General features: G+C 47.4%; 203 protein-coding genes, 2 tRNA genes, 1 pseudogene and 1 other annotated feature (1 of these 207 cut by a window edge). Of the genes and pseudogenes, 158 read left to right on the forward strand and 48 right to left on the reverse strand.

Annotation, left to right across the window (positions count from 1 at the left end; all coding sequences use genetic code 11):
* Positions 1-110: 110 nt before the first annotated feature.
* The gene (locus SB752_RS05755; RefSeq protein ID WP_410714742.1) at positions 111-1,376 is read right to left on the reverse strand and encodes a dicarboxylate/amino acid:cation symporter; all 1,266 of its coding nucleotides are present in this window, start codon (positions 1,374-1,376) and stop codon (positions 111-113) included.
* 290 nt (positions 1,377-1,666) lie between these two features.
* Positions 1,667-2,716 (reverse strand): DctP family TRAP transporter solute-binding subunit, encoded by a 1,050-nt coding sequence (locus tag SB752_RS05760; RefSeq protein WP_410714743.1) that lies wholly within the window; start codon positions 2,714-2,716, stop codon positions 1,667-1,669.
* An 89-nt stretch (positions 2,717-2,805) separates the two neighbouring features.
* Here SB752_RS05760 and SB752_RS05765 point away from each other — a divergent pair, with 89 nt between their 5' ends.
* The 4 genes from SB752_RS05765 (at position 2,806) to SB752_RS05780 (ending at position 7,048) form a co-directional block, all read left to right on the forward strand.
* Entirely contained in the window at positions 2,806-4,398 is a 1,593-nt protein-coding gene (locus tag SB752_RS05765) for an ATP-binding protein (protein WP_486304115.1), read from the forward strand.
* A complete protein-coding gene (locus SB752_RS05770; RefSeq protein WP_410714744.1) occupies positions 4,398-5,117 on the forward strand; it encodes a response regulator in 720 nt (239 codons plus the stop codon). The genes SB752_RS05765 and SB752_RS05770 overlap by 1 nt, the downstream gene beginning before the upstream one ends.
* A gap of 676 nt (positions 5,118-5,793) precedes the next feature.
* Entirely contained in the window at positions 5,794-6,489 is a 696-nt protein-coding gene (locus SB752_RS05775) for a prolipoprotein diacylglyceryl transferase (RefSeq protein ID WP_410714745.1), read from the forward strand.
* Positions 6,479-7,048: a peroxiredoxin family protein gene (locus tag SB752_RS05780; protein WP_410714746.1), complete on the forward strand. Its 570-nt coding sequence runs from the start codon at positions 6,479-6,481 to the stop codon at positions 7,046-7,048. Before SB752_RS05775 ends, SB752_RS05780 begins: the two co-directional genes overlap by 11 nt.
* A gap of 183 nt (positions 7,049-7,231) precedes the next feature.
* Here the strand turns inward: SB752_RS05780 and SB752_RS05785 are convergent, their stop codons facing one another.
* Positions 7,232-7,729 carry a cation:proton antiporter regulatory subunit gene (locus SB752_RS05785; protein ID WP_289137603.1) on the reverse strand — a complete coding sequence of 166 codons (498 nt, stop codon included), beginning with the start codon at positions 7,727-7,729 and terminating at the stop codon, positions 7,232-7,234.
* A gap of 162 nt (positions 7,730-7,891) precedes the next feature.
* On the opposite strand from SB752_RS05785, the gene SB752_RS05790 reads away from it, so the two are divergent.
* From SB752_RS05790 to SB752_RS05850, 13 genes are all read left to right on the forward strand, one after another.
* The gene (locus tag SB752_RS05790) at positions 7,892-8,146 is read left to right on the forward strand and encodes a hypothetical protein (protein ID WP_103106891.1); all 255 of its coding nucleotides are present in this window, start codon (positions 7,892-7,894) and stop codon (positions 8,144-8,146) included.
* Positions 8,147-8,320: 174 nt separating this feature from the next.
* A complete protein-coding gene (locus tag SB752_RS05795; RefSeq protein WP_410714747.1) occupies positions 8,321-9,067 on the forward strand; it encodes a stalk domain-containing protein in 747 nt (248 codons plus the stop codon).
* Between the two features lie 208 nt (positions 9,068-9,275).
* Positions 9,276-9,962: a response regulator transcription factor gene (locus SB752_RS05800; RefSeq protein WP_410714748.1), complete on the forward strand. Its 687-nt coding sequence runs from the start codon at positions 9,276-9,278 to the stop codon at positions 9,960-9,962.
* Complete coding sequence (locus tag SB752_RS05805) at positions 9,946-11,361, forward strand: HAMP domain-containing sensor histidine kinase (RefSeq protein WP_410714749.1); 1,416 nt, start codon at positions 9,946-9,948, stop codon at positions 11,359-11,361. Before SB752_RS05800 ends, SB752_RS05805 begins: the two co-directional genes overlap by 17 nt.
* 458 nt (positions 11,362-11,819) lie before the next feature.
* Complete coding sequence (locus SB752_RS05810) at positions 11,820-13,190, forward strand: sigma-54 interaction domain-containing protein (RefSeq protein ID WP_410714750.1); 1,371 nt, start codon at positions 11,820-11,822, stop codon at positions 13,188-13,190.
* 156 nt (positions 13,191-13,346) lie between these two features.
* Positions 13,347-14,996 (forward strand): peptide ABC transporter substrate-binding protein, encoded by a 1,650-nt coding sequence (locus SB752_RS05815; protein ID WP_410714751.1) that lies wholly within the window; start codon positions 13,347-13,349, stop codon positions 14,994-14,996.
* 16 nt (positions 14,997-15,012) lie between these two features.
* Entirely contained in the window at positions 15,013-15,942 is a 930-nt protein-coding gene (locus SB752_RS05820; protein WP_410714752.1) for a S66 peptidase family protein, read from the forward strand.
* Positions 15,939-17,150 carry a M20 metallopeptidase family protein gene (locus SB752_RS05825; protein ID WP_410714753.1) on the forward strand — a complete coding sequence of 404 codons (1,212 nt, stop codon included), beginning with the start codon at positions 15,939-15,941 and terminating at the stop codon, positions 17,148-17,150. Before SB752_RS05820 ends, SB752_RS05825 begins: the two co-directional genes overlap by 4 nt.
* Before the next feature lie 114 nt (positions 17,151-17,264).
* A complete protein-coding gene (locus SB752_RS05830) occupies positions 17,265-17,717 on the forward strand; it encodes a Dps family protein (RefSeq protein ID WP_410714754.1) in 453 nt (150 codons plus the stop codon).
* A 118-nt stretch (positions 17,718-17,835) separates the two neighbouring features.
* Positions 17,836-18,408: a sigma-70 family RNA polymerase sigma factor gene (locus SB752_RS05835; RefSeq protein ID WP_410714755.1), complete on the forward strand. Its 573-nt coding sequence runs from the start codon at positions 17,836-17,838 to the stop codon at positions 18,406-18,408.
* Positions 18,399-19,376, forward strand: a complete 978-nt coding sequence (locus SB752_RS05840) for a hypothetical protein (protein ID WP_410714756.1) — start codon at positions 18,399-18,401, stop codon at positions 19,374-19,376. Before SB752_RS05835 ends, SB752_RS05840 begins: the two co-directional genes overlap by 10 nt.
* 126 nt (positions 19,377-19,502) lie before the next feature.
* Complete coding sequence (coaA, locus tag SB752_RS05845) at positions 19,503-20,441, forward strand: type I pantothenate kinase (protein WP_410714757.1); 939 nt, start codon at positions 19,503-19,505, stop codon at positions 20,439-20,441.
* A gap of 29 nt (positions 20,442-20,470) precedes the next feature.
* Positions 20,471-20,911, forward strand: coding sequence for a 2-thiouracil desulfurase family protein (locus SB752_RS05850; RefSeq protein WP_410714758.1), 441 nt, complete (start codon positions 20,471-20,473; stop codon positions 20,909-20,911).
* Between the two features lie 53 nt (positions 20,912-20,964).
* Here SB752_RS05850 and SB752_RS05855 read toward each other — a convergent pair whose 3' ends face one another.
* The 3 genes from SB752_RS05855 to SB752_RS05865 all read right to left on the reverse strand — a co-directional run bounded on the left by SB752_RS05855 (position 20,965) and on the right by SB752_RS05865 (position 24,155).
* Positions 20,965-21,489, reverse strand: a complete 525-nt coding sequence (locus SB752_RS05855; RefSeq protein WP_410714759.1) for a hypothetical protein — start codon at positions 21,487-21,489, stop codon at positions 20,965-20,967.
* A gap of 105 nt (positions 21,490-21,594) precedes the next feature.
* Positions 21,595-23,118 carry a glycine betaine uptake BCCT transporter gene (locus tag SB752_RS05860; protein ID WP_410714760.1) on the reverse strand — a complete coding sequence of 508 codons (1,524 nt, stop codon included), beginning with the start codon at positions 23,116-23,118 and terminating at the stop codon, positions 21,595-21,597.
* Between the two features lie 167 nt (positions 23,119-23,285).
* The gene (locus SB752_RS05865; protein WP_410714761.1) at positions 23,286-24,155 is read right to left on the reverse strand and encodes a LysR family transcriptional regulator; all 870 of its coding nucleotides are present in this window, start codon (positions 24,153-24,155) and stop codon (positions 23,286-23,288) included.
* A gap of 149 nt (positions 24,156-24,304) precedes the next feature.
* Here SB752_RS05865 and SB752_RS05870 point away from each other — a divergent pair, with 149 nt between their 5' ends.
* Both SB752_RS05870 and SB752_RS05875 read left to right on the forward strand, forming a co-directional pair.
* The gene (locus SB752_RS05870) at positions 24,305-25,597 is read left to right on the forward strand and encodes an NCS2 family permease (RefSeq protein WP_410714762.1); all 1,293 of its coding nucleotides are present in this window, start codon (positions 24,305-24,307) and stop codon (positions 25,595-25,597) included.
* Positions 25,598-25,709: 112 nt separating this feature from the next.
* On the forward strand, positions 25,710-27,101 hold the full coding sequence (locus SB752_RS05875) for a competence protein CoiA (protein WP_410714763.1): 1,392 nt from the start codon (positions 25,710-25,712) through the stop codon (positions 27,099-27,101).
* Positions 27,102-27,212: 111 nt separating this feature from the next.
* Here SB752_RS05875 and SB752_RS05880 read toward each other — a convergent pair whose 3' ends face one another.
* The 3 genes from SB752_RS05880 to SB752_RS05890 all read right to left on the reverse strand — a co-directional run bounded on the left by SB752_RS05880 (position 27,213) and on the right by SB752_RS05890 (position 30,412).
* Positions 27,213-28,160 (reverse strand): ABC transporter substrate-binding protein, encoded by a 948-nt coding sequence (locus SB752_RS05880; protein WP_410714764.1) that lies wholly within the window; start codon positions 28,158-28,160, stop codon positions 27,213-27,215.
* Positions 28,161-28,310: 150 nt separating this feature from the next.
* Positions 28,311-29,879 carry a DUF4179 domain-containing protein gene (locus tag SB752_RS05885; RefSeq protein ID WP_410714765.1) on the reverse strand — a complete coding sequence of 523 codons (1,569 nt, stop codon included), beginning with the start codon at positions 29,877-29,879 and terminating at the stop codon, positions 28,311-28,313.
* Positions 29,876-30,412, reverse strand: a complete 537-nt coding sequence (locus tag SB752_RS05890; protein ID WP_410714766.1) for a sigma-70 family RNA polymerase sigma factor — start codon at positions 30,410-30,412, stop codon at positions 29,876-29,878. The genes SB752_RS05885 and SB752_RS05890 overlap by 4 nt, the downstream gene beginning before the upstream one ends.
* Before the next feature lie 548 nt (positions 30,413-30,960).
* Here SB752_RS05890 and SB752_RS05895 point away from each other — a divergent pair.
* The 11 genes from SB752_RS05895 (at position 30,961) to SB752_RS05945 (ending at position 43,696) form a co-directional block, all read left to right on the forward strand.
* Entirely contained in the window at positions 30,961-32,355 is a 1,395-nt protein-coding gene (locus SB752_RS05895; protein WP_410714767.1) for a sigma-54 interaction domain-containing protein, read from the forward strand.
* A 236-nt stretch (positions 32,356-32,591) separates the two neighbouring features.
* Positions 32,592-33,701 (forward strand): alanine dehydrogenase, encoded by a 1,110-nt coding sequence (locus tag SB752_RS05900; protein ID WP_410714768.1) that lies wholly within the window; start codon positions 32,592-32,594, stop codon positions 33,699-33,701.
* A 39-nt stretch (positions 33,702-33,740) separates the two neighbouring features.
* Positions 33,741-35,150, forward strand: coding sequence for a Na+/H+ antiporter NhaC family protein (locus tag SB752_RS05905; RefSeq protein ID WP_410714769.1), 1,410 nt, complete (start codon positions 33,741-33,743; stop codon positions 35,148-35,150).
* Between the two features lie 126 nt (positions 35,151-35,276).
* Positions 35,277-35,765 (forward strand): ferritin-like domain-containing protein, encoded by a 489-nt coding sequence (locus SB752_RS05910; protein ID WP_410714770.1) that lies wholly within the window; start codon positions 35,277-35,279, stop codon positions 35,763-35,765.
* A gap of 245 nt (positions 35,766-36,010) precedes the next feature.
* Positions 36,011-36,691: a queuosine precursor transporter gene (locus tag SB752_RS05915; RefSeq protein ID WP_410714771.1), complete on the forward strand. Its 681-nt coding sequence runs from the start codon at positions 36,011-36,013 to the stop codon at positions 36,689-36,691.
* 487 nt (positions 36,692-37,178) lie between these two features.
* Entirely contained in the window at positions 37,179-37,910 is a 732-nt protein-coding gene (locus tag SB752_RS05920) for an IclR family transcriptional regulator (protein ID WP_410714772.1), read from the forward strand.
* 19 nt (positions 37,911-37,929) lie between these two features.
* Positions 37,930-39,318, forward strand: a complete 1,389-nt coding sequence (locus tag SB752_RS05925; RefSeq protein ID WP_410714773.1) for a hydantoin-5-propionate amidohydrolase — start codon at positions 37,930-37,932, stop codon at positions 39,316-39,318.
* Positions 39,315-40,676, forward strand: a complete 1,362-nt coding sequence (locus SB752_RS05930) for an MmgE/PrpD family protein (protein ID WP_410714774.1) — start codon at positions 39,315-39,317, stop codon at positions 40,674-40,676. Before SB752_RS05925 ends, SB752_RS05930 begins: the two co-directional genes overlap by 4 nt.
* Positions 40,677-40,682: 6 nt before the next feature.
* Positions 40,683-41,885 (forward strand): Zn-dependent hydrolase, encoded by a 1,203-nt coding sequence (locus tag SB752_RS05935; protein WP_410714775.1) that lies wholly within the window; start codon positions 40,683-40,685, stop codon positions 41,883-41,885.
* Between the two features lie 126 nt (positions 41,886-42,011).
* Entirely contained in the window at positions 42,012-42,215 is a 204-nt protein-coding gene (locus SB752_RS05940; RefSeq protein WP_212964221.1) for a DUF3311 domain-containing protein, read from the forward strand.
* The gene (locus tag SB752_RS05945; protein ID WP_410714776.1) at positions 42,212-43,696 is read left to right on the forward strand and encodes a sodium:solute symporter family protein; all 1,485 of its coding nucleotides are present in this window, start codon (positions 42,212-42,214) and stop codon (positions 43,694-43,696) included. The genes SB752_RS05940 and SB752_RS05945 overlap by 4 nt, the downstream gene beginning before the upstream one ends.
* 67 nt (positions 43,697-43,763) lie before the next feature.
* Here SB752_RS05945 and trpS read toward each other — a convergent pair whose 3' ends face one another.
* From trpS to SB752_RS05960, 3 genes are all read right to left on the reverse strand, one after another.
* Entirely contained in the window at positions 43,764-44,750 is a 987-nt protein-coding gene (trpS, locus tag SB752_RS05950; protein WP_410714777.1) for a tryptophan--tRNA ligase, read from the reverse strand.
* Positions 44,751-44,818: 68 nt separating this feature from the next.
* Positions 44,819-45,083, reverse strand: a binding site (T-box leader).
* Positions 45,084-45,154: 71 nt separating this feature from the next.
* Positions 45,155-45,946, reverse strand: coding sequence for an SDR family NAD(P)-dependent oxidoreductase (locus SB752_RS05955; protein ID WP_410714778.1), 792 nt, complete (start codon positions 45,944-45,946; stop codon positions 45,155-45,157).
* 187 nt (positions 45,947-46,133) lie between these two features.
* Positions 46,134-47,144, reverse strand: coding sequence for an AraC family transcriptional regulator (locus tag SB752_RS05960; protein ID WP_410714779.1), 1,011 nt, complete (start codon positions 47,142-47,144; stop codon positions 46,134-46,136).
* 164 nt (positions 47,145-47,308) lie between these two features.
* Between SB752_RS05960 and SB752_RS05965 the strand changes: the two genes are divergently transcribed.
* The 8 genes from SB752_RS05965 (at position 47,309) to SB752_RS06000 (ending at position 58,156) form a co-directional block, all read left to right on the forward strand.
* Positions 47,309-48,607, forward strand: coding sequence for a helix-turn-helix domain-containing protein (locus SB752_RS05965; RefSeq protein WP_410714780.1), 1,299 nt, complete (start codon positions 47,309-47,311; stop codon positions 48,605-48,607).
* A gap of 64 nt (positions 48,608-48,671) precedes the next feature.
* Positions 48,672-49,472, forward strand: coding sequence for an extracellular solute-binding protein (locus SB752_RS05970; protein ID WP_410714781.1), 801 nt, complete (start codon positions 48,672-48,674; stop codon positions 49,470-49,472).
* Between the two features lie 427 nt (positions 49,473-49,899).
* The gene (locus SB752_RS05975) at positions 49,900-51,129 is read left to right on the forward strand and encodes a Zn-dependent hydrolase (RefSeq protein WP_410714782.1); all 1,230 of its coding nucleotides are present in this window, start codon (positions 49,900-49,902) and stop codon (positions 51,127-51,129) included.
* Positions 51,130-51,191: 62 nt separating this feature from the next.
* Positions 51,192-52,376 (forward strand): M20 family metallopeptidase, encoded by a 1,185-nt coding sequence (locus SB752_RS05980; RefSeq protein ID WP_410714783.1) that lies wholly within the window; start codon positions 51,192-51,194, stop codon positions 52,374-52,376.
* Between the two features lie 172 nt (positions 52,377-52,548).
* Entirely contained in the window at positions 52,549-53,241 is a 693-nt protein-coding gene (locus tag SB752_RS05985) for an ABC transporter ATP-binding protein (RefSeq protein WP_410714784.1), read from the forward strand.
* A complete protein-coding gene (locus SB752_RS05990; RefSeq protein WP_410714785.1) occupies positions 53,183-54,382 on the forward strand; it encodes an efflux RND transporter periplasmic adaptor subunit in 1,200 nt (399 codons plus the stop codon). The genes SB752_RS05985 and SB752_RS05990 overlap by 59 nt, the downstream gene beginning before the upstream one ends.
* Before the next feature lie 17 nt (positions 54,383-54,399).
* Positions 54,400-57,279 carry an ABC transporter permease gene (locus tag SB752_RS05995; protein ID WP_410715129.1) on the forward strand — a complete coding sequence of 960 codons (2,880 nt, stop codon included), beginning with the start codon at positions 54,400-54,402 and terminating at the stop codon, positions 57,277-57,279.
* 4 nt (positions 57,280-57,283) lie between these two features.
* Entirely contained in the window at positions 57,284-58,156 is an 873-nt protein-coding gene (locus SB752_RS06000; RefSeq protein ID WP_410714786.1) for an ABC transporter ATP-binding protein, read from the forward strand.
* A gap of 48 nt (positions 58,157-58,204) precedes the next feature.
* Here SB752_RS06000 and SB752_RS06005 read toward each other — a convergent pair whose 3' ends face one another.
* A complete protein-coding gene (locus SB752_RS06005) occupies positions 58,205-58,795 on the reverse strand; it encodes a MerR family transcriptional regulator (RefSeq protein WP_103106963.1) in 591 nt (196 codons plus the stop codon).
* A 358-nt stretch (positions 58,796-59,153) separates the two neighbouring features.
* On the opposite strand from SB752_RS06005, the gene SB752_RS06010 reads away from it, so the two are divergent.
* The 4 genes from SB752_RS06010 (at position 59,154) to SB752_RS06025 (ending at position 61,611) form a co-directional block, all read left to right on the forward strand.
* The gene (locus tag SB752_RS06010) at positions 59,154-59,345 is read left to right on the forward strand and encodes a hypothetical protein (protein ID WP_410714787.1); all 192 of its coding nucleotides are present in this window, start codon (positions 59,154-59,156) and stop codon (positions 59,343-59,345) included.
* Positions 59,346-59,500: 155 nt separating this feature from the next.
* Positions 59,501-60,196 (forward strand): metal-dependent hydrolase, encoded by a 696-nt coding sequence (locus SB752_RS06015; RefSeq protein ID WP_410714788.1) that lies wholly within the window; start codon positions 59,501-59,503, stop codon positions 60,194-60,196.
* Between the two features lie 81 nt (positions 60,197-60,277).
* Positions 60,278-61,060, forward strand: coding sequence for an arylamine N-acetyltransferase family protein (locus tag SB752_RS06020; RefSeq protein ID WP_410714789.1), 783 nt, complete (start codon positions 60,278-60,280; stop codon positions 61,058-61,060).
* An 89-nt stretch (positions 61,061-61,149) separates the two neighbouring features.
* Positions 61,150-61,611 carry a TspO/MBR family protein gene (locus tag SB752_RS06025; RefSeq protein ID WP_410714790.1) on the forward strand — a complete coding sequence of 154 codons (462 nt, stop codon included), beginning with the start codon at positions 61,150-61,152 and terminating at the stop codon, positions 61,609-61,611.
* 20 nt (positions 61,612-61,631) lie between these two features.
* Here SB752_RS06025 and SB752_RS06030 read toward each other — a convergent pair whose 3' ends face one another.
* The gene (locus SB752_RS06030) at positions 61,632-62,891 is read right to left on the reverse strand and encodes an MFS transporter (RefSeq protein ID WP_410714791.1); all 1,260 of its coding nucleotides are present in this window, start codon (positions 62,889-62,891) and stop codon (positions 61,632-61,634) included.
* A 137-nt stretch (positions 62,892-63,028) separates the two neighbouring features.
* Between SB752_RS06030 and SB752_RS06035 the strand changes: the two genes are divergently transcribed.
* Complete coding sequence (locus tag SB752_RS06035) at positions 63,029-63,865, forward strand: AraC family transcriptional regulator (RefSeq protein ID WP_410714792.1); 837 nt, start codon at positions 63,029-63,031, stop codon at positions 63,863-63,865.
* Between the two features lie 3 nt (positions 63,866-63,868).
* Here SB752_RS06035 and SB752_RS06040 read toward each other — a convergent pair whose 3' ends face one another.
* Entirely contained in the window at positions 63,869-65,161 is a 1,293-nt protein-coding gene (locus tag SB752_RS06040; RefSeq protein WP_410714793.1) for an amidohydrolase, read from the reverse strand.
* 216 nt (positions 65,162-65,377) lie between these two features.
* On the opposite strand from SB752_RS06040, the gene SB752_RS06045 reads away from it, so the two are divergent.
* The 7 genes from SB752_RS06045 (at position 65,378) to murQ (ending at position 72,419) form a co-directional block, all read left to right on the forward strand.
* The gene (locus tag SB752_RS06045; RefSeq protein WP_410715130.1) at positions 65,378-66,238 is read left to right on the forward strand and encodes a MurR/RpiR family transcriptional regulator; all 861 of its coding nucleotides are present in this window, start codon (positions 65,378-65,380) and stop codon (positions 66,236-66,238) included.
* Between the two features lie 17 nt (positions 66,239-66,255).
* A complete protein-coding gene (locus tag SB752_RS06050; RefSeq protein ID WP_410714794.1) occupies positions 66,256-67,302 on the forward strand; it encodes a serine hydrolase domain-containing protein in 1,047 nt (348 codons plus the stop codon).
* A gap of 34 nt (positions 67,303-67,336) precedes the next feature.
* Positions 67,337-68,647, forward strand: a complete 1,311-nt coding sequence (locus SB752_RS06055; RefSeq protein ID WP_410714795.1) for an ABC transporter substrate-binding protein — start codon at positions 67,337-67,339, stop codon at positions 68,645-68,647.
* A 79-nt stretch (positions 68,648-68,726) separates the two neighbouring features.
* Positions 68,727-69,677: a carbohydrate ABC transporter permease gene (locus SB752_RS06060; RefSeq protein WP_410714796.1), complete on the forward strand. Its 951-nt coding sequence runs from the start codon at positions 68,727-68,729 to the stop codon at positions 69,675-69,677.
* Between the two features lie 40 nt (positions 69,678-69,717).
* Positions 69,718-70,545: a carbohydrate ABC transporter permease gene (locus SB752_RS06065; protein WP_410714797.1), complete on the forward strand. Its 828-nt coding sequence runs from the start codon at positions 69,718-69,720 to the stop codon at positions 70,543-70,545.
* Positions 70,532-71,506: an N-acetylglucosamine kinase gene (locus tag SB752_RS06070; RefSeq protein ID WP_410714798.1), complete on the forward strand. Its 975-nt coding sequence runs from the start codon at positions 70,532-70,534 to the stop codon at positions 71,504-71,506. The genes SB752_RS06065 and SB752_RS06070 overlap by 14 nt, the downstream gene beginning before the upstream one ends.
* Positions 71,507-71,510: 4 nt before the next feature.
* Positions 71,511-72,419, forward strand: coding sequence for an N-acetylmuramic acid 6-phosphate etherase (murQ, locus tag SB752_RS06075; RefSeq protein WP_410714799.1), 909 nt, complete (start codon positions 71,511-71,513; stop codon positions 72,417-72,419).
* Positions 72,420-72,422: 3 nt separating this feature from the next.
* Here murQ and SB752_RS06080 read toward each other — a convergent pair whose 3' ends face one another.
* The gene (locus tag SB752_RS06080) at positions 72,423-72,914 is read right to left on the reverse strand and encodes a hypothetical protein (RefSeq protein ID WP_410714800.1); all 492 of its coding nucleotides are present in this window, start codon (positions 72,912-72,914) and stop codon (positions 72,423-72,425) included.
* A 221-nt stretch (positions 72,915-73,135) separates the two neighbouring features.
* Between SB752_RS06080 and SB752_RS06085 the strand changes: the two genes are divergently transcribed.
* From SB752_RS06085 to SB752_RS06095, 3 genes are all read left to right on the forward strand, one after another.
* Positions 73,136-74,527, forward strand: coding sequence for an MATE family efflux transporter (locus SB752_RS06085; RefSeq protein ID WP_410714801.1), 1,392 nt, complete (start codon positions 73,136-73,138; stop codon positions 74,525-74,527).
* 135 nt (positions 74,528-74,662) lie between these two features.
* Positions 74,663-74,989, forward strand: coding sequence for a DUF3870 domain-containing protein (locus SB752_RS06090; protein WP_289137515.1), 327 nt, complete (start codon positions 74,663-74,665; stop codon positions 74,987-74,989).
* A gap of 27 nt (positions 74,990-75,016) precedes the next feature.
* Positions 75,017-76,231, forward strand: a complete 1,215-nt coding sequence (locus SB752_RS06095; RefSeq protein WP_410714802.1) for a sensor domain-containing diguanylate cyclase — start codon at positions 75,017-75,019, stop codon at positions 76,229-76,231.
* On the opposite strand, the gene nhaC is transcribed toward SB752_RS06095, so the two are convergent.
* Both nhaC and SB752_RS06105 read right to left on the reverse strand, forming a co-directional pair.
* Positions 76,209-77,579, reverse strand: a complete 1,371-nt coding sequence (nhaC, locus tag SB752_RS06100) for a Na+/H+ antiporter NhaC (protein ID WP_410714803.1) — start codon at positions 77,577-77,579, stop codon at positions 76,209-76,211. The two genes, SB752_RS06095 and nhaC, sit on opposite strands and share 23 nt — an antisense overlap.
* Before the next feature lie 257 nt (positions 77,580-77,836).
* Positions 77,837-78,880 carry a phosphotransferase gene (locus tag SB752_RS06105; RefSeq protein ID WP_410714804.1) on the reverse strand — a complete coding sequence of 348 codons (1,044 nt, stop codon included), beginning with the start codon at positions 78,878-78,880 and terminating at the stop codon, positions 77,837-77,839.
* 555 nt (positions 78,881-79,435) lie between these two features.
* Between SB752_RS06105 and SB752_RS06110 the strand changes: the two genes are divergently transcribed.
* The 5 genes from SB752_RS06110 to SB752_RS06130 are packed head-to-tail and all read left to right on the forward strand — an operon-like array spanning position 79,436 to position 84,090.
* Positions 79,436-80,092 (forward strand): PIG-L deacetylase family protein, encoded by a 657-nt coding sequence (locus tag SB752_RS06110; RefSeq protein WP_410714805.1) that lies wholly within the window; start codon positions 79,436-79,438, stop codon positions 80,090-80,092.
* 25 nt (positions 80,093-80,117) lie between these two features.
* On the forward strand, positions 80,118-81,032 hold the full coding sequence (locus tag SB752_RS06115; protein ID WP_410714806.1) for an NAD-dependent epimerase/dehydratase family protein: 915 nt from the start codon (positions 80,118-80,120) through the stop codon (positions 81,030-81,032).
* Between the two features lie 18 nt (positions 81,033-81,050).
* Positions 81,051-81,887, forward strand: coding sequence for a beta-keto acid cleavage family enzyme (locus SB752_RS06120; RefSeq protein ID WP_410714807.1), 837 nt, complete (start codon positions 81,051-81,053; stop codon positions 81,885-81,887).
* 33 nt (positions 81,888-81,920) lie between these two features.
* Positions 81,921-82,871 (forward strand): DapH/DapD/GlmU-related protein, encoded by a 951-nt coding sequence (locus SB752_RS06125; RefSeq protein WP_410714808.1) that lies wholly within the window; start codon positions 81,921-81,923, stop codon positions 82,869-82,871.
* A 1-nt stretch (position 82,872) separates the two neighbouring features.
* Complete coding sequence (locus SB752_RS06130) at positions 82,873-84,090, forward strand: glycosyltransferase family 2 protein (protein ID WP_410714809.1); 1,218 nt, start codon at positions 82,873-82,875, stop codon at positions 84,088-84,090.
* A gap of 79 nt (positions 84,091-84,169) precedes the next feature.
* Here SB752_RS06130 and SB752_RS06135 read toward each other — a convergent pair whose 3' ends face one another.
* Positions 84,170-85,399 (reverse strand): glycosyltransferase family 4 protein, encoded by a 1,230-nt coding sequence (locus SB752_RS06135; RefSeq protein ID WP_410714810.1) that lies wholly within the window; start codon positions 85,397-85,399, stop codon positions 84,170-84,172.
* A 186-nt stretch (positions 85,400-85,585) separates the two neighbouring features.
* Between SB752_RS06135 and SB752_RS06140 the strand changes: the two genes are divergently transcribed.
* A complete protein-coding gene (locus SB752_RS06140) occupies positions 85,586-86,800 on the forward strand; it encodes a glycosyltransferase family 2 protein (protein WP_410714811.1) in 1,215 nt (404 codons plus the stop codon).
* Between the two features lie 50 nt (positions 86,801-86,850).
* Complete coding sequence (locus SB752_RS06145) at positions 86,851-88,077, forward strand: glycosyltransferase family 2 protein (RefSeq protein ID WP_410714812.1); 1,227 nt, start codon at positions 86,851-86,853, stop codon at positions 88,075-88,077.
* Positions 88,078-88,149: 72 nt separating this feature from the next.
* Here the strand turns inward: SB752_RS06145 and SB752_RS06150 are convergent, their stop codons facing one another.
* Both SB752_RS06150 and SB752_RS06155 read right to left on the reverse strand, forming a co-directional pair.
* On the reverse strand, positions 88,150-88,545 hold the full coding sequence (locus tag SB752_RS06150) for a hypothetical protein (RefSeq protein ID WP_410714813.1): 396 nt from the start codon (positions 88,543-88,545) through the stop codon (positions 88,150-88,152).
* Positions 88,546-88,746, reverse strand: coding sequence for a helix-turn-helix transcriptional regulator (locus SB752_RS06155; protein WP_410714814.1), 201 nt, complete (start codon positions 88,744-88,746; stop codon positions 88,546-88,548).
* A 200-nt stretch (positions 88,747-88,946) separates the two neighbouring features.
* Between SB752_RS06155 and SB752_RS06160 the strand changes: the two genes are divergently transcribed.
* Genes SB752_RS06160 through SB752_RS06170 form a run of 3 tightly spaced genes read left to right on the forward strand, consistent with a single transcriptional unit; the run spans position 88,947 to position 90,734 of the window.
* On the forward strand, positions 88,947-89,870 hold the full coding sequence (locus tag SB752_RS06160; RefSeq protein WP_410714815.1) for an NAD(P)/FAD-dependent oxidoreductase: 924 nt from the start codon (positions 88,947-88,949) through the stop codon (positions 89,868-89,870).
* A 28-nt stretch (positions 89,871-89,898) separates the two neighbouring features.
* Positions 89,899-90,150, forward strand: a complete 252-nt coding sequence (locus SB752_RS06165) for a glutaredoxin family protein (RefSeq protein WP_103107013.1) — start codon at positions 89,899-89,901, stop codon at positions 90,148-90,150.
* 29 nt (positions 90,151-90,179) lie between these two features.
* Positions 90,180-90,734 (forward strand): peroxiredoxin, encoded by a 555-nt coding sequence (locus SB752_RS06170; RefSeq protein ID WP_410714816.1) that lies wholly within the window; start codon positions 90,180-90,182, stop codon positions 90,732-90,734.
* Between the two features lie 82 nt (positions 90,735-90,816).
* Here SB752_RS06170 and SB752_RS06175 read toward each other — a convergent pair whose 3' ends face one another.
* The gene (locus SB752_RS06175; RefSeq protein ID WP_410714817.1) at positions 90,817-91,395 is read right to left on the reverse strand and encodes a TMEM175 family protein; all 579 of its coding nucleotides are present in this window, start codon (positions 91,393-91,395) and stop codon (positions 90,817-90,819) included.
* Positions 91,396-91,558: 163 nt separating this feature from the next.
* Here SB752_RS06175 and SB752_RS06180 point away from each other — a divergent pair.
* The 12 genes and pseudogenes from SB752_RS06180 to SB752_RS06235 form a co-directional block, all read left to right on the forward strand.
* Positions 91,559-91,753, forward strand: a pseudogene (locus SB752_RS06180) (Rid family hydrolase); the annotation flags it as partial.
* Between the two features lie 634 nt (positions 91,754-92,387).
* Entirely contained in the window at positions 92,388-94,565 is a 2,178-nt protein-coding gene (locus SB752_RS06185) for a hypothetical protein (RefSeq protein ID WP_410715131.1), read from the forward strand.
* 12 nt (positions 94,566-94,577) lie between these two features.
* Positions 94,578-95,777, forward strand: coding sequence for a HEAT repeat domain-containing protein (locus SB752_RS06190; RefSeq protein ID WP_410714818.1), 1,200 nt, complete (start codon positions 94,578-94,580; stop codon positions 95,775-95,777).
* Between the two features lie 17 nt (positions 95,778-95,794).
* Positions 95,795-97,234 (forward strand): glycosyltransferase, encoded by a 1,440-nt coding sequence (locus SB752_RS06195; protein ID WP_410714819.1) that lies wholly within the window; start codon positions 95,795-95,797, stop codon positions 97,232-97,234.
* A complete protein-coding gene (locus SB752_RS06200; RefSeq protein WP_410714820.1) occupies positions 97,231-98,022 on the forward strand; it encodes a response regulator transcription factor in 792 nt (263 codons plus the stop codon). The genes SB752_RS06195 and SB752_RS06200 overlap by 4 nt, the downstream gene beginning before the upstream one ends.
* 22 nt (positions 98,023-98,044) lie before the next feature.
* Positions 98,045-99,406, forward strand: coding sequence for a nucleotide sugar dehydrogenase (locus SB752_RS06205; protein WP_410714821.1), 1,362 nt, complete (start codon positions 98,045-98,047; stop codon positions 99,404-99,406).
* A gap of 49 nt (positions 99,407-99,455) precedes the next feature.
* Positions 99,456-101,288, forward strand: a complete 1,833-nt coding sequence (gene glmS / locus SB752_RS06210) for a glutamine--fructose-6-phosphate transaminase (isomerizing) (protein WP_410714822.1) — start codon at positions 99,456-99,458, stop codon at positions 101,286-101,288.
* 50 nt (positions 101,289-101,338) lie between these two features.
* Entirely contained in the window at positions 101,339-101,521 is a 183-nt protein-coding gene (locus SB752_RS06215; protein ID WP_410714823.1) for a YwzD family small protein, read from the forward strand.
* Positions 101,518-102,552, forward strand: coding sequence for a bifunctional UDP-N-acetylglucosamine diphosphorylase/glucosamine-1-phosphate N-acetyltransferase GlmU (glmU, locus tag SB752_RS06220; RefSeq protein WP_410714824.1), 1,035 nt, complete (start codon positions 101,518-101,520; stop codon positions 102,550-102,552). Before SB752_RS06215 ends, glmU begins: the two co-directional genes overlap by 4 nt.
* A complete protein-coding gene (locus SB752_RS06225) occupies positions 102,539-103,456 on the forward strand; it encodes a hypothetical protein (RefSeq protein ID WP_410714825.1) in 918 nt (305 codons plus the stop codon). The genes glmU and SB752_RS06225 overlap by 14 nt, the downstream gene beginning before the upstream one ends.
* Before the next feature lie 3 nt (positions 103,457-103,459).
* Positions 103,460-105,142 carry a hypothetical protein gene (locus tag SB752_RS06230; RefSeq protein ID WP_410714826.1) on the forward strand — a complete coding sequence of 561 codons (1,683 nt, stop codon included), beginning with the start codon at positions 103,460-103,462 and terminating at the stop codon, positions 105,140-105,142.
* 77 nt (positions 105,143-105,219) lie between these two features.
* Complete coding sequence (locus tag SB752_RS06235) at positions 105,220-105,747, forward strand: hypothetical protein (RefSeq protein WP_410714827.1); 528 nt, start codon at positions 105,220-105,222, stop codon at positions 105,745-105,747.
* Between the two features lie 46 nt (positions 105,748-105,793).
* On the opposite strand, the gene SB752_RS06240 is transcribed toward SB752_RS06235, so the two are convergent.
* The 6 genes from SB752_RS06240 to SB752_RS06265 all read right to left on the reverse strand — a co-directional run bounded on the left by SB752_RS06240 (position 105,794) and on the right by SB752_RS06265 (position 112,473).
* The gene (locus SB752_RS06240; RefSeq protein ID WP_410714828.1) at positions 105,794-106,609 is read right to left on the reverse strand and encodes a hypothetical protein; all 816 of its coding nucleotides are present in this window, start codon (positions 106,607-106,609) and stop codon (positions 105,794-105,796) included.
* A 112-nt stretch (positions 106,610-106,721) separates the two neighbouring features.
* Positions 106,722-107,198 (reverse strand): GNAT family N-acetyltransferase, encoded by a 477-nt coding sequence (locus SB752_RS06245; RefSeq protein WP_410714829.1) that lies wholly within the window; start codon positions 107,196-107,198, stop codon positions 106,722-106,724.
* 6 nt (positions 107,199-107,204) lie between these two features.
* Complete coding sequence (locus SB752_RS06250) at positions 107,205-108,515, reverse strand: YheC/YheD family endospore coat-associated protein (RefSeq protein ID WP_410714830.1); 1,311 nt, start codon at positions 108,513-108,515, stop codon at positions 107,205-107,207.
* Between the two features lie 51 nt (positions 108,516-108,566).
* Complete coding sequence (locus tag SB752_RS06255; RefSeq protein ID WP_410714831.1) at positions 108,567-109,943, reverse strand: YheC/YheD family endospore coat-associated protein; 1,377 nt, start codon at positions 109,941-109,943, stop codon at positions 108,567-108,569.
* A gap of 2 nt (positions 109,944-109,945) precedes the next feature.
* Complete coding sequence (locus tag SB752_RS06260; RefSeq protein WP_410714832.1) at positions 109,946-111,037, reverse strand: YheC/YheD family endospore coat-associated protein; 1,092 nt, start codon at positions 111,035-111,037, stop codon at positions 109,946-109,948.
* Positions 111,038-111,042: 5 nt separating this feature from the next.
* The gene (locus SB752_RS06265; protein WP_410714833.1) at positions 111,043-112,473 is read right to left on the reverse strand and encodes a YheC/YheD family endospore coat-associated protein; all 1,431 of its coding nucleotides are present in this window, start codon (positions 112,471-112,473) and stop codon (positions 111,043-111,045) included.
* 93 nt (positions 112,474-112,566) lie between these two features.
* Here SB752_RS06265 and SB752_RS06270 point away from each other — a divergent pair, with 93 nt between their 5' ends.
* From SB752_RS06270 to SB752_RS06290, 5 genes are all read left to right on the forward strand, one after another.
* Complete coding sequence (locus SB752_RS06270) at positions 112,567-113,724, forward strand: DUF445 domain-containing protein (RefSeq protein ID WP_410714834.1); 1,158 nt, start codon at positions 112,567-112,569, stop codon at positions 113,722-113,724.
* Between the two features lie 212 nt (positions 113,725-113,936).
* The gene (locus SB752_RS06275) at positions 113,937-115,247 is read left to right on the forward strand and encodes a DRTGG domain-containing protein (RefSeq protein ID WP_103107049.1); all 1,311 of its coding nucleotides are present in this window, start codon (positions 113,937-113,939) and stop codon (positions 115,245-115,247) included.
* Positions 115,248-115,514: 267 nt separating this feature from the next.
* A complete protein-coding gene (locus SB752_RS06280) occupies positions 115,515-116,129 on the forward strand; it encodes a DUF2087 domain-containing protein (RefSeq protein WP_410714835.1) in 615 nt (204 codons plus the stop codon).
* Between the two features lie 447 nt (positions 116,130-116,576).
* Positions 116,577-117,809 (forward strand): diaminopropionate ammonia-lyase, encoded by a 1,233-nt coding sequence (dpaL, locus tag SB752_RS06285; protein ID WP_410714836.1) that lies wholly within the window; start codon positions 116,577-116,579, stop codon positions 117,807-117,809.
* Between the two features lie 18 nt (positions 117,810-117,827).
* Entirely contained in the window at positions 117,828-119,009 is a 1,182-nt protein-coding gene (locus SB752_RS06290) for a YgeY family selenium metabolism-linked hydrolase (protein WP_410714837.1), read from the forward strand.
* A 66-nt stretch (positions 119,010-119,075) separates the two neighbouring features.
* On the opposite strand, the gene SB752_RS06295 is transcribed toward SB752_RS06290, so the two are convergent.
* The 3 genes from SB752_RS06295 to SB752_RS06305 all read right to left on the reverse strand — a co-directional run bounded on the left by SB752_RS06295 (position 119,076) and on the right by SB752_RS06305 (position 121,119).
* Complete coding sequence (locus tag SB752_RS06295) at positions 119,076-119,720, reverse strand: FusB/FusC family EF-G-binding protein (protein WP_410714838.1); 645 nt, start codon at positions 119,718-119,720, stop codon at positions 119,076-119,078.
* Positions 119,721-120,195: 475 nt separating this feature from the next.
* Positions 120,196-120,459 carry a CD3324 family protein gene (locus SB752_RS06300; protein ID WP_410714839.1) on the reverse strand — a complete coding sequence of 88 codons (264 nt, stop codon included), beginning with the start codon at positions 120,457-120,459 and terminating at the stop codon, positions 120,196-120,198.
* A 342-nt stretch (positions 120,460-120,801) separates the two neighbouring features.
* Complete coding sequence (locus tag SB752_RS06305; protein ID WP_410714840.1) at positions 120,802-121,119, reverse strand: YtpI family protein; 318 nt, start codon at positions 121,117-121,119, stop codon at positions 120,802-120,804.
* Positions 121,120-121,296: 177 nt separating this feature from the next.
* On the opposite strand from SB752_RS06305, the gene SB752_RS06310 reads away from it, so the two are divergent.
* The 11 genes from SB752_RS06310 (at position 121,297) to SB752_RS06360 (ending at position 135,813) form a co-directional block, all read left to right on the forward strand.
* On the forward strand, positions 121,297-124,725 hold the full coding sequence (locus tag SB752_RS06310; RefSeq protein WP_410715132.1) for a DNA polymerase III subunit alpha: 3,429 nt from the start codon (positions 121,297-121,299) through the stop codon (positions 124,723-124,725).
* Positions 124,726-124,905: 180 nt separating this feature from the next.
* On the forward strand, positions 124,906-126,150 hold the full coding sequence (gene ystJ, locus SB752_RS06315; protein ID WP_410714841.1) for an NADP-dependent malic enzyme: 1,245 nt from the start codon (positions 124,906-124,908) through the stop codon (positions 126,148-126,150).
* Positions 126,151-126,247: 97 nt separating this feature from the next.
* A complete protein-coding gene (locus SB752_RS06320) occupies positions 126,248-126,919 on the forward strand; it encodes a FadR/GntR family transcriptional regulator (protein ID WP_410714842.1) in 672 nt (223 codons plus the stop codon).
* An 81-nt stretch (positions 126,920-127,000) separates the two neighbouring features.
* Positions 127,001-127,183 carry a hypothetical protein gene (locus tag SB752_RS06325; protein WP_049737348.1) on the forward strand — a complete coding sequence of 61 codons (183 nt, stop codon included), beginning with the start codon at positions 127,001-127,003 and terminating at the stop codon, positions 127,181-127,183.
* A gap of 20 nt (positions 127,184-127,203) precedes the next feature.
* A complete protein-coding gene (accD, locus tag SB752_RS06330; RefSeq protein WP_410714843.1) occupies positions 127,204-128,148 on the forward strand; it encodes an acetyl-CoA carboxylase, carboxyltransferase subunit beta in 945 nt (314 codons plus the stop codon).
* Positions 128,115-129,071 carry an acetyl-CoA carboxylase carboxyltransferase subunit alpha gene (locus SB752_RS06335; RefSeq protein WP_410714844.1) on the forward strand — a complete coding sequence of 319 codons (957 nt, stop codon included), beginning with the start codon at positions 128,115-128,117 and terminating at the stop codon, positions 129,069-129,071. The genes accD and SB752_RS06335 overlap by 34 nt, the downstream gene beginning before the upstream one ends.
* 221 nt (positions 129,072-129,292) lie before the next feature.
* Entirely contained in the window at positions 129,293-130,252 is a 960-nt protein-coding gene (gene pfkA, locus SB752_RS06340; protein WP_410714845.1) for a 6-phosphofructokinase, read from the forward strand.
* 73 nt (positions 130,253-130,325) lie between these two features.
* Positions 130,326-132,080, forward strand: coding sequence for a pyruvate kinase (pyk, locus tag SB752_RS06345; RefSeq protein ID WP_410714846.1), 1,755 nt, complete (start codon positions 130,326-130,328; stop codon positions 132,078-132,080).
* A 511-nt stretch (positions 132,081-132,591) separates the two neighbouring features.
* Entirely contained in the window at positions 132,592-134,853 is a 2,262-nt protein-coding gene (gene nrdJ, locus SB752_RS06350) for a ribonucleoside-triphosphate reductase, adenosylcobalamin-dependent (protein WP_410714847.1), read from the forward strand.
* A 131-nt stretch (positions 134,854-134,984) separates the two neighbouring features.
* Complete coding sequence (locus tag SB752_RS06355; RefSeq protein WP_410714848.1) at positions 134,985-135,416, forward strand: acyl-CoA thioesterase; 432 nt, start codon at positions 134,985-134,987, stop codon at positions 135,414-135,416.
* Position 135,417: 1 nt separating this feature from the next.
* Positions 135,418-135,813 (forward strand): FxsA family protein, encoded by a 396-nt coding sequence (locus SB752_RS06360; RefSeq protein WP_410714849.1) that lies wholly within the window; start codon positions 135,418-135,420, stop codon positions 135,811-135,813.
* A 60-nt stretch (positions 135,814-135,873) separates the two neighbouring features.
* On the opposite strand, the gene ytvI is transcribed toward SB752_RS06360, so the two are convergent.
* Positions 135,874-137,007: a sporulation integral membrane protein YtvI gene (gene ytvI / locus SB752_RS06365; protein ID WP_410714850.1), complete on the reverse strand. Its 1,134-nt coding sequence runs from the start codon at positions 137,005-137,007 to the stop codon at positions 135,874-135,876.
* 391 nt (positions 137,008-137,398) lie between these two features.
* On the opposite strand from ytvI, the gene citZ reads away from it, so the two are divergent.
* The 12 genes from citZ (at position 137,399) to SB752_RS06425 (ending at position 151,370) form a co-directional block, all read left to right on the forward strand.
* Positions 137,399-138,511 (forward strand): citrate synthase, encoded by a 1,113-nt coding sequence (citZ, locus tag SB752_RS06370; protein ID WP_410714851.1) that lies wholly within the window; start codon positions 137,399-137,401, stop codon positions 138,509-138,511.
* Between the two features lie 151 nt (positions 138,512-138,662).
* Positions 138,663-139,946 (forward strand): NADP-dependent isocitrate dehydrogenase, encoded by a 1,284-nt coding sequence (gene icd, locus SB752_RS06375; RefSeq protein WP_410714852.1) that lies wholly within the window; start codon positions 138,663-138,665, stop codon positions 139,944-139,946.
* Between the two features lie 51 nt (positions 139,947-139,997).
* Entirely contained in the window at positions 139,998-140,936 is a 939-nt protein-coding gene (gene mdh, locus SB752_RS06380; RefSeq protein WP_410714853.1) for a malate dehydrogenase, read from the forward strand.
* 882 nt (positions 140,937-141,818) lie between these two features.
* Positions 141,819-142,514: a response regulator transcription factor gene (locus tag SB752_RS06385; RefSeq protein ID WP_289137428.1), complete on the forward strand. Its 696-nt coding sequence runs from the start codon at positions 141,819-141,821 to the stop codon at positions 142,512-142,514.
* Between the two features lie 14 nt (positions 142,515-142,528).
* On the forward strand, positions 142,529-144,292 hold the full coding sequence (gene pnpS, locus SB752_RS06390) for a two-component system histidine kinase PnpS (RefSeq protein ID WP_410714854.1): 1,764 nt from the start codon (positions 142,529-142,531) through the stop codon (positions 144,290-144,292).
* Positions 144,293-144,385: 93 nt separating this feature from the next.
* Complete coding sequence (gene phoU, locus SB752_RS06395; protein WP_410714855.1) at positions 144,386-145,042, forward strand: phosphate signaling complex protein PhoU; 657 nt, start codon at positions 144,386-144,388, stop codon at positions 145,040-145,042.
* A gap of 165 nt (positions 145,043-145,207) precedes the next feature.
* Entirely contained in the window at positions 145,208-146,296 is a 1,089-nt protein-coding gene (locus tag SB752_RS06400) for a hypothetical protein (RefSeq protein WP_410714856.1), read from the forward strand.
* Between the two features lie 64 nt (positions 146,297-146,360).
* Entirely contained in the window at positions 146,361-147,299 is a 939-nt protein-coding gene (locus SB752_RS06405; protein WP_410714857.1) for a VanW family protein, read from the forward strand.
* Between the two features lie 152 nt (positions 147,300-147,451).
* Positions 147,452-147,880, forward strand: coding sequence for a MarR family winged helix-turn-helix transcriptional regulator (locus SB752_RS06410; RefSeq protein WP_103107102.1), 429 nt, complete (start codon positions 147,452-147,454; stop codon positions 147,878-147,880).
* A gap of 9 nt (positions 147,881-147,889) precedes the next feature.
* Positions 147,890-148,549, forward strand: a complete 660-nt coding sequence (locus SB752_RS06415) for an efflux RND transporter periplasmic adaptor subunit (protein ID WP_410714858.1) — start codon at positions 147,890-147,892, stop codon at positions 148,547-148,549.
* Between the two features lie 6 nt (positions 148,550-148,555).
* Positions 148,556-149,785 carry an efflux RND transporter periplasmic adaptor subunit gene (locus tag SB752_RS06420; RefSeq protein WP_410714859.1) on the forward strand — a complete coding sequence of 410 codons (1,230 nt, stop codon included), beginning with the start codon at positions 148,556-148,558 and terminating at the stop codon, positions 149,783-149,785.
* Positions 149,786-149,798: 13 nt separating this feature from the next.
* Positions 149,799-151,370: a DHA2 family efflux MFS transporter permease subunit gene (locus SB752_RS06425; protein WP_410714860.1), complete on the forward strand. Its 1,572-nt coding sequence runs from the start codon at positions 149,799-149,801 to the stop codon at positions 151,368-151,370.
* Between the two features lie 46 nt (positions 151,371-151,416).
* On the opposite strand, the gene SB752_RS06430 is transcribed toward SB752_RS06425, so the two are convergent.
* Positions 151,417-151,566, reverse strand: a complete 150-nt coding sequence (locus SB752_RS06430) for a hypothetical protein (protein WP_410714861.1) — start codon at positions 151,564-151,566, stop codon at positions 151,417-151,419.
* Entirely contained in the window at positions 151,523-152,473 is a 951-nt protein-coding gene (locus SB752_RS06435) for a DMT family transporter (protein WP_410714862.1), read from the reverse strand. The genes SB752_RS06430 and SB752_RS06435 overlap by 44 nt, the downstream gene beginning before the upstream one ends.
* Positions 152,474-152,598: 125 nt before the next feature.
* Here SB752_RS06435 and SB752_RS06440 point away from each other — a divergent pair, with 125 nt between their 5' ends.
* Complete coding sequence (locus tag SB752_RS06440; RefSeq protein WP_410714863.1) at positions 152,599-153,336, forward strand: N-acetylmuramoyl-L-alanine amidase family protein; 738 nt, start codon at positions 152,599-152,601, stop codon at positions 153,334-153,336.
* On the opposite strand, the gene SB752_RS06445 is transcribed toward SB752_RS06440, so the two are convergent.
* A complete protein-coding gene (locus tag SB752_RS06445; RefSeq protein WP_410714864.1) occupies positions 153,313-154,098 on the reverse strand; it encodes a divergent polysaccharide deacetylase family protein in 786 nt (261 codons plus the stop codon). The genes SB752_RS06440 and SB752_RS06445 overlap by 24 nt on opposite strands.
* A 141-nt stretch (positions 154,099-154,239) precedes the next feature.
* Between SB752_RS06445 and polA the strand changes: the two genes are divergently transcribed.
* From polA to SB752_RS06470, 5 genes are all read left to right on the forward strand, one after another.
* A complete protein-coding gene (polA, locus tag SB752_RS06450; RefSeq protein WP_410714865.1) occupies positions 154,240-156,894 on the forward strand; it encodes a DNA polymerase I in 2,655 nt (884 codons plus the stop codon).
* A gap of 48 nt (positions 156,895-156,942) precedes the next feature.
* Entirely contained in the window at positions 156,943-157,770 is an 828-nt protein-coding gene (gene mutM / locus SB752_RS06455) for a DNA-formamidopyrimidine glycosylase (RefSeq protein ID WP_410714866.1), read from the forward strand.
* Positions 157,771-157,793: 23 nt separating this feature from the next.
* Positions 157,794-158,402 (forward strand): dephospho-CoA kinase, encoded by a 609-nt coding sequence (gene coaE, locus SB752_RS06460; RefSeq protein ID WP_410714867.1) that lies wholly within the window; start codon positions 157,794-157,796, stop codon positions 158,400-158,402.
* Positions 158,399-158,962: a lytic transglycosylase domain-containing protein gene (locus tag SB752_RS06465; RefSeq protein ID WP_410714868.1), complete on the forward strand. Its 564-nt coding sequence runs from the start codon at positions 158,399-158,401 to the stop codon at positions 158,960-158,962. Before coaE ends, SB752_RS06465 begins: the two co-directional genes overlap by 4 nt.
* Before the next feature lie 194 nt (positions 158,963-159,156).
* Positions 159,157-160,203, forward strand: coding sequence for a glyceraldehyde-3-phosphate dehydrogenase (locus tag SB752_RS06470; protein WP_410714869.1), 1,047 nt, complete (start codon positions 159,157-159,159; stop codon positions 160,201-160,203).
* Between the two features lie 62 nt (positions 160,204-160,265).
* Here the strand turns inward: SB752_RS06470 and SB752_RS06475 are convergent, their stop codons facing one another.
* The gene (locus tag SB752_RS06475) at positions 160,266-161,396 is read right to left on the reverse strand and encodes an HD-GYP domain-containing protein (RefSeq protein ID WP_410714870.1); all 1,131 of its coding nucleotides are present in this window, start codon (positions 161,394-161,396) and stop codon (positions 160,266-160,268) included.
* A gap of 137 nt (positions 161,397-161,533) precedes the next feature.
* Between SB752_RS06475 and nrdR the strand changes: the two genes are divergently transcribed.
* The 3 genes from nrdR to dnaI all read left to right on the forward strand — a co-directional run bounded on the left by nrdR (position 161,534) and on the right by dnaI (position 164,582).
* On the forward strand, positions 161,534-162,022 hold the full coding sequence (gene nrdR / locus SB752_RS06480) for a transcriptional regulator NrdR (protein WP_410714871.1): 489 nt from the start codon (positions 161,534-161,536) through the stop codon (positions 162,020-162,022).
* Positions 162,023-162,181: 159 nt separating this feature from the next.
* The gene (locus SB752_RS06485; protein WP_410714872.1) at positions 162,182-163,633 is read left to right on the forward strand and encodes a replication initiation and membrane attachment family protein; all 1,452 of its coding nucleotides are present in this window, start codon (positions 162,182-162,184) and stop codon (positions 163,631-163,633) included.
* 7 nt (positions 163,634-163,640) lie between these two features.
* Positions 163,641-164,582 carry a primosomal protein DnaI gene (gene dnaI, locus SB752_RS06490; protein ID WP_410714873.1) on the forward strand — a complete coding sequence of 314 codons (942 nt, stop codon included), beginning with the start codon at positions 163,641-163,643 and terminating at the stop codon, positions 164,580-164,582.
* On the opposite strand, the gene SB752_RS06495 is transcribed toward dnaI, so the two are convergent.
* On the reverse strand, positions 164,550-165,191 hold the full coding sequence (locus tag SB752_RS06495) for a YdcF family protein (RefSeq protein WP_410714874.1): 642 nt from the start codon (positions 165,189-165,191) through the stop codon (positions 164,550-164,552). The genes dnaI and SB752_RS06495 overlap by 33 nt on opposite strands.
* A 207-nt stretch (positions 165,192-165,398) precedes the next feature.
* On the opposite strand from SB752_RS06495, the gene SB752_RS06500 reads away from it, so the two are divergent.
* The 5 genes from SB752_RS06500 (at position 165,399) to SB752_RS06520 (ending at position 172,488) form a co-directional block, all read left to right on the forward strand.
* Entirely contained in the window at positions 165,399-168,023 is a 2,625-nt protein-coding gene (locus SB752_RS06500; protein ID WP_410714875.1) for an Ig-like domain-containing protein, read from the forward strand.
* A gap of 243 nt (positions 168,024-168,266) precedes the next feature.
* Positions 168,267-168,342, forward strand: a tRNA-Ala gene (locus tag SB752_RS06505).
* A 1,478-nt stretch (positions 168,343-169,820) separates the two neighbouring features.
* Complete coding sequence (locus SB752_RS06510; protein ID WP_410714876.1) at positions 169,821-171,596, forward strand: hypothetical protein; 1,776 nt, start codon at positions 169,821-169,823, stop codon at positions 171,594-171,596.
* 17 nt (positions 171,597-171,613) lie between these two features.
* Positions 171,614-171,711, forward strand: a tRNA-Ala gene (locus tag SB752_RS06515).
* A gap of 219 nt (positions 171,712-171,930) precedes the next feature.
* Positions 171,931-172,488: a DUF1697 domain-containing protein gene (locus SB752_RS06520; protein WP_410714877.1), complete on the forward strand. Its 558-nt coding sequence runs from the start codon at positions 171,931-171,933 to the stop codon at positions 172,486-172,488.
* A gap of 1,696 nt (positions 172,489-174,184) precedes the next feature.
* Here SB752_RS06520 and SB752_RS06525 read toward each other — a convergent pair.
* Positions 174,185-174,454: a hypothetical protein gene (locus SB752_RS06525; protein WP_410714878.1), complete on the reverse strand. Its 270-nt coding sequence runs from the start codon at positions 174,452-174,454 to the stop codon at positions 174,185-174,187.
* A gap of 337 nt (positions 174,455-174,791) precedes the next feature.
* Positions 174,792-174,974, reverse strand: a complete 183-nt coding sequence (locus tag SB752_RS06530; RefSeq protein ID WP_410714879.1) for a hypothetical protein — start codon at positions 174,972-174,974, stop codon at positions 174,792-174,794.
* A 683-nt stretch (positions 174,975-175,657) separates the two neighbouring features.
* Here SB752_RS06530 and SB752_RS06535 point away from each other — a divergent pair.
* From SB752_RS06535 to SB752_RS06580, 10 genes are all read left to right on the forward strand, one after another.
* Positions 175,658-175,984 (forward strand): hypothetical protein, encoded by a 327-nt coding sequence (locus SB752_RS06535; protein WP_410714880.1) that lies wholly within the window; start codon positions 175,658-175,660, stop codon positions 175,982-175,984.
* Between the two features lie 232 nt (positions 175,985-176,216).
* Positions 176,217-176,579 (forward strand): pentapeptide repeat-containing protein, encoded by a 363-nt coding sequence (locus SB752_RS06540; RefSeq protein WP_410714881.1) that lies wholly within the window; start codon positions 176,217-176,219, stop codon positions 176,577-176,579.
* 15 nt (positions 176,580-176,594) lie between these two features.
* Complete coding sequence (locus SB752_RS06545; protein WP_410714882.1) at positions 176,595-176,924, forward strand: hypothetical protein; 330 nt, start codon at positions 176,595-176,597, stop codon at positions 176,922-176,924.
* Between the two features lie 193 nt (positions 176,925-177,117).
* A complete protein-coding gene (locus SB752_RS06550) occupies positions 177,118-177,672 on the forward strand; it encodes a hypothetical protein (protein WP_410714883.1) in 555 nt (184 codons plus the stop codon).
* Between the two features lie 348 nt (positions 177,673-178,020).
* Positions 178,021-179,031 (forward strand): ATP-binding cassette domain-containing protein, encoded by a 1,011-nt coding sequence (locus SB752_RS06555; RefSeq protein WP_410714884.1) that lies wholly within the window; start codon positions 178,021-178,023, stop codon positions 179,029-179,031.
* The gene (locus tag SB752_RS06560; RefSeq protein ID WP_410714885.1) at positions 179,028-179,843 is read left to right on the forward strand and encodes an ABC transporter permease; all 816 of its coding nucleotides are present in this window, start codon (positions 179,028-179,030) and stop codon (positions 179,841-179,843) included. Before SB752_RS06555 ends, SB752_RS06560 begins: the two co-directional genes overlap by 4 nt.
* 387 nt (positions 179,844-180,230) lie before the next feature.
* Positions 180,231-180,479, forward strand: a complete 249-nt coding sequence (locus SB752_RS06565) for a hypothetical protein (RefSeq protein WP_410714886.1) — start codon at positions 180,231-180,233, stop codon at positions 180,477-180,479.
* 257 nt (positions 180,480-180,736) lie between these two features.
* Entirely contained in the window at positions 180,737-181,300 is a 564-nt protein-coding gene (locus SB752_RS06570) for a class I SAM-dependent methyltransferase (RefSeq protein WP_410714887.1), read from the forward strand.
* 135 nt (positions 181,301-181,435) lie between these two features.
* Positions 181,436-182,134 carry a response regulator gene (locus tag SB752_RS06575; protein ID WP_410714888.1) on the forward strand — a complete coding sequence of 233 codons (699 nt, stop codon included), beginning with the start codon at positions 181,436-181,438 and terminating at the stop codon, positions 182,132-182,134.
* A gap of 169 nt (positions 182,135-182,303) precedes the next feature.
* Positions 182,304-183,203, forward strand: coding sequence for a sensor histidine kinase (locus SB752_RS06580; RefSeq protein ID WP_410714889.1), 900 nt, complete (start codon positions 182,304-182,306; stop codon positions 183,201-183,203).
* A gap of 72 nt (positions 183,204-183,275) precedes the next feature.
* On the opposite strand, the gene SB752_RS06585 is transcribed toward SB752_RS06580, so the two are convergent.
* Positions 183,276-184,250 (reverse strand): proline dehydrogenase family protein, encoded by a 975-nt coding sequence (locus SB752_RS06585; protein WP_410714890.1) that lies wholly within the window; start codon positions 184,248-184,250, stop codon positions 183,276-183,278.
* 77 nt (positions 184,251-184,327) lie between these two features.
* Entirely contained in the window at positions 184,328-185,140 is an 813-nt protein-coding gene (locus SB752_RS06590; protein ID WP_410714891.1) for a helix-turn-helix domain-containing protein, read from the reverse strand.
* A 247-nt stretch (positions 185,141-185,387) separates the two neighbouring features.
* Here SB752_RS06590 and SB752_RS06595 point away from each other — a divergent pair, with 247 nt between their 5' ends.
* From SB752_RS06595 to SB752_RS06625, 7 genes are all read left to right on the forward strand, one after another.
* The gene (locus SB752_RS06595) at positions 185,388-187,187 is read left to right on the forward strand and encodes a sigma-54-dependent Fis family transcriptional regulator (protein WP_410714892.1); all 1,800 of its coding nucleotides are present in this window, start codon (positions 185,388-185,390) and stop codon (positions 187,185-187,187) included.
* Between the two features lie 199 nt (positions 187,188-187,386).
* Positions 187,387-188,565 carry a YgeY family selenium metabolism-linked hydrolase gene (locus tag SB752_RS06600; RefSeq protein ID WP_410714893.1) on the forward strand — a complete coding sequence of 393 codons (1,179 nt, stop codon included), beginning with the start codon at positions 187,387-187,389 and terminating at the stop codon, positions 188,563-188,565.
* Positions 188,566-188,588: 23 nt separating this feature from the next.
* A complete protein-coding gene (locus SB752_RS06605) occupies positions 188,589-190,205 on the forward strand; it encodes an N-acyl-D-amino-acid deacylase family protein (protein WP_410714894.1) in 1,617 nt (538 codons plus the stop codon).
* Positions 190,206-190,243: 38 nt separating this feature from the next.
* Positions 190,244-191,641, forward strand: a complete 1,398-nt coding sequence (locus SB752_RS06610) for a sodium:solute symporter family protein (RefSeq protein ID WP_410714895.1) — start codon at positions 190,244-190,246, stop codon at positions 191,639-191,641.
* A gap of 86 nt (positions 191,642-191,727) precedes the next feature.
* Positions 191,728-192,966 carry a diaminopropionate ammonia-lyase gene (gene dpaL, locus SB752_RS06615; RefSeq protein ID WP_410714896.1) on the forward strand — a complete coding sequence of 413 codons (1,239 nt, stop codon included), beginning with the start codon at positions 191,728-191,730 and terminating at the stop codon, positions 192,964-192,966.
* Positions 192,967-193,199: 233 nt separating this feature from the next.
* On the forward strand, positions 193,200-193,463 hold the full coding sequence (locus SB752_RS06620) for a type II toxin-antitoxin system Phd/YefM family antitoxin (RefSeq protein ID WP_410714897.1): 264 nt from the start codon (positions 193,200-193,202) through the stop codon (positions 193,461-193,463).
* The gene (locus tag SB752_RS06625; RefSeq protein WP_410714898.1) at positions 193,460-193,774 is read left to right on the forward strand and encodes a type II toxin-antitoxin system RelE/ParE family toxin; all 315 of its coding nucleotides are present in this window, start codon (positions 193,460-193,462) and stop codon (positions 193,772-193,774) included. The genes SB752_RS06620 and SB752_RS06625 overlap by 4 nt, the downstream gene beginning before the upstream one ends.
* Before the next feature lie 121 nt (positions 193,775-193,895).
* On the opposite strand, the gene SB752_RS06630 is transcribed toward SB752_RS06625, so the two are convergent.
* Positions 193,896-194,426 carry an ECF transporter S component gene (locus SB752_RS06630; protein ID WP_103107181.1) on the reverse strand — a complete coding sequence of 177 codons (531 nt, stop codon included), beginning with the start codon at positions 194,424-194,426 and terminating at the stop codon, positions 193,896-193,898.
* A 222-nt stretch (positions 194,427-194,648) separates the two neighbouring features.
* Between SB752_RS06630 and SB752_RS06635 the strand changes: the two genes are divergently transcribed.
* From SB752_RS06635 to SB752_RS06715, 17 genes are all read left to right on the forward strand, one after another.
* A complete protein-coding gene (locus SB752_RS06635) occupies positions 194,649-195,371 on the forward strand; it encodes a DUF7832 domain-containing protein (protein ID WP_410714899.1) in 723 nt (240 codons plus the stop codon).
* Between the two features lie 226 nt (positions 195,372-195,597).
* On the forward strand, positions 195,598-196,425 hold the full coding sequence (locus SB752_RS06640; RefSeq protein ID WP_410714900.1) for an AraC family transcriptional regulator: 828 nt from the start codon (positions 195,598-195,600) through the stop codon (positions 196,423-196,425).
* 194 nt (positions 196,426-196,619) lie between these two features.
* On the forward strand, positions 196,620-197,927 hold the full coding sequence (locus tag SB752_RS06645; RefSeq protein ID WP_410714901.1) for an NtaA/DmoA family FMN-dependent monooxygenase: 1,308 nt from the start codon (positions 196,620-196,622) through the stop codon (positions 197,925-197,927).
* An 88-nt stretch (positions 197,928-198,015) separates the two neighbouring features.
* Complete coding sequence (locus SB752_RS06650; protein WP_410714902.1) at positions 198,016-199,011, forward strand: ABC transporter substrate-binding protein; 996 nt, start codon at positions 198,016-198,018, stop codon at positions 199,009-199,011.
* A gap of 45 nt (positions 199,012-199,056) precedes the next feature.
* The gene (locus tag SB752_RS06655) at positions 199,057-200,109 is read left to right on the forward strand and encodes an NAD(P)/FAD-dependent oxidoreductase (RefSeq protein ID WP_410714903.1); all 1,053 of its coding nucleotides are present in this window, start codon (positions 199,057-199,059) and stop codon (positions 200,107-200,109) included.
* Positions 200,110-200,249: 140 nt separating this feature from the next.
* Complete coding sequence (locus SB752_RS06660) at positions 200,250-200,903, forward strand: TetR/AcrR family transcriptional regulator (RefSeq protein WP_410714904.1); 654 nt, start codon at positions 200,250-200,252, stop codon at positions 200,901-200,903.
* Positions 200,904-200,931: 28 nt separating this feature from the next.
* The gene (locus SB752_RS06665) at positions 200,932-201,297 is read left to right on the forward strand and encodes a DUF4180 domain-containing protein (RefSeq protein ID WP_410714905.1); all 366 of its coding nucleotides are present in this window, start codon (positions 200,932-200,934) and stop codon (positions 201,295-201,297) included.
* A 24-nt stretch (positions 201,298-201,321) separates the two neighbouring features.
* Positions 201,322-202,002, forward strand: coding sequence for a formylglycine-generating enzyme family protein (locus tag SB752_RS06670; protein ID WP_410714906.1), 681 nt, complete (start codon positions 201,322-201,324; stop codon positions 202,000-202,002).
* A gap of 619 nt (positions 202,003-202,621) precedes the next feature.
* On the forward strand, positions 202,622-203,410 hold the full coding sequence (locus SB752_RS06675) for a hypothetical protein (RefSeq protein ID WP_410714907.1): 789 nt from the start codon (positions 202,622-202,624) through the stop codon (positions 203,408-203,410).
* A gap of 173 nt (positions 203,411-203,583) precedes the next feature.
* Entirely contained in the window at positions 203,584-204,384 is an 801-nt protein-coding gene (locus tag SB752_RS06680; RefSeq protein ID WP_410714908.1) for a DUF6602 domain-containing protein, read from the forward strand.
* 239 nt (positions 204,385-204,623) lie between these two features.
* Entirely contained in the window at positions 204,624-205,145 is a 522-nt protein-coding gene (locus tag SB752_RS06685) for a TetR/AcrR family transcriptional regulator (protein ID WP_410714909.1), read from the forward strand.
* Between the two features lie 140 nt (positions 205,146-205,285).
* Positions 205,286-206,251, forward strand: a complete 966-nt coding sequence (locus tag SB752_RS06690) for an SDR family NAD(P)-dependent oxidoreductase (protein ID WP_410714910.1) — start codon at positions 205,286-205,288, stop codon at positions 206,249-206,251.
* 221 nt (positions 206,252-206,472) lie between these two features.
* The gene (locus SB752_RS06695; protein WP_410714911.1) at positions 206,473-207,003 is read left to right on the forward strand and encodes an RNA polymerase sigma factor; all 531 of its coding nucleotides are present in this window, start codon (positions 206,473-206,475) and stop codon (positions 207,001-207,003) included.
* Positions 206,987-208,312, forward strand: a complete 1,326-nt coding sequence (locus SB752_RS06700; protein ID WP_410714912.1) for a peptidoglycan D,D-transpeptidase FtsI family protein — start codon at positions 206,987-206,989, stop codon at positions 208,310-208,312. Before SB752_RS06695 ends, SB752_RS06700 begins: the two co-directional genes overlap by 17 nt.
* Positions 208,313-208,740: 428 nt before the next feature.
* Positions 208,741-210,000 carry a tyrosine--tRNA ligase gene (gene tyrS / locus SB752_RS06705; RefSeq protein WP_410714913.1) on the forward strand — a complete coding sequence of 420 codons (1,260 nt, stop codon included), beginning with the start codon at positions 208,741-208,743 and terminating at the stop codon, positions 209,998-210,000.
* A 378-nt stretch (positions 210,001-210,378) separates the two neighbouring features.
* On the forward strand, positions 210,379-211,224 hold the full coding sequence (locus tag SB752_RS06710) for an SDR family NAD(P)-dependent oxidoreductase (protein WP_410714914.1): 846 nt from the start codon (positions 210,379-210,381) through the stop codon (positions 211,222-211,224).
* A gap of 4 nt (positions 211,225-211,228) precedes the next feature.
* Positions 211,229-212,773 (forward strand): AMP-binding protein, encoded by a 1,545-nt coding sequence (locus SB752_RS06715; protein ID WP_410714915.1) that lies wholly within the window; start codon positions 211,229-211,231, stop codon positions 212,771-212,773.
* 66 nt (positions 212,774-212,839) lie between these two features.
* Here the strand turns inward: SB752_RS06715 and SB752_RS06720 are convergent, their stop codons facing one another.
* On the reverse strand, positions 212,840-213,697 hold the full coding sequence (locus tag SB752_RS06720) for an amidohydrolase family protein (protein ID WP_410714916.1): 858 nt from the start codon (positions 213,695-213,697) through the stop codon (positions 212,840-212,842).
* Between the two features lies 1 nt (position 213,698).
* Complete coding sequence (locus tag SB752_RS06725; RefSeq protein WP_410714917.1) at positions 213,699-216,803, reverse strand: GNAT family N-acetyltransferase; 3,105 nt, start codon at positions 216,801-216,803, stop codon at positions 213,699-213,701.
* Positions 216,804-217,097: 294 nt separating this feature from the next.
* Here SB752_RS06725 and SB752_RS06730 point away from each other — a divergent pair, with 294 nt between their 5' ends.
* The 4 genes from SB752_RS06730 (at position 217,098) to SB752_RS06745 (ending at position 222,691) form a co-directional block, all read left to right on the forward strand.
* Positions 217,098-219,491 (forward strand): penicillin acylase family protein, encoded by a 2,394-nt coding sequence (locus SB752_RS06730; protein ID WP_410714918.1) that lies wholly within the window; start codon positions 217,098-217,100, stop codon positions 219,489-219,491.
* Positions 219,492-219,660: 169 nt separating this feature from the next.
* Entirely contained in the window at positions 219,661-220,107 is a 447-nt protein-coding gene (locus tag SB752_RS06735; protein WP_410714919.1) for an SRPBCC family protein, read from the forward strand.
* Positions 220,108-220,476: 369 nt separating this feature from the next.
* Positions 220,477-220,557 carry a hypothetical protein gene (locus SB752_RS06740; protein ID WP_410715133.1) on the forward strand — a complete coding sequence of 27 codons (81 nt, stop codon included), beginning with the start codon at positions 220,477-220,479 and terminating at the stop codon, positions 220,555-220,557.
* A 133-nt stretch (positions 220,558-220,690) separates the two neighbouring features.
* A complete protein-coding gene (locus SB752_RS06745; protein WP_410714920.1) occupies positions 220,691-222,691 on the forward strand; it encodes a sigma-70 family RNA polymerase sigma factor in 2,001 nt (666 codons plus the stop codon).
* A 193-nt stretch (positions 222,692-222,884) separates the two neighbouring features.
* Here SB752_RS06745 and SB752_RS06750 read toward each other — a convergent pair whose 3' ends face one another.
* Entirely contained in the window at positions 222,885-224,633 is a 1,749-nt protein-coding gene (locus SB752_RS06750) for a sensor histidine kinase (RefSeq protein WP_410714921.1), read from the reverse strand.
* Positions 224,630-225,343: a response regulator transcription factor gene (locus SB752_RS06755; protein WP_410714922.1), complete on the reverse strand. Its 714-nt coding sequence runs from the start codon at positions 225,341-225,343 to the stop codon at positions 224,630-224,632. Before SB752_RS06755 ends, SB752_RS06750 begins: the two co-directional genes overlap by 4 nt.
* 157 nt (positions 225,344-225,500) lie before the next feature.
* Between SB752_RS06755 and SB752_RS06760 the strand changes: the two genes are divergently transcribed.
* A complete protein-coding gene (locus SB752_RS06760) occupies positions 225,501-226,703 on the forward strand; it encodes a DUF418 domain-containing protein (RefSeq protein ID WP_410715134.1) in 1,203 nt (400 codons plus the stop codon).
* Positions 226,704-226,774: 71 nt separating this feature from the next.
* Here the strand turns inward: SB752_RS06760 and SB752_RS06765 are convergent, their stop codons facing one another.
* Positions 226,775-227,830 carry a serine hydrolase domain-containing protein gene (locus tag SB752_RS06765; protein WP_410714923.1) on the reverse strand — a complete coding sequence of 352 codons (1,056 nt, stop codon included), beginning with the start codon at positions 227,828-227,830 and terminating at the stop codon, positions 226,775-226,777.
* A 304-nt stretch (positions 227,831-228,134) separates the two neighbouring features.
* Here SB752_RS06765 and SB752_RS06770 point away from each other — a divergent pair, with 304 nt between their 5' ends.
* Positions 228,135-229,037, forward strand: a complete 903-nt coding sequence (locus SB752_RS06770; RefSeq protein WP_410714924.1) for a LysR substrate-binding domain-containing protein — start codon at positions 228,135-228,137, stop codon at positions 229,035-229,037.
* 9 nt (positions 229,038-229,046) lie between these two features.
* On the opposite strand, the gene SB752_RS06775 is transcribed toward SB752_RS06770, so the two are convergent.
* Positions 229,047-230,036, reverse strand: a complete 990-nt coding sequence (locus SB752_RS06775; RefSeq protein WP_410714925.1) for an aldo/keto reductase family protein — start codon at positions 230,034-230,036, stop codon at positions 229,047-229,049.
* A 334-nt stretch (positions 230,037-230,370) separates the two neighbouring features.
* Here SB752_RS06775 and SB752_RS06780 point away from each other — a divergent pair, with 334 nt between their 5' ends.
* Positions 230,371-230,686: the 5' portion of a GNAT family N-acetyltransferase gene (locus SB752_RS06780; protein WP_410714926.1), read on the forward strand. It continues 161 nt past the right edge of the window; only the first 316 of its 477 coding nucleotides appear in the window; its start codon is at positions 230,371-230,373; its stop codon lies beyond the right edge, outside the window.

Raw genomic sequence — 230,686 nt, forward strand, 5'->3', positions numbered from 1 at the left:
CCCTGTTCAATACAGAGATCATCTTCTTGGAGCTGCCTAGACTTTTTAAAAGTGTCCTTTACAAAGGGTACATTTTAATAAGCAGGAGGCCTCTTGCTCTTCTATTCCAATCATGCCGTAGCGGACTTCATGTCATTATCATCTTCCTGCTGGTCGCGCCATGGATGAAACTCATTCTCCTGTTTGGCAATGACTACTGCAGCAACTCCATTACCGATCAGGTTCGTAATTGCACGTGCCTCAGACATAAAACGATCTACACCCAGAAGAAGTGCGATTCCCTCTACTGGAATCATTGGGAATGCAGCAAGAGTAGCTGCTAGCGTAATGAATCCGGAGCCTGTCACACCTGCTGCTCCCTTGGAAGTGATCATCAAGATTCCCAGTAAGGTCAGCTGTTGCCAGATACTTAAATCCACTCCATATGCCTGGGCAATAAACAAGGCCGCCATGGAAAGATAGATGGAGGTACCGTCCAGATTAAACGAATAGCCTGTCGGTACAACCAATCCGACAACCGATTTGGAGCAGCCGTACTTTTGCAGTCGATCCATCATACGCGGAAGGGCTGACTCGGAAGAAGAGGTACCAAGAACCAGAAGGATTTCTTCGCGAATGTATTTGATAAATGAAAAGATGTTGAACTTGTAGTAGCGGGCGATCCCGCCAAGAACAAATACGATGAACAGGAACATTGTGATGTACACGGCAGACATCAACAAACCGAGTTTGGTAAGTGAGCCGATACCAAATTTCCCAATCGTATACGACATCGCTCCGAATGCGGCGATCGGGGATACTTTCATGATCATGTTGACTACACCGAAGAATCCGTGTGTCAGCTTATCAAACAGTTTAATGACTGGCTGGGAAGCTTGGCCCATTGCTGCGAGTGAGAGCCCAAAAAGAACCGCGAAAAACAGAATTGGCAGCAGCTCGCCTTTAGCCATCGCGCCTACTACATTGTCAGGGATGATTCCTATGAAGAAGTCAATGAAGCCATTACTTTCCGCAGCAGCCTCTGTGTACTTGGAGACATCTCCGCTAGTCAGGCCTGTTTTGTCAAAACCATGACCTGGCTTAATCAGATTGACCACCAATAAACCGATTGCCAACGCGATCGTGGTAACGATTTCAAAATATAGAAGTGCCTTGCCGCCAATCTTTCCTACCTTTTTCATATCGCCCATGCTGGCAATTCCGTTTACTACCGTGAAGAAAACAATGGGTGGAATCACCATTTTAATCAGTTTGATAAATACGTCTGCCAACACTTTCAGCTCTGCGCCAAACTTGGGGGCAAAATGACCAACGATGATACCCAGGATAATGGCAATGACCACTTGTACGGTCAGGTTTTTAAAATTAATACGCATGTGCTAACCCCGTCCTCTCTCTTTTTTTGTAAGCGCTTCATTCCTCTATTTCGCATTTTATAGAATGAACAAAAAATTGAAAACGATACGGTCATATTGGTTGTTTTGGTCTTTATGGTCACGGAACTGTCCTGAAAAAAGTCGAATGTTGACATACGTTCGACAGGTTCGGTAGGTAAAGTAGGATATGTACATAGCGACACGTATCGAAATAAACAACGGGGAGAATGGACTTTATTTGAGCGATTCTTTCGAGGGAGCAACAGAGCGGCATAGAAGTACAAAGAGCTTCACCGCTGATGGTGAAGCTCTTTGACACTATCCATTAGGGATTTACCGATTTTAGGTGCGAATTGATCGTACACAGGCTGTAGCGCCGAAATCCAGGCAGCCCGTTCCTCCTCAGTCTGTTCATGAATCTGCATGAGGTTTTGCTCTTTTAAGAGCTTTAGCTGGCTGGCGTTCATGGAGACAGCCAACTGGTTGTTGTAATCAGTTGCTTCCTGCAGCGCTTCCTGAATACACTGCTGTACATCGGGTGGGAGATTGTTCCAAAATGTTTTGTTTATCACGACAGCATATCCCAGATAGCTGTGGTTACTAATTGTCATGTGCTTTTGTACCGTATAGAGGCGTTTTGTATATACATTGGAGATCGTATTCTCCTCGCCGTCTACTTTTCCGGTAGCGAGCATGCTGAAAAGATCGTTAAATGCCGAACCGACTGGAACCGCTTTCATTGTCCGGAACTGAGTTTCCAGCACTTTGCTGGGAATGATGCGGAAACGCTGCCCGGCGAAATCAGCAGGCAAGATGAGTGGGCGATTGGCTGTCACCTGTTTAAACCCGCTTGACCAGAAAGCCATTCCTTTCATATCTGACTGATCCAGTGTATCAAACAGCATTTGGCCGATCTTTCCATGAAAAATTCTGTCCACGTCCTGTTGATCACGAAACAGGTAGGGCAGCTCCAGAACAGCCCACTGGGGAATCGAGCCCGACAGATGTGAAAAGGCTGGTGCGATCATCTGGATTTCGCCATTTCGCAGGGCAGACAATTCCGTACTTTCAGAATGCAGGACGCTGTTGGGAAAGACCTGGACTTCCACTCGGCCATTCGTCTTGTCCTTCACCAACTGGGAAAACCGTTCGACAGTCAAACCCTTTGGTGTGTTTTCTGCGACCACGTGGCTAAACTTGATTATGATTCGTTCTGAGAGTCCCTCCTGTTCCTCGTCATATCCCCACTTTGCCTGCGAGAGATCAGGCCCAAAGCCTATCGCTACGGCGCTTGCGAGACCGAGCAGGACGATCAAGGCAATGCTTGTAAAAGATTTCATGAATTCACCTGCTTCTATCTGTTGATATGCTGGGAGTACTGTATCAAAATATATGGTAGCAAGCAAACATAAGAGAGAGGAAGAGCTTCTTGTTCAATCGTTTAAAAATTAAATGGAAGATCCTGCTGCTTTCCATAGGTATCGTATTGTTCTCTCTCTTGATTGGCGGTCTGATTATCGTGGGTGGGATTATTCGGATGACAGAGACGCAGCTGGGACAAAGACTTATGACCACTGCCCGTACCATTGCAGAGATTCCTTTGATCCAATCGAGTATACAAGAGCCTGATGGCTGGAAAATAATCAGTCCTACAACACGCAAGCTGCGAATTGTCAATGATGTGACCTATATCGTCGTGTTAAACAAAGAGCGTGTCCGATATTCAGATCCACTCGATAAACGGATCGGCACCTTTTTTCGGGACGATGGGGTTGAGGCGGCATTCGCAGAGCACTCTTATCTGAAAAAGGTAAAAGGGGAGATGGGAACTGCGTTGCGTGCCTACGTGCCAATCATGAACGAGCAGCATCAGCAGGTAGGCGTAGTCGTGGTTGGTCGGGTGATGCCAAATATTTGGGAGATCATGCAGGGAGAGCGTAGGAATATTGCCATTACCTTTTTCCTTTCCTTGTTGTTTGGTGTCTGGGGCTCGTACCTGCTTGCCCGCCATATGAAAAAGCAAATGCTTGATCTGGAACCCGAAGAGATTGCACGGATTTTGGTTGAGCGAACAGCGACCTTTCATGCCATGCACGAAGGAGTCATTGCTATCGACAACCGGGAGCGGATCACGATCTTTAATGATCGGGCTAAACAGATTTTTGGAATTGAGGGGGAAGTGTTGGGCAAGCCGATTCGGTCTGTGCTGCATGACACCCGGTTGCCGGAGGTGTTAGAATTAGGTAAAAATATTACCAATACAGAGTTGCACGTCGGCAATGCCCTGCTCTGGTCCAATCGTTTTCTGATCAAGGTTGAGGACAGAGTCGTAGGTGCGCTGGCCATTTTCCAGGATCGGACCGAGGTAGCGAGGATGGCAGAAGAACTAACAGGGGTCAAAGAGTTCGTAGGGGCTTTGCGGGTGCAGAACCATGAGCATATGAACAAGCTGCACACGATTGCTGGGCTGCTTCAGCTCAATCAGAATGAAAAGGCGCTTGCTTATCTGTTCGAAGTGAATGAGCAACAGGAGGAGCTGACATCCTTTTTGTCCACGCAGATCATGGATGAAAATCTGTCTGGTCTTTTAATGGGAAAGGTAAGTCGAGGCAGAGAGTTGGGTATTCAGGTAATCATAGACCGGATGAGTCATCTGGAACAGTTTCCGTCATATATGGACCACCACAATTTTGTGCTCATTCTCGGTAACTTGATTGAAAATGCATTTGATTCGCTTGAGAAATGCGAAAGACCGGACAAGGAAATCACAATTAGCATTGAGCAGAACGCCGAAATATGTTCCCTGCTGGTAGAGGATAACGGGATCGGCATGGACGAAGAGACACGTAAACAGATGCTGGAACGCGGTTTTTCCACCAAGGAGAGGGAGCATCGTGGCTTGGGACTGCATTTGGTACACCAATTAGTGAAAAAGGGAAGAGGAGAATTCGTTTGCCATTCTCAGCTTGGCGAAGGAGCGAGCTTTCTGATTACCTTCCCGATGAAGGCGGTGGACGAATAATGGAGCAGGATAACATTCAGGTTGTAGTGATAGACGATGATCCGATGGTACAGGAAATCAACAGACAGTTTATCGAGCGGGTGCCCGGTTTTTTGGTTGTTGGCGTAGCGGCCAATGGGGTAGAGGGCATAAAGCTGGTGGATGAGCTGGCGCCCGATCTGGTGGTTATAGATGTGTTCATGCCCGTTTTTGACGGCATAAAGACGCTGATGCAGCTGCGCGCCACGGATCGGGCCGTCGATGTGATCGTGATTACGGCAGCCAAGGACACGGCCACGATTCAGACGATGTTGAGAAACGGTGCCAAGGACTATATTATCAAGCCTTTCCAGTTTAATCGGATCAAGCAGGCACTGGAAAACTATCGGGAGTTTCGCCAGCAGATCAGGCGGGATGGAATGGCGTCTCAGGATGAGGTGGACATGCTGTTGTTCGGCAAAATATCCGACCCGGCGAAGGACACAACAGAACCGGTGCGGGACATGGCGGTATTACCAAAGGGGCTTCACGCGGTGACATTGGAACAAATCGTCGGCCATCTGGCAAAAGAAAGTCACTCCCTTTCTGCAGAAGATGTGGCGGAACGTGTCGGGATCGCCCGAGTAACGGCAAGACGCTATCTGGATTATCTGGAAAAGGGGGGAAGGGTCAGGCTTGATGTTGTTTATGGCGGAATAGGCAGGCCAACGAATCGCTATTTACTCGTATCCCAACAATAAAATAGCAGGCAGGAGTGGGCAGGATCAGCTCCAGCAAGATTTAATGAAGTGAAATACATCGGAACGTTCTATCAAAGCGAATTCACCAAGGCAAAAAGGGGGTAATTGCCGTCATGAAAAAATGATTACCACATTAATCATCTGAATCCGTGACCGTACCTACTCCCTGATTCCTATTTTGGGGTTTTATGGTGAATTTTAAGAGAAAGCAGTATGTTTAGAACTTCAAATTAGGTTGCGAGACATTAATCTACTACGTGTACACTTTTTTACCGACACCAAACCTCCGAAAACCCAAGTTATTGATACATCTCCTATGCCGATTCATCTCCGTATCGAATCCTTTTCGTCGTGAATCATCCAAAATAAAAAATACCTCTCTCCTCACTATTTCTCTAGGCAGTTTTCACTTGCAGACACCGTCAGGCGCTTCACTGACTTAACAGACCTTTCATAGCCAAGCCACGGTTCGATAAATGCTTGAATCCACTCCTGATCCGGCGCTGAATAGAATTGCGTGAAATGAGTCGAACCCCTATCTGGAATAGTGGTCCTGCTAAAAATATGAACATGAGACGGCTCGGTTGAGCATTCCTTTATCTCGTGTTTCCTGATATGGTGATAGGATACATACGTCTAAACGAGTATCAGTATGCAGACAGGGAGGAAACCACAATTGTCTGACGCTTTTCAGCTGGGTCCATTTATATTGAAAATGAGTATGCTGGCAGCAGTCGTTTCACTGGCTTGCGGTTTTTTTGCAATTACACTGCGACTGAAAAAAGAGAAGGTAGAGCGAACGCCAATCATTGAGATGCTGAGTAATTCTGTCTTCCTGGCGTTTTTGGTCTGGAAGCTCAGCTACGTTCTCTTTCACTTTTCCAAAGCAATCGAAAACCCATCGTCGATCCTGTATTTCTCAGGGGGGGGAAGCGGTGTTTGGCTGGCCGCTGTGGCAGTGGGGATTTATCTTGTGCGCAGTATACGAAAAAAAGCGATCCCGGTTCATCTGGTCGTTCTTGCCAGTGCAGCAGGTTTTTTGGCTGCAAGCGGCGTATACCATTTGCTTACCGTAATCCTGGAAAATAGTGATAGGTGGTATCATGCTCAGCAGGTCGTCATTAGTGCGGTATTTCTCTGGTGGCTGTTTACCAGCAAGCAGGATCAAAAAACAATGACTTTCTGGTTGGCTCTTCTACTCTGGTTTGGAATCAGCCAAGTCTATGTTCGATTGTTTATAGATACAAGAAACGCTTTGGTTCTTGGGCTTTCGAAGGAGCAAGTTGCGTTCTATTTGCTATCGCTTCTCTCTTTATTTTTATCTACACGGCTCCAGACTCCCGTTACCGGAGGACCATCTGATGAAACATAAAAATGCACTTGCGGCTATTGTGTTGTTAGGGTTACTCGCTTGGGGAATAGTGGATACTGGGAAAACACCTACAGCGCCATCCCTACCAGGTGATGCCGAGCAGGCAGCTGGACAGGGGAACAAAACAATTGGAATCGAAAAAGGAAATCTGGCCCCTGATTTTGAATTACAGGCGCTACATGGAGGGAAGATGAAGCTCTCCGAATTACGTGGAAAAAAGGTGATTGTAAACCTGTGCGCAACCTGGTGTCCTCCGTGCCGGGCGGAGATGCCGGACATGCAGAGCTTTTATGAGGAAAATAAAGAAAAAGGGGTCGTTATTCTTGGCGTCAATCTGACCCAGACGGAAACGAATCCGGAGGCGGTCTCTACCTTCGTAGAGGCTTATGGCATTACGTTTCCGATTCTGCTGGATGTCGATAAGCAGGTATCGAATGTGTACAGGGCGATTTCGATACCTACGAGCTTCATCATCGATTCTAACGGCGTGATTCAAAATAAATTTATAGGACCGATGAATCAGGAAATGATGGAGAATATGCTGTCTGCGATTGAATGAACAAGCTGACAGCCTGTTTGTGGGCTGTCAGCTTGTTACCGTAACGTATAGGAACTTATAAGCGTGTGACACTTATGAATTCCGGAGCGCATGGAAACTTTCCACCGAAACGCGGTCGCTCCTCCTTGAGGAGGCTTCGATAGGGGTTTGCTTATGCAAAATCACTTGGATGAGATGCTGTTGTTATTTACCCTCAGTGCAGAGAATTGCTTTTAGCGCCTGAACTTGCTTGCGCTCACCTGCAACGACCAGGGTAGCTCCTGTACAGAGGACGTACTCAGGACCGGGGTTAATCGTTTGCCGATGGTCTTTTTCAATAACGGCAATAATCGTTGCTCCCGTTTCTTGACGGACATCGAGCTCGCCAATCGTTTTGCCGATTGAAGCAGAGCCATTCTGGATTTTGTACCATTCGATAATAAGCTTGTCCAATGCGACCTCAACCGTTTCCAATGCCGTTGGCTGATAGGTCAATCCGCCGACGATCGCAGCGATTTTTCTCGCTTCGTCATCATCGAGGGTAATCATGGAAATGGTTTCGTCTGCATCGTCATTGTCAAAATGGTACATTTCTCTGCGTCCATCATCGTGAATAACAACGACCAGTTTATCCCCGCTTTTTGCTTCAACTTGGTACTTCCTTCCGATTCCTGGCAAATCGGATTCTCTAATCGAGAACATACAGCAGTCTCCTTTACTAACTTCTGGTTGTTCAGCTGAAATAACCGATACCTTATTTATTATACATGAAGTGGCATCACGATACATGCATATGAAAACAAACGCACGAAAATTGAATTTTGCTCCTTGTGAGCAATGAAGATGGAGTAAGGGTGATGAACAATGGCAAACAAGCAGTATCGCTTAACAGAAGCTGAGTGGCATTTTATATCGGAAATGCGTGAAATTGATATGGATGGATTACTAGACATCGTGATTGCCTTGCGGAGTGAAGTGAGGGAGCTGGAGAAAAAAGCTGAGCTGATCCGTGACCGTGAAAGCGAAAGCTGGCAGGCAGATTATCAAAAGACCCAGAAACGGATCAATCATTTGCGGCAGTTTGAACACGATATTCGAAAAACCTGGCCAATTGAGTAAGCCTCGGAAAATTACTTCCCAGGCTTCTCCATCGGTGCGTTCAAAGTTCTCCCCAAAAAGTGGTAAGGAAAATTTCGAAGGTTGACATACGTTCGACACGTTCAATAGGTAAAGTAGGATATGTACATAGCGACACGTATAGAAATACACAACCGGAAGAATGGAGGACTTTCCATGTTTAAAAAACAGTACCTGGCGATTGCATCTGCGTTGGTTCTTACCGTAGGATTATTTCCGACAAGCTCTTCTGCATCTGTTGCGACGAAGAATTTGCAAGCAAAGTACAACAATATCAAAGTGCTGTATAACGGTGCTTCCGTTCCGACAACAGTCGAGCCTTTCATTGTAAATGGTACTACCTACATTCCGCTTCGCATGATGGCAGGCGTGTTCAACAAAGACATCACGTGGGATGGAACTACCTATACCATTAACGTAAAGGATCAGGCAGATTCCCAGCACGCAGCTGAACTCGCAGCACGTGATGCGCAAATCAGAACCTTGCAATCCAAAATCGACAGCTTGAACAAAGAGATTACTGATTTGGAAGACGATCTCGACAAAAAGAAAAATAATGACGATGACGATTTCGATGATCGTTTGAGTGATTTGGAAAAGCAATTGAATAAAGAGTATGGCGACTTCCAAGACCTCGAGTGGGATATCACGCTCGATGGAGATGAAGACGAGATTGAAGTCGAAATCGAGATTGACCTCGATGAATATCAGGACGATTTCGATGATCTGGATGATTCCGATTTCGAAAACCTGGTAGAAGATATCGTGAATGACATCTGGGATGAATTCGATGACGCAGATGTAACTGGTAAAATCATCGATAGCGACACTGGCAAGAAAAAATACAGCTTCGAAGGCGATGTTGACGATGAGGACATCTACTTCGATGGCAGCTTGATCTAATAAGGTTCTCCAAAGCCTTGCATCCTTTTCTTAAAAGGGAATGCAAGGCTTTTTTCCTATTTTCCAAAATCAGCAAATCTTTTTCCAAAGAGAAAGAGGTAAACTGGTAGTATAGAAGGATAGTAGAAAATGAAGTAGAATAGGTGTCCATGCAAGGGAAAGAGCGAATGGAGAATGATGATATGCCTCTCAATTTGGAAGGTATTCGATGAAAAGTATTTTGTTAGTAGAAGACGAGCTGGTTATTTCACGTGTGTTAAAAGCGTACCTGCAAAAAGCAGATTATCAGGTGTGGCAGGCAGAGGATGGAGACGAGGCGACACAGCTCTTTGATGAGCGAAAGCCTGACCTGGTCCTTTTGGATGTCATGCTTCCGGAGCGAAGCGGCTGGGAGGTTTTGCAGTACATTCGGGAAAAAAGTGCCTGTCCGGTCATCATGATAACGGCGTTGGGGCAGACCGATCAAAAGCTGAAAGGGCTGAACCAGGGGGCAGACGACTACATAACGAAGCCGTTTGAAGCGGAGGAAGTAGTTGCTCGGGTGAATGCCGTTTTGCGGCGCTCGACTATATTAATCAAGGACCAGGAAACGAGATTTTTTGGTAGTCTGAAAATAAACTTCCAGTCTCACAATGTGACGCTACATGGTTTGGAGCTGCTGTTTCATCCACGTGATTTGTCTCTATTGCTGTTTCTGGCACAAAATCCGAATCAGACCTTTACCCGCGAGCAGTTAATTGAGCAGGTATGGGGGATGGACTACGGCGGAAGCGATCGCGCTGTAGATTTGGCGATCAAGCGAATCCGAAAGACGCTGGAAAATTGGCCTGCCACCGAAGGCGAGATCAAGACGCTAAGAGGGGTGGGGTACCAATTCTGTGTTTATCAAAAATAATGAGCCCGTGTCACTCCTTCGGTATTGGACGACACGCTACCTGCTTACGCTTTGTGTCGGTCTCATCCTAATCGGGGGTATATCCGCTTACTGGATCAAATATGCGGCGACCGAGAAGCAATTGGAAGTGACGAGACTGTTTGCAGAAGAAGTAGCTGATCGTGTAGTCGATGATGACGGGAATGTACTGGTAGGAGACAAGCTCCATCAGGTGCTGGATAATCGGCGTAAGTTTATGGGCGTCGATCGCAATCTCCTTCTTTTCGTTCAAAATAAAAAAGGAGAAATCATCTACAATCGCATGGGGATGGTGAATCCAGCCTTGAAGCAGGCTCTTCCACGTATGCTGGAGCAAGCCAATACTGCGGACAAGGTGAAGCAGCCGAATGGTGATACGCTATACGTCATCAGAAAGGATTTGGATTATAACGACGTCCCAGTAGGTAAAGTCATCCTGCTGTTTCCAGACACGGATATCAAGGTAGGCAGGGAGCAGGTTCAATACTTGGTCATTATGCTGGGCAGTCTGGGGCTGCTCGGATGGGCGGTTATTTACTTTCACGCCCGCAAGCTGTCTGATCCGATTCAGGATGTTGTCCTGTCTGCTAGACGGATCGTAGAAGGAAATTACGATGTCTCGATTAATAAAACGATCAAGGAACGTGAAATACACGAGTTGGTCTATACCTTCAAGGAGATGGCAGACCGACTCAGGCAGCTGGAGAGCATCCGCACCGAGCTTTTAGCAGGTGTTACTCACGAGCTCAAGACACCTGTGACTGCCATTAGTGGGCTGGTGCAGGCGATCAATGACGAAGTGGTTGCTGGTGATGAGCAAAAAGAGTTTTTACAGATTTGCTTGAAGGAAACCAAGCGACTGCAAAAAATGGTAGAAGATTTGCTCGATTTCAATTCATTTGCCGTCGGTGCTATTGCTGTGCAGCAAGAGGAGCAAAATCTAAGCAAGCTCGTCCGGGAGATTGCCTCGCAATGGAGGATTACGCAGGATTTAGACACCGTGACGCTAATCACGCAGCTACCCGAGAAAGAAACGATCATCAACGTCGATCCGGGCCGTGTACAGCAGGTGCTGATCAATCTGTTGAATAACGCCAAGCAGGCCGTCGGGAAAAAGGGAACGATTAAACTGGTGCTATACGAAACCGACTCGGATATGCGGGTCGATGTAAAAGACGACGGTCAAGGTATCCCGCTGGCCGAGCAATCACTCGTGTTTGAGAGGTTCTTTCGTGGCAGCAACAAAAAGGACAAGGTGAGGGGCCTCGGACTAGGCTTGTCCTTTTCCAGAATGATCGCCAAGGCACTTGGTGGCGATCTGATTCTAGGAGAAAGCTCGCCACAAGGCTCTACGTTCACGCTCATCCTCCCGAAAAAATAATGCTTGTATGCTTAAGGCTTCACCACATGATGGGGTGGCCTTTTTGTCATGTATTCTTTACATTCCTCGAAGCTATTCCCACAAACCCGCCAATAACAAAGGACTACAGCTGGCGAGAGGAAACAGGAGAAAATGCGAGGGTCTTTGGAACAGCAGCCGAGGCGCAATGGATAAAGCGAAACACGCTGTTAAGCGTCCACCTTGAAATAACCTCTTCGAAATCGCTGCTTTGGACGCGGTTTCGCTTTAGGAATGGAGCCGGACAGTCAATCCCCCAGCAGCTGTTCCAAGAACCCGGAGCCTTTTCTCCTGTTTCCTCCCCTCCACCCAAAGTCCGCCCCCACCCTGATCTTTCAGAATTTTGAAGGAAGGCAGTCAACAGATGGAGAAGGAGTATACAAGAAAGCCTGAGTATACGCCCAGCTTTCACACTATTACAGCAGGCGGGAGTGGGCTCTATGATCGACTTTGAAGCGTTATTAGGCTCCATCTATGATATTGTTCACGTTACGGACGCTGAAGGCAGGACACTTTATTGCTCCGAAAGATACAGTGAGTTTTTTGGCATTGATCCAGAGGAGATGATAGGCAAGCCTGTCGAGGAGTTTTACCGTCTGGGATATTTTGCGCCAACCATTACGATGCGCGTGATTCGCGACAAGAAAAAAGTGCAGACGATCCAGACCACGCTGCAGAATCGCAGATTGTACGTAGAAGGGACGCCCATTTGGGACAAGGATGGCAACTTCAGCGGTGTCGTCAATACCTCGATTGACATTACAGACCAGAAACAATTACAGCAGGAGCTAAATGAAGTGAAGTACGTGGGAACCCTTTTTCAAAGCGAAATGACGAAAGAAAGAAGCAGACAAAAAGGGAATACCTGTCTCATCTATCGCAGTCAGTCCATGCAACAGGTGGCGGCGATGGCTGAGAAGCTGGCGCAAGTCGATTCATCGATGATTTTGCTCGGAGAGTCGGGAGTTGGAAAAGGTGTGCTCGCCAAGTACATCCATGAATGCAGCCCACGAGAGGACAAGCCGTTTGTGCACATCAACTGTGGCGCAATTCCTGAGACGCTGCTGGAGTCTGAGCTGTTCGGATATGAAAAAGGCGCCTTCACTGGAGCCGATAAGGATGGAAAAGCTGGATTAATTGAAAAGGCAAACAGGGGAACACTTTTTTTAGACGAGATCGGAGAAATGCCGCTTGCTTTGCAGGTGAAGCTCTTGACCGTCCTCCAGGAAAAAACGATTACACCAGTAGGCAGCTCGGTCTCCCGCAAGGTCGATGTGAAGCTGATTACCGCTACGAACAAAAATCTGCGCAAAATGGTGAAGGAAGGCAGATTCCGTGAAGACTTGTACTACCGAATTCATGTCGTGCCTCTGGAAATACCGCCGCTGCGGGAGAGAAGAGAAGAAATTCCCGTTTTGATCCATTACTTTCTCAATGTATTTTCGCAGAAATACTGCCTCGAACGCCAGTTGAGTGACGTATGCTACCGGATTCTTGAGGATTACGATTGGCCAGGAAATGTGCGAGAGCTGGAGAACGTGGTTGAGAGGCTGGTCGTTACGTCGCATGATGTTTTCATTACACCGGCGCAAATACCGCGTTATATCCACAACCAGCAGAGCAGCGCCCACAATGGCATAAATGTAGATCGTTTGATGCATATGCAGGATGCTATGGATGAGGTTGAGCGCCAGCTGGTACAGCGTGCTTTTGACCAGCATAAAACGACGACGAGGATCGCAGAGGCATTAGGGATTAGTCAGCCTTCTGCTAGCCGCAAAGTGAGAAAATGGGTATTCACTGGTGAATGATTCCTATTCGCTGGTGAATAGTGAGAAAGAGTAAGAAATTTCAATATTATTTGTTTTTGTATGCATGGTTGAATAGTTCCGGGGCAAGCCATGCGTTTTATCGTGTGGCACCAATTTTGCAGTAAGAGATGCACAGGAATAAGGGGGCTTTCGATCATGAAAAAAACGATCACCATGCTAGTCAGTTCCTTGCTCGTAGCTGGAAGCTTGGTCTCTGCCTGTAGCAGCACGAGTACTTCTTCACCAGCCAATTCCTCCACACCTGCTACACATCCAACAGACACAGGACCAGCGGCAAAGCCAGTGAAAACAGAAGCACAAACATTGCGTCTCAATACGGAAGAGCCGGCTACTCTTGATCCGACGTTTGCTGAAGATGCAACCTCGGGAGCGGTGATTCGTGCGCTTTACGACGGATTGACGCGTTTGGATGAAAAGGGCGAAGCGATCAACTCTCTCGCACAGGACATGAAGCTGTCGGATGACAAACTAACCTACACCTTTACGCTGCGTGATGCCAAATGGACCAACGGTGACCCTGTGACAGCGCATGACTTTGAGTTTGCATGGAAATACGCGCTCGACCCAAAGACAGGCTCTCCCGCGTCATACAATTATTATAGTATCAAGAATGCACAGGCATTCACCTCCGGCAAAGCGAAGGCAGAGGATGTTGGCGTAAAAGCAATCGACGACAAGACACTGCAAGTGAAGATGGAGCATCCGACCCCGTTTTTCCCGACCTTGGTATCGTTTCTCCCTCCGGTAAACAAAAATGTGGTCCTGTCCAATCCAAAATGGGCGAACGATCCGAAAACATTGGTTAGTAACGGACCGTTCAAGCTAGATAAGTGGGAGCATAAAAATAAGCTGATCCTCGTAAAAAACGATACCTACTGGGAAAAAGATGTGGTAAAACTTTCACGTATCGAATTTTCCATGATTTCTGATACCAATACCGAGCTGTCCATGTTCCAAAATGGAGATCTCGATTGGGCGGGTGGTCCGATAAGCGGACTGCCGGTAGATGCCGTCGTGCCATTGAAGCAGGAAGGCAAGCTGATGACCAAGCCCAAAGCCACCTCCTATTATATTCGCTTTAACGCAGAGCGCCCGCCATTTACAAACGTAAAGATACGCAAGGCCTTTGCTTACGCGATCAATCGTCAGGAGATTGCTGATAATATCGGCCAGGCTGGTCAGACGCCATTGATGGGGATTACACCGATCACCGCGAGCCTCAAGCCCGAAGGCTTTTTTGCTGATAACCAGCAGGTAGAAGCAAAAAAGCTGCTCGCAGAAGGCATGGCAGAGCTGGGAATAACCAAGCTCCCTACGATCACGTACCTGTACAACACCTCGGATCGCAACAAGGCAATCGCAGAAACACTCCAAGCAGCCTGGAAAAATGTATTGGGTGTAGACGTAAAGCTGCTTAACAAGGAAACAAAGGTGTATTTGGACGATCAGGAGCAGGGTAAGTTTGAAATTACACGTTCAAGCTGGACGGCTGATTACAACGATTCGATCAACTTTTTGCAGAAATTTATTGAAAAGTACAGCTCCTCCAATATTACCCGCTGGCATAGCCCGAAATATACAGAGCTGATCAATCAGTCTTATAAAGAGGCGGATCCAGCAAAGCGCAATGATATTTTACTGATGGCAGAGACGCTCTTGATGGAGGAAATGCCGCTCACAGGCATCTTCAGTGATGTAAACGCCTGGGTACAAAGCGATAAGGTAAAAGGCGTCCGCATTGATCCGCTCAGCAAGATCGATTTCAAATGGGCCTACAAAGAATAAGGGAGAGATTGTAGCGATGAATAAAGGAAGAGCATTGCGTGCAGGAGATACCATCGGGGTGGTTGCCACCTCGAGTCCTGCAACAGAGGAAGTATTGAACAAAGCGATTGCGTCAATGGAAGCTTTCGGATTTAAGGTAAAGGTAGGCGCAGCGTGCAGGGAAACCTACGGGGGATATTTAGCAGGCTCTCCCCAGCAGAGGGCAATGGAATTGAACGCGATGTTTGCTGACGATGAAGTAGATGGCATCATGAGTATGCGCGGAGGATATGGAGCCCCGCAAATTCTCAGCCTGCTCGATTATGATTGCATTGAGCAAAATCCGAAGCTGTTTGTCGGCTACAGTGATATTACCGCCCTACATACCGCATTTGGTCAGGTAGCCAATTTGGCGACACTTCACGGCCCGATGGCTACGTCAGACATTGCACACAATTTGGATGATTGGTCCAAGCAATACTTGCTGCGAGCGATGACACGACCTGAGCCTTTGGGGGCAATCGTAAACCCGCCGGGAGAAGAAATGATTTGTCTCGTAGAGGGTCAGGCGCAAGGTCCGGTTGTCGGAGGCAATTTGGCTCTCATCGCAGCTTTGATGGGGACGCCATTTCAATTGGATACGCGAGGCAAGCTGCTGTTTCTGGAGGACATCGATGAGGAGCCGTACAGAATTGACCGCATGCTGACACAATTGGCACTGGGTGGGCTGTTTGATGATTGCGCTGGAGTCGTGATTGGCACCTGGACGGACTGCGAATCGAAAAAACGCGAAGGCTTCTCTGTGTGGGATGTGTTTCAAAACATTGTCGTTCCGTATCAAAAGCCAACCATCTGGAATGTGCAAATCGGACATGGAGCGTATAACATGGCATTGCCACTCGGTGTGGAAGCGAGTCTGGATGCTACGAGCTGCCAGTTGACAATAGAGGAGAGTGTAACGGTATGAACGTCGAGCAAAAAGAACAAGTAAAGCGCAGGGCCGAAGAAATTTTGCCATGGCTCTCGGAGGTTCGCAGAGACTTTCATCAAAATCCGGAGATCGGTTTAGAGGAGTTTCGTACACAAGAGCAAATTATTCGGTACCTCGACCAGATGGGGATTCCTTATACGAAATCAGCAGGAACAGGAGTTGTAGGACTCATACAAGGCGCAAATCCAGGGGCAACCGTCGCCTTGCGCGGAGACATGGATGCACTTCCTATTCTTGAGCAAAACGACACCAGCTACCGCTCCAAGGTAAAAGGAAAAATGCATGCATGCGGACATGATGCGCACATGACCTGCTTGTTAGGAGCAGCTCGTATTTTGAACGATTACAAGCAGGAGCTGGCAGGCACTGTGAAGCTGTTTTTCCAGCCGGCAGAAGAGACTGTAGGTGGCGCACTGCCGATGATTCAGGAAGGCGTGCTGGAAAACCCGCGCGTAGAAGCCGTATTCGGTCTTCATGTCTCGCCTGAGCTTGAGGTAGGTCGGATTGGGGTAAAATACGGGCAGATGAATGCGGCGTCAGATGACGTACATATCACTGTATACGGCGAAAACGGACATGGCGCGTATCCACACAACGGAAAAGATGCGATCGTCATCGCTGCCCATGTCATTACTGCGTTGCAGACCATTGTCAGCCGCAATGTAGACCCTCGTCAGTCCGCTGTATTATCACTGGGAATCATTTCGGGTGGAACCGCAACGAATATTATTGCCCAGGAAGTAAAGCTCTCTGGTACGATTCGCACGCTGACAAAAGAAGTGCGTGCGCTGGTCAAAGAGCGTGTACGTGAGGTTGCCGACCTGACAGCCCGAAGCTTGGGTGGCAGGGCAGAGGTTAGCTTTGAAGAAGGCTACACCTCTCTGATCAACGACAATGCTATGGTCGATCTGGTAAAAGCCACCGGAGAAGAGCTACTCGGTGCAGAGAATGTCAAAGTAAATGAGCTGCCGAGTCTCGGGGTTGAAGATTTCGCCTTCTTTGCCGAGCATGTGCCTGGTGCCTTCTACCATTTAGGTGTACGAAATGAGGAGTTGGGCTGCACGTTCCCTGTCCACCATCCGCGCTTTGATCTGGATGAGCGGAGCTTGGCAGTTGGAGCAGCTATGCAGGCGTGCAATGCGATGGTCTTTTTGCAGGAGCGTGCCCGCAGCTTGCAGCCTTAACGAATAAAACATCCGCTTTGTTGTTAATCTGTACGGCTCCCGAATAGCTTGTGGCTCGTGGCGGCACACTACAGACGCAATCTCTATTTCCATGAAAGGAAGGAGCGTCGAATAATGAGTATTACGATAAGCCGTCCCGTAACCGAGGTGCTGAACAAGCAGGTTGCAAGCTGGTCTGTCCTGTATATAAAGCTGCACCACTTTCACTGGTACGTGAGTGGTCCCAACTTTTTTACGTTGCACGCCAAGTTCGAGGAGCTGTACAACGAGGCTGCGAAGTATGTAGATGAGCTGGCGGAGCGCCTGCTTGCTGTCGGAGGCAAGCCGGTTTCCACAATGAAAGCCTGTATAGAGAAGTCCTCGATTCAGGAAGCGACAGGTGGCGAATCTGCGGAGCAAATGGTGCAGGCCGTTGTGAGCGATTTTACCAAGCTGATCGCTGAGCTGAAGGAAGGAATCGTGGCAGCAGAAGCGGCAGACGATGATGCCACAGGTGACATGTTTGTGGAGATGAGTGAAAGCCTGCAAAAGCATGTATGGATGCTGCAAGCTTTTTTGGGAAAATGATTGAAAAGAGTAAGCCAGCGAGCTGATGCCTGAGAGGGTGTCAGCTCGTTTTTTCTGTGCCTGATTGGAATTCGTTTTGAAATATTTGTAAGAAAAAATGAAGTGATGTATCTAATCAATGAGAAGGGAGGAGAAAAAGCTGGAAGAAAAAGAATTGCTGCCGTCATTATCAATCCTGCATTCGACTGTGGACGCCTCATTTGAAGTCATCATGGAAAAACATTTGTATGAAGTATACCGCCTCTGCTGTTGGTTTATTCAAGACAAGATTGCTGCAGAGGATGTAACTCAGGAGGTTTTTCTGCGTGCGTACAAAAGCTTGCCCGGCTTTCGGGGAGAGAGCAAAATCGAGACCTGGCTTTATCGCATTGCGATCAACGAATCCAAGCGTTATCTGCGATCCTGGTCCATTCGCCATATTTTTTATCAGGCTGAGCCAGGTGTCCACGAATTTATCGAGATTGAAGAAGGTGTCGTAAGAAAAGAAGAGTGGAGGCTTCTGGCAACAGTCATTGCCAAGCTACCGTTTCGTCACCGACAGATCATAATTCTTCATTATTACGAGGAGCTGACGATTGAAGAGATTGCAGAGATTTTGGAGATTTCATCAGGAGCTGTGTATACACGCCTGCATCGTGCTCGTGAAAAGCTGAAAGCATTGCTGAATAAGGGGGGAGAAAAATGGACCTAGAGCAAAAATTGCGCCAGTTGGCCAAACACGAACAGTACGCAGTCCCGCACGACACAGCGCAGATGAGTCGGATGAGGCTAATGATTCATAAGCGGTTACAAAGCAATCGGAAGCCATTCCCTTTTGTAGTAGCGCCAATAATTGTAGTGTTGTTGTTAGTTGTCTTTTTGAGCGGGAGTCTGGAACATTTTCGAGCAGGCGTAGGCACGGGTAAAAATATCGAGGGAGAGAATAATCGGGCCATCGAGTATACACCAGCTCCAGTCATTAGTGACCGTTTAGCCAAAATTATAAGTGTGATGACTTCATATGATGACATTGAGATCAAGAAGACAGGGCCCTCTCAACTGGCAGATGTGTTTTTGCGTGCAGTTGAAGCGCATGAAGTGGGGACGAATAAAGGAAAGCTGCAAGTAGTCATTTTTCCCGAGAATTTTGACGCGGAACAAATCGAGCTAGATGAAGATCTCACGAAATCGGGAAATATTACATACACCTTCACAGGAACGGATCTAAAGGAAGAGCTGCTGCCACTTCGAGCAAAAGGACCGACCTATGTGTACACGAAAAGCAACCTGCTATTTGCTACGAATAACATTTCTTTGGTTGGAAGCATTCGTTACATATTTGACCTCCGTGAGGTTCATTCAGACATACTGACTAGCTTCGGATTAAATTGGGATGAGTACGACATTTATCGGGGAATAGGGAAAAGGGGCAAGGACGGATGGAGTGAGAAGCAGTTGAAAGATATTGCAATCATAGCTTTAAGACCACCTGATGAACTAGAAAAAGGCGACCTGATGCCTGCTATCTTTTTAAAAAAAGGAGAGCCGATTGCAAACATTATTTATAAAAAGGCAAATGGGGTAAATAAGCTCAGACAATACCGCTGGGATCAAGCTACAGAGGCGTGGATACTGGAACAAAAGAAGAGTATTCAAGGTAAGAAGCGAAAGCGCGAATGAGGACGAAAGTGCCGTTCTAACTGCTATGGGATAAGCCTCTTGTTCCCAAGAAAGGTCTGCTGGTGTAAACTAACTTTGTGATGATAGTAAGAAAGCACTTTCATGATGGAAAGGATGTACGTTCCCATGGCATCACCTTACGTGACGTTCAATCGCGAGCAGTGGAGAGCACTGCGGGCTTCCACGCCGTTGACCATATCGGATGAAGAGCTTGCTTGTTTACAAGGGTTGAATGAAAATGTTTCGATGACTGAAGTGGCGGAGATTTACCTTCCTTTGTCGCGTTTGCTCAATCTGTATGTGGGTGGTACGCAGGAGCTGTATCAGGCTACACATACGTTTCTCGGCAATCAGGATGGCAAGGTGCCGTTTATTATCGGGATTGCAGGGAGTGTGGCAGTAGGGAAAAGCACGACAGCCCGGATTTTGCAGATGCTGCTTTCTCGTTGGCCGAATCATCCAAAGGTGGATTTGGTCACAACTGACGGATTCCTCTATCCGAACCGTGTATTGGAGGAGCGGGGAATCATGAAGCGAAAAGGCTTCCCCGAGAGCTATGATTTACGCAGATTCATCACCTTTTTAGCAGATGTAAAATCAGGTCTGCCAGAAGTATCTGCACCCGTCTACTCCCATCTGGTTTATGACATTGTGCCAGACGAATGGCAAACAGTGCGACAGCCTGATATTTTGATTGTTGAGGGCTTAAACGTTCTTCAGCCGCCACGTGGTGATGATAACGAACCGCGCATTTCCGAAGTTATCGTATCGGATTTCTTTGATTTTACGATCTATGTCCACGCGGATGAAACAGATATTTTGCAATGGTATGTAGAACGCTTCAAGCTGCTGAGACAGACCGCGTTCTCCAATCCCTCTTCTTATTTCCGCCGATATGCCAGCTTGTCTGACGAAGAAGCGACAGAGGTTGCGACTGGCATCTGGAATGAGATCAATGGAGCGAATTTGCGCAGCAACATTTTGCCGACAAGAGTTCGCGCCCAGCTGATTTTGGATAAGGGTCAGGATCATATGGTTCAGAGCGTGAAGCTGCGTAAGCTGTAGATACCGGAAACAGAAGTGGAGGATTTTCCATGAAGATGATCAGTGCCTGTTTGATCGGTTGTGAGTGTCGTTATGATCAAAAATCATGTCTGAATGAAGACCTGGAACAGCTCTTGCGAGAGGGAAAGGTGATTCCGGTATGCCCAGAGCAGCTCGGAGGATTGCCAACTCCGCGACCACCTGCTGAAATTATTGGAGGCGATGGCTGTGATGTTCTGGATGGGCGTGCACGCATTGTTGATCAAACAGGTAATGATGTGACGGATGAGTTCCTTGCTGGGGCACAGCAGGCGTTGAAGCTGGCAAAAACAGTCGGAGCAACCACTGCGATCCTGAAGGAAAATAGCCCGTCCTGTGGCAGCTCATTTGTGTACGATGGCAGCTTTTCCGGGAAAAAGGTGTCTGGGGTTGGCTTGACAGCAGCTTTGTTCAAGCGAAACGGGATTGAGGTTCGTTCCGAGGTTAAATAGTCTGGAAAAAAAGGGAAGAGGGCGTAGTGAACCGCATAGGCTCATACGTCCTCTTACAGTTTTGCTATGTAATAGGTGACGGCTTCTGTTGATTGTCTAATTTCCAGCCATGTCTGCCAAATAGATAAGAGATAGTAGCTACATGCGACAAATGCGAGCGCGTGAAGAGCGTTTTCTAGTGAGTGTTTGCGTAAAATCAACCAGCATAACATGATATAGACCAGGATGATAAACGAAAAGACTAGCCTGCTTTCTCTTCCTGCGAGTGAGTGGATTTCCTGCTTCAATCGAGTAAGGGTAATCTGGTTTTCTTCGTCCATTTGTACACGATCAAGCTTTTTTTCTGTAGTAACAAAGCTGTAATACTCCTCTTCGCTTCCAGTGGCCTTCGTTTCTTCTTCCACTTTGTACATAACACCAGATAACATCGCTTTTTCCGAATAGTGATCATCTGTAAAAATGCGATTTTGATTTTCAACGGTTATCCAGATAAAAAAAGAGGTAACAAAAAGGAACACGACTACAGCCAGCTGACTATATATTTTTGGTTCTACCTCCACATAGATAAGACGTTGCATACTACCAAGTCCTTTTTTTTTACATATAATACCATATAAAAAGACCTTGGATGAAGCTGAATTCACTTCGCCCAAGGTCTTTTCATTTTGCTCTAAGGATTGCGCTTATAACTCTTTTAGCAGCCGCTCCAGCTTTCTTTGCTGGTCCTTGCGCTTCTTTTTAGCTAACCGATCTTCTTCACTCAGCGCACGTAAAAGTGAGTAGCACATCAATACCATAATGACGGCAAAGGGGAGCGCGGCAACGATTGAGGCCGTTTGCAAGCCTTCTAATCCACCACTTAAGAGCAGGACAACGGCGATGGTTGACTGGAGGATGCCCCACGTTATTTTCACACGATTGGACGGGTCCAAATTTCCATCGGATGAGAGCATGCCGAGCACAAAAATGGCTGAGTCTGCTGAAGTGATAAAGAACGTGATAATCAACAGGGTAGCCACGACAGCGAGGATGAACCCCATTGGCAATTGTTCAAGCGCGAGAAATAAAGCAGTTGAAATATCACTTTGGACAGCCTTTCCGATGGGAGCCTGATCAAAAATCTCCAGATGAAGAGCTGTCCCGCCAAAGACGGAGAACCAGATGAAGCTGAGTAGACTGGGGACGAGCATCACACAAATGACGAATTCCTTGATGGTTCGACCTTTGGAGACACGCGCGATGAACATGCCGACAAATGGGGCCCAAGCAATCCACCAAGACCAGTAGAACAACGTCCAGTTGGCTACCCAATTGCCTTGTGTAAAAGGAGTAAGCCGCAAGCTCATCGAGATGAGATTGTTCAAATAGCTACCCAGTGTGCTAGTGAATGTGTCAAATAAAAACGAGGTAGGGCCCAAGACTAGGGTAAGGAATAACAGGCCCATCGCAAGAACAAGATTCGTATTGCTGAGAAACTTGATCCCCTTATCAAGCCCAGTCGTCGCAGATATAAGGAAAAGCACAGTGATAATCGCAATAATTACGATTTGCACGAAGGCATTGGAGGGCAGTCCAAACAGATGGGACAAGCCTCCGTTAATCTGAAGTGTTCCTAGACCTAGAGAGGTGGCTACGCCAAAAGCAGTGGCGATGACCGCTAGAATATCGATAGCTTTGCCAATAGGTCCATTCGTTCGCTCTCCCAACAAGGGAGCAAAAGTAGAGGAAATCAAGCCTTTTGCTCCCTTGCGAAATTGAAAGTAAGCAAGGGATAGTGCGATGACTGCATAAATGCCCCAGGGATGGAGACCCCAATGAAAAAAAGCGTAGCGCAGGGCGGTTTGGGCGGCTTCTGTCGTTTGCCCGGTTACTCCTGCCGGTGGAGAGAAGTAGTGGGAGACAGGCTCTGCTACACCCCAAAAGACAAGACCAATCCCCATGCCAGCACTAAACAGCATCGCAAACCAGGTAGGAAGGGAATATTCTGGCTCATCATCGTCCTCCCCTAAAGGGATCTGACCGTATTTGCTAAACGCTAGGAAAATGCAGAAGAGCAAAAAGCCAAAAGTAACGATCAAGTAGAACCAGCCAAAATTTGTCGTAGTCATGTGCAGCACTTGGTTTGCTGCTTTTGCGAAAAGGTCAGGAGAAAAAACGCCAAACAATACAATAATAAGTACAATAACTAATGAAATAAGAAACGTCATTTCATTCCTCCAAGATTTTAGGACGTTCAACGATGATAATAGTTTATAATCCCGCGTGATTTCCAAAATTATTCCATGTGGAGGGCATGAATAATTGAGCTTCTGGCAAGAACGTGCGGCAGCCAAGCAGATACGTGCGATACGAGGAGCCAAGACCAACCGCCTGTTTACGAAAATGTCTCAATAAAGCGTTTGGCCGCTTTGGAGAGATGACGCCCGGATTGCCAGACGACAGCTGCAGAGGAGTAGATCGAGGTTCCTTCCAGCGCGATCCCGCGAATTTGTTCACTTTTGTGTCTTTCCCAGGCGGAGCGCGGAACGATCGAGGAGCCGACGGAGGCTGCTACCATGCTGACAATCAGCGAAATATCGGGACATTCACAAATGACATGCGGCGGTGCACCAAGTCGCGAGAATTCTTTGACGATCAGATCATAAATACCAAGGCCAGGAATACTTGGCATGATGAGGGGAAGCTGGGCGATTTCGCTCATGTGGATACGCTCGTGGGAAGCATAGGGCGAGCTGGCGGGCACAATCAGGACGAACGGCTCCTCCTCCAGCGGAATCATCGTGCAGTTATTCAGCGAGTGGGGCAGTCGGACGATTGCAACCTCGATGGTTCGTCGCTCAAGCCACTGGTTCAGCAGCTGGGTGTCACCTTTCCATACTTTGTACGTAATCAATGGGTATTTTTGTTGAAACAGGCGAATCTGTTCGGGGAGTCGGTAGGCGGACAAAGCACTTACGCCGATGGACAAGGTCCCGCGAATTCCTTCGCCGGTTTCTTTTACTTCTGAGAGAGCTTCCTCCATCTGATGAACGATATTCAGTGCTTGGCGGTACAGGGTATGTCCTGCCTCAGTCAGCTCCATGCGTTTTCCAGAGCGCTCCATGAGAATGACGCCCAATTCGTCCTCCATCTGCTTGAGCTGCTGGCTCAATGGGGGCTGGGCGATGTTCAGGCGTTTGGCGGCACTTGTAATTTGGCCTTCCTCAGCGATTGCAATGAAGTACCGCAGCTGGCGAATATCCACGTAGGCTTCCTTCCTTCCTTCCTTTTACAATCCATATGAAAAACATATGAAAGACAGATTAACTGGATATTTTTCATATCGATGTGGCTATGATAGCATAATTTTCACAGGAATTCATGAACCAAGCATAAGGAAAGAAGGGAATATACGTGCGTACGTGGCTGGATAAGATATTTCACCTGCGCGCTTGCGACACGACGTTTCAACGGGAAATCATTGCTGGCTTTATCGGCTTTGTCACCATTGTCTACATTGTTGCCGTAAACGCTTCGATTTTACAGGATGCCGGTATTCCGATGGAAGCAGGCATTCTTGCTACTGTTTTGACCGCATTCATCGGCTCACTTCTCATGGCCTTTTGGGCGAATGCTCCCATTATTTTAGTCCCCGGTATGGGAATCAATGCGTTGTTTACTTACACGCTATGCCACTCGATGGGCCTGAGCTGGCAAGAGGCCTTGGCTGCTGTTTTTGTTTCAGGTCTGATTTTTACGGTCATCGCCTTTACCCGGGCGGCGACGGTTTTGTCCAATGCGATTCCTTCCTCGCTGAAAGAAGCAATTACTGTGGGGATTGGGTTGTTTTTGACGTTTATCGGCTTGCAAAAGGGTGGTCTGATCGTAACGAATCCTTCGACCATTGTGGCCTTGGGGGATTTATCTAGCCCGCATGTCATCGTGACGCTGGTAACGCTTATTTTGACGCTGATCTTGTTTGTTCGAGGTGTGCCAGGCAACTTTTTGATCGGGATTGCAGCAGGAACCGGGCTTGGGCTTCTGCTAGGGATTGTTGAGCCGGGAGCTGGCAGCTCGTTTTCTTTTGCGGAATACAGTCATGTATTTGCCGGGATGTCTTTTTCCGGGATTTGGACAATGCCGTTTTGGATCGCCACTTTTTCACTTGCCATGGTGATCGTGTTTGAAAACATCGGGTTGATTCATGGGCATACTGCCATGTTTGGTCAGCCGCAAAAGTTTCGTCGCTCCTTGCAAGCAAATGCCCTGTCAGCTGCTATCTCGGGAATTATGGGCACAAGTCCAACCGTTTCCACAGTAGAAACCGCAGCGGGTATTACCGCAGGAGGTCGTACGGGACTGACGACACTTGTAACGGGAACACTGCTTCTCTTATCCCTTGGCCTCATCCCGGTTGTCAAAATGATTCCGGACGGAGCGGTGGCGCCTGTACTGATCATCATCGGAGCTCTCATGCTGCAAAACGTGCAAAACATCAATCTGAAGGACTTCTCGGAAGGGTTCCCAGCCTTTTTGATCATCGCGATCATTCCGTTGTCGTACAGTATCGTGGATGGAATTGCCTTTGGTTTCGTGGCGTATCCGCTGCTGAAGCTGGCGCTCGGAAAAAGACGGGAAGTGCCGGCACTGCTGTATGTGATAGCAGGACTATTTTTACTTAACCTGATGCTGCCAGTCTTAACGTAATTAATTTAACCCAGACCGTATGAGTGGGAGCTTCATGCGGTTCGGGGTATTTTTTTGTCTTAATCTAGGACTCTAGAATGAAGGAATAGGAGGTGAAATGGTGGATAAATGTATGCATGTAGATGGTTTCATAGTTGAACCTGAAAAGTACTCTGATGATTTTCTACGTTTGTGGTCGAGAAAACAGTTGCGGTGTCAGCAATGTGAAGGAGCTGTTTATTATCGTCATGGCTCACGGGTAAAGCCACATTTTGCTCACGTAGCCAAAACTCAATGTGATTATACGGAGCCCGAGACATTAGAGCACATTATGGGGAAAAAGCTGTTAAAAACGTGGATTGAAATGATTTATCCTTCGAATGTGACTAGACAAGAATATTATTTGGAAGAGATTGGGCAACGAGCGGATATTATTACTATTTTTCCGGATGGACATCGACTTTGTATTGAATTTCAATGCTCACCTATATCTGAAAGGATTTTAAGAAAAAGGATAGATGGGTATGAAAGTATAAACGTATCCCAAGTGTGGATTTTGGGATATAGCCTCTTTACAGAAAGAGCTTTGCATCGCTTTAGATTGCTTGCATGGCAAGATATGATTCAACAACGGCAGAATAAGATGCTGTATTTACTTGATTCCTTAGAAAGCGAGTGTATGTTTACACTTACTAGAGTAACAGCTCAAAGGGATAGAAAAACCATATTTACTTGTGAAAAGATAACTCGTCGGGCACTGAAGGAACACAGTATGTCTGATAAGGGAAGCATAACTTTAGTAAATACGTCTTGCACATGCAAGGGGAAGCCGACAAGAAGAGGCTTCGCTTCGCGTGAAATAAAGCGTCCGAAGCAAATAGGAAAATCCCATTACTTACAACAACTCATTTATCGTCGAGGTGAAGAATTTCTTTCTAGTCCGTTAAGACAATTTGCTATTTCAAGGATTGGTGATTATTTATCCCATCCAGTGATGAATCAAAAAATTGAGGGTGATTATCTGTTTGATATTGATCACCGTTTGTGGCAAAGCTTTTTATTTTTAACAGAAATACATAAAGTTTACCAGAGACGGTCTGGTTACGGAACGCATAAGCAGATTCCCAAGCTGATTATTAAGCACATCCTGGAAAATGATGTGCGCTTTCCAGAAAGACCATTCCGGATTGTGTTGAAAAAGTATGTGAAGCATGAATTAGCTCATTATTTGCGTGATAATAGAATGGAATTCCCACAGGTTAAAACGATTCATGAGGTAATATATGAATATTTTTGCAGACTCGAATATCTTGGGTTTCTCAGAAATATCACACCAAAACATGAGTATATTACACCTGAAGGAAAGTATTTTGGTAGATTTGAAGTCCGATTTGATCGATTTTGTCCTGAGCTATTTGGAAAAACGGAGTCCGAGATTAAAGAATTTTTTCGTATTCATCGCCTTTGTTATATAAGGAATAGGTGGTTTGATTGTAAAACGAGCCGAAAGATTCCATTGCTATAGGTAGTTGATAGTAAAGGGAGCAAGGATGGTAGTATACAAGAGGTTTGATTTTATAGGAAAAACGAAACGAGCCAAAGAAGTCACTCTTCAGGCTCGTTTTTTCGCAAAGGTTTATTGTACCTGGGTCATCAGCTGGACAGCTTCCTGCAATTGCTTCTCGATGTCATGTGGCGTATAGCCAAGCCATGTATCCATGTTGATCTCGTAGACATGGTTGTTTTTGACGGCGGTGAGGTTCTTCCAGATGGCACTGGATTTGATCTCGTTGTAACGTCCCGTTGCCTCCTCACCTGGCAAAAGGCTCACGAATACATAGTCTGCTGTGTAATCAGGCAGCACTTCCATCGAAATCGGGGCCGCCCAGAAGTTCGGATCTTTATCGAGTTCTTTTTGGATTGCAGGGGGTGGAGTAAGCCCAAGCGCTTTATAAAAAGTAAAGCCCATGTTTCGTGCACCGTATACGTAAAACTGCTTCGGATCGATACGGTAGATGGCAACTGTTTTGCCCTCGCCAATTTTACCGAGGATCTGTTCTTTGGCAGCTTTTAGTTTGGAATCAAACGCAGTCTGCCAAGCAGCGGCTTCCTGTTGGCGGTTCAAAATTTCGCCCATCACTTTCACGTGACCAAACATATCGTAGTCCATCCACGGGACAGTTACAGTAGGAGCGATTTTGCTCAGTTTATCGTAAATGTCCTGATCAATATCGTCCGCGATGATCAAGTCTGGCTGTAGGGATATTATTTTTTCGTAATTGATGGCATCAGGAGCCCCAACGTCTTCGATACCTTGAAAATCAGGTCCAGCATTTTCAAGCAAGTGACTTGCTGCACCGATTGGCTTCAGACCAACCATCAGCATTTGACTGGCGTATTGCAGAGTCACAACTTTTTCTGGCTTGACAGGAATTTCAGTTTCTCCCAAGGCATGCTTGTATGTATGAGTAGCTACGGTGTTGCCAGTTGGGGTCGATCCCGATGGTGACCCAGAGGCTCCACATGCGGCAAGCGAGAACGAAAAGAGCAATATGCTAAAAAAAACTAGCAAAGAATGTCTCAAGATGATTCCTCCAGTATGTAAATAAGATAGCTTAATATAATGATAAAGATTATCATTTTCACTCAAACTCGTCAACGCTTTTTGGCGTCATAGAGAAAAGGCCATCTCTTGATACGAGAGATGACCTAAATAGTGGGTATGGTTTTCTTTTTAAGGTTTAATAGGGAGGGGGACTTGCCAGTTTACATTCGGATCAAACGTCACGATGCTCGTAAATCTCAACGTAATGGAATTCATCTCTTTTGTTAGTCCTTGTACAGGAATTTTCAGCTTCAGTCGCCGTTTTCTCGTCTCAGGATCAATCTCATCCCATTCGCCTCGTAAGTCCTCGTTCGGGGTAGATAAGATACGTCCGGACTCGTCGAGAATATCAAAATTTGCTCCTATAAGTGTGGTCTCTTCTTCTAGCTCTAGGATGCTGCTGTTTTCACCGTAGTGGATACCTGTAATCGTTGCACGAAAGCCCTTGTATGTAAATGTCTCATGCTCTTTTTCCAGGTCCTTCAGGTTTATTTTCCAATCCAGGTTCGTGCTTTCATACTGGGCGATTCCTTTCAACACAAAGGTTAGCTTCTTCTTGCTGTTTATGGGGGGATAGGACTGTGAAACAATCGACAAGCTTCCTCTGGACGACTGACTAAGTCCCGGATCATCATGGTCTTCGATCAATATCCCATTTCCCTTTTCTTTAGGGGGGAGAGTAGTGCTCAAAACCACTTTTCCTGACTCATCCACCACATCGTAATGCAACCAGCGTTGGTTAAACCATTTTTTGGCATAGTCATGAAAAAATTCAGGATGATTCGCTTCCAGCTCTCGCCTTTTTTCGGCTGTCCACACTGATTGAAGCGCGAGCGTAGTTACCGTCGGCGAAAAGGTAATGTCATTCAATTGAATAGTTAACCCGGACGGCGTTGTATATGCTGCGTCGATGGGCAAACGTTTGGTAGTAGCCATGCTTTTTTCGAGATTGACTGGTACTTTCAGCGACCAGGTGCCCTCAACCCCATTTACTTTTTTCACCGTAATGTTGACGAAAAGCTGCTTGGCAGACGCATGATCTTTTAGATCAAATACAATATCCGCCAAATCGTCGTGTGTCAGCACCCTACGAATGCTCTGTTTTGCAATTCTTCCAGAGGGTAGCTTGAATGCCATTGTTTGTGAAATGATTTTCCCGTCGTCTGTGGTTATATAGAAGTTGTTTCCGTCCTTCGTGTAATAAAATGGTTCCAGAAGTGGCTCCAAATAGACCCGTTCAAAGATCGTACCAGGGTCCAGCGCTGTTCCATCTTCTGCTTCCAGGCTGTAGGTTAAAATCAAGCGCTTGGAATCAGCCATCACTTCCTTGACTGTAAACGTGATCCCCTGTTCGGTTACGGATGCATGCTGAAGCTGGGAAAAGCCTTGTTGAGCGGCTGTCTGCAAGCCTTTGTCCAGCTCTGGGCGGGTGAAGAACGACTTGACCCAATCGGCAAACGCAGGCGAGACGGTAGTTCCCGTGATAAAGCCGATGATGAGTATGGCGGCAGTGGCATATACCAGCACTTTTTTACTGATGGTTGCTCGCTTTTGGAAAGTAGGCGTTTCGCTTCGGTCAGGTAGGCTGTCGAGCATTTGGAGGAATCCTGCATGGAACCCCTCTGGTATACTCTCGTTTCTGTTTGCGGCTTCTTCCTTCAGCCATTGATCCATTTTTTGATCTACACGATCCTTCATCGTTGATGCAGCCCCCTTTGCTCATCCGCCGGCGCGTACCATTTTGCAAGCAACGCTCTTGCTTTTACCAGTCGAGATTTGAGTGTTCCTTCGGCTGTTTGCAAAATCTCAGCCATCTCTTTGACTGTGAAGCCTTCGAAATAGTGGAGGTGAATGAGCATACGCAGCTCTTCGTCCAACGACTTCAATGCTTGCTGCAATTCCACATGGGCTTCAAACTGATTCGTCGTTTCGGCAGTCTCCGGTAACGAAAGCAGAACAACCTTGTTTTTCTCGCGAGCCATACGGTAGCAGGCATTCATCAAAATCCGAATAAGCCAGGTTTTGAAAAAGCGAGGCTCACGCAGCGTGTGGATGGAATGAAAGGCATTCATGACAGCTTCCTGTACGGCATCGAGACACTCATTGTCTGTTTTTAAAATGGAGCGTGATACTCTGTATAGTGGCTGTTCCATGCTCTTGATCAGACGCACAAACGCCTCTTTTTCTCCTGCGATGGCACGCTCGATATCTTGCGCGAAATTTGCTTCCACCTTTCATGACCACCTTTTTTGCTTTCTATATCATTAGAGTAGGATAAATGAGATTTGGTTGAAGGAAGTCTGAAGATGTTTTACAAATTTTTCTATAACTATCAATTATGCTACAGTGGAAAGAGGAAAACGGATAGGGGAAGAGGGAGTATATGATTCACGAGATGACGATTCAAGTACGCGTTGCGGATTTTACAAAAAGAAAACAAACGAACACCCCTCGCGCTCGTTGGCTTGCAAGGGGTGTTCGCATTTTTATGTCTTGTTGAAATTAGCGTTTAACCAGAACAAATGCTTGTTTTACTTCATTCAAAGACAGGGCAACGGATTTGAACTTTTTACCGAGGTCTGTTGCAGGGTCAAACACGCTGTCTTGCGGGAGCGAAGCTACATATACCGTATTTGTCGCTGTATTTTGAGCAATTTCATAGCCGATTGGTGGTTCAGCCGGGTTGTTAATGACATGATAGGAACAAAAGAGTAACAGGCGAGCTTTATGCTATAGTTACAATTACGTTCATTGCACAGCAAGAAACGGAGGGGTAGCTTTGCACAAAGAGAATCTGCTGGAAGAATTGAAGTACATAGACGGGATTACGATTATCGATACATCGGGAACGATTTTGTTTACCGTGAAATTTAATCCTCGCTTTGTCTCAGAAATTGAGGAATCAGATGAAATTGTAGGGACGAATCTTTTTTCTGCGTTTCCGATGCTCAATGAGAAGAACAGCACACTGTATAAAGCGATGAAAAACGGTCAACCCATTTTTCGCAAGAGCCAGGAAATCATTGATTTTAAAGGGCAGCAGATTGAAACAACCAATGTGACCCTGCCAATTAAGTCGCATGGGAAAATAATTGGGGCGATAGAGCTTTCCAAAGATATTAGCAAGCAAGAAGGGCTGCTGGAAAATCTGATCGAAATGGACGCCAAGCTGTTCATACCAGATAAACGTTCAAAGGGAACGGTAGAACCTGAGCGTGCGAGATACACATTGGACGATATCATTACCACGAATAAAAAGATGATCGAGCTGAAAAAGCTGGCAGAGAAAACGGCACGTGGTACTTTACCCGTATTCATTTACGGAGAGACGGGAACCGGAAAGGAAATGTTCGCGCACGCCTTGCATAATGCCAGCAATCGTGCAGACAAGCCGTTTATTGCCCAAAATTGTGCCGCAATTCCGGAAAGTTTAATGGAGAGTATTTTGTTTGGAACAAAAAAAGGGAGCTTTACTGGTGCGGAGGATAATCCGGGGTTATTTGAACTGGCAGATGGAGGAACGATTTTTTTAGATGAGTTGAATTCAATGCCGATTGCGCTACAGTCGAAGCTCCTGCGAGTCCTGCAAGACGGATTGATTCGAAGGTTGGGAGACAAGCATGTGCGCAAGGTCGATGTGCGGATTATTGCAGCGGCGAACAAACATCCGCGGGTTTGTGTGAAGGAAGGCTTGCTGAGAATGGATTTGTTCTATCGGCTTTGCGTCATGCCCTTTGACTTATTGCCGCTGCGAGAGCGGAAAGACGATATTAAGCTGCTGCTTCTCTATTTTATTAACAAGTATAATCATGAGCATGGAAAAAGGATTCGCCATGTGTCCAAGGAAGCTTACGATTTCTTGATGGCCTATACGTGGCCGGGGAACGTCAGAGAGTTTGAGCACGTTGTGGAGTTCGTTGTTAATCAAGTGGACGACGAGGAAGAGACGCTTACCCTTTCGGATGTGGAGAAGATTACACGCCACCTATGGGACGATAGTGATGTAGAGGTATTTGAAGTGGGACCGCTCAAACAGGCGATCGAAAAGGTAGAAAAACAATTCATTGCACATGCCATCGAGAAAACAAAAGGAAATGTATCGCAGGCAGCCACTATTTTGCAAATTCCCCGCCAAACCTTGCAAAACAAGCTTAAGTTGTACCGGTTAAAGTAGGTTAATGCCGACAAGTTAACAACGTCGGTCTTTTTTTAGGTAAAAGGTGCCGAAAAAATAACATTCTGTGCCGAAAAAATAACAAAAGAGGATTGGGGGTCCCCCTTATCAAGAAGATAAACGAGGAATAACGGCATAGATTGATGAAAAATTCTGCCTTTTTCCAATTGCTGGATGGTACGATATTTGCTTTTATTGTCCAATGTCATCATCCAACATGTTAGGAGGCAGACGAAATGATTATTGGTACATTCAAAGAACTAAAACTGGGTGAAGCGAGGGTAGTGCTGACCCCTACAGAAGTATCTGAACTGACGAAGAACGGTCATACCGTATTAATTGGAACAGGTACAGGCGAAATTGCCGGTTTTGCAGATGAGGAATACGCCAACGCGGGTGCAACCATCAAGTCTGGTATGGAAGAGATCTATGCGGAGGCTGAAATGATTGTCAAAGTGAAGGAAATCATGCCTGAAGAGTATGACTTGCTTCGAAAGGATCAAATCATCTTTACATGCATACATCCCGCAGCCAATCGGGAAGAAGTTGAAGTACTCTTAAGCAAAGAAGTCATCGCTTTTACTGCTGAGGATACGCATCAATTCGGTTCGCCAAACGCAGAAGTGGCGGGTAAGCTGGGGGCGCTATGGGGTGCTCATTACTTATTAAGCGTCAATGGCGGAATGGGCAAGCTGGTTTGCGGAATTGGCGGAGTCCCAGGGATTTCGGCTTTGGTAATCGGGGGAGGCATCGTGGGTAGAAGTGCGGCGGGCGTTCTGTCTTCTCTGGGTGCGCACGTAACCATGATGGACGTCAATATCGGTGTGCTGCGCGAAACGCAATATGTATTGCCAAAAGGAGTAGACACCATGTTTTCCAGTCAGAGCAATATCAGAAAGGTGTTGCCTCATGTTGATCTGGTGTTGAATTGTGTGAAATGGCCGAAGCATCGCAGCGATCATTTGATTACCCGCGAGATGCTCAAGCTGATGCGAAAAAAATCAGTAATCGTAGACATTAGTGCCGATGTAGGGGGAGCCATCGAAACCTATCGTCCGACTACCTATGATCAACCTACTTATGTGGTGGATGACGTCATTCACTTCGGTGTGGACAATATTCCTGGTGCCGCACCTCACACGACATCCATTGCCTATGCTGCATCTGTCTTTTCCCATATTCAGTCGATTGCAGAGCACGGTCCGGAAGAAGCGGCTAGACGAAACCCGTATTTGCGTAGAGGGTTGACTACGTACAAAGGAATACTGACGCATGAAGAAACATCGTTGATTCAGAAGAGAGAGCATACTTCAGCCGAAGAAGTCCTTGGTATTGGTGTCAGGTAAGTTTGAAAACGGCAGATCAAAAAGGAGGTAAGTGAGTGAATGGAAACAGCTGTAAACCTGGGAATCATCTCATTGGTTCCCGCCACGATTTCAGTCATTTTAGCGTTTTTTACTAGAAATACAGTGTTTTCTCTTGCAGTTGCCTGTTTCATTGGAATATTGCTGTCTGGGCAAGGGTTAATGGGGTTTCCCACTCTCATGAAAAACGCTCTGGGCACAACCAGCTTCTCTGGTTTATTGCTGTTGGAGCTGTTCATCGGTGTTGTCATTGCATTCTTTCAGCGAACGGGCGCTATTCAAAATGTAACGCTCATGCTGGAGCGCAAAAATTTTACCCGGGTTCGCACGCAAGTTGTCGCATGGCTTCTTGGGATGGTCGTCTTTTTCAGCGATTATTTCAGCCCGCTGTTCGTTGGTTCGACCATGCGCAATCTGTCCGATAAGGCGCGAATTTCACGGGAGAAGCTGGCGTATATCGCGGATTCTACTTCGGCTCCGGTTAGCGTTCTTGTACCAATTACAGGCTGGGCTGCTTACTTTACGGGGCTTTTGATTGGGATCGGTACAATAGCGACCGAAGCGGAAGCTATGTCTGTCTTTTTGAAAACGATACCATTCAATTTTTACGCTATTCTCTCCGTCTTATTTGTAGGTTTGCTGGCGATGAAGGTCATCCCGGAATTTGGACCAATGAAGCGAGCGGAGAAACGAGCGCTAGAAGAAGGAAAAGTGCTGCGTGATGGGGCAGACCCGCTGATGGGCTCTGAATTAACGGATACCCCTCCTTATGAAGGGGTTAGAACGAATGTATTTTTAAACTTTTTCTTGCCGGTCATTGTAGTGGTATGTATCGCGGTAGGAACCTTCATTACGATGAAGTCTGCGAAAACGATGGAAGCATTTTTAGCCGCAGCGGTCATTCTTGGGATCATCATGCGCTTCCAGGGAATTCCGTTCAACGATATCATGAAGACGGCTACCGCTGGGATGAAGGGTGTTTTGCCGGCTATTCTTGTTTTGGCTTTCGCCTTCTCGCTTAACCAATTAAGCAAAGACTTGGGGACAGCTCAATATATCATTTCCGTGACAGAGTCGTGGTTGACACCAAATCTGCTACCATTTCTCGTTTTTCTCATGTGTGCGGTCATTTCGTTCGCAACCGGAACTTCATGGGGGACGTTTGCGATTGTCATGCCGCTTGCCGCACCACTTGCCTTTACATTTTCCGGCGGGGAAGTATCCTTGCTCGTATTGGCGACGATTGGGGCAGTGGCTGGTGGTGGAGTCTTTGGGGACCACTGTTCGCCGTTGTCAGATACAACCGTTCTTGCTTCCACCGGAGCGGCTTCCGATCATATCGACCATGTAAAAACACAGCTGCCTTACACGCTCACAGTAGCGGGGATTGCCGCTATTTTCTATTTGGTGATTGGGCTGGTATTTGTATAAGAGGAAAGCATAGGACTTCACGCTCTGTTTGAGTAGGAAGGAATGTAGATAGGGGGACCATGCTCTATTTGCCAGGTAGGTGAATATCCTGTCAGTAATGACTAGGAAAGGAGCGTGACCATACTTATGAACGGTTATTGGTATGGACCCTACTCTTACGCATCTTATAATCCCTACCTACCTGTCGCGCAGGAACAGCATGATGAGCGGATGCAGATTGTTCTTCGGCTCATTCAAGAAGCGATTGAAGATGAGCGCCACGATGAGCTATTCTATGACTACTTGATCAGTGTCGCGCCTACGGAACAAGAAAAGCAAGTCATTACGAGCATACGGGACGATGAGCGAAAGCACCGCAGCTTGTTTCGTCAAATCTACACACAGCTAACCGGTCAACGCCCCAGCATCTCCGGCCAGGAAGAACCATTTCAAAGGCCAGCCAGCTATTTGGAGGGCATCGAAAAAGCGCTCATGGGCGAGCTGAAAGCATTTGAAAAATACAGAGTGATTTACAAATACATCCCCGTGCAATTTCGGGATACTATCTTTGAAATCATGACCGACGAAATGAAGCATGCGAGCTACTACAACTGGCTGTATGCGAAGAATAAATGAGCGGGGAAGGCCTCGCTTGAATGTGCCTGTCTGGCGTTGCTGCGACAGGCTTTTTTGTATGCAGTGCAGTCCATACATCCAGCAGGGGTTCCAAGAATCTGGAGCTTTTTCTCCTTTTTCCTCGTTTCCACTATAGCCCGCCTCCCCATTGCGAAACCACACGAAAAAAAGTAAAATGATGAAATGCCCAAAGGGCCGCGGTTCGAAATCTTCCCGCGTTATCAAAACTAGGAGGCACTACTATTATGTTTAATCTTACCTTGGGCGTCGTATTTGCGATCGTCAACTTTGGACTCTTTCTACTTTGCTATCGCCTGTTTGGTAGAATGGGACTCTATGCATGGATCGGAATGGCCACCGTGCTCGCCAATATTCAGGTGGTCAAAACCATTGAAATGTTTGGACTCGTCATGACGCTGGGCAACACCATTTACGCGTCTATTTATTTGGTCAGCGACCTGCTCAACGAGAAGTACGGGGAGAAGGCAGCCAAAAAAGCCGTCTGGTTCGGCTTTTTCACACTGATCGCCACGACGATCATCATGCAGCTGGTTTTACTTTTTGATCCTGTTGAGACAGATATCGCGCAGGAACCAATGGAAATGCTGTTTGGCTTGATGCCGAGACTCGCTTTGGGCAGCCTGTGTGCGTACCTGCTCAGCCAATTTGTGGACGTTAAAATCTACTCCTGGCTGAAGAAAAAATGTCCAAAGCCAAACCAACTATGGATTCGCAACAACGGAAGCACCTTATTCAGCCAATTGCTAGATTCCTTTACCTTCTGCACGATCGCCTTTTTAGGCGTCTACCCGATGGAGGTATGGTGGCAAATCCTGCTAACTACGTATTTAATCAAATTCGTTGTATCAGCAGCCTCGACCCCTGTCCTATACATCGCCCGCGGCATGAAGGTGCCAGAGGATTAATAATATCAATAAAAGCAACCGCCAAAGCCGAAAAGCGATGGCGGTTTTTTTATTTTGCCTTTCACGTTCCCAAACCCAGCATAGCGACGCTTTCAACACCAGCCAAGTAGACGCAGATGGCTGGTGAGAGGAAACAAGAGAAAAGCGAAGATCTTTGGGACGCATCCGAGGCACAGTGGAAAAAGCGAAACACGCTTTTAGCGTTCCCAAGAATCTGGAGCCTTTTCTCCTGTTTCCTCTCCTCCCCAACAGCCCCGTCGAACACGACGAACACGCTTTAAAATGGCGCTTCCGCGTCCCCCCTCCCGATTTATTTTTCTGGCAAATGAAAAAATGAGTTGTGTTTTCCCAGAGACCTGCGCTATAGTAAAAACATAAAATTTAATAAATGATAATCAATTATCAAATATTGATAATGGAACGAGAAGCCATCGTATGCTAATCTGTTAGGAGGGATATCACTTACGAAAGAAGGAACATGAAACAGATGAGTGCTGAGAAAACATTAGACATTTTGGATTTATTCGATTTCGACACAAGAGCGTTGAACGTTCCACAGATTGCAGAAAAGCTGGGTCAACCCCAAAGCTCTGTCTATCGTCACCTACGACTGCTCAAAGAAAAAGGCTATGTTATGGAATCGGCCAACGGCTATTACAGCCTCGGCTACCGTCTTTTAAAGCTCGCCAAAATCGTCCGACTGGACATCAATATAACTGCTATCGCTCAACCCGTTATGAGACAGCTGACTAAGGACACGGAGGAAACCACGATTTTGCTGGTACACTCTAATCTGCAGGCTGTTTGTCTCGAAACGGTATCCTCCCATCAACCGATCAAGGTTTCTTCTGAGCAAGGACAAATCGTCCCCTTATATGGGGGAGCATCGTCAAAGGCACTGCTCGCTTTTCTGGGCGAAGAGGTAGTAGACGGCTTGTTTGCCGGGGGATATGTTCGCAAGCATACGGAGTTCACCATCACGGACAAGGCGGCCTTAAAGGAAGATTTGGTTACCATCCGCGATAAAGGCTATGCCTTTTCAGACGGAGAGATCGATGAAGGGGTAGTCTCTTATGGGGTACCGATCCTCGATTCGAATCAACAAGTAATCGCATCTTTGAGTATCGCAGGACCGCGAGAGCGGATGCTGGAAAAGGACGAGGGAGAACTGGTTGCCCATCTCAAATCTGCAGCCCAGGCGATTCAGCGCTATCTGTAAAGATAGGTGGGAGATTAGGATGGAAAAATACGATTTGGTTGTGCGTGGAAAAATTGTTGCGGAAGATGAGGTAGTACAGGGACAAATCGGGGTAAAGGATGGCAAGATTGCGACCATCCAACCGGCTGATGCAAAGCTCGAAGGTGATAAGGTACTGGATTTCGCAAACGCTTACGTATTTCCAGGAACGATTGATGTTCACGTTCACTGCTTTAGCAACCCGAACGAAGGGATCATTCCAACAAGCATGTCAGCGGCAGCAGGAGGCATCACGACTTTTCTGGACATGCCCTACGACCTGCCAAATCCGATTGCAAATGTAGAAATCTTTGAAAAAAAGGTAAAACAGCTGGAAGAGGAAGCTGTGGTTGATATGTGCTTATGGGGAACGATTGCCAAGACAGGTGGAACGGATCAAATCGTTCCTTTGGCAGAAGCGGGAGCGGTCGCTTTTAAAATGTCTACCTTTGAAACCGACGCTTATCGTTTTCCGAGAATTCCCGATCCAGAGATTCTCAAAGCGATGGAGCTGATCAAGGAAACAGGACTTCGCGCTGCTTTCCACTCGGAAAATGACGAAATTATCGTAGACATGATCGATCAGTACAAACGCGAGAACAAGGTGTATCCAAAAGCACACAACGAGACTCGCCCGCCTGTAACAGAAACGAGTGCGGTACTCAAGCTGATGGAATTCGCTTACTGGACAGGCGTAAAGCTGCATATCGTTCATGTCAGCCACCCACGCACGATTGATTTGATCAATGCATTCAAGGCACAAGGCGTCCAAGTAACAAGCGAGACCTGCTATCCATATTTGCTGCTGGACGTGGATGCACTGGATAAATTCGGTCCAAAAGCGAAAAACAACCCGCCGCTGAGACAGCCGGATGAGGTAGCTGGCTTGTGGAAGCATCTCGAAGCGGGAAATATCGAGCTAATTTCCTCCGACCATGCGCCGTGGGGACCAGAGCACAAGAACCCGGGTAATGACAACATTTTCAAAGCGTCCTCTGGGATGCCAGGAGTAGAGATCATGACGCCGCTCATGTTTGACAGCACAGTAGCAAAAGGCAAGATGACTCCAGTGCAATTCGCCAAAGTGATGGCGCAGCACCCCGCAGAAGTATTCCAAATCCCGGGAAAGGGAAAAATTGCGGTAGGCTACGATGCAGATTTCGCCGTGATTGATCCTGAACAAACATGGGTAGTGGATGAGACAAAATTCCGTTCGTTCTCCAAAATGTCACCATTCCATGGGCAGCAAGTGAAAGGCAAAGTCATTTCCACTATTGTTCGCGGAACGACTGTTTATGACGGCGAACAGGTGACAGTAGAACCAGGCTTCGGTTCCTTTGTCCCTGGTTCTGCGTACAAAGGAGCGGCTGTTGGGGGGCGCAAGCTTTGAGCATCACGCGATTTACAGACATGCTAGATGTGCTGCTCGACAAGCAACTGGCAGATATTCCGGCTGATACTGCCCAGCGTGCTACATGGATGATCGCAGATACATTGTTTGCAGCAAGCTTGGGCTTTCAAACATCTGAATTAAAAGGCTATCTCCTGGAGGTAGGCGTTGATACACAAGATGAGGTAAACGCAATTCCACTTTTGGGAACAGGCTTGTACACGACCAAAGAACAAGCAGCGATGCTGTACGGTACGGCTATTGTGAGCAACGAGCTGGACGAAGGAAACCAGTTCGCCAAAGGCCATCCGGCAGCGCATATGCTGGCTCCTGCTCTGATCACGGCACTTGCGCAAAAGGCAACTGGAGCGGAAATGATCCGCGCCTTTGTGATCGGGTATGAGGTAGCATCCCGGCTGGCGTATGCGAGCAATATGAATGACGACATGCACCCGCACGGAACATGGGGAATTGTCGGCGGCGCTGTTGTTGCTGGGCTTTTGCAAAAGAAAGGGAAAAAAGAGATCACGGAGGCGGCATTGCTGGCTGCCTCCCTCCCGATCGCTACCTCGTGGGAAGCGGCAGTGACAGGAATGACTGTCCGCAACCTGTACACAGGGGTAGGCAGCTTTCTGGCTCTGCAAGCATGGACGTTCCAGTCCGCAGGCTTTGCGAGCAGCACACATGTAGTCGATCATCTCTGGGGAAGCATCCTGTCCAAAGGAATCAATTACGAACTGTTCCACCAGGAGCTATGGGCACCACCACTGCTTAGCAAAAACTATTTTAAGCTGTATCCGTCTTGCAGGTTTTCTCATTCGGCAATCGATGCGCTGCTCCCGCTTTTGGAGGAACAGAAGCTGGATGCTTCGCAGATCGAGTCGCTCCATGTAGAAACGTACGGTTTGGCTGCCAGACTGGATCATCCAGACCCGGACAATGCGCTTGCTGCCAAGTTTTCGATTCCGTTTTTGCTATCGGCATTAGTCCACGGTCATTCGCTCTATGACTGTTTCTCTGGGGAGCTGTTTCACGATGCATCAGTGCGTGAGCTGGCGAAGCGCATCAAGGTCACAGAGGATGAGGCGATGACGGCGTTGTTGCCAGCCAAACGTGCGGCAAGAGTCACGATTACAACCCGCAACGGAGCGGAGCACAGTTCTTATGTAGATGCAGCATCCGGTGGATATGATCAGCCGTTTCCAGCTCGTGAGCTGAGAGAAAAGTTCGCCAGCATGCTCGCACAGTGGGATGAGCGAACATCCAGTCAGATGGTGGAAGAGGCGCTTCTTTTGCCAAAAGCCGGTGAGGTCGGCGAGTGGCTGGAGAGTATGAATCGCCAGTCTGCGAAGGGATGAAGACAGATGAAGACAACAAGAATCAATTTGGAACGTTTGAAAAAGAATCTGCTCGAAGTGGGAGCAGTGGCCAATGCGGGGAGTGAAGGATATACCCGCCTGGCTTACTCCCCGGAGGAAAAGCAGGCACTGGACTTGCTGCAGGAAAAAATGAAAGCTCTTTCTTTGACGGTAAGCCAGGACCGCTTGGGAAATGTGACTGGCAGATGGGGAGAGGCTGATAAGCCCGCGATTGCATTTGGCTCCCACCTCGACACGGTACCAAACGGCGGCTTGTACGATGGAGCCTTGGGCGTCATTGTTGGTCTGGAATGTCTGGAGACGTTGAAGGAAGCAGGTCTTTTGCCAGAGGTTCCGTTGGAGCTTACCGCCTTTGTTGGAGAAGAAGCGAATTTGCTAGGCGGTACATTTGGCAGCCGGGCAATAGCAGGGTTGGTAAAGAGGTCTGAAGATTTCGAAAACAAGCTCCGCCAGCACGATTTTACATGGGAAGACGTACAGTCGGTCAAACGGAGCAAAGACGATTACCATTGCTATCTGGAGCTTCACATCGAGCAGGGGGCGCTTTTGGAGACGAATCAAAAGCAAATCGGCATCGTGACGGCAATTGCGGGAATCCTGAGATTAGTGGTAGCGGTGGCAGGACGTGCCAGCCACTCGGGTACCACACCGATGCATCTGCGCCAGGACGCGCTGCTCGATGCTTCGAGACTCATCCAGGAAGTAAATCGCTTGGCGGTCGCGGCAAACAGCGATATCGTCGCAACCGTTGGCGAAATATCGATCTCACCGAATCTGGCCAATGTCGTTCCAGGACAAGCTGATCTGATGGTTGAAATCCGCGGCAGCAGCTGGGAAGAGATGAAAGCGATCGAGGAACAGATTCGCTCGTGGGCAAATGCCAATATCGATGCAAGCATTTCTGTTGCAGTCGAAAAGCATCCGATGTCGTTGCCAGCCTCGATTCAAGCATGTATCGACGAAGCTTGCCAAAAGCAAGGCAGATCGTATCAGTATATGTTTAGCGGGGCAAACCACGACGCCAACTCTATGACAGCCTTGGCCGATGTCGGGATGATCTTCGTTCCGAGCAAGGACGGCGTGAGTCATCATCCTGACGAGTATACCTCGTGGGAAGATATCGAGGCAGGGGCAAATGTGATGCTGGAAACATTGCAGCTATTGATCGAAAAATATAGACAGGTATAGGTAGAAACAGCGACACCTTTTGAAATAGGGGACTGGCCGGGCGTTTTACAAAAAGACACAAGCCAAGCTAGCTATGTGCTCCCGGCCAGAGAACCTGTCTACAGCTACGAAAAGGGGGCTTTATCGATGAAAGGATACTATCTGCTGGGCATCATCCCTTTCCTGGCGATCCTGGTAGGAACGGGATTCGTCAACAGGGTGGAACCATATGTGTTTGGACTTCCCTTCTTGCTGTTCTGGTTCTTTTTCTGGACCATCATGTCATCGGTCATCATGGGTATTATTTTCAAACTAGATCCGATTAACAAGCAAGAGGAGGAAACCGAATGAATAGTGCAATGATCATCATTTTCGGCGTACTTTTGCTCAGTCTGTTTTTGGGCATCATGGCCCGAAGAGGAAAAGATATGGATATGGAGCAGTGGGCAATTGGCGGCCGGGGCTTTGGCAGTATGTTTGTCTTCCTGCTGCTTGCGGGTGAAACTTATTCAATCTTCACCTTGCTTGGTACGAGTGGTCTGGCGTACTCCAAAGGGGCTGTCGGCTTTTATTTGATCGCCTTCACGACCTTGGGTGCAATTACGTCTTACTGGCTGTTGCCCCCGGTTTGGCGCTATGCGAAAAAGCATAATCTGGTCTCTCAGTCCGAGTTTTTTGCCTCCAAATACAACAGTCCGATTTTAGGCGTATTCATCACCATCGTCGGTGTTGTGGCTCTCGTTCCTTACATCGTTCTCTTGTTTAAGTCGATGGGGATTCTGGTGTCCGCTACCTCCTATGGAGCGATCTCTCCGACGGTTGCGATTTGGTTCGGGATGATTGCTTTGGTCGTATACGTGATGATTTCCGGTATTCACGGTTCTGCCTGGACCTCGATCGTCAAAGACATTCTAATTTTCTTTGTCATCCTGTTCCTCGGCGTCTATTTGCCACTGCATTACCACGGCAGCTTCCAGCACATGTTTGAAGCCGTGAATGTAGCCAAGGAAGGCTTCCTGACATTGCCTGATAAAGGAATGAGTCTCTCCTGGTTTATTTCTACGGTAGCGATCAGTGCGTTCGGTTACTTCATGTGGCCACACAATGCACCCACGATTTTTGCGGCAAAAAGTGCACGCTCGTTCCGCACGAATGCGATTCTGCTTCCGCTTTACGCGATTATGATTTTGTTTGTTTACTTTGTTGGTTTTACCGCGATTGTACAAGTTCCCGGTTTGCAGGGAGCGGACGGCGACTATGCACTGCTGAAGCTGTCCATGAAGTCCTTTGATCCGTGGTTTGTCGGTATTATTGGGGCAACGGGCTTGCTAGCTACACTTGTACCAGGCTCGATGATGCTCATGTCAGCAGCGACGATGCTAACGAAGAATGTATACGGTTACATGTTCCCGAAGGCAGAAGGAAAGAACTCGGCGATGGTAGCAAAAATCTTTGTGATTGCGCTGTCTCTGGTATGTACATTGATGGCTCTCGGTGAGAACAACACATTGGCTACGCTCTATCTCACTTCCTTCAGTCTGGTTACGCAGCTGGCACCCGCTTTGTATTGCAGTCTGATGAAGCGCAATTTTGTCACCAAGCAAGGCGCATTTCTCGGGATTTTCTTCGGAGTAGGGATTGTGGTGTACATGACCTTCACGAAGACGACGATGGCAATGCTGTTTGCTGGCATGCCACAATGGATTCAAGATTTGAACAATGGCGTCTTTGCTCTTGTCGTTAACATTTTCGTGATGGTGGCAGTAAGCTTTGTAACGAAAAAGGCTGCTGACGCAGAGCGACTGACACAGGTTTCGGAAACGATGAAGTAAAGGATTCGCCAAAGTTAAAAAAAACGGGCTGGGAGCAAAAATCCCCGGCCCGTTTTTTTTTTGCAGCTTACAAGCGTGCCATACCCATCGCTTTTTCAACTTTATGCAGCATTTGATTTGCCGCTTGATTTGCTTTTTCCGCACCTGCACTCAAGATATCGTCCAGCTCGGAGGAGCCAAATAGCTGTTCATAGCGCTCCTGGATCGGACGGAGTGTCTCGACGACAACCTCAGCCAGCTCGGTTTTAAACGCGCCGTAGCCTTTGCCCTCGTACATGGCTTCGACTTCCTCGATTGTTTTGCCAGAGCACAAGGAGTAGATCGTCATCAGGTTAGAGACAGCAGGCTTTTCAACCTTGTCATAACGAACGGTGCTGTCGGAATCGGTTTGCGCCCGTTTGATTTTTTTCGTGATCGTGTCTGCATCATCCAGCATGGAGATGAAGCCGCCCTGATTCGGATCGGACTTGCTCATTTTTTTCGTGCCTTCAGCAAGAGACATGATCCGTGCCCCTGTTTCTGGTAGACGAACCTCTGGAATGGTGAAAATGTCGCCGTAACGGTTGTTGAAGCGAGTAGCAAGATCACGGGTCAGCTCAAGATGCTGCTTCTGATCCTCTCCGACCGGAACGAAGTCAGTACCGTACAGCAGGATATCCGCTGCCATCAGTGGCGGGTAGGCGAGCAGACCGCCCGGGATGGATTCACCGCGTCCGTCGGATTTGTCTTTGAACTGGGTCATGCGCTCCAGCTCGCCCAAATAGGAGGTACACAGCATGATCCAGCCGAGCTTGGCATGAGCAGGAACCTCGGATTGGATGAACAGTGTAACCTTGTTCGGATCGAGGCCGACAGCCAGGTACAAGGCAGCGAGGCGGCGAATATTTTCGCGCAGAACGGCAGGCTCCTGTGGCACCGTAATCGCATGCTGATCGACGATGCAGTAGAAGCAGTTGAACTCATCCTGGAGCGGAACGAAGTGCTTCATTGCGCCCAGGTAGTTGCCCAGAGTCAAAATACCGCTGGGTTGAATACCGGAAAAGATCGTTTTCATTGGTTTGTTGCTCCTTTCAGTACAGAAATAAAGTTTTTCGGAAAATACAAAAAGGTCCATCCGCCCTGGACAGGGACGAATGAACCGTGGTGCCACCCTTGTTATTTTACACAGGGAATAATCCCGTTCGTAAAATCTCTTTGATCCGTACATATCATACGGAGTCCGTTGTAACGTGTGGACGTTCACGCCAAGGCCTACTGCCGCCAAGCTAAGCGGGTTCGGTTTGGAGCTCGGAAGCCCATTCATCATTTCCGCAAACACTGATTTGCACCATCCATCAGCTCTCTGGAGTTTCGTAAAATGACTACTCTTCTTCCTCATTGCCATAAAATGATACCCTTTGAGCAAACATTTTACCGAGTGTCGGGCAAAAAAGCAAGAGGGAGTCGCAATACCATTACTTAAAAAATAGTAGGGACCATGCCACCGTCCATACGGATTGGAGAGCCTTTAAATGCGGATGCATAAGGGCTGCATATGAATGCTGCCAGCCTGCCAATTTCAAATGGCTTGATAAACCGCTGAATTTCGGATTGGGGCAGGTTTGCCGCCATAAATTTTTTCTCTTTTTCCGAAAAAGCCATATCATCAGGAAAGAGGCTATCGATGATTTGATATACGTTTTCGGAAAGCGTCGGTCCTGGAAGGATGGTATTGGAGGTGACTTCCGTTCCGATCGTTCGTTTCGACAAGCTTTTTGCCAGAGATAATAGCATCGTTTTGGTCATACAATACTGCGGCATTTGCCCTGAAGGCATAATCGCTTCTTCACTTGCGATAAAGATGATTCGTCCAAAATTTTTATCCAGCATCTTGGGTAAATAAAATTTGCACAATCCATTGGCGGCAAGGACATTTGTTTGGAAATATTTTTCCCACACCTCATCGTCAACGTCCTCATAGGACATGATTTCATAGATGCCCATGCTATTAACGAGAATATCGACGTGCGGATATTTCTCAAATAAAGCTTCTCTTTGCTGTCTATTTACAATATCGGCTGTCGCATTTTGAGGAGAAGTAGCCGGGAATTCAGACTTCAATTCCTGTACGGTTCGTTCTACCTCTTCAGGGTTACGTCCATTTACGAGGACGTTGACACCTTCTCTGGCAAGCTCGGTAGCAATTGCTTTCCCTATACCTCTGGTCGATCCAGTTACCAAAGCTGTTTTGTTCCGCAATCCCATATCCATAACACTCGTCTCCTTTGTTGTCATTCATGGCGTACTAAATTAGAAGCTCGTGCTCCGAATAGAGATTATCTTACTTTGTCTGGATCGTTCGGTAACTAGCGTACAACGCCAAAATTCTTGCAAAGCCCGCCAAATGATGAAGCCAGGAAAATGTTAGCCTTGCTTGGAACGGGTTAGGCCAAAGATTCTATGAGGACGTGTGAGTTCTTAGATATTCGGAACGCCAATTTGCTGGAGTATCGCCTTCCCAAAGGCGAAAGGCGCGGTAAAACGAGTTCTGATCTTCATATCCAACTAAGAAAGCCACTTCTTTTATATCGAGCTTGGGGTCAGCCAAGTATTCTCGCGCCTGCTCATGCCGAGCTTGTGTCAACAGTTGCTTGAAAGTTGTGCGTTCATCAGTAAGGCGGCGCTGCAGTGTACGATCACTCATGGAGAGCTCGCTTGCTACGGCTTGAATATCAAGGGGGCCACCCGAAAGGCTTCGCTTCAAGATCCATTTGACCACCTCAGCAGTTGAACGCCGGCGCTGCTCGTCCAATGAACGCTCTAACACAGGAGTCAGAATCTCCAGCAGCTCTTTGTTATACGAGAGAAAGGGGAGGTCCAGATCTTTTCGATGCAGTGTCAAACGATTAAAGGCAGCACCAATTTGGACAGGGCATCCGAAGTAAGCTTCAAGAGCATCTCCATCACCCATTGCGTGCGAAAACTCCACGGACCGTGCAGTTATAGGCTGCCCCGTGCCTCTGCGTCCAAGCTCGAGTAGAAAGGCGAGAGTAATTCCAACCAGCACAGGTGGTCCAGGCTGCTGACTGTCCCTCCATTCCAATTCGATTGTACAGTGGTCATCATCCTCGGTTATGCGCAGGCTTTCGGGAGGACAAAGCTGTTTGTAGCGAGCCATTCGATTCAGGGCGTCGCGATAGTTGCGAGCATGGTAGGTCGCCAAGACAGCCGGTGGGTAATGTGTCGTTTCAAAGGCGGTTGCAAGCTTGATGATTCCGCTGGCAGTCTCACCTACGAGCTCGGAGTATGCTTGCCAGATACTGAAATATTGGGCAGTGGTGACTGTAGCTGGTTCTGTAATGATGGACTGCGGCAGCTGCGCCTTGCGAGCTACGTCGTTTTGATCAATGCCTATTTGTTGTAATCCCGCCCAAAATCCTGTCGGGAATTTTATACGATCAGATTTCATTACAAATGGATCTCCTTTGGCTGCTTTCCTGTTCGTTTCGGTTAGAATCAAGTATACAGCAAGGATGCTCTTATCTTCATGGAAGGATGCGGCAGGCAAGCTGTTGGAATTCAGACATTTTTGCTATTCTTTAAGGAAATAACCGCGCGAAAGAGTGACGTGTATTGAAACTGCGACTAGGCGTAATGGGCGCGGATGATTCGCTGGAAATCATTCAATCTGTATTGCCCGATTTTCCTGAAATCGAATGCTTGCCCATCGTGTATTGGAAAGAAGAAGAGATTGTCGATTTGCTTTTGCCGCACGTAGATGACGTAGATATGTGGCTGTTCTCCGGAAAGGTTCCGTATGCACTGGCAAAGGCGACCGGAAGGGTTCAGGTTCCCATGGCTTACGTACCGCACATCGGGGCGAGCTTGTATCGAACCTTGCTGCACTTGTCCCACGAGATCAGGATTCAGGTGAACGAGGTGAGCTTTGATACATTTTCTTCAGATGAACTGGAGCATTTTTTGCAAGAGGCGGGAATCGCGGATGGATACAGCTGGCTAAGGCATTATGAGGGGGCGATTTCTGCTACCGAGCTGGCCGATTACCACGAGAGCCTCTGGCGTGAGAAAAAAACCAAAGCCGCCGTGACTTGCTTGCGAACCGCAGATTTGGAGCTGAAAAGGCGCGGCGTCCCGTCCTATCGGGTGCTGCCGACAAGAGCAGGTGTGCTCTCCGTGCTTCACATGCTGCTGCGAACCAATGAAATGCTCCACTTCAAGGACTCGCAGATTGCTGTGCAAATGATGGAGATCGATCCGTTCCGGGAGCTGGCTGGGGGGACTTTTTCCACAGATGAATGGCAAAATGCCGAGATCAAGACCATGGAAAAGCTGCTGCGCTACACCAAGTACCTCCAAGGCTCGCTGAAAACGGCAGGACCCGGACGCTATGTCATTTTCACCACCAGAGGCAGATTGCAGGAAGTGACGCATGATTACAAAACCATTCCCGATCTCCAAGGAATGCTTGGCATACGCGCAGACCTGGTCACCTGCGGAATCGGCGTTGGAAAAACGGCATATGAAGCAGAAATCCACGGAGGAACAGCACTGCTGCATGCCAAAGAACGGGGAACTGGCAACTGGATGGTATTCTTCGACGACAAAAGTGTCGTAGGACCACTTGGAAGTGACGAGCAAATCGCCTACCGCTATTCCTCCCAGCAGCTACAAGAGGTAAGCCGCCAGACCACGCTGAGCGTGGCCACCTTGTCCAAGCTCGATTCCATCCTGAAAAAACGTGGAACACCCGTGATCAATGCCCACGAGCTCGCCCAGCACATGCAAATCCTGCCAAGAAGCGCCAGACGAATATTGATGGAGCTGGAGTCAAAAGGAATTGCCGAGGTAGTCGCCGAGGAGAGTCCGAATCCGCGTGGAAGACCGCGCAAGGTGTACCGAATTAAGCTGTGAATCAAACCATTTTCCACTTGGGCTCGTTACCTAGTGTGACAAGACGAATTCCAAGGAGGAACAAATGAAAAGGACGTTTGTAGGAGTAACGGCGCTTGCGATCATTCTCTTTACCACGGCATTAGGCTCTGCCCACACCTCGCAGCCAAGTACGGTAGCAGCTAGCACGAGTGTGGCTACGAAAGAAGAGGTCATTCATGTCTACGGTCCTGGAGGTCCACTGGGGCCGATGAAGGAACTGGCAGAACGTTTTACGAAAGAAACGAAGCTGAAAGTAGAAGTGACAGCCGGGCCAGAGGCGAAGTGGATCAATCAGGCAAAGGTAGATGCTGACGTCGTCTTTGGCGGTTCTGAGTACATGCTGCAGGAGATGGTGAGCAAATATCCAGAGCTTATTGACGAAAGGTCGAGAACGAGCTTGTACCCTAGAGCAGCTGGAATTCTCGTACGAAAAGGAAATCCGAAAAAAATCGAGGGAATCAAAGATCTGACCAAACCAGGGGTCAAAATCATTGATGTGAACGGTGCGGGACAGCTCGGTTTGTGGGAGGATCTCGCTGGTCGGCAGGGACTCATTCTAGGCATCCAGCACAACATAGCGATTTCGGTCAAGAGCAGTGCAGAAGCTATTGATTTGTGGAAAAACAACAACCAACTGGATGCGTGGATTACATACGAATCCTGGCATCACCGACTGACGGAAGAGACCGATCTGATCCAGTTACCAGAAGCAGAAAAGCTGTACCGCGGCACCCCAATCGCCATCGCCAAAACAACGGACAACAAAAAAACCGCCCAGCAATTTGTCGAGTATCTGAAAACAGAAGAAGCCCACCAAGTCTTCCAAAAATGGGGCTGGAAATAGAAAAAAGGTAAAAGGTCCGATCCATCAGGTCGGACCTTTTGTCTCTGTACCACAATCCCCCTGAGCGACCCTCAAAACGCCAGGAACGAAAAAGAGAACCGGCCCGTGAGAGGAAAATGGAGAAAAGGCGAAGGTCTTTGGGGCGCCAACCGAGGTGAAATGGAAAAAGGAAACACGTCTTTGCGTCCAACCTTGCAATCACTCCCTGAAACCGCGACTTTTGGACGCAGTGTTCCCTTTTGCAATGGAACCGTCCAGTAGATACCCCCAGCAGGTGACCCAAGAACCTGTAGCCTTTTCTCCATTTTCCTCTCCTCCACAAAAGCCCCTTCCGCCAGAGTGACAAAATAGACAGACTATTATACAATTAAGGTCATAACCGTAAATCAGCCGATATGCATGACCTAAATACAGGAGATGATAAGCCATGATCAATTCAGAACGACTATGGGACAGATTGATGCAGCTTGGTAAGATCGGTACCGTGGAAGCAGGCGGGATTACGAGGCTATCGTTTAGCCCCGAAGAGCGAGCAGCCAAGGATCTGATCGCAGGCTTCATGAAAGAAGCAGGTCTTTCTGTGCGAGAAGACGAGGTAGGAAATCTGATTGGACGCAAGGAAGGGAAAAACCCGGAAGCTCCTGTTGTGCTTATTGGCTCCCATATAGACTCCGTGCCAAGTGGAGGCAACTTCGATGGACCGCTTGGCGTGCTGGCAGGCGTTGAGATTCTGCAAGCGATGAATGAACAAGGTGTGGAGACAGAGCATCCGATTGAGGTATTGGCTTTTACCGATGAAGAAGGAACCCGCTTTGGCTTCGGAATGATCGGCAGCCGCGGAATAGCCGGAACACTCAATGCAGATGAGCTGCAACCAGAGGATGCGCAAGGCATTTCTATTGCCGAGGCAATGAGAAAAAGCGGCCTTGACCCAGAAAAAATCAAGGGAGCGGCACGGACTCCAGACAGTGTGAAAGCCTATGTAGAGCTCCACATTGAGCAAGGAAAAGTGCTGGAGACAAACGGCTTATCTGTTGGGGTTGTGAGCGGAATAGCCGGTCCCCTCTGGGTGAAGTTTGTGTTGGAGGGCGAAGCGGGTCATGCGGGTGCGACGCCGATGAATATGCGCCGTGATCCGTTGGCGGCAGCTGCAGAAGTGATGCTGTGCATTGAGCGAGAAGCAGCGAAGAGGCCGATTAGTGTCGGTACGGTCGGAAAACTGCAGGTTTTTCCTGGCGGTGTGAACATCATTCCGGGCAGAGTCGAGTTTTCGCTTGATCTGCGCGATATTGACAAAGGGATTCGTGATGAAGTGGAACAAAGCATCATGCGTGAAGCGGAAGCCATTTGTGCTAAACGCAATGTTGGGCTGACGGTCGAATTGCTGCAAGATGTTCCGCCAGTCGCATGCTCCGAAACGATTCAGACTGCAATCCGTGAAGCGTGCGCAGCAGAAGGACTGGAGACGATGACGCTTCCGAGCGGTGCTGGTCACGACGGCATGCAGCTCGTAGACCTGTGTCCGGTCGGGATGATTTTTGCCCGTTCCCAAAATGGCATCAGTCACAATCCGGCGGAGTACACCAGTAAAGAAGATTGTGCAAACGGAGCGAAAGTCCTGTACCGTACCGTATTGTCCTTGGCAAACGAGCAATAAACGATTACGAAAGATAGAAATCTCCGGGTGCGTGGGAAAATCCCGGACGAGGAGGAACTAGGATGACAACAGCAGCATCATTGAATCAGGCAGTAGAAGCAATGAAAGAACAGGTCGTTGCTTGGAGACGCTATTTGCACGAAAATCCGGAGCTTTCCTTCCACGAAGAGAAAACGGCTCAGTTTGTATATGAGACGCTCAGTTCTTTTGGCAATTTGGAAATTTCAAGACCGACAAAAAACAGCGTAATGGCTCGTCTGATTGGCAAAGGGCCAGGTAAAGTCTTGGCGATGCGCGCTGACATGGACGCTTTGCCGATTACTGAGGAAAACACGTTCGAATTCATTTCCAAAAACCCTGGCGTGATGCATGCGTGTGGTCACGATGGACATACATCCATGCTGCTTGGCACAGCTAAAATTTTGTCCGGCATGAAGGATCAGATCAAAGGCGAAGTGCGCTTTTTGTTCCAGCATGCGGAAGAAGTATATCCAGGCGGCGCTGAGGAAATGGTGCAAGCAGGAGTTATGGATGGCGTAGACATGGTCATCGGTACGCATCTGTGGTCCACAATGGAATTCGGAACAGTAGGAATTTGCCCGGGACCGATGATGGCAGCACCAGACACATTCTGGATTACTGTGCTTGGAAAAGGTGGACATGCTGCCCTGCCGCATGAAACGATCGACAGCATCGCGATTGCGGCGCAGGTCGTAACGAACCTCCAGCATGTCGTTTCCCGCTATGCCGATCCACTGGACAATCTGGTTCTCTCCGTTACACAAATCATCGGGGGAACGACACACAATGTTATCCCAGGTGCGGTGAAGCTGTGCGGAACAGTTCGTAGCTTTGACAAGAATTTGCGCGAGTCGGTTCCTGCTATCATGGAGCGTGTCATCAAAGGGATTACCGACGCACATGGAGGCAGCTACGAGTTCAAGTATGAATTTGGCTACCGCCCTGTAATCAATGATGCGGAAGTTACTCAGCTGATGGAAGATGTCGTGGTTGAATCACTGGGAGCAGAGTGGGTCGAGCATATGCGTCCAACTATGGGCGGCGAAGACTTCTCCGCATTCCAGCAAAAAGCTCCAGGCTGCTTCTTCTACGTAGCCGCTGGAAATAAGGAAAAAGGCATTACTTATCCGCACCACCACCCACGCTTTACGATTGATGAAGACGCTTTGGAGGTGGGCGTGAAGATGTTTGTCAACGCTGCGAGAAAGATCGTAATGGAAAGCTAGGCTGATAAAGATACGTGAACGACCTCCTGTTTTTTTCGAACGGGAGGTTTTTTTTGTGAGCGACTTTTATTTTTGTTTATATTAATTTATTCCAATTTTATTAAAAAATGGCTAATGTTTCGTGTACTATTATTAATACTCATACTTTTCAGACATATTTGGGGGTGTCATTTTGGCTTTCATTTCAGAGGCGAGAGCAGTAGAACGTGTTTTTGGAAGAGGAGCCGCAGCCGTACGCGCACTTCAGGGCGTAGCGATACAAGTAGAAAAAGGCCGCTTGCTCGTCTTAAAAGGCAGGTCAGGGTCAGGAAAAACAACACTATTGAACCTGCTGGGGGGTCTTGATCGACCGACAACGGGAAGTGTGTATTTTCAGGGAAAGGAAATCGGACAGCTGTCTGATCGGGAACGAACCAGGATCAGGCAGAAGAATATGGGATTTATTTTCCAGTCGTTTGGCTTGTTTCCGCTCATGTCCGCAGCCGAAAATGTCGAGTTTGGATTACGGCTGTCTGGCGTCCCTGCCATGGAATGGAAGGATCGCATCCGTGACTCACTGGATTTGGTCGGATTGTCCAAGCGGGCCCATCACCGTCCTTTTGAAATGTCGGGAGGGGAGCAGCAGCGCTGTGCTATCGCTCGTGCGGTCGCAGGCAAGCCACTATTGCTCCTAGCGGACGAGCCGACAGCTGAGCTGGACAGCAAAATGGGCATGCATATTAGCCATGTGTTTCGCCATCTCGTAGAAGAAGAGGGCATGAGTATTATCATGACAACCCATGATCCGAGTGTATTGGAGGTAGCAGATGATGTATGTGAACTGGAGGACGGCTTCATCTTGGGCAAAGTGCATCCTTCGTCATAAAGGGATAGCGGTTGCCACGATTTTATTGTCGGCAATGCTTACGGGCTGTTCGATTTTTCCGAAAGAAGAGGCAGTCTTGGCACCACCCTTAGTAGAGCCCGCTCCAATTCAATATGAAGTAGCCGAAGTGGAGCAGGGGACTATCATAAAAAGCGTGAAGGGAAGCAGCACGTTCACGACTGTAGACAAGCGGGAGCTTTCTTTTCCAGAGACGAAGGGCTTCAGGCTAAAATCGTTCTCTGTTCAAAGTGGTGATCTGGTGAAAAAGGGGCAGGTGCTGGCTGAACTGGACGCAGCTGAACTGGAAAGAGATATCGAATCGGCCCGCTATGAGGTAGAAAAGGCAAAGCTGGAGCTATTGGAAGCGGGACAGGATAACCACTACGAAGTGGAGGTAGCCAAGCTGGATGTACGCAAAGCAGAGATGAACGCCAAAGCGAGCGAGACCAAGCTGGCCCAAATCGAGTGGGACAAGTCCTTGTTAGAACTAGCCAAATTGCAGGACCCGAAGCGCAAGGAATATGCAGTGGAGCGCGCCAAGCTAAATCTCAAGCAAAAACAGATGGAGCTCGGAAATCTTCAAAAACGGTGGACGGAAACAAAGCTGATATCCCCGCTTGACGGGATTGTCATCTTCGTCAGCAACGAGCAGGTGGGGGATGAAGTGGATGCGCATCAAACCTTGGTAACAGTAGGAGATCCGCAGAAGCTGTTTATTTTGTATACCGCTCCGGAGAAAGAAGCGATCAAGGACGTAGTGGAAGGGATGAAAGTGACACTCGCTTTGGGTAATGGAGCAAAAGGGGAAGGAACGGTCGTGCAGACACCGCTCAGCGTTCCGGACAATTTGCCCGATGATTTGACTCGATTGTACGAGCGAAGCCTCCTCATCTCACCGAAGAATCTCGCCGAGGACATCGAGACTGGCACTAGCGTTTCGATAGAGGTGATCGTCGACAAAAAGGATCAGGCGTTGATCATACCGAAGCGAGCCCTTCATGACTTTTCCGGAAGGCAATACGTCCGGGTGCTGGAGGGCAAGAGCAAAAAAGAAATCGATGTGGAAGTCGGAATCATCAATCAGACGCAGGTCGAAATTCGCAGCGGGCTGAAAGCAGGTCAGTTGGTCATTTTGGAATAGGGGGACAAGGCGTGGCAATGTTGCAAATGATCCTGCGGAAAATGTTGAACAACCGCTGGCTCGTCGGCAGCCTGCTGATGGGGCTGATTGTCGCGGTTGGACTCGCTTCGAGCATACCCGCTTTCACGACAGGCGTACAGCAGCGTATGTTGACCAAGGACCTGGAGCAATACCAAAAGGATAGCAAGCATTTTCCAGGCGGGCTGCTAGTTTCGATCAATCTAAACAAGCTGGCACAGGATAGCTCCACACTTCTTCAGCAGATGGAAAGCTATCTTCAGAATAAAGTGATTGAGCCGCTTCAAGTGCCTGTATATGAACATACGACAGTCTTGCGGACAGTTCCGTTCCAGGCAATTTTGGCAGACCAAAAAAAGGAGCGAGCCACACTTCCTGAAAGCACACCACTGTATATGCTAAGCGAGCTGGAAAAGCATATGACACTTGTCGATGGGCAGCTGCCAGAAGCAGTTCCTGTAGATGGCGTGTACGAAGCGCTGGTGACAGAAAAAGCTTTGAAGGATCGGCGGATGATACTGGGAAGTATATACGAGCTGACATCCGACAAAGAGGCTACATTCAAAATGTTTATCAAGCCTGTCGGGGTTTTTAAAGAAAAAGAGGGAAACGATCCGTACTGGTTCGCTTCTACTGGCGAATACACGAAGGGCTTTGTGATCAATGAACAGCTGTTTCGCAAATTGCTTTTGCAGGAACAAAATCTGGTCAGCTCGATCCAGCTGTACACTGCCTTTCACTATCAATCGTTTCGCGCAGTGGATAAAGACCGGCTGATCTCGACTACCTCTGATGTCGAAGCACAACTGCTGCAGCACGGATTGAAGAAAAATGAGTTCAGGGTTCAATTTCCTGCCAGCAGCATTGTCGGCAAATATGATGAGCAGAGCAAGCAATTTCGGATGATTCTCTGGTCACTCTACATCCCTATCTTTGTCATGCTGGGGCTGTACCTTGTTATGGTGTCGGGATTGATTGTGGAGCGCCAGCGTACCGAAATTGCTGTATTGAGCAGCAGGGGAGCCAGCCGTTTCAAGGTGTTTTTCATTTTTTTCATGGAGATCGTCATCCTTGGACTATGCGCACTTGCGATCGGTCCGTTTGTGGGGGGACTGCTTAGCAAATTGCTAGGCATTTCCAATGGTTTTCTCCAGTTTGTCGATCGGATGGGGCTGGATGTTACCCTGAACGAGGAAGTATTCGTTTACGCTGGCTGGACGGTCATCTTGTGCGTCGCTTTGAATCTGGTATCGGTTTTTATGGCGACGAGAAAAAATATAATATCGCACAAGCAAGAGGTAGCACGGATGACTGGGCAAATCATCTGGCATCGCTTGTTTCTGGATGTCTTGCTGCTTTTGATCTCTTGGTACGGCTGGTATTCCTATCAAAAAACGCTTGATTTTGTAGCCGGGTCAAGCGAGAACACTCCAGTCATGTCTGTTGATTTCTTGCTCTTTTTTGTGCCTGTTCTCTTTGCTTTGGGGTTTGGCCTGTTTTGTCTGCGAGTCTACCCGTGGATTCTGAAGCTTGTATTGTGGGCGGGGCGTCACTTTTTTCCTCTTTCTCTGCATACTACCTTGGTACAGGTCGGGCGAGCTTCTCGGCACTATCAGTTTCTTATGCTATTTGTCACCATCACCGTAGCCGTAGGGATGTTCAGTGCGAGTATGGCACGTACGATCAATCAGAATGCAGAAGAGCGCATACGCTACGACACAGGTGCAGATATCCGCTTGAAAGCAGACTGGAATAGTGATAAGCCTGCCGTTTTGATTCATCGAAATCCGATGAGTGGACCAGAAGGGGAAGCCATGGGTAGTAACGAGCCAGAGGCAGTGCCAATAACGTACGAGGAACCAGATTTTGCGGCTTACTCACAGCTGCCAGGGGTGAAACATGCAGCCAAAGTTTACGTGAATGAGTTGGTGGAGGCGTCTATCGGCGATCGCTCGGCTATGGGAGTGTCCCTGATCGGCATCGATCCACAAGATTTCGGGCAAGTCGCATGGTGGAAGCCAGCATTGTTCCCTCATCATTTCTATGAATATTTGAATCTTTTAGCCGCAGAGCCTCAAGCAGTTATCGTGTCACGAACTCTTGCAGACAAGCTGAATGTGATTGAGGGACAAACGATTGTATTCGGTTGGAAGGATGCGCGCCCGGCAGAAGCTATCGTATATGCCATCGTAGATTATTGGCCGGGCTGGAATCCGGTGCCGAAAAAAGGAACATACAGCAATGGAAAAGAAGAGCAGTATCTGGTAGTGGCCAATCTTCCGTTCGTACAAGATAAAATGCGATTGGAGCCGTATCAAGTCTGGCTCGATATGAACCCCGAGGCATCCACTGAGGAGCTCTATGAAGGTCTCTCTCAGGCAAATATCAGACTGAGTCAGCTGGATAATGCGGGGCAGCAGTTGATCAAGGTAAAAAACAGTGCCTATTACTTAGGCTTGAACGGTGCTTTGACCCTTGGATTCCTCTTGTCCATGCTGATTACGTTTATCGGGTACATCATGTACTGGGTGCTTACACTTGGAGCGCGCAAATTGCAGTATGGTGTTTTTCGTGCCATGGGAATGCCATTTGGGCAATTGGTACGCGTTCTCGCATGGGAGCAGCTGCTGACGTTTGGTATTGCGTTTGCCATTGGTATGACGGCGGGGAAGCTTGCAAACATGCTATTCCTTCCTGCACTAGGTTTGTATCTTCAGGCGGATAAACAGGTACCGCCCTTTTCAGTGGTCTCTAACCCGCAAGATGAACAGATCATTTATACGTTTACTGCGATCACATTGATGATTGGAATCGGGGTCGTGGGCATCCTGTTGTCTCGCTTGCAGATCCATCAAGCGGTGAAGCTGGGGGAGGATTAAGCGGATGATTGTATGTGAAAATTTGGTCAAAATCTATAAAGCAGCCGATCTGGAAGTGGTTGCGCTGCAAGGGCTTGACTTAAAGGTAGAGAACGGAGAACTGATGGGGATTATTGGGAACAGCGGCAGTGGCAAATCGACGCTCTTAAACATGCTGGGAGGATTGGACCGTCCCTCCGCAGGTAAGCTGTTCGTAGCGGGAGCGGACCTCTTTCGGCTGACGAACGCAGAGCTGGTCAAATATCGTCTGGAGACGGTAGGCTTTGTCTGGCAGAACAACGCCCGCAACCTGATTCCCTATCTCACCGCCCAACAAAATGTGGAGCTGCCGATGCTTTTGCGGGGCAAAAGAAAACGAGAGCGAGCACAGAATTTATTGGATTTGGTTGGATTGAGTCATCGAAAAAACAACAGGCTCAGTGAGCTGTCCGGAGGCGAGCAGCAGCGTGTAGCCATTGCGATTGCACTTGCCAATGAGCCGAAGCTGCTTTTAGCTGATGAGCCTACAGGCAGTGTCGATACCCGGACAGCTGCTATGATTCTTGACCTTTTTCAGGAGCTCAACCGTTCGTTCGGGCTCACGGTTGTCATCGTGACACATGATTTGGAGCTGGCGCGAAAGGTAGATCGAGTAGTAGCTATCCGTGACGGAAAAACGTCCAGTGAGATCGTGCGGCGAAAAGGCGCAGTTGCAGAACAGGCCGTGCTTCCTGACGGAGAGGCCACGGAGGAAGACACCCATGATGAATGCGCCGTACTTGATCAGGCAGGGCGACTGCAAATTCCAGAGGAGTATCTTCAGGCGATCGGGGCGGACGGGAAATTGCGGATTGAGCTAGAAGAGGATCGCATCGTACTTTTCCCGCCACGCAGATGAGCTCTATATAGAGTTTGTTTCAAAAAATGGTCATATGAACACGCACGATTACTGAATCCGAAACAGCTTCTGCCAAATCGTCGTTTTCCGCTCGGCATCCTTCATTTTTGCAAGCTGCGCTTTGGCATCCATGATGTCGCTCATCGCTTTGGTCAGGCGGCGATCGCGCTCCTTCAGGCTGCTGCGGATGTACGCCTCCTGCTTTTCCACACGGGCCAGCAGCTCCTGATGGGCAGCATCCTGCTGTTTAACATGACTAGCCAGGATGTGCAATTTTTGGTCCAGCTGGGCGATTGATTCATCCTTTACTTGTGGATGGAGCACTGGAGCCGGGGCCAGAGCTACGGCAGCTTCGCTACGAGGTGCGGGCTCAGACGAATTATGTGTGACGATCATTTGGGCTGCTTCTTCCTGTGGAACGAGCTGGTCCTTTGTCAGGCGGTAAAATCGCTGGAGGGCATTAATATCGATTTGTCTGTATTCCCGACGATTTTGATTATCGCGCAAAAACCAGTAGCCGTGACTTTCCAAAAGCATGCTCCATTTGCGGAGTGTGCTTGCCCCGATCCCGAGTAGATCAGCGACCTCTCTGCCACTGTACGTCCGCTCTCTTGCAACCAATTCAATTACATTTCCCATGAGTATCCCTCCTGGCATGTATTTCCGATTGTCCTTGTATTACCGTTTCTGTGTGCAGCGTACTTTTCCTGTAGGAATCGTGCGACAAAAACCTGCAGTGTTCGTCTGCGGATGGAGAAATTTTTCTTCTATGCGGCACCTAGCGACAAATCTCGCCTGAGCACCGACAATCCTCATCAGCAGGCGTGTAAATAGGAATTCGCCCGATTGCTAAAGATGATGCCGGAATACGTGATTTCAGGGCTAGGCAGTGGGACAAATGGTTACGGGTACAAGTACATTTTCACACTACCTGTGCATTTGCTCTAGTAGGGCTATGCCGAATGTACATAGGATGCATGAGAAGGAGGGATTAACCATGGCATTCAGAGACCAGATGAGAAATTTCGAAGGTAGAAATGTAAAGGTTGAAACAAGATGCGGGACTTTTTTTGGCAGAGTGGTTGGAGTAAAATCGACTACTATCATTTTGCGCGAGCATGAAAATAATCGTCGTACCATTATCCGTAATTCTCAAATTGTTGCAGTAACTGAGCACGAGACTCACTAATCGAAGCGCCATTTTTGGAAAAGTAAGCAAGTAGTTGTCCCTCAGGCTGCCTGGCACTAGGCGGCCTATTTCTCCTCTATCCTGTTTTATTCCGCCTTCTCTTCGTGGTAACATAATAGAGCAATGAAAAGATTACCAAGAAGGCAGGGGATACCATGTTGGATATTAAATTTCACGGTCATGCCTCCGTACAATTAACTACCCAAGGGCACTCAATCATGATTGACCCGTTTATTTCAGGCAATCCGCTGGCGGCAACCAAGCTGGAAGACATTTCCGTGCAATACATCCTGTTAACACACGGTCATATCGACCATATTCTGGATGCGGTTGAACTGGCAAAAGCGAACGATGCAACCATTATTGCAACGCATGAGCTGGCTACATATCTTGGATGGAAAGGCGCCAAGACCTTCGCACTGAACCTCGGAGGAGCGACGACACTTCCATTCGGGAAAGTAAAAATGACACAAGCCTTCCATAGCTCCGCGGTTGTCCTCGATGACGAGCAGCAAATCGTCTACATGGGGATGCCAGGCGGATTTATTATTGAAATCGGTGGCAAGACCGTCTACCACGCTGGGGATACGGGGCTGTTCGGGGATATGAAGTTGATTGGCGACAGTCACGATATCGACCTCGCGTTTTTGCCGATCGGGGACGTATTCACGATGGGACCAGAGGATGCGCTCAAGGCAGCAGAGTGGGTAAAAGCCGATTATGTTGTTCCGATTCACTACGATACCTTCCCTCCAATCAAGCAGGATGGAGATGCTTTTGTAGCTGAGCTGGCAGAAAAGGATATTCGCGGAAAAGCGTTGAAGCCAGGGGAGTCTCTGCGACTTCCATAAGACAAGCTGTTTTTTACAAGAAAGAGGTAGCGTGGGTGCTATCTCTTTTCTTCATTCATTTGTACCTGGGAGGAATGAATCATGAGTGAAATTAGCGTATTATTTCGAAAAAGAATCGGGCTATCTGAAGCTGAGCCTATTTCCTTTGAATCACTGGGAATGATGCTTGAAAAAACAGCAACAAGCCTTCCTTTTGAGAATGGCTGCATTATCGGAAGGAATACGTGCGGTATTACGAAAGACTATCTGCGGGAGAAAATGCTAGTGAAAAAAGAAGGAGGGCTTTGCTATGAATTAAATTCGCTCTTCTACTTTTTCCTGATCGAAAACGGCTTTCAAGCGGTCCTGACACGCGGAGTTGTTTATAAGCCCGCGGCTCAGCAATTTCTGACTATCGGAAGAACACATGTCACGATTCTGCTGACGCATCAGGGACAAACCTATGTGATTGATACCGGCTTTGGAGGGAATCTGCCCCTGCAGCCTGTTCCTTTGACTGGAGAGATTATCTCCTCTCGTAATGGACAATTCCGGATCAAGCAAATGCCAAGCGAGTATGGAGACTATGTTCTGGAAATGAAACTCGCATACAAGGATACAGATTGGAGAATCGGATATGCATTTGATTCCAAAAAGCCAGTGACGGACGTATCCGAGTTCGATGAGATTCAGGAGATTATCGCGAATCACGCCGAATCACCCTTTAACAAAACTCCGCTGCTCACTCGTTTTACGAATACAGGAACGATCACCTTAACGGATACCTCCTTTACGCAATGGGTGGATGGCAAGATGTCAAAAGAGCAAATAGACAGAGAGAGATTTAAAGAGCTGAGGCGGCAGTATTTTGGCATCAGCGAGTAAGACGAGTAAGCAAATCTGTGAAAACGGCATGAAATTGCTAGGATCGCTCATAGACTAGTAAAGAGATACTAGGCAAAGGAGCGGAATGGATGATGATAATCCTGCGCGATGGACTGTTGTTTCTGGTAGTGGTAGCCTTTTACTCACTGGCAGGCTTTGCGTTTCCAGGTGGTGGGGCTTGGTACGAGTCTTTGACCAAGCCCGATGGAACACCGTCTCCCTCTCTTCTTGCGGTCATTTGGTTCATTTTGCACCTGTTGATCGCTCTCTCCGTTGTCTTGCTTGTGCGAGCTGGGCAAATGAATCAGGAGCTATTGCTACTGTTTGGGATAAATTGGTTTTTCAATCAACTATTTCCCCTGTTACTGTTCGGATTTCAGCAGCTTTTTTTAGCCACCATGGATATGGTATTCGTGATGTATTCGACATGGGTGCTCATTCGGGCTAGCCGCCCTTATAACAAGATTGCTTCTTCTCTGCTCATTCCGTATTTGCAATGGAGTGCGTTTGCGATATGTCTCGCTGTGGGATTTTGCTGGATCAATCTCTGAGAAAGCGACTAATCGAGCACTCAGAGGGCGCGTTCTTTTCGTTTCTTTTCTTCCTGCAAAAAGGGGATGTGCATCAGCAGCTTCAGTACCATTCCGACCCCCAGGATAACGATCGGATAAAGAAGCGGATACGAATCAAACAGCTTTCCATACAGGTGAAAACCGGCAAACCGACTGATGGCGAACAGCATGGCCATGACAGAAACAAAGCGCCCCAGCACGATCGGGTCGATCGTCTGCTGGTAAAAGGTTCGAAAAAATACCCCGTACGTACCGAAGGCAAAAAACAGCAGAAAGCTGACTGCCCCGAAAAAGCCGACAACAAGTAACGGGTGGTGCGAAAGCGTCTGAAAAAATTCGGGGTGGACCAGTAAAAGCAGCGGACAAACAAACACGATCAAGCCGAGAATGCCGATCCCGATATTGACGGGTAGCGTATACCTTTTTTGTAAAAACACGACCCCTACGATGCTGCAAAGGGAACCGGCTGTCTGCAAGCTCTCGACCATCCCGAAATCAAGATCGCTGCCGAAAAGGACCTGCTTGATCAGGAACGGAAAGCCGAGAAGTACAAACGGAAATAGGAAAACATGTGTCAGCATCCCATTGGCTACTAGCGAGAATATTCGTGTGTCCCTCGTAAAGGACTGCAACCCCGTTTTCAGATCATGTAAAATGGTGGTAGCAGAATCCTTTTTTATTTGTGGCGGGAGCACAATCAGGCAGGTAGCCGCCACTGACAAAAGGCAGAGGGCAGCATGAACGAGAAAGACGATGCTGATTCCGAAGTGGCTGTAGACCACCGTTCCTAAAAAGGGAGCGAGTACCCGGATGCTTTCCACAATGGTCGTATCCAAAGCGTTGGCATCATTCAACTCGTCCTTTTTGACAATGGCAGGCAGGAGTGTCACGTAGGCGGGCCCTGCAAACACATCACAGGCAGAGAACAGAATCACACAAACGAAAATCACCTCTACCTGGATGGGGCCAAGCTGAGCAAAAATAAACAAAGCGAGAAGACATATGGCTCTCCCGGACTCCAAGAGAAGTATCAGCGTGCGCTTGTTCATCCGATCGACGGCTATTCCCGCGAGCGGCCCGAATAACAGATGTGGAATGATGCCAAGAGACAGGACCGATGCAAACTTGGTTGCTGAGCCTGTCAGGGCCAGGATGTAGAGAGCAAGCGAAATGTTGAGAAAGATGGTGCCGGAAAGGGAGAGCGATTCCCGGACGAGAAACAATACGAAATTACGGCTCTGAAACAAGGACCAGTTCATCTGGAGGGAAACCCCGCTATCTAAAAGGTGATGAACCTATTATTGCGGACAAAATGGAGATGGTCTCGGCGATTATTGCGCTTCTGTTCCGCCAATAATTGCGGAATTTGACAAGAGGCGTGGAGAGGATAAAAGCTATGGAGGATGTATCCAAATTGCTTAGGCTGGAGATGGAGCAGTGCGCCATCCTTATTTATCAGGTGGCAGCCCATTCAGCGGATGAATTGCATGATCATCAAGGATTTTATCAAATAAGCATTCCGCTAAATGGATCGCCCCGTATGGAATGCAACGGGGAGATCAGAAAGGTAACAGGCGATCAGCGTCTCGTGCTCTCTCCTGGCTATCGTCATCGGCATTATGCCGGAGAGGAGGCGAGCCGCATGATGCTGCTCTTTTTCAAAGAGTCGTTTTTGCGAGGAGTGGAGGAGGAGAGGCTTGGCAAGCCAGCTGCTTCCATCGAATTTGTTCCGTGGGCAGAGGGGGCGACGGACAGGTTTCGGCGATTGGCGGAGCATGCTGTGCTGCAAACTATGTCGCGGCCGCTATCTGAGCTGGAGCAGCAAGAGACAGAGCTTGAGCTGGCTCGCCTGCTTTTGACCTTGCAGGATGGGACACATGACAACAAGCATGAGGATCGAAGCCTGCTCATTTCTCATCCGGGGCTTCGCCGAGCTGTCGATTTTCTTTATGAGAAATCTTCCGAGCACATACAGCTGGATATGGTCGCAGATGCTGCCGGACTCAGTAAATATCATTTGATTCGGCTATTCCGTGCACAGCTGGGCCAAACCCCAGCTCAATACATCGCTGATTTACGCGTAAACAAAGCAATCCAGCTTCTCCAGAAAACGAAGCTGGATATTACCGCGATTGCATTTGAGACAGGATTTGGCAGCCTGGGCACGTTTGAGCGAGTCTTTAAAAAGCGAACGGGTCATTGTCCCAGTCAATTCCGTCAACGCCAGGATTAGTGACTACAGCCCTTCTACCAAACGAGCTGCCCGTTTTGCTGACTGTGTGCGCACCTCGTCCCACGACATTGTCAGCAGCTGACGATGACGCATTAAAATTTGTCCGTTTACGATCGTCGTGTCTACATCTGCTCCTGTCGCACTGTACGCAACGAGAGAGTGTAGATCGTGAATCGGCTGCAAATGTGGCTTGTTTAGATCAAGCAGGATCAGATCGGCTCTTTTTCCTTCCTCCAGAGTTCCCACCTCATGGTCAATACCAAGCAGCTTGGCACTTTCAATCGTCGCCATCCGCAGCGCTAGCTCGGCAGGCAGTACCGTTGGATCGAAGTGCTCCAGCTTTTGCAGCCAGGTTGCTGCTTTTATTTCGGCAAACATGTCCAGTGTTGTGGCACTGCCTGCTCCGTCGGTACCAAGCCCAACCGTTATGCCGTTTGCGATCATTTCTGTCAGCGGTGCAATTCCGCAGGCAAGCTTGAGATTGCTCACAGGGTTATGGGACACGCCGCCTTTCATCCCGCGCAACAGCTTGATGTCACTGTTCGTCAGATGAACTGCATGTGCGAGCAGGACGTGATTGTCTTCAAACAGTCCGACTTCATGCAAGTATTCAGTTGGTGTCTGGTTGTATTTCTCCTTGATTTTCCCGATTTCCTCGCGGGTTTCTGCGAGATGGATATGGACAGGTATACGGCGTTTCCGAGCCAGCTCAGCGATCTCAGCCAAAGGCTTTGGCGGGCATGTATAAGGGGCGTGTGGACCCAGCATGGTAGTGATTCGTCCATCGCCAGTGCCTGAGTAGTTGTCGATCAAATCGAGTGCTTCTGTCATGCGGCGTCCTCCATCGTCCTCCAAAAAGACAAGACCCCGAGTCAAGGAGGCGCGCATCCCACTGTCCACTACAGCTTGGGCAACTGCGTCCATATGAACGTACATATCGGCAAAGGCAGTGGTGCCCGATGCGATCATTTCGGCTGTTCCGAGCATCGTGCCCCAATAGATGTCTTCCTTGGTCATGCGTGCTTCCGCGGGGAGCATTTTTTTGTCCAGCCAGTCCATAAGCTTCAGATCATCGGAAAAAGCGCGCAAAAGTGACATGCTCGCGTGGTTGTGCGCATTGATGAGGCCGGGCATCGCAAGCATTCCTTTCCCATCCAGCACCTGGTCTACTTCATCCTCAATGGAGGGCGCAATCCTTTCAATTCGCTGTCCCTCGATCAAAATATCGCCGACAAACGGCTTTTCTTCAGTACGCATGGTGAGAATCCAGCACCCTTTTATCACAGTACGTTTCAAAGCAGTATTCCTCCTTGGATGGTTGATGGCTCCAAGCGTAAACGTTCACGTGACGGCAAAGTCAAGGGGGAATTGAATTGGAAAAAATAGAAAGAATCATGCGAGTAGTGTATATCTTTCCTCTTTTGAAATATTGTTTATTAGATAACAATTGACGAAAGAAATAAAGCTTCATAAAATGAAGGTAAGATTTGGGGGAGGAAAGCGGTGTCACACATGTTAAATGGAGGTCTTGTTAGTCTGCAAGCCATTTTGGACGAATTGAAACCATCAGAGCGTAAAGTCGCTCAGTTCATTCTTGCCCATCCTGAGGATGTGGTGAAGCTATCCGTACAAAAGCTGGCGGAGCTGAGTGGAGTATCCGAAGCAACGATCATCCGTTTGGCCCGTTCTTTGAATATGAAAGGCTACCAGGAGCTGAAGCTGCGGATTGCTGGCGATTTGACGAAGCAGACAACTGCTACAGGTAGCTATCAGGAAATCATGATGGAGGGCTCTGTTGAATCTATCATGCAAGCAGTCAGCTGGAATAATGTCCAATCCATTCAGGATACGCTGTCTGTCTTGTCCAATGAGGAAGTAAAGAAGGCAGTAGATGCCCTGTCTGGGGCACGCAAAATTGATGTTTACGGCGTAGGGGCGTCTGCAGTCATCGCAGACGATATCAGGCAAAAGTTTTCCCGTATTAATCTGTGGTGTGAGGCGTACTCCGATTTTCACGCACAGCTGACCTCTGCTGTCAATTTGACGGACAAAGATGTGGTGATTGGCATCTCCTACTCCGGGCAAACCGAGGATATCATCCAGTCTTTGACGGAAGCGAGGCAGCAGGGAGCAACGATCATTACCTTGACCAAATTCGGACCATCGCCAGTCGCGGATTTGGCTCATATACGCCTCTTTACCAGCTCGGTAGAAAAAAGCATCCGTAGCGGTGCGATGGCATCTCGGATTGCGCAGCTGAATGTGATCGATATTTTGTTCATCACGATGGTCAGCCGCAAGCAGGAAGAAGTAATTCCGCTTTTGGAAAAGACGAGACTGGCTGTAAGCAGAACAAAACGCTCATCGAGCTGAACAAAAGGAGGGGGAGCATGGACGAAGTGAAGCTGCTTTTGCAGAAATGGGTAGACGAAGGCTTGCTGCCGGGTGCTGCTTTGCGGGTCATTCATGATCAGCGTGTCTGGTATACCTGCGATGTAGGCAAGACGAGCATGACGGGGGATCAGCTAGTCACACCTGAAACGCTGTTTGATCTGGCTTCATTAACCAAGGTGACGGCGACGCTTCCTGCTCTCCTGCTTTTGTTCCAAGAGGGAGTTCTCGCTCCGGATGATCGGATTGGCATGTACTTCCCTGATTGTCCAGCTGATAAAGCTTCGATTACGATTGCTCAGCTTCTTACACACACATCAGGTCTGCCAGCTGATCTGGCAGAGCGGAGGCGAGATAGCCAGATCGTTTTGCCAGAGCTTCTTTTTCAGCAGAAGCTGCTCCATGCCCCCGGCACACAGGTTGTTTACAGTGATTTAGGGATGATCTGGCTGGGGCTTTTGATCGAGCGCGTAACCAAACAAAAGCTCGATACGTATGTGACGCAGCATATATACGAGCCGCTCGGGATGACTCATACCTTTTATTGTCCGAATACTCGCGTTTTTAAGAATGTTGCGCATACGGAGTATTGCTCGCTAACAGGAAAATATATAGCAGGCGAGGTACACGATGAAAAAGCGTATGTGATGGGCGGGATAGCTGGTCATGCAGGATTGTTCTCGAATGCGGATGACCTATGCCGTTACGCGATGAGCTGGCTGTACGGCACCCCGCTAATCATTACGGATGAATGGAGAGAAAAAGCAATTCACTGGCATACCGTGCAAGCCTCTGGCAGCAGGGGATATGGTTGGGAGCTGAATTGTTCCCAAACGCCGCTCAGCTGTGGCAGTGGTTTCCATCCATCCAGCTATGGACATACCGGTTTTACAGGAACGAGCATGTGGATCGATCCGGTGCAGGATTTGGCGGTCATCTTTTTGACGAATGTCGTTCATCTCGGACGTAACCATCAGCTTAGGCAATTGCGACCGCTATTACATGACGCTGTCACGACTCAGATACATAAGAGTCTGACTGAATAGAGCTAGGCGCAAAGAATAAGGGGGAGGGTTTAGGATGAAGCAATTTCGTTTTCATGCAGCAGCTTCTGTCGTGCTGGCAGCGGCTATGGCACTTGCCGGATGTAGTGGTGGTGGCGGGACTGAGCCAGCAAAACCGGGAGGGGAGCCGGCTGGCAATGCAAGCGGCGGTCAAGGGGGAGGCCAGCAGGTAACGTTGTCAATGCATAGCTGGCGTGTGGAAGACACAGAAGGCTACAAGCAAATCATTAAAGCATTTGAAGCGGACAATCCAAACATCAAGATCGAGTTCAAGCCGTTCAAGGCAACTGAGTACAATACGATTTTGAATACAGCGCTTCAAAGTGATAGTGGCCCAGACATTTTGCAGCTTCGTCCGTATGCACCAGGCGTTTCTTTAGCGGAAGCAGGCTATTTGGAGCCGCTAGACGGTGTTGCTGGCATCTCAAGCTTTCCAAAGGACGTTCTCGCAGCAGCAACAGGCAAGGATGGCAAGGTGTATGGAGTGCCGCTTTCCCTGAACTCCACGCAATTTTACTACAACAAAAAAATATTTGAGGAAAATGGCTTGAAAGAGCCAAAAAGCTGGGAAGAGCTGATCGCAACCTCGAAGGCTTTGAAGGAAAAAGGAATCGTTCCTATTTCCTTTGGTGCAAAGGAAGGCTGGCTATTGTCCCTGAGCCATGGCGTAATTGCACCTGCCAGCTACAACAGTGAGTATCTGGATAAGCTGCAAAAAGGGGAAAGCGACCTCAAGAGCCCGGAGTTTTTAGGAAGCGTGCAACGCATGCAAGAACTCATCCCTTATTTCCCGGAAAATTATGTGGGTCTGGAATTGAATGATATGAGAACCTTGTTCGCTACTGGCAAAGCTGCGATGTTCATCAACGGAAGCTTTGAACTGGAAGGAATCAAAAAGCTCAATCCTGACCTGCAGCTCGATTTCTTCCCAATGCCGACAGATGATGGCAAAGCTGTCATTACGACATGGGTAGATGGCTCGTATGCGGTCAACAGCAAGTCGAAGCACAAGCAGGAGGCGATGAAATTCATGGAATTTATGGCGACCAAGAAATTTGGAGAGCTATTTGCTAATCAATTCAAACGAATCAGTGCAGTACCGGGTGTGACGACGGATGATCCGCTTGTGAATAAAATGGCAGAGCTTTCTCAGTCTAGCTCCACACCGTATTTGATGGTTGTTCATTTTGCAGAAGGCAAGCCGACCACAAAGCAGACGTTGGAAAATGCGCTGCAAGGAATGTATTTAGGCAAAATGAGTCCGGAGCAAGTAGTGGATGAAGTGCAAAAGTCCGCTGCCACCTGGTACCCGCCATTCAAAAAATAGGTAAAGAAAGAATGGACTGCGGGAGTGGATCAATCGATTCGCTCCCGTCATCCTAAAAAGAACCTATTCAAAAAGGGGGGTGGGCGTCATCAGTACTTTTGAAAGACCAACCATCCGACCAAAAGGCCGAGCGCGCTGGCTGATTCACCTGTTTCCTATTCCCGCACTTATCGTATATGGGCTGTTTGTCGTCTATCCGATCATTTCGGCGTTTTTATACAGCTTGTACGACTGGGATGGAATCAAGCGTGGAGTCTTTGTCGGACTGAAAAACTTCGTGACACTGTTCACCATAGAGCCGTTTAACGAGATGTTTTGGAATGCATTTGGCCACAATGTCTACTATTTTATTGTAGAAATGATTGTGCAAAATGGGATTGCCTTTGGATTGGCCTTTCTGATTTACAGAAAAATTCGCGGCTCCAGCTTTTTGAAGATCGCTTACTTTATGCCCAGGCTTCTCTCGGTTATTGTAATTGGGTTTTTATGGAAGTTGATACTGAATCCCAATTATGGTGCACTGAATACGCTGTTGACCAAGATCGGGCTTGAGGAGTGGGCGAAGCCATGGCTCGGAGATCCCGATACAGCGCTGCTCGCGATTATCCTCATTAACTGCTGGTTTGGTATTGGGTTTGCGATGCTGATTTTTCTGGCGGGTCTGCAATCAATTCCGGAAGAGCTGATTGAAGCAGCCAGACTGGATGGCGCTAGAGGAATCAGCTTATTGTGGAAAATCATTTTGCCGCTTTGTATGCCATCCATTACGATCATGACGATCTTTACGTTTATTCAAGCCTTCGAAGCGTTTGAGCTGGTATATGCGATGCAAGGCTCGATGGGCGAACCATTTCGTTCGACAGATACACTGGCCGTTTACTTTTATCGTTTGGCGTTCAGCAGCGCTGGAGGTGCAGGTGATGTATCGGTCGGTCTGGGCTCTGCGCTTGCCGTTGTTCTCTTCTTTATCGTGGCGTCAGTATCTGCACTCTCGCTTTATTTGATGCGCAAACGTGAAGTGCAGCATTAATCTTGGGTTTGGCAAAAGTCTTAGAAAGGAGGGACATGATGTGAGAACGAGTGTGGGTGGCAGGGCGGCGCAGTACGTTTTGGCCTATCTCTTCATGCTAATATCCCTTTATCCGATTGTGCTTATGATTGCTTCCTCCTTCAAAACGAATAGGCAGATTTTCGAAAATCCTTTATCGCTTCTGCCAACGGTTTTTAGTCTGGACACGTATAGAAAGCTGTGGGAAGTCGTACCCTTTGCCGATTTTTTGATGAACAGCATATTTGTCAGCGTGATGTCAGTTTTGCTGATTACCGTTTTCTCTGCGATGGCTGCCTTTTATTTGGCGAGATTTTCGTATAAGTGGACGGGGGTACTGTACTTCTTTTTCCTGCTGGGTCTGATGATTCCGATCAAGCTGGGTCTTGTCCCTTTATTCATATTGATGAAAAACCTTGGGCTGCTCAACTCGCTGTGGTCGTTGATCCTGATTTATACAGCTAGTGGGATTCCGATTTCGGTATTTATCCTGACAGGTTTTTTCCGTACGCTGCCAGTGGAGCTTGAGGAGGCAGCACGTATCGACGGCTGCAACCATTTCCAGGTCTTTTGGCGTGTGCTTTTGCCTTTAATACGCCCTGCATTGGCAACGGTTGTCATCATTAATTTCATCCATGCCTGGAACGATTTTTTCTTCCCGCTCATTTTTATCCAGAGTGATGCGCTCAAAACGATTCCGGTAGGCATGATGGTCTTGTTTGGTGAATACGAAACAGATTGGAGCCTGTTGTTTGCCGGGCTTACATTATCTGCTTTGCCGATGATCGGTGTGTTTTTGATGGCGTCAAGGCAGTTCATGGAAGGATTGACAGCAGGTGCGGTCAAATAATGAAAACAAGTGGTTCATCGGGATAGATGGTGGCGGTACGAAAACAAAAGCAGCGATTTGTGACGGGACTGGACGAGTGAAGGCAATAGCGGTTGGCGAGGGCACAAACCCGTTGTCCCGTCCATGGGCTGACGTGGAGTGTACACTGCAAGCCTGCATCAAGCAGGTGCAGGAGCAGGCTGGTGCAAAGGCAGAGGAGGTAGCTGGCCTTTACATTGGCCTCGGGGGTGCAGATCATCAGCCGACCAAAGCGCTGATTCAGGCTGCTTTCCACGACACATGGCAGGAGCGCCTGTTTATCGACAACGACGCGATTGCGGCGCTTTACGCCGGGACATGGGGCTGTCCAGGTATCGTTCTTATTTGCGGCACAGGCTCGATTGCGTATGCGCTGACAGAGCAAGGCGAGCGACATCGCGTCGGTGGCTGGGGGTATTTGGTAGGAGATGAAGGGAGCGGCTTTGACTTGGGGAAAAGGGCGGCAGTAGCTGTCTTGCGTGCTTATGACGGGCGAGGCGAGCAGACCATGCTGACGGAATTATTTCTCGCCCATTACGGAGCCGAGCGTCCGAATGAGCTGATCAGCTTGATTTACAACGCAAGTAATCCACGTATGGGGTTGGCACAGACGAGTGGGCTTGTCGAGCGTGCCGCCCAATCAGGTGATGCCATCGCCCTTCGATTGATCAGCGAGGCAGCAGATTCATTGATGGAGCTGGCTACCACTTGTCTAGCTAAAACGAACGAACGGTTACCTGTCGTCCTGGCAGGTGGTTTACTGACGGGAAATACGATGCTCTGTCAGCAGTTGAAGCAAAAAGCATCATTTGCAACAGTAGTTCCGTCTGTCACGCCGGTAATCGGTTCTTTAGTGGCAGCGATGGCACGTAGCGAACATAGCCTGAATGAGAAGATCAAAAAACAACTGCAAACGAGTGTAACCGAATGGGAAAAGGGGTGAGCCAGTGGGCGAGAACTTGCACCAGCTCCATACAGAAAGACGGAATACAGCAAGTGAACGGTTGGATCAGATGTCGGCTATCGAGATCGTGACACTGATGAATCAGGAGGATCACAAGGTGGCATTTGCTGTACAGCAGGTGCTGCCTGAGGTCGCCAAGGCAGTAGAGCTGATCGGGCAGGCGCTGGCAAAAGGAGGGAGACTGTTTTATTTTGGCGCGGGTACGAGTGGACGGCTAGGTGTTCTTGATGCGGCAGAGTGTCCCCCTACATTTGGCACCGATCCACAAATGGTGCAGGGAATTATTGCCGGCGGGGCAAAAGCATTGCTAAACGCCATTGAGGGAGCCGAAGATTCCGAGCAAATGGGACATGAGGATATACGGCTTCATGGCATTAAAAAGGGAGATGCAGTTGTAGGGATCGCGGCAAGCGGGAGAACCCCTTATGTAATCGGGGCGCTGAAAGAAGCAAAGACGATTGGCGCACGGACGATTTCTGTGTCCTGTAATCCTGATCCAGACATCAGCCAGGGAGCAGACGTATCCATCAATATACTGGTGGGTCCGGAGGTCGTGACGGGCTCTACACGTCTCAAGGCTGGCAGTGCAACCAAAATGGTCCTGAATATGCTGACGACAGCCAGTATGGTCCACTTGGGCAAGGTATATGGAAATCTGATGATAAATGTACAAGCGACTAATTGGAAGCTGAGAGAGCGGGCCAAGCGTATTGTCATCGAGGCAACGGGAGTTACCTACGAGGAAGCAGAGAAGCTCCTGCTACATGCGGCGGGAGATGTACGCGTAGCGATTGTCATGCAAAAGACGGGTCTTCTTGCCACGGATGCAAAGGAGCGGCTGATTCGTGCTGGCAACCGGGTGAGAGAGGCAATCGATGGGGAGTTGAGGTAGCGCTTAACGGTATTCTTTCAAAACCTCATCCACATAGGACAGAAAATTAGGGTATGGCGAGTCTCCCTTCAAAAATTGTCTTACTACTGACAGGGGGAATAGAGCCATATCTTTTGTTTTAGAGTAAAGGACAGCTTCATCAGGATCAGCATCGTACACTTCATCCCATTTCGCAGAATAATGACAGACTGAATCCAACTCATACCAGGCAAAGTCCTGCTGGCTATTTCTTCTTATCACTTCACCTGTATAGGCTCCCAGTCGTATCACGAACGAATCAAAATGATTTTGCAAAAGAGTCTTACCAGCTTCAGTAGTCAGCAGGCGTGTCGTATACGTATCGATATAGCAAATGCTATCGATCGAAAAATTCAAATTGCGTTTTGTTAAATTCTCTTGATCCCACCTGTCACTAGAGACATCTTCATACATCAATTGCGCGAGTCCTTTAGCATCGATATTTACTAATCTCTTTCTGTGTAGGAACCGAAACATATGCTCAAACCCCTCCTTAATCGTCTGCCAACAAGACAGGTTTACCTTTCCTCGCAACATGATTCTGACCAGCTTTTATAAAATAATTCTAATCATTATATCAGTCTGCCTGATAGGGAAACCAGTTTGACACCAAACGCCAACAAAAAATGCTAGATCAACCTACCCTTTTGCAGTATGATTGGCAACGTGATGATTTACAGGTAAAAGGTGTGGACAACATGGCTTCATTGGTCTTAACAGACGAACAGCTCTCCAGAAAGCAAAAAATCGGTCTGATCTTGTCGCTGGCAATCCCGGCGATGCTCGAACAGATATTACATACGCTTGTTGGCTTTGTCGATCTGTTTTTCGTGTCCAGTCTGGGTGCAACGGCGATTGCTGCTGTTGGCGTGGCAAATTCGATGGTACTGGTCGCCATGGCGATTTTTATGGCAGTCGGAGTATCGGCTTCCTCCTATATTACACAAAGCATAGGAGCGGGACGGGAAAAGGAGGCTGCTGCCTATGCCAGACAAGCGATTGTACTTTCCTCTGCAATCGGGATTCTGTTTGGACTCGCAGCCCTTTTCTTTGCTGCCCCTATTTTGAAAATCATGGGTGCAGAGCCTGATGTGCTGGAAGAGGCGGTTGCCTATTTTCGCATCGTTGGTGGTTCTGCCCTCTTTTTATCTCTGATGGTTACCTTGGGGAGTATTTTGCGTTCAAACGGAGATACACGCACCCCGATGAAGGTCAGTCTGTGGATCAACATCGTCCACGTGGGATTGGATTACGTCTTCATTTTTGGATTGGGCTCTTTTGCGGGATGGGGCGTAGCGGGGGCAGCCTGGGCAACAGCATTGGTTCGGGTGCTTGGTGCAGTCGCCTTGTTTATCGCTGTCCACAAGTCCTCAGAACAGATTTGGAGCGGGTTTTCCTGGCGAGAGCTGCTCGGCAAGCCGGCACAGGAGATGGCTTGGCGGTCTTTGCCAGTTTTGACTGAGAAAATGATTATGCGCCTTGGTGTCCTGCTCTATTACGGCGCGATTATTCAAATGGGAACAAAGGCATATGCCGCTCACATGATTGCATCGAATCTGGAGTCGCTGATGATATTGGCAGGTGCGGGCTTTGAAGTGGCAGCTACCGTACTGGTTGGGCAGTATCTAGGAGCGAAACGGTCACGGGATGCATACTCCTTTGGCATGATTTGCATGTGGCTGGGGCTTGGACTAATGTCCATCTTTGGTTTTGCGCTGTATTTGTGTGCTCCTTGGATCGCGACGATATTTACCGAGGATGCACAGATCATCGATTATGTCGTCATTGCTCTTACGTATATGGCTCTCTATCAACCGCCGCTCGCCTTGCTTCTGATTCTGCGAGGTGGATTGCAGGGAGCAGGGGACACAAAGGCTCCGATGTACGCCACGGCAGTGGGCATGTGGCTGGTACGGATGGTAGGCGTCTATCTGTTTGGCTTTCAACTGGAAATGGGCCTCTCCGGAGTATGGCTTGCCATCTTTTTGGATGTCCTTATACGCGGTATTTTTCTTCTTTATTTGTATAAAAGGAGATTTCAGCACATTAGACGCAATGAGGGGATGGAAAGAACAGCTCAAATAGGGTAAAATTGGTTTTGATAAGCACGTCAGAACGGATTAGGCTATTTCCGCATTCAGGAGTAGCCGTTTTCTTGTCTCATAACTGATACAAGAAGTTTTTGTAAAACTCGGAAAAAATGGCACGTACGGGAGGACAAGCAGATGGGTAACGAGGCGGCGAAAAATACAGTTCTGACAGCAGGATTTGCCCAGATTCCAAAAGGAACTCCACTGTACGAGGTTTCCACCATGGTAGGCTGTGTTCTCATCATCGATGTGGACAAGGATGAAATCTGTGATGCCAGTTTTACATTTGTCATGGACAAAACCAGTGAATTTTTGGTCCAATTAATCGTAGGAAAGACAGTTGTAGACGGATTACAAGAGATTACACATGCCATACAAGAACGTTTTCTGGCTCCTGGTCAGGGAGCGGTCTTGCAGGCGATCCGTGCAGCAGTAGAGCGTTATGTGGAGAAGAAATCGTAAGCCTATCCAATGGCTGGAGGGTTGTACATGCAGGATGACTTTGCAGGAAAAGAAGCGTATGGAAGGCAGCTGTTGGAGCGTTATGGTCAATGGCTTAGCCGTATTGAGCTAGTAAATCACGAAGAGTTGGAAGCGGTATCACGCGAGGTTAACGATCTGCTGACAGAGCAGGATGGGGAGTTGCACCAAGAGCTGTTGAAACAAATCGGCCAACTACATAACAAAGTAACCGAGATGCTTTGGATGTCCGAGCACATGAAGATTTTGCATGATTTGAGTCATATTTTTGCCAAGACGTATGAAGAGAACCAGATTTTGTTGAAAGCGTTTGAGCTGGTATCGCGAGTCATGCGCGCTGATGCTTTTTTCATTGCCTTTTTTGACGAGGGTGACTGCGAGATCAGGGTACCGATCAGCATTGACAGCGGAATCAATTATGGACCGCTCACCATACCGTATGGGCAAGGACTAATTTCTAAAGTCATTGATACACGCCAAACCATACATATCCGAACGATGAAGGATGAGCCGAGTGAGCCTGAGATGATTCGATGGGGCAGTCCGGAAATCGATACGAATACATGCATCTTTGTGCCGCTCATGCTGGGCAACCAGATGAAGGGGGTTATTTCTGCCCAATCATATCGTGAATTCGCCTATAAAAAAGAGCATGAGGAGCTGCTGAAAATCATCGGATTTCAGGTAGCGAGTGCGATCGAAACGGCACGACTGTATGAACGCATGTACCAGATGTCGTTTCAGGACGAGCTGACAGGCATCGCCAATTACCGTGCTTTTCACCGCGATTTGGAGAATTTGCTTAGCGACGAGGAGTCTTCTGTTGCTTTGATCATGCTCGATTCGGATAGTCTCAAGGTGGTAAACGATCATCACGGTCATCATGTGGGAGATGCAATGATTCGTCGCATAGCGGAGGCGATGAAAGCAGTCGCTGGAAAAGAGGATACGGCTTATCGTTATGCGGGTGATGAATTCATGCTCCTGTCGCCCGATGCTACGATGGAGGAAGCCGAGGAAAAGGTCAGGGCAATCAGGGAGTATTTGCGTGTACGTCCGTTGGTGCATGAGAATTGCTGTATTCCTGTAGCGGTGAGCGTCGGGATTGCGCGCTATCCAGAGGATGAGAAAACAGCCGACGGCCTGAAGCGGGCAGCCGATGAGGCGCTGTACCGCTCCAAGCGTCGGGGCAAAAACTGTACTACCGTGTATGCGATTGGCTAACCTTTTGTGCTCGCCAAGCGAAGAGCATGGTCAAAAGCGGAGAAATCCATAAGTAGATTACGTACGGCAAGTAATCGAGTGTTGCGACATGCAGCGTACTGGTAAAAAAGGCACCGCTAACGCCCCACGGAATGAGCGGGTTGACCAAGGTGCCGCAATCCTCCAAGGTGCGTGACAGGCGTCTTCCCTCGATGCCGCGTGCCGCGAATGCCTCGCGAAACATTTGGCCGGGGAGTAAAATTGACAAATACTGCTCGCCAGTCAGAACGTTGACGAGGATAGAGGAAGAGCCAGCTAATCCAACCATACCCGCATCGTGCTTCATGCGTTTGATGAAACCATCAAAGAGTGCGTGGAACACGCCACTGTACTGGAGAATGCCTCCGAGCGACAGTGCGATAAGAATGAGGGCAAGCGACCAGGTCATAGACAATAATCCTCCGCGATTCACAATCGCAGTGACGGCTTCGTTGGTTATCGTACTGACGAAGCCGTTTTGCATGACATTCATCCATTGTACTGGAGAATAAACGCCCTGCGCGAAGGCAGCTGTAGCAATCCCGCTAAGAATCCCGAAAACGAGTGTAGGCAGAATCGGCTTACGCAGTGCGGAGCAGATCAGGACGACCAGTGCTGGCAGCAGCGTGATCACCCCAAGTGAAAAGTTTTGCGTTAGTGCCAGCTGAATGTCTCGGATAGCGTCCAGATTGACATTCACTGCTTGTCCCTGAAAACCAAAGAAAAGAGCTGTCAGTAAAGCAGCAGGGATCGAGGTGTGCATCATGAATTTCACGTGCGTCATCAAGGGAACGCCCGCTATTGCCGAAGCAAAATTGGTCGTATCCGAGAGCGGAGACATCTTATCCCCGAAGCAGGCACCGCTAATGATGGCACCGGCGGTCATCAACGGATCGAGACCGAGCGCAGTGGATACCCCCATCAAGGCGACACCAACTGTGCTGATCGTCGTGAAGGAGCTCCCTGTAACAGTAGAGACGATAATCGTCAGAAAAAGGGCACTGATTGTGAAATATTCAGGTGAAATAATAGAAATCCCGAGCTGCAAAATCATCGGGACTGTACCGCTCATCATCCAGACCCCGATCAGGATACCGATAAGAGAAAGAATCAGCATGGGGGCTATGGCTGTTTGTATGCCTTTGATTAGTCCCTCCTCCAACTGCTTCCACGGGACACCAAACAGCCGCAGTAGTGTGGCCGCTGCGATGGTCGCTCCTAAAAGCGGCATATGTGGTTCTACTTTTCCCCAGAACAGTGCGGGAAACAAGATGCCAAAGACGGCGAGCAACACCCAAAGGCTTTTGGCAAAGGTTAATGGCTTGTTCATGCTGGCAACTCCTTGCTGAAATCAGACTAATCCCCTTAATTGGCAAAGGGGATTTTTTATACATGGCAACTACGGCGTTGATGGCGCCGACTATCTTGTCATTTCCAATGTGACGCTTTCTCGCTTTCTTGCTTTTGTGCGTTCAAGTGATAGGCGTACTTTATCTTGAATTACCTGATTAGTCAACGAGTTAGGCCATATTTTCAATCGTAAAATAATACGGAGTAGTAAGGCATTTTCATAGGAAATATATACCGCTAGACAATATGGTCTACCAAATCACTTTTCACCCTCTTGACCACCGTTTCAATTTGATCAAGCTTATCAATGTAATAATGAGCAATCGTATCGATGTCGAATTTGTTGTCTGCATCATTCTTATTTTTGTAAAGGATGTTCCTCATTAAATAGGTGAGATGGGTAAGCATTCTTCGGTATAAGTAATAACGTAGTAAATCCGAATGCAGGACGACTTTTTTACCAAAGTAGTTTTCGTACTGATTGAAGAAAAAGGCAAAGTTTTTTCCGTTCCCTATAAAGTAGGTCAGATCACATTCGGCAGGTGCGAGAAGAGAATGTTCCCAATCAATTAAAAACAGCTCATCCTGGTTGATTATAATATTGCCAGCCCAAAGATCTCCATGGCAGTACACTCTTTCTGTTTGAATGATCTTAACGGAAGAACATAGCTCCAAAAGAACATCTGAAAGACGCAGAATGGCTTCTTTTCTGGGTAATACCAGTTTCTTTAACGCTTCTTTATAAGGATCGTTGATCATAGTTTTTGATTCAAGCGCTGTAAGACATTGTTTCAAACCCAGTTGAGCGCCATTATGGAATTGTTCTTGCAGCGCTCGATGATTATTTATTTCAGGGGTTGCTTTGTGCAGGGTAGCAACCACCTTTGCTATTTTATCCAAGGTTTCTTTTGTAGAAGAAGATTCCTTTAAAGTTTTGCCCTCAACAAAATTAAATAAAATCAGGACAATTTCTTTGAAGCCTGTATGATAATGGCCATTTTTCGTTTTGATTGGATAGGTGAGATTTTTCATTATCCCCAAGCGGTACATTTCCCAAGTCATGGGTAAATAGGAATCGAGAAGTAGGATAGATCGTTTTTGCTGGTCATCGGTGGTATCAAATAATTTAAGAAAGTAGCATGAACCAGTGTGATCGATTACTTTATAGGAATAAGCTGAGGTGCCGTGCGGTATAAACGTTATATCTTTCACGTGAATTCCATACTCTTGATTCAGTATGGAAGCAATAACAGATTCATCTATATTGTATTTGACTCTCATTTCATGGATTAACCCCTTTCCTTCAGCCTACTCCTTGTAACTAATCTTCTCATCAGTATACGCAGGCATGAAAAAAAAGAATGTGCATGTACCTAGAGCAAACTCATCTAGGGGTATTTGGTGATGTTCGTTGATTTTTCACAGATCAGGTCCAAACCTATCCTGCCATGAATAATGTATTCCTCAGACCTATCAAAAGAGATAGGGGTTAGGGGCATGTTTCATTGTCGCTTGCCCCAAAGCTTTTTGAGACAGGCTCAAACTATAACATCATGGAATTCCTGAAGGGGCCGGACTTAAGCACATACCTGCGAAAAAAAGGCAGTATATCCGAATCGATCTCTCATCAAATCCTAGTCATTCTAAAAGAAATGGAACGGGTAGGTTTTTTACGTTGTAACCTTTAAGCAGTCATACAGAAGACATCGTGTAGGGCCTCCTTGCAAAAGGGGGCTCTCTCTATTTCCGCGCTTGTCCGTTTCAACGCTTCTGCCGCTTTCATAAAATTAATCCGTAAGTAAAAAACATGCCTTTTGATGGAAAAGAGGTGCAGCTATGACAAAAAGGGCGTTAGTAATTGCTTCCCATCCGGATGACGAAATACTAGGATCGGGAGGGACGATCAAGAAGCTGATCAACGACGGATTTGAAATTGTGACGGTCATTGTCGCGAAGGGCAGAAAAGAAGAAGAACACCATATACAAAAGTTCACGTCACTGGCAAACAGTCATTTGGGTGTAGGGAGAGTTATTTTCATGCAATTTCCGAATTTGAAACTGAATACCGTTCCTCTGCATGAAATTACCCGAGAGATCGAGAAACTACTGGACACGTATACGCCCGATATCATCTTCACCCATCATTATGGCGACTTGAATCAAGATCATCAGGTCACGTTCCAAGCGGTGATGACTGCAGCGCGACCGTTGCCAGGGAAGAAGCCGATCGAAATTTTATGCTTTGAAACGGTATCGTCTAGTGAGTGGACACAGAATACCCAGGATAAGCTGTTTAAGCCTACTTATTTTGTAGATATTTCCGATACGATAAATGACAAGCTTCAAGCCCTCCGTCATTATGACGTCGAGATGCGCCCTTATCCACATCCGCGCTCGTATGAAGGAGTTCAGCATCTGGCACGCGTCAGAGGGATGACCGTTGGCGTGGAGTATGCAGAAGCCTTTGAAATTATTAGGAGGGTATGGAAGTGAGGGGAAAACAGGTGAGTGATGTATTGTGAAGGTTCTCGTTACGGGAGGAGCCGGGTTTATCGGTTCCCACATTGTAGATTTGCTGCTGGGAGAGGGCTATGAGGTCGTCGTGATCGACAACTTCATGACGGGCCGAAAAGAATATGTCCCCCCTGCCATCAAGCTATATAAAATGAACATTACTTCTCCCCAGATCGAAAAAATATTTGCGAAAGAAAGGCCAGATTTTGTGATGCATCTGGCAGCCCAGATTGATGTGACCAAATCAATCCAAAATCCGGTGAAGGATGCCGAGCATAACATTTTAGGTACGATTCGCATCCTGCAATGCTGTCAGAAATTCAAGGTCCGAAAAATCGTTTTTTCCTCCTCTTGTGCCGTATACGGTGAAACAGCAGATAGCAGTATTACAGAATCGTTTCCCATCCAACCTCTATCCTTTTACGGACTTTCCAAATACATGTCTGAAATGTACATTCAGTTTTTTCAATCCTCCTATGGACTTGCATTTACGATCTTGCGCTATGCGAATGTGTATGGACCACGTCAGGCAGCTACGGGAGAGGGAGGCGTAATCGCGACCTTTCTTCGCAAAATCATTGATGGGGAAAGGCCAGTGATCTACGGGAGCGGCGAGCAAACGCGTGATTTTGTCTATGTCAAAGACGTTGCCAGAGCCAACCTGCTTTCCCTGCAGTCTGGACATAATGAAATCGTCAATATCGGCACGAATCAAAAAACGAGCATAAATCAGCTCGTCCATCTGATGGGACAGCTGCAAGCGGTAGACATATCTCCTGTATACCAGGCTCAGCGCGAGGGAGACATTCAAAATAGCCTGTTAAATAACACAAGAGCGATCGACATACTCGGATGGCAGCCTCGCTTTGATTTGCGGGCTGGTCTGGCGCAAACAGGCGAGTATTTACAGGCTAAATAAACAAGGGAGCTTGACGAAATGGAAAAAATGATCATTACTGCTGCGGTAACGGGAGGGGTCACCACAAGGAAGAACAATCCAAATCTTCCAATTACACCAAAGGAGATTGCACAGGCTGTTCTCGACTGCTGGAATGCCGGAGCTTCCATCGCTCATATTCACGCGCGCGAAGACAATGGAACTCCGAGTCAGCGTGTAGAGGTTTATCAAGAAATTGTGTCCAGGATACGCCAGCAATGCGATATCATCATCAACCTGACGACCACTGGCTGGGGCCAGGCGGGATCAGAAGAGGACAGGTGGAATCCGCTCGTATGTAAGCCGGAATTGGCATCCTATACGCCGGGGTCCATGAATCGGAAAGACAATGTGATGATCAATTCTCCCGCATTTGTCCGCAAGCTGGCCGCCAAAATGAATGAGCACGGGGTAAAGCCAGAAATTGAAATTTTTGATTTCGGGATGATTAATCAAGCCCTGAAAATTTCCAAGGAAGGTCTGCTCAAGCAGCCATTTTTGTTTCAATTTGTGTTAGGCGTGGATGGTGGTATTCCCGCTACCGCGAAAAATTTGCTTCATGTGGTAGAGAGTATTCCAACGGGCAGTACGTGGTCCGTTGCAGCAGTAGGGAAGGGACAATTGCCAATGAATTTGCTGGGGATGCAGCTGGGGGGGCATATTCGCACAGGCTTCGAGGACAACGTGTATGCGCGCTACGGAGAATTAGCCAAGAGCAATGCGCAATTGGTAGAGCGATTGGCAGCTTACGCGTTTGATTTGGGCAGAGACATTGCTACGCCAGCAGAAGCTCGTAAAATACTGGGCATTGCTTCTCCCGCACCTGATTTGCCCTAGTGGTTCATTCGTCATCGAAAGGGATGTATGTGCATGGAGATTACCTTCTCGCTACGGAAATTGCTTCAGTTTTTGCACGAGAAACAGTGGATTGCGGATGTGACACTTGGACAGGAGCCGGGATTTGACATGATGCTGACCGGCTTTTCTTCCATTTATGAAACGAAGCCGAATACGTTGTCATGGATGAATGCGCAAGCGCTGGACTGGGCGTCTATAAAGGCATCGGTGGTGATCTGTTCGCAGGACGCCTTACGTCCAAAGGATACCCCGTTTTTGTTTATTCCGGTTAAAAATCCACGAAACACATTTGCCTCCGTCATGTACGCATTTTGCCCGAAAAATACGAGAACCGGAATTTCTCCGTCCGCTGTGATTGGAGAAGGCTGCATGCTTGGTCAAAATGTGTATATCGGGCATCATGTGGTTTTGGGGGATCATGTCAAAATCGGTGACAATACGCAAATCCACAGCAATGTGACGATTTATGATCATGCGACTATCGGCTCCAATTGCGTCATTCATAGCGGTGTTGTCATCGGTGGAGATGGATTCGGGTATGAGCGGGATGAGAATGGCGATCCCTTTAAATTCCCGCACATTGGCAGTGTAGTGATTGAAGACCATGTTGAGATCGGGTGCAATACATGTATTGCGCGAGGCGTACTTGCGAATACAGTCATTTCGGAGCATGTCAAAATCGGGAACCTGTCACACATCTCCCATAATGTCGTGGTTGGCAAAAACGCTATGATCACTCATCAAACGCATGTCAGTGGCAGCAACAATATCGGCAGCAATTGCTGGATCGCTCCAGGCGTGGTTCTCAAAGAAGGCTTGTCGATTGGTGAGCATGCTGTTTTAGGTCTGGGAGCTGTTGTTCTTCGTCATGTACATCCTCATGATGTGGTAGCAGGAGTGCCCGCAGCCTCACTTAAGAAAAAATCAGGGATACCACTGCAACGTGTAGAGGAGGAGAACTAGTGTGAGCACGGAAGTAACCGTCATCCTTCCCTCGTATAACCGTTACCCGCTGAATTTGCTGACGTTGTATTCATTGGAAAACCAAACCTTTGATTTCGCCAAAATGGAAGTCATCCTCATTGATGATGCTTCGACAGATGGTTCGCATGCACTTGAGCACTATCGACCGCCCTACCCATTTCGCTATATTCGCAACACAACAAATGCAGGCCGTTCCAAAACGAGAAACATCGGGATTCAGGAAGCCAAAGGAGAAATCCTCATCTTTTTGGATGCAGAGGTCATTGTCGATCCCGATTTTGTGAACAGCCATTATCAGAGGCATCAGACAAACAAGAAAGAATCGTATGTCATTACAGGCAAAAATGTAAATAAAGTATACTCCTATTTATTTGCCGATTTTAATCAGTCGCAGTTTGATTCCTTTTATGCGATTGCCAAAGACTCTCCTATGGTTAAGACCCGATTTGAACAGGTTGCTCATCCGCATAAGCTGAAAAAAGATCAGCTAGCGGAGATGGTTCGCCAGACGAAGCAACCGATTCAACTACTGACACAAAAAGACTGTCACTCCTTTTCCAACATTAAGCTCTTTTCTACCCCAAAAAAGTACGAGAAAAAAATTATTGATGCTTTTCGTGATGATTTCCGCCAGCCCTGGATTTCATGTACGACGATGAACCATTCCGTTCGCAAAAAACTTGTTGAGTCCATCGGTGGGTTTGATGAGAGCTTTATGGGGCATGGTCTGGAGGATTATGAATACGGTTTTCGCCTTTTTCAAACGGGTGTAAAATTTTCGTATGATGAAAATATATACGTGTATCATCAGGAGCATCCGATTGATTCGTTTTGGGAGCAGGACGGCACCAGAAATTTGATCTTATTTCAACAAAAGCACCCCTGCCTCGATGTGTATTTGCTTTCACTTGGACGCATTGGCATTACGGATTATACGTTTATGGACCATATTATGCGGGAGCACCAGGCGATAACGGAAAGCGATCCAGCCAGGTTCCATTCCTTTCAAAAGGCGATAACAGGAATGCTAAAGCAAATCCCGATCCTGAAAGCACAGAAGCAGCCAATTGCGAATCTGTTACAAGCAGCAGGGATAGAGGAGAATGCAGAAAAGGCAGTCTGGGATGAGCGTAGAGGCGTAGAAGCATCCGGATATCACCATCTGATCAAGCTGTTTGACCTGTTGGTTCACCGGTAAGAAAAATGAAAAAAGCGATCAACCAACAATCCCCTCGTGAGCAGATCTACTGCCTGCACAGGAGGGGATTTTATTTTCTTTATAAATAGGTTCGATAAACACTTTCTATCTTTTTCACCATGCTGTCTGCTGTCAAAAACTTGTTGGCATATGCTTTGGCATTGACACCCAGCTTCTGTCGCACTGCAGGGTCCAGAATCAACGCCCTGCAAGCGCCTGCCAGTTGCCGAGCGTTAGCAGGCTCAAGCAAAACTCCCGTTACTTTATTGCGGATTAGTTCAGGAATTCCGCCGACCGTTGTACTGATGATGGCTTGACTCGCAAACATGGCTTCCATGATAGAGAGGGGAAACGTATCCTCTATAGCTGGATGGACGAAAATATCCGATTGGCTAAGCAGCTCAGCAATATCTGATCTGGCGCCCAAAAAGCTGACATTGGACAGCTTGAGGGTTCGGGCTTTTTTTATCAGCTCTGCTTTTTGTGCCCCGTCGCCAACGACCCGCACCTCGACATTTTGCAAATCGCTTGGAATCAAGGAGAGCGCGTCAAGCAAATACGTCACTCCTTTATGAGGCTCGAGTCTTGTAATGCATGTAATGATGACCTTGCCTTTGCGGCTTGCTGGCGCTATTGGTTGAAAGGAAACACCCGTATGGACGGTTACGAACCGACTGGGATCGGCTCCAATTTCGGTAAAAGGAGCGCGGAACATATCACAGACGAGTATGACCTTCCTCGCGTATTCGAGTGCAGCCAAATCAAGTCTTTGAAAAAAAGCGTACTCTACGGAATCCTTGCGAAGCTCGTTCATTCGGTGAACACCGAGCTGATGAGGCGTATAGAAGAGCGGCTTTTGTAGGCTTTGATTGAGTTTTCCCAGGATAAGGGCTGCACGTCTGTCATGGGTGTGCAGGATGTCGTATTTGCGCAGATCCATCCTTTGAAGCATAGCTTCAAAAACCCCGAGCTTACTTACCTCTTCTACGATCATAGGACTGATGCGACCATACCGCTTTAAACAAAGCTGCTCTGTGCTTCTACGAATCTCGTCATCTACGTTTCCTTTGAGGTCTCTCTTTATATCAATTTGATTCGGGCTGGCAATCTCCACATGATGACCCAATCGCTGAAGCCCTTCCTTTAGCGTGGTCATATAATTCGAGACGCCTCCCATATGAGGGTACCGCAAGTATGTCGCTAGCAGTATTTTCCATCTTTTGTTCTGCTCAGCCTTATTCACAGAGCTGCCGTAGTAGTGATCCATCGCTTCTAGTAAATAAGGATGCGAAAGCAGGAAATTAGCCATCTCGATTGCCTCACTCCATGTGTTTCCATTGATTTCTGCTGTAATATATTCGCGGCATCACGTGTATGCAACGGTCAATTACCCTATGAATAACCTAAGTCCGCTGCTGCCAGTTTCGCAGGATTGGTGCTGATCATATGAATACAGTAGCTGTTATTTTGAAGATGGACAAAGGTGGAAAGAAAATTGAGTATTGAAGTGAGCATTATCCTTCCCTCCTACAATCGATATCCGCTTAACCTGCTTACACTGAATTCTTTGGAAAATCAGACCTTCGACCTTGCGAAAATGGAAGTAGTTTTCATTGACGATGCATCGACGGACAGTACTCCCTTGCTCAGAAACTATCGTCCGCCGTATTCGTTTCAGTACATTCGAAACAAGCACAACGAGGGACGGTCGAAAACAAGAAATATCGGCATCCAGGCGGCAAGAGGAAAGCTGCTTATTTTTCTGGATGCAGAAATCATCGTGGATCGAAATTTTGTTCAGAGTCACTATCAGAGACACCTGAACAACGAGCCTCTCGTCATTACGGGAAGGCACCTGAATAAAATTTATTCCTTCCTCTTCCCCGATTTTAACGACAGCCAGCGCAAAGCATTGGCAGCGATTGTTGAGCAAGCCTCCATTGTTAGAAAACGGCTCAGAGAGGGAATTCACCCGAAGAGCATCAAGACCGAAGAGCTCGCAAGCTGTTTGGAGGAGATCAACGAGCCGGTTCAGCTGCTGTTTCCCAAGGATTTTCATTCGATCTCCAAAATCAGGAGATTCTCTGCGCCGATGCAATATTACCAAAACGTGATCAAACTGCTTCAAAAAGACTTTCGTCTACCATGGATTGCCTGCAACGGCTTCCACTCGGTCAGCAAGACAAGGGTTCTGGCGGTAGGGGGCTTCGATGAAAACTTTGATGGGCATGGCCTGGAGGACTTTGAATATGGGTTTCGGCTTTACCGATCCGGTATGACATTCGATGTTGACCAGAATATCAATGCCTATCATCAGGAGCATCCCGTTGGCAGCGGTATAAAGGAGGAAGGGAATCGTAATTTGATTTACTTTCAGCAAAAACACCAATGCCTGGATATTTATTTGTTGTCCCTGACGCGTATCAACATTTGGGACTATACGTTTATGCATAACATTCTACGCGAACAGGAATCGATGACACGGCAGCATGCTGGCAAATTTGATCATATTTTGAACAGCATTATGCTCCTGTTGAAACGAATTCCTCTGTTAAAAGCGGTGGATAAACCAGTTACGGCGCTGCTCAAAGGGACAGGACTGGAAGATAATGAGGCATGGAAAAAGCGAATTTGGTACGAGCGGAAAATGCTGGTCACTTCAGGCTTTGTTCACATGGCCAAATTGTTTGACCTGCTGGTTCGTTTGTAACAACAAGCAAGGGGAAAGTCGGGATGCTTTGTGAAAGGAGGCCCTTAGTAATGGCGATTGAAGTCAGTATCATCATCCCGTCCCATAATCGTCACCCTTACAATTTGCTTACCCTGCAAGCACTGGAAAACCAGGCGTTTGACCTATCCAAGATGGAGGTCATTTTTATAGATGACGCTTCTACTGACAATACGGCACAATTGAAGGATTACCGACCCAAATATCCGTTTCGCTACGTTCGCAACAAAAAGAATTTGGGGCTGTCGCGTACGCGGAATGTAGGGCTAGCTAGGGCCCGAGGGAGTATTATCATTTTACTGGACGCGGAAATGCTCGTGGAGCCTGATTACGTCAAAAAGCATTATCAGCATCACCATAAGAAGGAGTCGGTCGTGGTCATTGGGAAGAATAAGAACAAAGTGTATTCGTATCTATTCCCAGGCTTCAATGCCACACAATTAAATGAGATTTGTTCGTTGGCAGAAAATAGCTCCGCTGTTCGAAATCGGATGGAAAAAAGGCTGAAGCAGAATCTGCAGGACATCAATCTGGCTGAGTACCTGAAAAAATTGAAGAAGCCCGTGCAGCTTTTAGATGAAAAAGATGTGAAGAGCAGCTCCCGTCTGCGAACCTTTTCCGTACCGGAACCATATTCCTACAATCTGTTGGAGCAATTGGAGGGACGATACGAAAATAGTCGTCTCACCTGGCTAGCGTGCTTTGGTTCCAATCTCTCATTTAAAAAGAAAGTGATCGATAAAATTGGCGGCTATGATGAGACTTTTCAAGGCTGGGGACTGGAGGATACGGAATTCGCCTACAGGCTCTACCGCTCCGGGGCACAATTTGTAGTTGATCCGACGTTAAGCCGCTATCATCAGGAACATCCGATTACGGCTGACAGAGCGCGGGAAGAAAAAAGGAATATGCTCTTATTTCAAGAGAAGCACCCTGTTATCGAAGTATGTATTAAATCGTTGAATTCGCTGAAAGTGTACGACTTTCGATTCATGGACGCTGTCCTGGAGGAGCATTATGCACTGGGGATGTCGTACCCGGGGCAATACGAGAAGCTGAAGCAGTCGATTCTCGTGATGCTCAAGCAAATTCCTTTATTGATCACGCAAAAGAAACCAGTTACCAGCCTGCTGCAAAGCTCTGGAACCGTCATCGGCTCCAAGGATCACAAGCAAATTATTTCGGAGCGTGAGGCTTTGGCAGCAACCGGTGAGTTTGCAAATGTGGTTCGGTTGTTTGATCTTTTATACGAAAAGTAGTCTTTTGGGAGCCAGGTCCTCATGAGCCTGGCTCTTTTGGTATGCAAAAAGGCATGAACGGGAAGTCACAGTTCAACGATATTGCCTAGACACGATCCATTCCGTCAGTGGCAGCACGATCATCGAGAGGGCAAATACCAAGAGCAGTGTCATGTTCTCCCTGCCAAATATCCATTTGTCTGCAACAAGCGCGAGCAAGAGAAGGACCAGGATGACAAAATAGCTGATTTTAGCGCTTTTGTGGGTGATGTGTTGGCCGAGCTCATCATCCTGAGTGGGACCATCTCCTTCTTCACGGCTTCCCCACGTAATAGCGGTGAGCAGGGAGGTGAGGACGATGGCGCAGGAGATAATCTCATTGAAGCCGACCGTATCCCCGACGATCCATTTGTAGATGGTAAATCCGACGATGATTGCAGCGGCAGCTCCAAAAATCGCAGCACCCCATTGACGGGTTGTTCTTTTCATCTATGCTTCCTCCTCAAAGTGAAATAGCTCGTCTACAGATACAGCTAGCTTGTATGCCAGCAAAAAGGCGAGCTTTAGGCTGGGGTCGTACTTGTTGTTTTCAATTGCGTTGATCGTCTGGCGAGAAACATGGCAGGCCTTGGCTAAATCATCTTGTGAGATGCCGAGTTGTTTGCGCAGCTGACGGATCTTGTTTTCCATGGCAATACCTCGATATGTAAAATATGTTTTACATTTTTAGCGTAGGTCACGTGCGATGAAATGTCAAATATGTTTTACATTACAATTGTTATTTAAAATCATTATAAAAAGATATTGACTTTTATCTTGTATCTTGTAAAATGAGAAGTGTTCCTAGTTGATAATAATTATAAATTGATAATTGGAAAGGGGGAGCCAGCATGTATGATGTGATCATTATCGGTGGAGGCCCAGCAGGTGCATCCGCTGCCATCTATACAGCACGGGGAAATTTGAAGACGCTCGTGATTGATAAAGCGCCAGGTACAGGTGCTCTTGCCTTGACTCATAAAATTGCCAACTACCCTGGCGTGGAAGGCGAGCTGTCCGGAAAAGAGTTGCTGGATAAAATGCGCAGACAAGCGGAGAGCTTCGGCGCTGAATTTATCCAGACCACGATTTCGGCAGTTGATGTGGAGGATGAAGAGAAAGCCGTATTTACCGCACATGGTACTTTTGAAGCAAAAACAGTGATCGTGGCGACCGGTGCCAAAGGACGCAACCGCATGCTCCCTGGTGAAGAGGAGCTATTGGGACGCGGCGTGAGCACATGCGCTACATGTGACGGGGCTTTTTATGAAGGCAAGCACGTTGCGGTCATCGGTGACACAGAGGAAGCATTGGAAGAAGCACACGCTTTGACTAAATTCACAGATAAGATTACCTTCCTGGTTCCGCGCGCTGAGCTGCAAGGCGTAGAAGGTACTCCTGAGCTGCCAAATACAGAGATTAAATTCCGTACGCGCCCACTGGAAATCATCGGTGACAACTCTGTCAAAGGACTTCGCCTTCGCACAGCGGAAGGTAATGAAGAAATGCTTTCAGTAGACGGCGTGTTCGTATTCCTGTCTGGTAGCAAGCCGGGCACAGATTTCCTCGACGGACAGGTTCCCCTGGACGATGAAGGCTTTATGATTTTGGATGAATTCATGCAATCTTCTGTTCCAGGTGTGTTTGGAGCAGGAGAAGTACGCAAAACACCAGTGAAGCAGGCTGTCGTAGCAGCTGCAGATGGAGCGATTGCAGCCATGGCTGTAGACAGATACATCAACAAGCGTTCCAAGATCGTTCCACAATACAAATAAGCTGAGCAATTAAAGGAGAGATATTTACATGGCACAAGCAATCGTATATTCCAGCACAAACTGCAGCTTTTGCAAGCAATTGAAGACATATTTAACTGAGCAAAACATCGCTTTCGAAGAGCGCAACATCGATGAGAAAGAAGAGTATGGCCAAGAGCTAAGCCGCTTGGGAGTTATGTCGGTTCCACTTACTGTGATTGGAGAAAAGCAAATTCTGGGCTTCAATCCAAACCGTATCAAAAAGGCGTTGGCAGCTTTGGAAGAAACAGCAGCACAATAATATTGGAAGTAGAAAGGGAGAGGCTATCTATGACAACACAGCAAACGGTTCAACTGCAAGTAGGAAAACCTGCACCTGATTTCAATATGCTTTCTACCAAAAACCTGGAGACGCTGGAAGAGCGTATATCTCTGGCTGACTATAAAGGCAAATGGCTGATCCTGTTCTTTTGGCCATTCGACTTCACATTTGTGTGCCCAACAGAAGTAACCTCCTTCAGCGACAATGTAGAAGAGTTCCATGATCTGGATTGCGAAGTGCTTGGTGTGTCTACAGACAGCGTGCACACGCACCGTGCATGGATCAAAACACCTCGCGACCAAAACGGTATTGGCGACGTAAACTTCCCGCTGGCTAGTGACTATAACAAGGATATTGCTCGTGCATACGGAATTCTGGATGAAGAAGCGGGTGCAGCTCACCGCGGTCTGTTCATCATCGATCCAGAAGGTATCCTGCGCTACCAAGTTGTAACAGACATGAACGTAGGACGTAGCGTAGAAGAAACGTCCCGTATTCTGCAAGCACTCCAAGCAGGCGGTCTGTGCCCAGCGAACTGGAAGCCAGGAATGAAAACCCTGTAAGGTAAGCAAACAGATATAGTCGATTAGTGAAAAAGGACACCCCCAAAAGTCTCGTGCAGACTGTTGGGGGTGTCCTTTTCAACTACGTGCCTCGCAGGGCATTCTCGATTCGCTTATCAGGTAAGAACCAGACCACTGCAACAAGCAGGAAAAAGAAGCCGGATATCCAAGGACTCACATATGCGGTCAAGGCAGCGATCAAGTAGAGCACGGGAGATAATTTCTCCTTCAAGTTTCTGCCCATCGCCAGTACAAATGAGGAATCGCCGGGATGCTGGCTAATGATCGCGCGCTGAAGCAGCCAGTACGAGAACGCCGCGAGCAGTAAAATAATCCCGTACAGAGCTGTTGGTGTGGCAGCAAAAGAGCTTTCACCCATCCAAGCTGTTGTGAACGGTACGAGGGATAACCAGAAAAGAAGCAGCAAATTGAGCCACATTAAACGCCCGTTCATCGTTCGAACCATGTGCAGTAGATGATGATGGTTATTCCAGTAAATGCCGATATAAACAAAACTGAAGATGTAGCTTAAAATTTTTGGACCTAGCTCAATCAGTGCATACCAGTCATGGCCTTCAGGCACTTTAAATTCCAGCACCATGATTGTAATGATAATCGCGAGCACGCCATCGCTGAACGCTTCCATCCGATTCGCTTTCAAAGTGTTTCACCTTTTCCTCTCTTCGCGTTTAAACAGACTGGTTTAGTTAACGTAAAGCATTTTACACTATTCAAATAATACATATCTAGCATAATAACAGTCGCTTGAACATAACGCATGCTCTTGGAAGTAAACTAGGTATCCTTTTGTATCAAAAGCATTTAGTCAAGCGATTACCGTAAGTGGAAAGGCAAAAACAATTTATATAGGCGGACAAAATGCTACTAATTCATCAGGTGAGTTGATTGGAGCTGGTGATTTGGAATTGCAGACAAAGCAGGCGCTTACTAATATCGCAACTATCTTAGCTTCTGAAAATGCAAGAGAGACTGCTAGTTTTTATAAAACAGGTAGGTAACTACATGTGCGCTAAAAAGGGCATTCCAATGACAGTAATGCGATTGGAATGCCTTTTTTGCGTTAACCGCCTGACTGATTGCATGCTCTACTTTAATAGAATGATAAGTTAAGGATCTTTTCATACAGAAAGCCGGTTTTTCCTACTCAAAGGAATCACTGGCTTTTAACTTATGAAATGACTCTTTTGTTTCTTAGCATAGTATCTCCCCCAATATTTCATTTTTGTAAATTTCGACCGATATCGGCAAAATAAAAAGTTTTCCAAATAGTAGCAACCTCCCATTTTTACAGCCAGAAAGGAAAAAATGGGCTCGAGTAAATGTACCTAGTGACGAAAAAGGCTGGGACAGATGGCAGGGAGGGTTGCAGGACTTCGCACCAAAAAACGTAGGTCATTAGAGGCTAATCTCACCTTCCTTTACATTTTCATGACAAAACGGACAAAGTGACAATAGTGAATTTCGTCTATGGGAACCTTTTGCTCCCTATGTTTACAATGACTATGACGTTTGGGCGAGAAACGAGCCTGGTCGTCCAAAAGTTCAATAGCTCGTGGCAACGCAAACGGAGGTTGACGGGAATTGGAACGAAAAAGGAAAAGCCGAGCAGGATGGATTAGTCTCTCCCTTCTTATGGTTTTAGGCATCAGCGCCTTTTGGTGGTTCTGGGATGCCGACCGTGTGGAAAGCATGGAAACGACGACTGGTGTTCAATTGAAATTTCGTACAAGTGGTGACCATATCGAAATCTATCAAAATCAGAAGTGGCAGCCTTTCTTTGCGAAAGGGGTGAATCTGGGGGCGTCTTTGCCAGGCCACTACCCGGGTGAGCTGCCTATTACCAAAGAGGATTATACCCGCTGGTTTACGATGATCGACGAGATGGGGGCAAATGTGATTCGTGTTTATACGATTCATCCCCCGGCATTTTACGAGGCATTGGTTGACTACAACAGAAAGAAAGCTGGTGATCCGCTTTATTTGATGCAAGGAATCTGGAGTCCGGAAGAGCTGCTTATCGAAAAGAAGGACGCGTATTTGCCGGAGATTCGCGAGCAGTTTCATCAGGAAATTCGAGATGCGGTAGGTGCTGTCTATGGTGATATCACACTGCCGGAAAAACCGGGGAAGGCAAGCGGAAAGTACCGGGCAAATGCTGGTCCATATCTGATTGGCTGGCATACAGGGACGGAGTGGGACCCTGTCATGGTGCAAAAAACGAATCAATTGCACGAGCAAACGAAGCCTTATCAGGGAGCGCATTTTCAGGCGACAGCAAAAGCGAGTCCATTTGAAAGCTGGCTGGCTGAAGTGGTAGACACCGTGGCACAAGAGGAAAGCAAGCAGGGCTGGCAGCACCCGATGACCTTTACCAACTGGGTAACGACCGACCCGCTCTCTCATCCAGGTGAGCCGATGTTTCACGAAGACTTGGTTAGCGTAGATCCGACGCATATTGAGCCGACCAAATGGGACGCAGGCTATTTTGCTTCGTACCATGTGTACCCGTATTACCCGGATTTGTTCCGCTACGATACGAACCTGCAAAAGGTAAAGAATGCCGCGGGACAGATTGATACGTACAAAGGGTACTTGCGCCAGCTGAAAGCCCACCACAAGAACATGCCGATTATGGTAACTGAATTCGGTGTTCCCGCATCACTCGGGACGGCGCATCTGGGAAATCTGGGGCGCAATCAGGGTGGTCATACGGAAGCTGAACAAGGCGAAATCGACGCATCGCTGATGAAAGAGATTCACGAGGAAGGCTACGCCGGAGGCATCGTGTTTGTGTGGCAGGATGAATGGTTCAAAAAGACGTGGAATACGATGCGATTTGAGCTTCCGGAGGATCGCCGTTCGTTCTGGCTCAACGTCCTCACAAACGAATCCTTGTTTGGCATTTTGGGGATGCACCCGAGTAAAGAAGACTTGCTTTCGATTGATGGAGACAGAGCAGACTGGGATAAGCTCGCGCCAGAAGACAAAAAGCGTCTCGACGTCAAAATCCCAGGTGTCGATGAGCTTTGGATGACACACGATGAGGGCTACGTGTACATCATGGCCCAGTTGCAGAAAGAATTTCACCCAGAGCTAGAAAAGCTCTACATCGGGGTCGACACTACTCCGGGCGGAAACAAGCATGGACCGCAGCTTGCAAGCACCAAGCTGGATGAAGGCTTGGAAACACTGATTCAGCTTGGAAAAGAGAGCGACATCCGTATTGCTTCCAACTACGATTTCCACACCCGTCTATACGGAAAAAGGTATGGAATGATAAAGCTAAAGGAATCGGAAATGAAGGATGATTCAGGAGTGTTTTCGCCATGGAAGCTCGCTGTCGGTCTGGAAATGGAGCCGCCGGACAGCAAGCAGTACCACCCGATGGAGGAGGTCGTTGTAGGAAATCTGATTCGCGGAACGACAGATGCGAATGACCCCGCCTACAACTCATTGGCATCTTGGCAGGCAAAAGGCAAGATTGTGGAGCTGCGCATTCCGTGGATGCTTCTCGGTTTTACTGATCCGAGCTCCTTGCAAGTCATGAGCTATCGGGAGGAACCAAAGGCCTTTCTTACGGAAACGACAAAGGGAATTCGCCTATTGCCATGGATCGTCGATGAAAAAGGACAATCCACAATCAGTAATACACAGGGTGATGCTCTCTATCCCGTGTCCAAGCTGCCGGTGTACACATGGCCGACGTGGGAGCAGGTGGGCTATCACGAACGGAAAAAACAAAGCTACTCCATTTTGCAAAAAGCATTCAGCGAGATCGAGACATCGACCGCTACAGATAGACAGCCATAAGGGGAGAGGAGAGTGACAAATGTGGAAACACCACTCACGACCGCCGTTCTTTTTCTGTACGCGCTTTGCGCAGTGATGATCGTTGGGCTCGTCGTGTTGTTCGCGCTAAAAATAAGAAATAGTAGCGCAGACAAAAAAGCCCGACTTTGTCAGGAAAAATACCGCGACTACTTCGTTTATTTGCAAGCGCACGGTGAGGAGGAAGAGCGTCTGAAAGTGCCTCACGGCGAAGTAACACAGAGCGAAAAGCAAATCATGCAAAAAAAGCTGTTTGAGCTGATGGAGCTGTTCACAGGCGTCCATCGACAAAAGCTCATTTGGCTCTGCGAGGATTTAGGACTGATAGAGCTGGACCGCAAACGGCTGAAGGGAGCATGGAAGTGGACGAGAGTGGATGCTGCCTACAATCTGGGAATGATGCGTTCCAAAGAGGCGCTCCCCGAATTGCTCCAGCTGCTTGAAAAGAGCAGCTACGATCCAAGCATTTTCATATTCGCACGCTCGATTGCCAGATGCGCACGGGATACTGGCGATCTGCGTGAAATGGTTCTACTTTTGGTCAGGTACAAGAAAAATTTTCACGAGCTTATCGTTGATATTTTGAGCGATTCGCAAATCGATACAGCTCCTTTGTTTGCCTCATTTTTACGAGAGGAAAACACTGACTTGGTCAAAATCGGGCTCATTGGCTTCTTGGCTCAGTCCCAGAGCCAGCCTGGCATCGAGTCAGCACTTTTCAAGCTCATCGAATCTGAGGACAAAGACATCCGCATCAAAGCAGTGAAGCTGGTTTGCCAGGATGTGCGATATTTGACCGACCAGCGCGTAAAAGGGTTCATGAATCACAACGATTGGGAAATTCGTGCCATGATGGCAAAAGCGGTGGGAGAGTTGGGGCTCGTGGATTACATCCCGATGCTGAAATCGGCTGTAGGTGATTCCAGCTGGTGGGTCCGTCATCATAGTGCCTACAGCTTGACTGCACTTGAGGTCGACGGCTTTGCCGCTTTATGTGAGATTTTGCGGGAAGAGCGGATGGGCAATAAGCTGCAAATGGCTCATCAAGTGATCCAGGAAGAATTGGAAAAAGGCAAGCAACAGGCAGCAGCAACACAGGATGTAGAAAAGCAGCTGCAGTATAACCAAAAGCTGCACCTCTATCACAAATCCTATCGAAAAACGATTTCCACTGTTGCGGCGCTGGAGAGATAAGTGGAAGGGAGGCTGTCATGAGAGACTTTTTACTATACTACGGAGTTTTCGCGGTCTATTACGTGATTGCGATTAACTCGCTGTACTTCATCATCATGATGTTTTCTTTTAAAAGCATCATGGGCATTTTGAAAAGCTCGGTCTACTCGAGGTTCCAGTCGCTATCGGGCTCGCGGCATGTGCCGCCCATCTCGATTCTGGTACCAGCCTACAATGAAGAGCTGACGATTATCGAGAATGTGCGCTCGCTGCTCTCACTTAATTACCCGAAGTACGAAGTGATCGTCGTCAATGATGGTTCAAAGGACGATACACTGCAGGTACTGATTGAGGAGTTCCAGCTGACTTCTTCCGAGCATATGCCGATGCAGCCGGTGCTGCAAACATCAAAGATCAGAGGGATTTATCACAACCCGGCTTTTCCGAATTTGTATCTGATCGACAAAGGCAATGGCGGAAAGGCAGACTCGCTCAACGCCGGAATCAATCTGTCTCATTACCCGTTGATTGCTTCGATTGATGCAGATTCCCTCTTGGAAAAGGATGCGCTGATTCGAATTGCTAAGGTGTATATGGAAAATCCAGAAGAGACTGTCGCGATTGGCGGCGATATCCGAATCGCCAATGGCTGCAAAATTGAAGACGGTGTGGTCAGTGATATCAGATTACCTGACAAGTTTTTGCCTATGATGCAGTCTGTTGAATACCTCAAGGCGTTCCTCGGGGGGCGAATCGGGTGGAGTGCGATTAATGGCTTGATTATCGTATCCGGCGCATTCGGCGTGTTTCGTAAGGATTATGTAGTCAAGGTAGGCGGATACCGTGAAGGCTACCCTGGTGAGGACATGAACATCATCATCAAGCTGCATAAATACATGCTGGAAAACAATCTGCCGTATCGTGTTGCCTTTTGCCCGGATGCGGTCTGCTGGACACAAGCTCCTGACTCGTTCCGAATTTTGGGCAGCCAGCGTCGCAGATGGGGTCGAGGCAATTTGAAAAATATGATTGAGTACGGCAAATACATGGCGCTCCGTCCCAAATACAAGCTGTTCGGGATGCTCACGCTGCCGTTCAACATTTTGTTCGAGACACTCAATCCGTATTTTCGACTCACGGGGCTGCTCGCTCTCATCGGCTATACGCTGCTTGACATGACGAATGCCCATGTACTGCTGATCTACGGCCTGCTCAATTTGTTGTACGGCGTACTTTTGGGAATTGGCTCGCTTGTGCTTGAAGAAATCGCATTCCGACGTTATCCACGCTTCAAGGACATCGTCAAAATGCTTTTCTATACCATTTTGATGTTCTTCGGTTACCGTCAGATCGGTGTCATCTGGAGATTCCTTGGTCACATCGAGTATTTGCGCAACAATAATTCGTGGGGAACGATGACTAGAAAAAGCTGGAAGGCGGAGAACAAAAACATTTCAAGTTTGGAGGCAAGAGGATGAGTAATCTCGTACCGGTTTTTTACCAGCTTCTCACCAATATGGAGGCCAGTCAGTCGGCATGTGGGGTTATTCTTGTCGCTTGCAAGAACCTCACCAAGGAATCGTTGGAGGCAATCAAAAGAGATTTTGCTCCAAAAGAAACCGATTCAGGAGAAGTCCATTTTGCCTATGACAAGACCAAAAACCTGTTAGGCATTATGGTCGAACAGCATAATCTTGCCGATACTCATTTTTTCGCTCTGCGGGTAAAGGATTATTTGCAAGAGAGTCAGCTGTTGTCCGGTAGTTTGCTCATCGCGAGCTTTCCGGAAAGCTCTGCATCGTCTGGTCAATTGTTTATGCGGATGATGCAGGAGATCAAGGATCTGGACGGCTATGGCGAGATCAAAATTTACGATCAGCGAAATAGTGCCGACGTCGAAGAGCAAGCGCGCATTCTGCTTGTAAATCACGATGAGCACGTAAATGAGTTTTTGCGCATCTATTTGGAGCGAAAAGGCTACATGGTGACAGTAGCCAATGACGGGATGGACGGAATGGAGAAATATCGCGAATGGTCCCCAGACCTCGTCATTACTGATCTGAATTTGCCAATACTCAATGGTTATCAGCTCATGGAGAAAATCAGACATCACAAAGCTTCAGTAATGAGCAAAATTGTGGTGCTCACAGACAAACGACTGGAGGAAGATGTGCAAAAGTCGTTTGCGCTGGGTGCCGCTGACTATATTACCAAGCCTTTCTCACCTATTGAACTAGAAGCTAGAGTGAGACGGTTAATTTCATAAAGAGAAAGGGAGAGAAGCGAGGATGGGTAGATACGAGGAGCTGCTTCAAAAAATTCAACAAAAGACGGCAAAAGTCGGTGTCATTGGTTTGGGATATGTGGGGTTGCCGCTTGCGGTAGAAACAATCAAAAGCGGCTATACCGTCATCGGGGTTGACCTGCATAGCGGCAAAATCGAGAGCTTGAAAGCGGGCATTTCATACGTCCAGGATATTTCTGATGAAACGCTGCAGGAATGCCTGGCAACCAATCGTTTTCATCCAACAACGGATTATAGCGTGATTGAGGAGCTGGATGCGATCAGCATCTGCGTTCCGACTCCGCTCAGCCCTAATCAGGACCCGGATACTTCCTATATCACGAATGTAGTAGACCAGCTTAAAAAATATATGAAAAACGGTTTGCTGATCACACTGGAGAGCACGACGTATCCGGGAACGACCGAGGAATTGATCCAACGGGAGTTTGAGAAGCTCGGCTATCGTGCGGGTGTAGACTTTTTCCTCTGCTATTCTCCAGAGCGGGTTGATCCAGGGAATCGGATGTATTCCACCTACAATACCCCAAAAATTATCGGCGGCACGACTGAGCGCTGCATGGAGCTAGGCAAGCTTCTGTACGGCAATCTCGTAAAAACAGTCGTTCCAGTCTCCACGCCGAAGGTAGCAGAAATGTCGAAGCTGCTGGAAAACACGTTCCGCAGCGTCAATATCGCCTTTATGAATGAAATGGCGATGATGTGTGACAGAATGGGCATCAATGTTTGGGAAGTAATCAAGGCCGCATCGACCAAGCCATTCGGGTTTATGCCGTTTTATCCGGGACCTGGAATCGGTGGGCATTGCATACCGCTCGATCCGATGTATCTGTCGTGGAAAGCAAAGGGTTTCAAGTTCCATAGTCAATTTATCGAAATTGCCCAGTCTATCAACGATAACATGCCGGATTACGTGCTGAACAAAACCGGACAGGTGCTAAATATTAACGCAAAAGCCATTAACAGCTCCCGTATTCTGATTTTGGGAATGGCGTACAAGCCGGATATTGACGACCTGCGTGAGTCTCCGGGACTGGAGATTTACGAGCTGTTTACGAAAAACGGAGCGACTGTGGACTATTACGATCCACACGCACAAAGCTTTTTGAATAAAAAGGGCGAAGTCGTCCATTCGATTGCCAACGATTACGAAGTGTTTAAAACATACGATTGCATGGTGCTGATTACAAATCACCGTTCCTTCAACTACCAGGAGCTGGCTGATTTGGGTGTCTCGATCATCGACACACGCAATGCGTTCGACGGGATTACTAATCCGAATGTGTACCGAATCGGGACATCAGTAGCGATTCGTCAGGAAAAAGAAATCGTGAGCATGCTCGCGTAAACGAAGACAACATCATTGCCTATAGAGCGTGAAGAGGGAGGAAGAAAACATGTGCGGAATCATGGGATATATCGGTTATAGAGAGGCACAGCCGATCTTAATCAACGGATTGAAAAAACTGGAATACCGTGGCTACGACTCAGCAGGTATCGCCATCTGCGACGGTTCAAGTATCACGATCAGCAAGGCAAAAGGGCGGATCGATGTACTGGAGGAGCAGACGAGTAAATCGCGTTTGCAAGGATCAATCGGGATCGGTCATACACGATGGGCCACCCATGGACGGCCATCTGATGAAAACTCCCATCCCCATTTTGATCAAACAGGCAAGTTTTCCATTGTCCACAACGGAATTATCGAGAACTATCTGGACCTAAAGGAAGAATTGAAAGAGCGGGGTGTCGTATTTACTTCTGAGACGGATACGGAAGTGATCGCGCACCTGCTCTCGGAAAATTATGATGGGAACCTGGTCTCCACTGTACAAAAGGTAGCAACCAAAATTCGCGGTGCTTTTGCGCTGGGTGTGATGTCGGAGCATGAGCCAGACAAGCTGATTGCTGTCCGTGTGGCGAGCCCGTTAATCATTGGGGTAGGAGCTGGTGAGAACTTCATCGGCTCTGATATCCCAGCCGTTTTGGAGCATACACGTGATGTATACGTTCTGGAGGACTATGATCTGGCGGTGTTGACCAAAGACTCAGTCAGTGTAATGAGTCTTGATACAAATGAGCCGATTGAGCGGGACCTCGTGCGCATCGAGTGGGACAAGGAACAGGCGGAAAAAGACGGCTACGCGCACTACATGCTCAAAGAGATTCACGAGCAGCCCCGCGCTTTGCGCAATACGATGACAGGTCGGATCGATGAAGCGGAGCAAAAAGTCATTTTCCCTACCTTGCAGCTGACCCCAGAAGCTGTGCAAAAAATTGAAAAAATCTATATTGTCGCGTGCGGTACAGCCTATCACGCCGGAGTAATCGGCAAGCACGTAATAGAAAGACTGGCTCATATTCCGGTTGAGGTCGATGTAGCATCAGAGTTTCGTTATCGCCAACCGTTGTTCCAAAAAAATACGCTCACGATTGTTGTCAGCCAATCAGGTGAAACGGCGGATACACTCGCCGCACTGCGCGAAGCAAAACGGAATGGTTCTGCTGTGGTCGCCATCACGAACGTAGTTGGTAGCTCGATTGCGCGCGAAGCGGATGATGTGATCACGACGAATGCCGGACCGGAAATCGCGGTCGCTTCTACCAAAGCCTATACATCGCAGCTGATCGCCTTCTACTTGCTAGGCTTGTACCTCGCCCAAGGAAAAGAGACGATCGATCAGCAAGCAAGAGTGGCAGTGATTTCTGCCCTACAGGAGTTGCCTGATCAGGTAGAAGCCATTCTCGCGCACGCAGACGAGATACGTCAGTACGCAGAATCGATCAAAGAAGAGAACCAACTGTTTTTCCTGGGACGAGGTCTGGACTACGCCGTTTCCATGGAAGGCTCTCTGAAGCTGAAAGAAATCTCTTACATTCATTCTGAGGCGTATGCGGCCGGAGAGCTAAAGCACGGGACACTCGCTTTAATCGAAGAGGGCACGCGTGTCATCGCGCTTTCTACCCAAGACGACCTGTACGAGAAAATGGTCAGCAACATTACAGAAGTGAAAGCGAGAGGGGCTGTCGTTCTCGGGATCGCTCTTGCCAACAATATGGAATTGCACCGTTCAGTAGATGAGGTGTGCCTGATTCCTGTAACAGATGCTCTGCTAACGCCGGTTTTGAGCGTCATTCCGCTCCAGTTGATCGCTTATTACACGTCTGTAGCACTGGGACATGATGTGGATCGCCCACGTAATTTGGCAAAAAGTGTAACAGTTGAGTAAAAACGCACGACCATAAGTAACGAGTACACATAAAAAGGAGGCACGATGAAATGAGCACCTCGAATCGGACGTTGAATCAGGAGATTTTACTGGAGATTATGCTTCAGGCCTATCAGCTGGGCGTGCAGAGGAAAGACATGAATGTAGATATGATGATTAACACATTGACATATGAATTGAAGCCCTACCTTGAAAATCAGGTACAACAGGGCAGGACGGAGGCAACAGGATGAACATTCATGCAATCGTTTTGGCAGCTGGAAAAGGAACACGGATGAAATCTAGTTTGTACAAGGTGATGCACCCGGTGTGCGGAAAGCCAATGATTGAGCATGTGACCCTGCTCTTGGAAGACCTGTCCTTACATAATCTTGTCGTGGTGATCGGTCACGGAGCAGAGGCTGTCAAGGAACAGCTGGGAAATCGCGTCCAGTATGCGTATCAGCACGAGCAGCTGGGTACAGGACATGCTGTGTGGATGGCTAATCATGTTCTCGCAGATAAAGAAGGGGTCACCATCGTTATAAACGGTGACACCCCACTCGTAAAAGCAGAAACATTGCGCCAATTGCTCGAGCATCATCAAAGCAAGCAGGCTGCAGCTACGGTGTTGACCTCGATTGTGGATGACCCTACGGGCTACGGCAGGATCATTCGTGATGAAAACGGCGATGTCAGAAGAATCGTAGAAGAAAAAGATGCCACGCTCGGTCAAAGAAAGGTTCGTGAGATTAGTACAGGAATCTTTTGCTTTGATAACCAAAAGCTGTTCCAGACCTTGCCACAGGTCACAAACAACAATGCACAAGGAGAGTACTATTTGCCAGATGTACTCTCCCTGCTGCAAGAACAAGGCAATCTCATCAGCGCGTATGCAACAGATGATCCTACAGAGGGGACAGGCGTCAACGATCGTGTACAGCTTGCCCACCTGGAGCTGCTCTTGCGCAAACGGATCAATGAGCGGCATATGCGAAACGGCGTAACGATGATGGACCCGGCGACGACATATATTGATGCCGATGTGGTAATTGGACGGGATACCGTCATCTACCCAGGTACCGTATTGCGCGGGAATACCCAGATCGGGGAAGGCTGCCAGATTGGACCACATGTAGAGGTAACAGATACAACGGTCGATGATTTTACAAGGATTCCTCCGTTTACTTCTGTCGGGGATGCAAAAAAGGGCAACAAGTTACGGGCTGTTGGTGGCGCGGCAAGGATCGAAGGGACTCTGGTAGTGGCGGATGCACGTCGTTAAACGATACTCATGGCTATGGGTCGGGCTGTTATTATTCCTGACAGCCTCGATAGCCATGCTGCTTTTGACTTCGAACCAGCGCCCTTCCTTGACAACGGCTACATGGATTTGGAATGCCAAGCTGATCTCTTCGCAAACGGAGGAGATCGTCTCCTTTGCCAAGGACAATCAAATCAATCTGATCTATCTGCATATTGAGCCGACACGCGTCTCGCCACAGGCATACCGAGCCTTCATCAAAAAAGCGAACGAGGCAAACATCAAAGTAGAAGCGCTTGGTGGAGACCCGAATTGGGCCTATACCGCCAACCGCCAGAGCATCGGCGATCTGGTTTCCTGGGTCAAGTCCTACAACCAAATGGCAAAGGTGGACGAGCAATTTTCGGGGATTCACGTCGACATCGAACCGTATTTGCTGCCAGATTGGAAAAAGGATCAGGAAAAGGTTGTGAACCAATGGCTGAAAAACGTCGACTACCTCATTGCGGAAACCAAAAAGGATAGCAAGCTTCAGGTAAGTGCGGACCTACCTTTCTGGATTGATACCGTGACCGTTCCAGGTGATTCGGAAAAGGTCAGCAACTGGATGCTCCAAAGACTGGACAGCATCACACTGATGGCCTATCGCAATCACGCCATGGGACATAACGGCATTGTCGATATTGTTGAAAAGACAGTAGCAGCTGCCAATAGTGAAAAGAAGGCGTCAGTCATTGTGGGCGTCAATATTTTGGAATCCTCCGAAGGCAGCAATGTCAGCTTTCACGAAGAAGGTACGCATGAGATGAAGCAGCAACTGGTCATATTGCAGGAGGAATTAGCAGGGAATCCTGCGTTTGCAGGAAGCGCTATCCATGATTACGAGAGCTGGAAGCATGCGACCCAACGAGAGGAGCAACTGTGACGAATGAAAGCCGCGCGCATCTACCTAAGTGTCCTCTGCCTATCGCTCGGTTTTCTGTTCGGATTTTCCCCGGCGGAAAAGAAGAGCAAGGCCACGTGGATCTGGCAATCTGAAATCATTGGACAGGATAAGCAGCAGGTCCTTGAATTTTGCGAGCAAAACGAAATTAATCTGATTTACCTGCGGATTGATATGAACAAGCCGAGCGACTATTATCGTTCCTTCATCCGGGAAGCGACTGCCCAAGGAATCGAGGTCCATGCAGTCGCTGGCCACCCGGCGTGGGCTTTTACCAGCAACCAGAAACGGATGATGAATATCGTAAGCTGGGTCAAAAAGTACAATCTGGAAAGTGAACCGGACGAGCGGATTCGCGGGATTCAACTGGATATCGAGCCGTATTTGCTTCCGCAGTGGGATACGGAGCGAGAACGTGTTATCCGGGAATGGCAAGCCAATGTCGAAGCCTTCACCGCAGCTGTTCGTGATGAGACGGGCCTAATGTCGAGCGTCGCACTTGCCTTTTGGCTGGACGACATTCCTACCCCAGACAATCCCGACATGCCTCTATCCAAATGGATGATTGATCAATTTGACACGATTTGCATCATGGCTTATCGCGATAGACTGAATGGTTCAAACGGCATCTTGTCCTTGATCGAGCAAGAAATGCACGAAGCGGATGAGCTGGGAAGAAGAGTGCTTGTAGCCGTCAATGTAAAAAAAGACATGAATGACCATGTTTCCTTTGCCGAAGAAGGCGTCTCAGAAATGAACCGTCAGCTGGCGCTTTTGCCAGAGCATCTGGAACAGCATCCTTCCTACAGCGGAGTTGCGATTCATGATTACCGATATTGGAAGGAGGCCGCTGCGGATATGCCACAGGTCGATCGTGATCGCTACAAGGGCACATACATATGGCGGGCGGAGACGATCCGAACGGAAAAGGATGAGATCATTGCGTTCGCGAAAGAAAATGATGTGAATCTTCTTTATGTCCGAATCGACATGCAGCAGCCGATATTGATGTATCAAGACTTTGTGAGAGAGGCAAAAGCCGCTGGAATCGAGGTACACGCAATGGGTGGGCATCCGATCTGGGCCTTGACGGAGAGCAGAGGGAAAATCCTGAAGCTGGTGAACTGGGTCAAAGCCTATAACCAGGAGGTCTCCCCAGGCGAGCAATTCCACGGCGTTCACTTAGACATAGAGCCGTATGTCATGCCTGTCTGGCGTGAAAAAAAGGAAGCAGTGCTGCGTCAATGGATGGGAAATATTGAGGCGTTTGTAGAAGCAACCAAGCATGAAACCAATCTGGAAGTAAGCGTCGATTTGGCCGCTTGGCTGGACAAAACGCCGACTCCTGGTCAGCCCGATAAGCCGTTTTCCCATTGGATGATGGAGCAGATGGATCACACGACACTCATGGCGTTCAGGGATCATGCTGAAGGTATAGTTGGTTTGGTTGAAAATCAGATGAAGTACGCCCAAAGCATCAACAAAAAACTGGTGGTTGCAGTTGAGACCAAGGAGAGTCATGAAGGAGACTTCATTACCTTCTATGAAGAAGGACGAGGCGAAATGAACCGTCAGCTCGAGCTGGTAACAAAGGCATTGGAGGGATACTCCTCATTTATGGGACAGGCAATCCACGCCTATGAATATTGGAAAAACGGCAAGGAGTAGTGGCATTTGGCAAACAGCGCCTCGCCTGATTGTTGTACAATAGAAAAAACGAGTGCAGGAAATGAGGCGAACGAGTAATGCGGGATGTGTCAAACCGCCACAATGGGCTGCCTCCGCGCACGCCGGATATGCTGTACAACGTGGTGCGCAAGTTTTACCGAGGTGCTGTTAGCCATTACGATTTGATTCAGGAAAAAAAGAGCGAGGTCCGTGCTGCCTGGGAGCGCAGCCTGACAACCAAAGACGATGGTGAGCTGCGCCTGGCGCTGCACACGCTCTTTTTGGAGTTTCATTTTTACGTGACGTGCTGGCTGCAAATCGAGCTGGCGCTGTATCGGCTGGCCAAACAGGACGCGGCCCAAGCCGTGGTGCTGGAGCGTTTTCGCCCGATTTTGGAACGCCATGTCGCAGTTCGAGCGCAGTTGGATCAGACAGAAGTATGCGTAACCGCGCAAGCCGTTCGTGAGGCTGGTGAATGGACTTGTGTGCAGCAAGATGCCTATTGGTTTGACGGTATTTCTTTTACGGTTGACCAGGAAAGCCTACAAAGCCTGCATCAGCTGTTCCAAGCCATTCAAACAGCAAAAAATGAGCAAACACCATAAAAAAGCGTGACCGTCATTTTGCAGGCGGTCACGCTTTTTGGCTTTTTTAGAAGGTTCCTGGGAAGATGGAGCCTGTTTGCTGCGTCATTTGGCCTGGAGCATTCAGTTGGCGTACTTCTTGGGTATTGGTACCCGCAAAGCCAGGAGAGAACATGGACTGTGCCCCCATGCCAAGCTGGTTTTGGTACTGTTGTTGCTGCTGACCTTGTGGATTGTACCCGCTGCTCATGACAGGGGTAGGCGCAAAGCCGCCTTGGTTCAATTGGCGCACTTCTTGGACGTTGGTATTCGCAAAGCCAGGGGAGAAGATGCTTCCGCCAGATGTGTTTCCTGCTTGATTGGTATAACCAGCTTGTCCAATGTAGTTATTGTAACCGCTATGGTTTCGTGCTTGCACCTCTTGTACGTTTGTGCCTGCAAAGCCAGGAGAAAAAATGGAGCCTGCTTGTGCTCCGTAGTTTGCTTGCTGGTAAGTCGGCTGCGCTTGGATATAGTTCGCAGGCTGTGCTTGCATATAGCCGCTGGACTGGTTTTGCATGTAACCAAGAGCCTGGTTTTGGTTAAAGCCTTGTTGTTGTTGTTGTGCCGGATATCCAGAGTTTAGCTGACGCACCTCTTGCACGTTTGTTCCGGCAAAGCCAGGGGAGAAAATGGATTGTGCACCGCTGATACCACCACCGTAGGACATACCGTATGTAGGAGCAGGGATACCTAAAGATTGAGAGTGTCCACCTTGATTCCAATGCTGTACTTCATGTACATTCGTGCCGGCAAAGCCAGGTTGGAACATAGCTCCAGCAGAGCCCATTGCTCCAATTGTTGGTTGTTGGGATTGCATGATGTTGTTATTGTTGTAGGTCATGACTAAGACCACCTCCTGACTTGTATGATTTCCAAGGAAGGCCAGGTAATGCATGAACAGGCAAAACAAGAGAATTCAAATTTAAAAGAAAATAAAAGAACATGCCGGCCCTCTATCCGGCATGTTCCTGTAAATCACTAAGACTCCAAAGACCGTAGGCAAGCCACAAGGTTGGTTTGCCAGTAGGCCCGATACTTGCTTTGACCGGCTCAAATCCCATTCCTCGAAACAGAGTGAGGCTCGCCTCGTTATCGAGGGCTACGCGCACATACAGCTTAGGCATGTGTTGGCAAACGTGCGCAGTCAGCGCTTTTCCGATCCCGCGATTGCGGTATCTTTTATCGACGACGAGAAACGAGTGCCCTAGACCACATCTGGAAACAGCAAACAAACCGACAACCCGTTTTCCGTTCATGGCGAGAGCGACGCTGGTATCATTTTTGGATAACATTTTGGGAGTCAGGCGAGTCAACCATTCGATGGCGTGCTTGGTTATTCGCCGATCTCCCTCCTGACGGGCAAACCGAACCAGCGTGGTTTGAGATTCAGCCAAAACTTGCGGCGGCAAGATTACATATTTCAGCTTCATAAATAGTTACCCCGCTTGGACCCCTCGCCCGTTTTGCAGACGAGATACGTACTGAGCGTAGTGGATCAGATTGGATAAAGATAAGCGGCGAATAGAGGGTTCGTCGAATTTCTCGGGCTTTGCATTCGCTTCGAAAAACCACAGCTTCCCTTCATCAGTCAGCCCCAGATCCATAGACATTTCCGCCAAATTTTCAATCTTTAGATTGAGCACCTCGGCGATCTTCAGAGCGGTTTGATGAATCATCGACTCCATGATTTCTGGATCGGATTTGAATACCGCATGCAGAACGGATGACAAGGAATGGATCGAACCGCCACGAGGAACATGAGTGGTAATGCTTTGAGAACCAGCACGCCGGATGCCGACGCCGGTCACGCTCCATTCGCCATCTCCGTTTTTCTGTACGAGGACCCGAACATCAAAAGGCTTTCCGCGGTAGCGTGCCCGCTTGATTCCTTGCTGCATGATGTACTTTTGCTGCCTTGTATGGCCTTTGACATGCTTCCAGACTTGATCGAGATTGGCAAAGCGGCGTGTGACTGCTTTTTGTTCCTTCAATCTCTGGAGGCGCCAGGCATCATTTTTATATTCAATGCGCATGATTCCTTCTCCAGCCTTTCCGCGAACCGGCTTCAAGTAGACAAAGCGGTGCTCTGAACAGAAGCTGCGAAAGCGCGGCAAGGTATCCAATTTTTTTGTATCGGGCATAAATTCCTTCACGGTGGAGCTGTCTTCCAGCATTGAGAAGAGCTCCTGTTTATCAAAAAAACAGCTGTTGAACAAGGTGACATTGGGCAATTCTTTGATCTGGGCAAGCGTTTTGCGCACTTCGGGGCGCTGCTCCGCTTTTCGGGTGGGGATGCGATTGTACACCACATGGGGGAACGGCAGAATCACTTCCTGCCACAGATTTTGCCGCGCATTGAACAAATAGCCGCGAACCTTCTTTTTTTCCCAGTTGATGCCTTGCGGGGTAAAGACGTACACGAGCGCTCCCCATTTTGTCCCTGACTGTGAGATATCTTTGAAGTTTTCGCGATTTCCCAAAAATGCAGGGCCGTCACCCACAGTCAAGATTCCGATTAATGGACCGAGCCTCAGGGAGTTGTTTACCATCTTCCAGTTAATCCGGGTGCGTATGCGGCCAGGTTGCTGACTGGGCAGGCCAGTATGCAGCCGTTTTTGATGAGAGAACGGACCAAGACTGGCAACAAGAGGTTTTGGTATGCGTTTCGCCAGAGTTTGCCGTGGTAGCTGAATGAACCATTTGCCGCTAGGGAGGATCGTCAGCCACCCGGAACGCTGTTGAAGCATGGGTGTTCCTCCTTCCTGAAAAACGGTGCTGATACATATCGCGTTTCGTTTTTAGAAGTTGGCAAGATAGCAGCTGTAATCGACTAACAGCTTACGGGATTCCTGATCGGCCTGCTTGAGCCTAGCGTGCTTGAAAATCGAGCGTCCCGGCTTGGAGTTGGCCTCAAACATCCAGACGTGACCATGTGTGTCGATGCCCATATCTAGTCCGAGTTCTCCGAGGTCAACGCCTTTTGCCAGCTCAATTGCTGTAGCGAGACGAATTGAGGCTTCTGATATGCGCTGTGTCATTAGCGCTTTTTGATTGCCGAACAGATGATGCAGCAGCTCATCGCCCGGGATGACCGTACCGCCAGTACGCACGTGTGTAGTGACACTTCCTGAACCGGCTACTTTTGCTGCCGTGCAGGAAACGACCCATTCGTTTTGCTGGTTTTTATGGAGATGGACACGGAAATCAAAGGGACGTCCGTGGAAAGTCATCAAAGGGATACCTTGCTGAGCCAAATAAGAGCCAACACGCCTACTGCGGAAAACATGCTGATACAAGCTGGACAGCTTGCCGAAATGTCGTTTTACATTTCCGCTTCCATTGTGATAGGAGACGTCATAGCCTCCACCGTTATTCTTCACGACTTTGACGATGCCATAGCCCAGACTGCCGTTTTTCGGCTTCAGATACACAATCGGATATTTACGCAGCAGATTGCGGACTGTCACAAGGGAAGGAGAGGTATACGTTTCCGGAATGTGCTCGTTCACCTCTGGATTCGGGTACAACAGCTGGTGAACGCCCCACTTGTTAAAAAAGCCTTGGTTAAACATAGGGGTGTCAGGAAAGCTGGCCAGCTTGTATTTAAATTCTTGTACGGCCTCATGCTTTTCAGCGGAACGCGATGGAATCCGATCATAAATGACGTCTGGCATAGCCGTCATCATTTTTCTCCAGAGATAGCCCCCCTTCTTGCTTTTTCGTAAAAACCACGCACTCACCTGATTGTTTCGCCAGTCCACGTCCTGAGGAGAAAAGATGAAGTAAAAGACCCCTTTTCCTTCCTGCGCCTGCAAAAGCTTGTGAAAAAACGATGTACGCGGGCCGATTGGCTGCTTCGGATCTCTGCGAATTCCCGTGGTGACAATCCCGATCGCGGGACCGATCCGCAGTGAATTTCCCTCTTGCTTGAGATTGATCAGTCCTCCATGCGGGATACTAAGTTCATTTTGAAGCAGAGTGGTCATCTTAACGATATTGCTTTCAGGATTTCGTTTATCCTGCAGTGCAGTTGCGACGACTTCCTTTTTTCCCAGCGTGATCGTTATTTTTTGCCGATGTCGAAGCTGTAGCTTTTGGAAGAGATTGTTCGGCAGGATGATCCCGCATATGCTGGGGTGAGAAAGAAAGCGGAGCCGCACTCTAGTCGTTTCCATGCTTAGTAACCTCCTACACGCTCTTTCATGAGATAGTTGGCATATCGAACAGGCTGGGTAATCGAATGAAGCTGTGCAGTCGGGTCGTCAATCATGCGAAAGACGGTTCGACCCGGCCGGCTGTTTACTTCAATAATCCAGACGTTTCCCGTTGTATCAATCCCAACATCGATTCCAAGCTCGACTAAGCGGCCATGATTCTGCTCCAGAAAACGCGGCAGCTCATCCGTCAGTCGAGAAATGACCTGGTCGATCCGGGTAGACATGGCTGGTGGGAAGTGTTTACTCAGAAAGGATGCCAGAGCTACGGCCTTGCCGCCCCCGTGCAAATTGGAGGTAATGCTTCGTTTGTCTCCCAAGCGGACCGCTCTCCCTGTCGTCTCCCAGTTTCCTTCGCCGTTTTTTTGTACGAGAACCCGGACATCAAAGGGGGTGCCATCCGGGGTATGCAGCTCCAGATACGGCTGCACTAAAAATTTGCGCCCAGCGGTAAAGGTTGCGACGAATGCTTTGAGCTTCTCTTTTTCTCGAATAAGCCTGCGAAAAGGCTGATTCTCGCGATTTCGACCAGATGCGACGTAACCACCGCGTATTTCTTTAATTCGGACAACACCAATTCCATGTGTGCCAGCCATGGGCTTGATGATGGCGGCGCCATATTTATTCAGAGTGCCATCCAAGGCAGTAAAGGTGAGGAGGTCCGTCGGAGGTAAATGAGGGGCGAGCAAAGAAGACTTCAGCAGCATCTGATGAACCTGCCATTTGCCAGACAAGCCATGCCCCAAAAATGTAATGTTGCGATCGTTTTGCAACTTCTCCACGAATGGTTTATAGTGGCGGTAAGATGGGCCGACAAAACAGCGGTCGTAGATCAAGGTCGGCATCGGAAAAACATTGGATTGCCAAGCGCCATTGCGGAATTCAAAGCCTTTGACCATTCGGGTGGAAAAGTCAACTTGACGCGGTGAAAACACAAAGACGCGGATGCCATGCTTGCGTCCGTATTGCGTCAGCTTTCTGTAATACCCTTTGTCTACAAAGTGGGAGCCTTGGCAACGAGTCATAATGCCCAAGCTTCTCTTGTTTGCTGTCATGTAGGTCACCTTCGCCTATAGTTCTTGCCGGTTGTTTTTTTCTTTGTGCCAGGTTTTGCTTTGGAGGCACGGGGATAACCGCTCATATAAGATGCATATTCAAGCATGCGAACGACAGAGGGACGTGCACGCCTGGGGGGTTCATCCACACCTTCCGGCAGAGGTATCGTGTTCGATGTTTTCGAAGGCTTGCTGTTTACCTCCAAAAGCCATACTTGACCGTGCACGTCTACACCGAGGTCAACGCCAAATTCTGCATAATGGCCAGGGAGACCTTCTTCCAAAAGCACCGAGAGCTTCAGTGCAACCTCCCGCAGCGTTTGAGGAGATGGTTTGACTCTACTGGCCCAGGGGCCGCATACGCGCAAAGCTTGGATTGGCGTGAGCATGGACCCGCCGCGGGAAATGTTGGAGACGATGCGATTTTGTCCCAGACGGGCTACCATCGAGGTTATTGACCATTCACCACTGCGGTTTTTTTGTACCAAAACGCGAAAATCAGTCGGCCGACCGTTGATGCCGATTAAGGGTAAACCTTGCTGCAATAAGTAAGGTTTTCCTTTTGTTCGTTTTGACAGGTAATGATGCAGCCCTTGTATACTGGAAAAGGATTGATTCATTCCACCGGGTCTGGCAAGTGAATAGCCTTCTGTTGTTCTGCGCAGCCGAATAATTCCTCGCCCCATACTGCCGTTTGCCGGCTTGGCATAGACTGTGCGGTATTGGGAGAGCATTTGCCGTAAATCCTCCTGGCCCAGGTAACGGACCATGCTGGGAAGATGGGGCGCTGCTGCCTCCTGATTTTCGAGTGCAGCGTGCACGTGCCACTTGTTCAGGAATCGTTCGTTAAAAAATGGGATGTTCGCGTCTTTGCATCTTTGTACCCAAGCACTCATTTGCTCGCTTCGTTCCCGCTGACGGGACACGAGTCGGTTGTATATGCATTGAGGGAGCGGTAGTACTCTTTGTCTCCAGACGCCGCCCTTTCGCACTAAGCCACGAACAATTCCGGCATCCCAATTGACATCCTGTAGCCGGAAAGCACAGATAATTCCACCGCGCTTTCGGTTGATGTCAGCCACTTCGTTGAAAAAAGGAGTGAGTGGGCCGAAGGGAGACTGTGGATATTGGGCATTGTAGGTAGATACTAGAATTCCGATATAGGGACCGAAAACTAGCTTCTGCTGGTCCGAAGAGTAACGCAGGAGCAAAGAGACTCCCGTAGGCAGATGCAAAGATTGAGCCAAAGATGGACGAATCAGGGTATTACCACTTCGTTCCATGCTGCCAATGCGGGCACAAACCGTTTTACTTCCAAATTGGATATCGAGTGTAGAGGCTTGTAGCTTTAATTTGCGCATTTGCGCCTGGGGCAGGTAAAGGTCTACTTCCGACTTTGGCTCGTATGCAACAACGATGGTTGGAACGTAAGACATGATTATCCCCTTCCCATCAGGCATGAAGTTAGTCTATGGTATGAGTAGCCAAATGGTTTGGTGCCATGCACAGAAGAGAGGTTGTTAGTAGTTATGAACGTTTGGGTAATATTAGTGAATATTGGGGTGGGCTCCGTAATCGGAGGAGTGACGAATGAGCTGGCGATTCGAATGCTTTTTCGACCGCTCAAGCCTTGGTACATCGGGAGTTGGCGGGTTCCTTTTACGCCCGGATTGATTCCTAGTAGGCGCGATGACATCGCGATACAAATGGGCAGATTAGTGGAAGAGCATTTGCTGACAACAGAAGGCATTAGGCGTGCTCTTACCCAGACTGGGCTAGAAAACACATTGGCAGGCTGGATGACCAGCATTGCTCATGACTGGATGTCGGACGAGCGGACGCTGCGTCAGGTTTTGGTCAAGGCTTTGCCAGAGACCTTTAATGAAGAAGGTGGATGGAGCGACCGGCTTCGCACTCCTGTGCAGCTGTACTGGCAAGCCTTCGTAGATCATGCGCTCTATCAAAATGAACAAAAGACGCTGCGAGAGCTGCTTCCAGAAAATGCTCCAAAGCGTCTTGAGGATACACTCAGTACGGTGAGTCAACTGCTTTTGACCCGTTTTCGCGAATATCTGCATTCTCCAGAAGGACATCAGACCCTGCAAAATATGGTTCGAGGTTTGCTAGGCGGAGGAGGCGGAATGTTTGGCGGTCTGGTCGGCATGTTCTTGGGCGACGACAAGATTTTGGGTAAGCTGCTTCCCCATTTGGATGAAATTCTCCAGCGCCCAGAGCTTGCTGAGCGAATCCAGCAATTTTTACAGGTCGAAGCAGACAAGCTACTTGATAAAAATGTAGGAGAGGTTGTTGCCTGGCTTGGGCGTGAGCAGATCGATGAATGGGCAAATGCGCTGTTTGCCAAGCTGGAAGAGGGAAGCATCAAAATCGTGGACAAGCCGATGTCCAGCTTGACTGCTCCACTCCAGGAGAGTGTAACAAATGAACTGATCCCGCGCGTAGCGAGATGGATGGTAGATTCTTTGCAGCAAAATGTAGAACGTATTTTTAAGCGACTCGCTGTTCGCGATATTGTCACACGTCAAGTAGAAGGATTTCCAATTGAAAGAATTGAAGAAATGGTAATAGGGATTTCAGGAAAAGAATTCCGTATGATTACGGTACTTGGTTTTATTCTTGGCGGAATTATCGGGCTCGTCCAAGGTTTACTAGCAGGCTGGTTAAATTAGTGAAACTGAAAAGAAACTGTAAACCGTCTGTAATAATCCTGTAATATTCCAGGGGTAAGATAAAAGCACGATGAAAACCCCCTTAATGATATACTTTCTGATTAGGTAGCTTGAAAAAGCTACCCTTTTTTTTTGTCTCGCCTTCGGGTATATTGGTCGAAGGAGCGGGAGTATAAGGAACGGCTGAAACAAGAGGAAGGGGGAAGGGCAAGATGGCAACCAAGCATGAACAAATCTTGCAACATATTGATCGCCTTCCGATCGGTTCGAAGATTTCCGTGCGGCAGATCGCCAAAGACCTGGACGTAAGTGAGGGTACGGCATACCGTGCGATCAAGGAAGCGGAAACACAAGGATACGTCAGTACGATCGAACGTGTCGGAACAGTGAGGATCGAGAAGAAGCAAAAAGAAAACATAGAGCGGCTTACGTTCGCAGAGGTCGTCAATATCGTTGACGGCCACGTATTAGGTGGACGAGAAGGGCTGCACAAAACATTAAATAAATTCGTCATAGGTGCCATGCAGCTGGAAGCGATGATGCGCTATATCGATGCTGGCAGTCTACTGATTGTAGGGAACCGTTATCAGGCTCACAAGATTGCATTGCAGCAGGGAGCAGCTGTACTCATTACTGGGGGCTTTGACACGAGCGAAGAGATCAAGCAGCTGGCAGATCGACTCGCACTCCCTATTATTTCATCCAGCTATGATTCATTTACGGTCGCTTCCATGATCAATAGAGCTATTTACGATCGATTGATAAAAAAAGAAATCGTCATGGTAGAAGACGTGCTGAAGCCGCTGGCAGAAACACCTGTGCTGCTAACCTCCGACTCCGTTGCCAAGTGGCATCAATATACAGAGCTGTATCAAGATACGAGATTTCCTGTTGTTGATGAGCAGATGCGCTTGATCGGGATCGTCACCTCCAAGGACATTATCGGTCACGAGGAAACAGCTACAATTGACAAAGTAATGACCAAAAACCCGATTACGACATCACCGCGTGTGTCCGTAGCCTCCTCGGCTCATACGATGGTGTGGGAAGGCATCGAGCTGTTGCCGGTCGTGGATAATCACCGCAAGCTGGTCGGCGTCCTGAGCCGCAACGACGTATTAAAAGCGCTGCAGTTTACGGCGAAGCAGCCACAAATGAGCGAAACCTTTCCGAACCTGATCATGTCGCATTTCCGTGAAGAGCGCCAGGCTGACGAGGTCGTGTACCTGGGGGATGTAAGTCCACAGATGACCAATCATCTCGGTACGATTGCGAGCGGGATTATGACTACTGTCATGGTAGAAGCAGCCTGTAATCTTTTGCGTCTGCACAGGCGTGGTGACATGGTGCCGGAAAACATAACGGTATATTTCTTGAAGCCGGTTCAGATGGAGAGCCATATTGAGGTGCAGCCGCGCCTCTTGGACATCAGCCGTCGCTTTGGAAAAGTAGAGGTTTCGGTCTACCACGGCGAGCAGCTGGTTGGGCAGGCTATGGTCACTGCACAAATTATTGAGCGATAGTGTAACGAATGTAACAAAGAATAGGTCATCCAGTGAAGAGAATCCCTCTTCGGCTGGCTGGCCTTTTTTTTACTAAATAAGGAAGTATAAACTTCACGAATGTACATCCTGATTTAGCAAGATTATCTTTCCGCTAAACCGTGGTCGCTCCTCCTTAGGAATGCCTCGATACAGGTTTTCTTATTTGACAGGAAGAGCAATGTCAGCTACGATCTTGTTAGAAGATCATCTAATTAGTTTGTTTGTGAAAAGAAGGGGGAAGACGCGTTGCAATTAGATCAACTGGTTACGTTTTATAAAGCGTTGGGAGATCCGACGCGGGTGCGAATCCTGGCTATTTTGGCAAATGGCCCCTTCCACGGACAGGCACTGGCAGGCAAGCTGGGAGTGACACCGCCAACGATTACACACCATATGGCTAAGCTGCGCGAAGCAGGAGTCGTTTATGAGCGAAGAGATAAAAACACCATTTACTTTTACTTACACGAAGCTAATCTGAAGCGGCAATCAGGGGCCATCCTTCACGTCATGGAAAAGGCAAAAGAGACGGCTGATGATGAGTTGCTTGTCGACGGTACGGATGTGGAGGAGAGGAAGACACAGATGGCCCTGGAAAAGATGCAAGTCATTCGCAGCTTTATTAGACCGGACGGCAAGCTGAAGCAAATCCCGGCACAACGCAAGAAAAAGCTGATTGTTCTCGAATACATGGTACGTGGGCTGGAAAAAGGGCGGAAGTATGCCGAAAAGGAGATCAACGAGTTCATCAAGCAATTTCATGATGATTACGCGACGATCAGGCGAGAATTTATCATGAATCATTATATGTACAGAGAAAATGGGATCTACGAGCTGAACCCTGAGGCGATGTGGGCAAAATAAAAAAGGGAATTATGTAAAAAAGGACAACCGTCAGCACTACGCTCAGGTTGTCTAAGGTAATAGAATGTCACACAAAGACCATTATAGGGCAGAGACTTCGGGGAGGCTATAACAAACAGCTGGTAGTAGAGGCGAAAGCTGGTAGCTAAGTATGGTTGTCAGTATCAAAAAGATACTGGGTATCATTTTGATACTTTTGGCTTTTGGACCGCATGTGGCTTATATTTTTTCATCTGACGTCAGTCATTTCGTATCATTTTGATACTCGAATGACTGTTTTTTTATTTTTTGATCACATAAAAATGACTGATAGAAAGCGAAATTCCAACACACTCCAAGTAGAATCAGGAGTAGATGGCGATTTTTCCTCCACAGGAAATGCTTTGGCATGGTCTGTGCTTATGAAAAGCTGGAGAGGTAAGAAAGGCGAGCAAAGGAGGAATAGCCATGCAATCGCAAGTGGTAGGCGATGTGAAGTGGGCAAAAAACAAGTTTCATTCGATCGAGTATAACGAAGAAGAGCTATCTATCTTTGCCAAAAGCCAGATCCAAAGTGTCCATGCCTTTCAGCAAACCCACCGCGCTTATACAAGGACCCCCTTGTACCAGCTTGGGTATTTGGCCGAGCATTTACAGGTTGCCGACATTCGCGTAAAAGATGAATCATACCGGTTTGGCCTGAATGCCTTTAAGGTGATGGGGGGCATCTATGCTGTCGGAAAGTACGTGGCTCAGCAGCTGGGCGAGAAGGTGGAGGACTTGTCTTTCGAAGCATTACAAGCCCCTCGTGTAAAAGAGAGACTAGGAGAAATCACGTTTATTTCAGCGACAGATGGGAATCACGGACGCGGGATTGCCTGGGCAGCCAGAGAGCTTGGGCAGCGGTCCGTCATTTATATGCCCAAAGGCTCGTCTATACAGCGGCTGACGGCGATTCGAAGCGAGGGTGCTCAAGCAGACATTACCGAGGTCAATTACGATGAAACCGTCAGAATGTGTGCTGCCCTTGCGGAAAAAAACGGTTGGGTCATGGTACAGGATACAGCGTGGGAAGGCTATGACGACATTCCGTTATGGATAATGCAAGGATATGCGTCCATGGCTAAAGAAATCGAGGAGCAATTGCTGGAGGACGATGCTAAGCCTCCAACCCATGTTTTCCTCCAGGCGGGAGTCGGCTCATTCGCAGCCGCAATTGCAGGATATCTGGTCCATGTGTATCGGGACAATCCTCCCGTCATCCTGGTTGTAGAGCCGGATCAGGCAGACTGCTACTATCGGTCATTTACTACTGAGGACGGCGGACGAGAAGTAGTAGGTGGCGAGATGAAGACGATCATGGCGGGACTTGCGTGCGGGGAACCAAACACGAGAGCTTTTCGCTTGCTTCGCCAATACGCCACGGGTGCATTTTCGTGCCCCGATGCGATCTCTGCACTCGGGATGAGAGTATATGGCAATCCGCTGAAGAGTGATCCTCGCGTCATTTCAGGAGAATCGGGAGCAGTAACTCTTGGCCTGCTCTACTATTTGCGCAAGCTGTCGGATGATCCGCAGCTTTGCCGTGAGCTTTCCCTGGATACCAGCTCTCGGATACTGGTGATTAGCACGGAGGGAGACACAGACCCGCAGCAATATCAAAAGATCGTATGGGAAGGACAATATCCTGCTTACAAATAGAAAAAGGAGAGAGAAACGATGGAACAGCTAAAAAGCTTGGAAGCGATGATGCAAGAGACAGAAAAGGATCTGGTTTCCTTTGCCCAGGAGCTGATCAGAATCCAGAGCTACTCGGATCAGGAAAAGGAAATCGCAGCTGCGATTGAGAGAAAAATGCTTGAGCTCGGTTATGATGAAGTGTTTATTGACACGATTGGCAATGTCGTCGGGAGAATCGGCAACGGTGAAAAGGTGATAATGTTTGATTCTCATATGGATACGGTAGAGGTCAATGATCCGGACGCGTGGGAGGTTCCGCCATTTAGCGGGGAGATTGTAAATGGAAGACTTTATGGCAGAGGCTCTGTAGACATGAAGTCGGCGATCGCTGCCTCCATCTATGCGGGTGTTCTCGCAAAACAAACCGGCTATAGTGAGGGGAAAACGATCTATGTATCGTGCACGGTGGATGAGGAATATTGCGATGGGGAAAACCTGAAGCATTTGTTCCAAGAGCGCGACTTCAGACCAGACTACATGGTGATTTGCGAGCCGTCCAATAACAAAATAACATTGGGACATAAAGGCAAGGCGCAAATCGTAATCAAGACAAAAGGAGTCTCTGCCCATGGCTCTGCACCGGAGAAAGGTAAAAATGCCATCTATGAAATGGCTGAAATCATCCAGCGAGTAGAGCAGACGAATGCAGAGCTGATGAAAAAAGAAGGGCCAAAAGGAACGCTTGTGATGTCGAGAATTTCGAGTGTCAGTGCTTCGCTGAATGCTGTTCCATCAGAATGTGAAGTGTACCTGGATCGGAGAATGGTACTGGGCGAAACGGAGGAGACGATCCAAAATGAAATGGACCGGATCATCCAAGGAAAAGAAGCCACCTGGGAAATTGGAACGCTTCGCCGCAAGAGCTGGACAGGCGTCGACATCACCTACGAGCCGTTCCACCTGCCTTGGAAAATCGATGAGGAGCATGAACTTACTCGTGCGTGCAATGAAGCGTATGCCCAGACCTTTGGCAGTGAAGCGCAGGAGTACGATTTTTGGGATTTCGGAACAAATGCAGTGACCCCTGTCAGTATGGGTATCCCGACAATCGGCTTTGGACCAGGAGATTACAAGCTCGCGCATATGACCAATGAAAGCTGCGAAGTAAACCAAATTGTAGAAGCCTGCAAATTTTACACGAGACTTATTCGTCAGGTATAAAAACGAGGTGTAAAACGGCAAAAACGGCGTAGTCGAACAAAAATTGTGTTCGTACGCCGTTTTTGTTTATCTTTGGATCTGCATAGTGCGGACAAAATCATGCAGTTTGTCTAGGTCTGTAATATTGCGATTGCACTGCTGGCTGTCCTCGCATATATAGTTGCCTTTTTTTAGATAAGCTCCGTCACCGGAGGCTTTGATTTCCGCCACAAACATTCCCAGGTCGGCAAAGTCGTTGCATATTGCGCAAACGCCCTTCTGATTCATGCTGGTAAAAGTCCCGTGTACGCCGATGAGCTTGTTGTCCAAATGGGTGACAATGTACTTTCTGGAAGAGCCTTCATCAAACCATCCCAGGTAAGAAAGCTCCTTCCAATCGATCTCGTCAGCCTTGGGAGCTTTTAGCTTCTTCACCTTTGGAAACAGCTTTTTCAACGCTTGCTCGGTTACAACTCGAAACGGGATGACGTATGGAGATAGCTCTGCAAGCAGTTTTTTCGACTGAGTCCGGTCTTCGATGTGATGGATGGGGCCGAGAAGCTGCTTTTGTTCCTCGGTCATCTCCGGAAACAGCTGAAACACTTTTTCTTTTGCCATATCTTTTAATGCATGGAGTACAAAGCGATCGCTGCTATTGGCATGTCCGTTGATCACGGCTTGTACTTGCGCTTTGATGAAGTTGTATTCGTGACTTTTGATAAACGGTTCCATGATGATCACCTCTGTTTTTTCCTACCCTTATTGTAGTTGAGTCCGGATGGGAAGGAAATGTAGAGGATGAGTAGGAAACAAACTCGGCATACTCGGTGGGGGAAAGACCTCCGGCGGAGGGCTGTGGTGGAGGGAGGAAAAAGGAGAAAACGCTCCAGCTTCTTGGGACTTAGCGTGCGGGGGCATCCCTGGCCGGCTCCACTCCAAAAACGAAACCCGCGTCCAAAGTAGCGGGTTCGGTGGGGCTGATCAGAGGTGGACGCTTAAAGGCGTGTTTCGCTTTTTCCATTGCGCCTGGGGGAAGTCCCAAAGAGCTCTCGCTTTTTTCTCCTTTTTCCTCGGCCAGCTGTTGGAGTCCGCCGAAGGTTTTTAGGGATTGGGACATTTAAAAGCATAGAAAAAACTACGTCAATACAAAAAGCAGCACCGACAATCTGTGTTTTCAGATCATCTGTGCTGCTTTCGTGTGCCAACATTATTTGGTGTAAACGATTTTTTTAATCGTTTCAACGGAGAGGAAGTAGTCCTCAGCCAATTGGGCGATGGTGCTGCCATTTTGAAATAAACGCTTGATTTTGCGGTTTCTGTCATCAAGTAGCTTTCTTCCTCCAGATCGTGTACCCCATTTTTGATACGTTGCCTCTGGCTTGGGTATATAAATGGCTTCGCCTTGCACATATTTTTGAATCTCAGCAATCAGTGTTTCAGGCAAAATAGCGGTTGCTTTTACATATTTCACTTCTGCCAGCTCCTTATTCTTGAGTAAAAAAAGAAATAAGGTGCAAAGCCTACTAGAAATAGAAATGAGATATGCTCATATAGGCGATTGTTAAGTCAATCTCCAACTCATGCAAAGTATCGCCTCTCTAAATCCTAGGCTTTGCATGAGACGCTGCAGTATCTGGCAAACCAGAAATCGTTACCAATCGATACACCCCCTCAAACTCGTGTATGCTTCGTATTATAAAGGATATGAAGCCTGATTGCATCTTGCAGCTTCGAAAAACAGAAAAGAAAAAAATGGCGTGTCAGAACAAAGATCTGTTCGAACGCCATTTTATTTATCTTCATTCCCTTACATTTAGGTCAGCTTTTCTTTTTTCAGCTCTGCCTGCCAAGCTGTGCGGTAACGAAAATAATTGCGGGTTCCCAAAAATAGATTGATGACGCCTACAACCAGCATGATCAGGGCGACAACGATGCGGATCGTATCCAACGTCTCGAATGTGAATTGATTGAGAGCAAACAAGCTAACCAAGATACCCAAAGCGACGTTCATTTTCCCAAGAGTCATACGGGATTCCAACGGATGGATACCTCGTCTGCGGGCATGCATGCTGAAATAGACGCTGGCAACCAGTGAAGCGAGAACGCCGGTCATATAAATAGCTGACCACATATACGGATTCATCCTCTCTAGCAATCTCGTATTATCCTACCAAATGAGGGGGAGAATGGTCAAATGATCCAAGGAACATTCGTTCTTATTTTCCCATACTTGTTGTACTTTCCGCTATAATAGAAAGGAGAGAGCGAAAATAACGATTCGTAAGCGATAACAGAGAGGAAGAACATGATGACCTCCTTTGTTCATTTGCATGTTCATACAGAATATAGCTTGTTAGATGGAGCGGCTCGAATTAACGCGCTAGTGGAGAGAGCGGCTGAGCTGGGAATGCCAGCGCTGGCGATTACCGATCATGTCAATTTGTATGGCGCAGTGCCGTTTTATAAAGCTTGCCTGGAAAAAGGGATCAAGCCGATTATCGGAATGGAGCTATACCTGATCGAAGGCAACCTGCAGGATCGCGTTCGCAATGCACCCGCCCCTAGCCATCTGGTCGTGCTGGCCGAAAACGAGCAAGGCTACAAAAATTTGTTGAAGCTGGCAACGATCGCCAATACAGATGGAAACTACATCATCCCGCGTCTGAATAAAGAAGTGCTCGCCCGTCACACGGATGGGCTGATCGCTCTTAGTGCTTGCCGAGAAGGGGAAGTAGCAAGGCACTTGCTTGCGGGTGAAGCAGAGGAAGCTAGAGAGAAGGCATTATGGTACCAATCGGTATTTGGACCTGACAGCTTTTATTTGGAGCTGCAGGACCACGGTCTGGAGATCGAGCGCAGGCTGAATACGCGTCTGGCAAAGCTCGGCCAAGAAACAGGCATCCCGCTTGTTGTTACCAACAATGTTCATTACTTATATAAAGAAGAGCATCAGCTACAAGATATTTTACTTGCGATTGGGGAAGGCAAAACAGTTGATGAAGAAAATCGATTTCGCTATGAAACTGATCAATATTACTTGAAAACGACAGAGGAGATGGCAGAACTGTTTGCCTACACTCCGGAAGCACTCACAAACACACTGGTAATCGCAGAGCGGTGTCAGCTGGAGTTGTCGCTGGGGGCTCACATTTTGCCGGAATTCCCCTTGGCTGCTGGACAGGATTCGACGACGTTTTTGCGCGAGCTTTGTGAAAAAGGCTGCATCGAGCGGTATGGAGAGATTACCCCACAAGTGCAAAAAAGGCTCGATCACGAGCTGTCCATCATTACAGGAACCGGCTTTACGGATTACTTTTTGATTGTGTGGGATTTCATGCGATACGCACATGAGAACAGTATTCCGACAGGTCCGGGCAGAGGCTCGGCGGCAGGCAGTCTGGTAGCCTACGTACTTCGGATTACAAATGTTGATCCAATGCGCTATCATTTGCTTTTTGAGCGGTTTCTCAATCCTGAACGGGTCACCATGCCCGACATCGATATTGATTTTTCCGTGGAGCGCCGTGATGAAGTGATCCAGTATGTGGCACGTAAGTACGGGCATGACCGTGTAGCGCAAATTATCACCTTCGGAACGATGGCAGCGCGGGCAGCGGTGCGCGATGTAGGACGTGCGCTTGGACTCTCTCTGGGTCTGATCGACCGTGTCGCCAAAATGATTCCACAGTCTCCGGGGATGACGATTGATCGGGCGATGCAGCAAAATCCCGATATTGGCAAGCTTTGTGTGGAAAACAAGCAGGCAGCCAAGCTGATCGAAACTGCCAAAGGGGTGGAGGGGCTGCCGAGACACGCATCTACCCATGCAGCTGGCGTGGTCATCTCACGTGAACCGCTAACGCAATACGTTCCTTTGCAGATGGGAAATGAAGGACTCTCCCTCACCCAGTACCCGATGGAGATTTTGGAAGAGGTCGGTCTTCTGAAAATGGACTTCCTCGGGCTGCGCAACCTGACGATTATTCAGGAGACGTTGCGCCATCTGAGTGAGCAGGGAATGGATTTGGACCTGGAAAACATACCGATTGATGATGCGCGTACTTTTCAGATGCTTACTCGCGGAGAGACCACGGGTGTGTTTCAGCTGGAATCATCCGGGATGCGTCACGTACTGCGTGATTTAAAGCCGACGACGCTGGACGATATTATCGCAGTAGTGGCCTTGTACCGCCCGGGACCGATGGAAATTATTCCGCAATACATCGCAGCAAAGCACGGCCAGAGCGAGGTGAAATTCGCACACCCGATTCTGGAGCCGATTCTCAAAGACACGCATGGCTTTATGATTTATCAGGAGCAAATCATGCAGATTTCTTCTACGCTCGCGGGATTTAGCCTGGGGGAAGCAGATATTTTGCGGCGTGCGGTGGGGAAAAAGAAACGAGAGCTGTTGGCTGAGCAACGGGAGAAGTTCGTAGCAGGCTGCGTCCGCCAAGGTCACGGGGAAGAGCTGGGCAACCAGGTATACGATCTCATCGTGCGCTTTGCTGATTACGGCTTCAACAAAGCTCATTCGGTCGCGTATGCGGTTATCGCCTATCAGATGGCGTTTTTAAAGGCAAATCATCCACTGGCATTTATGGCAGCCCTATTGTCACTGTCAATCGGCAGCCAGACGCGGATTGCCGAATACACAGAGGAAGCGCGCAGGCTGAGTCTTTCGGTGCTGGGGCCAGATGTTAACAAAAGTGAAGCCATGTTTACAGTAGAACAAAATGCCATCCGCTTTGGACTTGCTGCTGTCAAAAACGTAGGCTACGGGGCGATTGAATCCATCGTGACTGAGCGAGAGGAAAGTCCGTACCGCGATGTGTTTGATTTTTGTGCGAGGGTTGATGCGCGTCTGGTAAATAGACGTGTCGTCGAATCGCTGACGCTTTGTGGCGCCTTGGACAGTCTGCCAGGCCACCGCAGCCAGCTGCTCCTGCTTTTGGACGAAGCTGTTGGAAAAGCAAACAGCAAACGAATCGAGCGAAATGCAAATCAGCTAGATCTGTTCGCAGGACAAGAGGGGGCAGCCCCCGTACGCGTTCCGGCAGAATATCCAGAAGTGCCGCCTCTCTCTCAACCCCAACAGCTGAAAGAAGAGCGTGAACTTCTCGGTGTGTATATTTCAGGTCATCCACTTGATCAATTTGCTCACGTGGCGAATCGTCCGGAGGTAACTGCCATCTCTGCCTTGGGAGAGCTTTCGCGAGACAAAACGGTAAAAGTATTCGGAATGGTGACAGAAGAGCGCAGAATCCAAACAAAAAAAGGCGACCCGATGGCTTTCATCACCATCGAGGACAAAACAGCCCAAGTCGAGATTGTCGTCTTTCCGCAGGTGTATGCCAAGTACGCGCAAGTTTTGGGACGGGAGAGAATGGTGGTTGCCGAAGCGCGTATCGATCATCAGGATGATACCGTGAAGCTGTTGTCCTCGCGCTTTTGGGATGCTGAAGCACTGCCGCAGCCAACTGTCGAGAACGTTCTTTTTGTCAAAATTAGTCCGGCGCAGGAGCAGGATTCGACTCTGCAACAGCTCAAACGTTTATTTGTCGAAAAAAAAGGTATGATTCCCGTAATCCTGTATTACGAGGGAAAAAGACAGACAATTCGCCTGCCAAAGGACAGTTCGGTTGAGGTGGACGAGTCATTTTTGGAGCTAGCGCGAGATATTGTGGGACATGACAGCGTAATTTTGAAAGAATTGCCCATAAATTGGGGAGGATGAGGAATGTCCTCCCTTTTTCGCCGTTTTCGGCAGGTTTACAGGAGAATGGGTTTTGCTATATATTGAACTCATAACTTAAAAAGTGGTCAGACCACTTAGGTGGGTTCAATGTTTTTCTTTAAGAATACATGGGCTCTCAAGCAATCATAGAACAGATAAACGTGAAATGGAGTGGTTATGATGTCCAATCTGAGAGAGGAAGCCCTCGCGCTTCATAGCAAACATCAGGGGAAACTGGAGGCAGTGACCAAGGTACCAGTTCGCAATGCTTACGATTTAAGTCTTGCATATTCTCCTGGGGTTGCAGAGCCGTGCAAAGAGATTTTTGACGACAAGTCTAAAGTTTACGATTATACGATGAAAGGTAACCTGGTAGCTGTAGTCAGCGATGGAACGGCTGTGCTTGGTCTTGGCAACATCGGTCCGGAAGCAGCTATGCCGGTTATGGAAGGAAAAGCAGTTCTGTTTAAATCCTTTGCAGGTGTGGACGCATTCCCAATCTGCTTGAATACAACAGACGTAGATAAAATCGTGGAAACCGTGAAGCTTCTGGAGCCTACCTTTGGTGGCGTAAACCTGGAAGATATCGCTGCTCCAGCGTGCTTTGAAGTAGAAGAGCGCCTGAAGCGCGAAACGAATATTCCTATTTTCCACGATGACCAGCATGGTACTGCGATCGTAACAGCAGCTGGCCTCATCAACGCATTGCGCGTGGTTGACAAAAAGCTGGAAGACATTCGTGTGGTAGCAAACGGTGCAGGTGCTGCCGGAATCGCGATCATGAAGCTTTTGATTTCTATGGGTGTAAAAGAAGTGATCATGTGCGATACAAAAGGTATTGTGTATGAAGGCCGCGAATTCGGTATGAATCCAGTGAAGGAAGAAATGGCAAAGATCACAAACCGCAGCAAGCTGCAAGGTGATCTGGCTGATGCGATGAAGGGTGCAGATGTATTCATCGGCGTATCCGTTGCTGGTGCTGTTACACAAGAGATGGTTCGCACCATGAACCGCGATGCTATCATTTTTGCAATGGCAAACCCTACACCGGAAATTATGCCTGAGGAAGCAAAAGCTGCTGGGGCAGCCGTAGTGGGTACAGGTCGTTCCGACTTCCCGAACCAAGTAAACAATGTACTGGCTTTCCCTGGAATTTTCCGTGGAGCGCTTGATACACGTGCAACCGAAATCAACGAAGCGATGAAGCTTGCAGCTGTCTACGCGATCGCTGATCTGATTACTCCAGAAGAGCTTTCCACTGAGAAAGTAATCCCTGCGCCATTCGACGCGCGTGTAGCACCGAATGTAGCTGCTGCTGTTGCCAAAGCAGCAATGGATTCCGGAGTAGCTCGCATCACGATCGATCCAGAAGAAGTAAAGGCTAAAACAAACAGATTGGCTGCCATTTCCTATCAACAAGTGTAGGATGAGCGTGTAGTCGTACCCTCCGAAGGCGAAAAAAGCAGTGGTCGTCCTCGGGGGGTGCTTCACTTCACACTAGGTAGTAATGAGGAGGATCACAGTGCTCGACTCTACCCAAGATCGAAAGGTATACGAAGGCATTCTCCTGCAAATTCACGAGATTATTCAGGAGCAAAACTTGCGGCCAGGTGACAAGCTTCCCTCCGAGCGAGAATTGTCGGAGAAGCTGGGGGCAGGTCGTTCCTCCGTACGCGAAGCACTCCGGGCGTTAGAACTACTCGGACTGATCGAAACCCGACGCGGGGAAGGCACATTTCTCAAGCATTACAGGCACAATCGCTTGATTGATATACTCGGCTTTTTCATTTTGCGAGATGCTAAAACGAAGAAGGACTTGATCGAGATGCGCCGGATGCTGGAGCTGGATGCGGTTCGGCTTGCCTGTAGACGGGCGACTGACAAGCATTTTGAGGAAATGGAACGCATTTTGGCAATTGCTGAGGAACGGGTAGAGCGTGGCGAGGTGCCAACAGAGGAAGACTACCTGTTTCATCGTGTCATCTGTCGCTCCAGCCGCAATTCGATCCTGCATCGCATTTGGACACCATTGGTTGAGTACAGCAACAGTGTAAGGATTGAATCGTTGTCTCGAGAAGGCAGAGCACGCACGGCAGTGATGGAGCATCGTCAAATCATGGAGGCAATTCGAGAAGGAAATGTCAACGTGGCTGTTGAAAGAATGAGGCACCATCTGGAGAATAGCAAGCTCTGATTTCCCTATTTGCGAGGGGCGCAGGCGCTGTGATATGATGATGCAGACCTGTATTGGACGATGAATGGGGGAAGCTTCTGCATGTGGACTGTCATCTACATCGCTCCTAGTGCTAGAATCGCAGAACGGATACAGCAACGTTTGACAGATGAAGGATTTTTGGTAAAGGTTCGTGAGGCAAAGGTCTCGAAGCAATACGAGATTCTCGTGCCTGAGGGTGAACTAAACGAAGTCCGAGATATACTTGGATCGATCCTTCACTGATGAGAAAGGTAGGTGTACCTGTGCTTAAAGATCTTTTTGGGAAAAAGCGTAAGTTTGCTACCGTCCCTTCAGAGACATTGGCACGCGTCCCTGCTTCCGCAGATATGGCGAAGGAAGCGGGAACAAAAGAAAAGGAAGTCCCTGAGGGATTGATGAATAAATGCCCACATTGTGGGACGATTCACTACTCCAAGGATTTGGAGAAGAATCTGCGTGTCTGCAAAGGCTGCCAGTATCATTATGCCATGTCTGCTCCAGAACGCTTGCAATCTCTTTTGGATGAGGGCGTACTGACTGAGGAGTTTGACACGAATTTAATTACAGCGAATCCGCTCGACTTCCCAGGATATATGGAAAAAATAGAGCAGGACAAGGCTAAAACCGATTTGAACGAGGCCGTTATTACAGGAGAAGGGGTCCTGGGTGGAAATCGAATTGTTATCGGTGTGATGGACTCGCGTTTTCGCATGGCCAGCATGGGCTCTGTTGTCGGGGAAAAAATCACCCGTGCAATTGAGCAAGCGATCGACCGCCGTTTGCCATTTATTCTGTTTTCCGCATCTGGCGGAGCACGGATGCAGGAAGGCATACTGAGTCTGATGCAAATGGCGAAAACAAGCGCGGCATTGTCTCGTTTGGATCGGGAACGACTGTTGTTTATCTCGGTTATGACCAATCCTACATATGGTGGCGTATCGGCTAGTTTTTCTTCGCTCGGAGATTATAATATCGCAGAACCGGGAGCTATGATTGGCTTTGCCGGACGTCGCGTCATTGAGCAAACGATCCGCCAGGAGTTGCCAAAAGACTTTCAAACAGCCGAATTCTTGCTGAAAAACGGGCAACTGGACATGGTGGTACACCGTAAGGATATGCGTACAATGCTGTCCAAGCTGGTAGAGATGCACACGTCACGGGAAGGAGTGGAAGCATGGCAGGAGAGCTCCCCTTTGAAAAGCCATTAGTAGAGCTGCAAGACAAAATTAAGGAATTGCGTCGGTTCACAGAGGAAAAAGGCATTGATTTCTCTGATGAAGTACAACGTCTGGAGCAAAAAGCGAAAGATTTGGCGCAGCAAATTTATGGAAACCTGACACCATGGCAGCGCGTGCAGCTGGCGCGTCATCCGGAACGACCAACAACACTGGACTATATACAACTTCTTTTTACCGATTTTATCGAAGTGCACGGAGATCGTCTGTTCGGTGATGACCACTCTATCGTAGGCGGGATTGCCAAGTTCGACGGACGTCCGGTTACCGTCGTTGGTCACCAAACGGGGAAAGACACCAAAGACAATATTAAGCGTAATTTTGGTATGGCTCACCCAGAAGGCTATCGGAAGGCTCTTCGCATTATGCAGCAGGCTGATAAATTTGGTCGGCCAATCATCTGCTTTATTAATACAAAAGGTGCTTATCCAGGCAAAGCCGCGGAAGAACGTGGCCAGAGTGAAGCGATTGCCCGTAACTTGCGGGAAATGGCTACCTTTCGTGTGCCGATTATTTGCATTGTTATTGGAGAAGGCGGCAGTGGCGGTGCGCTTGCGATTAGCGTAGGCAACCGAATCCTCATGCTGGAGAATTCCTGGTACTCCGTCATTGCACCAGAAAGCGCGGCAGCGATCCTTTGGAGAGATGCCAGTCTCGGTATGCGAGCAGCAGAGTCTATGAAAATCACGGCTCCTGACTTGTTTGAGCTTGGTGTTATTGATGGAGTCATTCCTGAGCCTTTCGGTGGGGCTCATCGCGATCTGATTGCGCAGGCGAGCGCAGTCAAGACAGTGATTGCTGAGCAACTAGAACAGCTTGGTCTTTTAACCCCTGATGAATTGATACAGGATCGTTACGAGAAATTTAAAAACATCGGTAAATACGCCACCCTGTAAAATCAGGGGGCGTTTTTTGGCTTTTTTCTGTAAGGAAAATCTGCTACAATCGTAGTCGAATGAAGGATTTATCTGATCTTTCAAAAAGTATGGCACATATCTGTAGTTGGTATAACAGATATCCGAAACGGAGTGATACAGCATGTTTTATAGTGAAAATAGTACATACTGTTTCCGTTTCAAGAGATGCTAAAGATGATACGATTGGAGAGGTGGATTCCATGCAAAAGCTCGCAGTTTTGACCAGCGGTGGGGATTCTCCAGGGATGAATGCTGCTGTTCGGGCGGCAGTTCGTCGGGCCGCATATCACGGGGTACAAATGTATGGCGTGTACCACGGCTATGAAGGTTTGATGAACGGAGATATCCAGGAAATGTCGCTGGGTTCCGTAGGGGATATTATTCAACGGGGTGGAACCATTCTCTATTCAGCCCGCAGTCAGGAATTCAAGACTGAGGCCGGGCAACAAAAAGCAGTCGAGCAGCTGCGCGCATTTGGGATCGAGGGCTTGATCGTGATTGGTGGAGACGGCTCGTTCCGAGGCGCACAGAAGCTGACAGAAAAAGGCTTCCCGACAGTTGGGGTGCCAGGAACGATCGACAATGATATCCCATGCACCGATTTTACGATTGGCTTTGATACCGCATTAAACACGATCGTTGATGCGATCGATAAAATCCGCGATACCGCCACCTCGCATGAGCGTACATACATTATTGAGGTAATGGGACGAGATGCTGGGGATCTGGCGCTTTGGGCAGGTTTGGCAGCCGGGGCGGAATCCATTATTATCCCGGAAGAATCGCAGGATATGAACGATATTTTAGAGCGTCTGCACGCTGGACAACGACGCGGGAAAAAGCATTCTATCATTATTGTTGCAGAAGGATGCGGCAGTGCGTCTTCCTATGCAGAAGCCATCACAAAAGCAACAGGCTGGGAGACGAGAGTGACTGTGCTTGGTCATATCCAGCGGGGCGGCTCTCCTACCGCAATGGATCGGATGCTGGCCAGCCGTATGGGTGCTGCTGCGGTAGATCTTCTGCTCGAAGGCAAAAAGGATCGCATGGTAGGCATCAAGAACAACGTCATCGTAGACGTAGATTTCAAGGAAGCACTAGCACAGAAGCATCAGCTTGATTTGTCCATCTATCAGCTGGCTCGCACACTTTCAATATAGCCAATCGCATTGATATTTCAACACGAAGCCCTCATTTCGAGGGTTTCTAAGAGTTCAGAGGAGGCATTACCCTATGTTAAGGAAAGCAAAAATCGTATGTACCATTGGTCCGGCAAGTGAATCAGTTGATACGCTCAAAAAGCTGATTCATGCAGGGATGGATGTAGCCAGACTGAACTTTTCACACGGTTCTCATGAAGAGCATGCTGCACGTATCGTAAATATCCGCAGAGCATCAGAAGAAGCAGGGAAACCAGTTGCGATTCTTCTGGATACAAAAGGACCTGAGATTCGTACAGGAACATTGGCTGTTGATGCTGTGGAGCTGGTTGAGGGCAATACGATTACACTCACGACAGAAGAAATCGCCGGGACAGCAGAGCGAGTCTCCATTACGTATGATGAACTGCCTCACGATGTCAAAGCAGGCGATACCATTTTGATTGATGATGGTTTGATCGGTCTGACGGTCGAAGAAGTTCGTGGAAATGACATCGATTGCCTGATCAAAAACGGTGGTACGCTGAAAAGCAAAAAAGGGGTCAACGTTCCTGGTGTAAAAATCAATTTGCCAGGGATTACCGAGAAAGACGCACAGGATATCGAGTTCGGTATTGCGCAAAACGTTGATTTTATTGCGGCTTCTTTTGTGAGAAAAGCGAGTGACATTTTGGAGATTCGCCAAATCCTCGAACGCCACAATGTTCGAATTGATATTATCGCGAAAATCGAAAACCAGGAAGGCGTCGAAAACGTAGATGAAATCCTGGTAGTGACAGATGGAATCATGGTAGCGCGTGGAGACTTGGGCGTGGAAATTCCCGCGGAGGAAGTACCGCTCGTCCAGAAGAAGCTGATTAAAAAATGTAACGAGCTGGCAAAGCCTGTGATTACAGCGACACAAATGCTCGATTCCATGCAGCGTAACCCAAGACCGACTCGTGCAGAAGCAAGCGACGTGGCAAACGCGATTTTTGACGGCACCGATGCAATCATGCTCTCTGGTGAAACGGCTGCGGGCAAGTATCCAGTAGAATCGGTAGAAACGATGCACCGTATTGCCGTACGTGCCGAACAAGAGCTGAACTATCGCGAAATTTTGTACGCTCAGGCACAGCTCAAGCAAATTACGATAACGGATGCAATCAGTCAGGCTGTTTCCAACGCCGCTCTCGATCTGGATGCGGCCGCGATTATTACTGCTACGGAAAGTGGACATACCGCACGCATGGTTTCCAAATTCCGTCCAAAGGCACCAATCGTCGCAGTTACCCCTCATGCGGATGTCATTCGCAGGCTGGCCTTGGTCAACGGTGTGTATCCGGTTCTTGGCGTTTTGGCTAATACAACGGATGAAATGCTGGAGATGTCTGTTCAGGAAGCGCTGGACGCAGGGTTTGTCCGTCACGGAGATTTGGTTGTCATCACTGCAGGAGTACCAGTGCGTGAGGTAGGTACGACTAATTTGATGAAGATCCATGTCATTGGCGATGTGGTAGCCAAAGGTCAAGGGATCGGTAGAAAGGTCGTAACAGGTAAGGTCGTTTCGGCTCGTTCAGCGGACGAAGCTTTGGCAAAAGTGGAAGAAGGCTGCATCCTGGTTACGATTGGAACCGACTCTGACATGATTGAGGCTTTCAAAAAGGCTGGAGCTGTCATCTGCGAAGAGGCGGGACTTACCTCTCATGCAGCGATCGTCGGACTGAATGTGGGTGTTCCTGTCATAGTAGGAGTACCGTTTGCGACCGAGCTGTTAAAAGACGGTCAAATCGTAACGGTCGATTCTGAACGGGGACATATTTATTCTGGACATGCCAGAATTCTCTAGGTACAAAGATTCAATTTAGCTAAAAAGCCTAAGGGCAGGGTGACCAAGTGTCACCCTTTTTGGCGTGGGTTTGAAGGAGATTTCACTCGGTTGCCCCTCCCAATCATTCCCAGGAACCGGTGCCTTTTAGGTGATGCAATGCACGCGGGAATCTGTTAAAATCGGTCGGTACGTTCTCAAACGAATATCGTCTTCATTCGTGTATGGGCGAAATTTCATAAGCGATTTCTGGACAGATTAGTACCTGAACGTTCGACATTTCCTGCGAGGAAAGTATCGGTAGAAAAGACGAATCATGCCAGAGGCAATAGCTCATAACCCCGAATAGAGTAAGACTTTGGGTGTAGGAGTAGGTACATAATGTTCGGGATTATGTGTCAAGTGTTTTTTTGTGAAGGACACTACATATAGTGTTGTCGAAAATTATTTCGCACAACATATAGGTAAAACTATTGAGTTTTTTAGATAAAGATAGTTAACTAGAGAGGAAAGATTTGAAGGAGGAACCGATATGCTGGCCACTGCTACCGTTATCCGCACACAATTTCTGCGGGATGAATTTCTAGATCAATACGCTGATTTTCCAGCGCATATGAGTCCGTTGGGACAGTTCGTTTATTACCGTACCTATTCTCGTTTTATTCCGGAAAAAGGAAGACGGGAGACGTGGAAAGAAACATGCCGCCGCTCGGTGGATTACAATATTAAGCTGGCTTATCAACATTTGAACAAGATTGGACTCTATGCAGATTTGAGCTTGATGGAAAAAGAGGCAGAGGGATTGTTTGACAACATGTTTAATCTCCGCCAATTTTTGTCTGGACGCACCTTGTGGGTTGGTGGCGCAGAAAATGGCGTAGCAGATTTGTACCCGCTGGCGAATTTCAATTGCTCCTTTTTGAACATCAAATCGTGGGATGATTTGGGAGATTTGTTTTACCTCTTGCTTGTTGGTACAGGGGTTGGCTTCAAGTGCACGAAAGAAATGGCGGCAGGGCTGGGTCCAATCCGCACGAACGTGTCTCTCTTGTCTTCTGAATACAAGCCGCTGCCAAAGCATCAGCGTCTGGAGCGTTCTGAGCTGAACGTGCTGGAGAATGGCTTTGCCAAAATCTACGTTGGTGACAGCAAGGAAGGCTGGGTAGAGTCGCTTCGCCTCTATCTGCAAATCTTGACTGATACAGCTTACGAGCATATTCATACCGTAAAAATTTCCTATAACAGTGTCAGGCCAAAAGGCGAGCGTCTGAAGCGTTTTGGTGGAACCGCGAGTGGTCATGAGCCGCTCCGTGAAATGTTTGAAGGTATTGATAAAGTATTGAAAAACGAAATTGATCAGCATTTGGCTCCTATTGAAAGCGATGCGAAAGGATACGGCAAAATTCGTCCGGTACATATCCTCGACATCGGCAACCTGATCGGCGCAAACGTAGTAGTTGGTGGCGTTCGCCGTACTGCTGAAATCTTCCTGTTTGACCATGATGATTACGAGTGCATGATGGCTAAATACGGAATCAACGGGTTCTGGACAGAGGATCAGCTGGCTCATCACCGCCGCGTAGGAGAGCTTTTAGGCGAGCATAAGCCAGTGTGGTTTGACAGCATTCAAAACGTTGGAGACGGTCGTTTCGGTCTCGACCATCGCCGTATGTCCAACAACTCGATTGCCTTTACAAAACAGCCATCCAAAGAGTTCCTCAATCTCGTCTTTACATTGATGCAGCTTGAGGGTGAGCCTGGCTTTATTAATCTGGAAGAAGCAAATCGCCGTCGTCCAAATGCAGAAGGCCTGAATCCTTGTGCGGAGATTTTGCTTGATTCGTACGGTGTCTGCAACCTCACTACTGTAAACCTGGTAGAGTTCGTCAAAACGAATGCAGATGGCTCGAAATATTTGGATCTCGAGGGTCTGTTGGAAGCGCAACGCAAATCGGCTCGGGCGGGTCTGCGGATGACGTTGGTTACATTGGAGCTGCCACACTGGGATACGGTTCAACAGCGTGACAGATTGCTTGGAACCTCACTGACAGGGGTAAAAGATGCACTGGCATCCCTTGGCTATACGGAAGAGCAAGAGCTGGAGCTGCTTCGTCAATTGGGCAATGCAGCGCGCGATGAGGCAAACCGTTACGCATACGAGCTGCGTGTCAATTCACCGCTACTCGTTACCACTGTGAAGCCAGAAGGTACGCTGTCACAGGTAGCTGGCGGAGTGTCTAGCGGATTGCACTGGTCTCATTCCCCATACTATATCCGCCGTATCCGTATCAACGCAGAAGATCCGCTTGCGAAAGCGGTACAAGATCTTGGCTGGACAGTCAACCCAGAGGTAGGCACACCGGGTGACACCTACGAAGAGCGTATGGCGAATGCACGAACACTGGTGATTGATTTCCCTGTAGCTTCAGGCGCAGAGGAAACGAAAAACGAAGTAAGTGCAAAACGCCAATTTGATACGTACTTCCGCTTCCAAAAGGAGTATACGGAGCATAATTCCTCCAACACGATTACCGTTCGCAAAGAGGAATGGAAAGAAGTAGAAGAAATCGTTTACGATAACTGGGATAATTTCGTCGGGGTATCTTTCTTGCAGCTGGATGGAGGAAACTACCAGCTTGCACCGTATGAGGAATGCACCAAGGAGCAATACGAGGCTTTGAAACAAACCATGAAGCCATTTGATCCGGCTATTTTGCAGCAATTCGAAACAGGTGGGGAAGCCGACTTGTCAACAGCTGAATCTTGCGAAGGCGGAGCTTGCCCGATTCGTTAACCCAGTGGCAGCATAATAGGAAATAGTAAAAACGGAGGGGACTGCTGACAGTTCTACTCCGTTTTTTGCTCTTTCAAAAGCATCGCTCGTCTATGGTACAATAAACGTAGAAAGAAAGGGGAGAATCGCGCTTGCGTCCAATCATATTCTCTCATCGAGTGCGGGCTCGTTATCAGGAGACTGACCAGATGGGTGTAGTCTATCATGCGAATTACTTAAATTGGTTTGAAGTCGGACGGACAGAGTTTATTCGCCATGCTGGCCTTACGTATCGGGAACTGGAGGAAAAAGGAATTCTGCTTCCTGTAATGGATGCCCGAATTACTTACAAAAAACCGGCCAGATACGACGATGAGGTAGATATTCGGACATGGGTGGGTCTCATTACTCCCGTTCGTCTGACGTTTTGCTACGAGATTATCCGGGTGGCAGATCAGGAGCTGTTGGTGTCAGGAGAGACGATGCATGCGTTCACCAACAGTGATTTAAAGCCAATCAGGCTGTCCAGATCCGAGCCTGACGTGTTTGATTGGCTTGCTACCATGCATAAAGGGGAGGAATAGGATGCTGCGTATCCTCGTTGTCCTTTTTGTTGTCGTTTTTGGGCTAGAGCTGTGGGGGTTAATTACAGTCGGGTCAATGATTGGCGGCTGGAATACGGTCTTCCTGGTCATTTTGACGGGGCTGTTCGGGGCATGGATGGCGAAGCAGCAAGGGGTACAGGTCTTTCGAATGGTCCAGTTTCAGCTGGCTCGCGGTCAGATGCCTACCGAGACCTTGATTGATGGGGTTTTGGTTTTGATTGGTGGTATTTTGCTGCTGCTCCCAGGCTTCTTCTCTGATGTGATCGGCTTGATTTTTTTGATCCCGTATACGCGCATGATTTTGCGCCATTTGTTAAAACGCTGGCTGTGGTCTCTCATTTCATCTGGGCGTATACAGCTTTTTTTCCGCAGGTAAAGAATAGAACCGCTTTGCAAGACCGTAACATATGGTCCGCAGAGCGGTTCTTTTTGCTTTTTATTGTAGTGGCTTCCCTCGTACGTATTTCCACACATCGGTGAATACATTGGCTTTTACTAAAGCATTGATCAAGACGAGAGAAACCGGACCGATGATCAGGCCAAGGAAACCGAACAATTGCAGTCCGACGAACAGCGCGACCAGCGTCAAGAGTGGATCGAGACCGACACTTTCGGCGACGACCTTTGGCTCGATGATCTGGCGGAAAATTAATACGACCGCATATAGAATAGACAAGCCGATGACCATGCTGTAGTTTCCTTTGAAAAAGAGATACACAATCCACGGAATAAACACAGTACCGGTGCCCAGATAAGGGAGCAAATCAACCAGACCAGTGAGTAGCCCGATGGTAATTGCATACTCGACACGCATGATCAACAGGCCGATGATGACGATGGCAGCGGTCAGGGAGATCAGTGTCAGCTGGGCTTTGATGAACCCGACCAGAGCGCCGCGCAGATCCCGGAAGATTTGATCCAGACGATTGTTCACGCCGTTTGGCAGCAATCTGCGGAAACGCGACTCCCACAGGTAGAAGTCTTTGGAAATAAAGAAAGCTCCCATCAAAGAAATCACTGAGACCGTCGCCATGTTCGGCAAGGAGACTAGCAGATTTTTCAATCCATTAAGAAATTTGACAACCAAATCCTGACCAGCATGGGTGATTGTTGTAATGCCGCTTCCGATTGTATTGTCGACCTTTAGCTTGAAATCGGGATCAAGCTGCGTGTACATCCATTGAATCTGATTGTAGATACCCATTAAAAATTCTTGGGAAATGGTTCGCTGCAAGTATTCGGACAGCTCTGACGCAAAGCCGGGAAGACGTTTTGCCAGCTCGCCAATCTCTACGACCGTTTCCGTAACGACGAGTGTGACTACCCCGACTGCCAAAAGCATCAGGAGCAAAAGGGCGATCGTAACGGACAACCACCTGGGGATTTTAAACTTTTTGGTAATGAATGTAACCGGTCTGTTGATGATGAGCGCAATGACTAAAGCAATTAGAAATGGGTACAGTAATGGTGTTGCGAACTGGAAAATCCATATTCCTACATAAATTACCAAGCAAACCCATAATAAACGGATAATTTGAAACAGGCGCTCCACCCAGTTTTCCTGATTCAAAAGTGTCTCCTTTCTGCCGCAAGCAAGCGGACAAAAGCTGTTGGTACTATTATGCAATATGCTGGATAGGCAGAGCAAGCTAACGAAAAAACAAAACCGGGTTTCACCCTTTGAAACATTTTTTCGCCAATCTTATTCACAAAATGGCAATAATCTTTTATAATTGGGTCGACTTGAAGTGGATTCTTTTCTCTCGCCTCTCCCCTTTGCATGATCGGTTGAATGATTATGCGTGGATTTGCGTGGATACATTCCCTGACAAGAGTGGTGGATGAAAGAAACCGCTGCTTATTAATTTCATATAGCTTTAGATTAGGGAGCTTATCCGACACCATGACAAGCACAGACGGGATAAGCACTACTACTTGAGTGGAAAAGGAGAGGGAGTTCTATGACAGCTACTCGTGGACTAGAAGGCGTGGTTGCAGCTCAATCATCTATCTGTTCTATCGTCGATGGTGTTCTCTGCTATGGCGGGATCAACGTCGATGAACTCGCAGAACATGCAACTTTTGAAGAGGTTGTATACTTACTCTGGCATGGAGCGTTACCGAAGCGTGATCAGCTGGACGCTTTGAAAAAACAATTGGGTGAACAGGCTGTAGTGGCAAAAGAGGTGCTGGATGCCCTCCGCAACTACCCACAAGGCGTGCATCCAATGGCAGCGTTGCGCACAGCTGTCTCTTCGCTAGCGCTCTACGACACAGAAGCGCAAGAAATGACACCTGAAGCCAACTACCGGAAATCAATCCGCTTGATGGCACAAACTCCTACCCTGATCGCGGCATATGCTCGTATGCGCAAAGGTTTGGACCCAGTTGCTCCACGTGCAGATTTCACGATCGCACAAAACTTCCTCTACATGCTGACAGGCGAAGAGCCAACGGAAACGGCTGTTAAAGCGTTTGACGTTGCTTTGATCCTGCATGCTGACCATGAGTTCAATGCATCTACGTTTGCTGCTCGCGTAACCGTTGCGACTCTGACCGATATTTATTCCGGCGTTGTTTCTGCAATCGGCACGCTCAAAGGACCTCTGCATGGTGGTGCGAATGAAGCAGTAGCGAAAATGCTGACTGAAATCGGCAGCTTGGACAATGTAGAGTCGTATGTAAGAAGCAAGCTGGACAACAAGGACAAAATCATGGGCTTCGGACACCGCGTCTACAAAGATGGCGATCCACGTGCAAAATGGTTGAAACAAATGTCCAAAGCGTTGACCGCACAAGTAGGTCGTCCTGAGCTGTACGAGATGTCTGTAAAAATCGATGATATGGTAACTGGCGAAAAAGGTCTGAAACCAAACGTAGATTTCTACTCCGCATCTGTTTACATTTCTCTGGGTCTGGAAACGGATCTGTTCACACCGATCTTTGCTATCAGCCGTATGTCCGGTTGGACGGCTCACATCATGGAACAGTATGAAAATAACCGCCTGATCCGTCCTCGTGCGGATTACACTGGTCCGGTAGGTCAGCACTACGTGCCAATCGACCGCCGCTAAAACTCGCTATTTTCGAGCGTGGAGGGCAGGTGTTCAGCCTGGCTGTTCACTCCTTAAGCGCAAGCTTGAGAACTACCACGAGCAGTGGTAGTTCTCCTACGTCTGGAAATATTCCAAATCAACTATTAACTTCAACACTGGAGGGATTCTTGTGTTTAAAAACCTGACAAACCCAACTGCCGGCGAAAAAATCCAAGTGGATAACGGCAAACTCGTAGTTCCAAACAACCCGATCATTCCTTTCATCGAGGGTGACGGTACTGGCCCTGATATCTGGAACGCATCTGTTCGCGTTTTGGATGCAGCTGTAGAAAAAGCATACAACGGCGAAAAGAAAATCGCTTGGTTTGAAGTATTCGCTGGTGAAAAAGCGTTCAACCAATACAGCGAGTGGCTGCCAGAAGATACACTGACTGCAGTTCGTGAGTACCTGATCGCAATCAAAGGTCCTCTGACTACTCCAGTAGGTGGCGGAATCCGCTCCATCAACGTAGCACTGCGTCAAGAGCTGGATCTGTATGCTTGCGTACGTCCTGTTCAATACTTCGACGGCGTACCATCCCCAGTTAAACATCCTGAATTGACTGATATGGTAATCTTCCGCGAGAACACTGAAGACATCTACGCTGGCGTAGAGTGGGCTGAAGGTACTCCAGAAGTGAAAAAAGTAATCGAGTTCCTGCAAAAAGAAATGGGCGTGAAGAAAATCCGCTTCCCAGAAACTTCTGGTATCGGTATCAAGCCTGTTTCCAAAGACGGAACTGAGCGTCTGGTTCGTGCAGCGATCAACTACGCGATCGACAACAAGCGCAAATCCGTTACTCTCGTACACAAAGGTAACATCATGAAGTTCACTGAGGGTGCTTTCAAAAGCTGGGGTTATGCACTGGCTGAAGCAGAATACGGCGACAAAGTGTTCACTTGGGCACAATACGATCGCATCAAAGCTGAAGGCGGCGACGCTGACAAAGCACAAAAAGAAGCAGAAGCAGCTGGCAAAATCATCGTAAAAGACGTGATTGCTGACGCGTTCCTGCAACAAATCCTGACTCGTCCAGCTGAATACGATGTAGTAGCAACCCTCAACCTGAACGGTGACTACGTATCTGATGCTCTGGCTGCACAAGTAGGCGGTATCGGTATCGCTCCAGGTGCAAACATCAACTACCTGACTGGTCATGCAATCTTTGAAGCAACTCATGGTACAGCTCCTAAATACGCTGGACTCGACAAAGTAAACCCATCCTCCGTGATCCTGTCCGGAGAAATGATGCTGCGTCACCTGGGCTGGAACGAAGCAGCTGATTTGATCATCAACTCCATGGAAAAAACGATCTCTGCGAAAACAGTAACTTACGATTTCGCTCGTTTGATGGATGGTGCTTCCGAACTGAAATGCTCCGAGTTTGCTGACGCTTTGATCAAAAACATGTAAGATAGTTCCAAGCATCAGTTTTCACAATTTACCATTCGGAGGGGAATAATCATGGCATTCCAACGCAAAAAAATCGCTGTTATTGGTAGTGGTTTTACTGGAGCAACGACTGCATTCATTCTTGGTCAAAAAGAACTGGGTGATGTCGTGCTGGTTGACATTCCTCAACTTGAGAATCCAACTAAAGGGAAAGCATTGGACATGATGGAATCCTCACCGGTATTGGGGTTTGATTCCAACATCACGGGTACTGCTAGCTATGAAGATATCCAAGGTGCTGATCTCGTCATCATCACCGCTGGTATCGCTCGTAAGCCTGGCATGTCCCGCGATGACCTGGTGAATACCAACGCCAGCATCATGAAGTCTGTTGCTGAGCAAGTGAAAACTTATGCGCCAAACTCCATCGTGCTCGTACTGTCTAATCCAGTCGATGCGATGACTTACACCTTTTTCAAAACCTCTGGCTTCCCGAAAGAGCGCGTGATCGGTCAATCCGGCGTACTTGATACAGCACGCTTCCGTACCTTCGTTGCGATGGAGCTGAACGTGTCTGTAGAAGACGTATCGGGCTTTGTACTCGGTGGTCACGGTGATGACATGGTTCCATTGGTTCGCTACTCGTATGCTGGTGGTATTCCACTGGAAACATTGATCCCGAAAGATCGCCTAGAGCAAATCGTAGAGCGCACTCGCAAGGGCGGCGGAGAAATCGTCAACCTGCTGGGTAACGGTTCTGCTTACTATGCGCCAGCGGCTTCCCTGGTCCAAATGGCAGAAGCAATCATCAAGGACAAGAAGCGTATCCTGCCTTCCATCGCTCTCTTGCAGGGCGAGTACGGCTATAACGACATCTACCTTGGTGTACCGACACTGCTCGGTGCAAACGGTATCGAGCGAGTAATCGAGCTTGAGCTGACAGCAGACGAAAAAGCAGCTCTTGATAAGTCTGCTGATTCTGTTCGCAATGTCATGGCGGTTTTGAAATAGCTTTTTGATCGAATGTACAATGACGTCTTTCTTCTTGAAAGGCGTCTTTTTTGTTTGCTGTTGTCCGTGGCTTCAGTGGAGGGGAGGAAACAGGAGAAAACGCTCCAGGTACTTGGGCCTCTAGCAGGGAGGGTGCGGCTGTCCGCTTACGGGGAAAAAGGGAAACCGCGTCCAAAGTGGCCCGTTTCAGGGAGCCTTTTCAAGGTGGACGCTTAAAGGCGTGTTTCCCTTTTTCCCCTCCAGCTTTGTAGGAGTCCCAAAGACCTTCGCTTTTTTCTCCTGTTTCCTCAGCGAGCTGTAGAGACATTTGAAGCTTGAATGGCAGAGCTTGTTGAACACAGGTGAAGGTTTTGACTTGTAGGACAGAGGGCTTTTTTGGGCTTAGGGAATCGAGTAGTTCGCTTTCAAAACATAGAAGCGTCCTCTCAAAGCTGCTGATGAGGAAAGAGGAGAAATAAGCGAAAGCTCTTTGGGATACCCACCGAGGCGGAGAGGAAAAAACGAAACACGCTTGTAAGCGTCCACCTCTGAGAGACCCCTTGAAGCAACCACTTTGGACGCGGTTTCGTTTTTTCCTCGGGCTGGGCACGGACACTCCCAGCTAGTATCCCAAGAAGCTAGAGCGTTTTCTCCTCTTTCCTCGCCTCCACCATAAGCAACGATGAAGTATGCACTGATGCCCCAGCCCAATCCGAGGAATACTACCTCACAACGATGCTGCTATACCCTTTACAGACAAGCCCTAATCACCTTTACAAAAAAATTACTTGTCTTCCGGTTTCAGCATTGGCAGACTGAGAGTTGTAGAGAGAAGAAACAAAAGAGGACAGGTCTGTGTAAAAAACAATTTGCAGCATAGCATTGCTAGGGGGAAACGAACCGATGATTAAGGTTTTGGTAGTGGATGACGAAGTCTCCATTGTAAAACTGTTGCAATTTAATCTGGAGAAGTCAGGCTTTCAGGTCGTCACCGCTTTTGATGGCAGACAGGCATTAGATATGGTGAAAAGTGAGCAGCCCGATTTCATTATTTTGGACCTCATGCTTCCAAAAATGGACGGGATGGACGTTTGCAAGACGCTTCGACAAGAGAGAATCAACACACCGATCCTGATGCTGACAGCCAAGGACGATGAGCTGGACAAGATTCTGGGCCTCGAGCTTGGGGCTGATGACTATTTGACGAAGCCTTTTAGCCCGCGAGAAGTTATTGCCCGCGTCAAAGCCATCCTGCGCCGTTTTCAAGCGACGCCAGAAGCAGCTACAGCGCCAGAGGACGTTGTTTTGCAGTTTGGCGAGATTCGCATCTACCCGGAAAAATATGAAGTGTTCTGCAAGGATGCAAAGATCGAGCTGACCCCAAAGGAATTTGAACTCCTGCATTATTTGGCAAGCCATCACGGCCGGGTATTGACGCGCGACCAGCTGCTCAATGCTGTATGGAATTACGACTTTATCGGTGATTCTCGTATCGTCGACGTCCATGTCAGTCACCTGCGCGAAAAGCTGGAAGATGATACGAAAAATCCTCGCTATATTAAAACCGTACGCGGATTAGGATACAAACTGGAAGGATAACTGGAGGCACTACCTTGACTCGCTTTCGAATTAAACTCACGCTGACCATACTTGGATTAATATCGTTGGTCCTTTTGCTAATGGGCATGTATTTTGCCAAGGTGCTGGAAAATTCCTATCTCCAGTCGCTGCATGAGCTGTTATCCCGTGAGTCCAAGCTCGTTGCGCAAGCCGTCCGTTTTCCAAGTGTCTTTACCAATCAGTCTACCTTGGCGGATCGTGTCAAGCAGGTAGCGCCAACCGAGGATGTACGGCTCACGGTCATCGACGAAAAAGGCCAGGTGCTCTACGATAATAGCTCTCATGCAGACGAGATGGAGAATCATTTTAACAGGCCGGAGTTTATGGCAGCATTGAAGGGCCAAACGGGCATCTCACGTCGCTATAGCGAGACACTCCGATATGACATGATGTATGTCGCCGTGCCGGTTGAGCAAGGATCAAAAATCGTCGGTGCAGTGCGATCGGCCATGTCCATGAAAGACATCACAGACACGATTCACAACATGTGGTACAGCCTTCTAACAGGGCTGTTGGTTACGCTGGTGATTGGTTCGATTGTCGTATCCCGCATTTCTTTTTCCATCATTCGGCCAATCGAGGAAATTACGCGCGTAGCCCGCAATATCACACAGAGACAGTATGAGAGTCGGGTGCGGATAAAAGCAAAGGATGAGATTGGGCAGCTGGCAGGCGCCATCAACTTTATGGCTTCGAGCCTGGAGCAGCAGATGTACGAGATTTCAGAGAACCAGCAGCGACTATCTGGGGTTTTGACCAATATGACCAGTGGTGTGATTTTCATCTCAGAGCAGCGCCGAATTATGCTCGTCAACCCGGCTGTAGAGAAGCTCCTCGGTACACCGGGACACGAAATTGTAGGCAAGCTGCACATCGAGGCAGGAAAAAGCTTTGGCCTCAGTCAGTATATTGACCGCTGTCTGGATAAAAGTGAAAAGTTCCGTCAAGAAGTACACATTTACTACCCGCAGGAGCGTGTTCTGGACGTCAATTTCGCTCCGTATATCAATTTCAAGGGCGAGGCGAGAGGGGTAGTCGTGGTCCTGCACGATATTACCGAAATTCGGCGTTTGGAAAAGATGCGCAGTGATTTTGTTGCCAACGTATCGCATGAGCTGCGCACTCCAATTACCTCGATCAAGGGCTTTACTGAGACGCTGCTCGAAGGGGCCATGCAGGATGAGGAGACATGCCGTAACTTCCTGCAGATCATCTCGGATGAGAGCGAGCGGCTTTACCGGATGATCCGCGACATTCTGGATTTGTCCAAGATTGAGCAAAAACGGATCCCTCTGCAGGTAAGCAGGATTCATTTGCAGGATATGATTTCCTCCGCGGTCGCGATCATGAACGATCAGGCGCAGCGCAAGGAACTGACGATTACATTGCCGTTCCCGCAGCCCGAGATTTATCTGATGACCGATCGGGATTGCTTGCAGCAAATTATTTTGAATTTGTTGACCAATGCGATTGCCTATACACCAGATGGCGGAGCGATTACGATCCGTACAGAAAAAGAAGACCAGATCGTGAAAATTCAGGTGATCGATACGGGAATAGGAATTCCGGAAAAAGACCTGACGCGTATTTTCGAGCGGTTCTACCGGGTAGATAAAGCGCGGAGCAGGGATTCTGGCGGGACAGGACTTGGTCTGGCTATCGTCAAGCACCTTGTCGACAATCTTCACGGGCATATTCGTGTCGACAGTATCGAAGGAAAAGGAACCACATTTACGGTTACCATCCCGTATACCTAAAATATTTACACAAAGATCATAGTACCTTTACCTGTACAATATAATCCCCTTGTACTATTTGTCGTGACAGACAATTGAAGGGGGATAAGGGAAATGACGCGGTATGCCTTTGAAGAGCAACTGGATGTTCTACACCGGAAGCTCTTGACGATGGGGACGTTGGTGGAAGAAGCCATTCACAAGTCCATTAAAAGCTTGGTAGAACGAGATATGATGCTGGCAGAACAGGTAATTACAAGTGATCCTGTTATCAACGATTTGGAGCAGGAAATTCAAAGCGAATGCTTTCGCTTGATAGCACTTCAGCAGCCGGTTGGTAGCGATTTGCGCCTGCTTGGAACGATGCTGAAGCTGGTTACGGACTTGGAGCGAATGGGAGATCACGCCGTTTCGATCGCCAAGACGACCCGCCGTTTGATGGCTGAGCCTTACGTAAAGCCATTAATCGACATTCCGTTAATGGCTGATCACGTGAAAGCGATGGTCAGAGATTGCTTGAATGCGTATATCGCTCGCAACAAAGAAGCGGCAGAAGAAATTGCTGCACGCGACGATATTGTTGACAAACTGTTCTCGACGATCTTCCGTGATCTGATCGAGGTCATGACGAAAAACGGAACGGCGATCTCCCAAGGAACGCATCTCTTGTTGGTTGCGCAGTACCTGGAGCGCATAGCCGACCATGTCACCAATATTTGCGAGTGGATCATCTACATGTCGACTGGCAAAATGACAGATTTAAATAAGTAAGTAAGTAAATGACAGCATAAATAATCGAATAAAGCCGTTGTGAGCCCATGCTTGCAACGGCTTTTTGGCGTTATTTGAATGGTAAGCTCCTCAAATGCCCATTTCCCTCTTCCCTGCATACAATACATCGTTCAATATGGCAGACGAAGCAATGGAGGGATTGGCATGGCTAAAAAAGAGCGCCATATTTTTGCGGCAGGCAACACCGCGAGAGGATACAAGACGTTTTACGATTCCGTACTGGAAGGGCTGGATCGTGTCTATATTTTGTCAGGAGTCGTCGAAGGAATCACATCGGACCTGATTGAAACGATCGGCAAGGAAATGAGTAGAAAAACAAATGAAATAGAGTGGATTCATTCGCCCTTTATGAAAGGTCAGTATGATGGCGTCATTTTTCACGAATGGAAGGTAGCGATCGTAGACGGCAGCTACCCACGAATCTGGCGGCCATCCGCACCCGGAATCACCGAGATCAATGTAAATTTGCAGACCTCTGTAGGTGTCGATCATTTGGCAAGGTACAAAGAGCAAATTGCAGCCTGGTACGAAGAGATTTTCCGCAAAAGCGAGGAAGCTTACGCGGCGTATGGTGAAGCATTGCGTATTCATGATGAGTGGGAGGCGCCTTATATCGCCCACCTCGACCGAGAAAAAGCGAATAGAGTAACCGAAGAAGTCCTCACGCTATTTTTCGGAGAGGAGAATCTGGAGAAAAAGTCCAAGGTGCGTCGTATGTATTTGGGAGCGGCTACTCCTGATGGGCCGGTGGATCACATCATGAAGCTGACCGACCAAATGCAGAAGCGGTATTTTATCAAAGGACGTCCTGGCTCTGGAAAATCAACCATGCTGAAAAAGCTAGTCACGGTGGCAGAAAAACGTGGCTTTGACGCTGAGGTATATCATTGCGGGCTCGATCCCCACAGCTTGGATATGGTCATCATACCGGAGAAAGGTCTTGCTATTTTCGACAGTACAGCACCTCATGAGTACTTCCCGAGCAAGGAGACAGACGAGATTATTGATATGTATGAGCGGGCAATTGAACAAGGCACCGATGAGGCGTACGAAGCAGAATTAACGGATATCAAGGCTCGATACCGGCAAAAAATGCAAGAGGCAACGGCTTTACTGGCTGCGGCAAAGGAGCTGCGGGAGCAACTGAATAATGTCTATGTAGAGGTAACGGATCAGCCTCGGCTCAAAGCGGTTGCACAGGCAATCATGAGCAGACTTGATCGTATGGCGTAATCCTTTGCCTATCGCATGAAACCCGTTCGACTGTTCATACTACAAGAAGGAGGTGAGCAGTCGGATGGGTTTTGCTTTTACACTGGCCCTGCTGCTAATTACCAATCACCTAGATCCTATGAGCTTTTTACAGGTGCAAATGGAAGACAGGACGGTTGCCATGGCAGACCGGGCTGACTACACACTGCCCGTAGGTGGTGTTTCCCTCGTTGATGTAAATCGATTGCAAACGATGATGGAAGCCTTGGCGAAGCTGGCGTACCAGGAGCCAATTAATGCTACGATAAATAACAGCGGAGCGATCGTACCTGAAAAAAAGGGACGCAAGCTCCATGAAGGTAAATTTCTCCAGCAATTTTATGAGTACTATTACGGTAACGGGGCGAGTACGTTACAAATTCCGTTCCAGGAGATTTACCCAAAGGTAGACCAAGCACTTATTAGTCAGGTGCGAAAGAAAACAATCGGGCAGTATACCACCTATTACAATTCGCGAAACAAAAACCGCTCTCATAACATCATGCTGGCTTCTCAAGCAATCAACAACTACGTTGTGCTGCCTGGCGAGATTTTTTCTTTTAATAAGGTAGTCGGCAAGCGAACGAAGGAAAAGGGCTACCTGCAAGCCCCTATCATCGTCAGAGGAGAGCTGTCAGAAGGTATTGGGGGAGGCATATGCCAGGTTTCTTCGACGTTGTTCAATGCGGTGGACAAGGCTGGACTGCATATCGTGCAGCGTTATTCCCATAGCAGAGACGTCGCATATGTACGCCCGGGAAGGGACGCAACCGTGAGCTGGTATGGCCCTGACTTTGTTTTTCAGAACAAGTATGCCTATCCGATTATGATCCGAGCGAGTTCTTCCAGTGGAAGCATGTATGTTTCGGTTCATTCCTTTCCAGAGATTGAGTATGAGCCAAGACATGTACCGAGTGTCCACCAAAGCACTCCAGAAGAAGGGCCGGCAAGCCCGCCAATCCTGACAGAGCCAACAATGCCTTGAGTATGGGCGTTGTTGGTTTTTTTTGCGAATGATTTTGTTACCTAGTTAAAATTTAATGTAAAGAAATAGTTGCCACAGACCCAAAAAAGTCGTATAGTGTTTCGTGTGATAAAATTTCGCGTACGAAATATTAGGTAGGAAAGGAGTGTATCATGAACAAACCATTGCATATCCGGGACTTGCTGAAGCGTTTAAATAAGACGTTTGGCACAATGGCTACTAAGGAACTGTGCAAATACGGCCTGACGGTCCCGCAGCTGGTGGTCATTCGGCAGATTCAATGCGAACCCCGTACTATCGGGCAGATAAGCAAAGCCGTTGATCTTTCGTACAGTACAGTTTCTGGTATTATTGATCGCCTGGAGAGAGAGCAACTGGTCGAGCGGGTGCGTGACGAAAAGGATCGTCGAGTTGTCTGGATTCGAAAGACTGAAAAAATAGTAGAACTGTTTGAAAAAGTGGATCTTTTTTCAGGGGAGTTTTACAAACGCAGCTTCCACGGATTTTCTGAGAAGGATCTGGATGGCATTATTCACTCATTGGAAACGTTGATTGCGAAATTAGAAGAGACAGAAAGTTGAGGAGAAACCATGAAGCGAAAACTGGTATTGTATGTCATTTTGCTCCTGCTCGTGGTAGGGGGCGGAGGCATCGGTTACTACTACTGGTATCAAGGTGCACACTATGTGACCACGCAGGACGCCCGGATTGCTGGAGACATTTATCGGGTCATGCCCAAAATGACAGGCAAACTGACCGGACTCGCGGTAAAAGAAGGCGACGCCGTAGTAGCTGATCAAATTGTTGGGCAGCAGGACACAGCAAATGTTGCAGGCAACCTGTTGGAAAACAGCGTGTTGCGTTCTCCTATCACAGGTACCGTCATTAAGACCCAGGCAAGAGAGGGAGAGGTTGTCTCGATGGGACAATCGGTTGCTCTCGTCATAGATGAAAGCAAACTGTACATCTCCGCCAATCTGGAAGAGACAGAGATCGAGCGCTTGAAACTTGGCCAAAAAGTGGATTTCACGCTGGACGCATACCCAGGCAAAAAACTGAGCGGACATTTGATGGAGATTGGAAAAGCAACAAACTCTACATTCTCCTTGATGCCAGCTACCAACACAAGCGGAAACTTTACCAAAGTAACCCAGCGTATCCCGATTAAAATCGCCATTGATGACACAGCAGGTCTTCATTTGGCTGCCGGTTTGAACGCCGAGATCAAAGTGCAAGTGAAGGAGTTGTAATGAGGCATGAAAAAAGCAGCACAATGGAAAACAATCGCTGTAGTATTGGCGGCGGTTTCGGTTATTGCCGCTGGCTGTAGTGATTCGTCTTCGGCATCTTCCACATCAGAATCGCTCCCGGTTGTGAAAGCATGGAAGGTGACCTCGAATGCCTCAGGCTTGATTGCAGGCGGTAAAATTGTTCCGTCTGAAGAGGTTTCAGTCGTTTCCAAAGTTTCCGGCAAAGTAGCGAACGTAAGTGTAAAGGAAGGCTCTGTCGTGAAGCAGGGAGACGTTCTTGTTACGCTGGAGGCTACCGACTACCAACAGCAAATTAACCAGGCACAGGCAGCGATTACAGGGGCACAGGCAAAGCTGCGTGATACGAAAGCAGGGGCACGTACAGAGCAGCTGCAGCAGCTGTCCAGTGGATTGCAACAGGCAGAAGCTACCCTGAAGGTATCCGAGAACAACTACAATCGGATGAAGGCTTTGTTTGACTCCGGGGCATTATCCGCAGCTGAATTGGAAAAATCCACGCTTGATTTGGAAAAAGCACGTTCTGCGGTGGAGCAATCCAAGGCTCAGTACGATCTTGCAAAAGCCGGTCCAACCTCTGATACAGTTGCAGCCCTGCAAGCAGAGGTAAGCCGTCTGAATTCCAGCTTGGAGATGGCCAAAAACGGCTATGACAATACCGTTATTCATTCTCCTATCTCTGGTATTGTAGCGAAGAAAAACATTAATCCAGGAGAGATGGCTGGAGCAGGGGCGCCACTTTTGGTTGTCGTGGATATGAATGAAGTCAAAGTAGAAGCAAGCGTTTCTCAAGATCAGATCAACAATGTAAAGGTTGGCTCTACTGTCGATGTGAAGGTAGGCAGCCTTGGCGGTAAAGTAATGACAGGAACCGTTGAATTCGTTTCCCCGATTTCTGACACGAACAGCACTTCGTTCCCGATCAAAGTAAAAGTAGCAAATCCGGATGGACTGCTGCGTGCCGGTATGATTGCGGAGGTCGTACTGCAAGGTCAGGCAGAACAAGGAACCAAAGTACCGACAACGGCTGTTCTTGAAAAGGACGGCAAGCATTACATCTATATGATTGATCAAGATGTTGTACATGAAGTGGAAATAACAGTAGGTGGTGCGAGCGGTGATTGGACTACGGTCACAGCTGGTGTGAAAGACAACGATCAAATAGTGCTAAACCCAACCGACAAATTGTCTGAGGGCAGCAAGGTGATCGCAAACTAACGGGGGTGATGACATGGCGGAAGCGGTGGCACAGCGAGAGGAAAAAAGCGGAAACAGCGGAATGTGGTTGTCTCTTCTCGCTATCCTCTCGGGAACCTTCGTTGCGATTCTGAACAACAGTCTGATTAACGTCGCCTTACCAACGATGGTCAGTATCTTCGGCTCCTCTACCGAGACGATGCAATGGGTGCTGACCGGATATATGCTGGCAAACGCGGTCATGATCCCGATGAGCGGTTCCTTGTCAGCCAAGTTTGGTGCCAAAAAGATATTTGTCTTATCTCTAGCGTGCTTTACAGCTGCATCTGTCCTATGCGCACTCGCCTGGAGTGACACCTCGCTCATTGCGTTTCGTGTCATCCAGGGGGTAAGCGGAGGAATGATCATGCCGATCGGAATGTCCATGATCTACATGATCGTCCCACGTGAAAAAATCGGGATGGCACTCGGGATTTTCGGGATTGCCTCAATGACGGCTCCCGCTCTTGGCCCAACCCTGGGTGGGTATCTCATTGAATTTTTAAGCTGGCAATTTCTGTTTCTGGTAGGGGTGCCATTTGGAATTTTTGCGGTCATCATGAGTATGGTGCTGCTCAAGGAAACGCCGAAAAAGCCGGAGCTGAAGTTTGACTTTCTCGGAGCCATTTTGGCGATTGTTGGGTTTGGTACTCTTCTCCTTGCGTTCAGTAAAGGGCAAGCGGAGGGCTGGACATCCTTTTTCATCGTGAGTTTGTTTTTCGTTGCGATTATGAGTTTAGCACTTTTCGTTTGGGTAGAGCTCGGGAAGGAAGCACCGCTTTTGGATCTGCGGCTGCTGAGGATTCCTGTCTTTACGATCAGTATTTTGACATCGGGCTTTGTCATGATGGGGATGATGGGCGGGATCTTCCTGATGCCGATCTTCCTGCAGAACATTCAGGGCATGACAGCGATGGAGTCCGGTATCTTATTGATGCCACAGTCGATTGCGATGGCGATCATGATGCCAATCAGTGGTAAGCTGATGGATAAATATGGAATCGGTCCAATTGGGCTCGTCGGCTTATCGATTATGAGTATTACCACATTCGAGCTGCACAATCTGGCAGCAGACAGTATGCATTCCTGGATGAACATGATTTTGACGATCCGTGGAATCGGTATCGGTCTCTGTATGATGACACTGTCTACAGTAGGGATGAACGCAGTTCCGCGTACGAGTGTAGGGGATGCCTCCCCGCTCTCCAACGTATTGCGGCAAGTGTTGAGCTCGTTTGCAATTGCGATTTTGACCGTTATCATGCAAGCGCGTCAAACATTCCATCTGGCATCAATCTCCGACAATCTGAACACCGACATGGCTACACAATTTATTAGTGGGATCTCTGGCATGTATACACAGGTAGGTGTCGATGCTGCCAGTGCGTCTGGCGGAGCGAGTACGATTTTGTTCGGAATGATGGCGAAAGAGGCGATGGTTCAAGGAATCGGGGACACGTTCCTGATTTCTGCAATACCGATCGTCATCTCGATTCCATTGCTTTATTTCCTGCATAAAAAGCCGAAAAAAAAGGAAGCACCACAACCACAAAAAACAGCAGCTTAAATTTGGCTGCTGTTTTTTTCTGTGACAGGTTGTCCAATCCGAAGAGCTACGAGGAGATCAGCTTGATGAAGAAGTAAATGATTCTTCCTGCGATATAGCCAAGCAAAATCGTCCAGCCAATTTTAGCCCAGACGTTCAATCCCTTTATGAACTCACGCAAGCTTTTCCGGCGAGGTGGCTGCTGATTCTGATTCAACACTGTTCACTCCTTTGGGGTTTTGATTGTATCGAATGAACAAATAAATCCCTGCGATAATGATGAGACCACCAATCCATTGCGGTAGTGTTACGACTTCTCCGAGGATAAAGTAAGCCAGAATCGCTGTTCCAATCGGTTCTCCCAGAATTCCCATAGAAATCGTAGTGGTGTTAAGCCACTTGATAATCCAGTTGAATATGGAGTGACCGAGCAAGGTAGGAAAAAGAGCGAGACAGAAGAACCAACCCCAGTCAGAAGCAGGATACCCAATTAACGGGTAGCCCAAAACAAGATCGTATGCAACCAGGATCAAGCTTGTGGCAGAATAGACAACGAGGGTGTAGGCAAACGATGACATATGCTGACGGACGTATTGCCCGACCAGCCAATAACCGGTCACCGTGGCAGCACCCATCAGGGCTAGAGCATCACCTAATAATGCCATCCCACCTACCTGAAAATCACCCCATCCAATAACAAAGCTGCCAACGACGGCAAGCAGACCTCCAGTCAGAGCCAACAAGCGAACCTTTTCCCCAAAAAAGAAATAGCCTCCAATAAACGCAAATAATGGCTGCAGGGTAACCAGAACGGTTGAGCTGGCTACTGATGTGTAGTTGAGTGACTCAAACCACAGCAGAAAGTGACTGGCTAAAAAGGCACCTGACAATAGACAGAGTAGCCACACTTTTTTTGGCATTTTTACGATTTCACCGAGTGCCCCGCGATTCCAAAACAGGAACGGCAATGTCAGCACAACTGAGAAAACAAGACGATACGTTGCGATAATCGGCGCTGGTGCATTAGATAGCTTTACAAAAATAGCGGATGTCGATATCGCGATCACACCGATGAGCAATGCCAGATACGGAGGAAACAACGGTTTTTCCAATGACTTTTCCATGTGTACACCTTCTTGTGCTGATAATCCACGATGGACTCTATTGTACCGTTCAGGTGAAAAATTCACAATGTTATGCGTACACAGTTGATTGAAAGGTTTTTTTTCAAACAGGAAATCCTACAGGCATGAGATACCTAAACACAACTTACCTAGTTGCCATGCTTATACTCGTTTTCGTTTGTTTTCCTAGTAAGAGTCAGGCAATACCGCTTACTCCGATTCACATTTTAATTGACGTTGGTCATGGAGGTGTAGATTCCGGCACATCTTTTGGCAACCTCTACGAAAAGGACATTAATTTGCAGGTTGCCAAGCGCTTGTATCAGCAATTGACAGATGCTGGCTACAGTGTAGCTCTGAATCGGGAAGAAGACATTGCCCTCAGTGACGATAATCGGTGGCTGAACAGTCGCTCTAGGCATCTTCGTGATCTCGCCCAACGCAAAAATCTCGCCATGGAAATGGTTCCGCAGGTGATGCTCAGCCTTCATGTAAACTGGTCCTCCGATTCCGGGCGACGTGGTCCAGTCATCCTGTATCAAAGCAATGAGCAGGGCTACATGCTTGCTGATCTCTTGCAGAGCTCGTTGAACCGTCTGGCGGGAAGCAAAGACAAGCCTGTAAAGGGCAAGACGTATTACGTGCTGCGGCATAACTACTGTCCCTCAGTCATTGTGGAGATGGGCTTTATAAGCAACGCGGCAGACCGGCAGCTTTTGACGGACCCGAAAGGACAAGAAAAAATCGCCCAGGCCATTACGGAAGCCGTGAGCGAATACGTTACCTTGACGGGAAATCTGAAAATGGAGGCATTTGCTGAAGAAAGCTGGTGGCAAAATCTAGTGAACGGATTGGTTAACTAATTTTGAGATCGTGACGAATTCGGCCTCCTTCTGAATGCGCGGGATATACTGCCGCAGAACGGAGGCTGTTTTCTTGCCCGGAGGACCGACATGTCCAATCGCCACACAGATCGGATGTGTACCTATTCGTTTGCATATTTTTTCCATTTGCTGGGTGATGTGCGGGACTGAATATACATCGTCGAGAAAGATTTGGTTTTCGGTGTGGGGTACGTCCATCTCTTTGGCAATTTTGGAAGCAACGCTCTTTTCAGTGGTGCGGCTGTCCAAGTATATCAACCCGCGCTCCTTAACCACACTCATGATGATGCGCATGATCCGCTCGTCTGCGGTTATCTTTGAGCCCATATGATTGTTCATCCCGATGGCGTGTGGGACATCATCGATTGCCTTTTGGACCCGACTGCGTATTTCCTCATCAGAGAGGTCGGTCGTAATCGCACCTGGACCAAGCCATGAGCGCTTTCCCTTTACTGGCTCCATTGGCATGTGTACGAAAACGTCGTGCCCCTTTTGATGAGCGAGCTCGGCATCCTGCTTAGTGCTTGGCAAAAACGGCATGACAGCGACGGTGAGCGGTACAGGCAGCGCCAAAATTTCTGCAGTGCCGGACATATTGTTGCCGAAATCGTCGATGACAAAAGCAACCACCTTTTTCGGCGGTGTGGTCTCCTGCTGAGAAGAGAGTGTAGCTGCACTGGTTTGACTGGTAGACACAAATAGAAGAACGGCAGCTAACGCAAGTAATTTCCTCCAATACATATGATCGCCTTCCTTGTCCAATTTTTTCTTAGTCTGTTCAAGCGATCCATTCTTTACCCACCTATTCACGGACTTGGCTTACATGATTCCCCTATGTTACGATTAAATATAGTAGTTTTGTAACGAGAGGGGTCGGATTCCTTGAGTCATTTTGTATTAATTGATGGAAACAGCGTTGCCAACCGGGCGTTTTATGCGCTTCCTTTGCTATCCACTTCAGCGGGATTGCATACCAACGCCGTGCTGGGTTTTACTACCATGCTCTTAAAAGTGCTGGAGGAAATGAAGCCTACGCATATCATGGTTGCGTTTGATGCAGGGAAAGTCGTATTTCGCCATACCGAGTATGCCGAGTACAAAGGAGGGCGCAGCAAAACCCCACCTGAGCTTTCTGAACAGTTTCCGCTGATTCGAGAGCTTTTGGACGCCTTTTCGATTAAACGCTTCGAGCTGGAAGGCTACGAGGCGGACGATATTATTGGCACGCTGACGAAGGAAGCAGACCAGAAAGAATGGAAGACGACTGTTATTACGGGTGACAAGGACATGCTCCAGCTCGTTTCGGATCATGTTTCTGTTGCGTTGACACGCAAGGGAGTCAGCGAGATTGAGCTGTACACCCCCGAAGAAATCCATGAAAAATACGGTTTGAAGCCGCTGCAAATTATTGATTTAAAAGGTTTGATGGGCGATTCCTCTGACAATATTCCAGGTGTGCCTGGAGTCGGGGAGAAAACAGCCCTGAAGCTTTTGCATGAATACGGTTCAGTTGAAGAGGTCTTGGCGAACGTAGATCGCGTCTCTGGCAAAAAGCTGCAAGAGAACCTGCGTGAAAATGTCGACAAGGCAAATATGAGCAAAGCATTGGCGACTATTCTGCGAGAGGCTCCAGTCGAGATCGATGTACAGGAGACCGGGTACGAAGGCTACGATGGCTTGTCGCTCAGTGAGTTTTTCAAGAAAATGGAATTCAAATCACTGCTCTCCAAAATCAAAGTGGAGCAAGCAATGGATGAGAATGGACAGGCAAGTGAGGCAAAGCCGTTTGCTTTTGAGATTGTCACAGAAGAAACAGCAGAAAAATATACGGACAAGCTAACCTCTCCGATGGCTGTCTACATCGAGATGGATGGAGAAAATTATCACCATGCGCCGATTCTTGGCTTTGGCCTCGCAGCGGAAGGGACGACTCTGTACGTACCGTGGGATGTGGCTAAGGAGTGGAATGCACTTGGGTCCTGGCTTGCCGATGCATCCAAGGAAAAGTGGGTATTTGACGGCAAGCGTGACTTGGTTGGACTGGCTTGGCATGAACTGCCTGTTGCCGGTGTCAGCTTCGATGTTTATCTTGCTTCGTACCTTTTGAATGCAACAGAAAGCAACCATACGCTGGACAGCATCGCAAGCCAGTACACGAGTGTCAGAGTGCGTCCAGACGAAGACGTATACGGCAAGGGTGCAAAACGACTCGTGCCAGAAACAGACGTACTGAGCGAGCATGTGGCGCATAAAGCTGCTGCCGTTTGGCAAAGTGCGCCTGTCCTTCGCGAGCAGCTCGCAGAATATGAGATGGGTGCGCTTCTAAACGATTTGGAGGCACCGCTTAGCATGGTACTCGCGCACATGGAGAAACAGGGCATCAAGGTCAATCGAGAGCGTCTGGAGCAGATGGGCGAGGAGCTGGATAGCAAGCTGGCAGGGTTGACCACGCAAATTTATGAGCTGGCAGGCGGAGAGCCTTTTAACATCAATTCACCGAAGCAATTGGGCGAGATCCTATTTGACCGACTCGCACTTCCTGTCTTGAAAAAAACAAAGACGGGTCCATCCACAAGTGCGGACGTTTTGGAAAAGCTGGCCCCGTATCATCCGATCATCGATGCCATTCTTACATTCCGTCAGCTCGGCAAGCTGCGTTCGACTTATATTGAAGGCTTGACCAAAGAGATTCACACGAAAACAAGCAAGGTGCATACGCTCTACAATCAGGCGACAACTGCTACGGGACGTTTGTCCAGTACAGATCCTAACCTGCAAAACATTCCGATTCGGATGGAGGAAGGCAGAAAGATTCGCGAGGCGTTTATCCCTTCTGAGGATGGCTGGTACATGCTTGCGGCTGACTACTCCCAGATCGAGCTGCGTATTTTGGCACACATTTCTGGTGACGAGAATTTGATCGATGCCTTCCGCAACGGCATGGATATTCATACGCGCACAGCGATGGATGTGTTTGGCGTCAGCGAGGGTGACGTGACTTCCTTGATGCGTCGCCAGGCAAAGGCGGTTAACTTTGGAATCGTGTACGGAATCAGTGACTATGGATTGTCGCAGAACCTGAACATTACGCGCAAGGAAGCGGGAGACTTCATCGAGCGATACTTTGACGTATTTGCCGGCGTGAAACAGTGGATGGAAGAAATCGTGAAAGAGGCGAAGCAGGACGGCTATGTGACGACGTTGCTGAATCGCAGACGCTACCTGCCAGATATTCGCAGCAGCAATTTCAACCTCCGTTCCTTTGCTGAGCGCACAGCCATGAATACGCCGATTCAAGGTACCGCAGCAGATGTTATCAAGCTGGCGATGATCCGGATGCAGGAGGCGCTGGTTGAAAAAGGACTGGCAAGCCGCATGCTGTTGCAGGTACACGATGAATTGGTCTTCGAGGTTCCGGAAAATGAGCTGGAGATCATGCAAAAGCTGGTGCCGGAAGTAATGGAGAGCGCTCTTGCGCTTGATGTGCCACTCAAGGTGGACGTCAATTATGGACGTAGCTGGTATGAGGCGAAATAAGCCTGCACGTAAATAGATAGATTCAGACAGCGAGAGGAGGAGGCTTGTATGCCAGAATTGCCTGAGGTGGAAACCGTCGTTCGGACCTTAAGAGGGCTGGTACTGGGGAAAACAATCGAACGAGTCAGTGTCCTTTTGCCCCGCATCATTCGCACGCCGGATGATGTGGAGGCCTTCAAGGCACAGCTTGCTGGACAAACCATAAAAGACATTACACGTCGTGCGAAGTTCATTCAATTTTATCTCGATCAGGATGTGCTCATCTCCCATTTGCGAATGGAAGGACGCTATGGATTGTATCAGCACGATGAGCCGGTCGAAAAGCATACGCACGTCATTTTTCATTTTACCGACAAGACCGAGCTGCGCTATCGCGATGTTCGTCAGTTTGGCACGATGGATTTGTACCCGCGGGGGATGGAGACGAGCACGGGACCGCTCGCAAAGCTTGGCGTGGAGCCCCTTGAGGAGAGCTTTACAGCTGATGTTTTAAAGCAGCTGTTAAAGGGGCGTCCTACAAAAATTAAACCACTTCTTTTGAACCAGGAATGTATTGTCGGGCTGGGGAATATTTATGTGGACGAGTCTCTCTTTAAAGCCGGGATTCATCCTGAGCGTCCTGCAGGCAAGCTGACCGGAAAACAAGTCATTTGCTTGCACGAAAGTATTGTGGCGACTCTCTCTGAAGCAGTTGAGCAGGGGGGAAGCTCCATCAAGTCTTATGTGAACGGACAAGGCGAGATGGGCATGTTTCAGCAATCACTCTTGGTGTACGGCAGAAAAGATGAGCCTTGTGTCAATTGTGGGACAGAGATTATCCGCTTTGTCGTAGGCGGTAGAGGGACACATATTTGCCCCCTTTGCCAAAAAAAATAACCAAATGCTATCGGGAGAGGAGGATGAACATGATATTAGGATTAACGGGCGGAATTGCTACAGGAAAAAGCACAGTGACAGCGATGCTCAGAGAACGTGGCATCCCAGTAATCGATGCAGATCAGATTGCTCGTGAGGTTGTAGAGCCAGGAAAGCCTGCATACGAAGCGATTGTTCGCCACTTTGGGCGCGATATTTTGCTGGAAGATGGACAGATCGATCGTAAAAAACTGGGAGAAGTCGTATTTTCAGACGAGGCCGAGCGTCAAAAACTGAATGCCATTGTCCATCCCGAGGTGCGGCGTGTCATGAGGCAAGAAGCGGAAGTGGCGGAAGCGAATGGAGCACAGATCGTGTTCATGGACATTCCACTTTTGTATGAGAGCAAGCTGCAGTATTTAGTGGAGAAAATTGTCGTTGTCTATGCGCCAAGTGACATGCAGCTAGCGCGAATGATGGAACGGGATGAACTGGATGAAGAGCAGGCAAAGAAACGGCTGCGGGCACAATTTCCGATTGATCAAAAAAAGCTCGAAGCTGACTTTTTGATTGATAATTCCCAGTCTCGCGAAGAAACGCAGCGCCAGGTAGAGGAATTGTTGACAGTAATTCGTACGGAGCCTAGATCATGAATTCACGCCACAGGGCAGCGGTTATTTTACTTGTTTTAATGAGTGTTTTTTTGCTGCTCAATACGCCCTTAATTTGGAAGTGGATGTATCCGATCAAATTTCAAAATGAAATTTTACGGGCATCTCAAAAATTTCAGGTAGACCCTCACCTGATTTTGGCAGTGATCCGTTCGGAGAGTGGGTTTAAAACAGATCGTATATCGAAAAAGGGAGCAGTAGGCTTGATGCAAATCATGCCAGATACGGCTGAATGGATCGTGGGGCAAGCTAACCTGCGACCAAAGGATAATCAATATTTGTATGATCCGGTCATGAATATTGAAATTGGTACGTGGTACTTGAATTTCTTGCTTGCACGCTACGAGGGCGATGTTACCAAGGTCATTGCTGCGTACAACGCTGGCCCCGGAAAAGTAAGCGGCTGGCTGTCGACAGAGCAATGGAATGGCAGACGGGACACGATTGAGGATATTCCGTTTGGAGAGACACGCTTGTACGTACAACGCGTTCTTTATTATCATGATCGTTACAAAAATATATATGACTTTCAATTACACTAAAAGCCGCTTCTCTACTTCCAAGAGAGCGGCTTTTGTCCGATAATAGACATCCTAAAGGAAAACACAATGAGTAAAATAGCAGGGGTAAATCGTCCAAATATTTATTTTTCAGTAAAACACATTGATAATTGTGTCATACTTATTATAATGAAGATAACAGATAAGCGTAACTTAATTGCGAAAGGGGTTTCTATATGACAATCAAAATAGCTATTAATGGTTTCGGCCGTATTGGGCGCATGGTATTCCGCCGCGCTATTCAAGACCCCAATATTGAAATCGTTGCAATCAACGCCAGCTATCCAGCGGAAACGCTTGCCCATTTGTTGAAGTACGACACCATTCATGGACGCCTGCAGAATAAAGTGGAAGTACAAGACAACAAGATCATCGTAGATGGCAAACCTACTCTTGTATTATCTGATCGCGATCCGCTCAAGCTGCCTTGGGGAAAGCTTGGCGTAGAAATCGTTGTCGAAGCAACAGGTAAATTCAAAGATCGCGAAGGCGCTGGCAAGCATTTGCAAAGCGGTGCGAAAAAAGTGGTCATCACTGCACCTGCGAAAGAAGAAGATGCAACGATCGTTATGGGTGTAAACGAAGGCATCTACGAGCATGCTAATCATCACATCGTATCCAATGCTTCCTGCACGACCAACTGCCTCGCTCCCGTGGCAAAAGTGTTGAACGAAGCATTCGGAATCGAGCAAGGCCTGATGACAACTATTCACTCGCTCACAAATGACCAAGTAAACATCGACAATCCACATAAAGACCTGCGTCGTGCTCGCGCAGCTGGCGAATCCATCATTCCGACCACGACTGGTGCAGCTCGCGCGGTAGGAAAAGTATTGCCTGAGCTGAACGGCAAGCTCAATGGCTTCTCCCTGCGTGTACCTACTCCTAACGTTTCAGTTGTGGACCTGGTTGTAAACACCAAGAAGCCAGTAACTGTAGAAGAAGTGAATCGCGTTTTGCGCGAAGCAAGCGAAGGCAGCATGAAGGGCTACATTGAATTCTGCGAAGAGCCACTCGTATCGAGCGACTTTATCGGCAACGACAATTCCTCCATCATTGATGCACTGTCCACCATGGTGATGGGTACGAACCAAGTGAAAGTGATCGCTTGGTACGATAACGAGTGGGGCTATTCCTGCCGCGTAGTTGATCTGGTGCGTCACGTATCTGAGATGCACAATCAATCCACTCAAAAAGAAGCTGCAGCTGCTGGTGTAAACTAACATAGCGTGGCATCACGAAAAACCCCCCCTTGCAAAAGCGCAAAGGGGGATTTTTTTTGCAATCAGGACGGAGTAGACTCATCCATACCACCGAGACTAAATAATTCGTCATCTTCAAAGCCGACAATAAACAGCTTTATATTTTCTTTTAAATTCAAGTCGAACGGAGTGTGAACATCGTTTCCTCGACCGTCCTTCAAAATCCGTACGGTTGGTCGATGGGAATAGTCAGGATCAACTTTGTAAACGACTCCGATTTCTCCTGTGTTCAGGACGACGCTGCTTCCGATTGGGAAAATGGCGATATGCTTAATAAATGCATTGACCAGCGTATGCTCGAACAAATGACCGCCTGAACCGAGTAAATATTCGAGCGCGTCCTGTGGCATGTAGCGCTTTCTCCACGGGCGTGGGGACGTCAGGGAATCATATATGTCGCAAATACCTACGATCTGCGCGTACTCATGAATTTGTTTACCCGAGAGACCTTGGGGATAGCCACTGCCATTTAGCCGCTCATGGTGCTGCAAACAGACATGAGCAGACAGGAGCGAGATGTCATGCTGTTTCCGTAGCAAATTAAAGCCGAGCGTGGTATGCTGTTTTGCGATTTCCCGTTCTTCTTCTGTCCAGCGCTCTTTCTTTTGAACCAGCTCTTCTGGTAAACTGACTTTCCCGATATCATGCAGCATAGCGCCAATACCGAGCTGCATCAGCTGTGTCCGATTGTAGCCCATTGACATACCTACAGCAGTTGCAAGTACAGCTACGTTGACAGAGTGATGATACAACGATGGCGAGTGCGTAGAGATCGTTGTCAGATGCCCAACCATTTGCTTGTTTAGCATCAGGTCGTCTAGAATGGAGCTGAAGGCACGCTGAAAGTGAAGGCCCATTTCTTTTAACGAAATTTTCCGAGCCAATTTGTTTGAGTTGGTGATCTGCTTGATTGTCTTTTCGATTGCTTCCACAGCGACTTGTCTGGTTTGCGGACGGATAACCTCTTCAACCACGATATCTGCCGTGCGGGGATCATCGATGTAGACGGAATCAATGCCAGAACGCTCCAGTCCCCCAATCAGGCGCTCAGTTAGGAGCATCCCGGTCCCTAGCAATACTTTACCGTCTTCTGTGAAAACGGTGCGGCCCAGCTTCATACCTGGCTGGACATGTCTTAAAGATACTAAACGCATTCCAATCCCTCCAACAGTACCCATATTGTACTCCATTCGACTTATGCTTTAAATAGGTACAAGGATTGACTTGACTTATGAAGGGAAGATGAGGGACACTGTAGACAAGTATCGTAGGCATTGGAGTTGATTTTAATATGCGTTGTCCATTCTGCGAGTTTAATGGGACTAGAGTACTAGATTCGCGTCCCTTCAATAATAATAAATCTATTCGTCGTCGGCGCGAGTGTGAAGCATGTGAACGTCGTTTCACTACATTTGAAATGGTAGAGGAGACGCCTCTATTAATCGTGAAAAAAGATGGCACCCGCGAAGAGTTCAATCGGGACAAGATTTTACGGGGCTTGGTTCGCGCATGTGAAAAGCGGCCTGTTCCGTTGGAAGTATTGGAGCATGTCGTGAACGATATCGAAAAAGAGCTGCGCAGCTGCGGTCAAGCGGAGATCCCGAGTAATGATGTCGGGGAAAAGGTCATGGAGCGTTTGTACCATGTAGATGAAGTAGCTTATGTTCGATTTGCGTCTGTTTATCGTCAGTTCAAGGATATTAATGTATTTATGAAGGAGCTAGAGGAGCTCTTGGCTCAAGCTCGGAACAGCCATTCCCTTTTTCCGCCTAAGGAGTAAGGAACGGCTCACTGGTTGTCCATATCCATATTTGTGCCTGTCTTGCTCTCGCGAACCATTCGCAGGAGCTTCTTTGGCTTTCCAGCTTAATTCGAAAGCGGTTGTAGAGTGCTCATGCTATAATAAGAGAATCGAGATTTGTCAGGAAGGAAAGAGCCGATGCGTCGTTTAGTATGGAACGAATTGATGCCAAAGGATCGTTATGTGGTGCGAATAGTGAGGCCGATCAGTTTTGCTGAAACGGGCTTTGTTACACAGCTGTATTTGCCGATCATCGGCGTCGAGTCGTATTCGCTTTATCAACTGCTCGTCCATGGCGTACAGGAAATCAGTGCTGCGTCAACGGAAGGCACGCATCGCAGCCTGATGCTCACTACCTCCCTGTCGTTGGATCGGCTTTTGGATGCGCGTGAACGATTGGAGGCGATGGGACTTTTAGAGGTACGCCGTCGCGAAAACCAGCAGCGTGATTACTACTACGAATATTTGGTGAAACCGCCACTTACTCCAAGTGAGTTTTTTGCTGATTATGTGCTATCGTTGATGCTTTTGAACAAGATCGAGAATATCCGCTTCCAGCAGTTGCGGCAGCTATACGCTGACGTGGTCGGGAATCAGCTGGATCAGGAATATTCCATCGTCGAAAATGTAACCAAAGATTTTCATGAAGTTTTCCAATCCTTGAAGCCGTCTGAATTAGAAGTGGGGAAGGGCTCCGAGCGAGAGCTGTTTTTGACAGAAATGGAGACGAGCTTCCCGCAAGCAGCTCTCAAATCGAATTACGAGGCACAGGTGAACCATCCGCTGAGCGTATCCTCCCTGCGCCTTTATTTGCCGGACAATGCTGACTCTGCCAAGGTACTGGATGGCAGCAGCATGGAGCTATTGTATCAGTTGTGCCATTTCTATCAGCTGGACAGCTGGGGGATGGGCCAGGAGCTTCGTGACTGGACGTTGTACAAGGCAGATCGCAGTCTGGATGGCGAGGTGCTGCGCAAAAGGTTGATGCAGCGCTACACAGAGGACAAGCTCTATCGCAATACGCCGGCAATCGCAGCAGCTGGCGAGGATGAGTGGGGGCCGGGCAAATTACCTGAGCCAGGCAGTGAAGCTTTCGTGCGAGCCTGTCGTCTGCTGTCTCCGCTAGGGCTGTTGGAGCGGGTAGTGGGTGGCAGGGTCAGCAAGGTGTTTCTGGATCGCGCAGAAACGCTCGTATTTGCAGACGGATTGCAGCCTGAGGTCGTGAATGCCTTGATCCTGCACACGCTTTCTAGTATGCAGATGGAATTGCCAAAAGCGTACATGGAGACGATTCGCGATAGCTGGAAAGCAAAACGGATCGCTACGGTGGATGAGGCTGTGAAGCAAATCCTGGATCGTGCTGACCAGCGGGCACAGACACAGGAAAAGGCGAAAGGGAGCAAGAAGGAATCAGCTCCTGTACGCCGAAATGGACGAGCTGTCCTGCAGGACAAGCTGCCGGCGTCAGTAGAATGGCAATTGGCGCAAGAGAGCAGCGCGAATGAATCTACAAAAGGGAAGCTCATCTCAGATGATCCCGAGCTGAGCAAAATGCTGGAATTGTTACGCAAAAAACAGAAAGGAGGGTGAGTGCTAGATGGAATCCATCGGTGATTTTATGAAAGAGTTAACCAAACGGACACCACGTCAAATTTTGTCGCCTGATGAGCAACTAGATAAGATGTTTCGTTCCAGTGCATATTTGCAAGCATTTGCACAGGAGCATCCCGAGATGAGCCGAGATGAATATTTGCGCTCTCTCTCCAATGTATATACGGCGGTAAAGGAGCAGTATTGGTGTGAGCGTTGTCCAGGGCTTGGTGAGTGTCCCAATCTGGTAAAAGGGCACCGGACACAGCTTGATCGGGTCAACAGTACGATTGTGAGTGCCATTGCTCCCTGTAAAAAGCAATTGTCGCATGAAGAAGATGTGAAGCGCAGACGTTTGATGCGCAGCTATTATGCTTCTGAGGAAACAATGACAGCGAGCTTTGACAAGCTGGAGCACGACATGGGGAATCGGGCAGCCGTTGCGGCAGCGATTCAATTTTGCAATCAGGTGGAGGTAGGCGAGCGGGTCAAGGGGCTGTATCTCCACGGTCCGTTTGGTGTCGGGAAAAGCTATCTGATGGGAGCGATTGCGCATCAGCTTTCCTTGAGCCATATTGCCTCGCTGTTGGTTTATGTTCCTGATTTTATTCGCGAGATGAAGGACTCGATTTCCGATCAATCGTATGTAGGAAAGCTGGAGCTGCTCAAGGAAGTTCCTGTACTCATCCTCGATGATATCGGTGCGGAAAATCTGACGCCATGGGTACGCGATGAGATTTTGGGGGTGATTTTAAACCAGCGGGCGAACAATCATTTGCCAACTCTGTTCACTTCCAACTACTCGCTGGAAGAACTGGAGGAGCATCTGTCCATCTCCAACGGCAACCGTATCGAACGAACAAAGGCGGCACGCATTATGGAGCGCATCCGCCATTTCGTTGAGGTATATGAGATTCTACGCAAGAATCACCGCGTGGAGAGTGTGTGATAAAAAGCGAGAGAATTCCCAGTGAGTGAGTGCCAGTACCTCGCGTGATCGATGGTAAGGTCCAAACAAGACCTTGGACCGAGCTCCGACTGGCGAAACAGATATTCCTAAAGCATCGGCCATGACTACTGCGCGAGCGAGATGGTAGTCGTGGCTGATGACGAGTGCATCACGCATATGGTGAGCTTCCATGACCTGCTGGCTATACAGCAGGTTTTCGTATGTACTGGTAGACTGCGACTCTAGCAGGATTTTGTCTGCTGGGACGCCATGCTCGATTAAGTAGTCTCGCATGACAGCTGCTTCTGTTACTTTTTTGCCTTCGCCTAAACCGCCCGATACCAACAGATAGGGTACATACCCTTCTTGATAGAGTGAGAGTGCCTGATTCAGACGCTCTTGTAGACTCGGACTTGGCTTCTCACCCCACACAGCTGCTCCCAGCACAATGCCGACGTCAGCGTGCATAGGAACGGCTTTTTGCAAGGTTTGCTCGATCTGATACCAGCAGTAGCCTGACCACGAGAGCCCGATAGCGATGACGAGAGCAAGGCAAACAAGCAATCTTCGTCGCAGGCTTTTTTTCGATAGTTTATGTGTTTGACTCAACTTTTGTCTTCTCCCTTGTTCAAAGCATTTTTCCAGAATCGTTTACGACTTGCTACCTATATAGACGATTGAAAATCCGCGTAGTTACAGGGCTTGACACATGCCTGACATAAAAAACTAGTAAATTAATTCCCTGAGTAGCCGATATAGTAAGGGTGGAATGGTTTCGAAAAACAGCAAATTACATACTTGCGAGGGAGGCTAGCAATGTTCTGGAAAAAAACGATGCTCTTGTTTCTGGCCGTCCTACTATTCGTAGGAACCGGAAACGCAGGGAAAGGATTGGCTGCCGAGGAAATCAGCCGCCTGGTTCTTTCCAAGAATGAAGTGACGCTGGAGAATGGAGATTCCGCACTACTAACCGCAACAGCTATTTATGTGAGTGGGAAAACGGAAGATGTCGGAGTCAAGACAAATTGGACCAGCCAAAAACCGGAGATTGCTTCCGTGTATGCTGGACAAATTACAGCGAAAAGTGTAGGGACAACGATTGTGACGGCAGAGTATATGGGCAAGCCCGTCATTGTAACTGTCACTGTTACGAAAAAAGTGAAGGCTCTCACTTTGGATCAACAGAACTTGAACGTTCGTATCGGAGAAGCAAAGGATGTTAAGCTGACCGCGATTTATAGCGAGGGTGACCCAGAAGAGGTTACTGCCAAAGCAGACTGGACGGTAGACAATACAGCTGTTGCTGCAGTTATTAACGGAAAAATTACTGGACTCAGCTCCGGTACAGCTACAGTAACCGCGAAGTTTGGCAGCAAGACGACGAGCATTCCGATAAGCGTCGAGATTGCACACAGGCTCGAGCCAAGCAAAACTCAGGTGTCTCTGCTTTTGGGCAATGAGCAACTGAAAAGTGAAACCATTACGCTGCGTGCCATTTTCCCAGATGGTGGTAAGGATGAGGATGTAGCAGCGAAGGCAGAATGGTCTTCAGACAACCCGGATGTCGCAGATGCACTCAAAGGGAAAATCACCGCGTACGGAGCGGGTACAGCGACGATTACCGCAAAATACGGTACAAAAACGGCTACGATCAAAGTAGATGTAGATACAACACAAAAGCTCGAAGTAACCCCACAAAACATGTTCCTGCATGTGGGCAAGGATCAAACAGTTGAATTGAAAGCCACCTATGCGAACGGTGGAACGGCAACCATAGTAAATGACAAGGCAGAATGGTCTTCGGATCGTGAAAGCGTCGCGTATTACAGCAACGGGAAAATTTTCGCTGTATCCTCTGGTGAAGCTGTTATCACTGCCAAGTACGGCAATAAATCGATTCAAGTGCATGTCGACGTAGAAGTACCACGCGCGCTGGATATCGTTCCTGCTTACTTGACGATGAAAAGCGGAGAGACCAAAACGATTGGCGATGCAAACGGAGTGACCGTGAAAGCGACGTTTGCAAACGGAACGACTGAGACGATCACGGACAAGCTGGAGTGGTCCTCAGATAACGCAGACATCGTATTTGCTGGCGGTAACAAAATCTCAGCTTACAAAGCTGGTACTGCTACGCTGACAGCTAAATACGGCGGAAAAACGGCGACACTCATCGTGGACGTAGACGTTCCACAAAGCCTGACAGCAGATGCAACCAAAGTCGCACTGCAAATCGGCGATGTGAAGCAAGTAACGGTAACAGCTACGTATCCAGATGCAAATACGCCAAGTGAAAATGTGACGCAAAAAGTCGTTTGGACTTCAAGCGCTCCTGCAGTCGCGACTGTTCGTCAAGGCCTGATCACAGGGGTTTCTACTGGTGCAGCAACGGTAACTGCTACCTACGGCACACGCACGATCTCCATCCCGGTATCGGTTGGAGTAATGCAGTCCTTGACCGTAGACAAGAAAAAGCTCGTCATGAGCAAGGATGAGACTGAAAAAGTAAAACTGACAGCTACGTATGCAGATAATACGACTAAAGAAGTAAGTGCGGATGCGACCTGGACTACAGCTTCTGCTGCTGTCGCTGAAGTGAACCAAGGAAATATTACAGCGGTTGGATCAGGGAAAACGACCATTACCGCTAGCTTCGACGGCAAAACCGTAACGATCGCAGTAGAGGTCGACCAAGCATCAACCCTGTCTGTAGATCCAAAAATGCTGATCTTAAACGTAGGTGAGACAGCAGATATCAAGCTCACGGCAACAGACTCCGTTAGCGCCACAAGCAATGTGACCAAGGATGCGGAGTGGACTTCAACTAACCTCAAGGTTGCTGATGTGACCAACGGTACAGTGAAGGCTCTCACCAGCGGACGTGCAACGATTACAGCCAAATACGGCGGGAAATCCATCAGCATTCCGGTTGAAGTCGGCATTGTAACCAAGCTGGAGGCAGACAGACGCTTTGTTTCTACCAAGACAGGAAGCACTGTGAATGTAGTGCTGACGGCGACCTTCTCCGACGGACGTACGATGAATGTTACCAGTTTGGCCGATTGGAAAACGAGCAACTACAAGGTAGCAGACGTATCCAAAGGACAAATCACCGGACGTGCCTACGGGAAGTCGACTGTCACTGCGAAATACAATGACAAGACCGTATCCATCCCTGTAGATGTCGATACATTGAAATACTTGAAAACCGATGTTGTCCAGCTCGTGATGAGCAAAGGGGAAGTCAAGCAAATAAGCGCGATCGCTACCTACATGGACGGCTCCGAAGCGAATGTCACTAAGCCGGCTCTTTGGACCACTTCACGCTTGCTTGTAGCAGATGTGAAGGACGGAGTGATCAAGGCGACAGGAGCGGGTAAAGCGACGATCTACGTGTCCTACGGCGGTAAGAAAACGCCGATCGTGGTGACTGTGAAGTAGGGAAGCTAGACAAGTTTGCATGGAATAAAGAAGGAGCCAACCGGTGATTTTGTCGGTTGGCTTTTTTAGTGGATGTGGGGGTTTTTTAGGTATTTTTTCTTGCAGTGTAACAAGGCGTTATGCTATACTAAATTCACTGAGGCGGTAAACGCTGGAAGGACAATATGGGGCATTAGCTCAGCTGGGAGTCCGAGCTGGTCAAATGTACTACCAAAAAATGAATACCAGCATTATTATTATCGTGGGGGCATAGCTCAGCTGGGAGAGTGCTTGACTGGCAGTCAAGAGGTCAGGGGTTCGATCCCCCTTGTCTCCACCATACTTAACCTTCAAAACGGCAGAGATGCCGTTTTTTTGTTTTTTAGAGTAATGTTCCGTTTTCGAGCCATGTGGAGTGCTGTGTTTCGCTAAAGAGAAAATTGGATTCTGAGGTAGCTCATTCACCTGAAAATGAAAAGGATGATGTCTTAATAGGCATCATTTTTTTATGCATTAAGTTAAAGATCAGTAATTTTCCATACAACAACCTCCCAACCAATCTAACATCAACAAAACTTGTTGGATTGGGAGGTTAGACAATGATCGCAATTTTAAATGAAAAAAAGTAGATGCAAACTACTCGTCAAAGTGACAGTCCTTTAATCGAATTTGCTTTAGACGATAATGCTTTGGCACAACTATTAGAAATTAATTGAGATTCAAATTAATTGACATAGGGGATAAGGAGAATTTTCAAAAAGTAAACTCTCTCTTTAGATATATTTCCTCTGAAAAAGTGAATCTATGGAATAGAAGCTTGGAGTTAGAATGATTTATCCGTATTCCTACTGCAAAGGTGCACTATATCGCAGTAGATATTCTGGTATTGAGACAGAGATTAAGGTAAAACAGGAAAAGTAATATCATGATTTTAAACTGTGACTCCAGTTTGAGGATAGTATCAGTTTTCTAGGCGGAAACGTTTCGCTCACAAAATACAAAGGTAAGGGATTTGAAATCAATCTCCCTCGATTGTATAACTTGGTTAAAGAATGGGTATTTAAAAAGAAAAACTAACAAGAACGGAATGAGGTTCCTGTGATGTAAGAAAGAAATTGGATGGTTTTTGGGCTGTTAACTTAACCACTACGGGAGAGTGCTTGACTGGCAGTCAAGAGGACAGGGGTTCGATCCCCCTTGTCTCCACCATACTTAATCGTCAAAGCGGCAGAGATGCCGTTTTTTTGTTCTTAAGATTAAAGTTCCGTAGTCGAGCCATGTAGAGTGCTGTGTGTCGGCTATCAGGAAGTAGCTAATTGGAGCTGCATTTACCAAAAAATCACTAATCAAGCACTATTGTTCTCTATTTTGGGAAGCAACAGGTGCTTTTTTAAAGTTTTAGACAGATTTAATTATACTTTAATTTGTTCCAAATGCAGGAAATATGTCGTATTAACTCGAATTGTAACTTCAGAGGTTTAAATCTTAAAGCTCAAATGATTAGGTTTGGAAATTAAGAACTCTGTATAGCCACGGTGCAGTTCTTTCGAACAGACTAAGGTTGATTGACTGTTAAGAGCCATTGATATAGTTTTTGGTAATATTGGAAAGTATATAAATTGCAAATATTAGTTTAAGTGAAACTAGCGCTCTGCAGGCGCCAGAGGCTTGGTATTGCCAAGTTTTCGAATGGAGTTGTGGGGGTTATGGAACAAAAGTAAACATTTTATTATAAATTTGTGTGTTTTTAGAAGTAAAAAAGATGTTGAAAACTTGTGGTTGGCGCTCTTTGATCATCAAAGGTTGGAGGAATTGAAAATGACTATCACATATGGGAAATTGTCATCAAATATGAAGCTTGGTGAAGTTTTCTTTGATAAAATGGATTCAGTCCTCAAGGATTTGCGTGCAGATTTTGATGTTGCTTCCTCTGGTTTCTCAAAGAGGAAAGTAAATGAATTAAAGCAGATTCATGTCGATACAACTGGTAAGGTATCTACTTTGTCAAATCTGGCTACAGGTTCTAATGGAATTATTAGTGGATTGAGGGGTACTGGAAAATCACACTTAATGTTACTTTCTAGGGAAAAAATAAATAATAGGAAACAAAGTCTATGTATATATATAGACTTGAAAAACCACTTAAATATTGGTGGGAACATAGTTGTTGAAGAACGTTTTTATGTTTGGGCATTACTTAAACAGTTAAAACTTCAAATGGCATATTTAATTCAGGATACTTATGAAGAAGATAGCAAGGGTTTTTTTCAAGCAGTAATTAGTTATTTTTCAAAGGATAAACAGAAAGAAATCGAAAAAAAGGTAGAGACAATTTTGAATGAGCTTAATCAATTAATTTTATTGGGAGAACAGGAAGTTCAAAATTTAGCTAAGACGAAATCATTAAATGTACAACAAGAAAAAAGCGTTTTAAACAACAGTAGTTTAAAAGCAGAGGGATCTGCAACTAGTGCAAAAGTTGAGGCGAAAGCAGAACATCAAAATAATATTAAAAATAGTTTGGCAACAACTGAAGAAAGTAGCTCAACTATTTTATTAGATATTGATGTTTTAAAAAGAACATTGGTTAGTCTTGTTGAATTACTGGGTTTAAAAAGTATTGTGTTTTTTTATGATGAATGGAGCTTATTAAATAGGACGGATCAAGATATTCTTGCTAATCTAATTAGATCGCTTAGTACTGCACCGATATATCATTGGATTGCTATCATTCCATATAAATCAAGTTTAGGAGTATTAGAAACAACTTCTGACATGGTTCATAAGGTAGATCTAGATTTGCAATTTATCTTTGAAGAAAATAATAGTGTATGCACGAATTATTTCAAGGAATTCATGAACAAAAGATTAGATTTGGAATTTGGGAATTCAAGTTTTACTATTGACAAAATAGTTCGTCCCCAATTTTTTGAACTAATTGTGAAAGCGTCAATGGGAAATACAAGAGATTTTGGTCTTATGCTATATAAAGCATGGGAATTATTTAAACAAGACTATTTAGTGACAAAAAATAAACGAATTATAGCAAAAAAACACATAGTTAAAGCAATTAAGTCATTGGCTGATGAGAAGTTTGCAAATTTAGAAAACCGTGGTAGTAAATATTCAGAAAAACTTTGGTCTGAGATTATTAAATTTGTTGGTTTAAAGAAGCATACTCATTTTTGTATCGAACAAAATAGTACTAATCTAAGTTTACTAAAGGAAGATGAATATACTGATTTGTTATACTATAGGTTAATTCATTTACGTAAAAAAGATGTTCCTGCAAAAGATGGGGGAGAGTGGAGACTATCAACCTATTCAGTTGATGTAAGCGCAGTGTTCTCAAGAATTTTTGAAACAAATAGTGAGCGGACGAAGATCAAATTGGTCACTGATATGGAAATAGTTCACGACCAAATACGAAGGTATACTTTTGATTTAGCATCTATTATCAATGAGTTTAGAATGGAGCAAGGGAAACAAATAAAGTGTTTGAGTTGCGGAAAAATCATAACTGGTGATATGAAATATGCATGGGATAATAAAGTTTGTATCTTTTGTTCTCAACCACTTCCTATGTCTAGATGATATCAGTTCGTTAGATGGGCGTATTGGCCCAATTGGGTAGTGAAACTAACCACTGCACCAGAGCGCTACACTGGCAGTGTAGAGGTCAGCGGTTCGATCCCGCTATGCTCCACCATACATAAAAGTGCAACGCAGCCGAAATGTAGGCTGCGTTTTTGTCATGTCCTAAATTGGTGATTGTAAAATAAAAGCAAAGAAGGAGTCGTGCTGTAACACGACTGCCCGGCACTGACATTTTTTCTGGATTCATATGTTTTTTAGGTATTTTCTGTTAACATTGATATTCAAGGATAAATAACTTCCTTCTGAAATTATACCAATCCAGGAGGTAATTATGGTCTATACTGCTCTGCTCCGCGGGATCAATGTTGGCGGAAAAAACAAAGTAGATATGAAAATACTTAAAAAATCATTCGAGCAAGCCGGAATGAAAAACGTTGTAACTTATATCAATTCGGGAAATATTATTTTTACAACCGCAGAACACTCCAAAAATGATATAGCGCATATTCTCGAAGAAGCTATTCTGAATACCTTCGGATTACATATTAAGGTGTTGGTGCTTAGTTTAGAAGACATGAAGAAAGTAATGTCCTCGCTTCCTGAATCATGGACAAACGATGATAAAATGAGGAGCGATGTCCTTTTTTTATGGGAAGATATCAATGACGAATCCATTCTCGATCAGTTGACCTTCAAACCGGAGATCGAAACGGTGAAATATGCTCCAGGTGCGATTCTATGGGCGATTGACAAAATAAACGTGACTAAAGGCAGCATGACTAAGTTGGTTGGCACGAAATTGTATAAGCAGATGACGATCAGGAATGTAAATACGACACGTAAAATATATGAGCTTATGCTGGCAGCAGAAGAACAATGGATAGGATGAATGTGGACTTCATCATATAGGAGATGAAACCTTTTTTGAGTAAATACAATGCAAGATGAAAATCGACCACGGTGGGAGAGCGTTACACTGGCAGTGTAGAGGTCAGCGATTCGATACAATCCTATTATGATCCACTATATGAAAGACTTTGAAACCCTTGAGAAATCAAGGGTTTTCGCGATTATTTGAGATGGTTGCCAACCAGAGGATATGAACATTTCAGTCTGTATGGGACGACTTGAGTTCATTTCTGCGAGGGAAAGAGTGCTATTCGGCCTAGTAATCAGAAGCAAGCTTAGAATAAAACCAGCTAAATAAAGTGCCTAAGATGTCATGATAAGGAAAGTGAATGAAAAAACTAACCATGCGAGAATCATAGAGCCTACCAAAAGGTTGAATGTATACTTTTCCTCTTTGACCACTTTCTTAATAATCGTGATAAAATTCACAAAAAACCAAACGGATAGCAGTGGATTCAAGTAAACAGCTATTTCACCGATAACATGCTTCAAGAAAATCACCTCATCCAAATAATAACATATGGAGAAAAGAGACGTGATTAACACAATGCTCATTATGTAAAAAAGTAACTCACCAAAGTGAAGACTACTGTTTGTAACAGAGCTGTATTGATGTCTTGCTTCCAGCTTGTATTTGCATGTGGACTCTTTTTGTTTCTCAACAGGTTCATCAGTCGATAGATAAGGAAAAAGCAGGGAAAGACAAGGAGTATGCGTCCCATAAGATTCACCTCAACCTTAAAGTAGATAACCGATAGCAACATGCCTGCTACCCTCAAATAAATTGAATTTACGTCCTGGGGTTACTGAATCCCAGAAGTGTCGTATGTCCACCTTGTTCAGCAGCTAGCCATTTAATTTTTGCTTTAACAACCTTCTTCAAATGGATCACCTCAAGCTTGATTGTAACAAATTATTCCCAGATTAAGGAAGGCGAACTTAACACATCGGTAATTGTGGAGAGAGCGAGTCGAGTGTTCACTCCCGGTGATAAAAAACGCCCTCGGAAAATCCAGAGGGCGTTGATAGGGCACTCTCTATTCTTTAGATCCTTGTACCGGAATTGTAATGGAAAGATCACTGCCTTTTTTAAGGGCCTCACCTTTAATTGTAATGGTTCCTTTCCCTGTTTTTCGAATTAATATTCCGTAAAGCTTCAGATCAATTATATTTCCTTCAGGGACATTCCCCATTGACGCTATACTCAAATCAGCAAAGTCACCATCCAAGATGATTGAATCAAACGATAGAGCAGCACTGCGTAATGAATCGCCATTGATAGTAAGTCTAAATTCTAAATAATGATTAAAAGTTGTGTAATCGTCTTGAACTGCTGTCGCAGGATCAACCGTTACATTTGCAAATTCGCTATTCTCGACTTATTCCCTTTTCTTGAGGGTTTTCGTTCGAGCCTACACCGTGCGGGCGACTTTCATCGCACACGGCGTTCCATCAACGGATCAACAGGGGAACTTTACAACGGGCAACTTTAGCATATGTCAAGCCTTCAATATTGTCTGCTAACGAAAGTTAACTCGTTTAGTTGCAGCTTTAGAAATGAACCAAGTAAAACAAACCACACGATATGTGAAACGAGGAGAGTGTCTTTAATGTCGTAGTCCCTGCGCTAAAAATAACCCCCGGGAATCCCGAGGGCCGTCGATGGATTTAGCTTTTTACGGTGTTGTTCGAGTAATAACATTTCCGTGAATATCCTTTATTGCGCCATCAATAAAAGTAACAAACCTTCCTTCAGGAAAATCACCTGAAAAATCGGTATTAATGGATAGGACTGGGTTGTTGGGATTAGAATTATCCCACATTATGAATTGCACAAAAACACCGCTCCATTCTTCATCCGCATATCCAAACGATTTTACCACTTTTTGCTTAGCAAGTGTTTCAGCGGATAAAGCTTTATCAAAACGAATAGTGATGATACTCAAGTCACTCCCACTTATAATGCTAGCAGTTGCAGGTGGTTCGCTATTCTCGACTTATCCCTTTTCTTTAACGAGGGTTTCGTTCGAGCCTACACCGTGCGGGCGACTTTCATCGCACACGGCGTTCCATCAACGGATCAAAAGGATTTTACAACGGGCAACTTTAACATACATCACGCCTCCCATACTGTCTGCTAACGAAAGTTAACTCATTTGGTGCACCTTTAGAAATGAACCAAGTTAAACAAAGGAATCATTCTAATATTGAATAGGGAGGAGAACTGTCATTTGTGAAGATAAAAAACTCCCGGGGCATCCGGGAGTACGTTGATGGATATTTTTAGTGACCAGTCTTTTTAATAACGTTGCCGTTAATATCCTTGACTGCTCCATCAATAAAGGTAACGAAAGCTCCTGATATTAATGGCACGTCTTCAGAATGTTTGGTACGAACAATTAATGTAGGTCGACTTTCGTCAGTTACATCCCACGTCATTTCGGTTGCATAGTAACGTAAATTCATGCCAGAAGCACCTATGGGTCCTTGCCTTAACCAGTCAACGACTGTCTTGGGATCAGATTTTGATAATGTTTCACTGGATAAAGCTTTATCAAACTGGATGACAACCGATTTAAAGCTGCTTTCTGATACAAGCAGGGTTCCAATCGCAGGTGAATCGCTATTCTCGACTTATATCCTTCTCTTTTTGAGGGTTTTCGTTCGAGCCTACACCGTGCGGGCGACTTTCATCGCACACGGCGTTCCATCAACGGATAAGAAGGTTTTTACAACGGGCAACTCTAACATACGTCACGTATTCGATACTGTCTGCTAACGAAAGTTAACTCATTTGGTTGTAGCTTTAGAAATGAACCGTGTTGGTGTCCCGTATGATTAAAGTAATTCAAAAAGCCCTTACCTTTTTCGCATCATCAGGAACGAGTCCGGTAATAATTCAATACTAGACTGACTAAACAACATGGGGAGATCCTAGGTAGGCTAGTTAAAAATAAATTCCTTAACGCCTCTCAAGATAACCCAGGGGTATTTGCATCACCCATGCCGGAAAAATCTGAAGGCGTATTTTGTCGGAAACAAATTCTGTAAATAATGACGTAGTCGTTGTACTATAAAAATGCCCATTGTAAAATTTAACCAGTTTATCCGTTGATGGAACGCCGTATGCGCTGAAAGGTGCCAGTACGGTGTCGGCTCGTTATAAACCCATAGAGAAGCGGAAGGGAAAAGACGAGAATAGCGGACCAATTAATGATCTTGCTTTTGTTAGAGATAGAAATGTTTTGAATTTCACTTTTAGTAAACCTGTTGGTGCAACTAGTGTGAAAGTAGAGTGTGCTGAAAATGGAGGGACAAGTTGGGTTACTTATCCTTCTTCATTAAACGAGGAATCTACCACCTTCCAAATTTTCATTAACGAAAGCTATACATTCAACATGAAAATTAAACTGGTCGTAGAAGGTGGAATCAGAGCAGGTGATTCGAATGTTGTTAACTTTATCCTTAATATCTAATGGAACCACAAACAATAAACCTTTCACCAGGATCATTTGAAGACGCTGCATAGGTGGCTCCTCTTACCTTTTTCCTCATGATAATAAGCAAGCCTCGAACCGATCGAGGCTATTTTTGCGCCCTGAGAGTGAGAAGAAGTGCGCATTCATGAAAGCGGCTGAGGGAGTCAAACTAGGATTGTATTATTATGGTAGGGAACATCATCATTAAATATTTCTAGGAGTTGTAGGAATGGACAACCAAGTTACAGCGGTAGAATTATTGGAAATGGTTAATAAGGGGCAACGAACATTCTCAAGAATTTGCGTTGAGGACGGTGTGCTAACTGAATTTGATTTTTCAAATCTTAGCTTTGAAGAGTGTCTATTCTCAGTGAATTTTACTGGCGCAAATTTTGAAAACACTAGGTTTATCAATTCAAATTTAAAAACATGTAATTTTTCTAATTGTAATTTAAGCAATGCTGTATTCGATGGTAACTTATTGGATGGAACAGAATTTTTGGGTGCGAGGATAAATGGAGTAAGGTTTATAAACAACACCTTTCATTCTATGGTGCTTACTGAGGCACATCTTGCTAAAATGATACGGTAATGAAGGATGAAACTAATGACAATAGACAAGAAGAGCTCCAGAAGAATAACAGTCGGAGAAGACAATTATATATGGACTATTTCTCCGGGATGCGGATACATCATCGTGATAGTTGAGCACGAAATCACTAGAGGGATGCGCCTTGAAATCTATATTGAATCAGATATCGACAGTGTTTGGCTAAACTTTCCGAATGTCGAACATCTAAATATCAAAATTGTTAGACCTAGAGATATTAAATTTTTTATCAGTCAGGCGCTCCGTCTGGGCTGGATTCCACAAGAAAAAGGAATGCCTGTTGTTTTTGATCTTGATGGTGAGGTTATGAAGAGAAGACTTGGGTAATGATCAAAAGAAGAGTCTTCTCAAGCCTATAGATAATAGGGGATCTTTGGATCTTTCAAAAACGATCGAAGGATCAATTTTTTGGTTACTTGTTAACATTTATTTTAATTTATCAGAACATCGGCACAAGTAATAGTAAGTTGATGACATAGAAGTGCAATGAAACTCATCAATTAAAGAGGGGAAACCGTATATGGAATTTAGGGTAATTACTCTACCTGTTTTTATCGGAGTTATGGTCACTCTCATGGTTTCAATGCTAGGATTCTCACAAACGAACAAAACGAAAACAACAAAAGGTGTTGAGTACTTACAGCATGTAAAAGAGAATGTGGGGGCTCTAGATTTAGGTGGTGGTCTAGCTCTGGAAACTTCAAAGGAAGCAGTATTTAAAAAACTCAATAAAAGCGAAGCAAATTTAATTAATAATGTATACCTTGATGGCGAAAATGGCTTCATTTATAGAATTTCAAAAGGTTCAAAGTCAATGGGTGATCTTGAACCAGAAAAGTTTCGAATTACATATATAATCTCAAATATTGAACCTGTTTCTAGAGAAGATATAATAATAATATTTGGTAATGATTATAAAGCAAGAACCCTTCGTGGCTATGAATTTTTAGAGTACACATATAAAAACTCGGATAAGCGAAATCTTAAACTAGTATTTGAGGAAAGTGATGAAAAAGGTTATTTCACATCAGTCTTATTATATTTCCAACCTTTAGGTCAAAACCTACTCTCTTAGTGGCTTTTGTTTGCTGCTTCTTCGTAACCTTTTCTTTCCTTCTTCAACTAAAACGTACAAAAACGGCTGAAATGCCGTTTTTTTGTTGTGCATAAAAAGAGGATGTAGCAGTCACCCCGAAATACTGAGATGCCTTTTAGCGTATTGATAACGAGAGCCCTTTCTCCTGAACAACTATACTGACTGACGTTCATACGCCTCCAGACCGATCCCCTCACCCTTCTCATGTAGGTGTTAGTACCAACCAAAAAGTCCTAAAATGGAAAAATATCAGCCAGTTTACATTCAGTTTAAATCCGCAAGTTATTGTATCCATATCAAATAAACAGTGAGTAAGGAGAGGCCAGAATGAACAATGGGCAACGCAATGAATGGGCAGTAGAAGCCCGTGGGCTTGTAAAAACATTCGGGAGCAATCGTGCTGTAGACGGTGTGGATTTGAACGTACGCGCCGGTTCGATTTACGGCGTGCTTGGTCCCAACGGAGCGGGGAAAACCACGACAATTAGTATGTTAGCGACCCTGCTCCGACCAGATGCTGGGGAGGCACGCATTTTCGGGCATGATGTGGTGAAGGAGTCGCATATCGTACGGCAGTTGATTGGGGTGACGGGGCAATATGCCTCAGTGGATGAGTCGCTTAGTGCCACGGAGAACCTGATTATTTTCTCCCGACTGCTCGGACTGAGTCGCTCTGAGGCACGGCGTAAGGCAGCGGATTTGCTGGAGGAATTCGGTTTGACTGAAGCAGCCAAGCGTCCGCTGAAGCAGTTCTCTGGCGGTATGCGCCGCCGGCTGGATTTGGCAGCCAGTCTCATCGCGCAGCCACCGCTCATTTTCCTGGACGAACCGACGACTGGGTTGGACCCGCGAACGCGTTCGCAGATGTGGGACACGATCCGTCGTTTGGTGGTAACAGGGTCGACCGTGCTGCTCACCACGCAATACCTCGATGAAGCAGACCAATTGGCAGACCGGATCGCGGTGATCGATCGGGGCCGTGTCGTGGCAGAAGGCACGGTGGATGAACTGAAAGCATCCGTCGGGACTTCAGCGCTACATTTGCGCGTCCATCATACGCAGGATATCGCAGATGCTAGGGAAATCGTGGAGCAGGTGCTAGGTGTCCGTTCCAGTATAACAGCAGAAGCTGGCAAGATCACGGCACCAATGGCAAACGCTGATCAGGTAACGGATTTGCTTATCGCTCTGCGCACCCGGGGAATTAAGCTCTCCGAGATAAGTGTGCAGAAGCCGACCTTGGATGAAGTATTCTTAACGATCACGGGGAACGATGCAACCAAGAATGTGCCGCAATCTTCCGAACAACCGAACAGAATGGAGGAAGCCAGAGTATGAAAAGCACATCCTTGGGACGAGAATTTGACCGTCCATTAAAAAATCATTCAGGTCTCGGGCAAGCGATCCGCAACTCGCTGACGATGGCCTACAGGGGATTGCTGAAGATCCGGCGCACTCCCGAGCAATTGTTTGACGTCACACTTCAGCCTATTCTTTTTACCTTGATGTTCACGTATATATTTGGCGGCGCTATTTCAGGAAATGTAGAAAGCTACTTGCCGATCATTATTCCTGGTATCCTCGTGCAGACTGTCATTGGCACTTCCATCGTCACGGGCGTCCAGCTTCGAGAGGATATGGATAAAGGAGTATTCGACCGGTTCAAGTCGCTACCGATCGCCCGTATCGCGCCATTGGCTGGAGCCCTGCTCGCAGACACTGTGCGCTATACCATTGCTACCGTGCTCACTTTTGTGATGGGCTATATCATGGGCTATCATCCTAGCGGTGGCCTGGGATTCGTCGCTATCGCCGCGCTGCTTGTCATTGCCTGCTCGTGGGCAGTTAGCTGGATTTTTGCCTTTTTCGGTGTCATTGCCCGTACCGCCTCAAGCGTGCAAGGGATTTCCATGATCGTACTGTTTCCGCTCACCTTTCTCTCCAATGCATTCGTACCAGTGGAAACAATGCCGAATTGGCTCCAGTGGTTTGTAAACATCAACCCGATCTCCCATTTGGTCAGCGCTGTCCGTGAACTGACCAATAATGGCATGATAGGCTTCGAATTTATTATTTCTCTTGTTAGCGCTGCAGTCATTGTAGCAATCTTCGCGCCACTCACGGTACGTGCTTATATGCGCCGCACTTAACTTTCATAATTGATGGAGAAGTGAAACTTACCACTACGGTAGGGCGGCTACACTGTCAGAGTAGAGGTAAGAGGTTCGATCCTGCTATATGGAAGACAATAACCCCTTGAGAAATCAAAGGGTTATTGTCATTTTTAGAAGATGGTTTCCAACCAGAAGTTATGACCATTTCGGCTTTTTTGTCGAAAATAAACACTGTAAATACAGACATAGCCAATGTACGATAAAAATGCCCATTGAAAATTTTCTTTCGAATCCGTTGATGGAACGCCGTGTGCGATGAGAGTCGCCCGCACGGTGTAGGCTCGAACGAAACCCCCTCATAAAGAGAAGGGATAAGTCGGGAATAGCGAAAAACCTATTAATGATTTACAAGTTGGGATAACAATGCCAAATGGGTTGGTGCATCTTACATTCAGTCAACCTGTAGGGGCGACAAAAGTTGTCTTGATGCGTTCAACCGACAAAGAGCACTGGACAGAAGCGGTTTTTCTAGGTGAAAACGCACAATTGGCTATTGTTACAGTTCCCTTAAGCGCTCCCGGACTTCCGCTGACTACTTATTTCAAGCTTGTTGTTGAAGGTGGAATCAGAGCAGGTGAATCAAACATTCTTCCAGTCACTCTTTACATGTAAACCATCAACGACCCTCGGGGATAACCCGGGGGGTATTTTTTATCATAAAGCTGATGAATGAGCTCGTAATAGCAAGGCGAGTTTATTACAGTGAAGGAGAGAGAGGATGGAGGAGAGTAATGACGGAGAGGAAGATAGGACATGTTCCGTAGAGACTTTCTGGAACAGCTAACCTTCAGAAATAATTCAGAAATTCCTTTGCTCATTCCGAAGAAATATTTCTTAGCATAAGGATACCATCTGGGGGAGGGAATCTTATGCTAGAAAATATCCAAGAAAAGCTATTGTTTCTATACAAATTTTCATGTGCACCCAAACAAATCGGCAGCCTGACACCGAGCTCAATCTTTTTGGCAAAGAAAATGCTTGAGCCTGTAAAGTGGAATCGGGCCCGGCATATTGCGGAGCTAGGGGCGGGCACGGGTGCCATTACCAAATATATCAAAGCTGCCAACACTGAAAATGCAAAAGTATTGCTTTTTGAAAAGGATACGCTGCTGCGCAACAAATTAGCAGAACGATTCCCTGCTTATACCTGTTACCCTGATGCGTGCGAGCTACAGGACGCACTTCAAAACGAAGGAATTGATCATCTGGACTGCATTTTGAGCGGACTGCCGTTTTTTAATTTCCCACAGCAGCTACGTGATCGGCTCATGGAGCAAATCGTAACCTCACTGAGATCGGGCGGATTATTCATCGCCTTCCAATACTCGCAGCAGATGAAAAAACAGCTAAGCGGCTTGTTCGAGATTGAGGAGATTCATTACGTGCCATTGAATATTCCGCCGGCATTTGTATACGTTTGTCGCAAACGGTAACGGCGAAGCAGGCAGAGACACTATTCAATATTTGTGGTAGCTTTGCATGAGGGGGGAGTCATTATTTTCCATATGCGCGTCTCACCATGCCTATGGTGGCTGGCCGAAGCAAACCTTGCAAGGGAGTGATAATGCTTGACTCACAAAGTACTTGTCGTAGATGATGATCCGGAAATTCGCGATGTGGTTCATATTTTTTTGCGGAATGAAGGGTTTACTATATTTGAAGCGGAGGACGGCCTGCAGGCCTTACAAATTTTGAACCGTGAAGGAATCGATCTGATCATCTTGGATGTGATGATGCCGAATCTCGATGGGATTAAAGCGTGTTTCAAAATCCGCGAGACGTCGAACATTCCGATCATTATGCTTTCCGCGAAAGGCGAGGATATCGATAAAATAACCGGGCTGACGACGGGAGCTGATGATTATGTCTCCAAGCCGTTTAATCCGCTGGAGCTGATCGCCCGGGTAAAAGCGCAGCTTCGCAGGCAAAAGCTGGCCGAAGAAAGCTACGGAAAGTCTGCGACCGACAGTGGGACCATTGAAATCAACGATCTGATCATTGATAAACGACGTCATGCTGTGACGGTGAGCAGGAAAGAAGTCTCGCTCACTCCACTAGAGTTTTCGATTCTGGAGCTGTTGGCTAGCCATCGCGGGCAGGTGTTTAATGTGGAAAAGATTTACCAAAGCGTGTGGAAAGAGGACAAATATTTATCCGATAACACCATCATGGTTCATATCCGCAACATACGTGAAAAAATCGAAGACAACCCGCGAGAGCCCAGGTATATCAAAACGGTATGGGGAGTGGGGTATAAAGTTGAATAAGCAGTCGTATAAAAGGTTCCTCTCTACGCTAACAGGGAGGAAGAATATCCGCGTCCGAATGTTTTGGGCCGCTCTTCTAAGCTTTTTCTATATGGCGGCTTTATCATGGATTCTTGCTTATTTCTCCCTCGATCCTGGATTTTTGGGAACGGTTGGAGACTTGATTTTTATGATCGTCGCGTTTTTATTTTTCTTTTTCCTACTAACACGACATATCGTTCGTTATTTACGGACGCTTGCCGAGGGGCTATTAACGATAGCGGGCGGGAATCTGGATTATCGGCTGCCAGTTTCCAACGAGGATGAGCTTGGAGAAGTCGCCAAAAGCATCAACTATATGGCTGAGCAATTACAGGAAAAAATAAATCGGGAACGCAAAATCGAAAATTCGAAAATGGAACTGATTACGAATGTTTCTCATGATCTGCGTACGCCTCTAACCAGCATCATTGGCTATTTGAACTTGTTGAGGAATGATAATTACGAGAATCTCGAAGAACATAAACGCTATATTCACAATGCCTACAACAAATCGCAACAGCTGAAGAAGCTGATCGACGACTTATTTGAATACACGCGATTAACAAGCGGGGCGGCGAATCTTTCTTTTACGAAATTGGATTGGAACGCTTTGTTGGAACAGATCATCAATGAATTCGAGCCGATTGCCCAGGAAAATGCGCTTACGGTTCGTACCATTCGGGATCAGACGCCGATTTACGGTTATGTCGATGCGGAAAAAATGGTACGTGCTATCGATAATCTGCTCATAAACGCGCTCAAGTTTTCGATAAAGCCCGGTGAAATCACGGTACGGCTAACAGCCGATGAGCAGCAGATTTACTTTGCGGTTGAAAATTGGGGAAAGTCGATATCGGAAGAGCAGGAAAAGCTGCTATTCGAGCGGTTTTATAAGGCTGACCCATCTAGAAACGAAAAGCAGGGGCCTCCCGGTGCGGGCATGGGACTGTCCATTGCCAAAAACATCGTCGAGCTGCATGGGGGGCGTATCGGGCTAAACCATCAAAATGGTCATTTTACTTTTTTTATTGAATTGGCGAGAATGTAGCTATTTCAAGCCATCAATTATAAAAAATCGCTCAGTAGCAAAGGTGTGGACGGAGCGATTTCCTATTTCATCCTAGGTTGTTCCGATATACGCAAGGTAAGGTTCGACAGACTCATCATTTGCCATGGCCACAACGGCCCTGTACAGATTCGGGGGATATTCGGCGATCCGATGGCACAGGTATAAAAACCATTCATGCCCATAGGTTACATAGATGCGAACCGGATAGCCAGCAGATTGCAGCTTTGCGCTAAGCTCCGGACGGATACCGTAAAGCATTTCGAACTCGGCGTTCCCGGAATCGAGCAACCCGAGATTGATTGCCTCGTTGATGATATGCTCATCATGTGTCGCGATTGATACGCGATGACCTCGGTGGATTGCGTCTTGGACCAGGGCCAGATAACGCTCGTCCAGTGCTGCCGATCGGGATATGGCATACTCCGCTGGTTCTTGATAAGCCCCTTTGACAATCCGAATGCGGCGAGCCGTATCACCTAAGGCAACCAAATCCTGTGGTGTGCGGTTTAAATGCGCCTGCAGCGTTATACCAATATTCGGATAGTGGGAAACAGCCTGGCGATAAACGTCCAAAATTTGATCCGTTTTTGCGGATTCCTCCATGCTAATAAACAGCTCTACGTGAGCTGTCTGTGCTTCTTCTGCCAGCTTCATCAACTGACGGTAAGCAAGATCCATCTCTACCGACAGACCGATATGCGACAGGTCGAATGAAACACGGTCGCCGGCTTCACCCAACTCGCGAATGAGTAATTTCATCTCTTCTGCAGCTACCTGACACATCTCCGCATTTGCTGTGTTTTCACCTATATATTCTAGCGAAGTTCTGTATCCCGCCTCGGCAAGCCTGCGTGCGACCTCATGCCCGTCTTGACGGTCTTCGCCCGCCACGTACTGTCCGGCAGCGCGCTGCAACAGGCTATTCAGCCAAGCCGTTTTCTCCACATAAGACTTGATGTCTGGGCGTCTAGCCACCGATTTTAGGGTATCAGTCAATCTTTGTTCCCAATCTTGTTCATGGTTCATAAGAAAACTCCCCCTCCTTCATTGTCCATGAGTATACAAGTGAACAAGGGGAGTGTATTGTAATTTATTGCTCTATCCTATCGCGGCGATGATGAAGCATATCGCTGGGGAGTAACCCCAACAATTTTGGTGAATGCTCTGGAAAAATGGCTCTGGTCATAGAAACCCGTTTCCACGGCAATATCCGCAATCGGACGGCTCTTCGCAAGCTCGACCTTGGCGTGATTGATCCGTAGCAGGTTCTGGTAAGCATGAGGCGGCAGATGAGTTCCTTTCTTGAACAGACGGATGAGATGGAATCTGCTAATCCCCACCGCCTTTTCCAACTCCTCAAGCACGACTCTTTCGGTATAGTGAGCATGCAAATACTCTAAAATTCGTCCGATGTACTTTTGCTCATGACTATTGCGGGATGAATGCTCCATATCGTGTGAATCCCAGTTAACGAGAGCATGAATCAATTCAACAACCGCGGATTCCACTACCAATGGTTCTTCTTCCGAGGAGAGAGAGTCCATAACTTGATTGATGAGCCGCTGACAATATTGGTTCTTATCTCCTTCTAGTAAAAACGGGATGCGAAGCTGTTCGAGCTCTCGCGGCCCCAGCTGCTTCAGCCAATCCTGCTTGATGAACAACATCTTGTAACTCCAACTTGTGAGGGACATCGGATGACAAGCATGCAGCATATGCGGTGGAAAACTGATAACTCTACCAGCTTCTACCTGATATTTCGTTCCGTCGCACCAGGCATTCGTTTCTCCTTCATCGATCAAGCCGATTGAATACTCCTCATGAAAATGCTTCTGGTATGTCAGATCGCTTCTTGTGCAATATTTTGCTTCAAGGAAAGGCAAAGCATCGTCTCGGTAAAAGATTACATCTGGCATGCTATAGCTCCTCGGTACTCCATAATCAAGAATCCTATCTATTATAAATGTACTTTTTCATTCAAAACAATTACACCTTATATCCAAGCGAAGTAGGATCGCGGTCAATAGCCGTATCAAGAACCAGACTAATTGTCTAACCTTGCCTGTCATGATACATTTACAACCAAATAGCCTTTGCAGGTTATCCTTTAGGGCTTTAGCAAATGAATTCGCAACCACCAAAAAGAGAAAGGATGATCAAAACATGCCGCTGCGTTCCGTACAATTTACGGTCCAACAGATTGCCGAAGCGGTAGCTGCCGTGCTGAAGGTAGAGGTAGAAATAGCCGACGCAAAATTAATGCGGGTCGCAGGAACAGGGAAATCCCAAATAGGGGTTTTGCGGACGATGGCTGGGGAGGATCATGTATACCAGTCGGCGCTTAGGACCGGAGAGCCTTTGATTATTACCAATCCGGGCTTTCATGAAATTTGCAAGCCGTGCATACATGCTGGCAATTGCAATGAAACGGGCGAGATTTGCTGCCCGATTCAGGTGGATGGCAAAGGGATTGGTGTGATTGGGCTGCTTGCCTTTGATACGATTCAACGTCAGCGTTTGTTTGAAAATGTGGATGCTACGATTAACTTTTTGAAAAAAATGGCCGAGCTGATCGCTGCAAAAGTAAAGGAAAACGAGATTTATCTGGAGCAGCAGCGGACGTTGAAAACATTAACGACGGTGATGAACTACCTCGACCAGGGGGTGATTGCTGTAAATGACAAAGGGGAAATTTTCCACCTGAACAAAGTAGCCAGAGATTTGATGCAGGTGAGAGAAGAAGCAGCAGATACCATTAGCGAAGCTGTGCTTAAACCATTCAGAAAATTTTTGCAAATATCCCCTGAGCAAATAGAGCCAACAGAGGTAACGGTAATGCTCAATAACGAGCCTCGGGAGTTTGTTGTTTCGACGACACCGCTTGAGGTGAATGGGAGTGTGACCGGACAAGTAGTGAGCATCCATGATTTGAATCGGATGGTGACACTTGCGAAGCAGTTTCAGGCGAGGGCGGAAGCAGATCCCTTTGCTCTGATCTTGGGCAATAGTCCAGTGATCACGGCGATGAAGGAGACAGCGCGAAATATCGCGGCAAGCGACTCAACTGTGCTCATTCGCGGCGAAAGCGGGACCGGAAAAGAGCTGTTTGCCCAAGCGATCCACAGGAGTAGTCCACGCAGCAAGCATGATTTTGTCTCGATTAACTGTGGAGCGATACCAGAGCATTTATTGGAAAGCGAATTGTTCGGCTACGAGGAGGGGGCGTTTACCGGAGCGAAAAAGGGCGGGAAGATCGGGAAGCTGGAGGCTGCTGATAAAGGCACGCTATTTTTGGACGAAATCGGAGACATGCCAGTTCATCTGCAGGTAAAAATCTTGCGGGTTTTGCAGGAGAAGCAGGTAGAGCGAATTGGCAGCGTAGACAGTCCAAAGCCGATCGATATTCGTGTCATTGCAGCCACACATCGAAATTTGGAGGAACGGGTACAAGCAGGCTTGTTTCGCGAGGATTTGTATTATCGGTTGAATGTGATTCCTCTCTCCATCGCTCCACTTCGGGCCAGACGGGAAGACATCATGACCATTGCTGATTACTACCTACAGCTATACGTCAACCGTTTGAAAAAACCGATTCAAGGCTTTACGCTGAGCGCCCAAAATGCTTTGCTGGCGTATGAATGGCCAGGGAATGTCCGGGAACTGGCAAATGCGATCGAATATGCGGTAAATATGGAACGCTCGTCGTTCATCACTCATGAACGCTTGCCACAGCGAATCCAGCTCTTTTTACCTTCTGGTGAGTACCCTGGAGCTGAAAAAAGGAGACAGCGACAATTAAATCTGAAGCTGTTGGAGAGACAGGCCATTGTCGAGGCACTTCGCCTGGCAGCCAGTAAGCAGGAGAGTAAGGAGAGGGCGGCAGAGCTATTGGGGATTAGCCGGGCAACGCTGTTTCGAAAAATTAAGGAGTACGGGATCAAAGTTGAGACCGTCTCAATATGAGATGGCGTCAACTTTTGAGACTCGAATCTCCCCTTTTTTTAAGAGTACCGTCTCATTTTGAGATTAACTGGCGAAAAGTTGTCCACAGTCATCTGTTTATAAGTCTGATAATTTAGAGTATTCTTGATGTTTTTCTGTTAATAAGTCACGTTGGCATTTTACTTGCAAAAGAGTAAGGGTGTAGAAAGGAGAGACAAACATGGTTAATCGAGATGAGTTATTGGAGCTTACCCAGGAAGCGATTCGCATCAAAAGCTTGTCGGGCGAAGAACAACAGGTAGCGTACTTGTTGCGGGACAAAATGCAGGAGATGGGATATGACGAGGTGTGGATTGACCAGTATGGCAGTGTAATTGGCAAAGTGAGTGGAGCGGGCACGGGGCCGTCTGTCTTGTTCGATGGTCATATCGATACGGTACCAGTCAACAGCCCGGAAAAGTGGACGTTTGATCCATTTGGCGCTACTGTCGCAGACGGAAAGCTGTACGGACGGGGCTCAAGCGATATGAAGGGAGCTGTTTGCGCTGCTGTTGTTGCTGTCGGACAAATTGCCCGCCAGATCAAGCAAACGGGAATCCGCCCTGCTGGAGATATTTATGTGTCGGGCACGGTGTACGAAGAGCTTTTTGAAGGAGTAGCACTGGGTAAAGTCATGGAGCAGGTTCAGCCTGATCGGGTCGTGATTATGGAGGCGACCAGTCTGAAAGTATGCATCGGCCAGAGGGGGCGCGCGGAAATTGGCATCTCGGCATTTGGCAAATCGGCACACTCGGCGAATCCAGATGTAGGGATCAACGCTATCTACGAAATGAACAGACTAATCAGTCGCCTGACTCAGCTGGAAGCCCCGGTACATGTGCAGATGGGCAAAGGCATTTCCGTGGTTACGGACATTGTTTCCTCTCCGTTTCCTGGAGCGTCTGTCGTCCCTGATCTTTGCACGATTACGATTGACCGCCGCTTGCTGGTTGGGGAGACAGAGTCCGCTGTTTTGGGACAGTATGAAGCGATTTTGCCTGCGGACGGTCAATACCAAGTTCAGCTGACAGAAGCATCTCACCCATGCTACACAGGCGAATCGCTTGGCGGCAAACGCTTTTTCCCAGGCTGGCTTCTGGATCGTGAGCATGAGCTGGTGCAGCAATCGGTGGCGGCTTTGCAAGCAATCGGGCAGGAAGCGGATCTATCCGTCTACAGCTTTTGCACCAATGGCAGCTACAGTGCAGGAATCGCCAACGTTCCGACGATTGGCTATGGACCGTCCCACGAGCATTTGGCCCATATTGTGGATGAATACATCGAGCTTGACCAGCTGTACAAAGTGGCAGATGGCTACACTGAGCTGGCGTGGGCATTGAGCCGTTCCAACCGCTTGTAGTATTAGATACTGGAGGGGATACGATGTTTGATCTGATTATACGAAATGGTCGCGTCATAGATGGAACAGGAAGCCCATGGTATCAAGCCGATATTGGCATTGTCGGCTCCACCATCGCGAGTATTGGCAATCTGACAGGACAAAAGGCTACAGAAGAAATCGATGCCGGCGGACAAATCGTTTGTCCTGGTTTCATCGATATGCATACTCATTCTGATCTGTTTATTTTGGCGCAGCCGTATCTGTCGGCCAAGATTCGTCAGGGCATCACGACTGATTTGCTTGGGCAGGATGGCATCTCCGCAGCGCCATTGGCTCCTCAATATATCGACGCTTGGCAGAAAAACCTCGCCGGGCTGGATGGCACACCAGAGATTGAGTGGGACTGGACCGATGTCGATAGCTACTTGGAAAAAATCGAGAAAGCAAAGCCATGCTACAACCTGTCCTATCTCGTCCCACACGGAAATCTGCGCATGCAGGTGATGGGACTGGAAGGCCGAGCGGCTACGGCTGAGGAAATTGCCGAGATGCAGAGGCTGCTGCGAGTTGCTTTGGAACAGGGAGCGAGCGGGTTGTCCAGCGGGCTGATTTATCCGCCTTGCTGCTATGCCGAGCTAACTGAAATCGAAGCGCTATGTCAAGTGGCGGCAGAGTATGGAGCGCCGTTCGTCGTACACCAGCGCAGCGAGGGCGACGATATCATTTCCTCGATGCAGGAGCTGATTGATATTGCGCAGCGGACCGGACTCCACCTGCATTTTTCCCATTTCAAGATTTGCGGCAAGAAAAATTGGCACAAAACAGATGATGTGCTGCAGCTCTTGGATGACAGCCGGGCAGCTGGTGTCGAGATCACGTTTGACCAGTATCCTTATACAGCAGGAAGCACCATGCTTAGTGCAATTTTGCCTCCGTGGGCGCATGCGGGTGGTACAAATGAAATGTTAACCAGGCTGGCTGATCCGCTCAAGCAATCGCAGATGAAACGAGACATGAAAGAAGGTATTCACGGCTGGGACAGTATGTATGACTGGGCTGGACCTGAGGGAATTTTCATTACCTCAGTCGCTTCCGAAAAGAATCAGGATGTTGTCGGCAAGCATCTGGGAGAGATTGCCCACGTGCGCGGTGACGCAGATCCCGCAGATACGGCGTTGCGCTTGATTTTGGAAGAGAAAAACGCGGTAGGAATGATTGATTTTGTCATGGATGATGGTGTCGTCAGTCGGATTATGGCGCATCCGGTGGGGAGCTTTGGCTCAGACGGATTGCTAGGCGGAGAACCCCATCCCCGCGCTTATGGTTCTTTTCCACGCATTCTAGGAAAATATGCGCGCGACGAACAGGCGCTGACAGTAGTAGAGGCGATTCGCAAAGCGACCTCTCATCCAGCACGTATTTTGGGACTCTCTGACAGAGGGATTGTCCGTGAAGGCTTGAAAGCTGATCTGGTGATTTTCAATGAACAACGTGTGATTGACAAAGCGACCTATGATCAGTCGCGCCAGTTTCCAGAAGGCATTTCGCATGTAGTGGTCAATGGCCAGATTGTGCTGGCGAACGGGGAAGAGAGGCATGTGCCAGCAGGGCTAGTGTTGCGCCGCCGCTATCGCAAAGAAAGCCAGCAGAGAAACTAGTTGTAAGATCTGCATGCTGATAAAAAAGGAGGGTAGCTATGGGAACGATCTGGGCCATTATCATTGTGTACATGCTCATCATGCTGGGAATTGGCGTTTATTCCAAAACAAAAGTGAAGGATAGCACGGATTATCATTTGGCGGGTCGGCGTTTGGGGCCGATCATGGTGGCAGGTACGTTGGCTGCGACCGAGATTGGCGGCGGCAGCTCTGTCGGGGTAGCGTCCAAAGCGTATGGCGAATGGGGCTTATCCGCAGGTTGGTATGTTGTTTCGGCTGGAATCGGGATCATCCTGGTCTCGTTTATCGCGCCGTACATGCGCAGAGCAATGGCGACAACAGTCCCGGAAATTATCGGACGCAAATACGGCACTGGCAGCTACGTGATTACCAGCTTTTTATCAATTGTTTCGCTGGTAGCATTAACGGCGGTGCAGATTACGGCAACCGCGACAATCATCAACGTGTTAACGGGCTTTAGCATGACAGGCTCGATTCTGATCTCCGGGGCTACGGTCATGCTGTACACCTGGCTTGGTGGAATGTGGAGCGTCACCTTAACCGATTTTGTCCAGTTTTTCCTCATCGTCTTTGGCTTTGCCATAGCGGTTCCCTTTGCCCTGTCAGCAGCCGGAGGTTATGACACGGTACTCGCAAACCTGCCTCCTGAGCAGCTCGGGTTTACAAAGGTAGGTTGGTCCACGATTATCGGTTTGATTATTTTGTACTTCATGACCTTTTCTACCGGTCAGGAAGCGGTTCAGCGCTATTATTCTGCGAAAAATGAAAAAACGGCTGTCATTGGCTCGCTGCTGTGCGGTGTGCTGATGTCCCTGTACGCGTTTATTCCCGCAGTGCTCGGTCTGATTGCCCTGGCTACCTTTCCAGAAATTCAGGCGAACAACGCGCTAGCAACTGTCTCAGTCGAGCTGCTGCCACCTGTCGTGGCTGGGCTGTTGCTTTCCGGAGTGATCTCGGCAACATTGTCCAGTGCATCGGGAGACATGCTGGGGGCTGCTACTGTATACGTCAAGGATATTCACCAGAAATTTATCAATAAACAGATCACTGATCAGCAAGAATTGAAAATATCCAAGCAAATTGTTCTCGTTTCCGGTGTGCTGGCGATCATGATCTCGCTGTTTAGCCAACAGATTATTCCACTGTTAGTCTTTGCCTTTACTGTGCGTTCTACCGGACCTTTTGCCGCTTACATCATTGGTCTGATATACGAGAGGGTTTCCAAAAACGCCGGGATTTGGTCGATTGTTTTGGGAACGCTTACAGGCTTCTGCTGGCAGTTGGCGAATGAGCCATTCGGGATCATGGCGGTCATCGCAGGCTCCGTTGTCAGTTTAGTAACCTTCTTGCTCGTGACCTGGATTGATCGGATCAGAGGGAAATTTGACCAGCCCTTGGACAGACCGATGAATTGACAAGCGAAAGCCAGTAGGCGAGATAAATGAAAGCTTCCAAACAAAGTGCTTGTGTTAGAGAAAATACGCAAGGGAGAGATATGGTTATGGAAAAAGTACTGTGGGTGACCAATACCCAGTCAAAGCGAGAGTCGTTGCCATCGCTTGCGCTGTTTGCGGAAAAGGAAGTGGAGAGAGTAAGGCGATTTCATCAAAGCTTTCTGGAATACGAGCCGACGCCGCTTCGTCATCTTGCTCATCTATCCAGAACCCTGGGTGTAGGCGGTGTTCATGTAAAGGACGAATCGTACCGATTTGGTTTAAATGCTTTTAAAGTGCTTGGCGGTTCTTACGCGATCGGCAGCTACATTGCAAAAAGATTGGGGGTACCGATTGAACAATTACCGTATGACCGATTAATAAGCCAGGAAGTGAGGGCGCAATTGGGCGAGCTGACCTTCGCTTCGGCAACAGATGGCAACCACGGCAGAGGAGTAGCGTGGACGGCAAGACGGCTCGGCCAAAAATCGGTTATCTACATGCCAAAAGGCTCCTCGCAAATTCGTCTGGAAAACATCCGTTCAGCAGGAGCAGAATGCAGTATTACGGAGTTTAATTACGACGATGCCGTACGTTATACCTTGCAGCAGGCCAATCGCTACGGTTGGGTAGTCGTGCAGGACACGGCTTGGGAAGGGTATGTGGAAGTGCCTACCTGGATTATGCAAGGCTACACCACGCTGGTGGCGGAAAGCTTGGAGCAACTGAACGCACAAGGAATCGAAAAGCCAACCCATGTATTTGTGCAAGGCGGGGTAGGCGCGTATGCGGGAGCTGTCCAGGCATTTTTAACGGCCAAATTTGGCGGAGAAGCCGCACCAAAAGTCATCGTCGTGGAGCCGAACAAAGCCGATTGCCTCTACCGCTCCGCACTGGCAGGTGATGGCAAGCTGCGTGTTGTCACAGGAGAGATGGACACGATTATGGCAGGCCTCGCATGCGGTGAGCCCAACCCGATGGCGTGGGAGATTCTTTGGAAGTACAGCGATATGTTTATTTCCTGCCCGGATTATGTAGCGGCAGACGGGATGCGGCTTCTCGGCAACCCGCTTGGGGATGATGCGCGAGTGGTGTCCGGGGAGTCTGGAGCAGTGACTGCCGGGTTGCTCCGGGCAATTATGGAAGACGAGCAGCTGTCTGGAATCAGGGAAGCGCTGGGACTGGATCATTCCTCACAGGTCTTGCTGATCAACACTGAGGGCGATACAGACCCGCAGGGCTATCGCCGAGTCGTTTGGGATGGAGCGTATACTCGCTATAAGCAGGAAGGGTGTTTGCATGTTTGATTTGCTGATCAAAAACGGCTCGGTGGTCTAGTTTTCTCCGCTGGAAAAGAAGTCTTATGTGGCACTGTTGAAGCAATTTGAACGCAAGTTGTAAGGGGCTTGTGCTTGTGGGATCCCACAGGAAATGAGTGTGTGTCCCATAATGAGCGAGCGGCACAGTTCTTTGCCAGAATTTGAATGATATATCGTTATTATGATAAAATAACGATATATCATTCAGGGAGGCGATTTTTATGCCTACGATTAGACCTAGTTCGGACTTGAGAAATAACTACAACCAAATTTCTGATTTTTGCCACAAATATTCTGAGCCTGTTTACATCACAAAAAATGGCAAAGGTGATTTGGCGGTAATGAGTATTGAAACATATGAAAGACTCATAGATAAATTTGAGCTTTACAAGCTTCTTGATGAAGGCATTGATGCAGCTAAAGAAAATAAGGTAAAGTCCTTTCATGAAGTCATAAATGGAATTCAGAAGGGACTCTCAGAGTGAAGAAGTACAGCATCGTGATTACTGAACCAGCAGAGGCAGATTTACGTGGAATTGCTGACTATACTGCACATGAATTAAAAGAGCCGTCAGTGGCTAAAAATCTGATGGTAAAGCTGGCGGAAGTTATTGGAGAGCTGGAGCAATTACCATTTCGATATGCAATTGTCGGTGATGAGCGACTAGCCAATCAAAAAGTTTGGAAGCTTGTTGTGGAAAAATATATTGTTTTTTACACGGTTTCTGAGAACAACAGTTTAGTTACGATTGTTAGGATTTTATATGGGAAACGGGCGTGGAATCACTTGCTGTAATTTTGGGGGTATACGTAGCAAAAAAAATCGCCCAGGAGAACGAATTGTCCCCTGAGCGGTTTTTTCATTTTTATCTAAAGAACAGGGCCCTACAACTGCCCAACAATTTTCTTCAACCGCCCTACAACTGCCCAACAATTTTCTTCAACCGCCCTGCAAGCGGCAATACAATGATCCCCGCCACTACGACCTGAAGAAAGTTTCCTGGAATGGAGCCGAATGGCTGAATCCAGTTGCTGTAGAGAATAACTTCGACAAAATAATAGCCAACGATTTTAATAATAAGTGCAACTACAATTGCCAAAGAGTAAGCGAGTACGCTTTTTCCAGGCATCTTTTCCGCGATAAGACCAGCTACATAACCCATGGCACCTACGATGACAAACGTAAAAGGTGCCCATGCTGTCCACCCTGAGAGAAGGTCGAAGAGTGCCATTCCAAAAGCTCCTGCGATGGCTCCCGTTTTTCTGCCATAAACAAAGGCTGCGATAAAAAGAGGCACGTTACCCAGGTGGATGAGACCTCCATTTCCCATGATAGGCAGCCTGATGTTGATGAACATGGTGGCTGCGAGGGTAAAAGCGATAAAAAGTGCATTGATGACGATGGTTTTTGTTCTCGATGTTTTTCTCGATGAGAATGTCGAATCCATATGCAAGCCTCTTTCTTTTTTTCTATTATCATACTCGGAAACAGGTACTTAATAAATACGCATTCTACTATTTATTTACGAGAGTAAGATGTTTCCAAATCACCCATGAAAGCAGGTAAAAAGACCCCTGTCCTTTTCGGTAGTGAGACCTATAATTAAGCTTGAAAGCAAGTAGCTTCCTACTATGGACAGTATTCCTAAAAAGTGTGACGAGGTGACAGCGTGGACAAGATAGAGACGGTATTGACCAAGCAGAGAAAGACTTTTAAGGATTATCGGCATTTGGTCATTACGGTGACAAAAGAGGTATGCATCGTTAACATCATCAAAGGCAGGCTATATGCCGACAAAAAGACGATGAATCCGATATACGAGCCATATCCAACGAAACAGGAAGCACTCGATCGTTTGACGGAGCTGGCTGATGAGCTGAAAAGCAAAGGCTTCACCGAAGAGCCGAGAGACGTATTGTTTCAGATTCAGGAAAAAGAAACCTATGTGTTTGACAAAGCAAAATGGCACTACGAAGGCGACTTTCCACAAGAGCTGGATACCATGCAAGCCTTTGTCCCAACAGGTATGTTCATTACGTGGGTGATTAAAAACGATCTGGTCAGCAAACGAAGCTGCAAAGAAGATAGAGCAGAAATCGAGCTGGTCAAACAATATGAAATGACCGGGGCCGAATTTTATCGTAAAAACTGGGATGGCGTGCTCAGCTCGAAGGAATTGTCAGATGAAGCAGATGAATTTGCTCGCGAATACCTGAATATCCAAAACGATGTGTATACGGCTGATGATTTCACAAACGTACTGGCTGCGGGCTTGCCGACGATATACCATGTGGAAGATTCAATCGAAAATTATCAGATCATCGAGCCAGTTATCAAGGAGCGTTACCAGGATTGGAAGCGTCGCAAGGATTCAGGCGCTGCCAGCAGTTAATATGGCTGATAATAGGTTCTGGTACCGAAAAGGAGGAGCGCCGTGAATATCACACAAGATTTCATCGATGAACGCTTCCAGGCATAGCCATAGAAAAGTTAAGTCCAGGTGAAATTGCTTGGGCTTTTTTGGCGTATACCCGGATGTAAGCCATTATGTAGGTCTCATGGTAAAATACTACTGTAAAAAAGCCATCTCATAGTTGGTAGGGAGCAGGTGCAATACCATGATCGATTTGGATAGACTAGCGGAGAATTATGCGAACGGTTCCTTTGAAATTGAAGACGTCTATCGTTTAGTCATCCAGCCTAAAAGTACGCTGCGTGAATGTAAGACGGAAAGGTATGGATTTCTTTTTATCATTCGTGGGGAAGCAAGAATGCATGTGAATGGAACGGCCTACGAATTGCAGCCAGGATCGGTTTTTCATGCGGCTCCAGATATGCTGATGGAGGCGCACGTGATTAGTGAATCAGAGTATGAATACTTTGCCCTTTTTTATAAATGGGACAAGCCTGCCCATGAAAATAGTGGTCGGGAATCCGATGCTCATTTCAAGCTGGAGCCGGGTGCGAATCCGAGATTGCTGTCACTTTTGACCATGCTTCAGCAGAATGCGCATCCGCGGGACTGGATCGGGAAGCTGCGCATGAAGGAATTGTTTTTCCGCATCCTGCATCAGGTTATCATCGGGTGCAGCCATCGGGAGAATGATCATTCGCCAAGCAAAAGGGTGATTGAGGAAGCTGTAGCCTACATTCACGGGCATTATATGCACCCATTTACGCTCGACGATTTAGCCGAGCAGCACGGCATGACGACCAAGAGCTTCTCCTACTTCTTTCACAAATACACGGGGTTCCGCCCGATTGATTATGTCATCCATTATCGCATGGAAAGAGCGCGGGAATTACTGAGAGCAGGTAATTATCCGGTCAGTGATGTAGCAGTAAGCGTAGGGTATCCCAACGCCCTTTATTTCAGCAGAATATTCAAAAGGAAGTTTGGTGTATCCCCCTCCGCTTATGCAAACCGGGTAGATCGTTCTTTATAGACGAGGACAAAATTAGATAATGATGCATATGGCATTCGAGATTTGTGTATTTCCATTTGTGGCATCCCTTGCTACACTTTTTATTGATAATGATAATCATTTCTAGTATGCTCATGGATAGGCAAGCAAAATGGGGGGCAATTCGACCGATCATTGCCGATCCGGGAGCAGTGTCTAGGAAAGGTAGGGTATGTATGACTGGAATTAGACAACTGTGCATTGGATTTTCGCTGTCAGCCACCTGGATGAAGGGGGAGGACTGGCGCCGCCAGGATAGCGATGTAGAGAAAATGGATTCGATTGACTACTACATCGACTTGGCCAAAAAGGCAGAGAGGGCAAAGCTCGATTTTCTTTTCAGAGCGGATTACCTGTATGTAAGTCCTCAGATGATAGGAGAAGTTGCCAGCTTTGGCAGCCCTGACCCGACATTGATGTTCACAGCGATTGCCCGCGAGACGGAGCGGATCGGGCTGGTTACGACCATTTCAACAACGTTTAACCCTCCCTATGTCGTTGCCAGACAGCTTCAAACCTTGCATTGGATTAGTAACGGACGTGCTGGCTGGAATATCGTAACCTCTATTGAAGGGGCCGAAAATTTCGGTGATGGACCGATGCCTTCCCCGCAAGAAAGATATGCGAAAGCGGCGGAATTTACGATGGTCGTACAGAGCCTCTGGAACAGCTTTCCGAATGAAGCGATTGTCATTGACCGCCAGTCCGGGATGTTTACGGACCGGGATAAGGTTTCCGCCATCCATCACTCGGGCGAGTTTTTCCATGTCAAGGGACCGCTTACTCTGCCTTCCCATCCTTCAGGCGACATTCCTTTCTTTCAAGCAGGCGCGTCGGATACGGGACGGAATTTTGCCGCTTCCGTAGCGGATGCTATTTTTGCCGCGATGCCAGATTTGGAATCGGGCGTGGAGCTGCGAAGTGATCTGCGAAGAAGAGCAGAGGAACATGGGCGTGATCCTGACAGCATCAAGGTTTTGCCTGGATTGTATTTTTTCCTGGGAGAGACTCGCGAGGAAGCGCTTGAATTACATAAGACAGCACATGCACATTTAGGGCTGGATCGCAGGCTTGCATCGCTCAAATCCGTACTTGGTCTTGATGCCAGCAGCTTGGCTCTCGATCAGCCAATTACGGCGGAGATGCTTCCCGATCCGAATCTACCAGTCCGCAGCCGCACCCATGCCGAATTGCTGCGCCGACATATCGTCAAGTACCAGCCGACCTTGGATGAGGTATTGGCAAGACCAGAGGTTGTCGGATCTGCTCACTGGGTTTCGGTGGGGACGGTTGAAGACGTGTTAGGCGATATTATCGAGCGCTATGAGGCAGGAGCAATCGACGGCTTTATCGCGCTTCCTGGCGGCTCAGAGAAATCCATGGATATTTTTTATGATAAGCTGCTGCCACAATTGGTGGAAAAAGGCTTGTTTAGAAGGGAATATACGGGTGCCACCTTACGTGAGCATCTAGGGGCGATCTAGGTCAGTCGTCGCAGCAGGAGAGACAAAAATGAGCCACCTGCGTGTCATAAAATCGAGATGGATCAGGGAAAAGGAGTTCAAGAGAAATATGCCTAAAAAACTTATGCTAGCTTGCTTAATTGGATTATTCACGCTTGCTTTGGCTGCGTGTGGAGGTGGCGGCAAACAGAATGAAGCTGGTTCAACCGCGAGCAATAACCAGGAAACGGCACAACCAAAAGCGGACAATGCAGGGACGAGCGAAACAAGAACGATTGAATATCTCGGTAAACAGTATACCGTTCCACAAAAAGTAGAAAAAATTGTGATCGCGGGTGCGATGGAAGCGATGGAAGATGCGCTTGTACTGGATGTTCATCCAACTGGAGCGATCACGATCGGCGGGAAGTTTCCAGAGATGTTCGCTCCGGTAACAGGCAAGTCGGAATCCATTGGGGAAAAAACGCAACCGAGCCTTGAGAAAATTTTGGAGCTAAGTCCAGATGTTATTTTGGGTTCAACCAAGTTCCCAAAAGAAGCAGTAGAGAAAATGGAAAAAATCGCTCCGACAATCTTGATTTCACACATTGCGACAAACTGGGAATCGAACCTGAAGCTCATGGCTGAATTAACAGGAAAGCAAGCAGAGGCAGAAAAGATTCTCTCTCAATATCAAACAGATACAAAAGCAGTGAAAGCTTCGTTAAAAGAAAAGCTCCAAGGTAAAACAGTGGCTGCTGTGCGGATTCGCGGCTCACAAGTGTACGTTTACCCGCGGGATGTATACTTTAACCCCGTCTTATACGACGAGATCGGTTTGGAGGTTCCAGGGCCGGTCAGCATCGCGAAAACACAAGAAGCGATCTCGATCGAGAAGCTGGCAGAAATGAACCCGGACTATTTATTTGTGCAATTCTCAACGAGTGAAACCCAGGAGGCGCAAACAGCCTACAATGAACTCAAAAAGAATCCGGTTATCCAAAATCTGAATGCTTTCAAACAGAATCACGTCTATGTCAACGTCGTTGATCCGCTCATGGAAGGCGGTCCAGCATATAGTCGAATCAAGTTTTTGGAAAGTGTGCAGAAGCACCTGAATCAGTAGGCAAAATGAGTAATCAATCCAACGAACAAGTGAGGCGATTGTAAGATGCAAGAAAAAGAACTGTTTGAAGTAACGATTATCGGCGGAGGGCCAGCAGGATTATTTTCTGCTTTTTATAGCGGTTTGCGAGAAATGAAAACAAAAATTATTGAGTTTCAGCCATATCTTGGTGGCAAGGTGCATGTATATCCAGAGAAGATGATCTGGGATGTAGGGGGCTTAACACCTGTTCCAGCGTCGCAGTTGATTGAGCAAATGACCGCTCAAGCTTTGACATTTCAGCCTGAGGTTGTACTGGGGGAAAAGGTCACGTCCATTTCAAAAGATAAGGAAGGCCACTTCGTGATACTTACAGACTCGAACCAGAAGCATTACTCCAAGACCGTGATTCTGGCGGTTGGGGGAGGAATCCTGAAACCGATTAAGCTGGATATCGAGGGTGCGGAACGATTCGAGGTGACGAATTTGCATTACACCGTCAAATCGCTCGTACGCTTTAAAGACAAAACGGTATTGATCTCAGGTGGAGGCAATGCTGCGATTGACTGGGCGAATGAACTGGCACCGATAGCGAAGCAAGTGTATTTGATCTATCGGAAGGATACCCTGAAAGGCCATGAAGCCGAAATTTCTCGTCTGGGGAACAGCTCTGTCGAGTGCTTGCTGAACACATCGATTGAAAAGCTCGTCGCAGCGGCAAATCATGAGAGCATTGAAACGGTCGTGCTGAAACGAGTGGAGGACGATAGCTTGTTTGAGCTGGCTGTAGATGAGGTGATCATCAGCTACGGCTATGAGCGCGATAAAGAATTGCTGGCAAACAGCGACATTCGGATTGAATTAAAGGATGACTACTGGATCGCAGGCTCTCCGATGAGTGAAACATCGGTACCAGGAATTTATGCAGCTGGCGATATCCTGCATCACGAAGGCAAGCTCCATCTGATTGCGGGTGCGTTTCAGGATGCGGCGAATGCGGTGAACAAAGCGAAGCAATACGTAGCGCCCGATGCCAATGCGTACGGGATGGTATCCTCACACAACGACTTGTTTAAACAAAAAAATCGCGAGCTGATGAAGAGCTTGTATACGAAATGAAGCAAGACCGATAACAAACCAAAGAAGCGGCAGAGATGCCGTTTTTTTGGTTCCATCTATTTGACAAAACGAGCTCTGCTTAGGTACACTTTATTTATTCCGACTGTACAGTATAAATAAAACGAGAACAAGGTGAAAGTATGCCCAAACTGGGAATGGAACCAGTGCGCCGAGCAGAGGTTATCAACGCTACGTTGACCTGTATCAGTGCTCACGGAATGGATGGCATGACGCTGGATAAAGTTGCTGAGTATGCGGGCTGCTCCAAAGGAGTAGTCACTTATTACTTTAAAAACAAGGATAACTTGACGATCGAAGCTTTCAAATCGTTCCTCGCCTACTATGGTCAAAAGATAGGAGCAGAGATTACAAACACGATGACGGCCAGAGAAATGATGGACGTTGTTTTGAAGCAAATATTGCCGGCCAAAAGCGATGATAGCGATAAGAAGATCAACGTTTCACAGCTGGATGGTATTGAGAATATGTTTATCCCCTATGAAGATCAAGGAAGGCTTTTTGTACAGTTCTTTTCGAGAGCCGCGCTGGATAGCAATTTACAGGAAGTGGCATCCAGGAGCTATATGGCGGATCTTCAGGGCATCGCTAAAATATTTGATTACGGCAGCAGAACAGGCCAAATGTCAGTAGAGGATTCGTCAAACGCTGCATACGGATTGCTCGCAATGGTAATCGGTCTGAGTTTTTTTCGAGTGGCAAACATCGCACCCGTAAATGGCGAGGATAATCGAGTGATTTGTGAGGAGTATGTCAACAGGTTCATCAAAGGTTGAGTGTAGCGAGAAGAATGGGAGTGAGAAAATGGAGTTCAAAAAGGTAGACACAGCTGGGGAAAGCATTGCAATCGTGAGCAGTACCGAGATCGTTATTAGTGATGTTCAATCTGCACTGGATCTTTTAGCAACCGTGCATTATGAAACAGGCTGCGATCGAATTATTTTAGACAAATCCTTGATTACCGAAAGCTTTTTCGATTTGAAAACACGCCTTGCCGGAGAAATCCTGCAAAAGTTCATCAACTACCATGTGAAGATAGCGATCATTGGAGATTTTTCCGTGTACACGAGTAAAAGCTTAAGAGACTTCATCTACGAATCTAACAAAGGAAAAGATATCTTTTTCTTGCCGACAGAACAACAGGCGATAGATAAGCTGAGCGCGGTATAGAGATGAGAGAATGGGGGAAGCGGGATGGCAAACGCACAGCGCAGTTTTGCTGCGTATCCGATGGTTCACATTCCTGCTGGTGAAGTGATCATGCGGGACGATCGAATAAAGACGACGTGGAGGGCAGAAGTGAAGTCATTTTTGCTTGCGTCCATCCCTGTGACCAATGAGCTCTATTCCTCTGTTTTGCAAAAGTCGGTAGGACTTGATGAACAACCCCAGGCTCCAGTGGTGGAAGTGTCCTGGAATGATGCGATCCGCTTTTGTAACTTGCTCTCTCAGAAGGCTGGCCTACAGGAATGTTACACGACATGTGATAACGGTGAGAGTATCGTCTGTGACTGGCGTGCGGATGGTTATCGTCTTCCTACTGAAGCCGAATGGCAGTATGCCTGCAAGGCAGGGACAACCGGGTATCGGTACGGAGAGCTAGATGAAATAGCCTGGCATCAGGGGAACGCTGAGGGGATCGTACATGAAGCAGGCAACAAGCTTCCGAATGCGTGGGGACTCTACGATATGCTGGGAAACGTTTGGGAGTGGTGCTGGGATCTATACGACGAAAAGGTATACGGCTCCTACCGCGTTTTCCGTGGTGGAAGCTGGGCAGAAGAGGCTCGGGGCTGTGGAGCTACGAGCCGTCGCCGCAGTCACCCGACGTTTCGGATTGATGATCTTGGCTTTCGGCTTGCCCGGTCTTTATAGGGTGGTTGTAACAGGAAAGAGTGGCAAAAGAGCAATAAGCATAAAATATCTAAAAATAGGGGGCAATTAATAGGCTTGACGAACCCACAAAACGTCGACAAATATATGTCGGCGTTTTGTTTGGAGTCTCTTCATGACGTTAGAATTGTTAGGTGTCAACTTTTTATGGCTGGATTACTTGAGGTTAGGGACCTTGTCAACATGTTTTTTAACTACAACTGCAACTATCTGGATTGATTAGTTAGCTAACGTAAAATGGGGAGAGGAGGAATTTGTTGTAAGTAAAATGGCAAAGAGCTAAACTGCTAGAGAGTATGGTGCACTATTGTAACCCTGACAAAGATGTGAATTTATTGAAGAAAGAAGTTGATGAGATGAAGACGGATTCCAAATACAGGATAATCGTGGTTGGTATCCTATGAGGAAAAACTTCCTGAGATTGAATTGAAATGGTCAGATAATAGGGAAAAGACTGCCTGAAGCGATAGATTCTTTTTTTCTAGTGCATGGACCTGTTATGACAGAACTCACAGGATGCATGAAATATGGAAGAAACTGAATATGTGGAAAGAACGAATAAAGTACAGGAAGTTCAAAAATTACCTTGAGGAGATTCTGAATGTCTGGCGTTAGAAAAGTGTTAATTTTTATTAGCTTGGTTTTTTATGCGATGATCCCCAAAATAAAATGTGAAATTGATAGTTTTCTAAAAATAATCTATTCTCATGAATATTTTCCAATTGTTGTAAGCGTATTTATTATTGGCGCTATCAATAGCTTTTTTATTAAACTTATGGTTAATAATTTTAAAAAGCAAGTGATAGTGCGATATATAGTTTGTTGTTTTGTTGGTATCTTAATCTTACTTTTCTCACTTCTTTTTCTTCTGTTCAGTGCCATGGGGTCAAGTAGTATGACTCAAGAATACATAATATTACTATCAGGATTTTTGATGGCAGGTGGTTTAATTTTTTATAGTTTTTTAATCGTGTTAAAACTGATATTTAATGTTCAATTTTCAATAAAGGAAGATTCCCCTAACGGTAGTCAAATAGTAATAAAAATAATAACTGGTGTTTTAATATTGTTATTAATGCTTGTTATTACAGATTATATTTTTTCTATGATCTATTCATACGGTCTTACCAATGTTAACACTTCATGTCAAGTGAAAAGTTATATAGATAATAATGGTAGAATGTTCTACTTTTCTTTTGCCGTGCACTTTGCACTATCCCTTAATGACTCTAACTATCAAGAAATTCAAAAGTTAATTCAGGCAAGTTTGATTTTGTCAATTTATCAAGTGTTTCATATTCTAATACTGAAAATTTCCGATTTGTTATTGATTACTTATTTTACTACTATACTTATTGAGTTGTTTAGGAAAATAAAAGTCAAAGAGTAAAAAAAGACCGAAATATTGAACATTGGTATATGCATATCTGTTTAATATGAACATTTATTAATAGCAATTAAGTGCTTAATAGCAGTTGCGGAATTGCTGTTTGCTTTAGGTAATTGCTTATGTGAGAAAATAGTTTTGTATTAAGTGCAAAATAGGTTTGGAGGTTCTAGATCATGCCAATTGAAAGAAGTTTACCTATTTATTATCAAAGTTTTAGTAAAGAGCTAGAGGTTACCAAAGATCGAGTAAGGAACATTATCGGTAATGCTCACTGGGTATCAGATGGGACGCATAAGGAAGCAATATTGCAAGATGTATTGAAGAGATTCCTCCCTCAGAAATATGCAATTTCAAGTGGATTTATACTCTCAAAAGATGGTGAACTTTGCAGTAAACAAATAGACATTATCATATATGATCAAGCCTCACCAGTATTGTTCAATAGTCATAATTTTGTAATTATACCAGATCAATATGTAAGAGCTATAATAGAAGTTAAAACTAGCTTAAGCGTTGGAACGAAATTAACAGATGCTTTAGAAAATCTGTATTCAGTTCAAACTATTATGAATCAAACATCAGATAATGTCTATTTTGGAATTTTTTCATTTGGATATCAAGATTTTAGTAGCATCGGACCAGGTAACGTTGCACAACGATTATTCACTAAAATTACGGAATTCTACCAACAAAAAAGATTGTATGATACCTCCCTTACCAATATTCAATTTCTACAAAAAATGACATTATCATCATTATGTATGAATGGACAACTTTATGGCTTACATTGGAACGATAGCAAGCGCAAAGATCCTAAATTCGGATTTTATAATACAGGGGAGCAGTCATTTAACTTTTTCGTATCGAATTTGTTAAGTACACTGGATAACAGCGTCATTAGTCAGTCAAAACCATTGTGGTTTCCCCAATCTAAAGAGTCAAGAGTACTTCTGAAGGAGAGGATATGCCTATAGACACACACGAAAGTACACAATTGATATTTTTGGAATATCTGATGAAATTAATCTTTTTGCGGACCCCAATGCCTCATTCTTCTCTATATCTATGCCATACGAAAAACGTAGCGAAGCAGAGCTGCGTTTTTTGTATACATATCGCATCGTTCGGTACTGAATTGTCTTGCAGCCAGTTCTGGTATATAATATGAAAATTAATTGATGAATCACTAACCAAAAAAGGGGGCGGCAACCCGATGGCAAAATCTGAGGAGACCTCAGTTAATCGCAAGTCGGAGATCATTTCAGCGGCGATCGAGGTGTTTGCAGAGATTGGCTACTACCGCGCAACGACGGCACAAGTCGCAACACGGGCCAAAATATCGCAGCCGTATATCTTTCGTTTTTTCTCGACCAAGGAAGCGTTGCTGCTGGCAGCACTGGAGGTATCCTGGACGCGAGTGATTGATTCCTTCCGCAAAGTGGTGGAGTATGCGGCACCGGAACAGCTGGAGACTGACCTGATTCAGGCCTACGATGATATTTTGAACGCTTTTCAGAATGAGATATTGCTCCAGATGCAGGCGCAGACCATTCAGGAAGATTCGATCCGGGAAGCGATGCGCAATGGCTTCGGTGAGGTTCGCCGTATGGTTATCGACGCTTTTCGTGCAGCCGGAATTCCGAATCCCGAAGAACGGACGATGCTGTTTTTGGCTAGAGGAATGCTGTGCAACATTTCAATAGCGCTTAACATGCCCGAATTGAAAGAAAGATAAGGGCATTGTTTTTCAAAAGTTGTGATTGACTGATCACTAACGAAGTGATACATTAATTCCAAGTTAGTGATTGATCAATTACTCATGTAATAATCGCTTATTAGTGATTAATCAATCACAAGAATGATGAGGTGATTTCATTGGAAAAAGCGATTGTTGTAGGAGCGACTGGCGGTACGGGTGCTGCGATTACGGAAGAATTGGTGAAGAGAGGAATTCACACGGTGGCTTTCGGAAGGTCCATTCAGAAGCTGGAGCAGCTCAAAGCAAGTCTCGGGAATCCGTCAAATCTAACGGTTGCTACGGGCGACGCTCTTCGGTCAAACGATATCGTCATGGCTGCGCAAGGCACGGATGTCCTGTTCCACTGCGCAAATGTGCCGTACCATGAGATGGCGACAAAGCTGATCCCACTAGGTGAATCAGTAATGGAGGCAGCTGATCAGCTGGGGGTAAAGGTAGTTGCGGTCGATGGCATCTATCCGTATGGAAAAAGGCAAATGGATCGGGTAACCGAGGAGCATCCTAAGCAGCCGCATACGAAAAAGGGAAAGGTACGATTTGCTTTTGAGAACATGCTGTTTGACGGCAGGTGGAGCCGGACAAAGGTAATGATTGTCCGCTTGCCTGATTATTACGGTCCCACGGCAAACGAGGCTTCCTATCTGGGCTCCACACTTGAAGCTATCGCAGCAGGCAGAATGGCATTTTTCATCGGTACGATGCGAGTTCCGCGGGAGTATGTGTACTTGCCAGACGCTGCCTTTATGATTGCTGAGCTGGCGTCCAAAGAGGATACTTGGGGAGAGAACTGGAATATTCCAGGTGCTGGGCTGATTTCAGGCAAGGATATCGTGCGAATCGCCAGAGAGGCAAGTAGAAATGCCAAGCCGGTCCTTTCTCTTGGGAGAGTGGGACTGTCGTTGCTCGGTTTAGCTGTACCAGTGATGAAAGAGGTAGTGGAGATGCTTTATTTAACAGAAGAGCCGCTGATTTTGAGCAGAGCCAAATATGAGGAAAGAATTGGTCCGGTGCGTGCGACCTCCTTTGAAGAGGGGATAACGAATACGATTCGGACGTTGCAACGAACAAATCAGCGTAAATAACAGTGATTGATCAATCACTAACTCGTTAATTTACCGTATTTGGACGAATTTGCAGGATAAGCTGGAGTGAAAAAAGAAAGGAGAGGTTCGTCGCTACAGGTGGCTGTCCCCGAGCCTAATGCTCAATCAGGGACAGCTATTTCTTTTTTTTGGAACAAAACTGTAAGCAAATTTCATTTTTGCGTCTAATAAGATACAAATTCAAAAAAAGGAGCGTACCAATGGATTCAGATGATCGAATAGAGCGATGGTTTCAGCAATACGGCAATGATGTTTACAATTACATCGCCTATTTTACCGGACGAAGAGATGTGGAGGATTTAGTCCAGGAAGTATTTACGAAGGCACTACACGCTTTATCTGGATACGAAGGCCGAGCACAGCCCAAGACGTGGCTGCTTACCATCGCGCGTCATGCTGCGATTGATTCTATACGCAAGCAAAAAATGATCGACTGGTTTCCAGAAAAGGTGTTGGGATTTCTCACTTCCAAAGAGCGTACCCCGGAGAGGGCTTTAGTGCTAAAAGAACAATTACAAGAGGTTTACCAAGCCATGAATCAGCTCAAAAGGACTTATCGAGAGGTTCTCATCCTGCGTTTGATAGAGGGAATATCTACTGAAGAGACGGCGGAAATATTGGGATGGAGCGAAGCAAAGGTAAGCACGACACTCCATCGGGCCATAAAGGAAATGCAAAAGCAAATGCTCAAAAGCGGCAGGGAGGTCAAACTGCATGATGTCATCTTCTGAGGAAAAAGAAATAAGTACGCTCATTCAATCATTCCCGTCGCTGCGGATGGAGGAGGACAAGCAGCGGGAAATAGCGGGGCAAATTCGTCAGGAAAAGGGGCTGCTCACACGGATAAAAAGGCGTAAACTGTTTCGCAACGTGATCGGAGGAATGGCTGCTTCTATGGCCATTTTGTTGATCGCCTACCAGGTGGTCATCTCACCACAAACATCATCCGTGCAGAGCGCTCAAACGAGTAATACGCCAGAGAGTCCGAGCACTACTGCCGCGGGGACAAATGAAAAAAACGATAAGGTTACGACGATCAATCCGCAAATTCAAGCTTATGTGGAAGCGGCGCTCGACAAGACCAATGAAGCCTTTAGACCTGAAAGGATGACGGTAATTGTAACAGATCCACATACCGGTGAAATTTTGGCTATGGCGAATCGTACGTCAAAAGAGTTAGCAAAAGAACAAGCTTATGCTATTCGAGCGTTACCTGATCCCGTAACAACGTTTCCCATCGTGGCTCTGGCGGCGGCAATACAGGAGGGGAAGTTCGATTCAAGGGAAATCTTTGATTCAGGCACGTATGAGGTTTCCCCAGGTAAATTGATCAAAGACCACAATAATGGCATTGGCTGGGGGAAAATTACATACTTAGAGGGAATCCAGCGTTCCTCCAACGTAGCATACGCCAAGCTTGGCAATGAACAATTAAAAAAGGATTTGCTCCAGGAATATTTGAATCGGTTTGGTTTTGGGAACAAGACGGGGATCGAGCTTGAGGATGAAGAGGCGGGAACGATTCCACCTATGGAAAATCCCTATGATGTGGCCGCAGCCGCATTAGGACAAGGTGCTTCTGCAACTGCTATGCAGCAGGTAGCGGCGATGGGGGCAATTGCCAATGGCGGCGAGCTGATGAAGCCGCATTTGTATAAGCAGGCGGATACAGATACCAGAAACCATTACATTGTCCGTCAAGTCATATCGGAAGAAACAGCCAGAGAGGTTCGAGAGATTTTGGAATCAAGTGTGACTATGGCGGTCGGATCAAATAAAACGTTTAAAATGGACGAATACTCCGTTGCTGGAAAGTCAGGTGTAGCACCGAAGTACGATGTGCAAGGGAATGTCATTGAAGGTAAATATATCGCTTCCTTTATCGGGTTTGCTCCCATCGATAATCCTAGACTGCTGATCTCTGTATCTATTGATGAGCCGAAAACGGATCTTTGGTTTGGATTATGGTGGAGGTCAATTGTTTCACCGCTATTTAAAGAGATCATGGAAAACAGTTTACGGTCCCTTCAACAGCAGTAACTTTGTCCACCAATGCACGAATATTACAATGGGCGTGTGCGTGTGAGCATCTTTTTGCTGGCGCAGTTGACACTGAACAAGTAATTCACTATACTGTCTGTAATCTTATATGCATATACGTTGAAAGAGCCCAGTAGCAGCTTGGTCCCTGTTCTAGAAAGCCGGGGGTTGATGGAACCTTGGTACACACTAAGCGAGCGAATTACACTCTGGAGTATCTCGGGTAATGCCGAGCGGCTTGGCGAACGATAACTCGCCGTGAGTGGCAACAATGGCATGTGACATGTAGCGTCCATTGGTGCAATCTGGGTGGTAACACGGTTATTCAATCGTCCCTATGTCTACAATTAGACAAGGGGCGATTTTTTGTTTTCAACGGCTAAAAACAAGTCGAAAATGGTGGATGAATCTAAGGGAGTGGAATGACTGTGAACATTATTGATGAGCTGCAATGGCGTGACGCCATCAATCAACAAACCGATGCGGAAGGCCTTCGGGAGCTAACCGAGCAAAAATCGATCTCGCTCTACTGTGGTGTAGACCCGACTGGTGACAGTATGCATATTGGTCACTTGATCCCGTTCATGGTACTGAAACGCTTCCAGCTTGCTGGACATCGTCCAGTTATTTTGATTGGCGGGGCAACGGGTACGATCGGGGACCCAAGCGGTCGTCAAACCGAGCGTTCGCTGCAAACAATGGAACAGGTGCAGGAAAACGTGGACGCCCTGACAGCCCAAATGAAAAAGCTGTTCGTAACGGATGGGGATAACCAAATTCGTTTGGTCAACAATTACGATTGGACACATAAAATCAACGTTATCGAATTTTTACGCGATTACGGGAAAAACTTTAGCATCAATACTATGCTTGCAAAGGATATCGTATCGAGCCGTCTCGAAACAGGCATTTCCTTTACAGAGTTCTCGTACCAAATCCTGCAGTCGCTTGACTACCTGCATCTGTACAAACATGAAGACGTACAATTGCAAATCGGCGGCTCCGACCAATGGGGGAACATTACGAGCGGCCTCGACCTGATCCGCAAAAAAGAAGGACCAGAATCAAAAGCATTCGGCCTCACGATCCCGCTCATGCTCAAATCCGACGGCACGAAATTCGGGAAAACCGCGGGTGGCGCAATCTGGCTCGATCCGAATAAAACAACCCCATTCGAATTTTACCAATTCTGGGCGAACACGGATGACCGCGATGTTGTGAAATACTTGAAATACTTTACGTTCCTCTCCAAAGAGCAAATTGATGAGCTGGCTGAAAAGGTACAGACAGAGCCGCATAAGCGTGAAGCACAAAAAATGCTGGCTGAGGAAATGACGAGATTCGTTCACGGTCAAGAATTGCTGGATCAAGCAAAGCGCATTACCGCGGCATTGTTCAGCGGAGATATTAAATCGCTGACTGCAGATGAGATCGAGCAAGGCTTCAAAGAAATGCCGACCTACGAAGCAACGAAGGAAACGAAAAACATCGTTGACTGGCTCGTAGAATTAGGGATTGAGCCATCCAAGCGTCAGGCACGTGAGGATATTACCAAAGGCGCGATTTCCATGAATGGGGAGCGCGTTAGCGACCTTGAGCTGGAAGTATCAGCTGACCTCGCGATTGGCGGCCGCTTCATCATCATCCGCAAAGGCAAGAAAAATTACAGCTTGGTGAAAATGTCCTAGTAAACAAAGGCAACGAGAAGCTTCCCGCGAATGAATAAGGGAGGCTTCTTATTTTTTTGTAGTCGAATGGAAAAGAGGTAGAAAAATAATTAGCCGAGGTACTTCAGTTACGTGTGGTATTTTTGGTGGGATGAAGAAGTACCCTTTTGTGGGGGCATCTCGGTGCGAGCGGCAGCTTCATGCTTTATTTGCCGAATTTGGATGTCCATGTGATAGGTAGCTTCAATCAGACTACCTATCGTTCAAAAGGTATGAATTATCTCTTTTTTAACGTTTTGCGCAAGATAGCAAAGTACGCGCAATCGTAAGCCTTCGCGTTCTCGCCATCGAGAAATAAGGCTCTTGTTTGATGACAAACAACGATAAAGGATTAGATGAATGTATAACTATACGCTGTTGGAAAGCCTACTGTTTGTACCTACTCGCTTGGACAAAGAAAAGCTGGCGAATGCCGTGTATGGCAAAACGATTGTAATCACTGGCGCAAGCTCTGGAATAGGCGAGCAGGTAGCCAATCTTCTGGCTGATTTTCATGTGCACATGATTCTTGTGGCGAGAAGAGGGGAAAAGCTGCAAGAGATGAAAAGGGAGCTAGAGACGAGGGCTGCCAAAGTGAGTATCTTTCGGGCAGACTTAAGAGATTCCGCTGAGATGGATGGGTTTCTAGCATTTCTTTTGCAACAGCGTGACGGGATTGATATGGTGGTCAGTAACGCTGGCATTTCGATCAGACGTCCTATTATGGACTCCTTGGATCGCTATCATGATTTTACGCGAACGATGGCGATCAATTATTTTGCCCCTGTCAAATTGCTATTGGCGATCATTCCGCAGCTGAAGCAAAAGAAAGGACACATCATCAACGTCTCTACAATCAACACTTCATTGGTTCCAATCCCTTTTTGGGCTGCGTACGAGGCATCCAAGTCCGCCTTTGATACGTGGTTTCGATCAGCTGCGCCTGAATTAAATGCGATGGAGATTTCGACTACGTCCCTCTATCTTCCCCTCGTGAAAACGCCAATGATTTTGCCTACGGAGGCTTACAAAAACATGCCTGCCATGAGCGCAGAGCACGTAGCAGCCATGATCGCCAAATCGATGTACACCAAGCAGAGTAAGATGATGCCGTGGTGGCTGATTTTTGGACAGCTAGCCTCTGTTTTAGGTAGGGGAGTATGGGAATGGGCCATGGCAGGAAGGCTGCGAAACAGGAGGAAGTGAAACGTTGCCAATTTTTTGTTTATTTCAAGTTCTATTCAAGCTGAAGCTGCTTTCTCCCATTGGATTGTTCAGGCTTCTCACTGCCATCTATCAATATGGAATAAACGTGATGATGCTCCTAAAGATCGCCGAAAGGATGCATGGCCATAAAATAGCTTTGGTAGATGATCTGGAGACCCTTACTTATCACGAGCTGTTATCCCAATCGGAGCAGCTCTCCGCTGGGCTGAAACAAGCCTATGGACTTGCAAGCGGCAAGAGAGTAGGCATTTTGTGCAAAAACCATGTGTCTTTGGTAAAAGCCATTTTTGCAGCCTCACACACGGGTGCAGACATTTTTTTACTGAATACCGAAATGAGCGGGGAGCAGTTCAAGCAGATTGTAGAAGCTCATAATTTCGACCTGCTTGTACATGATGTGGAGCTGACTTTGCTGACCCGGCAAGCATCGTATGAGAAAGCTACGCTTCTGAGCTACCATGATCAGCTGCCCGCCATCAATCGATTGGACGCTACGTTCGTATCAGAACCACGAATAAGAACGTACGCAAGCAAGATTAACCTTCTGACAGGCGGAACAACAGGAAAAGCAAAGAAAGTCGCACATAAGCCGTCCTTATTCAATTACTTGCCTCCGTTTTTAGCTTTGCTTAACAGGCTTCAGCTCCAGCGATATCAGACTGCCTATCTTGCAACGCCCATTTATCACGGATACGGGATCGCCTTTTTGCTTTTGTTCATTGCATTAGGGAAGAAAATCGTGATCACATCCGGGTTTGACGCGAAAAAGGCATGTGACCTCATCAAAAAGCATAGGGCTGAGGTCGTGACAATCGTACCACTGATGATACATAAGATGCTGAAGCACGATGCCGAAAGCTTGCAATCACTGGCTTGTATCGCATCAGGGGGTGCCGAGCTCAATCAAAAGCTGGTAGCACATGTGCGTAGCATTTTAGGAGCTGTATTATACAATCTGTATGGTACATCGGAAGCTGGTCTGAATATCATAGCCACTCCAGAGGATTTACACTACTCTGCAAAAACGCTTGGAAGAAAAATAAAGGGCACTCATTTACATGTGCTCAATGATCAAAAGAAAAAATGTAGAGTCGGTGAGATTGGCCAATTATGCGTGAAAAATAAGTGGTCCATGCGCAATCGGAGTCGGTCGTGGATCGAGACTGGCGATCTGGGATATCGGGATGAGCAAGGCTATTATTTTTTAGTTGGCAGAGTCGATGACATGGTAGTTTCTGCGGGCGAAAATGTGTATCCGATTGAGCTGGAGCAAGTCTTGATCCAGCACTCATTAGTAGAAGACGTAGCCGTTTTCGGGGTTCCTGATGACATGTTTGGACAAAGGCTGAAAGCAGTCGTCCAGCTTGTTCACAATGCAGCGTTAACAGAAGAGGAATTGCGAGACTGGATGCGCCCTCTGGTTGCCCGCTATCAAATGCCAAAAGAGATTGTGTTTGTTGATCAGATTTCGTACACCCATTTAGGAAAGCGAGATAAGAAACAGCTTAGAAACTTTCCAGAAAAATAAAACCCATACATGCCCACATGATGAACAGGGAGGTGTATGGGTTTTGTTGTTTTACAAGCCTATAGCCTACTCGACCAGTGGCTTAATTTTTGGAAACACTTTTAACGCGGTTTGGTAAAAGACGTCTTCATGAAACGCTACTGGAATCAGTTCTTGTACGAATTCAATATACGACTTGACCGGAGCTAGCGGCCAGTCGGTGCCAAACAAAAATTTATCATAGTGATCACAATAGGCGATCGCGTGTCGCAGGTGAGAGAAAAAGAGCGGTGATTCCTTCAGGCGTTGGCAATTAGCAGCGTCACCTACCATCAAGCCAGAGAGATCAGCAAACATGTTGCGGTTTTTGTAAACGACCTCGGCCCCATCCAGTACCCATGGATCGCCAAAATGAGCCATCATGAAATTCACATCACGATGTTTCACCGCCACCTCGTCCAGCGCGAGCGGGTGGGAGTACTTTAATAGGCCTCGCTCGGAATACGTATCTCCAGTGTGGAAGACTACAGGCACCTGATAGGTTGCGGCAAGCGCATAAACCGGTTCATAGACGCTGTCATACGCATAAAACGGATAGTAGCCAAGATAGATTTTCAGGCCCACGACGTTTGGCTTTTGCAGGTCATTCTCCAATCGCTGTAGTGCAGCCTGGTCTAGTTTGAACGGGTTGATTCCCAGGCAATAGACGAGCTGCGGCGGCAAGTCATCGGTCAGATCGAGCCCCATCGGAGTGACAGCCTCGGCGTCAGGGAAGCCATACTTTTGCGTCTCTGTAAGGCCCATGCCGATACCGAGCACCACACCATTATCCGCATATTCCTGCAAAATACCTTCTACTGAGTAATCGACAAAAGACTCTTCTTCTGCTGTCCGCTTGAACTCTTCGATGTGGGACAAATGCATATGGGCATCAATGATTTTCATCCTAAATCCTCCCTTGGTTGGCAAAGCGGATCGAACGTAAGTCAGACAAGGAGTCAGATGGAATCTGCTTGTCCGCAAACACGAAAAAGAGGGGCGGAGTAAAAGTAGTGCTATTACTTGGCAGATTGAGCTCGCGATTGACGGATACGAGAGCCACTTCCTTGTTGCAGTAAGTTTCCAACGCTGCTGTATCTAAGTCGGTAACGATTGTCATCTGATCCTTGCGAGAAGCAGAGCCGATGAGATAATCCGAAGCTTCGTTCACGGACAGCTCGCCCTGTGCCAGCTTGTAGCTCAGTTCCTCGCCGTTTGCACCCACCGTTTTCAGCCAAACTGTGTCATCTGTATCCTCTGCTTGTAAAAAGATAGTAGTCGACCAGCTCTTGTCGGCAAAGTAGGTTCCAGTATTTTGCTCGATCTCGGTAGTGTGACAAAGTACAGGTACCCCCGGCAGCAGCAAGTAATACTGATGGCATGTCAGACCACGGTACTTTTCCTGTTTTTTCACATGGTAGCTCAGCTTGATGCCCTGCCATACGTTTTGCTTGCTGTCTACCAGCTGAACGAACGATGCGGTGTGCTCTTCCTTTACTAACGAAAATGCACTCAGCTCAGAAACAGAATTGCTGATTCCGCCTGTCCACGGATTCCACCACGATTTAGGCTGCCGTTCGGGGAAGGAGCTCGCTAGCCACTCCTGACCATTGCTCGTAAGCGAGTAAAGCGTTGGGTAAAAATCCGGAGCTGCTTTGATGCGCAGAGGACCGTTATCGGCGATAAAGACCCGCTGTCCTTGTTCAAGGGCCTGCTCCAGCGCAATCTTGCCGTGCCCGATTGGGAAAAGGGAGCTGCGTAAATGGGTCTCATGCGTGGCAAAGCGTCCGCTCACCTCCACGAGCTCATACGCTTTTCGAGAAGCTTCGAAAGTGAAGCTGGATTCAGTTGCTTCCTCTTCTTCCGTGTAGCTGCGAGTCTGTTCTGAAGCAGATACGCTTTCCAAGGAGGCAGTCAATTCCCCATCTAAATAGAGCTGTTTGTAATCTTTTACCTGCACGTCAATATTTTCGCTGCTGACGAACGGATTGTGCTCGTTTGCAGCCAGTTCCAGATGAGTAGTCAGGGACAGGTCTTGTGGCAGTGCTTCTTTTCGAGCAAAGGCGCGGAACTCGCGCCAATCGCTATAGCCGCCATGCATGACATAGAAAGGGCCAAATACTTTTTTGCCATGCGACTCCAACAATCCGATATTAGTTTCCAGAGCCATCGTCCAGCCTTGAAAATCGATACGGTACTCTTCTGGCCAGCACATCCCCCACGAGGTTTCTTGATCTCTTGAAAACAGCCAGTTTTCGCTGAGGAGCTCACCGTCCCAGTAATCCATATCGCTTCCATAGGAGGACGGTATTTCGACATAACGGCCTTGGTACGGCAGGATTGGGCGGGAAAAAGGATGAGCAAAGCCTTGACTAAGCCAGAGCTCAGAAGTCAACGGATCAGAAGAAATATTTTCCAAGGTCATGTCATGCTCTATCGTTCCATCTGCGAACAGGAGTGTTTTTCCGATCAGGGCTATTTGAGAGTATGCACCGGATCGATAAGTGACGCGAATGCCGATTGCTCCCTTTTCCATAATAAATTCAACATGCTCGGCGCGTTTTTTGGAAAATTCACTGGAGTACGGTTTGCCGAGCTTGGGATAGGTAAGATAGGTTGGCTCCCCGCCTGATCCATTGACAATCGTTATTTCGTTATCATCCTTGTTCAGGTAGAGCGTGTGGCGACCGTGATGAACCTGCCAGTCTTGTTCGGTTTCCCCTGAAAGCATTGCACCCAGTCCTGTAAAGGCGGCGCCAATTTGTTTGGCAAAAGAGACAGAGCTGCCATCGGACAGAGTCGCCTTCACTTGTACGTTAGCTTCATAGAAGCCGTGCTCGTGCAAATCGGCCGTTAGTAGCAGGGAGGTGCGTTCCTTTTCTTTCAGCTTCAGTGTATACTGCTGCTCCTGGAGCTCAAGGAACGAACGGGTGGGCAGCTCAAATGAAAATTCAGCTTCTTCTGCAAAGCTGTTTTCTACATCCAAATAAAACGACGCCCTCTGTCCCGGGTAAGAGATGCCAGGTACGTGCAATGTGAGGTTTGCAGGAAATTTAGGAAGAATACCTACTTGGAACAAGGCTTTCTTGCCATTGATCAGGATGTGGGTGCTCACGCGAGGATGGGTGCGCCAAACACTTTGCTCCTCTGTAATCTCATCCACAAAGAATCTGGCAGACAGCGTCGTTTCCCCCGTAACCTCCAGCTCATGCTGATAGTCAAAGCGGATTATTTCGTTCGACTCGCCCTGCAGCAATACATGCAGCGGCTTGCCTGATTTGTTAATGATCCGGTACTGAATCTGGTATTCCCGGCCGAAGACCAGCTCTAGCTTTTCGATCTCAGCAGACAGCAAATAATCATCGGTCTCTATGAGGCGCAGGCCACGTCCGCGGCGTTCAAACTCAACACGCAGGCTCGTTTCTCCTTTTGCCCAGGAGTAGGTAAAGTAATCAAAGTCGTTTTCTTTTCGTCCGTCAGGCTCTACGACAATTTCTCTCGTAGAGTTATGATACCAGTCAAGCTCTTCAAAATAAGGAGCGATTGCTTCTGTAGACAGAACAGTAGGAATCATGTTCATCAGATGCGTGGAATCATCCCGATCCTCCCAGAAAAATCCAAACTTTTTATAGAGAGGAACGGCTTTCGTGTTCCCAGCCCATGTATACAGATCAAGACGAGGCCAGCCGAGCTGAATCGTCTGTTCGAGTGCACGTGCAAGCAGCATGCGTCCTACTTTTTTCCCTTGATAGTCAGGGCGGACATTGAGCAGAGGAATGTAGAGAGCGCCTGTGTCCTCCCGATATTCTCCCAGGCTGCAGTAGCCCGCTACAATATCTCCATCCATCGCCAGGTATACCGCGAGGGCATCCGAGCTTGCTTCTTCCTGACGGATTTGTTCGGCTGTCGTAATCGAGTTTCCGCCTCCCCACCCATCACGGCTGGCATTCCACATATCGGCGACTGCGGCTGCGAGTTCGGGGCGGTAGGGGACGATTAAGAGTGATTCCATGTTTGCTTGCACCTCGATTTCATTGTCAGTTTTTGTATATTACTAGAGATACGTTTGAGATACAGGATCGGTTTCTAGTTTCATTACTTTCTTCTATTTGAACGAAAGAGCCAAAAAGGTTATTTGGTAGCATAATGAATCAAGCTGGTCTTATTTCAGATTGGAGTCGATAGCACTTTGACTAATCAAGCTATCAATATGGTATGATGAAAATCTATTGAATAGTCATTAATTAACTTACTTGGAAATATTATGATATATCAAAAACCGAAACGATACGGGGGGATTCATGAGATGGAAACTGCTCTGAAAAGGAATAAAGTGAGCAGAGGAAAAAAGGCAGTCAAAATCATTGCAGTCGTCGTCATTGCGCTGCTCGCGGTTGGTGCAATCTTATTCGGGATCGCAAACGCATACATTGCCAAATCATTACCGCAAATAGACGGCTCTATCCAGGTGCCAGGACTTCAGGAGAAAGTAACCGTGACGAGAGACGAGCGTGGAGTCCCCCATATCAGCGCGAACAACGATCATGATCTATTTTTGGCCCAAGGGTATGTGACAGCACAGGATCGCCTTTTTCAAATGGATTTGAGCAGAAGACAAGCATCGGGGGAGCTTAGCGAGGTGATTGGCGATAAGGCAGTAGATCGCGACAAATATTTTCGGACACTTGGCTTGCGCAGGGCAGCCATGCTCTCGCATGAGGTTTACTCACAGGAAGCCAAAGATACGTTGCAATGGTACGCAGATGGTGTGAATTCCTACATAACAGAAGCGAAGGAAAAGGGAGCTTTGCCTGTCGAGTTCACGCTGCTCGGATATGAGCCAAAAGAATGGACACCGCTCGATTCCCTCACGATCGGCAAATATATGGCGTACGATTTGGGTGGACATTGGGAAGGGCAAGCATTTCGCTACTATCTCCTGAATCAATTCTCAAAAGAGAAAGCATACGATTTGTTCCCCTCAGATGAAAAAGCAGGTCCTCCCATCATTGCAGCGCTAGGAGAAGGAAAGGTAGACATCGAAAAAAGCTTTGCAAAGGCGGTCATCCCTCCTGAATTCAACGGAAGCAATAACTGGGTGGTGAGTGGAGAAAAAAGCGCGTCAGGCAAGCCGCTTTTGGCAGACGATCCGCATCTGTCTCTGGCTACTCCCGCTATTTGGTACCAGACACATTTGCGTGGCCCCTCTGTAAACGTGAGTGGTGTTATCTTTGCGGGAATCCCGGGCGTTATTTTGGGGCATAACGAGTCGATCGCTTGGGGTGTGACGAATACAGGACCGGATGTGCAGGATTTGTATATCGAAAAGAGAAATCCGAGCGAGCCGAATCAGTTTCTGTATATGGATAAATGGGAAGACGCACAGATCATTGACGAGCCGATACGGGTAAAGGGTCAGGAAACGATCCCTTACCAGGTCACTATTACGAGACATGGACCGATCATTTCGGAATTCGCGGAGGAAAGCGGCAAGGACACCGTTTTCTCACTCAAATGGACAGCGCTAGAGCCATCCAAGGAGCTGGAAGCTGTTCTAAATATGAATCGAGCAAAAAATTGGAACGAGTTCGAAAAAGCGTTGGAAAACTTCCACACGCCTACACAAAACTTTGTCTTCGCCGCGCAGGATGGAACAATTGCCTACAAGGCAAACGGAAAAATTCCGATTCGCAAAAATGGCGACGCACTCGTTCCAGTTCCCGGGTGGACAGACGAATACGAGTGGACAGGATATGTTCCATACGATCAGCTGCCGAAGACCGTGAACCCGAAGCAGGGCTTTATCTCCAGCGCGAACTACAAAGTCACGGATGACAGCTATCCTTATCACATCAGTAATATTTGGGCACAGCCGTATCGTCAGATGAGAATACAGCAAGTGCTCTCGGAAAAAGAAAAGCTGACCGTCGAGGACATGCAAAAGCTGCAAATGGATCAAGTGAATCTGCAGGCCCGAGAGTTTGTGCCAATCTTTTTGGAGCAGGTGAAAAAAGAAACGCTTACGGACAAGGAAAAGGAAGTCCTAGCGCTACTTGCGGGCTGGAATTTTGTCGATGACAAAGAATTGGCTGCTCCTCTCGTTTTTAACCGATGGATGCAGCAGGTGGGAACCGTATTGTTCCAAGAGCAAATACCGGAAACCATGCGAAGCCTGTTTAGAGGAAGAGGGCAAGTCATTGATGATCTGATCCGCAGAGCGCATGCAGGCAAGCCGGGGCCTTGGATGGAGGAAAAAGGCGGGCTCTCCAGCGTACTTCATGCTTCGTTGAAGAATACGATCACGGAAATCGAGACTGCGTGGGGAACGAATAGCCAGGGGTGGAAGTGGGGAGATGCCCATCAGGCCTCCTTTGTTCACCCGCTATCCAGCGTCACTGGTCTGAACTATCTCTTTAACTGGGCGGAACCAATACCCGCAGGAGGAAGTGCGGTAACGGTACAAGCGGCTGGATACAACGTGAAGTCCGGTGTCATCAATCATGGAGCTTCGTGGCGATTCGTCGTTGATACCAGTGATTTAACAAAAGCGTATCACATTGTGGGACCAGGTCAGTCGGGACATGTCAAAAGCCCTTGGTATGACGATCAGTTCCCGGCTTGGGTGGAGGGGACGTATCATACTACCCCTCTGAAAGAAGCGATTGAGAATGGACATGTGCTCACTCTTGAGCCTAAATAAATCTGCACATATATGACATAGCTATATGAAAAGCCAGTGCGCGCCACAGCAAGATCGGTGCTCACTGGCTTTCTGTTTTCTCTGGCTCGATTTTCCCGAAATATATCGCAGCCACTCACAATACATATAACAGGATAGCCAAAGAACAGCAGGAAAGGAATGAACACATATGCCTGAAGGAATACATGAGATTGATCTGGATCTGCCTATCGGAGCTGTTTGGAATTTTGTCAGTGTGCTGGAGAACTGGATTCCGCTAGTGCCTGGTTACATAAGTCATGAAATTATCAATGACCGCCGTGTGACCTGGACTTTTCTCGGGGACATCGGGATCATGAAAAAAAAGATAAGTCTTCAAGTGGATATTACGAAATGGAACGAGCCGACAGAAGTAAGATTTACCCTCACTGGCATCAATGATAATTTTACTGGAGAGGGTTACTTTAGGGCCACAGCATTAGGGGAACAGCGAACGAGAATGACAGGCTTCCTCGACATTACAGCAAAGGGCTTAAAAGCGCCGATGATTAACTCGATTCTAAAAACCCATGTTCCACAGATGACCACCGATTTGGCAGAGGCGATCGCCGACCGTATGAAAAAAGTATATAGGTAGCCCTAAGAGGAGACGACGTGAGCATCAGGTGACCCATGCCGCACAATACTTGATCGAAATTGTATGTGCCAAAGGATCAGCTTGCGTCTGCGCAGCGTCGCCTGTCCCCGGAAGAGCAATTTTGCGGCTATCAGCTTGAGGCGAGAGCATCGCTTGAACCACCAAATTATGCGTATGTCGACTATGACCAGATTGAGACTGATTCGTATAGCTTTGAGGAGTATGAAGACTTTCGCTTTTTGCTCACGGGTCTCGGCGATCATGATGATGTGGCTACGTTGTTCGGCTATCCTACGGGTCAGCACGATGACAGCGAGTACGCTGCTGCATTGATGCTTTTGACAGGCTTTTTGCTGGTGGGATGCAGGGGTGCTTCAGTTTTTCATCCGCAAAGAAGATTTGCTCGCTGGGCGTTTTGACCGTACGTACTGCTCCTTGTATTCGAGCTAAACGAGATGTCTGCTTACATTCAAGAACCTGTCCGCATTTTTTTGGTGGCTAGGTTCTTTTTTCTTTATTTTTTCAAATCATGAAAACCAAATCGCTGGTTGGACGATCTAACTGTTGAAAGGCAGGGAACGATATGAATGTAGTTCAGCTGGTGAAAGCGGCACAAGCGGGTAATACAGAAGCATTTCAAGAGTTGATTGAACAGCATCGGGAACGGATGTACAGAATGGCGTATTATTATGTCCGAAATGATGCTGACGCTGAGGATGTCGTCCATGAAGCGATATACAAGGCACTGGTCAGTCTGCCTCGTCTAAAGCAGCCATCCTATTTCGTAACGTGGCTGACACGAATCGTGATCAATTGTGCACTTGTGGTGCTGCAACGGCGAAAGCGCACCGTTTTGGATGGTGATCAGGCTGTAGCACAGCTTCCTGCCGCTGCGTTTGCGGCAGATGAACGCCTAGATTTGTTGGATGCGATTCGAGGATTGGAGCTAAAACAGAGGCAGGTCATCCTGTACAAGTATTTTCAAGATTTGACCATTGAAGACATTGCTGTTCTGTTGAACCTGCCAGTCGGTACAGTCAAAAGCATTTTGCACAAGGGGTTGAAGGTTTTGCGCAAGCATTTTGAGACAGATGTGGAGCAGAGGGCGGGAAAATCCGAAGCAGATATGGAAGCCGCACTGCAACGGCTGCAGTCTGATTTGAAGCTGCGTGCTGAGTCGCTCATCGTGATACCCGAGCAATACGAGCTGTTGATTGATGATTACCGGGAGCACCCGCGGGAAGGAGGGAGAGCACTTTTCGTCTGGACTGAGCCAGGAACAGATCATGGAATATCCGTTGAATTAAGCAAAAAAGGAGACTTGCTGGAGTATACAATCGAAACAGCCGACAGAACGGAGGAAAAAGCGAGCTGCTCTGAAGACGAGCTGCGAGCGCAGGCTGAGAAGTTCGTTTTGGATCATTACCCCAAGGCAATGGAGCAATTCGTTCTGATCAGGAGCAAGCAAACGAAGCAAGGCATATCGTTCGTGTACGGACAAAAGGTTATGGGGCTGTTTCTACCAAATACCGGGTTTCGAGTCTACGTTAGCTGGAGCGGTACCGTTATCGAATTTCAATACAGAGGCAGGCAAAAAAGTCCGGAAATACCGCAGAAAATCGTCTCAAAAGAAAGGCTGTTAAAAAGAATTGCAGACTTGATTGACTTTCGCTTGTATATGAGTTTCGTTCGGGCAGAGGGACAAAATGTGCCAAAGGACGAGCTGCGGCTAGTCTATCAGCCATCCCGATTTCTTTCCTGCTTTGATGCGGACGAAGAAAGACTGGTGTCTACTAGTGAAGATTTTAATAGGCAGGAAGAAGAAAGCGACGAATGGACTCCTGTGCCGATGCAGTCTGCGGAAGATCCAGATGAGCGGGCAGTACTGCGCTCTATTCATGATCTGATAGGTATTGATTCAAAGAAATATGAAATCATTCGGGAGATAGATATGGATGGCAGGCACGGCATTGTCTGGCGGAGAAAGGACTGGAAGCCCTCGGTGGAAAGGGACCTGTCGCTGGAGTCGTTTTTTCTGAATCGCTCTGAGGAATCAATCAAAGCCTTTACTGATCCCGATACGGGAAGATTGATTTCGTTTATCAGGTTCGAGGAGACCAAGGGTGATTTGCGCTTGTCTCGCGACGAATGCCTCGAGCGCGCCTTGCAATTTTTGAAGCATGCTTGCCCGGGAATGGAGCCGTTTTTGCTATTGAAACAAGACGAGGAGCGGGACTTGGACTCGGAGGTGTTTGCCTTTCATGTACATAAAGACGGAGTTCTCCTATATATGGAGAGAATCGTAATTGTCATCAATAAAACGACAGGTCAGCCTAATCAAGTGAGTGGACTTACCGTCACGGTGGATCAACTCAAAAACATGGATGTGACTCCGAGTATAGAGGTAGCAGAGGCGCGTCAGATGTATTTAGCCGGGATTGAGCTGAGGTTGGAGTGGGAAATCGACTATGCAGCAAAGGCAAAAAAGCGGCGATATCGCTTATGCTATAAAGCAGTTCACAAGAAAACGGGTTTAGAGGTGCGCATGGTCGACGCCAAAAGCCGTGAATTGATTTGCTGGTGAGAGTGCTGCTTTCAGTTAAAGCGTGATGAGTAAAACAGTTAAAAAATGTAAAAAAACCAAGCAGACCAGGGATGGGGCTGATCCCCGAATGGGCGCTTGGTTTTTTCCATCGCTATTTAATGGCATGCGGGACTTCGTCCAGACTGCAAATCGTATAGCCCTGACTGTCCACCTCATCAAATGGATGTTTTTTTCATATCTTATCTCGTTTAATTGGAAATGAGAGTAAAATTTCTGTGCCCTTGCCCGTATCCGATTCGACCTGGATTATGCCTTGATGAGCATCGACAATCGCTTTGGCGATACTCATACCAAGTCCGGCCCCGTCCGTTTTTTCATCAGTATTCGTACCACGATAGTAACGCTCGAACAATTTTCGCTTTGTTTCCTCATCCATGCCGATTCCGTTGTCTTCAACAGCGATCCAGGCGAAATCTCTCTTCATACCTGTGCGCAAAATAATATGCGTGCCAGGGGGATTATGCTTGACAGCATTCATAATCAGATTATCGAGCATTCGCCCGAACCATTTTGAATTCGCTTTTACAGGCAGCGTGCTATTATGCTCTTCGAAAGCAAAATCGACATGCTGAAGCGTGGCATCGTTCACATAGCGAAGCACGGTTCGACGGACAAACTCATTGAGCTCGATGGTCTCTTCAAACTGGAAGCTGTTATTCTTCAATTGAAAGCTTAAAGAGAAGTCATGCAGCAGCTCCAGCATATAATCGCCCTTGCTCCGAATCATTGCTCCCATTTCCGAAAGCTCACTTTTTGTAAAGCTGAAATGACTACTCTCCAGCAAATGCCCATACCCTTGAATGGTAGCGAGAGGGGTTCGGAGATCATGGGAAATGCCAGTCATCCACTCTTCCCGCGTCTTTTCCAGACGAATCCGTTCTTTTTCCGATTCCCCCAGCTTCGCAGCCATATCATAAAAGCCGTTAATAACCTCTTTGTACAAACGATACCTCATTCGGAGCTTGCCGTTTTTCCGAAATACCTTTTTCCTGTCCTTTTCCGGCAACGGCTCGTGATAATGTCCTTTTCCCATCCGCTCGAACCAATCGGTCAAAAGCAGCAAAGGCTGCCCGTAACGATAGCCGTGCCAGGTTGCGAATACAAGTGTTAGAAGCAGCATGCCAGCAGCGAGGTACGCTAAAACGAGAATAACCTCTTGCAGGATCGGCTGATTGGGGACAGCGGGTCTTTCATTGATATCATGTAAAATCCACACGTTTCCAGTTGTACCTTCTGTGTAAGCAGCCATTTTCGAATCATGTCTTGCCGGCTCCAACCGTATAGATACAAGCTCTAGCGGACGATATTGCTCGCGGGGCTGAGCTGCTCCGATCGTTTGAACAACGTGGTCTGCAGGATTTACGATTTCGATGTATTGTCTTGAATCCTTGAGCATGGCTTCTAGCTGTGACACGGAAGCCGGACGAACAAGCCCGTTCTCTCCAAAGGCTCCAATCCATTCACGCAGCCGGTCAGCCCCCGGATCTTCTACACCAAGCATAAAAAAATGAGGCTGTGCCTCGGTCGAATCCAGGTATGTAAAGACCCGGAATGCTTCGTAGCGGCCCGAATCCTGAATTTGCAAAAGCTCCGTTGAGCCGTACGAGTCCTTCAAGCGGTTAGCAGGTACATTGAAGGAATAGATGACCTTCCCATTCTCATTCACGATTTGCACCCAGCACCCGGCTTTCCCCAGCTGATTGGTCCAGCGCTCGGGAAGCTTCGCGCCATTTTCGGTAAAGCTGGTTTCCGTTGCAATGTTTTCAATGGCTCCGATAGGAAACGTTCTTTGTAGATCCTGATTGACCAAGTATCGAATGAGAACGAGGGTACCTACAAGAAAAGCGATGACAACAAACACCCATAAAGACAAAAATTGAAAGGTAAAATGAAAGGCTATCCTGCTGCGGAGACGGCTCATAATATTTTCTCCTTCACCAGCTTATAACCGAGACCACGGATCGTCACCAAGCTTTTGGGATCACTCGGATCGGTTTCGATGCGCTCGCGAATTTTGCGAACATGCACCATGACGGTACTATCGTCTCCGAACCCGTCCATGCCCCAAACCGCATCATAAAGCTGTGATTTGGAAAAAACGATATTGGGATGCTTGCACAAATAGAGCAGCAATTGAAACACTTGGGCAGGACAAGAAACGGACTCTCCATTCACGATCAGTTCGCCTGCACTCTCATTTACGAGAAAGTGCCCAAAGTCGTACAGCGTAGGATCGTCATTTCCTTTAGAGATAGGAAGTGCTGTCCCTCTGCGCAGTCTTGCTTTGATTCTCGCTACTACCTCCAATGGGTTAAACGGTTTGGTGACATAATCGTCTCCGCCTGTCGCAAAGCCGGTAAGTACATCAAAATCAGAGGTTCTGGCGGTCACAAAAATGATGTGTGCATCTGACAGCTCACGAATTTTGGGGCACACCTCATATCCGGTTTTGTCTGGCAGCATCACGTCCAGCAAAATAATGTCTGCGCCATGCACTTCGAGCAAATGAAGCCCCTCTTGTGCCGTTGTAGCTGTATAGATACGTTGAAATCCTTCTTTTCGCAGCGTCATTTCAAGCATTTGTAAAATTGATTTCTCATCATCGATCAATAAGATTTTTGCGTCTTGCATCTTTATCACTCCGTATACCTGGCATTCTTCTTAGTTGTATTGTACATAATCTTCCTTAATTCTAGCTAAACAAGTGGAGGATGCGTTTAGAAAACGGTAAGGAGACTTTTAGAGTCACTTTAGCTTGCCTTGCTACAATCAAGCCGAGGTGATCATGATGGACATAAAACAAAGCCGCATTCACATTATTGATGGCTTGCGGGGCTTCAGTCTACTAGGAATTTTGATGGCGAATATGCTGATCTTTCAATACGGGATATGGGAGAAAGAGCAAATACAGTTGTATGCGATTCCTCCATTCGATACGAGCACATACCAGCTAGTAAAAATCGTGATCGAGGGCAGCTTTATGCCGATTTTCACGTTCATGTTTGGTTTTAGCATGATAAAGATGAAAGAAGGTTTGGAAGAAAAGGGACTTCGAACCAAACGCTTTTTTGCCCGTCGTTTTCTTTTGTTGATTGTACTTGGTATCATCCATTCGGAATTTTTATGGGAAGGCGACATCCTTGGCTTTTACGGAATGATGGGCTTCTTTCTATTGCTGTTCATGAACCGTAAACCGAAGACATTACTGGTGTGGGGAGTAGTCGTGCTCTGTCTGATCAGCTTACTGGGTCTGGTTCCAGAGGAGAAGAACAATCCGGAAGCGGTAGCAGATCAAGCGCGTATGGAGGCTTATGTTCAAAAAACAATGACCGTGTACGGTACTGGAGCGTATGAAGAGATCAGCCACCACAGAAAAAACGAAGATCCGCTGGGATTGCCTGACTATATGATGGCGGTCATATTGCTGCTTGCGCCTATTATGACCGTACCGATGTTCTTATTTGGTATGTATGCAGCAAAAGCTCGCTGGTTTGAAAAGCCTGATGAAGAGCGTGCATCGTATTTTAGAAAAATGCTGATCTTCCTTCCGATCGGCCTATTACTCAAATCGGTAAAAGTTCTCGCACCAGGCTATTGGTGGAGTGGCGTTGGTGATATATCAGGTGGAGTTATACTCGCGATCGGTTATCTCTTCACGTTTGTATGGCTGTTCTCAAAAAGTGAATCATCGGCGTGGCTTATGAGATTCCAGGCCGTCGGGAAGCTGTCATTGACGAATTATCTGCTACAAACCGTCATTTGTACGACGATCTTTTATGGCTATGGATTGGGCCTGTTCGGAAAGCTTGGTGTTTTAGCTGGTTGTGGCTTGGCGCTAGTTATTTACGGGGTTCAGCTCTTTGTCAGCCCGTTGTATCTCAAGCAGTTTCGTTATGGACCAGTTGAACGCCTGCTGCGCATGTGGACAAATTTTTCCTGGTCAGGAAGCCCGAAGCCAAAGCAGTTACCAGATAAGCCAATGTCGCTATAAAGTCAAAGAAGGAAGGGTAGAGCGGACAACAACTCATCCTTCCTTTTTTAGGTGGATGTGACCTCGCACTGTTATGAGCGCTCTGCAAAAAACTTGGTGGTCAGAATACGTGCCAATTTATCCACATTCATCTTTCGCATTCCGATGAGCGGCAGCTGACTCCAGACATTGATACCGTAATTGGAAAGAATCACAATACCGATACCTTTGTCTCGATTAAAGGTCATAAAGCTGCTCGAGCCGTATGTTCCGCCATTATGCCAGTGGGTGGTGGAGCCGTCCTTTTCTTGATAAAGCATCCAGCTATAGCCGATTCCAATGCCTCTGCCAGGAAAAATAGCATGATGCTCCTTGCGGGTTTCTTCGAGCGCAGACGAAAGCGGATGCTCGGCGTTCGCCAAATGTGCTTCGACGTAGGTTAGCATGTCGGAGAGGGAGGAGCGGACAGCCCCTGCACCTGCGAAAGTGTCGTGGAAATCCCACAGAGGCATCGGTTTACCTGCGACGCTGTAAACCGGGAGAGTGGCATTGGGCTCACCGAGGTTTGCGCCAACTCCAGAAGAGGTCATCCCGAGAGGCTGGAAAACCTCATCATAGAGTGCGTCATGCAAGCTTTTATCCAAGCGTTTGGAAAGAAGCCAGCCTAGTATTCCAAAGCCATAATTGGAATAACGATGGCTTTTTTTCGTTTTAGGGCTCTCTGACAATACAGCATCTATTAAATGCTTCTCCGTATAATTCGCGTACGGATTTAGCTTATCGACAATCGTTTCTCGCAGATTATTAGGGATCGCCGGTAGTCCCGCTGTATGGGTTACGAGCTGCAGAAGCGTTGTTTGCCGGGCGAACGGGCTTGAAGTCCATTCGGGAATGTGGCTCGACAATAGATCAGCACGATTCCAAAGCCCCTTCTCCTCCCCGAGCGCCAGCAAAAGACCTGTCATCGTTTTAGTAATAGAACCGATCTCATAGAGAGAATGGGAGTGAACCTCTTCTGTCATCTGATCCCGCGTCCAAATCAATTTTTCTGATTTCGTGACCAGACCAACTGTCAGCTGGTGAGTAGGGGGACTAACCCAGCGATGAATATGATCTTCTGTCATCACATCCATAAGTGTGATTTTCACAAATTCACTTCCCTTGAAGGATTTGGTAAGGATGCTGATTCAATCTAGTTTTACGGATGGATGACAGGATGGTTACAAGTATTACATTACTTCATGCACTGTCCTCACAAAATCCCTATTGAAACGAGCAGGAACACAAATGGCCGTAAAGGGAATTCTAACTAATCGTATAATTATTGGAAAAGAGCGTTCATCTTCTGTAAGGGGGCATTGGAATTCGTTGATATGTAACGGGGTAGCTCTCTGGAAGCAGAAGAGGGGCAAATCAGAGTTAAAAAAACGAGTAAAGAAAAGGAAAATACAAATGGATATTCGAAAATTACAATACTTTATTGCAGTGGCAGAAGAACTGCATTTTAACCGTGCTGCAGAAAAATTAAATATGACACAGCCACCACTCAGTCAGCAAATTCAAGATTTGGAAAAAGAGCTGGGTGTGACACTTCTAGAGCGAAACAGGAGACAGGTTCGTCTTACACCTGCGGGTGCCGTTTTTTTAGAAGAAGCCAAAATGATTTTAGCTCAATTGGAGCGGTCTATTAAAACGACGCAGCGAGTCAGCCAAGGAATGATCGGACAGGTGTCCATTGGATTTGTAGATTCAGCAGCGGGAGATATCATGGTAAATATTTTGAAAGTATTTCGTGAACTTTATCCAGACATACAGCTTTCTTTGTGTGAAATGACTTCCGCCCAGCAATGGCGGGCCCTGTACGATGGAACGATTCATGCAGGATTTTTGCGGTATATGGAGCCAGCAAAGCATATCGACTACCTTACTTGTACGAATGAATCACTCGTTGCTGTATTGCCCGAGCAGCATCCATTGGCGAAGCAGTCTGCTATTTCTGTCGGGTCTTTAGGTGCTGAGCGGTTCATCATGTTTCCGCGTCATCTAGGAGCTTCTTTCCATGATCTCATCATCGGTTTTTGCGCAAAGCATGGCGTGTATCCGAATGTTGTGCAGGAAGCTATCCAAATGTATACGATTGTCAACCTGGTAGCTGCGAATCTAGGTATTTCCATCGTTCCTTCTTCCGTTTCCGCTTTTCAGCGCAGTGGTGTTGTTTTCAGGCCATTTATGGAAAGCGTTCCGCCGGTTCCCCTCTATACCGCATGGAGAACCGACGTGAATCAGCCTGTCTTGTCTGCATTTATTAAGACTGTAAAAGAAGTCAGTCCCGTTGCAAATCTTCTCAGTAGGTAAAACAGGGATTCAGCCCGTTTTAGCAGGGTCCCGTTCAATAAATCCATCCAATATCGAATCAATTTCCCTCATGATTTCGGTATCCAGACGAACACCGGAGGCTTTTACGTTTTCTTGTATCTGCTCTGGCCTGGATGCGCCAATGATAGCAGCAGATATTTGTGGATTTTGCAGTACCCATGCAATAGCAAGCTGCGGAAGGGTCAACCCGGCTTCATGTGCGAGTGAGGCGAGCTTGGAAACTGCTAGCAAGACCTCGGTGCGAAGCCATTGGCCTGCTAGCTTATTGAAAAAGGGTGACCCCGCCGAACTAGAAGCACGGGAATCGCTTGGTACGGGCTTGCCTGGTGCATATTTCCCTGAAAGAATTCCTTGAGCAAGAGGCGACCAGACGACTTGTCCGATTCCTTCTCGCTCGCAAGCATGCACGACTTCTGTTTCGATGACACGCCATAACATTGAATATTGAGGTTGGCTAGCTACCAGAGGAACCCTCAACTCTCGCGCCAAAGCCGCACCTTTGGTAATCTGATCTGCCGTCCACTCACTTACTCCCACATAGAGAACTTTACCTTGCCGGACCAGATCCGAAAAAGCTAGAAAGGTTTCTTCAAGCGATACGGTGGAATCAAAGCGGTGTGCGTAATACACATCGATGTAATCCGTCTGCAATCTGTTCAGTGACGCATGGCATGCCTCCATAATATGCTTGCGGGAAAGTCCCTTGACGTTGTTCCCTGTTCCTGTAGGATGGTAAACCTTTGTGCATAACTCAATGCTTTCTCGACGTACATCTTTCAATGCCTGACCAAGAACCGATTCCGCTCTTGTTTCCGAGTACACATCTGCGGTGTCAAAAGTGGTAATCCCCGCATCCAGTGCAGCATGAACGCAAGAGTAGGCTGTGTTATTATCCACTTGAGCGCCGTGGGTAATCCAATTTCCAAAAGCGATCTCACTTACTCTCAAGCCGCTGGTACCTAGTCTCCGATGGTTCATCTACTCTACCTCCTTTTTGATAACAATTCGATCGTAGCAAACCATTTTTCCAAGGTGAAATATCCCTTTCTATACGCTGTGATTCGAAAAAAATATTACTGATTGCGGGAGGTAAAGACAGCAACGCTTTGGAGATAGTCCGTATGTTTGAAGGTCACTGAAAAAGTGGCCTTTTTGATTTGGTTTATGAAAAATGGATAAAGGTCGTTTTCAAAAAATTAATAAAAGTCTGCATAGGAAATCGTAAAACGTCGTAGAATTTTTATTTTTTGTCAAATCCAGTACCAAAGCTGCAGAGAAATCTGTAGAACCAAAGGCGGTGCATCTGAGCTAAATGTCGATCGAACAATCGTTACGAACGATAGTGGCCACCACAAAAGAGGAGGATTTTCGCTTCCGGGTATACGCCAGTACACGTCAAGAAGAGGTAGCGGCATGGGGGTGGGAGGTGACACAGCAGGAAGCTTTTTTGCGAATGCAGTTTGAGATGCAGCAAAAATCGTATCAGCTCCAATATCCAGATGCGAACTATCAGATTATCATTGCCGATGAAGAACCTATCGGTCACATGCTGGTGGTCCATGGAGATGACAAGATTATTCTGGCTGATCTGGCATTGCTTCCTTCTTCTCGTGGACGTGGAATTGGTT

It is taken from the genome of Brevibacillus sp. SIMBA_040, from assembly GCF_046535075.1.
Classification (GTDB): domain Bacteria; phylum Bacillota; class Bacilli; order Brevibacillales; family Brevibacillaceae; genus Brevibacillus.

Coding starts and splice junctions, on each gene's coding strand:
- SB752_RS05755 (WP_410714742.1), bottom strand. CDS start 1,376: ATGCGTATTAATTTTAAAAACCTGACCGTACAAGTGGTCATTGCCATT.
- SB752_RS05760 (WP_410714743.1), bottom strand. CDS start 2,716: ATGAAATCTTTTACAAGCATTGCCTTGATCGTCCTGCTCGGTCTCGCA.
- SB752_RS05770 (WP_410714744.1), top strand. CDS start 4,398: ATGGAGCAGGATAACATTCAGGTTGTAGTGATAGACGATGATCCGATG.
- SB752_RS05780 (WP_410714746.1), top strand. CDS start 6,479: ATGAAACATAAAAATGCACTTGCGGCTATTGTGTTGTTAGGGTTACTC.
- SB752_RS05785 (WP_289137603.1), bottom strand. CDS start 7,729: ATGTTCTCGATTAGAGAATCCGATTTGCCAGGAATCGGAAGGAAGTAC.
- SB752_RS05790 (WP_103106891.1), top strand. CDS start 7,892: ATGGCAAACAAGCAGTATCGCTTAACAGAAGCTGAGTGGCATTTTATA.
- SB752_RS05795 (WP_410714747.1), top strand. CDS start 8,321: ATGTTTAAAAAACAGTACCTGGCGATTGCATCTGCGTTGGTTCTTACC.
- SB752_RS05800 (WP_410714748.1), top strand. CDS start 9,276: ATGAAAAGTATTTTGTTAGTAGAAGACGAGCTGGTTATTTCACGTGTG.
- SB752_RS05810 (WP_410714750.1), top strand. CDS start 11,820: ATGATCGACTTTGAAGCGTTATTAGGCTCCATCTATGATATTGTTCAC.
- SB752_RS05815 (WP_410714751.1), top strand. CDS start 13,347: ATGAAAAAAACGATCACCATGCTAGTCAGTTCCTTGCTCGTAGCTGGA.
- SB752_RS05820 (WP_410714752.1), top strand. CDS start 15,013: ATGAATAAAGGAAGAGCATTGCGTGCAGGAGATACCATCGGGGTGGTT.
- SB752_RS05825 (WP_410714753.1), top strand. CDS start 15,939: ATGAACGTCGAGCAAAAAGAACAAGTAAAGCGCAGGGCCGAAGAAATT.
- SB752_RS05830 (WP_410714754.1), top strand. CDS start 17,265: ATGAGTATTACGATAAGCCGTCCCGTAACCGAGGTGCTGAACAAGCAG.
- SB752_RS05835 (WP_410714755.1), top strand. CDS start 17,836: ATGAGAAGGGAGGAGAAAAAGCTGGAAGAAAAAGAATTGCTGCCGTCA.
- SB752_RS05840 (WP_410714756.1), top strand. CDS start 18,399: ATGGACCTAGAGCAAAAATTGCGCCAGTTGGCCAAACACGAACAGTAC.
- coaA (WP_410714757.1), top strand. CDS start 19,503: ATGGCATCACCTTACGTGACGTTCAATCGCGAGCAGTGGAGAGCACTG.
- SB752_RS05850 (WP_410714758.1), top strand. CDS start 20,471: ATGAAGATGATCAGTGCCTGTTTGATCGGTTGTGAGTGTCGTTATGAT.
- SB752_RS05855 (WP_410714759.1), bottom strand. CDS start 21,489: ATGCAACGTCTTATCTATGTGGAGGTAGAACCAAAAATATATAGTCAG.
- SB752_RS05860 (WP_410714760.1), bottom strand. CDS start 23,118: ATGACGTTTCTTATTTCATTAGTTATTGTACTTATTATTGTATTGTTT.
- SB752_RS05875 (WP_410714763.1), top strand. CDS start 25,710: ATGCATGTAGATGGTTTCATAGTTGAACCTGAAAAGTACTCTGATGAT.
- SB752_RS05885 (WP_410714765.1), bottom strand. CDS start 29,879: ATGAAGGATCGTGTAGATCAAAAAATGGATCAATGGCTGAAGGAAGAA.
- SB752_RS05900 (WP_410714768.1), top strand. CDS start 32,592: ATGATTATTGGTACATTCAAAGAACTAAAACTGGGTGAAGCGAGGGTA.
- SB752_RS05905 (WP_410714769.1), top strand. CDS start 33,741: ATGGAAACAGCTGTAAACCTGGGAATCATCTCATTGGTTCCCGCCACG.
- SB752_RS05910 (WP_410714770.1), top strand. CDS start 35,277: ATGAACGGTTATTGGTATGGACCCTACTCTTACGCATCTTATAATCCC.
- SB752_RS05915 (WP_410714771.1), top strand. CDS start 36,011: ATGTTTAATCTTACCTTGGGCGTCGTATTTGCGATCGTCAACTTTGGA.
- SB752_RS05920 (WP_410714772.1), top strand. CDS start 37,179: ATGAGTGCTGAGAAAACATTAGACATTTTGGATTTATTCGATTTCGAC.
- SB752_RS05925 (WP_410714773.1), top strand. CDS start 37,930: ATGGAAAAATACGATTTGGTTGTGCGTGGAAAAATTGTTGCGGAAGAT.
- SB752_RS05935 (WP_410714775.1), top strand. CDS start 40,683: ATGAAGACAACAAGAATCAATTTGGAACGTTTGAAAAAGAATCTGCTC.
- SB752_RS05940 (WP_212964221.1), top strand. CDS start 42,012: ATGAAAGGATACTATCTGCTGGGCATCATCCCTTTCCTGGCGATCCTG.
- SB752_RS05945 (WP_410714776.1), top strand. CDS start 42,212: ATGAATAGTGCAATGATCATCATTTTCGGCGTACTTTTGCTCAGTCTG.
- trpS (WP_410714777.1), bottom strand. CDS start 44,750: ATGAAAACGATCTTTTCCGGTATTCAACCCAGCGGTATTTTGACTCTG.
- SB752_RS05955 (WP_410714778.1), bottom strand. CDS start 45,946: ATGGATATGGGATTGCGGAACAAAACAGCTTTGGTAACTGGATCGACC.
- SB752_RS05960 (WP_410714779.1), bottom strand. CDS start 47,144: ATGAAATCTGATCGTATAAAATTCCCGACAGGATTTTGGGCGGGATTA.
- SB752_RS05970 (WP_410714781.1), top strand. CDS start 48,672: ATGAAAAGGACGTTTGTAGGAGTAACGGCGCTTGCGATCATTCTCTTT.
- SB752_RS05975 (WP_410714782.1), top strand. CDS start 49,900: ATGATCAATTCAGAACGACTATGGGACAGATTGATGCAGCTTGGTAAG.
- SB752_RS05980 (WP_410714783.1), top strand. CDS start 51,192: ATGACAACAGCAGCATCATTGAATCAGGCAGTAGAAGCAATGAAAGAA.
- SB752_RS05990 (WP_410714785.1), top strand. CDS start 53,183: ATGATGTATGTGAACTGGAGGACGGCTTCATCTTGGGCAAAGTGCATC.
- SB752_RS05995 (WP_410715129.1), top strand. CDS start 54,400: ATGTTGCAAATGATCCTGCGGAAAATGTTGAACAACCGCTGGCTCGTC.
- SB752_RS06000 (WP_410714786.1), top strand. CDS start 57,284: ATGATTGTATGTGAAAATTTGGTCAAAATCTATAAAGCAGCCGATCTG.
- SB752_RS06005 (WP_103106963.1), bottom strand. CDS start 58,795: ATGGGAAATGTAATTGAATTGGTTGCAAGAGAGCGGACGTACAGTGGC.
- SB752_RS06010 (WP_410714787.1), top strand. CDS start 59,154: ATGGCATTCAGAGACCAGATGAGAAATTTCGAAGGTAGAAATGTAAAG.
- SB752_RS06015 (WP_410714788.1), top strand. CDS start 59,501: ATGTTGGATATTAAATTTCACGGTCATGCCTCCGTACAATTAACTACC.
- SB752_RS06020 (WP_410714789.1), top strand. CDS start 60,278: ATGAGTGAAATTAGCGTATTATTTCGAAAAAGAATCGGGCTATCTGAA.
- SB752_RS06025 (WP_410714790.1), top strand. CDS start 61,150: ATGATGATAATCCTGCGCGATGGACTGTTGTTTCTGGTAGTGGTAGCC.
- SB752_RS06030 (WP_410714791.1), bottom strand. CDS start 62,891: ATGAACTGGTCCTTGTTTCAGAGCCGTAATTTCGTATTGTTTCTCGTC.
- SB752_RS06035 (WP_410714792.1), top strand. CDS start 63,029: ATGGAGGATGTATCCAAATTGCTTAGGCTGGAGATGGAGCAGTGCGCC.
- SB752_RS06045 (WP_410715130.1), top strand. CDS start 65,378: ATGTTAAATGGAGGTCTTGTTAGTCTGCAAGCCATTTTGGACGAATTG.
- SB752_RS06050 (WP_410714794.1), top strand. CDS start 66,256: ATGGACGAAGTGAAGCTGCTTTTGCAGAAATGGGTAGACGAAGGCTTG.
- SB752_RS06055 (WP_410714795.1), top strand. CDS start 67,337: ATGAAGCAATTTCGTTTTCATGCAGCAGCTTCTGTCGTGCTGGCAGCG.
- SB752_RS06080 (WP_410714800.1), bottom strand. CDS start 72,914: ATGTTTCGGTTCCTACACAGAAAGAGATTAGTAAATATCGATGCTAAA.
- SB752_RS06085 (WP_410714801.1), top strand. CDS start 73,136: ATGGCTTCATTGGTCTTAACAGACGAACAGCTCTCCAGAAAGCAAAAA.
- SB752_RS06090 (WP_289137515.1), top strand. CDS start 74,663: ATGGGTAACGAGGCGGCGAAAAATACAGTTCTGACAGCAGGATTTGCC.
- SB752_RS06095 (WP_410714802.1), top strand. CDS start 75,017: ATGCAGGATGACTTTGCAGGAAAAGAAGCGTATGGAAGGCAGCTGTTG.
- nhaC (WP_410714803.1), bottom strand. CDS start 77,579: ATGAACAAGCCATTAACCTTTGCCAAAAGCCTTTGGGTGTTGCTCGCC.
- SB752_RS06105 (WP_410714804.1), bottom strand. CDS start 78,880: ATGAGAGTCAAATACAATATAGATGAATCTGTTATTGCTTCCATACTG.
- SB752_RS06110 (WP_410714805.1), top strand. CDS start 79,436: ATGACAAAAAGGGCGTTAGTAATTGCTTCCCATCCGGATGACGAAATA.
- SB752_RS06120 (WP_410714807.1), top strand. CDS start 81,051: ATGGAAAAAATGATCATTACTGCTGCGGTAACGGGAGGGGTCACCACA.
- SB752_RS06125 (WP_410714808.1), top strand. CDS start 81,921: ATGGAGATTACCTTCTCGCTACGGAAATTGCTTCAGTTTTTGCACGAG.
- SB752_RS06135 (WP_410714810.1), bottom strand. CDS start 85,399: ATGGCTAATTTCCTGCTTTCGCATCCTTATTTACTAGAAGCGATGGAT.
- SB752_RS06145 (WP_410714812.1), top strand. CDS start 86,851: ATGGCGATTGAAGTCAGTATCATCATCCCGTCCCATAATCGTCACCCT.
- SB752_RS06150 (WP_410714813.1), bottom strand. CDS start 88,545: ATGAAAAGAACAACCCGTCAATGGGGTGCTGCGATTTTTGGAGCTGCC.
- SB752_RS06155 (WP_410714814.1), bottom strand. CDS start 88,746: ATGGAAAACAAGATCCGTCAGCTGCGCAAACAACTCGGCATCTCACAA.
- SB752_RS06160 (WP_410714815.1), top strand. CDS start 88,947: ATGTATGATGTGATCATTATCGGTGGAGGCCCAGCAGGTGCATCCGCT.
- SB752_RS06165 (WP_103107013.1), top strand. CDS start 89,899: ATGGCACAAGCAATCGTATATTCCAGCACAAACTGCAGCTTTTGCAAG.
- SB752_RS06170 (WP_410714816.1), top strand. CDS start 90,180: ATGACAACACAGCAAACGGTTCAACTGCAAGTAGGAAAACCTGCACCT.
- SB752_RS06185 (WP_410715131.1), top strand. CDS start 92,388: ATGGTTTTAGGCATCAGCGCCTTTTGGTGGTTCTGGGATGCCGACCGT.
- SB752_RS06195 (WP_410714819.1), top strand. CDS start 95,795: ATGAGAGACTTTTTACTATACTACGGAGTTTTCGCGGTCTATTACGTG.
- SB752_RS06200 (WP_410714820.1), top strand. CDS start 97,231: ATGAGTAATCTCGTACCGGTTTTTTACCAGCTTCTCACCAATATGGAG.
- SB752_RS06205 (WP_410714821.1), top strand. CDS start 98,045: ATGGGTAGATACGAGGAGCTGCTTCAAAAAATTCAACAAAAGACGGCA.
- glmS (WP_410714822.1), top strand. CDS start 99,456: ATGTGCGGAATCATGGGATATATCGGTTATAGAGAGGCACAGCCGATC.
- SB752_RS06215 (WP_410714823.1), top strand. CDS start 101,339: ATGAGCACCTCGAATCGGACGTTGAATCAGGAGATTTTACTGGAGATT.
- glmU (WP_410714824.1), top strand. CDS start 101,518: ATGAACATTCATGCAATCGTTTTGGCAGCTGGAAAAGGAACACGGATG.
- SB752_RS06225 (WP_410714825.1), top strand. CDS start 102,539: ATGCACGTCGTTAAACGATACTCATGGCTATGGGTCGGGCTGTTATTA.
- SB752_RS06230 (WP_410714826.1), top strand. CDS start 103,460: ATGAAAGCCGCGCGCATCTACCTAAGTGTCCTCTGCCTATCGCTCGGT.
- SB752_RS06235 (WP_410714827.1), top strand. CDS start 105,220: ATGCGGGATGTGTCAAACCGCCACAATGGGCTGCCTCCGCGCACGCCG.
- SB752_RS06240 (WP_410714828.1), bottom strand. CDS start 106,609: ATGACCTACAACAATAACAACATCATGCAATCCCAACAACCAACAATT.
- SB752_RS06245 (WP_410714829.1), bottom strand. CDS start 107,198: ATGAAGCTGAAATATGTAATCTTGCCGCCGCAAGTTTTGGCTGAATCT.
- SB752_RS06250 (WP_410714830.1), bottom strand. CDS start 108,515: ATGCTTCAACAGCGTTCCGGGTGGCTGACGATCCTCCCTAGCGGCAAA.
- SB752_RS06255 (WP_410714831.1), bottom strand. CDS start 109,943: ATGGAAACGACTAGAGTGCGGCTCCGCTTTCTTTCTCACCCCAGCATA.
- SB752_RS06260 (WP_410714832.1), bottom strand. CDS start 111,037: ATGACAGCAAACAAGAGAAGCTTGGGCATTATGACTCGTTGCCAAGGC.
- SB752_RS06265 (WP_410714833.1), bottom strand. CDS start 112,473: ATGTCTTACGTTCCAACCATCGTTGTTGCATACGAGCCAAAGTCGGAA.
- SB752_RS06270 (WP_410714834.1), top strand. CDS start 112,567: ATGAACGTTTGGGTAATATTAGTGAATATTGGGGTGGGCTCCGTAATC.
- SB752_RS06275 (WP_103107049.1), top strand. CDS start 113,937: ATGGCAACCAAGCATGAACAAATCTTGCAACATATTGATCGCCTTCCG.
- dpaL (WP_410714836.1), top strand. CDS start 116,577: ATGCAATCGCAAGTGGTAGGCGATGTGAAGTGGGCAAAAAACAAGTTT.
- SB752_RS06290 (WP_410714837.1), top strand. CDS start 117,828: ATGGAACAGCTAAAAAGCTTGGAAGCGATGATGCAAGAGACAGAAAAG.
- SB752_RS06295 (WP_410714838.1), bottom strand. CDS start 119,720: ATGGAACCGTTTATCAAAAGTCACGAATACAACTTCATCAAAGCGCAA.
- SB752_RS06305 (WP_410714840.1), bottom strand. CDS start 121,119: ATGTGGTCAGCTATTTATATGACCGGCGTTCTCGCTTCACTGGTTGCC.
- SB752_RS06310 (WP_410715132.1), top strand. CDS start 121,297: ATGACCTCCTTTGTTCATTTGCATGTTCATACAGAATATAGCTTGTTA.
- ystJ (WP_410714841.1), top strand. CDS start 124,906: ATGTCCAATCTGAGAGAGGAAGCCCTCGCGCTTCATAGCAAACATCAG.
- SB752_RS06325 (WP_049737348.1), top strand. CDS start 127,001: ATGTGGACTGTCATCTACATCGCTCCTAGTGCTAGAATCGCAGAACGG.
- SB752_RS06335 (WP_410714844.1), top strand. CDS start 128,115: ATGGCAGGAGAGCTCCCCTTTGAAAAGCCATTAGTAGAGCTGCAAGAC.
- pfkA (WP_410714845.1), top strand. CDS start 129,293: ATGCAAAAGCTCGCAGTTTTGACCAGCGGTGGGGATTCTCCAGGGATG.
- pyk (WP_410714846.1), top strand. CDS start 130,326: ATGTTAAGGAAAGCAAAAATCGTATGTACCATTGGTCCGGCAAGTGAA.
- nrdJ (WP_410714847.1), top strand. CDS start 132,592: ATGCTGGCCACTGCTACCGTTATCCGCACACAATTTCTGCGGGATGAA.
- SB752_RS06360 (WP_410714849.1), top strand. CDS start 135,418: ATGCTGCGTATCCTCGTTGTCCTTTTTGTTGTCGTTTTTGGGCTAGAG.
- citZ (WP_410714851.1), top strand. CDS start 137,399: ATGACAGCTACTCGTGGACTAGAAGGCGTGGTTGCAGCTCAATCATCT.
- mdh (WP_410714853.1), top strand. CDS start 139,998: ATGGCATTCCAACGCAAAAAAATCGCTGTTATTGGTAGTGGTTTTACT.
- SB752_RS06385 (WP_289137428.1), top strand. CDS start 141,819: ATGATTAAGGTTTTGGTAGTGGATGACGAAGTCTCCATTGTAAAACTG.
- phoU (WP_410714855.1), top strand. CDS start 144,386: ATGACGCGGTATGCCTTTGAAGAGCAACTGGATGTTCTACACCGGAAG.
- SB752_RS06400 (WP_410714856.1), top strand. CDS start 145,208: ATGGCTAAAAAAGAGCGCCATATTTTTGCGGCAGGCAACACCGCGAGA.
- SB752_RS06405 (WP_410714857.1), top strand. CDS start 146,361: ATGGGTTTTGCTTTTACACTGGCCCTGCTGCTAATTACCAATCACCTA.
- SB752_RS06410 (WP_103107102.1), top strand. CDS start 147,452: ATGAACAAACCATTGCATATCCGGGACTTGCTGAAGCGTTTAAATAAG.
- SB752_RS06415 (WP_410714858.1), top strand. CDS start 147,890: ATGAAGCGAAAACTGGTATTGTATGTCATTTTGCTCCTGCTCGTGGTA.
- SB752_RS06420 (WP_410714859.1), top strand. CDS start 148,556: ATGAAAAAAGCAGCACAATGGAAAACAATCGCTGTAGTATTGGCGGCG.
- SB752_RS06425 (WP_410714860.1), top strand. CDS start 149,799: ATGGCGGAAGCGGTGGCACAGCGAGAGGAAAAAAGCGGAAACAGCGGA.
- SB752_RS06435 (WP_410714862.1), bottom strand. CDS start 152,473: ATGGAAAAGTCATTGGAAAAACCGTTGTTTCCTCCGTATCTGGCATTG.
- SB752_RS06440 (WP_410714863.1), top strand. CDS start 152,599: ATGAGATACCTAAACACAACTTACCTAGTTGCCATGCTTATACTCGTT.
- SB752_RS06445 (WP_410714864.1), bottom strand. CDS start 154,098: ATGTATTGGAGGAAATTACTTGCGTTAGCTGCCGTTCTTCTATTTGTG.
- mutM (WP_410714866.1), top strand. CDS start 156,943: ATGCCAGAATTGCCTGAGGTGGAAACCGTCGTTCGGACCTTAAGAGGG.
- coaE (WP_410714867.1), top strand. CDS start 157,794: ATGAACATGATATTAGGATTAACGGGCGGAATTGCTACAGGAAAAAGC.
- SB752_RS06465 (WP_410714868.1), top strand. CDS start 158,399: ATGAATTCACGCCACAGGGCAGCGGTTATTTTACTTGTTTTAATGAGT.
- SB752_RS06470 (WP_410714869.1), top strand. CDS start 159,157: ATGACAATCAAAATAGCTATTAATGGTTTCGGCCGTATTGGGCGCATG.
- SB752_RS06475 (WP_410714870.1), bottom strand. CDS start 161,396: ATGCGTTTAGTATCTTTAAGACATGTCCAGCCAGGTATGAAGCTGGGC.
- nrdR (WP_410714871.1), top strand. CDS start 161,534: ATGCGTTGTCCATTCTGCGAGTTTAATGGGACTAGAGTACTAGATTCG.
- SB752_RS06485 (WP_410714872.1), top strand. CDS start 162,182: ATGCGTCGTTTAGTATGGAACGAATTGATGCCAAAGGATCGTTATGTG.
- dnaI (WP_410714873.1), top strand. CDS start 163,641: ATGGAATCCATCGGTGATTTTATGAAAGAGTTAACCAAACGGACACCA.
- SB752_RS06500 (WP_410714875.1), top strand. CDS start 165,399: ATGTTCTGGAAAAAAACGATGCTCTTGTTTCTGGCCGTCCTACTATTC.
- SB752_RS06510 (WP_410714876.1), top strand. CDS start 169,821: ATGACTATCACATATGGGAAATTGTCATCAAATATGAAGCTTGGTGAA.
- SB752_RS06520 (WP_410714877.1), top strand. CDS start 171,931: ATGGTCTATACTGCTCTGCTCCGCGGGATCAATGTTGGCGGAAAAAAC.
- SB752_RS06530 (WP_410714879.1), bottom strand. CDS start 174,974: ATGAATTTACGTTACTATGCAACCGAAATGACGTGGGATGTAACTGAC.
- SB752_RS06540 (WP_410714881.1), top strand. CDS start 176,217: ATGGACAACCAAGTTACAGCGGTAGAATTATTGGAAATGGTTAATAAG.
- SB752_RS06545 (WP_410714882.1), top strand. CDS start 176,595: ATGACAATAGACAAGAAGAGCTCCAGAAGAATAACAGTCGGAGAAGAC.
- SB752_RS06550 (WP_410714883.1), top strand. CDS start 177,118: ATGGAATTTAGGGTAATTACTCTACCTGTTTTTATCGGAGTTATGGTC.
- SB752_RS06555 (WP_410714884.1), top strand. CDS start 178,021: ATGAACAATGGGCAACGCAATGAATGGGCAGTAGAAGCCCGTGGGCTT.
- SB752_RS06560 (WP_410714885.1), top strand. CDS start 179,028: ATGAAAAGCACATCCTTGGGACGAGAATTTGACCGTCCATTAAAAAAT.
- SB752_RS06565 (WP_410714886.1), top strand. CDS start 180,231: ATGCCAAATGGGTTGGTGCATCTTACATTCAGTCAACCTGTAGGGGCG.
- SB752_RS06570 (WP_410714887.1), top strand. CDS start 180,737: ATGCTAGAAAATATCCAAGAAAAGCTATTGTTTCTATACAAATTTTCA.
- SB752_RS06580 (WP_410714889.1), top strand. CDS start 182,304: ATGATCGTCGCGTTTTTATTTTTCTTTTTCCTACTAACACGACATATC.
- SB752_RS06585 (WP_410714890.1), bottom strand. CDS start 184,250: ATGAACCATGAACAAGATTGGGAACAAAGATTGACTGATACCCTAAAA.
- SB752_RS06590 (WP_410714891.1), bottom strand. CDS start 185,140: ATGCCAGATGTAATCTTTTACCGAGACGATGCTTTGCCTTTCCTTGAA.
- SB752_RS06595 (WP_410714892.1), top strand. CDS start 185,388: ATGCCGCTGCGTTCCGTACAATTTACGGTCCAACAGATTGCCGAAGCG.
- SB752_RS06600 (WP_410714893.1), top strand. CDS start 187,387: ATGGTTAATCGAGATGAGTTATTGGAGCTTACCCAGGAAGCGATTCGC.
- SB752_RS06605 (WP_410714894.1), top strand. CDS start 188,589: ATGTTTGATCTGATTATACGAAATGGTCGCGTCATAGATGGAACAGGA.
- SB752_RS06610 (WP_410714895.1), top strand. CDS start 190,244: ATGGGAACGATCTGGGCCATTATCATTGTGTACATGCTCATCATGCTG.
- dpaL (WP_410714896.1), top strand. CDS start 191,728: ATGGAAAAAGTACTGTGGGTGACCAATACCCAGTCAAAGCGAGAGTCG.
- SB752_RS06620 (WP_410714897.1), top strand. CDS start 193,200: ATGCCTACGATTAGACCTAGTTCGGACTTGAGAAATAACTACAACCAA.
- SB752_RS06630 (WP_103107181.1), bottom strand. CDS start 194,426: ATGGATTCGACATTCTCATCGAGAAAAACATCGAGAACAAAAACCATC.
- SB752_RS06640 (WP_410714900.1), top strand. CDS start 195,598: ATGATCGATTTGGATAGACTAGCGGAGAATTATGCGAACGGTTCCTTT.
- SB752_RS06645 (WP_410714901.1), top strand. CDS start 196,620: ATGACTGGAATTAGACAACTGTGCATTGGATTTTCGCTGTCAGCCACC.
- SB752_RS06650 (WP_410714902.1), top strand. CDS start 198,016: ATGCCTAAAAAACTTATGCTAGCTTGCTTAATTGGATTATTCACGCTT.
- SB752_RS06655 (WP_410714903.1), top strand. CDS start 199,057: ATGCAAGAAAAAGAACTGTTTGAAGTAACGATTATCGGCGGAGGGCCA.
- SB752_RS06660 (WP_410714904.1), top strand. CDS start 200,250: ATGCCCAAACTGGGAATGGAACCAGTGCGCCGAGCAGAGGTTATCAAC.
- SB752_RS06665 (WP_410714905.1), top strand. CDS start 200,932: ATGGAGTTCAAAAAGGTAGACACAGCTGGGGAAAGCATTGCAATCGTG.
- SB752_RS06670 (WP_410714906.1), top strand. CDS start 201,322: ATGGCAAACGCACAGCGCAGTTTTGCTGCGTATCCGATGGTTCACATT.
- SB752_RS06675 (WP_410714907.1), top strand. CDS start 202,622: ATGTCTGGCGTTAGAAAAGTGTTAATTTTTATTAGCTTGGTTTTTTAT.
- SB752_RS06680 (WP_410714908.1), top strand. CDS start 203,584: ATGCCAATTGAAAGAAGTTTACCTATTTATTATCAAAGTTTTAGTAAA.
- SB752_RS06685 (WP_410714909.1), top strand. CDS start 204,624: ATGGCAAAATCTGAGGAGACCTCAGTTAATCGCAAGTCGGAGATCATT.
- SB752_RS06695 (WP_410714911.1), top strand. CDS start 206,473: ATGGATTCAGATGATCGAATAGAGCGATGGTTTCAGCAATACGGCAAT.
- SB752_RS06700 (WP_410714912.1), top strand. CDS start 206,987: ATGATGTCATCTTCTGAGGAAAAAGAAATAAGTACGCTCATTCAATCA.
- SB752_RS06710 (WP_410714914.1), top strand. CDS start 210,379: ATGTATAACTATACGCTGTTGGAAAGCCTACTGTTTGTACCTACTCGC.
- SB752_RS06720 (WP_410714916.1), bottom strand. CDS start 213,697: ATGAAAATCATTGATGCCCATATGCATTTGTCCCACATCGAAGAGTTC.
- SB752_RS06725 (WP_410714917.1), bottom strand. CDS start 216,803: ATGGAATCACTCTTAATCGTCCCCTACCGCCCCGAACTCGCAGCCGCA.
- SB752_RS06730 (WP_410714918.1), top strand. CDS start 217,098: ATGGAAACTGCTCTGAAAAGGAATAAAGTGAGCAGAGGAAAAAAGGCA.
- SB752_RS06735 (WP_410714919.1), top strand. CDS start 219,661: ATGCCTGAAGGAATACATGAGATTGATCTGGATCTGCCTATCGGAGCT.
- SB752_RS06745 (WP_410714920.1), top strand. CDS start 220,691: ATGAATGTAGTTCAGCTGGTGAAAGCGGCACAAGCGGGTAATACAGAA.
- SB752_RS06750 (WP_410714921.1), bottom strand. CDS start 224,633: ATGAGCCGTCTCCGCAGCAGGATAGCCTTTCATTTTACCTTTCAATTT.
- SB752_RS06755 (WP_410714922.1), bottom strand. CDS start 225,343: ATGCAAGACGCAAAAATCTTATTGATCGATGATGAGAAATCAATTTTA.
- SB752_RS06760 (WP_410715134.1), top strand. CDS start 225,501: ATGGACATAAAACAAAGCCGCATTCACATTATTGATGGCTTGCGGGGC.
- SB752_RS06770 (WP_410714924.1), top strand. CDS start 228,135: ATGGATATTCGAAAATTACAATACTTTATTGCAGTGGCAGAAGAACTG.
- SB752_RS06775 (WP_410714925.1), bottom strand. CDS start 230,036: ATGAACCATCGGAGACTAGGTACCAGCGGCTTGAGAGTAAGTGAGATC.